We start from the raw sequence: 220,141 nt of genomic DNA, 5'->3' as shown, positions 1-220,141 counted from the left end.
CTCGCTACTCGCTACTCGCTTAGTGCGGATCTTCCGACCAACCATCGCTATCTGACATATCTGGTGCGCCAGCGATGCTGTTCTCTTCGTCTGCCCATTCACCGAAATCAATCATCTGACATTGCTTGCTGCAAAACGGGCGGTGCGGGCTTTGTTCGCCCCATTCAACGTCAGCATTACATTGAGGGCATTTAACGATGGTGATTTTCTTCGACATAGTGATTCTTAATTTGAAGGTGTAATAATAGTGAGTTTAGGCTCGAGTGAGGACTCAAGCCAAACTATAAAAGGAAATTAATTAGGTGCAGATTGCCAATTCAAATTCGATGTCTTGAGTACAGGCTTGCCCAGTTTCAAAGCTCATGAACTTAACAGCAAAGCGGTTCTTGTGACCTGAGATCATCGGGTAGGCACCGTATTGCATTGGAATAGATAGACGAAGGATATTCGCTTCATCGGCATCGCTCTGGAAGAAGCCAGCGCGAGCGATTTGCTCTTTAAAGTGACCAGTCTCTCTGGTGAGCTTCAACCACAGTGTTAGCGCTTCATACAGAGGTTGTAAGCTATCCATCCACGCTTTAGCATCTCTCATTCTCTTATCGAGAGGAAGGTGCAGCCAATAATGCAGTGCCGGTAAATCAAAGCAGCATGAGCCACCTGGAAGATTAAAGCGTTGGCGAATGGCACTCAGGAAGCGGTCTTCCTTAAGTGACTGGCCAAAACGCTCTGCCTGCATCAGATCACGATAGATGTTACCAATGTCATTAAGCAGTGATGTCAGCATCTCTTGATCGACACCTTCAACATCCAACCAACTTTTGTAGGTTACACGTTGCTTCTCAATATCTTTTGCCAGTTCGCTCTTGAGTTGGATCTGTTCGAAGATTTCAATCAGATCAAAGATGGAACGGAAAAAGAGTTGATACTGTTGAGCATCGGAAAATGTAGAAGACAAGTGTAGCTGCCTCAAGAGTGATTCGACTCTTAAGTAGATGCGTGTTTTCTCATTTAGAGGATGTTCAAATTTATGGGTGATCATCGAGCAAACCTTCATTCAACATTGTTCTATTCTGACCCATCTACAGCACTGATTGCCAGATACTTTTGATGTAAATCTGTGATTTGAGGCAAAAGTTCTTGGTTTTTAGTATGGTTTTTAATCACGTCATCTGCAACTGCTAAGCGTTGTTCTCTTGAAGCCTGTGATTTTAAAATTGATGCAACTTGTTCCCTAGAAACATTGTCACGACTCATCGTACGTTCTATTTGAACTTCTGCTGGCACATCAACAATTAATACGCGATCGGCCATGCCTTGCATTTGGTTTTCCACCAATAGCGGTGCAACTAATAAACCATACGGGGATGTGATTTTAGACAGGTCACTGTCAATTTTGTCACGGATCATGGGATGAAGAAGATCATTGAGCCACTGCTTTTCTTTAGGATCTGAGAAGATCAGCTCACGCAGCCTACTTCGGTTGAGTGTTCCATCGTCAAGCAAGATAGACTCACCAAAGTGTTCTGTAATCTGTTTTAAGCCGACACTGCCCAGCGCAACCACTTCACGTGCCACGATATCAGCATCAACAATATCTATATTAAAATGCTCATTGAACAGGTTAGCGACCGTAGTTTTGCCACTGGCGATACCACCGCTTAATCCGATAATGATTGCCATGGTTAAATTCCTAGTACAGAAGTGAAATACCAACCCATGATGTCGTTACCCCACATCAAGCTTACCCAACCCGCAATTGCAAGGTAAGGGCCAAATGGAAAGGCTTTATCGATGCCTTGCTGTTTCAGGCGAAGTTGAATTAAACCAAACACAAGGCCTACCAGCGAAGATAAAAGGATGATCATCGGTAGGTGTTGCCAACCAAGCCATGCACCAAGCGCAGCCAGGAGTTTGAAGTCACCGTAACCCATGCCTTCTTTACCTGTTAGCAGTTTGAACAACCAATAAACAGACCATAAAGCGAGGTAACCAGCCATTGCGCCAACCACGGAATCTTGCAGCGATACTGGGCCGATATTAAACAGTGCTAATGCGATACCGGACCATACCAAAGGCAAGGTGATTTGATCAGGCAACAACATGGTATCGAGATCGATAAAGGTCGCGGTAATCAGTGCGAAGGTGAAAAGAATCAAAGCAATGGCGTAGTAACTGAAACCAAAGTGGCTAGCAACCATTGTGCAAAGTATTGCTGTAAGCAGTTCGACCAAAGGGTAGCGAGCACTGATTGGATTAGCGCAGCTGTGGCACTTACCCTTTAAGAGCAACCAGCTTAACACTGGGATATTGTCGACGATTCTTAATTGGGTTTTGCATTTCGGGCAGGTTGAACGAGGAATGCTGAGATTGAACTTTCCCTCTGGCGCTGGAATTTTATATTGAGAGAAATATTCCGAGCACTCTTGTTGCCATTCGCGTTCCATCATAATCGGTAAACGGTGTATGACTACGTTGAGGAAGCTGCCGATAAGAAGGCTAAAAATGAAAGCTAATACGGGGAATAGCCAAGGATAGTAGTGAAATACTTCCATAGTGTCCTTTACCACTTAATCAAGGTGAGCAGAGATTGCTGCTCATGGGGGGTTAGTTGCTTTAACTATCCTAACACACTCATAAGATTAAAGATCGGTAAGTACATCGCAACCACAAGCCCGCCAACGACAGTGCCTAAAAACACGATGATCAGTGGCTCTAGAATCTTGCCCAAATTGTCGACGGTGTTGTCGACTTCAAACTCGTAAATCGAGGCTACTTTATTGAGCATATCATCAAGGTTTCCTGACTCTTCACCGATCATCACCATCTGTAACACCATTTCAGGGAAGGCGTTGGTATTGCGCATTGCGATATACATTGGCATGCCAGCAGCAGTTTCTCGGTGAACCTCGATGATGGCCGACTCATAATGCAGGTTGCCTGCGGTTTTGGCTGTTGTTTTAAGGCTGGTTAAGATGGGAATCCCAGAACTGAAACTGGTTGAAAGTGTTCGGCTGAACTTTGCAATCGATGCCTTGGTGATGACAGCACCCAAGATAGGAAAGCGTAAGCCAAGGCGACTGGTTGAAAGTCGAATCGAGTAGGATCGCTGACGCAGCTGCTGAAAAGACAGAATTAATAAACCAATACCGATGGCACTATAGAAACTATAAGCCTGCATCCAATGGGAAAGATAAAGCACTTGCTGGGTGAACCAAGGTAAGTCTGCTCCGAAACCAAAAAACATTGATTCAAATTCAGGAATTACCATGGTTAGCATTAGGTAGGAGACAGTTAGTGCAACAATGACCACCATCGCTGGGTAGATCAGTGCTTTTATAACCTTAGACTTTAACTGTTCACTCTTTTCTCGATAAGTTGCCAAGCGTTCGAATACTTGCGCTAGATTACCGGAAAGTTCGCCCGTCGCGACTAAGTCGGTGTAGAGATCATCAAAGTGACGGCTTGCGGTTCGCATCGCTTTTGAGATCGGAGTTCCGGCTTCTACACCTTTGCAGATGTGCGATAAAATTGATTTCATTTCAGCTTTGCGGTGATTGTCTGACACCAACTTGATGGCTTGCACGATCGGCACACCAGTCGCTAACATGGTAGCCAGTTGGCGAGTTAAAATAGTGATGTCTTTGGCTTTGACTCTATGAGTTAAACGAGTCACGGCTGAAATACTTTTCTTTTTGATTTTCTTAATCTGAATATGCTGCTCTTTGAGCTTTTCTCGTACTTCCAATTCAGTGAGCGCTAAGGTTTGCCCAGACACTTTCTTGCCTGAGCTGTTAATGCCTTTCCAGTGATAGCTTTTTAGTTGTGATTGTTTGGATTTGCTACTCATTGGTGCTCCATGGGTTTATATGTACAGAACACGTTGCAGCTCTTGATAGCTGGTGGTGCCTTCAAGCAATTTATCTAACCCTGACTCTTGCAGAGTTCTCATGCCTTCTCGACGAGCCAAGTTTTCAATGGCTAACGCGTTAGGTTTGTCGATTAGGCTGCTTTTCAGTTGATCGCTAAACGGCATCACTTCATAGATACCCACTCGACCCGAATAACCTTGGTTACACTCATTGCAGCCGTGAGGATTGGCTTTGTAGATGGTTTGGCTGTTAGGAATGGAGTGACGCAGGAATATGTCTGGCGAGTCGTCACTTTCTTTACAATGGTTGCACAACCGTCTTGCCAGTCGCTGGGCGATAATCAAACTCAATGATGAAGCGAGGTTAAAGGGTTCTATCCCCATATGAGCGAGTCGAGTGACGGTTTCTGCGGCGGAGTTAGTGTGCAGTGTCGAAAGCACTAAATGACCAGTTTGCGAGGCTTTGATCGCGATCTCTGCGGTTTCCAAGTCGCGGATCTCTCCCACCATTACAACATCGGGATCTTGTCGTAAGAATGATCGCAGTGCTTCAGCAAACCCAAAGCCGATCTTAGGTGTTACTTGTACCTGGTTGATACCACACAGGTTAATTTCCACTGGGTCTTCAGCTGTTGAGATGTTGCGTTCCGTAGTGTTAAGCACTCGAAGGCCAGTATAAAGGGAGACGGTTTTTCCGCTGCCGGTAGGTCCTGTCATTAAGATCATACCTTGTGGGCGTTTCAGGGCATCGAGGTAGAGTGCTTTTTGATCTTCGCTATAACCTAACTTATCGATATCTAGATTGGCCGCGCTGCTATCAAGCAGTCGAAGAACGATCTTTTCCCCCCAGAGAGTTGGCAGCGTTGATACACGCATATCAATCGCCAAGTCGTCATTTAGACGCAGTTTAATACGACCATCTTGAGGCAAACGACGTTCGGCGATATCAAGTTTGGCGAGAATCTTCAAGCGCGCCGATAGACGACGACTTAAGTGAGAAGCGGGCTGTTGAATTTCGACAAGGATGCCATCGCAACGTAGACGTACGCGGTAGTTTTCTTCATAAGGTTCGAAGTGGATATCCGATGCGCCTTTACGTACTGCATCGACTAGAATCTGATTGATAAAGCGACTGACAGGGGAGTCATCTTGGCTGAGGTCTTCAATCGAAGTTATCTCGTCATCAGATATCTCAACAAGGTTAGCGAGCTCATCTTGAGTGATCTCTTTACGCTTGGAGTCTTGTCCGGAAATAGAACGGCCATACAGCTTTCGTATTGCGCCTTCTAATTCAGAGTAATTAGCGACAACCAATTCAATCTGTAATCCTGTCGCGAATCGAAAGTCGTCTTCAGCTTGTAAGTCGGTTGGGTCGGCTGAGGCAAGTGTGAGAGTTGAGCTAGAAACTGAAATTGGAATAGCGCGATACTTGGTGATCAGTTCGCGAAGCCCTAGTTGTTCACATAATACTTCATAATCTGTATTAGCAACTCGTACCAACGGTAAGCCGAAGATGGTTTTTATATTGTTTGCTAAGGAATCACCGCTGAAGAAATCAAGAACGAGCAAAGCTTCAGGCGTCGAAACACCTGAAGCTTGTACATGTTCCGCAACAGCTTGTTCTTGAGTCAGACTAAGTAGATTAGCCTGACGTAGAACCGTGGGGAGGTTGGTTAGCACTAGTTTAGTTGCAACCCTTCACATCACTTGCAGTAATACTTACAGTGGATGGAATATTAGAAATAGTACATTTCCATCCATCACTTGCCCTTACGAATTTAGCTGTAGCAGAGTTCAATGATGATTTGCTTCCGTAGGTGAATACTAGTGTTCCATTAGCTCCACTTACAGCATCAATTGAAAGTGCACCTAATGAACTCATATTAGCATTAGCGCCGATATCGCTTAGATTTGCAGTTGCAGCGGGGAAGCTACCAGTGTTTTGGATATGTAAATCGGTATTGGTTAAGAGAGATCTGAGTGTAGCGACCCCAGAAGCTGCGTCAGCCTTAATCGCTTGCTCTTTGTATGCTGGTATTGCAATTGATGCCAATACACCAATGATGGCAACAACTATTAATAGCTCAATTAACGTAAAACCTTTCTGATTTGTTCTTTTACTTTTGTTATTCATTGTTCTATTCCATTGTTTAGTTTGTTTCAGCGCAAGCACTGGTTGATGGAAAGAATAGAAGTCGAAATGTAGAAGTGGAATGGTGTTCAGGTTTGGCCGCGAGTGGTTTCGTGTTTATTAGTGTGGTGTTTCATATGGCGCGCAAAATTATGCGACCAACTTAAATAAGTGATTGAAATACTGATAATTTAGGTAATAAAAAAGGCACGGTAGTTAACCGTGCCTTTATGAATAAGTTATTTATATTTCAATAGATTAAGCTTTAAATCTCATTGATAAATCCATCGCTTTTAAGTGCTTAGTGAGTGCACCAACAGAGATGTAATCAACACCCGTTTCAGCGAACTCTGCAATCGTGTCTAATGTTACATTGCCTGAGTTCTCTAATGCTGCGCGGCCAGCGTTGATTTTCACCGCTTCACGCATCATGTCTGTGGTGAAGTTGTCTAGCATGATGATGTCTGCGCCAGCGCTGATCGCTTGCTCTAGCTCTTCTAGGCTTTCGGTTTCAACTTCTACTGGTTTACCTGGGTTCAGCTCTTTTGCAGTAGAGATAGCCTTCTCAATGCCACCACAAGCGATGATGTGGTTTTCTTTGATTAGGTAAGCATCGAACACACCAATACGGTGGTTGAAACCGCCACCACAAGCCACTGCGTATTTCAGTGCGCTGCGTAGGCCAGGAATCGTTTTACGAGTATCCAACAGGCGGCATTCAGTGTGTTTGATTTTGTCTGCGTAGATAGCAGTAGCAGTCGCACAGCCAGATAGCGTTTGAATGAAGTTCATTGCGTTACGCTCACCCGTTAATAGCGCGCGTGCTGGGCCAGTTAGCGTGCAAAGCGTTTGGTTTGGTTCAACCTTGTCGCCATCTTCTACGTTCCACTCGATAGTTACCTCACCGCCCAATTGCTTAAACACTTCATCAGCCCAAGCTTTACCACAGAACACACCGTGCTCACGGGTAATGATGGTAGCGCTGTTGATTGCGTCTGCTGGGATTAGACTTGCCGTAATATCAGCCGCTGGATCTAACGTTCCGCCTAGATCTTCTTTGATGGTCTCAGCCACTGAGCGAGTGATCTCTAGAGGCAGTTGCTCTTTTAAGTAGTCAAGGCGTTGGTGGCTGTTATGTGTGTTTTTCATCGCAAATCTAATCTTGAAAGGGAGTGGGAATGGAATGATACTCTTGCTTAACTTCAAATTAAAGAGGCTAGCGCGACTGCTCTATGGGCAAGGTCACATCTTATTGTGCTAGCAGAAACGAAAGTGAGACCAAGATGACGATCAGCTCTAACGGATGGTACGACAACGCTCGGCATGTTCCTTCCCCGTATTTTGATGTAAGGCCTAGTGTTGATGATATCTCTCTGCTGGTGGTTCACAATATTAGTTTGCCTCCCGGTGAGTTTGGAGGCCCGTATATTGAACAATTTTTTACTGGGAAATTGAACCCCGCTGAACACCCGTTTTTTCAGGTGATTCACCAAATGGGCGTATCAGCGCACTGTTTGATTCGTCGAGATGGGGAAGTGGTGCAATTCGTTTCTTTCTTCGACCGAGCTTGGCATGCTGGCCAGTCGAGTTTTGCAGGGCGTGAAAGGTGTAATGACTATTCGATTGGTATTGAACTGGAAGGCAGTGACTTTGTGGCTTATAGCGAGCAGCAGTATCAAGCGCTTAGCCAACTAACAGCAACGATCGTATCTACGTTCCCTCAAATCACCAGCGAACGTATCACTGGCCATCAATACATAGCGCCTCTGCGTAAAACTGACCCTGGCTTGGTGTTCGATTGGCAGAAGTTTAAAAAAAATCTCAAAGTTTAAGCCTCCGTTTTTGACGATGGCCTTACCGCTGGTGGGCGTTGAATAGTCAACGCCTGGCATAATGACTTGTGAATTTTTGTTGTTGCGATGTAAAGAAAGTGGTGGAGAGAAGCACATCAATAAATTGAGAGTGTGACGAACTTATCAAACACTCATTTATTAAAATTTATGAACAGAATTTCCACCCTAAATGTGCGCTTGGTTCGGTTTTTAAACAAGTGACGCTAATCTTTCTGAAACAATTCATTTTTATCCTGAAACTTTCTAGCACGAACACTCCCCAAAAGTATTACCCCTGTAAATGGTAAGACCAATTTGGTTGCTGTTTTAAATTTCATTTGTTAAATCATGGTTAATTCACGCTGTATTCTATGATGCAGGTCAATTTTAGGCTGGACAGTGGCGTTTTAATTATGTTAATTTCTGCCCAACTTAAAATTGGTATTACCAATTGTCAGCGAAGAAAAAGAAGAACAACAAACTATGGCTTATCAAAGGATTCGTCAGCCAAAACTCTCCGATGTTATCGAACAAGAGTTAGAAAGGTTGATAGTGGAAGGAACACTGGCTCCAGGGCAGCAGCTGCCGCCTGAGCGCGAACTGGCGAAACAGTTCGATGTGTCTCGTCCTTCAATCCGAGAAGCGATACAACGTTTAGAAGCAAAACGCTTGCTTACTCGCCGTCAAGGTGGAGGTACGTTTGTTAGCGAAAATATCTGGAAAAGCTTTTCAGATCCTTTGCTTAATTTGTTGTCGTCCCATTCTGAAACCCAACTAGACTTGTTGGAATCGCGTCATGCGATGGAAGGGATTTCGGCTTACTTCGCGGCATTGCGTGGAACTGATGAAGACTTTGCTCGAATTCAAGCATGCCAAGAAAAAATTCGCGGTGCGCAAGATAAGGTTGATATTGAAGCCGAATCTGCAGCGGTGATGGCTTTTCTTATTGCTTTAACAGAGGCAGCGCACAATGTGGTGTTATTGCACATTGTTCGTAGTTTGGCTCCGTTACTCGAACAAAACGTCTTAGAAAATTTAAAGCTGTTGCATCGTCGTAAAGACGTTGTGGAGAAAGTGAGTATACATCGAGCTAACATTGTGGATGCGATCGTTTCAGGACAGCCAGAACAGGCACGTGAAATGTCACACTCTCATTTAGCTTACATCGAAGAAACATTGATGGATTTGACCAAAGAAGAGTCGCGCCGCGAACGTTCTTTACGTCGAATTCAACAGGGTAAATAGCCGTAATACTTCGGCTATTTACGTGTTTAGTAGAATCCAACTAACAAAAAGGATAGATCGCCATGTCTGACATGAAGCATGACGTTGATGCTCTGGAAACTCAAGATTGGTTAGAAGCTCTTGAGTCAGTAGTACGTGAAGAAGGTGTAGAACGTGCACAGTTTTTACTAGAACAAGTTCTAGATAAAGCGCGTTTAGATGGTGTTGATATGGCTACAGGCATCAACACAAACTACATCAACACAATTCCAGCAGCACAAGAGCCAGCTTACCCTGGTGACGTAACTCTTGAGCGTCGTATTCGTTCGATTATTCGCTGGAACGCAATCATGATCGTATTGCGTGCTTCTAAGAAAGACCTAGACCTTGGTGGTCACATGGCTTCTTACCAGTCAGCAGCAGCGTTCTACGAAGTATGTTTCAACCACTTCTTCCGTGCTCCAAACGAGACAGACGGTGGCGATCTAGTTTACTACCAAGGTCACATCTCTCCAGGTATCTACTCTCGTGCATTCGTTGAAGGTCGTCTAACTGAAGAACAGCTAGATAACTTCCGTCAAGAAGTTGATGGTAAAGGTATCCCTTCTTACCCGCACCCGAAACTGATGCCTGAGTTCTGGCAGTTCCCGACAGTATCTATGGGTCTTGGCCCTATCTCTGCTATCTACCAAGCGCGCTTCCTTAAGTACCTTGACGGCCGTGGCCTGAAAGAAACTTCATCGCAACGCGTATACGCGTTCCTAGGTGACGGTGAGATGGATGAGCCAGAATCACGTGGTGCTATCTCTTTCGCTGCGCGTGAGAAGCTAGACAACCTATGTTTCCTAATCAACTGTAACCTACAGCGTCTAGACGGCCCTGTAATGGGTAACGGTAGCATCATCCAAGAACTTGAAGGCCTATTCAAAGGTGCAGGTTGGAACGTTGTTAAAGTTATCTGGGGTAGCAACTGGGATTCTCTACTAGCTAAAGACACTACTGGTAAGCTTCTTCAACTAATGAACGAAACTATCGATGGTGACTACCAAACATTCAAATCTAAAGATGGCGCATACGTACGTGAGCACTTCTTTGGTAAGTACCCAGAAACAGCTGCACTAGTTGCAGACATGACTGATGACGAAATCTTCGCTCTTAAGCGTGGTGGTCACGATTCTTCTAAACTGTTCGCTGCATTCAACAATGCTAAAGAGACAAACGGTAAGCCAACTGTAATCCTAGCGAAGACTGTTAAAGGTTACGGCATGGGTGATGCAGCTGAAGGTAAGAACATTGCACACGGTGTTAAGAAAATGGACATGACTCATGTTCAACACCTACGTGATCGCCTAGGCCTAGAAGATATCCTTTCAGATGAGAAGATCGCTGAACTTCCTTACCTGAAACTGGAAGAAGGTACGCCTGAGTACGAATACATGCACGCTCGTCGTAACGCTCTACACGGTTACACACCTGCACGTCTTCCTAAGTTTACTCAAGAGTTCAAGGTTCCTGAGCTAGACGCATTCGCACCTCTACTAGGTGAACAGAAGCGTGATATCTCTACAACTATGGCTTATGTACGTACGCTAAACATCCTTCTTAAAGATAAGAACATTGGTAAGAACATCGTTCCTATCATCTGTGATGAAGCTCGTACATTTGGTATGGAAGGTCTATTCCGTCAGGTTGGTATCTACAACCCACACGGTCAAGAATACACACCTGAAGATAAAGGCATCGTTTCTTACTACAAAGAAGCAACGTCTGGTCAAGTTCTTCAAGAAGGTATCAACGAACTAGGTTCTATGGCTTCATGGGTTGCTGCTGCAACTTCATACAGCACAAACGATCTACCGATGATCCCGTTCTACATCTACTACTCAATGTTCGGTTTCCAACGTATTGGTGACATGGCATGGCTAGCAGGCGACCAACAAGCTCGTGGCTTCCTACTAGGTGCTACTGCAGGTCGTACAACACTGAACGGTGAAGGTCTACAGCACGAAGATGGTCACTCGCACATCCAAGCGAACACTATCCCGAACTGTATCTCTTACGACCCAACGTTCGCTTACGAGCTAGCGGTAATCATGCAAGACGGTATCCGTCGCATGTACGGTCCTGAGCAAGAGAACGTTTACTACTACCTAACAGTAATGAACGAGAACTACGCAATGCCAGCAATGCCAGAAGGCGCTGAAGAAGGCATCCGTAAAGGTATCTACAAGCTTGAATCTCACGCTGGTGCTAAGGGCAAAGTTCAACTAATGAGCTCTGGTACTATCATGAACGAAGCGCGTAAAGCGGCTGAAATTCTAAGCGAAGAGTACGGCGTAGCATCTGACGTATTCTCTGTAACGTCGTTCAACGAACTAACTCGTGACGGCCAAGCGGTAGAGCGTGACAACATGCTTCACCCAGAAGCTGAAGAGAAAGTACCGTACATCACGACTGTTCTTGGTAAAGAACCTGCAATCGCAGTGACTGACTACATGAAGAACTACGCTGAGCAAGTACGTGCGTACATGCCAACTGAGTCTTACAAAGTACTTGGTACAGATGGTTTCGGCCGCTCTGACAGCCGTGCAAACCTACGTCGTCACTTCGAAGTTAACGCTGGCTACATCGTAGTTGCAGCTCTAACTGAACTGGCTAAACGTGGTGACATCGAGAAATCTGTAGTTGTTGAAGCAATTGCTAAATTCGATATCGACACTGAAAAAACTAACCCGCAATACGCATAAGACTGGCATTAAGGTAGGTAAATACAATGACAATCGAAATTAATGTACCAGACATCGGTGCTGACGAGGTTGAAGTAACTGAGATTCTTGTAAACGTTGGCGACAAGGTTGAAGAAGAGCAGTCACTGATCACTGTTGAAGGCGACAAAGCTTCAATGGAAGTTCCTGCGTCTCAAGCGGGTATCGTTAAAGAAATCAAAGTAGCGGAAGGCGATTCTGTTTCTACTGGTTCTCTTATCATGATCTTTGAAGAGGCAGGCTCTCCTGCGGAAGGTGCTGCAGCAGCACCGGCTGCTCCAGCAGTTGAAGCGGCGGCACCAGTTGCAGCTGCTCCTGCAACGGCAGCTGAGCTTAAAGAAGTTCACGTTCCTGACATCGGCGGTGATGAAGTTGAAGTAACTGAAATCATGGTTGCTATCGGTGACGCAGTAGAAGAAGAGCAATCTCTTCTTACTGTTGAAGGTGACAAGGCTTCAATGGAAGTTCCTGCACCATTCGCTGGTATCGTTAAAGAAATCAAGATCGCTTCTGGTGACTCAGTATCGACTGGTTCTCTAGTAATGATTTTCTCTGTAGAAACAGGTGAAGTAGCGGGCTCTGGCGCTCCAGTTGCAGCAGCTCCTGCTCCAGCGGCGGCACCAGTTGCAGCGGCTCCAGCAGCATCAGCTGAAAAAGAAGTAAACGTTCCTGATATCGGTGGTGACGAAGTAGAAGTTACTGAAATCATGGTAGCGGTTGGCGATACAGTAGAAGAAGAGCAATCTCTAATTACTGTTGAAGGCGACAAAGCTTCAATGGAAGTTCCTGCACCATTCGCTGGTACAGTAAAAGAGATTAAGATTGCAGCTGGCGACAAAGTGTCAACTGGCTCTCTAATCATGACTTTCGTCGTGGCCGGCACTCCGGTTGAAGGCGCAGCGCCTGCTCCTGTTGCAGCACCTGCACAAGCAGCAGCTCCAGCGGCGGCACCTGCTCCTAAAGCAGAAGCACCTGCAGCGGCTCCAGCAGCTGGCGACTTCCAAGAGAACGGTGACTACGCGCACGCTTCTCCAGTAGTTCGTCGTCTAGCTCGTGAATTTGGCGTTAACCTTTCTAAGGTTAAAGGTACTGGTCGTAAGAGCCGTATCCTTAAAGAAGACGTTCAGTCTTACGTTAAAGATGCACTTAAGCGTCTTGAGTCTGGTGCAGCGGCATCTGGCAAAGGCGGCGATGGTTCTGCTCTTGGTCTACTACCATGGCCAAAAGTTGACTTCAGCAAGTTCGGCGAAACTGAAGTTCAGAAACTTTCTAAGATCAAGAAAATTTCTGGCGCAAACCTACACCGTAACTGGGTAATGATCCCTCACGTTACACAGTGGGATAACGCTGACATCACTGAGCTAGAAGCATTCCGTAAAGAACAGAACGCAATCGAAGCGAAGAAAGACACTGGCATGAAGATCACTCCACTTGTGTTCATCATGAAAGCTGTTGCTAAAGCGCTAGAAGCATTCCCAGCGTTTAACTCTTCTCTTTCTGAAGATGGCGAAAGCATCATTCTTAAGAAGTACGTAAACGTGGGTATCGCTGTTGATACACCAAACGGTCTAGTTGTTCCTGTCTTCAAAGACGTGAACAAGAAAGGCATTTACGAGCTATCTGAAGAGCTAATGGCTGTTTCTAAGAAAGCACGTTCTGGTAAGCTAACAGCGGCAGACATGCAAGGCGGTTGTTTCACAATCTCTAGCCTTGGTGGTATTGGCGGCACTGCATTTACTCCAATCGTAAATGCTCCAGAAGTAGGTATCCTAGGTGTATCTAAGTCTGAAATTAAGCCAGTTTGGAATGGTAAAGAGTTCCAACCACGTCTACAGCTTCCACTGTCTCTATCATACGACCACCGTGTGATCGATGGTGCTGAAGGTGCACGCTTCATTACTTTCCTAAACAGCGCACTATCTGACATTCGTCGTCTAGTACTGTAATTGAGAAAGTAATTATTAAGGTGACTTTCGGGTCACCTTAATTCTTTATATAAAGACTATTTTTAGAGAACAGTTTCCTGCATTTCTCATAATCTGATGGGGAATTGTTGTCTAGCTCACAGGCTAACTTAAAGCTACTTTCACACTGTTAACATCTCTGTAAAATGTTTCCTGTTTGAAAGCCCAATAATTTTAAGAACATCTACTCAGCCTGTTAGGGATAATGACTACAAGAGGTCACAATGAGCAAAGAAATTAAAGCCCAAGTTGTTGTACTTGGTTCAGGTCCTGCTGGTTACTCAGCGGCATTCCGTTGTGCGGATTTAGGTCTAGAAACAGTACTAGTTGAACGTTACAGCACTCTTGGTGGTGTATGTCTAAACGTTGGTTGTATTCCATCAAAAGCACTTCTTCACGTTTCTAAAGTAATCGAAGAAGCTAAAGCGATGGCAGAGCACGGCGTTGTATTCGGCGAGCCACAAACGGACATCAACAAGATCCGTATCTGGAAAGAAAAAGTAGTTGATCAACTAACTGGCGGTCTTGGCGGTATGGCTAAGATGCGTAACGTTACTGTTGTTAACGGTTTCGGTAAGTTCACTGGTCCTAACAGCATTCTTGTTGAAGGCGAAGGCGAAGCAACAACTGTTAACTTCGACAACGCAATCATTGCTGCGGGTTCTCGCCCAATCAAACTTCCTTTCATCCCACATGAAGACCCACGTATTTGGGATTCTACGGATGCACTAGAACTAAACGAAGTACCTGAAAAACTGCTTATCATGGGCGGCGGTATCATCGGTCTTGAGATGGGTACGGTTTACCACTCTCTAGGTTCTAAAGTTGAAGTTGTAGAGATGTTCGATCAAGTTATCCCTGCTGCGGATAAAGACATCGTTAAAGTTTTCACTAAGCGCATTAAGAACAAGTTCAAGCTAATGCTTGAAACTAAAGTGACTGCTGTTGAAGCAAAAGAAGACGGTATCTACGTTTCAATGGAAGGCAAAAAAGCACCAGCTGAAGCTGAACGCTACGATGCTGTTCTTGTTGCTATCGGTCGTGTTCCAAACGGTGCACTTATCGACGCTGAAAAAGCGGGTATCGAAGTTGATGAGCGTGGTTTCATTAATGTTGATAAGCAAATGCGTACTAACGTTCCTCACATCCACGCGATCGGTGATGTTGTTGGTCAACCAATGCTTGCTCACAAAGGTGTGCATGAAGGTCACGTAGCTGCTGAAGTTATCTCTGGTAAGAAGCACTACTTCGACCCTAAAGTAATCCCATCAATTGCGTACACTGAGCCAGAAGTTGCTTGGGTAGGTAAGACTGAGAAAGAAGCGAAAGCTGAAGGCATCAATTACGAAGTTGCTACTTTCCCTTGGGCTGCTTCTGGTCGTGCAATCGCTTCTGACTGTGCAGACGGCGTGACTAAGATGATCTTCGATAAAGATACTCATCGCGTAATCGGTGGTGCTGTTGTTGGTACTAACGGTGGTGAACTTCTTGGCGAAATCGGCCTAGCGATCGAAATGGGTTGTGATGCAGAAGATATCGCACTTACTATCCACGCTCACCCAACTCTACACGAGTCTGTTGGTCTAGCTGCGGAAGTATTCGAAGGTTCAATCACTGACCTTCCAAATAAGAAAGCAGTGAAAAAGAAGAAGTAATTCTCCTTTAGCCACTCGCTAATGTTTGAAAAACCGCTGATTGGTCAGCGGTTTTTTATGTCTGAAGAAAAGAGCAGTAACGTTCCACTCCGAGATGCGAGTACGCTGCGCTTCGGGATGCGAAGAGACATTCCATTCTATAAAAAAGGGTTGGCCCATTAGGTCAACCCTTAAGTTATTTACTCGAATCTCGAATCTACTTATAAATGCACAGCATGTTCAAGTAGCTATCCGTTAAGCTTGAAAGCTCTTCTGGCGTTTCTACACGTTTCGCTTGGATGAATAGCGAGTAGCAAATGCCGTGGAATAGATTCGCTAGATGTTTAGGGTCGTGATCGTCACAGACTTCGCCGCGTTCAATCGCTTTGCTAAACATGTTTTGTACTAACATTTGGTTAGTGCGGTTCGTTGTTACGAATAGCGGCCATATTTCATCACGAGTCGAAGCGCTCCATTCGAACCATACATTTAACCAATGGCTATCTTGAGCCACTAACGTCACCATTTCAGTCGCAATATTATGTAGGTTTTGTTTTGCGTGAATATCCAGATCGATATTGTCTGAAAGGAAGTTAGAGAATTGGCGTACAACGTGATTTAGTACTTCATCAACCAGATCTTCACGGGTTGGGAAGTAGTTAAATACCGTTGCGACAGACACCTGAGCGATGTCTGCAATATCAGCGTGTCCACCACGACCGATGCCGCGGCGAGAGAATACCTCAAGAGCGATTTCCATCAATTGAAGTTTTCTTTTTAAAGGTGAAAGCCTAGTTCTAGGTCTCTTAGATATTGAGTCCATTTTATTTTCCTTGCCAACGAAATTTTTATATTAATGATTTTATTATTATTTAAGCTAAGATGAGTGTAATGGTGCATATGCGAATGGTCAATCCTTTCAGCTTGTTTTATAGACAGTTACATCAAACTTGATACATAAAGCGTGATCCACATTGATGTGAAAGGAGACGAGTATTGGATAAGGCACCAGCGCACATTTCGTGGAGAATCTGACAGTAAATTCGAACCATAAGGTGGTGTGGGTATTTGAGCAGTGCTAGACTTACGCACAAAATTGAGCGACACAACTGACGAAACTGTCAACATTCGTCGCAATCACCAAATAGAATGAGAGCAGTATGAAGCATACAGTTGAAGTCATGATCTCTGAGCAAGAAGTTCAGGATCGAGTGAACGAACTAGGCAAACAGATCACGGAACACTACAACGGTAGTGAAGATCTAGTTTTAGTTGGCTTATTGCGTGGATCTTTTGTCTTTATGGCAGATCTTGCTCGTGCTATCGATTTAACTCACCAAGTTGATTTCATGACCGCGTCTAGCTACGGCAACGGCATGGAAAGCTCACGTGATGTTCGTATTTTGAAAGATCTTGATGATGATATCCAAGGTAAAGACGTTCTACTTGTAGAGGATATTATCGATACAGGTAACACGCTGACTAAAGTAAAAGAGATTCTGAGCCTACGTGGTCCTAAGTCTATCGAAATTTGTACGCTATTAGACAAGCCTTCTCGCCGTGAAGTGACTGTCGATACAAAATGGATTGGTTTTGAGATCCCAGACGAGTTTGTTGTTGGTGTTGGTATCGACTACGCACAAAAATATCGTCACCTACCGTACATCGGTAAGGTAGTACCTCAAGAGTAATCATTACGCTTGTGGTTTAGAAGTCATTAAAAAGCCCGCTTGATGCGGGCTTTTTGTATATATGACGGAATGGGTTAGCTTTGTTGACTAAGAAGAGGCGTCGTTAAGATCTTGTTTAATGCATCTAAGTGACTGTTCTCTAAAGTATCGTTACTTGAGCAACGTACGCCAAGGTCCTGTAGCTTGCCATCGCCAATACCATAAACCACACCATGGATTTCAACGTCTTGGCCACGCTCCCACGCATTTTGCATAATGGTTGAGTTACCTAGGTTATAAACCTGTTCTGCGACGTTAATTTCGCATAACTTGTCACCCCATTGTTCACGAGGAAGCCCCTCGATTTGCTTGCGGTATTTTAGGTAATTGTCACGGATGTGCAGTAACCAGTTGTTGATAAGACCAAGTTTAGGGTTATCAATCGCCGCGTTAACACCGCCACAACCGTAGTGACCACAGACAATAATGTGTTTCACTTTAAGCACATCTACTGCGTACTGAACAACAGATAGACAGTTTAGGTCTGTATGAACCACTTGGTTGGCCACGTTTCGGTGAACAAACAGTTCTCCAGAATATAAGCCAGTCAGGCGCTCGGCTGGAACTCGGCTATCTGAACAACCTATCCATAGAAAACCAGGGCTTTGACCCTCTTCAAGCGTTGTAAAATACTCAGGTCTTTCAGAGCGAATTTCTTCAGACCATTTGGAATTGTTCTCAAAAAGCTGTTTTATTTCTGGCATCTTGCTTCTTACATCCCTCAATTAAGATGCTTAACTATACACAATGTTACAAATTCAATCTCGTAAAAACTGCGTCAAAATGTACTCATCTGACGTGTTCTAGTACGGAAAATCATAAACTTAGCCCACTATCAATAATCCGGTTATAAGACATGAATAATGTGATTGAATTAACACTTTCTGAACACTTGATACATTTGCTAAAGTGATAAGGTTTGTCATTTCATCATCAGGAAGGTGTGTTTTGTTTGGAAGTCGTTTTACGGATATCAATCTCAAAGGGGATATGTTTGGCGGTGTAACTACAGCCATCATCTCGTTACCTTTAGCATTGGCATTTGGTGTTGCTTCTGGCGCGGGAGCTGAAGCTGGCTTGTGGGGCGCCATTATGGTTGGCCTATTTGCAGCATTGTTTGGCGGTTCGAGTAGTTTGATTTCTGAACCTACCGGCCCGATGACGGTGATCATGACTGCCGTAATGACGAGTATGGTTGCTAAATATCCTGAAACGGGTATGGCAATGACCTTTACTGTCGTGATGATGGCCGGTGCATTCCAGATATTACTTGGTACGTTAAAGCTAGGAAAATACGTCACTTTGATGCCATATAGCGTGATCTCCGGATTCATGTCGGGCATTGGCGTTATTCTGATTATCTTGCAGCTGTCTCCATTGTTAGGGCATGCCGCTCCATCCGGTGGTGTAATGGGCACGCTCTCTGCTTTACCTGATACGCTAGCAAACTTAAAAGTGAGTGAGCTATTTCTAGGTGCTCTGACACTCGGTATTCTTTTTGGCTTCCCCGCTAAGTATCGTAAGTATGTGCCTGCTCAACTGGTCGCGTTAGTGGCTGTAACGCTCTTGTCCGTCATTATTTTTGATACCGACTCTATTCGCCGTATTGGTGAAATCCCAGCTGGTTTACCTTCCCTCGTTATCCCTACGATCAGCGCTGAACAGTTTACTACTATGGTTATCGATGCCTTGGTGCTTGGTACATTAGGTTGTATTGATACGCTTTTGACCGCGGTTATCGGAGATTCATTGACTCGTAAAGAGCATGACTCAGACAAAGAGCTTCGTGGCCAAGGCATTGCCAATATGATCTCTGGCCTGTTTGGTGCACTACCTGGCGCGGGTGCCACTATGGGGACTGTAACCAATATTCAGGTGGGAGCGCGTTCTCCGCTTTCAGGTGTTATTCGAGCTTTAGTACTTGCGCTCGTGGTATTGGTTGCAGGTGGTTTAACAGAACCGATTCCTATGGCAGTGCTGGCTGGTATCGCGATGTATGTTGGTTTCAATATCCTAGATTGGAGCTTTATCCAGCGCGCGCACAAGGTTAGCTATGCCGGCATGGGCGTGATGTACGGCGTGATGCTATTGACTGTGTTTGTTGACTTGATTATTGCCGTTGGACTGGGTGTGTTTATCTCGAATATTCTGATTATTGAAAGATTAAGCCGAGAGCAAGCCAGACAAGTTAAGGCGATCAGTGATGGTGATGATGAAGACGATATCCCATTGACTGATAGCGAACGTCAGTTACTCGATAGTGCCAATGGTAAGGTGCTATTCTTCTACCTATCAGGGCCGATGATATTCAGCGTTTCAAAGGCGATTTCACGTCAGCACTCAAGTATCTCTGACTATGAAGCGATGATTCTAGACCTGACAGATGTACCTATGATTGATGTCACTGTTGGCCTAGCGCTAGAGAATGCGATTAAAGATGCATTGGATGCGCAGTGTGAGGTGTATCTGCTGTGTCCTAATGAGAATACTCGTCAACAACTAGAGAAGTTCCACGTGATTGACCTAGTACCTGAATCCAACACTTATCGATTCAGATATGAAGCCCTGACGGCAGCAACAAGCTATGTCGACAGAGATGAGCATCAATTTGAGTCAGTTTAATTTTTCAGTAATAAGCTGATATGAATAAGCCATAGACGCTCACTTCAAGACTGATCATTAATGCCGTTAAGTGAATCACTTAGCGGCATTTTTATATTTATTGAACGTTGATTTAGTCTTCACGTAGCCAAGACGCTTATTTGTTTTCGAAAGAAACTCTCACACGATATTTGTATTCATCGTCAATCAACGATAAACTTGTTCGCAAAATGGCCGAGTAAACAAATCTTGGGTTAGCTTTCAGCTAGTTCGTTTTAAGCATTACTCTCTTCCTCAAGCTCGGCCGTCTACATCTTATCTATAGCAAATGGCAGTCTATCTCTATGTATGCATTAGAAATTGAGCAATTAAGAAAAACTTATGCTGGGGGCTTCGAGGCTCTTAAGGGCGTTAGTTTACAAGTAGAAAAAGGCGACTTTTACGCACTACTTGGTCCCAATGGTGCGGGTAAATCAACCACCATTGGTGTTATCTCTTCACTGGTAAATAAAACGTCAGGCAAGGTTAAAGTGTTCGGCTACGACATTGATACCGATCTGGAATTGGCGAAGCAGAACTTAGGCCTTGTGCCTCAAGAGTTTAACTTTAACCCGTTTGAAACCGTTGAACAGATCGTGCTGCAACAAGCGGGTTATTACGGCGTGCCAAAAGCATTAGCGAAAGAGCGAGCGAAAAAGTACCTATCTCAACTCGATCTGTGGGAAAAGCGTGGCGAACGCGCGCGTAACTTGTCTGGTGGTATGAAGCGTCGTTTGATGATCGCGCGTGCATTGATGCATGAACCTCATTTGTTGATCCTTGATGAACCGACAGCAGGCGTTGATATTGAACTACGTCGTTCAATGTGGGAATTCCTAAAAGAGATCAATGAGAAGCAGGGCATTACCATTATCTTGACCACGCACTACCTAGAAGAAGCAGAAATGCTGTGTCGCAACATTGGTATCATCAATCGCGGTGAGCTGATTGAGAACACAACAATGAAAGCGCTGTTGGGCAAATTGAGTGCTGAGACCTTTATTCTGGATCTGGAAGAGGGCACGACTGAACCTAAGCTTGAAGGCGTGAATAGCCAAGTGATGGTCAATGGCTCGCTAGAAATCGAAATCGACAAGAACCTAGGTTTGAATACCATCTTTGCTCAATTGAGCGAGCAACAGGTTAAAGTCCTCTCTATGCGTAACAAAGCAAACCGTCTAGAAGAGCTATTTGTGAGTATCGTCCGTGAGGGGAGTAAATAATATGTACAGCCTATATTGGACCGCTTTCTGCAGTTTGTTGACCAAAGAGATCAATCGCTTTACTCGTATCTGGGTGCAGACTCTGGTGCCGCCAGCGATTACCATGACGCTTTACTTCATCATCTTCGGTAACCTGATTGGTGCGCGTATTGGTGAAATGAACGGCTTTAGCTACATGGAATACATTGTTCCCGGTCTGATCATGATGTCGGTGATCACCAACTCATATTCCAACGTTGCTTCATCGTTCTTTAGTGCCAAGTTCCAGAAGAACATTGAAGAGCTGCTTGTAGCGCCTGTTCCTAACTACGTGATTATCGCCGGCTTCGTAATGGGTGGTGTGGTTCGTGGCTTGTTAGTGGGTACCATAGTAACCTTCGTGTCGTTGTTCTTTGTCGACTTACAAGTTGACCATTGGGGCGTGATCATTGCGACGGTATTTTTAACGTCGGTAGTATTCGCTTTGGGTGGCTTGATTAACGCGGTATTCGCACGCACGTTTGATGATATCTCTATTATCCCAACCTTTATCTTAACGCCGCTGACGTACCTTGGTGGTGTGTTCTACTCGATCAGTCTATTGCCTGAATTCTGGCAAGGAGTATCGAAGTTGAACCCTATCGTGTACATGGTTAACGCGTTCAGATATGGCTTCTTGGGTGTGTCTGATGTGGGGATCGTGACGTCGTTTGGCGTACTAGGTGTGTTTATCGTGCTGTTGTATGGCATTGCACACTACCTAGTGACAAAGGGTATTGGCTTACGTAGCTAACCTTTGGTTCATCTAAGTAACAGGTAAAGAAAAAGGTCGATATAACATCGACCTTTTTTTGTTTTGCGTTAAGAGCAGAAGCCGACTATTCAGTCGTTTCTTCTTTCACTTCTTCTTTGGTTTCCGTTACCAAATCGAGAACTTGGTTATCGATAAGACGCGTCTTACCTAGGAAAGCCGACATTAGAATCACTGCTTGAGTTGATTCTGAAGTGATCGCTTGCAGAGTTTTAGCATCACAAATGAAGATTTCGTCAGGTTGAAGATCTGCAGCGCGTAGCTGGTCAGTAGCATCTTCAATCACTGATGCGTAATCATCGCGACCACCACGAATAGCGCTGCTGATCCAGCGCATAGTACGCGCTAAAACGGGCGCTCGTTGGCGCTCGTCAATCGTTAGGTTGCTATTGCGAGAGCTCATTGCCAAACCATCCATTTCACGAACGGTCGCAACGCCGACAACTTCAATGTCTAATGCTAAATCAGTGGTCATCTGGCGAATAACAGCAAGTTGCTGAAAGTCTTTCTCGCCGAAGCATGCAAAGTCTGGCTGAACGATATTAAACAGTTTAGTGACAATGGTTGATACACCACGGAAGTGACCTGGACGAGAGGCACCTTCAAGCATGTGAGATATGCCAGGGACCTCAACAAACGTCTGCTTGTCTAATCCATCTGGGTACATCACCTCTGGCGTTGGTGTAAATACTAGCTCAACCCCTTCACCTGTTAGTTTGCTTAAATCTGCTTCTAACGTTCGAGGGTAGTTGTTTAGGTCGTCTGCACGGTCAAACTGCATTGGGTTTACAAAGATGCTTACCACAACGATGTCGGCCAGTTCACGAGCTTTCTTTACCAGAGTCAGGTGGCCTTCATGCAGGTTTCCCATTGTCGGTACAAAAGCAACCGTACGTCCATCACGCTTAAACTGTTTAATCTGCTCACGAAGAGCCGCTATTTCAGCAAAAGTTTGCATACTTACTCCTAAGCGATTGTATGAGCTTCATCAGGGAAGCGCGCGCTCTCTACTTCTTCTTTGTATAGAGCTACTGCCTTACGCATATCACCTGTTTCTGCTAGGAAGTTCTTAGAGAACTTCGGCATGTAGTTCGCAGAAATACCGAACATGTCATGCATAACCAAGATCTGACCATCGGTAACATTACCTGCGCCGATACCGATAACCGGTACGTCACAAGCTTCTGTAATTCGTTTTGCCAATGAAGCTGGCACACATTCAAGTAGAACGATTTGAGCGCCTGCGTTTTGCAGTGCTAACGCGTCAGCAACCATTTTGTCGGCTTGCTCGTCGTCACGACCTTGAATCTTGTAACCACCAAAAATGTTCACAGACTGGGGCGTCAAGCCTAAGTGTGCACATACTGGTACTGCACGTTCTGTTAGCATCTTCACAGTATCAACCAACCAGCTTCCGCCTTCGATTTTTACCATGTTCGCACCAGCACGCATCAAAGTCGCTGCGCTCTCACAAGCTTGTTCTGGCGTCGCGTAGCTCATGAAAGGCATGTCAGCCATAAGAAGACAATTTGGGCTACCAGCACGCACTGAGCGAGTATGGTAAGCAATGTCTTCAACGGTTACTGGTAATGTATCGTTATGGCCTTGTAAAACCATACCCAGTGAATCACCGACAAGCAGAACTGGCATTTCTTGGCTTTCGAATAATTGAGCAAAGCTCGCATCATAAGCTGTCGAAGTCGCAAATTTACGGCCTTCACGTTTGCATTTGATCAGGTCGTTAATGGTTACTTTTTTCATTGGTTTTCCTTAATGCGCTTGGCTATTGTTGCCAAACATTGAGCCCGTTCTTATCTACTATTTTCAGTAGTTCTGTCAGCTCAGTCCCATCAGGGAGTTGTAAACTTGGTGCGATTTCAGCAAGCGGGTAGAGTACAAACTCTCGTTCTTTCATTCCATAATGAGGAACGATTAAGCGCTCTGAATCGATCACCTCATTGCCGTATAGCACAATGTCGAGATCCAAGGTTCTTGGTCCCCAACGTTCGTCTTTACGGACGCGCCCTTGCTCTAGTTCGATCTTTTGAGTGCAATCAAGCAGTTCAATTGGCGTTAATTCGGTTTGGATAGCGACTACCGCGTTGATGTAGTCTGGTTGATTTTGCGGTCCCATTGGAGTGCTACTATATAGCTGAGAGGTCGCAATAAACGTTGATCGCGGTAGGCTTTTTAGCGTTTCGATAGCCAAATTTGCTTGGCTAACTGGGTCGGCAAGGTTGCTGCCGACCGCAATGTAAGCAGTTATCATTCTGATTGCTTACTCTTTTTGTTTCGGTAAGTCTTACGGCGACGATGGCCTGACTTTGATGGTGCTGCAACGTCGTTAGCCATTGCTTGACGCATGTTACGACCTGCAGTCTGATAACGCTCCCACCATTTTGCTAACTCTTTGGTTTCGCCACCTTCAATCTCACCACGCATTTCTAGGAAATCGTAGCCTGCACGGAATTTGTTTAATTCCATTAGACGAACAGCGCGTTTACCGTTGCGACGAGGCAGTCGAAGTTGCAGTTGCCAAACTTCGCGAATGGTTGCTGTGTGACGACGAGGAATCGCAATAGACTTTACTTGCTGATCTAGAATGATGTTACTCGCTTCCATGATCGCATCGTAGTGTGCCATACCCTGTTCAGCGACAAGTTTGTCTGCCAGCTTGTTCATTGGGTACCAAAGCATCGCTGCGAACATGAATGCTGGGTTTACTCGCTTACCATCTTCGATGCGAAGGTCGGTTGAATCGAGAACCAAATCAAGCATCTGCTCTGTGTGTGAGTCGTAATCTTCGGTGAAGTGCTCCGCTACCGCTGGGAACATCTGTTGGAATAGATTGTACTCGCGCATCAAGTGGTAGGTTTCTAAACCGTGACCTGATTGCAGTAATTTCAGAGACTCTTCGTAAAGGCGCGCTGCTGGGATATCTCTTAGAAGGTGAGCTAACTCTTCAATCGGGTCAGCCGTGTCTTCTTCGATGTCGAAATCCAGTTTAGCGGCGAAGCGCATTGCACGTAGCATACGTACTGGGTCTTCGCGGTAACGCGTTTCTGGATCGCCAATCAGGCGGATCAGTTTATCTTCTAAATCTTCTACACCACCCGCGTAATCGTGGATGCTGTAGTCTGCAATGTTGTAGTACATCGCGTTGATTGTGAAATCACGACGCTCTGCATCTTCATCAACACTGCCGTACACGTTATCGCGAAGTAGCATGCCTTCTTTCGATTGTGCAGAAACGTTCTTCGATGGTTCTTGGTGGTGACCACGGAAAGTTGCCACTTCAATGATGTCGCGACCAAACATGATATGTGCCAAGCGGAAACGGCGACCGATAAGACGACAGTTTCTGAAGAGGTGTTTGATTTGCTCTGGCGTTGCGTTGGTCGCAATATCAAAATCTTTTGGCTGAGAGCCTAATAAGATATCGCGCACACCACCACCGACTAGAAATGCGTCAAAACCCGCACCATTCAGGCGATATAGCACTTTTAGTGCGTTGTCGCTGATCTGCTTGCGTGAAATATTGTGCTCTTGACGAGTATAAATATTCAGAGCTAATTCGTGGAATCCGCGTTGTTCGCTTGGGGTATTGTCGTTTGTATTCATTAGTTTAGAACAAAGTAGGTATCGCCAACTTTGTTTTTCTCTTAGTCCAAAGTGGTAGTGCAGAGTTTAATTGCGGCTAATAATAGCTTAGCGCGAGCCATTTGAGAACATCGTCTGCTTAACCACAGTGGTTGGTTATGGCATTTTTATGTGTCGTTTTTGCTATTTGCCGTGAGTTTCGAGCTAATTACAGTGCTCTTTTTGTAAACTATCAGGTAACTGACTGACGTTCCATTGTTGGCAGCCCCACAATAAAATCTCATCCATTGAAGCCTCATAAAGGGCCGTCGGGATATCAAAACCTAAGAATCGCATCGCGTTGAGTAACGTTGGTTTTGGGTTGTCTAGATCTATCGCGGTGGCATGGTTCTGTTTTGACAGTTTATTCCCCAAGCCATCGGTTGCCAATGGTAAGTGCAAGTAGCTCACTGTTTTTTGCTTGAGCGTCTTATACAAACTGATTTGTCGACCGGTGGGTTCTATCAGATCTGCGCCTCTTACGACTTCTGTTACTCCTTGTTCGATGTCATCAAGGACAACGGCCAAGTTATAGGCAAACAATCCATCTCTGCGTTTAATAATAAAATCTTCTACAGCTAGTGCTTTAGGGATTTGAATGGTGCCGTGGCGAACATCATCAAAGGACTCCACTGGAAAGTCCATGCACAAGCGCACCGCCTGTTCGCCTGAATCGATTAAGCCTGCATCTCGACAATGACCATTGTAAAAACCACCCAAAGCCTTTATCTGCTTGCGGGTGCATTGGCAGTAGTAGGCTTGATTGTCAGCGACCCATTGATCGATTTGAGCTTGATACAAGCCATGACGTTGGCTTTGATAGACGACTTCACCATCCCAAAATAGATGGTAAGCCTCAAGCGTCTTAAGAATGAGGTCTGCAGCGCCGGCCATTTCTCTTGGCGGGTCGAGGTCTTCCATACGAACTAACCATTTTCCTTGGTTAGATTTCGCTTGAAAGTAGCTACCAAGAGCAGCAACAAGTGAGCCAAAATGAAGAGGACCTGACGGTGATGGTGCAAAGCGCCCGATATAATTCATGAGTGAACAACCTAATCTAAATGGTACCGCAGTAGCCGATTCTTAAGACGTTTGACAAGAGCTTTAATGCCTAGAACTAAGCTTCAATCTATAGAACAAGGTTTGATGTATAGAACTAAGGCTTAAAGCTGCTATTTACTATCAAGCGTGTGAAATACTTCGCTTGGATAACAAACAAAAAAGGGAGCCAAGGCTCCCTTTCTTTACATCTGCAAGAATTAACCTTGCATCTGTTTTTCTTTGATCTCTGCAAGTGTTTTACAGTCAATACAAAGATCAGCAGTTGGACGAGCTTCAAGGCGACGAATGCCAATCTCGATACCGCAAGAATCACAGAAGCCGAAATCGTCTTCTTCGATCTTGTCTAATGTCTTCTCAATTTTTTTGATAAGACGACGCTCACGGTCACGGTTACGTAACTCTAGGCTGAATTCTTCTTCTTGAGAAGCACGGTCAACTGGGTCTGGGAAATTCGCTGCTTCGTCCTGCATGTGGTGCACAGTACGATCAACTTCTTCCCTGAGCTGGTTGCGCCAAGCTGATAAAATTTTTGTAAAATGTTCCGTTTGCTCAGGTGACATGTACTCTTCACCTGGCTTCTCTTGGTACGGTTCAACACCTGCGATGGCTAGGATGCCTAGCGCTTTTTTCTTAGATTCTGGCATACAGCATCTCCTATTTACACCTAGTCAACTGCAAAGCAGCTAATTTTAAGGCGGGTATCTATAGCAGAAAGAACGAATGGTGGCAAATACTCTTATTCAAACTTGCAATCAATGTGATTAGTTCAGCATCTTTGCCTAGCTATTGATAAATTCAACAGCTTGTTTTAGTTGTATTTGAGTACTGCTGAGCTCTGCTTTATAGCAAAGCACTTGAACTCCAGCGTCTTGTGCTTGTTTTAGTAATAACGAATATTTGGCGTCTATATGGTGTGCCGCAGACACTTTTTCAATACCTGAATGTAAAACAGTGAATAAAAGTACGGCTCTATTTCCAGATTCGACCATTTCTGTGAGTTCACGCAGATGTTTTTGGCCTCTGGTTGTGACCGCATCAGGGAAAAAACCTTGCCCTTTAGTTGACGTTTCTAGCTCGTCGAGCAAAGTGACGCTTTTCACTTCGATATAGCAAGGCGGCTTTTCGTTATCTTCAAGCAGAATATCAATGCGACTATTCTCACTGCCATATTTCACTTCGGTTCGTAACGCGTTATAACCTAAGAGTTCAACTATAGTCCCATTTTCAATTGCTTCCACTGCTAGCTGGTTTGCCCGCGCAGTATTTACACAAATACGATGACCTTTGTCTGTTTCTGAGATCTCCCAGCTGTTTGGGTACTTTCTCTTTGCATTATCGGAGGTTGAGTACCACACCGTATTGCCAGGAGTCGCACATCCTGTCATCGCTCCAGTGTTAGCGCAGTGAATAGTACGCTCGCTACCGTCAGGAAGTTGGATGTCAGTGAGGAAACGTTTATAGCGTTTAATAAGAGTCGCAGGCTCTAATGGCGGATTGAAGTGCATATTACTTATTTAGACAGGTAGGTTTTTATGTACAATGTTGCCAACATTACACCACAAGGTTCTCCCATTGCCACAACTGCCCATAGAAGCTGTGATGCCAGATCTGCTCGCTGGCGTAGAAACACACACTCAACTTATTCTAAAGGCCGCTCCCGGTGCGGGTAAGTCAACATTCTTCCCTTTACAGTTAGTTAAGACCAACGCCGTTCAAGGCAAAATCATCATGCTTGAACCGAGGCGTTTGGCTGCAAGGAATATTGCTACTTACTTAGCGAGCCAATTGGGAGAAAAGGTGGGAGAGAGCATTGGCTTTAGAGTTCGTGGTGAATCTAAAAGCAGCAGTACGACTCGCTTAGAGATTGTTACTGAAGGGATCATGACAAGAATGATCCAAACCGACCCTGAATTAACTGGGGTTGATATGGTGATCTTTGATGAATTTCACGAGCGCAGTATTCACGCCGATACCGCATTGGCGTTTAGCTTAGAGATCCAAGAGGCGTTGCGTGACGATCTGAAAGTGGTAGTGATGTCGGCAACTTTAGATCAACAAGCTCTGCAAACTTTGCTGCCGAATGCCAAATACGTTGAATCACAAGGTCGCACCTTTCCGGTCGATTTCCGTTATCAGCCTCTTAGTGCAAATGAATATCTAGCCCCTAAAATGGCTAACGTGATTCGTTCGCTGATGGAGAAAGAGTTAGGCTCACTTCTGGCCTTTTTACCGGGCGTTTCTGCGATTAAACAGGTGGAATCTCAACTAGAACAATTCGCCAATGATATCGATGTGTGTCCTCTGTATGGGCAACTCAGCTTTTCTCAACAGCAGAAAGCGATCGCGCCATCAGAGAAAGGGCGTCGAAAGGTGGTGTTAGCGACCAATATTGCTGAGACTTCTTTGACGATTGAAGGTATTCGATTGGTGGTTGATTCTGGGCTTGAACGTGTGGCGAAGTTCGATCTGAAAACCGGTATTACTAAGCTTGAGCAAGTGAAAATCTCGCAATCTTCAGCTGAACAACGAGCGGGCCGTGCGGGACGAATTGAAGAGGGCTTGTGCGTTCGTTTGTACAGCGAAACGCAGCTGATGCAGCAACCAGCTATACCAGAACCTGAAATTCTTCATTCTGATTTGTCTTCGCTGGTGTCTGAATTGACGCAATGGGGCGCTGCGAGTGCTGATGAACTGCAATGGTTAGACGTTCCACCCAAAGCTTCTATCGGGCAAGCCAAGCAACTCTTACAGACTCTTGAATTGTTAGACGATAATGGTCAATTTACGGCATTAGGAAAACAGGTCCAACGTTTAGGTCTAGAGCCTCGTATTGCCAGCATGTTGGTTAAAGCGCAGCAAGGTAGTCCTGCTCTGTTGAATGTCGCGATTGTTGCTGCTGCTTTGCTGGAAGAGCCGGAGCGCAATGTGACGGATATTCAACACTCTTTGCATCGACTTAAGCAAAGAAAACATTCCAAAAATAGCGTTGTGATGCAGCGAGCGAAAAGTCTCGCGAGCAAACTCAATCATCACTTAGATTTGTCACAAGCTGACGAATCATTGCTACCATTAGTGCTTTGTTTTGCCTTCCCAGACCGGATTGCACAAGTGAGAAGCGCGACCAGCAGTGCTTTCCTTTTGGCGAATGGCCACGGTGCTGAGGTTCGTGATGATGATCCACTGGCGAACAATAACTATATCGTAGTGATTGATTTGATGCGCAGCACAGGGCGAGCCAGTCAGATTTTCTTAGCCACCGCGGTTGATATCGCACAGTTAGAAGCTGAATTTCCAAAACTGTTTGTGCGTTCCGATTACGCCGATTGGGATGAGAAACGTGGCCGTTTAGTTGCTGAGCAGCGTGTATCTCTGGGCAAGTTGATTATCAGCACCAAAGCTTTACCTGATCCCGATGCGAATCAGGCGAGCCAAGCGCTGCTCAATTATGTCGCTCGATGTGGGTTGGATCGCTTAAATTGGACAGCTTCGGCTAAGCAGTTGGTTGAGCGTGTACGCTGTGCAGAGCTTTGGATGCCTGAGCATGATTGGCCAGCGATGGACGATGCGAGTTTGATTGAACACCTTGATGAGTGGCTATCTCCCTATCTGAATGGCATTAAGTCGGCAAAAGGACTGTCTAGTGTTTCGATTGAGCAAGCATTGTCGGCTTATCTTGGTTGGCCTTTGAATCAAGAAATCGACCAATGGTTGCCAACGCACTATCTGATGCCAACAGGCAGCAAGAAGGCCATTCGTTATCAATATCAATCTGAACCAGTGATCTCAGTGCGAATGCAGGAAGTCTTTGGCGAACAAGACTCGCCATTGATCGCGCAAGGGCGTAAAAAAGTAGTGCTTGAGCTCCTTTCTCCAGCACAGCGACCACTACAAATTACTCAAGATTTAGCTGGCTTTTGGGCTGGCGCGTACAAAGAAGTACAAAAAGAGATGAAGGGCCGTTACCCAAAACATCCTTGGCCGGATGACCCTGCTAACCATGTAGCAACCACTAAAACCAAACGACAGTTGAATCGATGATGACCAAAATGTTAACGCCAAAAAAGGCACCACCTAAAAAAGCGCCAGCAAAGAAGTCACCAGCGACCAAAGCCAAGCCAAGAAAACCAAGAGCGGCTGCGAAAAAGACCAAACCTAAGGCTAAGAAATCTGGCAAAAGAGGTTGGTTGAAGATCCTATGGGGCATTTCTTGGAAAGCGGGCTTAGCGCTTGCGGCATTGCTGTTGTTCGTCGGTATTTATCTTGATTCTGTGGTCAAACAGCGCTTTGAAGGTCAGCTGTTTGATTTGCCAACCGTGGTTTATGCGCGAGTGCTAGACCTGTCTCCGGGAACTCCGGTGAGTTTGGTTCAGGTTAAGAATGAGCTCGATGTACTTAATTACCGTAAGGTGAACGCGCCTCGTCACCCAGGCGAATACTCTTCTTCTTCGACCAAGATTGAAATGATTCGTCGTCCGTTCGAGTTTGTTGATGGACCGGAAGCGGATCGTCATGTGATGCTGCACTTCAATGGTAACGAATTAACTCGCATTCAGTCGCTGGAGAAGAAAGGCGACATGGGCTACCTGCGTGTTGAACCGAAAATGCTTGGCATGCTTGAGAAAAGTAACGATGAGCAGCGCCTGTTCTTAAAACGCAATCAGTTCCCAGAAGTGATGGTTGATGCCTTACTGGCAACCGAAGACCGAAACTTCTATCAACACGATGGTGTGTCGCCACTGGCCATCGCTCGTGCAATGGTCGTTAACGTCAAAGCTGGGCGAACGGTACAAGGTGGTAGTACGCTGACACAACAGTTGGCAAAAAACCTGTTCCTGTCCAGTGAACGTACATTGTGGCGTAAGGTTCGTGAAGCCTACATTGCACTTATCTTAGACCATCGTTACAGCAAAGACCGTATCCTAGAGGCTTACTTAAATGAGGTTTATCTTGGACAGAATGGTGGGCAAGCGATTCATGGCTTCGGTTTAGCGTCTCGTTTGTATTTTGGTCAACCTATTCAAGAGCTGCGCATCGATCAGCTAGCACTGCTGGTGGGTATGGTGAAAGGACCGTCGTATTACAATCCGGTTCGCTATCCTGAGCGTGCTAAGACTCGACGCGATCTGGTTCTTCGCTTATTGATGCAACAAGACATCTTAACTCCGCGACAATACGAAGAGGCGGCGAGTCGTGATTTGGATATTCAAGACAACCCACGCATTGCTAGCCGTCAGCCCGCTTATTTCCAACAAGTAAACATTGAGCTTAAGAAGTATGTCGGCGATCGATTTGAGGCGAAAAAAGGGATTCGAGTCTTTACCTCTCTGGATCCGGTATCTCAAGACAAGTTAGAGAAGTCGATTGCTCGTAAGGTGCCTGATTTATCGAAAACCGCAGGTAATAAGCTGGAAGCAGCAGCTATTGCCGTGGATAGAAATACCGGTGAAATCCGGGCGATGGTCGGTGGTAAGCGTACTGGCTACGATGGCTTTAACCGTGCCTTGAACGCGAGTCGCCCAATTGGTTCTTTGGTCAAGCCTGCAATTTACTTAACCGCACTAGAGCAGCCTCAGAAGTACACGTTGGCGACAACATTGAAAGACACGCCACTGAGCTTGAAAGGCAGTAAAGGTAGCGTGTGGAGCCCGAGAAACTTCGATCGTAAGTTCCGTGGCGATGTGCCTTTGTATGTGGCGCTTTCTAAGTCTTACAACGTACCTACTGTTCGTTTAGGCATGCAATTAGGCATTGATAGTGTCTCGGATACGATTGGAAAACTGGGGGTCGATAAAAATGAGATTCGCCCAGTGCCGTCGATGTTTTTGGGTTCGTTCTCACTGACTCCGTTCCAAGTTGCGCAGATGTATCAAACCATTACCAATTCTGGGCGTATAGCACCTTTGTCTGCGCTTCGCTCAGTTGTTGATAACGATGGCGAGGTTCTGTATCAGTCGATCCCTCGTGTATCACAAAGCGTTGACCAGCAAGCCGCTTGGCTTACAACCTATGCAATGAAACGTGGCGTGTCGGAAGGCACGGGCCGTTTCCTACAAGGTCAGTTTGCATGGGCAGGGTTAGCTGGTAAAACTGGCACTAGTAATGACAGCCGAGACAGTTGGTTCGTGGGCGTAGATGGTCGCGAAGTCACTACCATCTGGCTAGGTCGCGATGATAATAAGCCGACTAAACTCACGGGCTCTAGTGGTGCGCTACGTGTCTATGCCGATTATCTGAAACATCGAACTCCAGAGCAGTTACTGTTGCCTTGGCCGAATGGCATTACGACGGCAAGTTTTACTCGAACTTCTCAAGGGGCTTTAGAGTTTGATTGTGACGGTACGGTTAAACTGCCGGTTTGGGATGAGAATGGAAACATTAAAAAGGGTTGTGAAAGTCAACCAAAACAGTGGCTAAAAAAGCTTTTTCAGTGGTAAAGTCGTAAAAAAAAAGAATGACAAGGATAGTTTAAATAATGATTTCTCGTTGGATAGTGAGCAGCTTAGGCATTGTCGGTACTGTGATCAGTTTTCAGCTGTTTGCATCGACTGTGACACCGGTGGAACAATCTCAGCAAGCTGGACAAGCTCATAAAAGACCAACCGTTGCTGTTGTGCTTGCTGGTGGAGGAGCCAAAGGTGCTGCTCACATTGGTGTACTTAAAGCCTTAGAAGAGATGCAAATCCCGGTGGATTATATTACCGGTACCAGTATGGGCTCATACGTTGGTGGTCTTTATGCGACAGGGATGAGCGCAGACGAGATCGAGAGCTTTATTTATACGGTTGATTGGAATCGTGGTTATCGTGATCGCGTTAACCGTAGTGATCGCCGAGTGCGTGACAAAGAGTATGAAGACCGTTACCAACTGAACACTGACCTTGGTTTAGGTTGGGGCGAAATCAAAGCAAGGAAAGGGGTGGTTCAAGGTCAGAATATGTTGCGTATTCTACGTGAGACCACAGGTAACCTCTCTCCACTCGACTCTTTTGACCATCTTGCTATTCCCTACCGTTCAGTCGCAACTGACATTATCGAACTTGAAGAAGTGGTCATCGATCATGGTCACCTTGTCGATGCCATGATGGCCAGTATGTCGGTACCCGGTGCGCTTCCCCCTTATTCGCTAGATGGTCGAATGCTGGTTGATGGTGGTGTCACCAATAATATGCCAGTCGACGTTGCCAGAGCGATGGGAGCGGACATTGTCATTGCGGTGGATATCAGTACCAATTACAAAGGCAAAGAAGACTTCACGAATTTTCTAGCGGCAGCTGACCAACTTTCTAATTATCTGGTTCAACGCAGCACTCAGGAGCAAGCTGAAACACTGACCGATGATGATGTTTTCCTACGCCCTGATGTTGGGCAAATGGAGACGACAGAATTCGATAAAATGCCGGGTGCCTACCAAGCCGGTTATGACGCAGCGATTCAGAATAGCTCTGAGCTTTCTAAGCTGTCACTCTCTAACGCAGACTATCAGCATTATATCGAGGACAAACAAAAAGCACGCAGACAGCTGAAGCACGGTGATAAGACCGTCGTTGACCGAGTTGTTATCAATAACAATACTCACTATTCCGATAAGCTGATCGAAAACCGTTTAAACCTAGATTCCGGTAAGATCTTAAAGACCAGTGAAATTGAATCTAAAGTGCAAGACCTCTATGCACTGGATAGATTTGAGTTAGTCACTTATGAGTTTGACAACGTTGACGGTGAAGATCAACTTCAAGTCGATGTGAACGAAAAGTCTTGGGGCCCAAACTACCTCAACTTTCGATTCTTTCTTGAAGATGATTTCTCTACTACCAGTCAGTACTCGATCGGTGTCTCAGCCAACTTTACCGATATTAATAAGCATGGTGCAGAGCTAAGAACTAACGTCGAGATGGGTACTGACAAACGAATTGAAGCGGAACTTTACTCGCCCTTCTTTTCGAGTCAAAAACTGTTCACTTCTGCATCGATTGTTTACAGTAAGGAAAACAGAAATTTGTCCGTGGTTGAGGGGGAGGTTGGAGAACCGACATTAGAAGCGACTACAGACTATGTCCCACTGATTTATAGTGAATATGTCGGTGAATTGGCATTAGGCTATCAACCGACGTTGTGGCAAGAACTGAAATTTGGTGCTCGTTATACTGATGGGGGTTTGGAGGTTTCTTCGCTACCATCTTTTGGTAACGGAGCGTATACACGTATAGGCGGGTTTATTAGTTATCGACTCGATACTTTAGATAATTTTAGTTTGCCAACGAAAGGTTACTTTGTCGATTTAGAATATCTTGTTTCCCATGATGACTTTGAGGACAACACGTCTGGAGATACCCCGGATCTAGGGTCTGAAAGCGATACTGTTTATGAGTTTTCGGCTAATTTCATGGCAGCAAAGAGTATTGAGAAGCATACTTTAGTCGCAAAGCTTGATTACGGAATTGTAGAAAGTAAAAACTCTGTTTTTCCAATCGACCCCAAAGAGCTTGGTGGCTTCTTAAACCTGTCAGGTATTCCAAGGAATAGTATGATAGGTCAGAACTTGGCCTACACCAGCCTTATCTATCGTTATAAGTGGTTTGAAAATGACTTCGGCCTCTTTAAATCACCGTTCTACGTAGGTGCATCCATAGAACATGGTGGTGTTTGGTCGAACAATGATTTAACCATTGATGAAGCACCAATGTACACCGCAGGTTCTGTTTTTGCTGGTGTTGATTCGCCAATAGGACCGATCATTTTGGCTTATGGCCGAACTGAAGATAACTATGATTCGGTCTATTTGATTGTCGGTACTTCCTACAAATAATCATGCGTAGAGTAGCCATTTAAGTGCGTAATTAGGCAAAAATAGTGGGACTTTCGTCTTAACTTGCTATGTTGGTCAAAATGATAAGATTTTAATTTAACGTTAAATTTGCTATTCTACCGCCCACAGTTTGGCCTCTATGACGCCGCTCATCAATACAAATTGAATGACAAAAATGGCAATGGAGAGCCAAGTTTCCAAGGATGTTCACTTCTTTATTTTACTAACAATTATGAAGGGAAGAAGTGAACCGCAATGAGAGGAAAAAAGTCGTGCTTGAAGCCTACCGTAAACACGTCGAAGAACGTGCTGCCGAAGGAGTTGTTCCAAAACCACTAGATGCTGAGCAGGTAGCTGGCCTAGTTGAACTTCTGAAGAATCCACCTCAAGGTGAAGAAGAAATCATTCTTGACCTACTAGAAAATCGCATTCCACCGGGTGTAGATGAAGCTGCTTACGTAAAAGCTGGCTTCCTTACGGCTATCACTAAAGGTGAAGTAGCTTCGCCACTAGTAAGCAAAGCAAAAGCTGCAGAACTGCTTGGTACCATGCAAGGCGGTTACAACATCGAATCTCTAGTATCTCTACTAGACGATGCTGAGCTTGCTCCAATCGCTGTTAAAGCGCTATCTCATACTCTACTGATGTTCGATGCGTTCTATGACGTAGAAGAGAAAGCGAAAGCTGGCAATGCTGCTGCACAACAAGTACTTCAATCTTGGGCTGATGCTGAATGGTTTACAGCGAAAGATAAAGTAGCAGAAAAAATCACAGTAAAAGTATTTAAAGTCACTGGTGAAACGAACACCGATGACCTATCTCCAGCGCCTGATGCATGGTCACGTCCTGACATCCCAGTACACGCGAAAGCGATGCTGAAGATGGAACGTGATGGCATTACTCCTGATGAACAGGGTAGCGTTGGTCCAATCAAACAAATTGAAGAAATGCAAAAAGATGGCATTCCACTGGCTTACGTTGGTGATGTTGTTGGTACAGGTTCTTCACGTAAATCGGCAACAAACTCAGTACTTTGGTTCATGGGTGAAGATATCCCATTCGTACCAAACAAGCGTACTGGCGGTGTTTGTCTTGGTGGTAAAATTGCACCAATCTTCTACAACACAATGGAAGATTCAGGCGCACTACCCATTGAACTGAACGTACAAGACATGAACATGGGCGATATCATTGATATCTACCCGTACGAAGGTGTTGTTCACAAGAACGGTTCTGTGATTTCAAACTTTGAGCTAAGCAAAGTACTTCTTGATGAAGTGCGTGCTGGTGGCCGTATTCCACTGATCATCGGTCGTGGTCTAACGGGTCGTGCTCGTGACGCTCTAGGTCTAGCTGAAACGGATCTGTTTGCTAAACCAATCGATCCATCTGCATCTGATAAAGGCTACACGCTAGCTCAGAAGATGGTTGGTAAAGCATGTGGCGTTGAAGGTGTTCGTGCTGGTCAGTACTGTGAACCTAAAATGACGACAGTCGGTTCTCAAGATACGACCGGTCCTATGACTCGTGATGAGCTTAAAGATCTGGCGTGTCTTGGTTTCTCTGCAGACCTTGTAATGCAGTCTTTCTGTCACACATCGGCATACCCTAAACCAGTCGATGTAAACACTCACCATACGCTACCTGATTTCATCATGAATCGTGCGGGTGTTTCACTTCGTCCGGGTGATGGCGTTATCCACTCATGGCTAAACCGTATGCTTCTTCCTGATACTGTAGGTACAGGTGGTGACTCGCATACTCGTTTCCCTCTAGGTATTTCATTCCCTGCGGGTTCTGGCTTGGTAGCATTTGCTGCAGCAACAGGCGTTATGCCTCTTGATATGCCTGAATCTATCTTGGTTCGCTTTAAAGGTGAAATGCAACCGGGTATCACGCTACGTGACCTAGTACATGCCATTCCTCTTTACGGCATCAAGCAAGGCCTACTAACGGTAGAGAAAGCCGGTAAGATCAACGAATTCTCTGGTCGTGTACTAGAAATTGAAGGTGTTGAGCACTTATCTGTTGAGCAAGCATTTGAGCTTTCTGATGCATCTGCTGAGCGTTCTGCTGCAGGTTGTACCGTTAAGCTTTCTGAAGAGTCTATCTCTGAGTACTTGAACTCGAACATCGTGATGCTGAAGTGGATGATCGCTGAAGGTTACGGTGATGTTCGTACGATTGAGCGTCGTATTACAGCGATGGAAGAGTGGCTAGCTAACCCTGAGTTGCTGTCTGCTGATTCAGATGCGGAATACGCGCACGTTATCGAGATTGATCTTGCTGACATCGATCAACCAATACTATGTGCACCAAACGATCCAGATGATGCTCGTCTTCTTTCGGACGTTCAAGGTACTGAGATTCAAGAAGTGTTCATCGGTTCTTGTATGACGAACATCGGTCACTTCCGTGCTGCAGGTAAGATGCTAGAAGAGTTTAACGGCTCGCTAAATACTCGCCTATGGGTGGCTCCGCCAACGAAGATGGATAAAGACCAACTGACAGAAGAAGGCTACTACGGCATCTTCGGTCGTGCTGGGGTACGTATCGAAACTCCTGGCTGTTCACTATGTATGGGTAACCAAGCTCGTGTTGCTGATGCTTCGACGGTTATGTCGACGTCAACGCGTAACTTCCCGAACCGCTTAGGTAATGGCGCGAACGTTTATCTGGCTTCTGCTGAGCTTTCTGCTGTTGGCGCGATTCTAGGTCGCATCCCAACGAAAGAAGAGTACTTAGAGTACGCTGAGAAGATTAATGCAACGGCTGCTGATACATACCGTTACCTGAACTTCCATAAAATGGGTCAGTACACGGAAAAAGCAGACACGGTTATCTTCCAAGAGCCTGCGTAACGTCTGATTTTGTTGTAAATATAATTAAGGCCGCTGTGAATAGCGGCCTTAATTGCTTTTAGCATACAGCGAAAATTGCTTTTAGCTTACAGAGAGCTCGATTAGTGCTTAATCGTATACATTGCTGCAACATTGCGAGCAGTAAGTTCAATATTTTCAGCCGCTTCAGCCAAAGCTGTCGGCAAGTCTACTGAACGGTTCACTACCGCAAATACCGCGTCGATACCATGCTCATGAACCACACCACAATCACTGGCTAGACAGCCGGCAATACCGATGACAGGCAGTTTATGTTTTTTGGCTGTGCGAGCGACACCAATCGGTGTTTTGCCATGAATGGTTTGGCTATCAATGCGCCCCTCTCCTGTAATCACAAGATCAGCATCTGAGACTATTTCATCTAAATTGACGGCGTCCATTACGATGTTAATACCAGGGCGAAGCTCAGCATTTAACAGGCCAACAAGTGCCGCGCCTAGACCGCCTGCCGCGCCAGCACCAGGGAGATCAATGACATCGACGCCTAACTGGTTTTTCATGATACTGGCATAATGAGCAAGGTTAGCATCTAACAGCTCAACCATTTCTGGTGTTGCGCCTTTTTGCGGACCGAATACCTGTGATGCCCCTTTTGGTCCGCATAATGGATTATCGACATCACAAGCGACCTCTAAGCGTACGTTTTGTAGGCGTGGGTCGAGGTTGGTGAGATCAATGGTTGTCAGTTTTGACAGTTCACCACCACCAAACACCAGCTCGTGACCCTCTGCATCTAGCATACGAATGCCTAGCGCTTGAGCCATTCCTAAGCCACCATCATTGGTCGCACTACCACCAATGCCAATAATAATATGCTCAACACCTTTATCTAATACGGCTTTGATTAACTCACCCGTACCATAGGTAGTGGTTTTTAGTGGATTACGTTGTTCTGGAGAGACTAAATCTAGGCCGGAAGCGGCCGCCATTTCAATAATGGCAGTTTTACCGTCACCGAACATACCGTAGAAGCCTTCGACAATTTCACCTAATGGACCAATCACTGGATGTTGGATGATAGAGCCATTGGTCGCATCCACCAGAGATTGTACTGTGCCTTCACCACCATCAGCCATTGGTAATTTTACGTATTCGGCGTTTGGTATTAGCTGTTTAAAGCCATCTTCAATCGCTTGAGCAACGCCCATTGCTGATAGGCTTTCTTTATATGAGTCAGGAGCAATTACAATTTTCATTTTGATACCTTTAAACTTAAACAAACAGACCAAATACACCGAAGATCATTACTGAGACGAAGGCGATAACAAGACCGACCGCTGACTCATAAGGGATGAGTTTTAGACGTTCATGAATACTCATATGTACCGCACCACCCGTGGCATGGAAGAAGCTACCATGTGGCATATGGTCAAGTACTGTCGCACCAGAGTGGATCATTGCTGCGCCTGCGAGAGCTGGAACACCTAGCTCAAGAATGGTGCTGGCAAATACATTCGATGCCACTACTGTTCCGGCAGTTGTCGATGCGGTTGATAGTGCCATCAGTGCGCCAGAAAACGGAGCAAGTAAGTAAGAAGGCAGCCCAGACATCGTCAGCACTTCAATCAGATCAGCTTTTAGTCCTGAGTTAGCAATGATGCCTGCAATGGTTCCTGTGCCCAGTAGCATTACAGCAACCGGTGCCATACGTGACAAGCCTGAAACCGCAAAGCTATTGGCTTGTTTGAAGCGACCCATAGCCAGTGCACCCAGCAATCCACCCAAGGGTAATGCAATTAGAGGATCAACATTGATATCAGCGAGTGGTCGCAGCGCGAGTAGGGCAATAGCCACTAACGGTGCAACGATTGAAGAAGAAAAGCTTGGCAGTGAACTTTGATCCGCTTTGACCACTTCACTTTCCGCTACTTTTGAACCTTTATTGACGAGGCGCTTTGCCAAGAAGTAGGCGAAAAGCAGCCCAAATAGACCCGGAATCACGCCTGCAGCCATCACAGAGGTTAACGGAACATTGAACGCATCAGCCGCCGCAATGGCATTTGGGTTAGGCGACATGACATTACCTGCTTTACCGCCGCCCACCATCGCCAAAAGGATCGCGGTTTTAGAAAGGTCTGCGCGGCGAGCAATAGCCAGTGCAATAGGAGAAACCGTGATAACGGCCACATCAACGAAAACGCCAACAGCGGTTAAAATCATGGTCGCAATGGCAAGAGCAAGTAAGGCGCGAGTTTCGCCTACTTTTTTGATGATGGATTCTGCAATCGAGGTAGCCGCCCCTGATTCAATTAGTACGCCGGCCAACACACCAGCGGCGAGAATTCGCATCACTGAAGTGACGATCCCTTGGGCACCACCTATCATTAACTCAACGGTTTCGGTGAGAGAAACGCCGCCAACCACGCCGCCAACCAAAGCACCGATGATCATGCCGTAGGTGGGTGGCACTTTTTTAAGAATGAGCGCGATAGCAACAATCAATGCTGAAAGTGCGCCAAGAGTTGAAACTTCAATCATGTTCTATTTCCCAGATAACGATGTGTCATTTTCGGCAAATATAAAGATATAGGGTTGGTAAGTCTTTGTCATTCTCTACAAATAAGTGCTCAAATCGGTCCTTTTAAATTGTGCAGTTGCACATTTTTTAGCTCGACCAGTGGAATAGATTTATTGCAATGTAGAGTTGAAATAGATCGTCTATATTGTTGATATTTAATGATGTTATTTGGTTTATCTTGTCTGTTCGATAGCGTAGCGTATTGCGATGGATATGTAGTTCGTTACAGGTGAGAGCTGAATCACAGTTCTGCTTTAAATATGTCTTCAAAGTTTTGATCAGTATCCCTTTACTGTCCTGTTGTTGAAGATGTAGGTAAGACTGCTCCAGTTGCTCACGAATCCATGGATCTTGTAACAGGCTACTCATAATGGCCGGCAGTCGATAGTCTTGATAGAAAAACATGTCTCCGGGGCGGTTACCGACACTGCGCATAGTGAGCTCAGCGGTATCATATGAGCGTGCTAAACCAGAAAGTCCGGTAAAGTAATCCCCAAGCGCAATCTTGATTTGAAACTTAGCTTCTTTCTTTATTCTTTTGAGTAGCAATTTCACGCGCTTGGCTTCTGCATCCTTGGACCAGCTGTTCCCTATCAGGGTTATAGGCTTGAGTACCACCACTTCGTTTTGTGAAACAGACAAGATACCGACTAAATTATCGCGCTCGGGATATTCAAGTAAATGTACTAATTGCTGTAAGTTTTCCAATGAAGGCGCAGTGTCTCCTATCGGTAACACCTTGACGATGGCGGCAATCCGCGGTTGTGCAAGGTCGAGATCCAGACGCTGTGCGATGGATTGCAGTTGCATGTCATTAAGCGTGCTACCTCGGATTAATTGCAATACCAATTCTTCACGATGCCTCTTATTCCATTCTACTTGAGACATAAGTACAGCTTGTTCAACAATAAGCTCAGCGGTCATCTTCACCAGCTCACCAAAATGATGAACTTGCTGCAGTGTCCCAGAAACCCCAATCGCCCCAATGACATTATCCTGAAATAGAATCGGTAAATTAACTCCAGGCTTAACCCCTTTTAGGTGTTCGGCAGTGGCTTCGTCAATATTAACGACTCGTGATTCGGTGATGGCAAGTACCGCTCCTTCATGTTTTTGGTATAAGCGAGTAGGATCACTGGATCCAATAATGCGACCTTTATTATCCATCACATTAATCGAGTGTGGGATGATCTTCATGGTTCGTTCGACAATTTGTTTGGCAATCATTTCGTTCAACTGCATAGAGCCCTCCTCTTCATTGACTGTGTAGGTTGGATCGTAACGATAAATTCGTCAATACGCTCGTTTCTGACAAGACAATGGTATACTCAGAAATAGTATCGCTTGAGTATTAATGCAGTATAGGTTGAGTTATGGAGTTTGAATTTACTAGAAACACTCTAATGGGTGAATACTATGTGAAATGCAGCATGGGCCATGAGATTGTTGGCCGTTGGCTTCAAGAAGAGATCGGTAAAGATAAGCAAAAATTAGATCATGTGATGGCGTTGATTGAGCAATCTCGACAGGACTTGAGCAATGAAGTGACGTTGCTTGGCAAAGAGATTAGCCTTGCGATTAATGAAGACGAAGTAACGATTCAAGAAAACGTGTTATCGCATGAGCAAGAGATGGAAGAGGGCAGTGAGTTCGACTTCTATAACTGTGAAAGCCAAGCAAGCTGTGGAATCGACGATTTCGAACTGCTCATCGAACGCTGGATGGATTTTTTAGGTTACTAGTCCTAAGACCTATTTGTTAGTCATTCAGAGCTTTGAAGGCTCCGTTGCCCAAAACTGGAGCAATAAGAGCATCGCGCATTAAGATAGTGAAAAGGCTGCACCATGTTGGTGCGGCCTTTTTCGTTATTACGACCTTATTATCTTCATCTTATTTAAAATCAAGCACTTAACTTTTTGGCACGCTACTTGGATTGTAATAAGAGAATTAACGGATTAAGTAAGAATTTAAGGAACGAATATGAAATTAATAAATGCCATTGTTAAGCCATTCAAATTAGACGATGTACGCGAAGCGCTCTCTGATGTGGGTATTGAAGGTATGACTGTTTCTGAAGTGAAAGGCTTTGGTCGTCAGAAGGGACACACTGAATTGTATCGTGGTGCAGAGTACCAAGTGGATTTCCTACCAAAGGTGAAGCTAGAGATTGCTACCCAAGCTGAGAATGTTGACCGAGTTGTTGAAGCGATTAGCCAAGCGGCACACACCGGAAAAATCGGCGACGGCAAAATTTTTGTGTATGACCTAAGCCAAGCCGTACGAATTCGTACTGGTGAAATGGATGCTGAAGCACTTTAAAGAATTACAAGGACTGGAGACTTTAATATGGAACTTACAACAACAGTAACGGAACTACGTTACGCACTAGACACTTTTTTCTTCCTCATTTCAGGTGCGTTGGTAATGTGGATGGCAGCAGGCTTCGCGATGTTAGAAGCTGGCCTAGTTCGTTCAAAGAACACCACAGAAATTTTAACTAAGAACATCTGTTTGTACGCAATTGCTTGTACAGCTTTCTTAGTGGTTGGTTACAACATCATGTATGTCGACAACGGTGAAGGCGGTTGGTTGCCATCATTTGGTACTCTAATTGGTACACAAGGTGAAGGCGCAGATCACTCTTTAGAATCAGACTTCTTCTTCCAGGTAGTATTCGTTGCAACAGCAATGTCTGTAGTATCTGGTGCGGTTGCTGAGCGTATGAAGCTTTGGTCATTCCTAATCTTCTCTGTAGTACTAACAGCGTTCATTTACCCTGTTGAAGGTTATTGGACTTGGGGCGGTGGTTTCCTATCAGAAGCGGGTTTCAGTGACTTCGCAGGTTCAGGTATCGTACACATGGCTGGTGCAGCAGCAGCGTTAGCTGGTGTTCTACTACTCGGTGCTCGTAAAGGTAAATACGGTAAGAACGGTGAAATCTACCCGATTCCTGGTTCAAACATGCCACTTGCAACGCTAGGTACATTTATCCTTTGGTTCGGTTGGTTCGGTTTCAACGGCGGTTCTCAACTGATGGTTTCGGATTTTGAGAACGCAACAGCAGTAGGTCAAATCTTCCTTAACACCAACGCAGCAGCAGCAGCAGGCGCAATTGCAGCACTACTAGTATGTAAAACAACTTGGGGTAAAGCAGACCTAACAATGATTCTTAACGGCGCGTTAGCTGGCCTAGTAGCAATCACTGCAGACCCTCTATCACCATCACCTCTATTTGCTGTAGCGATTGGTTCGGTATCTGGTGCATTGGTTGTATTCAGCATCATCGCTCTAGACAAAGCTAAGATTGATGATCCAGTAGGTGCTATCTCTGTACACGGTGTATGTGGTTTCTTCGGTCTAATGGCTGTGCCACTAAGCAACGCTGATGCAACGTTTGGTGCTCAGCTAATGGGTGCAGCAGTCATCTTTGCATGGGTATTCGGTGCTAGCCTAGCAGTATGGGCGGTGCTTAAAGCAACAATCGGTATCCGAGTAACGGAAGATGAAGAACTTGAAGGTATGGACATGCACGATTGTGGTGTCGGCGCTTACCCTGAGTTTGTATCAGTAAAATAATCAACAGTCGTCGCCTAATCTGAATGGGTTAGGTTGGACAAAGAAAGCCCCGCAACTCTTGTTGCGGGGCTTTGTTGTATTTACGGTTGCACAATATATAAACACGAACGTTGAAGTTAGGCTCATTGTTTAAGGGGAACGACAAGACACAAAGTTGAAATGGTTTGTTACAAAAGTGAGAGTTTGAATGGTCTGAGTAGACGGATTTTTTGTTGGTCGTCATTGTAATTATGTTAATGATGAATATAATAACGCAACTGATAGACATTATCATTTCGATATAAAGGATTTTACAATGAAGAAACTGCTAACACTTTCAGCTCTAGCGTGTGGTGTAATTGCCCCGACAGCAATGGCTGCGGAAGAAGTAAACGTATACTCTTACCGTCAACCTTTCCTTGTTGAGCCAATGTTCAAAGAGTTCACAAAAGAGACTGGTATTAAAGTAAACGTTAAGTTTGCTAAAAAAGGTTTAGCAGAGAAGTTAGCTCAAGAGGGTGAATACAGCCCAGCTGACGTTGTCTTAACTGTAGATATCAGCCGTCTATCTGAATTAACTAAACAAGGTCTAGTTCAATCTGTAGAGAGCGATGTACTTGAAAAGAACATCCCAGCTCAATACCAAGATACAGATAACGAGTGGTTCGCTCTAACAACTCGTACACGTAGCGTTTATTCTTCACGTGACCGTGTTGGTCGTCTAGGTGAAGAGTTCACTTACGAAGATCTAACTAAGCCTGAATTTAAAGGCAAAATCTGTACTCGTAGTGGTAAGCACCCATACAATGTTTCTCTAGTATCTTCGATGATTGCTCACAAAGGTGAAGCTGAAACGAAAGAATGGCTAGAAGGCGTAAAAGCAAACCTAGCACGTAAGCCTCAAGGTAACGACCGCGCGCAAGTTAAAGCGATTAAAGAAGGTCTATGTGATGTTGCTCTTGGTAACAGCTACTACCTAGGTAAGATGGTTAATGATAAAGAGCAAAAAGCTTGGGCTGACTCTGTTTACATTAACTTCCCTAACCAAGAGACTACAGGTACTCACGTAAACATCTCTGGTATGGCAATGGCTAAATACTCTCCAAATGAAGAGAATGCCGTTAAGCTGATGGAATTCCTATCTGGTGACACAGCACAAAGCATGTACGCAGAAGTGAACTACGAATACCCAGTGAAAGCAGACGTTAAACCTTCTGAGCTTGTTGCTTCATGGGGCGAGTTCAAAGCGGATACTATTTCTCTAGACGAAATTGCAAACCACCACGCGGCTGCAATCAAGCTATTAGACGAAGTTAAGTTCGATCTATAATTTATTACGGTAGGCTTCGGCCTAAGTAAAATGACAACCTCAAGTCGCCATTTTGGCTACTTGGGGTTGTTTGTTATTGGAAAATCACTTTTTGATACAAAGCACCCCGTTGATCCCTTGAGTTATTAGCATCTCACCTTGAAGTCATTAGAGTATATGGGTATAAATAACCCCACCATTAAAAGGATATGAGATGTATTTGCAAATGCATTTGTGTTTCATTAAGCCTCGTTGTAGTTAGGCGATGAAAGAAAAGAATTATTTATGGAACACCAGTAGCGGCATTATTGCTGTATTACTGGTCTTACCGATCTTAGCGATTTTTACGACGGCTGTTGGAGAAACAGATGAGCTATTTTCTCATCTGATGTCCACAGTGATGCCTACCTATGCCTACAATACGGTGGTTTTAGTCATAGGAACCATGTTCCTGTCTTTAGTTTTTGGTATTCCGTCGGCTTGGGTTATGGCAATGTGCCGTGTTCCGGGAGAGCGTGTTTTGCAGTGGGCACTCGTCCTGCCATTAGCAATGCCAGGCTATATTGTTGGCTATATCTTTACCGATTGGTTCGACTTTGCCGGCCCTGTTCAGGTTCTACTGCGAGATCTTACTGGGTGGGGACCCGGTGAGTATTGGTTCCCAGATATTAGAACCTTATCCGGCGCTATTATTGTTCTGTCTCTCGTTCTCTATCCTTATGTTTATTTGCTGTGCCGCGCGGCATTTATGGAGCAAAACGTCTCCTTATTACAATCTGCTCGTTTGCTAAAATGCTCGCCTTGGGAAAGCTTCCGTCGTATCTCCTTACCACTTGTTCGTCCATCAATGGCGGTCGGTTTATCGCTTGTTGCTATGGAGACCATCGGTGACTTTGGTACCGTGAGTTACTTTGCGGTAAATACTTTAACGACTGCGGTTTATGATACTTGGCTAGGCTACTCAAGCTTAACGGCAGCTGCGAAACTATCGGCAATCATGCTGGTTATCGTGATCCTACTGTTGAGCTCAGAGCGATACAGTCGCCGTAAGCAGAAGCTATTCCAGAATCAGTTCAGCAGCCGCGAAGATTTTCGTTACGACCTTTCTGGTTGGAAAAAATGGCTGGCACTATTCTGGTGCTGGGGATTAGTTTGCGTTGCGTTCTTATTCCCTCTTGGCCAGCTCATTATTTACGCCTACAAATATTTTGCTCAAAGCTGGACCCCTGAATTCAGAGAATATGCCATCAACAGCCTTTACGTTTCGGTAGCTGCTGCGATTATTGGCGTGATTATCGCGATGATTGTTAACTTTAATCAACGCGTTAGTCCGAGTAAGAAAAATCAGGCTTATATGCGTCTCGCTTCGATGGGCTATGCCGTTCCAGGCACCGTGTTAGCGATTGGGGTGATGGTACCTGTTTTGTTCATGGATCACTTGGTCAATGACATTGCGAAAGTGATGGAGTGGGGGCGACCTGGTTTGATCTTCTCTGGCTCCATGTTCGCGCTAATTTTTGCCATGGTCGTACGTTTTTCTGCAGTGGCGATTGGCAGTATTGAAAGTAGCTTGAGTAAAGTATCTCCTTCATTGGATATGGCTTCTAAAACCATGGGTTGCAATACCAACCAGATGTTACGTCGTGTTCATTTACCTTTGATTAAACGTGGCGCATTGATCGCTGGCTTACTGGTGTTTATCGAATCAATGAAAGAGTTGAATGCGGCATTGCTGCTGCGTCCTTTCAACTTCGAGACATTGGCGACTTATGTTTATAACTATGCCTCAGATGAGCACCTAGAATTGGCGGCGATGCCTGCTGTATTATTGGTGTTGGTGGGTTTAATTCCTCTGATCATCGTAAACCGTTCCTTGGAGCAGAAAAACTAATGAGTTGTGCATTATCAATTAAAGATCTGACTTGTAAGTATGAGTCGCAAACCATTTTGGAAGCGCTCTCGTTAGAAGTTGAGCATGGTGAAATTGTTTGTCTTCTTGGTGCGAGTGGCTGCGGTAAAACGACCTTACTGAAGGCGATTGCAGGCTTACTTCCATTAAGTAGCGGTGTGATGAGTTTGAACTGTCAAACCATTGATGATGGCGAGAATTGGTTGCCACCAGAGCAGCGTAACATTGGTATGATTTTCCAAGATTACGCCCTGTTTCCGCATCTGACGGTAAACCAGAATGTCGGCTTTGGCTTGAAAGACCTTTCTGAGCAGCAAAAGAAAGACAAAGTTCAAGAGATGCTGGAGTTGGTTCACTTAGATGAGTACGGTGACCGCTACCCACACCAACTTTCAGGTGGTCAACAACAGCGTGTCGCTATTGCTCGTTCTTTGGCGTACAAGCCAGACTTGCTACTGTTAGATGAACCATTCTCAAACATCGATACTCAGGTTCGTCATGAGCTGATTTCTCAGATTCGCAAGATTTTTAAGAAGCAGGGTGTTACAGCTATCTTCGTAACTCACAGCCGTGAAGAAGCGTTCGCATTTGCAGATAAAATGGCAGTAATGAACCATGGTGTGATTGAGCAGTATGGTTCGGCATCTGAGTTGTATTTCCATCCTTCAAGTAAGTTTGTTGCAGACTTTTTGGGTGGCGGTAGCTACCTCAATGCACAGCGTATTTCGGAGCATGAATTTGAAACCAGTTTGGGTATGGTTGAAGCCAAACCGCAAACGGAGATTGAGTTCGGCAATACATGTGAGCTTCTGCTAAGGCCCCAGCATATCCAAGCAAGTTACGAGCAAGATAGTGCTATTTCGGTGCTAGAACAGCAATTTATGGGTGATCACTGTCGTTATGTAATCGAAGCGCATGGTCAGAAGTTATTAGCAACCTCGTCAGAAGCACTTGAAGTGGGTATGCCGGTCAACGTAAAAGTCGATACCAAAGGCGTATTGGCTTTTTAAAGAGATATAACGCGATACTAATCGTTACAAGAATCGCGATAAAAAAGCCCAGCACTTTAATCAAAGTACTGGGCAAGAGTTCTTCACTTATAGGCTTTAACAAGGCAGTGATTTGTTAAGTCCCATACAAAACTGCTGCACTCTATAAGCCTATAGAGAGAGGAAGTCTTTCACTTTTTGAAGAACACGTTCTGCAGTGTCTTTATCTTCCATTTCTGCGAAGATTCGTAGTAACGGCTCTGTTCCTGAGAAGCGAGCAATCACCCAGCCGCCATTCTTGAAGTACACCTTGGCACCATCTTCATAGCTTACTTTTTCAATTTCGTATTCAAATTCAGGCAGTTGCTTCTCGACGTAGATCTTAGTGTAAAGCGCTTCTTTCTCTGAAGGTTTAAACTTACAATCGCCTTCTGCGGTGTAGGCATAGCCATATTTAGAGTAAATCTCATCAAGTAATTCAGACAACTTCTTGCCTGTCACACTGATCATCTCAACCAGTAAGCTTGAAGCAAATACGCCATCCTTACCTTTGATGTGACCACGAATGGTTAAACCACCTGAACTTTCGCCACCAATCAGAGAGTCATCGGCCTCCATTTGTGAGCTGATATGCTTAAAGCCTACAGGAACCTCAAAGCTCTTCTCACCATGATCTGCCGCCACTTTATCCAGTAGGTGTGTGGTTGCGATGTTACGAACGACAGAGCCCTTCCAGCCTTTGTATTCCAGCAAGTAGTAGTAAAGTAGGAGTAGCACTTCGTTAGGGTGAATGAAGTGACCTTTCTCATCGATGATTCCCAAACGGTCAGCATCGCCATCAGTACCAATACCAATGTCATAGCCTTCTGCTGCAACTAAGTGCTTCAAGCGATACAGCGTTGCAGCATTTGGCGACGGCATTAAGCCACCAAAATCTGGGTTTTTGCCATCGTTGATGACGTCGACATCACAGCGACCGTTAATCAGCACGGTTTGCAGAGCGTTTTTCGCCACACCAAACATTGGGTCGATCAGCACGCGTAGATTCGCTTTCTTAATCGATTCAATATCGATGGCATTAATGATGGAATCAACAAAGGCGTTCATCGGGTTGATGATTTCGATCTCTTTGTCATTCAACGCTTGCTCGAAATCGACACGAATAATATCTTCGTTGGTCAGTGTTGCGATTTGCTGTTCGATCTTCTCTGTGATGATCTCATCAGCATCACGGCCACCTTCAATGAATACCTTGATGCCATTGTAATCGGCTGGGTTGTGAGAGGCGGTAATACACGCCGAGTAGGTGCATCCCATCTCTTTTGCTTGGAACATCACGATAGGTGTTGGAACAAACTTATCGATGAAGCTTACTTTGATGTTGTTCGCCGCAAGTACTTCTGCAAACCAACATGCGGCTTTATCGGAAAGGAAACGACGGTCATAGCCGATCACAAACCCATTCTTGGCTGCATCTTCGTTGTTGATGATGTTAGCGAGTGCTTGCGCTACCAAACGGACGTTTTCTCTAGTGAACTCCTCACCAATGAAAGCGCGCCAGCCACCTGTACCAAATTTAATCATTAGAAAATCCTTTTAGTCTCATTGTCTCAAGCCTGTAAAGACTTGAGACAAGAGCTGTTCGTTAAATTGCGTGACTAGCCTAGAACAACGACAACATCGTTCACGCTGCCTTCTGCTTGTACTGGGATAGCGCCTTCAACTGATTCACCATTGATAGTGATAGAGGCAACGCCTTTGCTTACTGCATTCGGGTTTTGCACTGTGATGTTATAAGTCGCGCCACGCCATTGACGAGTAACCTCGAATTCTGGCCAATCAGTCGGGATACAAGGATCAACCGTTAAGCCTTCAAAGCCTGTACGAACACCAAGAATGAAGTTGGTTACCGCGAAGTAAGCCCAACCAGAGGTACCGGTTAACCAAGGGTGGTTTGCACGGCCGTGGTCTTGGTGATCTTTACCCATGATGAACTGCACGTACGAGTATGGTTCTGCGTAACGCGTTTCAATCATGTCGTTTTGGTTGTATGGGTTCAGTGCGTCGTAGAATTTCATCGCACGGTCACCACGGCCTAGTTTCGCTTCTGCTACCCAGGCCCATGGGTTAGGGTGAGAGAAGATTGCGCCGTTCTCTTTTACGCCTTGGTAAACGCGAGTTACGAAACCGATATCATCGTTTGGTGTTGCAAATGAAGGAGAGTTTAGGTGTAGGCCGTATTCTGAGAAAAGGTTCTCATCAACAGCGTCCATCGCTTTCTCACCGCGTTCTTGAGATACAGCACCAGATAGAACGGCTAGCGTGTTTGACTCAAGGTGTACACGACCTTCAGCTTGTTGAGCGGTACCGATCTTGTCGCCATTTTTAGTTAGACCACGGATGTACCAGCCGCCTTCGTCATCCCAAAGGTGCGTTTCACACGCTTCGCGAACGTTAGCTGCCATTTCAGTATATTTCGCAACATCAGCATCGTTATTACGGAACTTAGCAAGATCTAGGAATTCTTGTAGCGCCCAGAAGTGTAGGAATGAAACCATTGAAGATTCACCACCACCTAGGTTCAAACAGTCATTCCAGTCAGCACGAAGGCCTTTACAGATACCCGTTTGACCCACGTATTCAGCAGAGAAGTTCAGTGCCGCTTTCATGTGTTCATAAACTGTCGCCTCGCCACCGTCTGCGTATGGAATCACTTCATCGAAGAAGTCGTGCTCACCGGTTTCCATTACGTATTTGATAATGGTCGGAACGATCCATAGGTGGTCATCAGAACATGTGTCTTCAATGCCGTGGATCTTGTCGTCATCTGACGGTGTTGGAACAACTGTTGGTGATTTTGATGGCTCAACGTCGGCTTTCTCTGGATCGAACCAGTCAGGATCGAACAAGTGTAGACCGTAGCCCGCTTTCACTTGGCCGCGAAGCAGGTCGATAATACGTTTCTTGGTCATTTGTGGGTTGGCATGGGGTACTGAAATAGCATCTTGAGCCGTATCACGGTAACCAAGACCAGTACGACCGCCAACTTCGATGAATGATGCAAAGCGTGACCAAACCACACAGGTTTCCGCTTGGTATAGCGTCCACGTGTTGATCATTGTGTCTAAGCCTTCGTTTGGCGACTTAACTTGGAATTTGTTGCAACGCTCGTCCCAGTGATCTTTGATGCCTTGGAAAGCGGCGTCTACGTTTGCTGTGTCTTGGTACTTCTCACGTAGGCGTTCACCGTTGCCTTTACCGATACCGAGTACATACGCAAAGCGAACTTCTTCACCGGGTTGAATCGTAAATTGCTTGTGCAGAGAACCACAGTGGTTGTAACAAGTTTGAGCGCTGTTAGAACACTTACCGTTTTCAACCGCAATTGGATTTGCTTCATCACGGTACATACCAAGGAAGTTATCACGTTGGCCATCGTAGCTGTCTGGTGAGAAAGTTGAAGCTAGGTAGTAGAAGCCTTCAAAGTCGTTAGTGTTGTAGTACAGGTCGTATTCCAGAACACCTTCTTGGTAAGACGTGCCCGCAGAGTACAAAGACATCTGATGGTTTTGATTGTCTGATTGAATATGGCTGAAAGAGAACTCAACAAACGAGAAAGTGCTGATAGTACGTGGCTTGTCAGTGTTGTTCTTTAATACAACGTCCCAAACTTCTGCATCTTCACCCTTAGGTACGAATAGCGTCTTGGTTGCGGTAATGCCGCTGTATTCACATTTGAATTTTGAGTATGACAGGCCGTGACGAACTTCGTAGTTCGCTTCATCTAGGCTCTTTGCCACTGGTTGCCAAGAGATAGACCAGTAATCACCCGTCTCATCATCACGCAGGTAAACATAGTGTCCTGGGCGGTCAAAGGTGCCGTTTGGACGGAACTTAGTAACACGGTTGTATTCCGGAGAATTGTAGAACGAGTAACCGCCCGCATTGTGCGAAATCACGGTACAAAACTTTTCAGTACCTAGGTAGTTTGTCCAAGGTGCTGGTACATCAGGGCGAGTGATGACGTATTCGCGATTGTCGTTATCGAAATAGCCGTATTTCATTGTCATTTCCTTTTTAACAAACTGCATCTATGCAGCTAATTTTTAAATAGTGATGCTGAGTCGTATCTAACTGAGCACCTTAATTTGAGTCAGCAACCGCTCGATGTGAGTGTCGCTTTGGTTTTGTTTTATTGAGCTTTCCAAGGGTTGCGATAGTCAACATTGAGTCTGTCGAGTAATGGCAGGTGGCCTTTTAGGCGAGATAGGTAATCTAGCCAGTTTCGGTTGTTTTTATGTGTCCAACATCCTTCAGCTAAAGCGCTAATTCTTGGAAATACCATGTAATCCATACGCTTTTGGTTGGTGACGATCTCACACCATAGAGCACACTGAATTCCGCGGATCCGCTTACGAATTGGGTCGGTGTCGGATATTTCAGCAAGCGCTTCGTAGGTATAAGCTTGTTCTAATGGGATTACGGCAGCCCAATCTACGCCCGGTTCTTCCGGTGCATAATCTTGGGTCATATCGAGATAGGTAAATTGTGCCGGTTGCAGCACCACATCAAAGCCTTGGCGAGCGCAATTCACTGCAGCTTCTTCACTGAGCCATGAGTAGATGATGGTCTCTTTACTGACTTTGTCGCCGTGTTGCGCTTCTTCCCAGCCCACCATGCGCTTGCCAAGTTGCTTGAGTTTGTTCTCGGCATAGCGGAATAGGTGGCCTTGTAAGTCTTTGCTGTCTTGATATTGATGCTCTTTCATCAAAGCTTGAGCAGCAGGGCTGTTGGTCCACACACCGGGTGGCACTTCGTCTGCACCCATGTGAATCAATTCGCTCGGGAATAGCTCTGCGACTTCTTCAATAACTGCATCTAGAAATTGGTAAGTACCGGGCAAACCTGGGTTTAGTACATTGTCGTTGTAGTGCTGAATGCTCTTGTATTGAGTGGTATCCGCTTGCTCTACCAGCATGTCAGGCAGTGATTTGATTGCGGCACGGCAGTGTCCCGGAATATCGATCTCTGGGATCACCGTGATGCTGCGTTGCTCTGCATATTCAATGACTTCACGAATTTGTTGTTGCGTGTAGAAGCCGCCGTAGTTTTCCGCAATGTGGGTATATTGCGGCTCTAGTGCATGATCAGGGCCACGCCAAGCGCCAATTTCTGTTAGCTGTGGCAGGCTCTTTATCTCAATTCTCCAACCTTCATCGTCAGTTAGGTGCCAATGAAATACGTTGAACTTGTAGTGCGCCAGTTGATTGATTAAACGCTTCACTTGCTCTACTGAGTGGAAGTGACGAGCGCAGTCTAACATCATGCCGCGGTACTTAAAGCGCGGTTGGTCGGCTATCTTGCAACATGGTAGAGAGAAGTTCTCTGCGTCCAGTTGTTGAACTAGTTGAATCAAGCTTGCCACAGCGTGTGTAAAGCCCGACTGGCTGCCTGATTCAGCAATAATCTGTTGTGCAGTGATGGTCAGTTTGTATTCGGCTTCATCTAACGTCGGGTTGCTGCGAAATAGAATGTTGCCGCTTTCGTCTTTTGAAAGTTCAGCTGAAAGCGCGGTCGAAAGAGACAGCTCAAAGGTCGAGAGCAACTCTTGCTGGAACCAAGAGACTGCCTTATCAGCAAGATGAGATTGAACCTCAATTCTGCAGTCGTTATTTAGCGCGAAGTTACTTAGCGCGAAACTACCTTGCTGAAATTCGATCTGATTAGGCTGAGGAATCAATGCAATCTCAGCAGCGTTAACTTCAGGTATTTGATTGCGTTCACGGTATGGCGAAGCCAGTACTATGGGTGATATCGCGACAGGCAGTACCGATGTTTCTCCATCATTATGTGACTGGATAAAGGCATCGTTAAGGCCATCAGAATAGAAGCGGAATGGTGCGCTTTGAATACTGAATTCAAGGTAGTAATGGTTGTTGGCCTTTAACACTGACGAACTTGGTGTGAATGAGCAAAAGCTGCCAACTTGAGTCAGCTCTCCTTGCGATAAACTCTCTGGAAGGATGAAACGATCAAATGCAAAGTGCAGAGACCAATCTTTTACGTCGAGGTCACTTAAGTTATGTACCGTAAGGCCAAATCGGCAGTTATTTTTTTGTTCAGAAAGAACAGCTAAGTCGATGCGATAATTCATATAACTTCCCTGCTAAGCCTGTTGATACAAGTTGTGTTGTGGTTTTCCGGCAAACATCAATGCGCCTTCAATAGCGTCGAATTGAGGTTTAACGATCCATTGTTGTACTGATGGTGATAGCCAGTTGAGAATACGCTCAGCGATACTTCCCATTAAGCACACCTTGTCAGCGCCTTTTCGATGCAGTGCTAAGACAAACATTTCGATATCAGCCGCGGTTTGCTTGAGCATATCGATAGCCAGTTCGTCACCTTCGTTAGCGAGTTGAAAAATAACTGGTGAGAATTGACCGTAATCCTTTGGAATAGCACCTTTTGACCATTCGACAATGGCATCCACATCATTATTAAAGTGATTCATCACATGTAGAGTCAGCGGGGTTTTGTTGCGAATACCGTCTTCTGCAAGCAAGACTTGTTGAATCAAACGTAAGCCCATGACTGCGCCGCCGCCTTGATCTGAAATCGGAAATTCACGACCGCCAACCACATGTTGCTCACCGTCTTTTAGGAAGATACCGCAAGAACCCGTACCACCGATCATGATTGCGCCGTCTTGGCCATTGTGAGCACCAATGCAAGCGCCATAAGCGTCGGTATTTAGTGTCATGCTTGCGAAAGGGTGTGGTTGAGCCATGAAGTCGAACCATGCTGATTTTTGCTCAGCGCCAGCCAGCGCTAGGCCAACATGCATATTTGAAAAATGGTCTGAGTTGAGTTGCCCTTGTTGTGCCGCTTTTGTGATGGCATCAATAATTGAGCTCATCGCAACATCAACACCCAAAAGGATGTTGCCACTGCCACTTTTCGCTTCACCAATCAGTTTGCCTTGAGCGTCACGAATACGAGCACGACAAGAAGTACCACCACCATCAATACCGACGTAGTAAAGAGTCATTATTATTGCTCCTTACGCTGAGCTAAGAAGTTGAACTGTGCAGCGGTTGCTAATAAGAACCACGCACCATGAGGGATCCATTGCTCACCCCAGCGCCAGTTTTGAAGCATGTCATCTTTTTGTGCTGGTGGATTGAACGCAATGTCTTGTTCATCTTCAAAACCAGCTGTGATGCCATTACAGATACCGCCTTTCGCATTGAAGAAACCAAGCTGAGGCAGGTAGTCTGGGTTGTTATGGCCATGACCATCGAGCATACACATGTGGTATGGGTTGAGGCCCAAGATCCAATCAAGGCTATTTTGTGAAAGCTGGATTAAGCGCTCTTGAAGTTCGCTATCGTTAATGTGCGGTTGAACTAGGTAAGCCATGGTTGCGAGTGAGCCAAGGCGTGCGTTCTCGCCTTGCCACCAATAACCGGTTTCGTTCTGTTGAGCTACGAAGAAGGCATCACGTTTATCACCATCGACAGATTTAACGTACTGTCTTGGGTAGCCGAATGGGTTGGTGACTTTGTCGGTGATGTTGATTTCGAACTGACAAGCTTGTTCAACAACTGTGCGCGCCTGTTCTTTTAGTTCAGCATCGGTTTCGTTGTCGATGTATTCACATAGTGCAATCACCGGAAGGCCAGCTTCTGCTGCGTGAAAGTATGGACGAGAGCCATCAGAGTTTGCCGACCAGAAGTACTCAAATGAATCATCTGACTGTTGGCGAGAGATTAAACGAGTCGCCCAAGTTCTTGCTTCTGATAGGTATTGCTGGTCTTGTGTTACGCGATACAGTTCATTGGCTGCGAGTAGGGCGCAATACTCATCGATGATGTTCTCTTCACCATCGTTTATATACTGTAGGTTGTACTCTTTTAAGTGCCAGTAACCCTTAACCGCCATTTCAAGGTAGGTGTGGCTCGAGTAGCTACCAGAGATTTCAAGCTCAGAAGCTGCGGCTAATGCTGCGATAGCAACACCTGCACCTTGTCGGTAGCCCGCTTGTAAGTCCGTTGATTTATGACCTTCTTGAGTCGCATAAGCGCAGATATCGCGTTGGTTGATATCTTTGCTCCATTTGTCGAATACCGTCATATAGAAGTATCCGTCAGCGTCTTGCATACGCACTAAGAAGTCGGCACCGAACAGAGCCTCTTCCGTTAGACGAGTCATGGAGAATTTCGGGAAGTCTGGGTTATGGCCAGTCAAGCGTACGCTTTTTAGCATGTTCCAAACGACCATCGGAATTTGTTGTGGGTTTAGGTAGTTACCATAAGACAGGTGGCTAAAATACTTACTGACATCACCTGATGCGTCATACCATCCACCGTGGACATCGACGTATCGGTCGGTACCTAGAATTTGTGCTTGTCGATCTTTTTTGTCGAAAATCCCGCCACAGCGTTGTGACTTAAAGTAATGAAGCACATCAGAAAACGTGTGGTTCATTAATAGGTTGCTACCAATCTCAAATACTTCTGAACGCAGGTTGTCAAAACGTAGGTAGTAGCGACCAGATTCAGTGACTGAACTGAAATCAATAGTGAAGAATTGCCCTTGATGCCAATTTGCTACGCGGCCTTGTTTAACCACATCAAAATTTCCGACAGTCATATGGTTGTCAGCACAGACGAGTAGAGCCGTAGTGCTTGATAGGCGAGCTTTCTTAGTTTGTAGGATAGCTTGCTTCGGGCCTGTGGACTCATAGCCAATATGGTTGGTCAATAACAGCATCAATATTCTCCGACAGTCCTAGTTTCTATTGGCTAGGTACTTGAATGTTTTGGATATAAATAGTTAGGGTCCGAAGACCCTAACTTGGGTTTTATTGCTTAGCTTTCGTGTAGGTAACAGCGCACAAAGTGGTTATCAGCGAGCTGCGTAACCCCTGGTAGCTGCTCTTTGCACTTATCCATTGCGTGAGTACATCGGCCTGCAAATGGGCAGCCTGCTGATACTGGTGTCCACAGAGGAATCTCACCTTTGTTGCCTGCAAGTTGCTCGTGGATCGACTTCTTAGGATCTGGAACGGCCGAAACAAGCAATTGGGTGTATGGGTGCTGAGGGTTAGCAATCACGTCATCGGTATCGCCCCATTCCACCATGTGTCCCACGTACATCACCGAAAGGTCTTCAGCGATGTAACGAGCGGTTGCGATATCGTGAGTGATGTAAAGCAGAGACATTTGCTTCTCGAACTTCATCTCTTCCATCAGGTTCAAAACACCGGCACGAATCGATACATCAAGCATTGAAGTTGGCTCATCGGCTAGTACAACTTCGGCACCTACCGCGATGTTGCGGGCTAGGTTGACACGTTGACGTTGGCCGCCAGACAGTTGGTGAGGGTACTTCTTCGCCGTCTCTTTTGGTGGGATCAGGCCCACTTGCTCTAAAAGATCGTAAACACGTTCTTCTAGTTCTCTCTTATTGCCCGGGGTTACCTTCTTGTGGATCAACAGTGGTCGAGCAATGTGGTGGAAGATATTGTGTGTTGGGTTCAATGAACCAAACGGGTCTTGCCATACCATCTGCACGCCTTCACGGTAGTGCATAAGATCTTTTCTGCTTGAGATCTCTTGGATATCACGACCTTTGTATTCGATCGTGCCGCCTGAAGGTGCGTACATTTTTGCGATCATTTTTGCGGTTGTTGATTTGCCTGAACCAGACTCACCAACCACTGCTAGGCCACGGCTTTTGTACATCTTGAATGACACGTCGTTAATCGCACGCATCATTGGGGTTTGAATGGTGGTACTGCTTATTGGGAAGTCTTTTACGACATTCTTGCCTTCTACCAATAATTGACCGAAATCTTTGCTCATAATTGTCTCCAGAATCCTTATTCGCTTTGCTTGTTTTTAGGCGGTCGAGCCGCCTTGTTCGTTATTCACGCAAGCTATAGCTTCCTTTGTACTATTGGGTCACCGTACAGGTGGCAGTTAGACAAATGTCCCGGGTCGATAGAACGCAGCTTGGTTGGCACCTTGGTACACTTTTCATGTACACGGTCACAACGAGCTTGGAAACGACACCCTTCAGGGATCTCTAACAGGTTCAGAGGGTTACCCGGAATACCTGCTAACTTTGTCTTTGGCCCTGTCAGTGGAGGGAAAGAACTTCCCAGCCCTTTGGTGTAAGGGTGGTAAGGGTTTTCTAGAATATCTTGAGAGTTAGCCACTTCGATTAGCTCACCTGAGTACATGATGCCGATGCGGTCAGAGAACTCGACCATCAATGACAAGTCATGGGTGATGAACAGAATTGAGAAGCCAAATTCTTCTTTTAGTGCATAGATCTTTTGTAGGATTTCGCGTTGCACAACCACATCAAGTGCGGTTGTCGGCTCATCCATAATGATCAGCTTTGGATTCAGTGCTAACGCGATAGCAATAACCAAGCGCTGACGCATGCCGCCAGAGAATTGGTGAGGATAGTCACTCAATCGGCTCGGGTGAATATCGACGATTTCAAGTAGACCTTCAGCACGCTGCTTAGCTTGCTCGCGAGTCATGTTGGTGTGACGCATGATTACGTCACAGAACTGCTCTTCCATCGGTAGTACTGGGTTGAGTGCGTTCATCGCGCTCTGGAATACCATCGACATCTCACTCCAACGGAACGACTGCATACGGTCATCACTGTATTCAAGGATGTTCTCACCGTTGAAGATAACCTCACCACCACTGATGTAAGCGGGCGGCTTATGAAGACGCATAAGAGAGAAAGCGACCGTTGATTTACCACAGCCAGATTCACCAGCTAGGCCGAAGACTTCACCTGGAGCGATGTCGAAACTTACGTTGTTACACGCACGAACATCGCCAGACTCTGTGATGTAATCCACGCATAAGTTGCGGATAGAAATTAGTGGTTCAGACATGATTATTTATCTCCGCTCCAAAGTGCATTTTGTGGTGGTAGTTCTGGTTCACGTTCTTCTTTGTCTTGAGCTGCTAGTTTCTTCCAACGCTTCATGCCTTTGTGAGAACGCAGTTGCGGGTTAGCAATTTCATCGACCGCGAAGTTAAGTAGAGCAAGGCCAGTTACAAGTAGTGTCAGTGCGATACAAGGAGCCAGCAGTTCCCACCAAGCGCCAATCAGCATTGATGAAGAGGTTTGAACGTTGTAAAGCATGATGCCCCAGCTGATTGTGTTCGGGTCACCAAGACCTAGGAACGAGATGGTTGCTTCCATCATGATTGCGTACATCACCGAACCGATGAAGCTTGCGCCAACGATAGAGATAAGGTTTGGCAGAATCTCTACGAAGATGATGCGGAATGAAGATTCACCCAAAACTTCAGCGGCTTTTACAAACTCTTTTTCACGCAGTGCTAAGGTTTGGGAGCGAACAACACGGGCACCCCAAGCCCAAGACATAAAGCCGATAACCAAGGTTATGGTGAGTGGCCCTGCCTCACCGATAAAGGCTGCTACTACGAACAGTAATGGGTATTGAGGGATTACCAGCATGATGTTCATTGCGGCTGTTAGAACGTCATCGACACGGCCACCGAAGTAACCTGCAGAAACACCAATAACAGTTGCGAGTAAACATACGGTTAGACCCGCACCAAAACCTACAGCAAGAGATACGCGTGCGCCGTATACCACTTGAGACCAAACGTCACGACCCATACGAGTTGTACCTAGTACGTGGTCTGCCTTTTTAGACATGATCAATGTACGACGGTCGTCTGCTAGATTTTGAGCAACCCAGCCATCAGGGTTAGTTTGTGCAGACTTCACCACGAAACTAGGATATTCGTGTGGGTTACCTGTACGCTTGTCTGGTACATGTTTGGTGATTAATGGAGCTGCAATCGCGCCAAGAATAAAAATACTTAGGATGATGACGCCTGTTAGGGCCATCGGGTTACGCCAAATGAGTTTTAAAAAGTCTTTCATGATTATTTACCACCCTTACGAAGACGAGGGTCAAGAACAACGTAAAGCATGTCTGCAACTAGGTTAAAGAACAGCATGAATAGCGTCATGATAAGCAGCTGACCTTGCAGTACTTGGTAGTCACGAGCGTTAATTGCGTTGAAAAGTACGCTGCCAAGACCTGGGTAGTTAAAGATGATTTCGATAATTAACTGACCGCCGATTGCCATACCTAGCGACATTGACAGGGCTGTCACACTAGGTAGCATCGCGTTACGAGCTGCGTAGTTGAATACCACTCGGTTTTCGCTCAGGCCTTTGCCTTTCGCCATGGTGATGTAGTCTTCGGCTAATAGGTTGATCATGTTGTTACGCATGTTTACTAGGAAGCCACCAATTTGAACAACAGAAGCACAGAACAGTGGTAAGAAGGCGTGGTAAGCGACATCTTTAATGAATGCCCAGCTTGTCCAATCAGGTATAGTACCAGCGGTGTAGGCATACCCTGTTGGGAACCACTTCAAGCCAATTGCAAAGGTAAATAGTGCAATCATCGCGATAACAACTTGAGGAACGGCTTGTAGAATCAGCATCCCTGGCGTTACGAAGGCATCGTACTTACTGCCGCGTTTCCACGCTGCGAAAATACCTAGGATTGAACCAATCGAGAAAGAAAGAATAACTGCGGTGCCGGCTAAGAAAAGCGACCAACCGAATGCTCCACCCAACAGTGTGTTTACAGAAAGTGGGTAGAATTGAATTGATGTACCAAGTTCCCAGCTAAGAATGTTCTTCATGTACGCCACGTATTGAACTAAGTAGCCACCATCAACGAAGCCTAATAGTTCTTTCATTGCAGCAATACGCTCTGGAGTAACTTGTACAGAAGCGTTCGCAAACATCATGGTAACTGGGTCACCAGGCATTGCTCTTGGAATAATAAAGTTTAACGTCGCAGCAACTAATAGCGCGACAAAATAAAATGACAAACGTCTTAAAAAATAACCCATAACTCACACCTTACTCACCCAGATTGTTTCCCTGTTTCTGGATTCAGGTCGCTCCTAGCGAAATTTGGAACGAAAAATCCCCTGACGACTAGCGCCATACTTTCAATTGAGAGTGTGGGGATTTTTATAAGCGGCGTAAGAGGTTACGCCGCAAGGATTGAACGATTACTTATTTAACTGGTTTTAGGTCCAGTACATGAAGTAGACGCTCTGGAATACCAGCCCAAATGTTTGGACGGCCTTTTGGATTTTCTTCGTTCCACCAACCAGTGAAGCGAGTTGTGTTGTATTGGTACATGTAAGCACCAGACATCACAGGGATTGTCACTTGGTCTGCAGCGATGATTTGCTGGATACCGTGTGCAATGTCTAGCTGCTCGTTCTTATCAGCTGTTTTGTAGAAGCTGTTTAGAAGACCATCTAGCTTGTCGTTTTTGTAGAAGTGCATTGCGAAACGAGGCATACCATCACCAGATTGTAGTGATGAGTTGTAAGCACTGTTCCAGTACGTGTATGGATCCGCACCGTGGAAGTAGTTTGTGTATGCTACGTCGTATGTACCTTCAAGCATTGCTTGGTTGTAAACAGAGAAGTCAGGTGTACGAGCTTTTGCTTTAATACCGATTTCGTTTAGCTGTTCTACCGCTAGTTGAACTGTGTTGTTGAAGTCAGTCCAGCCGTTTGGCGATTGAATCATTAGTTCGAAAGACTTGCCTGATGGAGTGTCAACAAAACCATCTTTGTTTACATCTTTGAAGCCAGCGTCAGCAAGAAGCTTCTTCGCGCCTTCAGCGTTGTAAGTGTTGAAGCCTTTGTACTTGTCATGAGTTTTTTCATCAGACCAAGCTTCAAACGCGTAGCCAAGACCCGATGCGAAATCGTTTACAGTACCGCCACCGTAGAATGCGATGTCGATGATAGTTTGACGGTCAAGAGCCATAGAGAAAGCACGACGGAAGTCAACGTTGCTCAATGCTTCATGCTTCGCAGCATCAGGGTGCTTGAAGTTAACGATGAATGCCTGTGTACCTGCTGGCGGGTACCAGTAGTGGTGTTTAGGGCTAGCTGCTGCGTATGTACGATCGATATCTGGAACGAAAGAAGACGTCCAGTCCATTTCACTGTTTACAACTTTACCTAGGAATTGGTCGTTGTTCGCAATTTGTGGAACACGTAGACAGTCAACATCTAGGTTGTCTGCATCCCAGTAGTTCGGGTTTGCACACTGGATGTATAGCTGCGCTGTAAACGTATCGATTTCTGTAAATGGACCAGAACCTACCGGGTTCTCATTGGTAAACGTTGATGGATCTTTAACGTCTTTCCAGATGTGCTTAGGTACTACAGGTACTTTAGCAATCTCGTAAGGTACGTTTGAGTTTGCTTCTGTTAGTGTGAACTTAACTTGGTTGTCGTTCAGTTTTTCTACAGAAGTTACCCAAGAGTTGATACCAGATTGGTCAAGCTCTGGCTTCTCTTTTACAAGGTTGAAAGAAAAAACAACATCATCAGCAGAGAAAGTTTCTCCGTCTGACCATTTAACACCCTTACGAATGTCGAAAACAACGCTCATCAGATCATCTGACATCTTGAAGTTTTCAGCTAGACGGAACACTGGAGTGTTACCGTGCATTTCGTTAAATACTACTAGCGGTTCATACATGAAGTCAGTTGTAGTATGTAGGTTAGTAGCACCAAGGTACGGGTTAAAGTTACGTACGAATGTAGTGTACTCTTTCGGGTGAACGGTCAGTTCACTGCGTTCTGCAGCGGTTGCTACTGATGCAAAACCTGTTGTAGCAGTTGCAATAATTGCTGTTGCTATTGCTGTTTTTTTTATATTGGCAAGCATAGCTGTTCCTTACTATTTGCTTTCATTTCACTAATGGATTGAATGTTATCTGTCGCTAAATTGTTTAGTAGATACACACTCTGGTTAAAGGCCTACCTCTTCTTCGTTGCTCCAGATTCATCGTTGATCTGAGAAGTGGTAAGAGTGGCCTGTAGGCCTTTGGCAGGAGTAAGAAAACACCTTATCGATGAATTAATCAAACTCGTTTCCCGTCAAAAACGTTAAAAATACACAACCCCACGTCATTAACGTCAAAATAGGTTGCTTTGGTGGTTTTTTGTGCGTAATTGTTAAGGTGATGTGACTCGCATTTGGTTTTGAGGTTATTGCTAGTTGTAAGTGGTCACTAACTTTAAAGGCTTTTTATTATAATGCTTTACCCTACGTTGGTATAATTGTAGATCTCGGTCACTTGCCAGTTTTACGTTAAATTTCCCTAGAAAATTAAATCTGCCGTTCTGTTGTGACTCGCTTCTCAAACTGCAACAAAGAGTCAGATATGATTGAGAATAGAACGAAAAGTACTGACGGTTACGAGCTCACACTGTACGTAATTGGCGTGAATTCCTCCTTGTTTAAGGGCGTAAAAAAAGTGCGTTGCAAGCTATGGGATTCTACTTTTTGTGATTATTAGGCGTACAAAAAAGCCCACGCTAGGTGGGCTCCATTATTCAAAGTATCGTGATGTTGGTTCAGGGATTAACTGGTCAGTAGTTTCTGAAGTTTATCTCTTAGCATCTCAATATGGGTTCTTTCTGGCGTCTGTTCTTTACAGTGTTCCAGTATGAATTCGATTGAGCTCAGTACCGTTCGCCAGCGAGGGGTTTTCGGTAGGGTTTCTACGCGTAGGTATTTGTCTAGCGTTCGAGTTTGCAGCGTACTGCGGTCTAAGTAGACGCGCCACAAGCCACTCTTCTCGGCGAAAGCAAACTTGGTTTCACCAGTCACCGATTCCCAGTAGATGATGGCATTCGTCATCGCATCGACCAGTACCTCACGCATTAACTCTTGCTTGTTTTTACCTTCACCGGTTGCCTTGTCAGCAAGACGAGTAAATTCTCCGCCAAGCTCTTTCAGCTGCTGTAACTTATCTTTGTCGCCTTCAAAGGCATAACTAGAGAGAGCCTCAACCGCCGTTTCAAGGTTATTGATTCGGTTTGAGTTAACACCACCACCTACATTAAAGATATACATGGTGTCGAGCCCTGAGCCTTCAGGCAGCTTAAGGATGTCACTTGGTATGCGCTGACGTGTGTCATCTATATAGATATCAATGTCACCGCAGTAGTGGGCTTGTTCTACCTTAAGGTATTTAGGTGCAATGATCTCGTCAGCCATTGAGCGTTTGAGTTGTTCTTGTCCGCGTCTGAATAGCTTCGCCGCAGCTTCGTTAGCAAAGCGAATACGTTGGTCGTCACGAATACAGATGATGGCTTCAGGTGCCGATTCTAGTTGCTCTAATAAGCGGCCTTGAGTTTCTAACAAGTTAGCCTCAACCATCGCTCTATGTTTGAGCTCGAGTTGCAGTTGGTCGTTTTCAAGGCGTCTTTGTTCAGCTTTGCTTGCTGATAGATGTGCTGTAATTCGAGCCGCTAGTTCTTGTTTGTTGAACGGTTTAGACAAGTAGTCATTGGCGCCAGCTTCGAAACCTCGAACACGGTCTTCTGCTTGGTTGAGTGCCGTTAGCATGATGATTGGCAACTGAGCATGATCGTATTGCTTACGCAGTGCTTCACAAACCTGATAGCCGCTCATTCCTGGCATCATTATGTCGAGCAGAAGCAGCTCTGGCTTCTCTTTCTCAATCAGTTCAATGGTTTCAGGGCCATCACATGCAGTACGTACTCGATAACCTTCTAACTTCAAGAAGCTGTCTAATACTCGCAGGTTAACCGGCTCATCATCGGCGATAACCAATAACGGGCCATCTGGGTTTTCACTGATAACACTATTTTCTTGTTGGCTGTTATCAATTAAATCAGGCGCTTGGAAGTGCGAGTAGTGACCTGATTCGTTGTAACTGTCCAGCTCATCTTGAGTAGCTAGGGGCAGGGTAAAGCTAAACGTAGTGCCGAGCATTGGTTGGCTACTAACGTACAGTGAACCGCCCATTAGCTCGATCAACTGACGACTGATCGATAATCCAAGCCCTGCACCTTGGCGGTAGTTACTCGCATCTTGGCCTGCTTGAATCAATGGCTCAAAGATGTGCTCAAGGTACTCGGCCGGTATACCTTGGCCAGTATCGACAACTTGTACACGAATGTTGTCATCGATAACGCTGGCAGAGATAACAATTTTACCTTCTGAGGTGTACTTGATGGCATTGCCGACCAAGTTATACATCACTTGCTCAAGTCGTTGAGGATCCGATGAAACCAGACCTAAATCACTTGGGACTTGGTTAATAATACGGATTGGCTTATTGCCCAATAGGTGATGAGACAACTCTAGGACCAAGCTGGTGGCTGCCGACAAATCAACGGCTGATTTCTTAATATCTAAGCTGCCATAGCGCATCTTGTGATAATCAAGCAGATCATCAACCAAGGTCGCCAATCTCTGACCGCTATTGATGATGATATCCAACTGATATTTCTGATTAGCAGGAATAGGGCCGTTAGCTCCAGATATCAACGCTTCAGCGATACCCACCATGCCATGCAGTGGTGTTCTCAATTCATGTGAAGTAGTCGCTAAGAACTCATCTTTGAGTTTATTTGCCAGTTGTAACTCTTCGTTTTGCTTTTGAATGGTCTTAAGGTTGTCCTCAAGCTCATCGTTTTGGCTTTTGATGAGCTGCATTTTTTCACGAATAGATCGCTGCATTCTTTCGAAGCTCACCGCGAGTCGGCCTATCTCATCTTTGCGCTCGGTATTGATCATGGTTTCATCGAGATCACCCGCCGATACTTTTTCGGCAGCCCACGTCAGTTTAAGCAGTGGGGATGTGATGAAGTTAGACAGATAGTGCGATGCAACGACTACCAGAATGATCGCCGTTAGCATCACGATCACGAAGATCTTTTCTAACTGATGAATACGGGCAAACGCCTCTTTCTCTGGCAGCTCTACGACAAGAGCCCATGTTGCGTATTTCAGCTCAATTGGCGTATATGCCGCGATGATCGCTTGATCTAGGGTGTTGTCGAAGGTGCCAACCGCTGTTTCGCCAGCCAATGCTTTATCGACAACATCTAGGCTCAAGTTGATAGATTCTTGTGAATGAGCAAGGCTACGCGGCAGGTGATCATCACCTACAAGCAGCGTTTGAATATTCGAACTCTTGTTGAGATCCGCAATCAACTTAGTAATGCCGTTGATTGGTAGCCTAAACATCGCGTAACTGTGTAGGTAGCCTTGTTGAACGATAGGTGCGCCTAGCCATGCGGTCTGTTTGCCATTCTCGTCTTTAAAGTCAGAAACGATAACCGGCGTGTAATCTTCGTTAGATTTGCGTCGGTCGGTTACGTCTTTGGCTAGTCGTTGAAAGGTAATACCTAGGTTGGAGTCCTTGTATTTTCCTGTCAGCAGATTGGTGCCGTAATCGTCATTTTTAAAGACGGAATAAGCGACGTTACCGTTGATATCAACTAAGAGAATATCGTCAAAATCAGAGCGTTTAAGCAGTTCTAGGTAAGCATTATGGTAGCGCTTGTGGAGCAGGCGATAACGCTCGCTGCCAATAAAGCTGCTGGATTCAGGGAGGATCGACGTTTTGATTTGATCGCCAGAGCCTTGAATATAGCGCTGCTGTGCATTACTGCGTGCCTCGTCAATATCTAACCCCAATCGTTGAAATGCATTGATCAAACCATAAAATCGCCCGCCACTGGCATTGGCCAATTCTGAGCGAACAAAGCCCATCACTTGGGATTCTTGAGCTTGTAGGTAATCGACAATTTGCTGCTGCTTAGTATCACGAACCGAAACAAGGTGTGAGGTGCTTTGTTCCTGGAGATCCTGACTGTGCGATTGGAGGAAAAATATCGCGATAAGTGTCACAGGGGTAATACTGAGGACAAGAAATGCCAGCATTAGGGTATTTTGAAGGCGCTTAAACTTCTGCTTACGATAGAATCTAAACATAAATTGGGTACTACTTTCCTTTGATGTACTGCTAAAAGGGGCGAAAACAAGTACAGAGAATAGAATTAACGGGTTCCAATTTAACGAAATTAACGAGTTTTTTTACTTTGACAAGTAAGTGGTATTTAAAGCGTGTGCAAAAGCTCATTTTTATAGAGTTTTGACAAAAATATGAACAGACAGCGCAGATAATGACCCTGCGCTGTGCTAGAGAGGTTATTTGTTTGCGTGATAGATCGCGAATTTAGTGGTCTTATTTAGAGTCGCGCATTTTCCAAACGCTTGTTCAATAATTGGAATGTATTTTAAGAAACTATTCGCAACAATAATCATCTCACCAGAACGCTTCAAATGCTTAGGAGCCTGAGCAAGTAAGGTCTCAGTCGCGCTGTAGCTTGTATCCAAACCAGAATGGAATGGTGGGTTACTGATGATGAATTGGTAGTCTTTTGATGTGTCGGAATAGACATCTGAGGCGAAGACATTTCCCGTTAAACCGTTCGCTTCTAACGTAGCTTGGCTTGATGCCACGGCAAATGCACTGATGTCGCACATTTCTAGATCGATATCAGGGTGACGAGATGCCATTACCGCGCCCAATACGCCTGCACCACAACCAAAATCCAGTACCTTGCCTTTCAGCTTTGGTAGAGTATCAAGTAGCAGTTGGCTACCTACATCAAATTGGCCGTGACTAAACACACCTGGAAGGCTTTTTACAGTCAGTGATTGCTCACCAATGTTAACCGTATAGGTTTTAAACCAGTCTTGCAGGTTAAAGGCTTGTGGATGCTCGAAGCATTGACCCCAGTAGAAAGAGCAACGGCGCGCTGAATCGTATTTCACGACTTTGCCGTAAGGAGCGAACATCTTCTCGATACTTTTAACACCAGAACGATTCTCGCCAACTACGACAATCTCGGTATCTTTACCTAGTTTGGCAAATAACATCGCCAACAGAAATTCCGCTTCCGCTTTAGCCTTTGGCCAGTACAACATCACTAAGTCGGCTTTAGTCTCTTCGGTAAACTCCGCACCATAAAAACGTTGGATGGTGTTGTAGCCTTCTAATTGACGGTAGTAGCTGTAATTAGAAGTAAACACAGAGACAGATTCACAATGCTTCGCTAACTCAACAGGGAACAAGTCTTCTGCCTCACCGGCAACTAAAACATGTTTGCCTTCAAAGTAGGCGAGTTGGCGTTGAGCAATCTGGCTTGGTGCAATATAAGCTGACATAGGACACTCTGTTGAATCGTTAGCAAAAAATGAGGGCGGATTTTCGCATAATCCGCCCAAAGCTTGAAGTGTTTAATACGGGTTCGCCAATCAAGTTGACGTCAAGTTCGTTAACTCTTGTCTTGCTGGTTTAAAAAGTCCTTAAACTCTTCATCGTAGATGTTGAATAGGACAATGGTAATCGCAAAAATCAATGGTCCGTAGATAAGACCAATTAGGCCAAACAGTTGAATACCACCCAATAGTGAGAAGAAGATCATCAGGGTATTCATGCCTGCACTGCCTTGCATTAGCAGCGGACGCAGAAGGTTATCAATTGAACCAACAATCGCTACACAGTAAACCGTTAGGAAAATCGCCCACGTGGTATCACCAGTTAGGAACAAGTAGGTTGCTGCTGGAATCCAGATTAATGCGGTACCCACAACTGGGATGAAAGAGGCAAAGCCCATCATAGTACCCCAAAATAGACCTGGGAAACCGGCAATCCACATACCTAAACCGCCGGCAAAACCTTGCGCTATTGCGGTTAAGAATGAGCCCATTACTGCTGATTTAGATACTTGTTCTATCTCTGTTAGAAGTTTGTCTTCTTGGCTACGAGACAGCGGCAGAATATGACGAACCACACTGATGATTTTGTCATGATCTCTTAATAAGAAGAACAAAACGAACAGCATCAAGAAGAAATCCATCAAGAAATTGGTTGCGTCACCTAAGATTTTGGCACTGATACCAACTAGCTTAGAACCAAAGCTGGTCGCAAACTCACCGACTTTTTGTGCGATGGCTTGGGGCTCAATGTTGTCGAAAGGCAGGTAGTTATTCACAAATGACAGCGCTTTGACCACTAACGGATGAGCAAACAGAGTCTGAATGCCACCGTGGGTCACCCATTGGTAAGTATTCTGAGAGAACAGAGAACCTTGCTGAACAATTGCTGCGAATACTGCCAATAAAGGGATAACAATAATGAAGGTCAGTATGATACAAGACAGCAGAGAGACGATGTTTTCTTTATTCGGGAGCTTTTTTTCAAGCCACTCATGGATTGGGAACATCAATAGTGAAATGATAAAGGCCATCACGATAGAGTTAACGTATGGCTCGATAAGCAAGTAACAAGCATAAGCCGCCGCGAGTAGGGCAATGATGATCACCCAGTGGCTGGAATTGATTTTGAGTTTTTCTGACACGGTAATGGTCTCTATATTTGCGTTCTGAGTTTATAATGGCTGCAAAACAGAGAGTTAGCAATGAGGAGTTTTGATAATGGGATGCTGTAATAAAGATAAGAAATGCCAAGACGAAGAACAGCAAACAAAAAAAGAGATCCCTTGGTTCAGAATGTTCCTTGGTACCTTGATGTTGTTGGTTTTTCTTTTCTGGGAACGTTAATCGCTTTTGGTTCAGCTTTAGCCTTAGTCGACGGCTAAATAAGCTGTCATATTTTTTGGCTGGTGAGCGCGATATATAAAAAGGGCTGCATTTAATGCAGCCCTAAATTCAATCGGTTAGCGACTTATAAAGTGCTTTCGATTATTTGCTTTCAGCAGCAATGATCGCAAGAGAGCGGTCAGCAGCTTCTAGTGTTGCATCAAGTTCTTTTGAACCATGAGCAAGAGAAGTAAAGCTTGCTTCGAATGCTGAAGGTGCAAGGTAAACACCGTGATCTAACATTAGGTGGAAGAAGCGCTTGAAGCGTTCTACATCACACTTAGTTACATCTTCGTAGCACGTCACAGTTTCTTGGTCAGTGAAGAAGAAACCAAACATACCGCCAACTTGATGAACTAGCATCGGGATGCCGTGCTTGTCAGCAAGTTGCTTGAAGCCTTTTGCCAACTGCTTAGTTTTTGAAGCTAGACGCTTTTCGTTGCCTTCTTCTCGTAGAAGGTTCAAACATGCGTAGCCAGCAGCCATTGCCACAGGGTTACCTGAAAGCGTTCCTGCTTGGTAAACTGGGCCCGTTGGTGCGATGTATTGCATCACATCTTTACGGCCACCGAAAGCACCCACTGGCATGCCGCCGCCAATCACTTTACCAAGACACGTTAGGTCAGGCTTGATGTTGTAGTAAGCCTGAGCACAACCTTCAGCAACGCGGAAACCTGTCATTACTTCATCAAAGATTAGCAATGCACCTTCTTGGTCACAGATTTCACGTAGACCTTCGTGGAAGCCTTCGACAGGAGGGATACAGTTCATGTTGCCCGCTACTGGCTCTACGATGATACAAGCGATCTCGCCTTTGTTTGCTGCGAAGATTTCACGAACTGAATCTAGATTATTGAAGGTTGCTGTTAGTGTTAGTTTCGCAAAATCAGCTGGTACGCCAGGAGAGCTTGGTTGACCTAAAGTCAGTGCACCAGAACCTGCTTTTACAAGTAGGCTGTCTGCGTGGCCGTGGTAGCAGCCTTCAAACTTAAGAATTTTGTCACGACCAGTGAAACCACGAGCTAGACGAATCGCACTCATTGTTGCTTCTGTACCTGAGCTCACCATACGTAGCTGTTCCATCGATGGAACCATCTCAGATACAAGTTCAGCCATTTTGATTTCAGTTTCGGTTGGAGCACCGAAGCTAAGGCCGCGTTGAGCTGCTGCAATCACAGCATCACGAATAACAGCGTGGTTGTGACCAAGGATCATTGGACCCCAAGAGCCAACGTAGTCGATATACGCTTTACCATCAGCATCAAAAATAAGTGGGCCGTCAGCGCGTTCAACGAAGATTGGAGAACCACCTACGCCATTGAATGCACGAACTGGAGAGTTTACGCCACCAGGAATAGTTTGCTGTGCTTTTTCGTATAGCTCTGCTGATTTGGTCATTGATATATCCTCTTTTGACTGTCGGACCAATTGGCACGCATTGTACCTATCCACAATCCAAGTAGGAATGCTTTCGCCCAGATAATCACCCGAATCTGGTTGTTTTGTGTGGTTACACGTTTTAATTGTTAGATATTAGCGAGTTTACAGCAGTAAAAGGACCGATCCGGTGGTGAATACTTGAACGTTTCAGTCAGGTATTAGATAATCATCAGAATATAAGAAAATACTCAACAACTATGGTCTCGAATTAGATTTGTATCATGTTGTTTTTGACACAGGTAAGAGAGGTTGTCGTGAGCGAAGTAAATATCCCATTGTCTTTTTCTGATGCAGCAGCTACCCGCGTACAAACGCTAATTGCTGAAGAAGAAAACCCAGAACTAAAACTACGTGTATACATTACAGGTGGTGGTTGTAGTGGCTTCCAATACGGCTTCACATTTGATGAAAAAGTAAATGATGGCGACACTACGATTGTAAACAGCGGTGTAACGCTGGTTGTTGATCCAATGAGCCTACAATACCTAATGGGCGGCATGGTTGATTACACTGAAGGCCTAGAAGGCGCACGCTTCTTTGTGAACAACCCGAACGCTACAACAACATGTGGTTGTGGCGCATCATTCAGCGTATAGCATGAGTTGAAAATAGCTTGAGCTCAAAGCTGTATTAGATACATTTCAAACGCCGAACTTATGTTCGGCGTTTTTGTTTTTACTTAGTAACTTATTACTTTTCAAAGCATTCCTCTCATTTTTAGTACACGGCATATTTTTTAAACTGTCGATAGCGTCCAACTTCGTTGAGGATTGGTCTGTTAAGGTTACCTTTGTGCATAAGGAAGTTGCACATCACGCTATTAAGCCAACTAGCGCGCCTGAATGACATCGGACAAAAGGATTTGTTATGCCCACTCTATTTTCTAACTCACCACTTTTTCAGAAATTGAAGCAGCCGTGGCTGGTTTCTCTGACTCTAGTCGTGTTGTTGTCGATCTGGCTTGGTTTAGGCGTAGGGCAAGCAGAAGAGTCACCTGAAAAAAAGGCAACAGAAATTCCGCTGGCTAAGGTTTCCTTTCAAACCTTCACCTCATCACCGACCTTTAAAACGATTGATCTCTATGGAAGAACGGCGCCCGATAGGCATGCTCGTCTAGGTGCAGAAGTCGCGGGTAAGATTGTCAGATTGAATGTTGTTAAGGGGGGGATGGTTAAAGCAGGACAAGCCATTGCCCAGATAGATAAGGGTGATTTAGAGATTCAACTAGAGCGAGCATCTGCGTTATATCGCTTGAAGCAGAAAGAGTTCAAAGCGGCGCAGTCACTGAAGAAAAGAGGACTGCAAGGTGAAATCGCCTACACCACAGCTGAGGCTTCATTAACAGAATCAAAAGCCATGATGCGCAATGCGGAATTGGCTTTAAAGAATACTGTGATTACTTCGCCTTTTTCGGGTGTGGTTCAAGATTTGATGGTGGAGCTCGGTGATTTCGTTAGTGTTGGCGATCCTGTTGCTGGCGTGATTGACCTCGATCCTTTGGTTATTGAGGCGGATGTCAGTGAGCGTCATATCCAACATTTGCTAGTCAATCAATCTGCTTTGGTTCGTTTGTTAGGGCGAGAAGAAGCGGAAGGCCGTTTACGCTATGTTTCTCGTATCTCTTCTGTTGCTACTAATACCTTCCCAATCGAGATAGAAATCGATAACTCTAAAGGCCTATTACCAGCAGGTGTCAGTGCCGAAGTTAAACTCAACCTAGAAACAAGAGATGCAATAAAGATAACACCGGCGATGCTAGCATTGGATGAGGCGGGTAACCTAGGGGTCAAAACCTTGGTTTCAGTCGATGACTCACCAACGGTGAAGTTTGTAGGCATTCAGCTAGTAAAGGCCGAACAAGATGGAGTGTGGCTCACGGGGCTAGGTCAACGCGTCGATATCATCACAGTAGGCCAAGGGTTTGTGCGTGATGGTGATTCGGTGATTGCTGTTGAGCAAGTCGCTGAACTCTCTAACGTAACCGCAGAGTAGGAGATAACCGATGTATTCAATTATTGATGCAGCCTTGTCTCGTGCTCGAACAATGCTCTCCCTTTTAGCGTTAATCCTTGTAGCCGGTGTCGTCACCTATATCACGATACCTAAGGAATCGAGCCCAGACATTACCATCCCAATTATCTATGTTTCGGTCGGGCACCAAGGGATCTCGCCAACGGATGCAGAACGTTTATTGGTTCGACCTATTGAGCAAGAGCTGAGGTCGATTGAAGGCGTAAAAGAGATGACAGCAACCGCAGCAGAAGGGCATGCCTCTGTTGTGTTGGAGTTTAATGTTGGCGTCGATCTCACCAAAGCAATGGCCGATGTGCGTGACGCGGTTGATCTGGCTAAACCAAAACTACCAGAAGACAGTGACGAACCGACCGTAAATGAGGTGACGCTGGCTTCTGAGCAACCTGTTTTGTCTGTTGTGCTATTCGGTACCGTTCCTGAGCGCACCATAGTGCAAATTGCCCGAGAGCTTGGAGACAAATTAGAAAGCTATCGCCAAATCCTTGAAGTCGATATTGCGGGCGATCGCGCTGACATCGTCGAGATCATTGTCGATCCGTTATTGATGGAGAGCTACAGCTTAGATCAAGCGGATATCTATAATCTGATCGCTCTGAACAATCGAGTGGTGGCCGCAGGTTTTGTTGATACTGGCTACGGACGTTTTTCTGTCAAAGTCCCTTCGGTATTTAACTCCTTAAAAGACGTGCTTGAGTTGCCTATTAAAGTGGATGGCAAGCAGGTGGTCACTTTTGGCGATGTCGCTACGGTTCGTCGAGCGTTTCGAGATCCTGAAAGTTTTGCTCGTTTAGATGGCAAATCTGCGGTGGTGTTGGATATCAAGAAGCGTGCAGGTGAGAACATCATCGAAACCGTTGAGCTAGTCAAAGCGGTAATGGCTGGTGCTCAGCAGCAAGCGGAATGGCCAAATAACCTGTTGGTCAAATACACCTGGGATGAATCTAAAGATGTGAAGATCATGCTTAATGATCTGCAAAACAATATCTTATCCGCCATTATTCTGGTGGTGATCGTTATCATCGCGATTCTTGGTGTGCGTACCGCTTTGTTAGTGGGTATTTCCATTCCAGGCTCATTCCTAACCGGGTTATTGGTTCTTTCGGTGTTTGGCTTAACCGTCAACATCGTAGTGCTGTTCTCTCTGATTATGGCGGTGGGGATGCTAGTAGACGGTGCGATTGTGGTGACCGAATTTGCAGACAGGCGAATGCAAGAGGGTGAAGGGCGCAAAGCCGCTTACCGAGATGCAGCGAAACGGATGGCGTGGCCGATAACCGCATCGACTGCCACAACCTTAGCCGCATTTGCTCCGTTACTGTTTTGGCCTGATGTGACGGGCGAATTTATGAAGTTCTTACCACTAACTCTGATCGCGACTTTAACTGCATCATTGATCATGGCGTTGTTGTTTGTGCCCGTGCTGGGCGGTTTGATTGGCAAACCTCAATACGTATCGTCTAAAAGCCAAGCTCGAATGGTCGCACTGCATAATGGTGACTTTTCACAGGCTACTGGTTTAACCAAGGCTTACTACCACACGCTTTCTTTAGCGATTAAACACCCCTTTAAGATTTTGTTCAGTGCGGCACTGCTCGCGGTTGCAGTTGGTTTTACTTATTCAAAAGCGGGTCTAGGTGCAGAGTTCTTCCCAGAAGTTGATCCGCCATTCTTTAATGTCAAAGTTCGCTCGCATGGGGATCTGTCTATCCAAGAAAAGGATGACATCATGCGTGATATTGAACTGATGATGCTCAATCATGATGAGTTCGATACCGTTTACACGCGTACTGGTGGTGACGACCAGATTGGTTTGATCTCAATTACGCCTGTTGACTGGCAATATCGACGCAGCGTTAAGGCGATTATTGATGAGTTGAAGGTACAAACCGATCAATACGCTGGTGTTGAGATTGAATATAAGTTCCCTGATGCTGGGCCTCCGGTTGAAAATGACTTAGTGATTGAGCTGTCGGCAAGAACTCCAGAGCAGCTCAATCAGGCTGCAAAAATTGTGAGAGGTTGGGCTGATGGAAATAAAGCACTGACCAATATCAGCGATACTGCGAGTAAAAATGGCATCGATTGGAAGGTGGATATTCGCCGCGACGATGCTGCGCGCTTTGCAGCTGATGCGACCTTAGTGGGTAATACCGTTCAATTCGTGACTAATGGTCTCAAGATTGGTGATTATCTGCCCGATGACTCTTCAGAAGAGGTCGATATCTTGGTGCGCTACCCTAATGATAAGCGTGATATCGGGCGCTTCGACCAGCTTAGGGTGAAAACGCCAGCAGGTTTAGTACCTATTACTAATTTCGCTCAGATCGTTCCCGACCATAAGCAAGACACCATTAAACGCCTTGATGGCAAGCGTGTGGTGAACATCATGGCGGATATGGAAGAAGGGTATAACCTTGCTCTCGAACTACCAAAGATCGAACAAGCATTGAGTGAGCTAGGGCTGCCGAGTAGCGTGGAATTTCGCATCCGTGGTCAAAACGAAGAACAAGAAAACTCGTCAGCCTTTTTACAAAGTGCTTTCTTGGTTGCTTTGGCGGTAATGGCTTTGATTCTGATTACTCAGTTCAATAGCTTCTATCAAGCGTTTTTGATTCTGAGTGCGGTGCTGTTCTCAACGGTTGGCGTGTTCGTTGGCTTACTGATCTTCCAACGTCCGTTTGGCATCGTGATGTCGGGAATTGGGGTAATAGCGCTCGCCGGCATAGTCGTGAACAACAACATCGTGTTGATTGATACTTATAATCAGCTCATCAAAAGAGGCTTGGACAAGCGAGATGCGATTCTAAGAACCGGTGTTCAGCGTTTAAGGCCAGTAATGCTCACGACGGTTACGACTATCTTAGGTTTAATGCCGATGGTGTTAGAGATGAACATCGACCTGATTAATCAAAAGATAGAGTTTGGCGCGCCAAGTACACAATGGTGGTCACAGCTTGCGACCGCTATTGCTGGTGGTTTGGCGTTTGCCACGGTGCTGACTTTAGTATTAACCCCTTGTTTGTTAATGCTTGGACGGAACAACAAACCTGAAAAACAGTAGCTAGTTGTGGTATGTGAGCATAAAAAAGAGCGCCTTGATGGGCGCTCTTTGCATTTTTCTATTTTGCAGTGAAGCTACAAACGCCTAGTTAGTCGCTAGTAACTGACCGTATCGCTCAAGGTTTCTTAATCGAATCTCTGAGTTGGCAATAAAGGTTGCTTTTGCTTTACCAGTTAACGACTTGGATTGAGGCAATTTCACGGTACGCGCATTTTTATGTACGCCATTAACCAAGAATTCATAATGTAAGTGCGGGCCAGTCACACGGCCTGTACCGCCCAAAGTACCAATGGTTTGGCCTTGTTTTACGCGCTGACCGGTTTTCACCATACGTCGCTTCATGTGCAGGTACTTGGTGATGTAGGTGTTGCTGTGGCGGATGAACACGTAGTTACCATTGAATTGGTTGTAACCTGACTTCTGAACAATACCGTCACCGGCTGCCCAGATAGGCGTGCCAACAGGGGCTGCGTAGTCAGTACCGCGGTGAGCTCGAATCTTACCGGTTACTGGGTGTCTCCTGGTAGGGTTAAAGTTCGATGTTACGCGACGAAAATCAATTGGTGAGCGCAAGAACGCCTTCTTCATCGCACGACCATTTTCATCGAAGTAGTTGCCGCTTTTATCATCCAATACCGCGGTAAATGAATCGCCTTGGTTTTTGAATACGGCTGCCATGATCTTACCGCGACCAACTACTTCACCTTCAACCACTTTCTCTTGGTATAAGATTTTGAAGCTGTCGTTCTTACGAATATCTAACGCAAAGTCGATATCCCAACCGAAGATGCCCGCCAGTTCCATAATTTGGTTTGCGGTTAAACCTGCGCTGACGCCAGCGTTCCAGAAGTTAGAGGTGATGTTGGCTTCGGCATAATTGTATTGGTATACCACTTCTTTTTTGTCGAAACTTGATGAGAAAGAATCGCCAGATTTAGTGATCTTGAAGCTTTCAAACGCACTAAGTTGTCGTTTTAACTGAATAAGGTCGTTGTTTTCATCAAAGCCGAACTGCAAGACATCACCAGGTCTTAGGTTAGACAGCTGCTTCTTAATATCATTATTGGTATTGAGTAGCGTGATCAGCAGACGGTATGAGAGGCCAATACGTTCAAATAAAACAGAGGTGCTTTCGCCAGAGCGAACGGTGTATTTCTCCCAATTGAGCACTGCCGTCGGTGGAGCGTCACTTGAGCTAATAAGTGCAGAGGCATTGATAGTCAGTGGGTAATGTTTTCCCACAACTAAAGCGCCCGAATCGTCACGCAAACTGTTGACGTCGGGGAGTAAGAAAATCGCGACGAAAATTATGGCACTAAAAAATGCGATAAAAGCCCGGTGCAAAATAGGAAGGCGTGCAAAAATAGACAACATGTTCCGGTTCGTTCTGTAAATATTATGAAAATCGACGACGGAATAGTGTAACTGGTTTCAAAATACATCGCTATTCAAGTAAGATGTCTAATTAATGTATTTTTGCCAAATCTGTGGGAGTGAACAAGAATGGCGAGTATTGAAGCTGCACTAGCCGAGATCAAACGTGGCGTAGAAGAACTGATTCCAGAAGACGAACTGATTGCAAAACTAAAAGAAGGTCGTCCTTTACGCATTAAGCTGGGTGCCGATCCAACAGCTCCAGATATCCACCTAGGCCATACGGTTATCTTTAACAAGCTTCGTGCTTTCCAAGAGCTTGGTCATGAAGTGACATTCCTTATCGGTGATTTCACTGCAATGGTTGGTGACCCATCAGGTAAAAACTCAACACGTCCACCGCTAAGCCGCGAAGACGTATTGAAGAATGCTGAAACTTACAAAGAGCAAGTATTCAAGATTCTAGATCCTGCGAAGACGCAAATTCGTTTCAACTCTGAATGGCTATCTGAGCTTGGCGCTGAAGGCATGATTCGTCTTGCTTCTAACCAAACTGTTGCTCGTATGCTTGAGCGTGATGACTTCAAAAAGCGTTACGCTGGTGGTCAACCGATCGCAATCCACGAATTCATGTACCCACTTCTACAAGGTCACGACTCTGTTGCACTAGAGAGCGACGTTGAGCTTGGCGGTACTGACCAGAAGTTTAACCTTCTAATGGGTCGTGAACTGCAAAAAGCAGCAGGTCAAAAACCACAAGCGGTACTAATGATGCCACTACTTGTTGGTCTAGACGGTGTTAAGAAGATGTCTAAGTCTGCGCATAACTACATCGGTATTAGCGAAGCACCAAGCGAGATGTTTGGTAAGATCATGTCTATCTCTGACGATCTAATGTGGAGCTACTACGAGCTGCTGTCTTTCCGTCCTCTTGAAGAAGTTGCGGAACTGAAAGCTGGCGTTGATGCAGGTAAGAACCCGCGTGACGTTAAAGTGCTTCTTGCTAAAGAGATCATCGCTCGTTTCCACAGTGAAGCAGATGCTGAAGCCGCTGAGCAAGAGTTCGTTAACCGTTTTGCTAAGAACCAAGTTCCTGATGAAATGCCGGAGTTTGAATTCGAAGCAGGCCTGCCAATTGCGAACGTTCTAAAAGAAGCGGGTCTTGTAAACTCGACTTCTGATGCGATGCGTATGATCAAGCAAGGCGCTGCTAAGCTTGAAGGCGAGAAGATTGAAGACAGCAAATTCGTGCCTGAAGCAGGTACTGCCGTTTACCAAGTAGGTAAGCGTAAGTTTGCTCGTATTACTATTAAGTAATAATGCACATCAATAATTGAACCAAAGGCATCCACGGATGCCTTTTTTATTGACCCCTATTTATTGACAGGAATTTGACGAAGTTTTTGAACGGCTATTGCTACACTATGCGCGCTGTCAAATTGACAGTAATTCTGGAGATTTTTATGAACAATACCGACCATCCTCCTAGTTTGAATGGAGAAGAATAACCTGTCTCGGTATTGATCTATTGTCCTGCCGTTCAGGTAGGGTATCTTTGTTTTCCCCCGCATTCTTTTCCACACACTAGATTCTAACAAGTAGACACATCAGTAGCTTTCAGCTCTTGGTGCGCTTAGCTGTACGCTCTTGGTGTATTAGCTATAGGCTATTTGTTTTGATGGTCGTTACCTTTGCCAATCGGGAGATTCGCCATGACGGTAATGAACAACACTTTTTTATCTATTGAAGCTCTGTACTCAGAGCAAGACATCCAAGCTGTATCGAATGCATTTCAACAGTACGGACGTGAACAACAAATTAATCTTTTGAATCGAATGCCGCTCGAAGATGCGGTGCTAGTGCTGGGGCAATGCTCTTTGAGTACGATTCAGACTTTACTTAGTGAGCTAGAAGAGCAGGGCTTTGAGAAGCGCTCTCGACATCTAGCTCACCAACTAGGGCTGATCTACTCTGAGGTAGAACCTCAACAGGGTTACCTTTCGACTGGCGTCATGAGCCACGTCAGGCAGCGTATCGGTTGGATTATTGCGTTAGCACTATTGGGAATCGTCTCAGGGCTTATCATTGCTCAGTATGAAGACATTCTCAGTCAGTTGGTACTTTTGGCAATCTACATGCCGGTAATTGCTGCTGCTGGTGGTAACACCGGAACACAAGCAGCGACTTTGGTGATCCGAGCCTTAGCCACAGGTGAGTTGAAAAAACGCCAATGGGCTAACGTTCTATGGAAAGAGTTTAGAGTTGCTATTTGTTTAGCTTTAGCGATTGCTGTAGTGATGATTGGACGTATTTTGCTCTTTAGTGAAAACCAAGCGACAGGTGGTTATGATATCAACATGATTGCGTTAGCTATTGCGGTAGCGCTGTTTATTCAGGTGACCATATCAACCGTGCTGGGTGGCGGATTGCCGATAGTTGCTAGGCTATTTAAGCTTGATCCAGCGGTGTTAGTGAGCCCAGTGCTTGCTTCCATAGTTGATATCTCAGGAATGTGGATCTACTTCACTGTGGTTAACTCATTCCTCGGTATCGCTTAGCTCCTATAAAAATAGGCACCTATAAAAATAGCTAAATACATCTGAGAAATAAAAATGGCGCTGCAGATTGAAGGTCTTCAGCGCCATTTTTATTATTAAACTAGAAGCTTACACAAAGCTAAGCATTACTTAGATTTGCTTTGTGGTTGACTGAACTCGACCACATCTTTGTAGAAAGCACGTTCAAACTGGGTGATTGGTGCTTCCACTGGTTTGTCTGGATCTTGTTCTTCAGGGAAGTAATCACGGACAAATTGCACAAACAGAGAGTTTGGTTTTCCCGCTTTATCCAATCCGTATCCCGCCATGTTGTAACTGCCGTATAGAGAACCACTTTTGGCGATAATGTTGCCTTGAATCGGTGCTTTTCTCATGCTTTGACGGTATTTGAGCGTTCCATCAGTACCAGATCTAGGCATAGCCTCAATCAGGTTGAGCTGTTGATCGTTTTCCCAGATATAACGAAGCACTTGAGCCATGGTCTGTGACCTCATTCGGTTGTTTCTGGATAACCCTGAACCATCGACGAGCTGCGCTTTACTGAGGTCAATATTAGCCTTGGTCAGCAGTATCTGCTTTATCGCTTCAGTACCGTTATTGAAGCTACCCGGTTGAACATAAAATGTCGCTCCTAGCGTTTTAGTTAGATTATCTGCGATAAGGTTATCCGACTTCTTGAGCATGATATCGAGCAGTTCAGGAAGCTTTTCTGAGTTGTGACTAGCGACTAACGTGGTTTTGTCTGCTTTCGCTTTTTTACCAATAATCACATCACCTTTTACTTCTATTTTCAGTTCTTTGAGAAGCGATGTCACGACTTGATAGGTGTAAAGTTCTGGATTTTGAATCGCGAACTTGAGTGGCAGTGGCTTTTTACGCTCAACCAAGCAACCAGAGAGCTTGTAAGCGTTATCTGGTGTGGTGATGAGTTCCAAGTCGCATTGTGTCGCCTTCTGCCCAGAGCGAGTTACCGTGGCAGCGGTGGTCGTCACGTCTATCGGATAGTGAGCGGGAATATAAACGCGAGTGCTGCCATTACCTTTTGTATAAATAGAGGCTTGTGCGCAGTTGCTGTCCAAGGTCATTGCACTAGAAGGCGCGCTGTAACAAACGCCTAAAATGTCCCAAGGCCAACCCACCGCGCGTTGATAGCCCGTATAAGTCGAGTTATCGAGATACAGGTTACCGTTAATGGTTTTAGATTGTGATTTAGTATATTGAGCTAAAAGCCTTTTTAGATGTTCTCGTTGTAGCGTTGGGTCACCGCTGAATGAGATCACAACATCTTCATTAGAACGAGCTATGTTGGTCGTGTAGTGAAAGTCATCCCCCAATTCCAACTTGGCTGCCAAAGCCGTAACCAGTTTTAAAGTGCTGGCTGGTGGATAAAAGCCATCAGTGTCGGTATTCATTCCATTTGAATTACCACTCAATGATTGCAGTATTAAGCTTGTACTACTGCCATCGGGCAGTTTATCAAGAGGGGCATATGCGAAAGCGGTAAGTGAGTAACTACCAAGTGATAAGCTACATAGAAGTAGAGTGGATAGAAGGCGCATAGAAGATTTCTTGGATGGCTGATGTTTTCAAGTATACAGATATAAAAAACGCCCGCTAGGTAGCGGGCGTTTTGATTCTCAATTAACTAATTAATCAATTAGGTAATCAGAATTAGAAGTCGTAACGTAGACCTAGAGCGATTTCGTCTTCAGCGTCTGCAGAGCTTGCTTTGCCGTTTTTCACTAGGTTTGTTGTACCGATCTTGTCGCCTTCAGAGATTAGGTTGAAGTTGTACGAGATGTAAGTACGGAAGTTAGGCTTGAAGTAATAAGTTGCATCAATTGCAACGTTATCTGCAGAAGTTTCACCGTCAGTTTCTGCGTTGTTGTACGTTAGAGTAAACGCTGTCTTATCTAGCGTGTATGCAGTTGCAAATTCGTAACCTGTGTAGTCTACAGATTTGTTGCTGTACTCAAAAACGTTACCTTGTGCATCTTCAAAAACTGCTTGTTTTTCACCATCAGTAAATACACCAGCGAAGTAGAAGTTGCTCATGCGGTAAGATGCAGAAAGCATGTATTCATTAGATTGATCTTGGTCTGCGTAACCAGCACCTAGCTTAACGCCAGAATCACCGATTGCGTAGATAGCAGATAGAGAGTAGCCATCTTTACCGTTGTCGTTGAACTCACCGCTAGTTTCAGAACGGTCAGCAAAGCGGTAGCTTGCTTTTAGGCCTAGGTCTTGGAATTGGCCTTTGTAAGAAAGCATGTTGTCAGAACGGTCAGCTACTGCGATTTTGTCTGCAGCAGAGTTACCGTGGTAAGACATGATATCGGTAAAGTCAGTGATAACGCCTAGCGCTCCGTCGTTTTTACCGTAAGTTACTTCACCGAATGTACCGCCTAGACCTGCGTACGTGTAACGGTTAGTGATGTCGCCGTCGTTGTTATCAGTAGAGCCGCCGTTTTCAGCAGTTGTGAATTCGCCTTCGTAGAAACCAACACCGTATAGGCCGTCTTGGATTTCAACTTTACCTAGGAAGTTTAGACGTACACGAGAGTTGTCTTGTGCTTTGCCATCTTTTAGAGATAGACGAGCTTCAGCACGGCCACCGATTTCTAGAGAAGTGCCGTTTGAGCTGTATACAGATGTACCTTCGATACCACCAGCTTGTTTACCGTCCGCTGCCACTGCGTTAGTAGCAAGAGCTGCAGCAGATACAGCAAGCGCGATCATAGTCTTGTTCATGTTATTATTTCCTAATTACTGTCCATAGAAGTTTTATCAAGGATTTGAACCCTTTTGTGTATTGCCTGTATTAATCAGGCTTCATAATCATGATTAGAACAGAAGTCTGAAAAATGCCAGTGCAATCCATGGGTTACTTTTTACCTCTAAAGTTCCATGGTCAGTTAGTAAAATGATATAAAACTAAAAAATGAACACTGTTTTATTATATCTCTTGTTGATTAAGTGTTTGTTTTAAAGTGATTTTTATAAAAGTGTGATCTGTGTTTATTTTGTTTGTTTTTTGTTTTTTTAGGTATTTAATTCTCAACTTATTGATGGGGAGGTTATTATTCATTTTTGTGATGTCTGTAATTTAGACCTAGATAAAGCTTTTATAACGCAAAGTGGAATAAAGGTGATTTAGCCATAAAGTTTGTTTACACTAAGCCAAATCGTTTTGTTTCTATCACCCAATAAATACGTTGGGTGTATTTATGTTGGCCAAAGAAAGCTTTGGCATAGAGGTAAAAAATGGAAAAGGTTCCAATGACAGTACGTGGCGCTCAGCAGCTACGTGACGAATTAGATCGCCTACTTAAGCTACGCCCTGTTATCTCAGCAGCTATTGGTGAAGCACGTGAACTAGGTGACCTGAAAGAGAATGCTGAATACCACGCCGCTCGTGAAGAGCAGGGTATTTGTGAAGCTCAGATCCGTGATATTGAATATAAGCTATCACTGGCTCAGATCATCGATGTAACTCAGATGGAAAATACGGGTAAGATTATCTTTGGTACAACAGTCACTCTGATTGATGTTGATACAGACGAAGAGTACCGTTACCAAATCGTTTCTGAAGACGAAGCAGATATCAAAACTGGCCGTATCTCAGTGAAATCACCAATTGCTCGTGGTCTTATCGGTAAGATGGAAGGCGACGAAGTGATGATTTCGACTCCTGGCGGTGATAAAGATTACGAAATTGACAAAGTAGAATATATCTAATTGAATTTTCTTTGTTTCTGATAAGTAAAAAGGTCGCTAAATGCGACCTTTTTCGTTTCTCACGCTACACTAAAAGATAAGCGCACTGGCTATCCCTTTGTGAAGCTAGCTTATTATACGGCTAACTTACTTACGTGGAATCTCGATTTTACGTGCTTCTGATTGACGGAATAGTACTAGAACTTTACCGATAGTCTGTACTTTCTCAGCTTTAGTTTCACGTACAATTGCATCGATAATCAGCTGCTTAGTTTCACGGTCTTCTGATGCAACTTTAATTTTGATCAGTTCGTGGTGATCTAGAGCTAATTCGATTTCCGCTAGAACAGCTTCAGTAAGTCCATTTGCGCCCATTAGCACTACAGGTTTTAAACTGTGAGCTAGGCCCTTTAGATGCTGCTTTTGTTTGGTACTTAGGTTCATTACGCGGCCAATTTTCTTTACTATTAGGGTTGAAAAAACCTATTTTAACGCCATCTAATGCTGAAGACTATAATTTATTCGGCAATTAGTACTTTCCTCCACTTTAGGTATCCAATGAGCAAACAGAAACACTCGGCCAGTTCAGGCCGTTGGTTGAAGGAACACTTCGACGACAAGTACGCAAACGAAGCAAGAAAGAAAGGCTATCGCTCACGTGCTTATTTCAAAATGGAAGAGATTCAAACGAAAGATAAATTGCTGTCTCCTGGGATGACCATTGTGGATTTGGGTGCAGCACCTGGCGGTTGGTCTCAATATGCTGCTAAGATTGTTGGAGACAACGGACAAATCATTGCGTGTGACTTGTTACCAATGGATCCGATTGCTGGTGTTAGCTTTTTACAAGGCGATTTCCGCGAAGAAGCTGTGCTAGATGCCTTGTTGGAACGTATACAACCAAACATGGTTGATGTCGTGATGTCAGATATGGCACCTAATATAGCAGGCAACAATTCTGTGGATCAGCCAAGAGCTATGTATTTAGTTGAATTAGCTTTGGATATGTGTCGACAAGTTCTAGCTACCAATGGTAGTTTTGTTGTAAAAGTATTCCAAGGCGAAGGGTTTGACCAATACGTTAAGGACGTCCGCGAGATGTTTAAAACAGTAAAAGTTAGAAAACCCGACTCTTCTCGAGCTCGATCTCGTGAAGTGTTTATCGTAGCCACTGGTTACAAAGGTTAACGATTCTCTTCCAAGAGTGAGAGTTAACAACATGGCTACAGGTTACAAACTGTAGTACCCTACCTTTAATTACAATTAGTTATCGAGAGGCTTACACCTTGAGTGACATGGCAAAAAATTTAATTCTGTGGCTTGTTATCGCGGTAGTGTTGATGTCGGTATTCCAGAGCTTCGGCCCTGGGGAAAGTAACGGCAGAGCAGTAGATTACACCACGTTTGTACAGGAAGTTGGCCAAGGCCAGATTCAAGACGCACAGTTCAATAACAGCGAAATCACTTTCACACGTCGTGGTGGTGGTTCTAAGTATGTAACTTACATGCCTGTTTATGATCAAAAGCTACTTGATGACTTAATTAATCAAAACGTAAAAGTTCAGGGTACACCACCTGAAGAGCAGAGCCTGCTTGGCACTATCTTCATCTCATGGTTCCCAATGATCTTACTGATTGGTGTATGGATTTTCTTCATGCGTCAAATGCAAGGCGGCGGCGGCGGTAAAGGCGCGATGTCTTTCGGTAAGAGTAAAGCTCGAATGATGAGCGAAGAACAAATCAAAACCATGTTTGCTGATGTTGCTGGTTGTGACGAAGCAAAAGAAGACGTGAAAGAGCTTGTGGACTACCTTCGTGACCCAAGCCGATTCCAAAAGCTAGGTGGTAAGATCCCGACAGGTATCCTGTTGGTTGGTCCTCCTGGTACGGGTAAAACATTGCTTGCAAAAGCGATTGCCGGTGAAGCGAAAGTACCGTTCTTTACTATCTCTGGTTCTGACTTCGTTGAAATGTTTGTTGGTGTTGGTGCATCTCGTGTGCGTGACATGTTCGAACAAGCGAAGAAAGCGGCACCTTGTATCATCTTTATCGATGAAATTGATGCTGTAGGTCGTCAACGTGGCGCTGGTGTTGGTGGTGGTCACGATGAACGTGAACAAACACTGAACCAAATGTTGGTTGAGATGGATGGTTTCGAAGGTAACGAAGGTATTATCGTTATCGCTGCGACTAACCGTCCAGACGTACTAGACCCTGCATTACTTCGTCCTGGTCGTTTTGACCGTCAAGTTGTGGTTGGTCTACCGGATGTACGTGGTCGTGAACAGATTCTTAAAGTACACATGCGTAAAGTGCCACTATCAGGTGATGTTGAACCGTCGCTGATCGCTCGTGGTACTCCAGGCTTCTCTGGTGCAGATCTTGCGAACCTTGTGAACGAAGCGGCGCTATTTGCTGCTCGTGGTAACAAGCGCAATGTATCTATGGTTGAGTTTGAACTTGCGAAAGACAAAATTATGATGGGTGCAGAGCGCCGTTCAATGGTTATGTCTGAAGAAGTGAAAGAGTCAACGGCTTACCACGAAGCGGGTCACGCAATTGTTGGTCGTTTGGTACCTGAACACGATCCAGTGTACAAGGTGTCAATCATTCCACGTGGTCGTGCGCTTGGTGTAACCATGTACTTGCCAGAGCAAGATCGTGTGAGCATGTCTCGCCAACATCTAGAGTCTATGATTTCTAGCCTGTACGGTGGTCGTCTTGCTGAAGAACTTATTTACGGTAAAGACAAAGTGTCAACTGGTGCGTCTAACGATATCGAACGTGCAACTGATATTGCTCGTAAGATGGTTACGCAGTGGGGCTTCTCTGAGAAATTGGGTCCTCTTCTTTACGCAGAAGAAGAAGGTGAAGTTTTCCTAGGTCGCGGCATGAGCCAAGCTAAGCACGTTTCTGATGACACGACTAAGCTTATCGATGAAGAGATTCGTATCCTTATCGACCGTAACTACGATAGAGCTAAGAAGATTCTTGAAGATAACATGGATATCATGCATTCGATGAAAGACGCTCTAATGAAGTTCGAAACGATCGATGCAGGTCAAATTGATGACTTGATGGAGCGTAAGCAAGAGATTCGTGATCCAGCTGGTTGGGGTGATCAGGTAAAAGCTGAACCTACAAAGGAAGAAGCAAAACCTGAAGCTAAGGCAGAAGAAGCTAAAGCGGAACCAAAAGCTGAAGAGTCGAAAGTTGAAGAAGTTAAATCTGAAACAGATGATGCTCAAAACAAAGATTCTTAATTGCTAAGTTATAAATTAAAACCCTGAGTACGCTCAGGGTTTTTCAGTTTCTAGCCCTAGATGTTTTTACCTTTAAGACCCACCTTCCATGATATTAAAAGCACACAATAAAACGCTCGTTTTAGACCGCCCACATGTGATGGGTATCCTCAATGTTACGCCTGACTCTTTCTCTGATGGCGGAAAATTCAATTCATTAGATAGTGCTCTACTGCAAGCAGAGCGAATGATTCAAGCTGGTGTTAGCATTATTGACATTGGTGGTGAGTCAACTCGCCCGGGAGCACCTGATGTACCTTTAGAAGAAGAGCTCGCTCGCGTTATTCCTGCCATTAAAGCAATTCGCGCTAAGTTTGATGTGTGGATCTCCATTGATACCAGTAAAGCTGAAGTGATGCGCCAAGCCGTTGAAGCGGGGGCTGATTTGATCAATGATGTGCGCGCACTACAAGAGCCCGGAGCTCTGGAAGCGGCCGCCGATGCTAATGTGCCAGTTTGCCTGATGCACATGAAAGGTCAGCCAAGAACCATGCAAGCTAACCCTAATTACGATGATGTCCTAATGGATGTTGAAGCGTTCTTAAAAGAAAGGGTGGAGGCTTGTGAGGCTGTTGGTATATCAAAAGATCAGCTGATTCTGGATCCTGGTTTTGGTTTTGGTAAAACCATTGAGCATAATTACCACCTATTAGCGCACCTTGAAAAGTTTCACAGGCTTGGGTTGCCAGTCTTAGCGGGGATGTCGAGAAAGTCGATGATCTTTAAGCTACTAGACAAAGCTCCAGCAGATTGCATGGTTGCTAGCGTCACTTGCGCTACCATCGCTGCAATCAAAGGCGCACAAATTATTCGCGTTCATGATGTCGAGGAGACACTGGAAGCGATGAAAATAATCGAAGTGATGAACAACAATCACTAAATATAATTAAGGAAAATCACTATGTCTGATAAAAGACGTTATTTCGGCACAGATGGTGTGCGTGGCAAAGTAGGCCAGTACCCGATTACACCTGATTTTGTTCTGAAGCTTGGCTGGGCTGCGGGTCGTGTTCTTGCGAAGCAAGGCACAAAGAAAGTCATCATTGGTAAAGATACTCGTATCTCTGGTTACATGCTTGAGTCAGCGCTAGAAGCTGGCCTTGCTGCTGCTGGTCTTCAGGCTACGTTTACTGGCCCAATGCCAACACCTGCTGTGGCTTACCTAACTCAAACCTTCCGCGCTGAAGCAGGGATCGTTATCTCTGCATCACACAACCCATACTACGATAACGGTATCAAGTTCTTCTCTTCTGAGGGAACAAAACTGCCGGACGATATCGAGTTGGCAATTGAAGCAGAGTTGGATAAAGACATCGAATGTGTTGATTCTTCAGAGCTAGGTAAAGCAGTACGTTTGAACGATGCGGCTGGCCGTTACATCGAGTTCTGTAAAAGTACGTTCCCACATAAAATGACATTAGCTGGCATGAAGATCGTTATCGATTGTGCACATGGTGCGACTTACCACATTGCGCCTGCTGTATTTAAAGAACTGGGTGCTGAGGTCGTTGCGATTGGTGTTGAGCCAAACGGGACTAACATCAACCACGAAGTCGGTGCGACGGATGTACGTGCTCTGCAAGCAAAAGTGCTTGAAGAAAAAGCGGCATTAGGTCTTGGCTTTGATGGTGATGGTGACCGTATCATCATGGTTGACGAGCTAGGCAACAAAGTTGATGGCGACCAAATCGCTTACATTATTGCTCGTGATGCACTGCGTCGCGGTGAGTTGAAAGGCGGCGTTGTTGGTACACTAATGACCAACCTGGGTATGGAAAACGGCCTTAAGCAGTTAGGTATTCCGTTTGTACGTGCTGCTGTTGGTGACCGTTACGTAATGGAACAGCTTCTTGCTAAAGGCTGGAAGATCGGCGCTGAAAACTCGGGGCACGTTATCCTACTAGATAAAGTGACGACGGGTGATGCTATCGTTGCTGCTCTGCAAGTTTTGGCTTCAGTTGTGGATAGCGAAATGACACTGAATGAGTTGTCTCAGGGCATGACGTTGTACCCTCAAGTTCTAGAAAACGTTCGTTTCAGCGGAGATTCAAACCCACTAGAAGCCGAAGCGGTAAAAGCAGCGGTTGTTGAAGTAGAAGCAGAGCTTGGCGAGAAAGGCCGTGTACTATTACGCAAGTCTGGTACCGAGCCACTACTGCGTGTCATGGTTGAAGGCGAAGATGCAGAGCTTGTTCAAGCATCAGCGCTTAAGATTGCAGATGCAGTAAAAGCAAACTGCTAATTTAACCTTTTACTTAGCTGGCGCAGCGAATAGCGCCTGTGATTAGAAGTGGTTGACTTATATCACGGTCAAAAGATATAACGGTCAAAAGAGACATAAATGAGTTTTGTGTCGCTTTTGACCTTTTTTTGACCATTCACTTGGTAAAGGCTTATTTTTTAGCAAATTCTCCTTGTCAGCCATCGTCGCATTCGCTAGTATTGCTCGGCCTTCAGTTAGGAGGTCGCTAGCCTTGTTCTTAAAAATAGTTTTTTGAACGGCGCTGGCTCAACAATTAGGAACATAGGTGGAAAAATGTTTACAGTTCTACTTGTGATTTACCTGTTGGCAGCGCTTGGTGTAATTGGCCTAGTGTTGATTCAACAAGGTAAAGGCGCAGATATGGGAGCCTCTTTCGGTGCTGGCGCTTCAAACACTGTGTTTGGTGCTGGTGGCTCAGGAAATTTCCTTACCCGAATGACTGCAATTTTTGCAACTACATTTTTTATCCTTAGCTTAGTGCTTGGTAATATGTCTACACATAAAACTGAGTCACAATGGATTGACCCGACCCAAGGTCAGGTGATTCAACAAGCTGATGATGCAGTGAGTGAAGTTCCGGCGCAAGGCGACGAAATTCCACAATAATCTGTAAAGATTTGATGCCGAGATGGTGAAATTGGTAGACACGCTAGCATGAGGTGCTAGTGCCTTAGGGTGTGAGGGTTCGAGTCCCTCTCTCGGCACCATGTTTACAAACTTGTAAAACATCTTGTTGGGCGTATAATGCTCGCAAGTCGGACGCGGGATGGAGCAGTTTGGTAGCTCGTCGGGCTCATAACCCGAAGGTCGTCGGTTCAAATCCGGCTCCCGCAACCAATTTCAATGCTATTATATAGCTTGTATTGGTAGCAAGTTTGCACAGTGTGAACCTCACTGTGAGTTAGGTGCGATATCGAATGTGATGGCACTTAACATATAAGGGTCCAGCAACAAAAACCCCGGCTTATACGGGGTTTTTTGTTATCTAAGCATTTGTAAATGTATTTAGATAATGTTTGCTTGGAATTTAAATTGGGCTTTGAGCCCTTTTTTTGTTTCTGGAGTGGTTAAATGACTGGTTTAGAAAGACAACTTACTGAAATGCTTGACGCTCCAGTAGCAGCATCAGGTTATGAGTTAGTTGGATTAGAATTTATTCGTGCTGGTGAGCACTCAACGCTACGTATTTACATCGATTCACCAAACGGTATCAATGTAGATGATTGCGCTGAAGTTAGCCACCAAGTAAGTGCCGTAATGGACGTTGAAGATCCAATTTCAGTGGCTTATAACCTTGAAGTGTCTTCACCAGGTTTAGAGAGACCACTGTTCAAAGCAGAGCATTACCAACAATTTATTGGTCACGAGGTAAGCATCGTTTTGAAAATGGCTGTCGGCAACCGTCGTAAATGGAAAGGTGATATCCAATCTATCGAAGGCGAGACAGTGAAAGTATTGGTTGAAGGACAAGAAGAAGAATTCGTCCTGAGCAATATTGCGAAAGCTAACCTGATCCCTAAATTTTAGTTCTCCTAGAGAGAAGAGCTTAAGAGGCTAGATTAATGAACAAAGAAATTTTGGCGGTAGTAGAAGCTGTTTCAAATGAGAAAGCAGTTCCTCGTGAGCGTATTTTTGAAGCGCTTGAAATCGCGCTTGCAACGGCAACAAAAAAGAAAAGCGAACTAGAAATTGAAGTTCGTGTTGAAATTGACCGTAAAACGGGTGATTTCGAAACTTTCCGTCGTTGGGAAGCTGTTGAGGAAGTTGAATTCCCAACAAAAGAAATCTCTATTGAAGCTGCAAAGTACGATGACCCAGAGATCGAACTTGGCGGTTTCATTGAAGATGATATCGAATCAGTAACGTTTGACCGTATTACGACTCAAACGGCTAAGCAAGTTATCGTACAGAAAGTACGTGAAGCTGAACGCGCTCAAATCGTTGAGCAGTTCATCGATAACGAAGGCGAGCTAGTAACTGGCGCAGTTAAGAAAGTTAACCGTGACACTATTATTCTAGACCTAGGTAACAACGCTGAAGCGGTAATCCTTCGTGATGACCAACTTCCTCGTGAAAACTTCCGTCCAGGTGACCGTGTTCGTGGTCTTCTTTACGCAGTTAAACCAGAAGCTCGTGGTTTCCAGCTTTTCGTTACTCGTTCGAAGCCAGAAATGCTAGCTGAACTATTCCGTGTTGAAGTGCCTGAGATTGGTGAAGAGCTAATTGAACTTAAAGGTGCTGCACGTGACGCTGGTTCTCGTGCTAAAATCGCTGTGAAAACAAACGACAAACGTATTGACCCAGTTGGTGCGTGTGTTGGTATGCGTGGCGCACGTGTACAAGCTGTTTCTAACGATCTTGGTGGTGAACGTATCGATATCGTTCTTTGGGATGATAACCCGGCTCAATTCGTAATCAACGCAATGGCTCCTGCTGATGTTGCTTCAATCATCGTTGATGAAGACGCACACTCTATGGATATCGCTGTTGAAGCGGATAACCTAGCACAAGCGATTGGCCGTAGCGGTCAAAACGTACGTCTAGCGTCTCAACTTACTGGTTGGGAACTGAACGTAATGACTGTTGCTGATCTTGAGAAGAAGCACCAAGAAGAAGCAGTTGCTTCTATTGAAAACTTCATGAAGCACCTAGACATTGAAGAAGACTTTGCTCAAATGCTTGTTGAAGAAGGCTTCTCTACGCTTGAAGAAGTAGCATACGTTCCTGTGAACGAGCTTCTTGAAGTAGACGGTCTAGACGAAGGTATCGTTGAAGAACTACGTAACCGCGCAAAAGACGCACTGACTACTCTAGCGCTAGCGAAAGAAGAAACTTTCGACGGTGTTGAGCCTGCTGAAGACTTACTTGCACTTGAAGGTCTTGAGCGTGAAATGGCTTACAAGCTAGCAGCAAAAGGCGTTGCGACACTGGAAGACCTAGCTGACCAAGGCGTTGATGAACTAGAAGGCATCGAAGACCTAACTGCAGAGCGTGCAGGCGAGCTAATTATGGCTGCGCGTAACATCTGTTGGTTCGGCGACGAAGAATAATTCAGCAAGGAGAGAAAGCGGTATGACACAATTAACAGTTAAAGCACTGAGTGAAGAGATTGGTACGCCAGTTGACCGCTTAATTGAACAACTTGCTGATGCAGGCATGAAGAAAGCAGGGTCGGATCAAGTGACTGATTCAGAGAAGCAAACATTGCTAACGCACCTTAAAAAGGAGCACGGCGATACTTCAGGCGAAACAGAACCGACTCGTTTAACTCTTCAACGCAAGACCCGCAGCACGCTAAGTGTTGCCGCTGGAGGCGGTAAGAGTAAGGATGTTCAAGTAGAGGTACGTAAAAAGCGTACTTACGTGAAGCGCAGCACTATTGAAGATGAAGCGAAACGTGAAGCTGAGGAAGTAGCTAATCGTGAAGCGGAAGAGAAAGCACAACGCGATGCTGAAGAGCAAGCGAAACGTGATGCTGCAGAGAAAGCACAGCGCGAAGCCGAAGAAAAAGTAACACGTGAAGCGGATGCAAAACGTGAAGCTGAAGAGAAGGCTCAACGCGCACAAGCTGAAAAGGCTAAAAAAGACATGAATTCAAAAAATGCAGACGCTAACGCACAAGCGAAAAAAGAAGCGGATGAACTTAAAGCTCGTCAAGAGCTAGAAGCAACTCGTAAAGCAGAAGCTGAAGCAGCTAAGCTTGTTGAAGAAGCTCGTAAGTTAGCAGAAGAGAACCAAGAACGTTGGTCTGAAGAAGAGAAGAAGAAGAAAGAGCAAGAGAAATCTGCGGATTACCATGTGACTACTTCTACTTACGCTCGTGAAGCTGAAGATGCGGCAGATAAGAAAGATGAGAAAGCACCTCGTCGTCGCAAGAAGAAAGCAGCTCCTGCTAACCAACCTGCAAACAACCGTGGTGGTCGTAACCAACGTGGTCGTGGCGGTAAAGGTAAGCTTGCTAAACCAACTTCAATGCAGCAAGGCTTCGATAAGTCAGCAACTGTTGCTAAATCTGACGTTGCTATCGGCGAAACTATCGTTGTTTCTGAACTGGCTAGCAAAATGTCAGTTAAAGCAACTGAAGTTATCAAAGTAATGATGAAGATGGGCGCTATGGCGACTATCAACCAAGTGATCGACCAAGAAACAGCACAACTTGTTGCTGAAGAAATGGGTCACAAGGTAATCCTACGTAAAGAAAACGAACTTGAAGAAGCAGTACTAGCTGACCGTGATAGCGATGCTATCGCTGAAGGTCGTGCTCCTGTTGTTACTATCATGGGTCACGTTGACCACGGTAAAACTTCAACACTTGATTACATTCGTAAAGCACACGTTGCTTCTGGCGAAGCTGGCGGTATCACGCAGCACATTGGTGCTTACCACGTAGATACTGACAACGGTATGATCACTTTCCTTGATACTCCTGGACACGCGGCGTTTACAGCTATGCGTGCTCGTGGTGCTCAAGCGACAGATATCGTTGTACTTGTAGTTGCAGCAGACGATGGCGTAATGCCACAAACAATCGAAGCAATCCAGCACGCGAAAGCGGCAGGCGTTCCTCTGATTGTTGCTGTGAACAAGATCGATAAAGAGGGTGCAAACCCAGACAACGTTAAGAATGAGCTAGCTCAATACGACGTTATCCCTGAAGAATGGGGTGGTGAGAACATCTTCGTTCACATCTCTGCTAAACAGGGTACAAACATCGATGGTCTTCTAGAAGCTATCCTTCTTCAGTCTGAAGTTCTTGAACTTACAGCGGTTAAAGAAGGCATGGCGTCTGGTGTTGTTGTTGAATCTCGTCTTGATAAAGGTCGTGGTCCAGTTGCAACAGTACTAGTACAGTCTGGTACTCTAAACAAAGGCGATATCGTTCTTTGTGGTCAAGAGTACGGCCGTGTTCGTGCAATGCGTGATGAAAACGGTAAAGACATCGAAACTGCAGGTCCATCTATTCCTGTAGAAATTCTAGGTCTTTCTGGTGTTCCTTCGTCAGGCGATGAAGCGACTGTTGTACGTGATGAGCGTAAAGCACGTGAAGTTGCGAACTACCGTCAAGGTAAATTCCGTGATGTTAAACTAGCTCGCCAACAAAAAGCGAAACTAGAGAACATGTTCGCGAACATGACGGCTGGCGAAGTTGCTGAGCTTAACGTGGTACTTAAAGCTGACGTTCAAGGTTCTGTAGAAGCGATTGCTGACTCTCTACTGAAACTGTCAACTGACGAAGTGAAAGTGAACATCGTAGGTTCTGGTGTTGGTGGTATTACTGAAACTGATGCAACGCTTGCTGCAGCTTCTAACGCTATCATCCTTGGTTTCAACGTTCGTGCTGACGCAACTGCGCGTAACACGGTTCAGAACGAAAACCTAGATCTACGTTACTACTCAATCATTTACCAACTGATTGACGAAGTTAAACAGGCGATGGGCGGTATGCTTGCTCCTGAATTCCGTCAAGAGATTATTGGTCTTGCACAAGTTCGTGACGTATTTAAGTCGCCTAAACTTGGTGCAATCGCTGGTTGTATCGTGACTGAAGGTACGATTAAGCGTAGCAACCCAATCCGCGTACTTCGTGAAAACGTTGTTATCTACGAAGGTGAACTAGAGTCACTTCGTCGCTTTAAAGATGACGTACAAGAAGTTAAGAACGGTTACGAGTGTGGTGTCGGCGTTAAGAACTACAACGACGTTCGCGTTGGTGACCAGATCGAAGTATTCGAAATCGTTGAGGTTAAACGTACTCTAGACTAATCAGTCTGTACGACTCGACATATTGACTAAGGTTACTAACATTACTAGTAAAGGTAATAAGTAATCGGTTGTTGAATACACCATGGGGGGCTGGTAATTACCAAGCCCCCCATCTTTCTAAGTGAGAAAAGAAAATGTCAAAAGAATTTAGCCGCACACAACGTGTGTCTCAGCAGCTTCAAAAAGAGCTTGCTCTTATCCTACAACGTGAAGTTCGTGACTCACGTATTGGTATGGTAACTATCTCAGACGTAGAAGTGTCTCGTGACCTTGCTTACGCAAAAGTGTTCGTGACTTTCCTGTGTGTTGGTGAGCAAACTCCTGAATCATGCCTTAAAGCTCTTAAAGAGCATGAAGTGCCAGTTCGTATGGCTCTTGGTAAGCGTATTCGCCACCGTCTAACGCCTGAAGTTCGTTTTACTTACGACAACACACTAGTAGAAGGCATGCGTATGTCTAACCTAGTAAGTGAAGTTCTGAACGACGACAAGCGTAAGCAAGAAGAAGCTGGCCGCACTGACGAAACTCAGTCTAAGGGCGAAGAGTAATGGCTCGCCGTCGTAAAGGTCGCCCTATCAACGGGGTAATTCTATTAGATAAGCCGACTGGTATTTCGTCTAATGATGCACTGCAAAAAGTAAAGCGTATTTACTTTGCAGAGAAGGCAGGGCACACCGGTGCTCTGGATCCTCTTGCGACTGGCATGCTGCCAATTTGTCTTGGTGAAGCGACGAAGTTCTCTCAGTTTCTTCTAGATTCTGATAAGCGCTACGTTGTTATCGCTAAGCTTGGTGAGCGTACCAATACCTCTGACTCTGATGGTGAAGTGGTAGAGACACGTGATGTTAACGTGACTCAAGAACAGCTTGAGCGTTGCATTGCGAGCTTCAAGGGTGAAACCGATCAGATACCATCAATGTTTTCGGCATTGAAGTATCAAGGTAAGCCTTTGTACGAATACGCACGTGCAGGTATTGAGGTTCCTCGTGAGTCTCGTAAGATCACTGTGTACTCTATTGAACTGCTTCGCTTTGAAGGTGATGAAGTTGAAATGGAAGTGCATTGTTCGAAAGGCACATACATCCGCACAATTACCGACGATCTTGGTGAGATGCTAGGTTGTGGTGCTCACGTGACCATGCTTCGTCGTACAGGTGTCGCGAAGTACCCATACGAGCGTATGGTGACTTTGGAGCAGTTAAACGAGATCTTAGAGCAAGCACAGGCGCAAGAAATTGCACCGAAAGAGCTGCTTGATCCACTGCTGATGCCAATGGACACTGCCGTTGAAGACTTACCAGAAGTAAACCTGAACGCGGAACTGACTGACCTAGTTCAGCACGGTATGCCAGTTCAGGTTGCTGGTGCGCCAACTGAAGGCACGGTTCGTATGACAAGTGGCGAAGAGAAGCTGTTTGTCGGCGTAGCTCAGATTGCTGAAGATGGCCGAGTTGCACCGAAGCGTTTGGTTGTTTTCAGAGATGAAGAGCCACAAGCGTAGCGCTTACATCGGATCTTAGCGCTGAGTCGTGAAAAGTGAGCAAATAAGATAGAAAGCGAACGCCTAATTTAGGTGGTTCGCTTTTTTCGTTTTTAATGGGTTCGATTGTTATTGCACCAACTGACAAACTTCCCTATAATCCTCGGCTCGCGTAGCGGCTGAATCAGAGATTGGCTGCTACAAATATAAACTTACTCTTATCAGGAGAGAATTATGTCTCTGAATGCAGAAACTAAAGCAGCAATCGTTGCAGAATACGCACAATCTGAAGGCGACACAGGTTCACCAGAAGTACAAGTAGCACTACTTACTGCTTCTATCAACCACCTACAAGGTCACTTCAAAGCGCACAAACACGATCACCACAGCCGTCGTGGTCTACTACGTATGGTTTCTAGCCGTCGTAAGCTTCTTGATTACTTGAAAGGCAAAAACCTTGCTCGTTACCAAGACCTAATCAAGCGTCTAGGCCTACGTCGCTAATAGCGATGTCTGCAAAGACAGTTTGAAGAAAAGGAGCATTTATGCTCCTTTTTTTGTGCCTGTAAGAAAATGCTAGGCTGGATGCTCAGAATATCATCTGGCTTTTTCTGATAGGAAATATATCTCCTAATAAAAATAGTTTATACTACGCCCGCCTATAGCGTTTTCAGCGTTTGGCAATCAACCTCTCAAGAGATTACAGTCACAGATGTCGGCCAATAGGTCGCGACTATTCAAAGGCGGATTTGGTCTTAATTCGGCGTATGAACACATACAAAGAGTCACCATCCTAAGTCCCTTTTCACTAGTCGCGATTGGTAATGTCTTGAGTCATTATTCACTTAATCTAAAGTCTGACTTTAGAGCTAAGGATATACAATGTTTGAAAAACCAGTTGTAAAATCGTTCCAGTACGGTAACCACACCGTTACTCTAGAAACGGGCGTAATTGCACGTCAAGCTACTGCTGCTGTAATGGCGACTATGGACGATACTTCAGTATTCGTTTCTGTTGTTGCTAAGAAAGAAGCAGTTGCAGGTCAAGACTTCTTCCCACTAACAGTAAACTACCAAGAGCGTACATACGCTGCGGGTAAAATCCCTGGTGGTTTCTTCAAGCGTGAAGGTCGTCCATCTGAAGGCGAAACACTAACAGCTCGTCTGATTGACCGTCCAATTCGTCCACTTTTCCCAAGTGCGTTTAAAAACGAAGTTCAAGTTATCGCTACGGTTGTTTCTATCAACCCTGACGTAAACCCAGACATGATCACTATGATCGCAACATCTGCTGCGCTTGCTATCTCTGGTGCTCCATTCAATGGTCCTATCGGTGCTGCACGTGTTGGTCACATCGACGGCGAACTTGTTCTTAACCCATCAAATACTGAGCTTGAAAACTCTAAACTAGACCTAGTTGTGTCTGGTACAGAAGGCGCAGTACTTATGGTTGAATCTGAAGCAGATAACCTATCTGAAGAAGAAATGCTTTCAGCTGTTGTTTACGGTCACGACCAACAACAAGTTGTAATCAAAGCAATCAACGAGTTTGCTGCTGAAGTTGCAACTCCATCTTGGAACTGGGAAGCACCAGCAGTTAACACTGAGCTTAAAGCTCAAGTTGCTGAACTTGCTGAAACTCGTCTATCTGACGCGTACCAGATCACTGAGAAAATGGCTCGTTACGAGCAAGTTGGCGTAATCAAGAACGACGTTGTTGAAGCTCTAATTGCACAAGACGAAAACCTAGATGAGCGCGAAATCCGCGGCATGCTTGGTTCTCTAGAGAAAAACGTAGTACGTAGCCGCATCATCGCTGGCAACCCACGTATCGATGGCCGTGAAAAAGACATGGTTCGTGCGCTAGACGTACGTACTGGTGTTCTTCCACGTACACACGGTTCTTCTCTATTCACTCGTGGTGAAACTCAAGCACTTGTTACTGCAACGCTTGGCACACAACGTGATGCTCAAATCATCGACAGCCTGATGGGTGAGAAGAAAGACAACTTCCTTCTACACTACAACTTCCCTCCATACTGTGTAGGTGAAACTGGTTTCGTTGGTTCTCCTAAGCGTCGTGAAATTGGTCACGGTAAGCTTGCTAAACGTGGTATCCAAGCAGTAATGCCTTCTGTTGAAGAATTCCCATACACAGTTCGTGTTGTATCGGAAATCACAGAATCTAACGGTTCTTCTTCAATGGCTTCTGTATGTGGTACATCTCTAGCTCTTATGGATGCTGGTGTTCCAATCAAAGCTTCTGTTGCGGGTATCGCAATGGGTCTTGTTAAAGAAGGCGACGATTTCGTTGTTCTTTCTGACATCCTTGGCGACGAAGATCACCTAGGTGACATGGACTTTAAAGTAGCAGGTACTAACGCTGGTATCACTGCACTTCAAATGGACATCAAGATCGAAGGTATCACTAAAGAGATCATGCAAATTGCACTTAACCAAGCGCAAGGTGCACGTAAGCACATCCTTTCTGTAATGGATGAAGCTATCTCTGGTGCTCGTGAAGATATCTCTGAATTCGCTCCACGTATCCACACAATGAAAATCAGCTCTGATAAGATCAAAGATGTTATCGGTAAAGGCGGCGCAGTTATCCGTGCTCTTTGTGAAGAAACTGGTACTACAATCGAAATCGAAGACGATGGCACAATCAAGATTGCTGCTACTGAAGGCGCAGCTGCTAAAGAAGCTATCCGTCGTATCGAAGAGATCACAGCTGAAGTTGAAGTTGGCCGCATTTACCAAGGTAAAGTTGCTCGTCTAGCTGACTTCGGTGCATTCGTTACTATCCTTCCAGGTAAAGATGGTCTAGTACACATCTCTCAAATCGCTGACAAGCGCGTTGAGAAAGTGTCTGACTACCTAACTGAAGGTCAAGAAGTTCCTGTTAAGGTTCTTGAAATTGACCGTCAAGGCCGTGTACGTCTAAGCATGAAAGAAGCAGTTGAAACGCCAGCTGAAGGCGAAGCACCTGCTGCTGAGTAATTCTCAGTGTGTCGATGGTGATATCGCTTTTTAGTGATTTCTAACCTATCGTCAACAAAGCATGTTATAAAGGGGAGCATATCGCTCCCCTTTTTTATTGCGGTCATAACAGGAGTAATTATTTGTGAAATGGTTTCAAACCGCGAGTATGTGTTTACTGCTTGTACTAACAGGTTGTGCGACAACATCAGATAACACCTCAAGTTGGGTTTATCCACCGATGGCTGTGCCACTGCAACCAAGCGTTCAGCAAGAAGTTCAAATTGCACGTCTTAGTCAGTTATTACAGCGCCCAGATTTGAACGATGAAGTTCGAGCTAAGATGCTGTTTGAACGTGGTAACTACTACGACAGTGTTGGCCTGCGTGATCTCGCGCGTCTCGACTTCAACCAATCTCTTTCATTGAACCCTGCTCAACCTGATATCTTCAATCTTTTGGGTGTTTACTTTACGCAGGTAGGGGAGTTTGATGCGGCTTATGAATCTTTTGATTCTACGTTAGAGCTTGATCCTGCAAACTCTTACGCAGAAAGGAACCGCTCTATCGCGCTTTACTATGGCGAGCGTTACGACTTAGCCAATGAAGAGATGATGAAGCACTATGCCGACGATCCTAGCGATCCGTTTCGCGCTCTGTGGTTGTACATCATTCAGCATGAGCTGACGCCAGAGCAGGCTAAGCTTGATTTGCAAAAACGTTACGAGAGCCGTGATGAGCAGTGGGGTTGGGTATTAGTCGCGATTATGCTTGATGACATTACTGAAGAGCAGGCTTTCAAGGCGATCTTAACCGGTACTCGTGACAACACGTTACTTGCGCAGCGTCTAACAGAGACGTACTTCTACCTTGCTAAGCGTTACCATATGAATGGTGATTACGCGAATGCTATCTCTTTGTACAAGTTAGCGGTTTCTTTTAACGTGTATGAATACGTAGAACATCGTTACTCTTTCTTAGAATTAAGCCGTATCTTCACCACACTTAAAGCTGAGCACTTAGCGCAAGTTAAGCTGGCTGAGGCCGAAGAAGAAGCCAACGCTAAGTAAGCAACACATTTTGATTCCGAAAAGCCGCTGTCTGTCAGCGGTTTTTTTATGCTCCTTTTTTATGATCTTCATCTCGTTTTGATTGCTTTTTATTTAAACAACACTAAAATAGTTAGCCTTGCTAACTAAATGCTATTCTTTGATTAGGTGAGTATGCTGAACCAGAATTTAGAAAAGATTGAGCGCTTCGCCTCTAAGATATGGCGCACTCAGGTAAATGAAGATCCTATTTGCCAATTGAGCTTCAATGAATATGACTATTTGAAGGTCATTCAAGCCTCTCCTGAACCGATCCGATTGACAGATCTGGCGATTGAAATGCAAGTAACCAAGCCTTCAGCAACTACTATGGTTCAAAGGTTAGAGAGAAAAGGTCTCGTTGAGCGTAAAGCTTCGCTCGAAGATGCGAGGTCTAAGTTGGTCGTACTGACCAGCAAAGCGGAAGTCGGCTTGGAAGAAGAAAGTAAGATCTATCAGGTCATGGCACAGATACTGGAAAGCCGTTTGTCTGAGCAAGAATCTCAGCAGTTAAACCTATTATTAAATAAAGCTTTAAAGTAAATAATTTAGATATTTAGTTAGCCTTGTTAACTAATTTTTCGAGTCATATCTTGTTGATATGCGACTCACAAATGAAAGTAGAGTAAGAAATGAGTAACTCAATTAGTCGTCAATTTTGGCGATACACAATCCCTACCGTGGCGGCCATGTTGGTTAATGGCCTGTACCAAGTGGTGGATGGCATCTTCATTGGCCGCTATGTGGGGGCTGATGGACTTGCAGGTATCAATGTTGCGTGGCCTGTGATTGGTTCGATTCTTGGTATTGGTATGTTGGTGGGTGTGGGCACAGGTGCGCTTGTCTCGATTCGCCAAGGTGAAAAAGATACTCAAGGCGCTAAGCAGATCTTAGCAACGGGCTTAACCTTGTTGTTAGCGATAACGCCTATTGTCTCTGCATTGCTGTTCTTGTTTGCTGATAACTTCTTGCTTTGGCAGGGCGCTGAAGGGCGAGTGTATGAACTTGGTCTGCAGTACTTACACATTCTGATTGGTGCTAGTGTCTTCACGCTAGGTTCGATCGCGATGCCGTTTCTACTGCGTAACGATGACAGTCCGAACTTAGCGACGATACTGATGATCGTTGGTGCGGTGATTAATATCGTGCTCGATTACCTGTTTATCGCTCTCTATGGCTGGGAGTTGATGGGTGCAGCATTAGCAACAGCGATTGCCCAGTTTGTAGTAACGGCTCTCGGCTTGGCTTACTTCTTCTCGCGTCGAGCAAACCTACGTTTACGTTGGAATGAGTTGAGATTGAAGCTGGATGTGATTCCACAAATCTTCGCCATTGGTACATCAAGCTTCTTTATGTACGCTTATGGTTCGATGATGGTGGCGCTTCACAATGCGTTGTTCTCTCAATATGGCGACCAGTTGATGATTGGTGCGTACGCGATTTTGGGCTATATCGTGACGGTTTATTATCTCACGGCTGAAGGTATCGCCAACGGCATGCAACCTTTGGTGAGCTACAACCATGGTGCGCGTAACCAAGCGAACATCCGTAAGTTACTTAAGATAGCGATGATGAGTTCAGTATTGATTGGTGTGGCGTTCGTGCTACTTCTGAACGCGTTCCCACGGGAGTTTGTATCAGTATTTAACTCAGACGAACCTCAGTTAGTTGAGTACACGGTGTTGGGTATTCGACTACACATGTTTGCATTGGCGCTGGACGGTTTCTTAGTGGTAGCGGGTGCTTATTACCAAGCGGTAAACAAGGGCAGCAAGGCGATGTTTGTAACGATAGGCAATATGCTAATCCAACTGCCGTTCCTGTATATCATGCCTAAGTTGTACGGTGTGCCGGGGATCTGGATTGCGTACCCACTGTCTAACATCGCGTTAAGTGTGGTGGTGATGGTAATGCTCTACAAAGACTTAAAGAAGCTCGATGCCTCACCGATGGAAACAGCGACGGCATAGGTCTGTTTCTTAAGTCGAATTAAAAAGGTCTAGCGAATGCTAGACCTTTTTTGTATCTGTTGCTGGTTAGTTCAATGCGAGGAACTAGATGTTCTTAACGTCTAAACCTGCAAGCTGATGCCAGTAACCATTACATTGGCGGCTTTCAATCTTCATCGGTTTTTGACCTTGCTCGTTTGCTCTGAAGTTGTTGATTTCAAAGAAGGTATCGATACCGAGAGGGCTTAAACGAACCACATCAACCAGGTCGTGCATGTTCGGTAAATCATTGACTAGGTTGTAGCAGTAGCCTGATTGCGTCTGAATACCGTTAAGGTTGAAGACTGATTGGCCTTCTTGGCTTTCTACTTGTAGCCCTGTTGGGTACTTGATACAGCAGGTTTCGCAATCGTCTTTAGCTTTGTTTTCAGCGCGAGCGGTAAAGCAGCGTGCTGAGTAAGCAAGCGGCAGGTAGCCATGGCTAAACACTTCAACTTCGAACTTGTTACGAATATTTAGCTCTTCGCACTGGGTCATTACGTTGCTTAGCCATTCGCGAGAAAGCTCAACCGGCATACACCAACGCGTCATGCCTTGTTTCAAGAATAGGTTCAGGGTGCGTGCGTTGTAGGTGTTTACTGCCGGGCCAACCACGAAAGGTACTTTGCTTTCGCTGGCCAGTTGAATTGCAGACACATCATTGGCTTCGATCGCAAAGTCACCGTTATCGATGTACTTCTTCATGATGTTGACTTCGCTTGGTGCTTCGAGCAATGCCATGGTCGAGAGGACAACTTGCTTACCTGAAGCAGACAGCTCTTTAGCAATGTCCATCCAGTGTTTCGCTTTCATCTCACGACGTTTTGAACACACAGCTTCACCTAGATAGATGATGTCGGCAGAGCTTGATTTCGCTTGCTCATAGAAGCTTTCAACGTCTTGTTTTGGCCAAAAATAAAGTAGAGGGCCTAATGCGTATTTCATTGAGTTCTCCATTTGGCTCTATTGCCATTTACGGTGATAAGCGCCAAGCGTGGTTTGTGTACCTTCAGATACATTCGCCAGTGTCGCATTCCAAGCTTGTTCCACTTGGTATTGTTCTGGGTTCGCTAAGTAGCGATCGATAGCTGCACGCCACGTACGAGTGACTTGTTCAACATAAGCCGGGCTGCGTTGGCGACCTTCAATCTTCACTGAGGCAACGTTCGCCGCGAAAAGCTCAGGCAACATGGATAGCGTGTTGAGGCTGGTTGGCTCTTCAAGTGCGTGATAGCGCTTACGTTCACCATCGATATCTGCTTCAAAGCGGCCTTTACACAGCGTTGGGTAACCTGCGTTTTCACCTGCTTCATATTTATCGATAAGGATTTCGTTCAAGCGAGATTCGAGGCCAGTTTCTGTTTCTTGCCAGCGAACGTATTTCGCCGGAGAACAAGCACCAACGGTATTTGGTGATTCGCCTGTCATGTATGAAGATAGGTAACAACGGCCTTCTGCCATGATGCACAAGCTACCAAAAGCGAATACTTCAAGGTCAACGTCAGAAGTGATGTTACGAGAAAGCTGTTTGACCTGATGAATCGACAACACACGCGGTAGTACGACACGCTTAACGTTGAAGTTTTTATGGTAGAAGTCGATAGCCGCCGCATTGGTCGCAGATGCTTGCACTGATAGGTGCAGTTCTAGATCTGGATACTTATTTGCTGCGTACTCAAGCACCGCGATGTCTGCGATGATCAGCGCATCAACACCCAGAGCAGCGGCGTTGTCTACGGCATTAGTCCAACGGTCGAAGCCATTTGGGTGAGCAAACGTATTTAGGGCAACATGAATTTTCTTGTTGTGGTCATGCACATACTGCACAGCACGATCGAGCTTTTTACCCGCAAAGTTTAGGCCTGCAAAGTGTCGGGCATTGGTATCGTCTTTGAATCCGATATAGACAGCATCCGCACCACAATCAATAGCGGTTTTCAAAGCAGGTAAGTTACCCGCTGGGCATAAGAGTTCCATTTGCTCACTACCAGTAGAATTAAGTTGAAGCGAGCATTTTATGAAGAATTGTGAATGACGGAATTGATGTAAGGCAGGTTTAGATGGATAAATCTGCTTTTACTCCGTTTGAGGTACTGACGAGTGACCGTTTTACATGTTGGCTTGGTTTAAATATGAGGTACTTGATTAGTTCTTATGACGGCGGTTTTGGGCAAACAACTCTTCGACATCTTGTTTTGGTTGCGGACGGTAGAAGTGGAAGCCTTGAATCGAACTACAGTTGAGGTTCGATAATAGAGTCGCTTGCTCACTGGTTTCGACACCTTCAGCAACCACGGTCAAATCGAGAGATTTACCTAGGTTGATGATGTTTTCAATTACGGTGATTTGCTTTGGTAGGGTATCTATATCAGAGATGAAAGCACGGTCTATCTTAAGCTCATCAATTGGGAAGCGAGCAAGGTAAGACAGTGAAGAGTAACCTGTACCAAAATCATCAATGGAGAGAGCAAAGCCAAGTTTCTTGATGGCGTTAAGCATTTGGAGTGTGTGTTCACTATCACTCATCACCGCACTTTCCGTTAGCTCGAACGTAATCGCACTTGGATCAAGCTCGGTCGAACGCAGTAGCTTTTCCATGTAATCAATCAGTTTCGGGTTACCAAACTGTTCTGGTGAAAGGTTGATAGCCACTCGACCTGGAAGGATACCTTGCATCTTCCAGCGTTTAACCGTAGCAAACACTTCGCGCATTACCACTCGGCCAAGTTGTTCGATAAGACCAGCTCGCTCCGCTACAGGAATGAACGCAGCAGGACTGATATAACCTTCGACAGGATGCTTCCAACGTACCAGAGCTTCAGCGCCGTTGATGGTGAAATCACGGGCATTCACTTTTGGTTGATACCAAACCTCAAGTCCATTTTGTTGCAGTGCTTTTTGGAGCTCTATCTCAAGCCACAGTCGCATACGCGCTTCTTTATTCATCTGTTCGTTGAACTTGATCAGACGATTACGACCACGATCTTTCGCTTCATACATTGCTGTGTCTGCATTTTGCAGCAAGATACGAGCATCAGTACCATCTTGAGGAAAGCTCACACTACCAATAGAGCAGGCTAAGCGCTTGCTAAAGTGGTGAAGATCGAAGGGTTGATTGATCAGGGAAATGATCTTTTCAGCGAGCATTTCAGGTGTTCGCTGATGTTCAGGTTCTGGAAGGATAATACCAAACTCATCCCCGCCTAAATGTCCAATCACGGCCTTACGAGGCAGTAAGCGTTTAAGACGCGAAGCGACCTCTTTAATCACCTTGTCACCGATGTGATGACCAAGTGAGTCATTGATATTTTTAAAGTTATCAATGTCTAAGTAGAGCATCACCACCGGCGTATCGTTGTGAATGAACTGCTCAAGACGCTTAGTAAACCCAACTCGATTGTAGAGTTTGGTCAGTGCATCTATGTAGGCATCTTCACTGTTTGCTGGTGTGTATTGTTTTGCGGTTTCTTGTGCGTCTTGGATAAGCACCAACTGAGTGTTGCTTCCAAGAACAGTGGTGGAGTCGATGTTGAGCTGAACCTTACGTTCAAAGCCGCATCGTGCACCCGTTAAGCAAACCAAACCAGACTCAGAAATAATAGAGCTGAGGTTATTATTGAAGACTGTTTTGGTTTGTTCATCGATAAATAGGCGTCCCAACTCTTCACCAATTAACTCTGTGGTTGAGTTAAAGCCAAGCAAGCGCGCTGCTGCTGGGTTAGATGACAAGATGTAGTCACTTTCAACGAGCAGTAATCCATCTGGAAGTAGTTGAGATAGTTTGTGGAATTTGGCTTCGGATTCTTCTAAAGAACGGACAAGTACTTGGTTTTCTGATGTGTCGAAGGCGTGAAAGACGATGTAGTCGGTTTTGTTGCCATTGGTAAGCGGAGATAGGCTGAAATGAAGGCTGGTATCGAGGTCTGTTTCGTTGAGGGTGACTTCGGCCTCAATCGTTTCGCCACTGAATGCACGCTCATAGTAAGGCTTGAGATGTTGGTAGAACTGTTCGCCCAATGTTTGGCGATCATTCATGCCTGCAAGCTCTGTTTGACTCAAACCAGCAATATCGCAGTAACGCTCATTCACCATAAAATAGTTATGTTGAGCATCAAGTACTGCAAAAAAGAACGGACTATTTGCAGTTAGCTGGGTAAACCAATGTTGTAGTTGTTGGGGAGGCATCAAAGTACTACCAATTCTCCAAGAGCTTGAATATTCACTATCGATAAATATTTATTACTTTTTGTGTGGCTATCGATATTTACCTGTGAGTGCAGCGATCCGCTGTAATTCTCATTACCTGAGTTACTATAACTGTGATTTTCAGGATATTAAAGGTCGAGTATCAAACAGAAGTTAATTTGATACATAACAGTAACTGAGATCTCAACATCATCTATGATGCATTCCATATTATTGACAAAGTTACGGATAAGTCACGTGATAAACAAGATTCGCACTCAACTAGTTCAAAATGCCGCATCAATTTTGCGATCTCCAGTCCAGTTATTGCCTAAAACAGTACAAAAAAGAGCCTTATTGGAGGCGCTTAAGAATGTATTCAAGGAAGCTTTAGAGGACGGTGACTTTGAGTTTTTAGAAGACAAATGGCTGAAAGTCTCAATAAAAGACATGGGGTTAAGTTGGTGTATTAGCTACAAAAATGAGCAACTGGTTGTAGCTGATAAAGAGGTGGTTGAAGATGTAAGCTTTAGCGGCAATCTTAACGATCTTGTGTTGATTGCGGGACGTAAAGAAGACCCAGATACGCTTTTCTTCCAACGTCGACTGTCTATTGAAGGTGATACAGAGCTCGGTTTAGAGGTCAAAAACTTGATGGATAGCGTAGATTTGGACTTATTGCCGACTCCTATGAAAACTTTGTTAAATCAATTAGCTGATTTTGTGCAGAAGGGAGTACAATCCCCAGATACACAAAGTGAGGTAATGAATGCTTATTCGAACTGAAGCACCGGCAGATATACTTGTCATTGATCGTCTATTGAAATCTGTTTTTGAAACGGATGCAGAAGCTAATTTGGTTATGAGCTTGCGTGAGAATAGTCATTTAACGCTATCGCTGGTGGCTTGCTCTGACGAAGGCGAGGTGGTTGGTCACCTGATGTTTAGCCCAATTACCCTTAAAGGTGACGATCACAACTGGCAGGGGCTTGCACCACTTGCTGTGAAAGAAGAGTTCCGCAACCAAGGCATTGCAAAATCACTGGTTGAAGATGCTTTCTCTACTTTGGTTGATTTTGGTTACCCAGCCTGTGTCGTGCTTGGTGATCCTGCCTATTACGGTCGCTTTGGTTTCAAGGCTGCGAGTGAATTTGGTTTGAGCTGCACTTGGGATGTACCTGAAGGAGCTTTCCAAGCTATCGAGTTAGTTGAAGGTGCGCTTGCAGGGCATTCTGGTGAGATTGCTTACAGTCCTGAGTTCAACGACTTATAAGCTGATTTATCACGCAACAAGATACAAACTGATTTAGTCTAAATAAAGGAGCTTGATGCTCCTTTATTTTTTGTTAGTATCAGCCCTGCTCTAATAAGCGCTCTTTCAATAGAGGCAGCTTTCACAAAACTAGTTCTAACAAACTTCTGGTTTCAATAAACTTTGGCTCCAATAAACTTAAGGTTACTACCGCTAGATATGTCACAAACACACGCGCAATACCTACATGAGATGGGCATTAGCCAATGGGAACTAAGTCACCCAGAGCGTTTAGCAGGTTATGAATCTGAATTGACTCCGCTCTCGAGCGATTGCAAGTTACTGTTGGTTTCGCCTGAAAAACCTCAGGAAGATCTCGCCGTGATGTTTGAGCGAGTACTCAAAAGTATCAAACTCGACTTATCTCAAGCCTTACATATTCAGCCTCAACACTTATCTTCTATCGAACTTGGTGATGTTGAATGGGTGTGGTTTGCGGGTTGTGAGTCGGCTCAAGAGCTGAAGGCTAAAACACTTCAATCGCCATTACTGTCTGACATTAACGGTAACAACCAACACCGCCGCGACTTATGGCAACAAATTTGTGCTTATGACTAATCAATTTTTACCGACTTCACAACAACACCTAGACGCCATTTGGAAGATAGAGCAGGCCGCGCATTCTCACCCTTGGTCTGAAAATATGATCCGAGATCTTGATAGCCGAGGCGCTTGTCATCATGTCCTTGAAGTTGATGGACAAGTGGTGGGCTATTTCTTCGCTCAAAATATTGTTGGTGAAGTGACGCTGCTTAATATTGCGGTAGACCCAAGCAAGCAAGGCAAAGGTTATGGTAAGGCACTAACTGAACATTTCCTTGATATATGTGAACAAGCTGATGCTGAAAGCGCTTGGCTGGAAGTTCGCGAAAGTAATGTGAACGCGTTTAATCTTTACGAAAAGGCAGGCTTCAACGAAGTTGATCGCCGTCGTAATTACTATCCAACTAAACAAGGCAACGAAGATGCCATCATTATGAGCTATCTTTTTATGTCTTTTAGCTAGTCATGTTACGTCTTTTCGCTAACTAGATAGCTAATCACAAAATTAGCCAAAAAATAGGGTGTAAACTGACCCTTTAGAAAGTGATACGCTTTCTGTATAATCCGCACACAGAATTCAAGGGCAAGTATTATCTACTTGCCCTTTTTACGCTTTAGATCAGCAAAGGGCGACTATGTCTTTCCAACAAGAAGTGAGCAAACGTAGAACGTTTGCGATTATCTCTCACCCGGATGCGGGTAAAACCACGATTACTGAAAAAGTTCTTTTATTCGGAAACGCGATTCAAAAAGCGGGTACCGTAAAAGGCCGTGGCTCTAACCAGCACGCTAAATCTGACTGGATGGAGATGGAAAAAGAACGTGGTATCTCGGTAACTACGTCGGTAATGCAATTCCCATACAATGATTGCCTAGTAAACCTACTCGATACTCCAGGACACGAAGATTTCTCGGAAGATACGTACCGTACGCTAACAGCGGTTGATTCTTGTTTGATGGTTATCGATGCTGCTAAAGGTGTCGAAGACCGTACTCGTAAGCTGATGGAAGTAACACGTCTTCGTGATACTCCAATCGTAACGTTTATGAACAAACTTGACCGTGATGTTCGTGACCCGATGGAAGTGCTTGATGAAGTGGAAAGCGAGCTAGGTATGGCCTGTGCTCCAATCTCATGGCCAATCGGTTGTGGTAAAGAGTTTAAAGGTGTTTACCATATTCACCGTGACGAAACGATCTTGTACGAATCTGGCCACGGTCATGAGATTCAAGAAGTTCGCATCATTAAAGGTTTGGACAACCCTGAGCTAGATGAAGCGGTAGGTGCTGATCTTGCGGAAAGCGTACGTGAAGAACTAGAGCTTGTTATCGGTGCTTGCCCTGAATTTGATCACGAACTGTTTCTTGCGGGTGAATTAACGCCGGTTTACTTCGGTACTGCATTAGGTAACTTTGGTGTTGACCACATGCTTGATGGTCTAACGAAATGGGCTCCAGCTCCTCAAACGCGTCAAGCGAACGAGCGTGATGTTGAAGCGACAGAAGAGAAGTTTTCTGGTTTCGTCTTTAAGATCCAAGCAAACATGGACCCTAAACACCGTGACCGTATCGCATTCATGCGTATCGTGTCGGGTACTTACAACCAAGGTATGAAGATGAACCATGTTCGTACTGGTAAGAGTGTAAGTATCTCTGATGCGGTAACCTTCATGGCGGGCGACCGTGCACGTGCTGAAAAAGCATACGCGGGTGATATTATCGGCCTACATAACCACGGTACTATCCAGATTGGTGATACCTTTACTCAAGGTGAGAGCCTTAAGTTCGCTGGTATTCCTAACTTCGCACCTGAGCTATTCCGTCGTATTCGCCTACGCGATCCACTTAAGCAGAAGCAACTTCTAAAAGGCTTAGTTCAGCTTTCAGAAGAGGGCGCAGTACAAGTATTCCGTCCTATGCAGAACAACGACCTGATCGTTGGTGCGGTTGGTGTCCTTCAGTTCGACGTGGTTGTAGCGCGCTTGAAAGCGGAATACAACGTAGAAGCTATCTACGAAGGTGTTAACGTTGCAACAGCTCGTTGGGTTGAATGTGATGACGCTAAGAAACTTGAAGAATTCAAACGTAAGAACCAATCTAACCTAGCGCTAGATGGCGGTGATAACCTGTCTTACATCGCACCAACTATGGTGAACTTGAACCTAGCTTCTGAACGTTTCCCTGAAGTTCAATTCCGAGCGACGCGCGAGCACTAATTTCTCCGCGATCTATTAGAGTTAAACAAAAACGTCTATTGTTCTGCAATAGGCGTTTTTTAATGCGTTTTATTTGAGGTTTAAAGGCTGAGGTTAGAGGCAGTTATGTTGGGTTGGATAAAAACTTGGGTTAAAAGATATGATAAGTGGTGTGAAGAGCTTGGGCTAACGCCTGAAAACAAGCGCAGTTGTGTTGCTTATCGCCGTGATCCTCAAGGGAAACAAACAGAGAGTAGGGAAGATGACACAGCAAATAAGTGACTTTCCGCTGTTTGATACTCATTGCCACGCGGATTTTGAGGCGTTTGAGCAAGGTTTTACACCTGAACAAAGTATTGATGGCTATCTTAAAGAAGCAAAGCAAGCTCAAGTCGAGAAGTTAATCATCCCTTCTATTGGCCAAAGTAACTGGAGGAAGCTCGATGAAATCGCTCAATCTCACCCCAATGTTTACTACGCATTAGGCTTTCATCCTTACTTTTTAGAGCAAGCGGATGAGATGCAATTTGAAGAACTTCACCAACTACTCGCATCAAAAACACGTCAGTGTGTGGCCATTGGTGAGTGTGGGTTGGACTTTTTTGTGGATGTGGAACAGGAGAAACAAGAGCGCTTTTTCATCCAGCAAATGGAACTTGCCAAGGAGTTTGACCTGCCTTTAATCATCCATGAGAGGAAGTCTTACAACCGACTTATCGAGCTAATAAAGCAGCATAAGTTCACCTTAGGTGGTGTGATTCACGGTTTTTCTGGGAGTGAACAGCAAGCTTTGGCGTGGATCAAGCTCGGTTTCTATATTGGCGTCGGTGGAACGATAACTTACCCAAGAGCGCAAAAAACACGCACAACCATCGCAAAATTGCCCCTTGAATGTCTGGTATTGGAAACGGATGCTCCGGACATGCCCATGTATGGAAACCAAGGAAATGTTAATCATTCCAAATATTTAGTTACGATCTTAAATGAACTTTTTTTGCTTAGAAAAGAGCCAAAGCAATCGATTGCAGCGCAAATTTGGCAAAATAGCCATCGCGCATTCGGTATATGTGAATAAAATCGAAGGTTTTTGTTTATCGTTTGCGTAAATTGCACTGAGCTTGTGATTTGGGTCACATTTGTGTGTGAATGGTACATGAATCTTCTACGAAAGTGTGAGGACGGCATTACTTTATTAGTGGTCGCATGAGTATAATTGCCTCCGCTTTATAGCCCCATTTTGTAACACGCCAATAAATAACTAATAAGGAAGTCATAAACTATGAGCCTGTTTATGAGCCTAGTCGGAATGGTTGCACTGATCGCAATCGCAGTACTACTATCTGACAACCGCAAAGCTATTAATCTAAGAACAGTGGGTGGCGCTTTCGCTATCCAATTCGCACTTGGTGCATTCGTACTTTACATCCCTTGGGGTCGTGATCTACTTGCAGGTTTCTCTGCTGGTGTAGCAAACGTGATCGACTACGGTAAAGACGGTACTGGTTTCCTATTCGGCAGCCTAGTTAACTTCTCAGTTGACGGTATCGGTTTCATCTTTGCTTTCCAAGTACTACCAACTCTGATTTTCTTCTCTGCACTTATCTCTGTACTTTACTACATTGGTGTTATGCAAATTGTAATCAAAGTTCTTGGTGGTGGTCTTCAGAAAGCTCTAGGTACTTCTCGCGCCGAGTCTATGTCTGCAGCAGCAAACATCTTCGTTGGTCAAACTGAAGCACCTCTAGTTGTTCGTCCATTTGTTCCTAAAATGACTAACTCTGAACTATTCGCAGTAATGTGTGGTGGTTTGGCTTCTGTAGCTGGTGGTGTACTAGCAGGTTACGCATCTATGGGTGTACCTCTAGAGTACCTAGTTGCAGCGTCATTCATGGCAGCACCTGGTGGTCTACTATTCGCTAAAATCATCAAGCCTGAAACAGATACGCCAGACGACAACATCGCTGACGAAATGGACGGTGGCGATGACAAACCAGCTAACGTTATCGACGCAGCAGCAGGTGGCGCATCAGTTGGTCTACAACTAGCACTTAACGTTGGTGCAATGCTACTAGCATTCATCGGTCTAATTGCTCTAATCAACGGTATCCTAGGTGGCATCGGTGGTTGGTTCGGTATGGAAAACCTAACTCTAGAACTTCTTCTAGGTTGGATCTTCGCACCGCTAGCATTCATCATTGGTGTTCCATGGGAAGAAGCAACTATCGCTGGTTCTTTCATTGGTCAGAAGACAGTTGTTAACGAATTCGTTGCATACCTAAACTTCGTACCATACGTTGGTGAAAACGCTCAAGTTGTTGCAGCAACTGGTCAAGTGATGTCTGAGAAGACTCAAGCTATCATCGCATTCGCACTATGTGGTTTCGCAAACCTTTCTTCAATTGCGATTCTTCTAGGTGGTCTAGGTGGTATTGCGCCAAGCCGTCGCCACGACATCGCACGTATGGGTGTTAAAGCGGTAATTGCTGGTACTCTATCTAACCTGATGGCAGCAACAATTGCTGGCTTCTTCCTGTCTTTCTAATTAGTTAGAAATCGATATATAGACGCCATAATAATATCGCCCCGTAGCAAGAAATTGCTGCGGGGCTTTTTTGTTTTTAGGTCTAGTGATTCTTTGAGATGAGCATAAGCATCAGCTTGAAGTCGATAATGGGTCTAGAATGTTTTTTTGAGATACAAACCGTTTGCGTTCTAAGGAGCACTACAATTTATTGATGGATACCTATAATGTATAAGCTAAAGGGATAGGATGTCTCTGTTGGCAAGAAAGTAACCTCGAAATCAACTCGAACGTTATTCTTCTGGGATTAAGCCAAAATTAGCGATACGCTATAGATGTTAGACACAACATGACTGATTTGTTGTGCCATAGACCAAACTGGTACTGTGCGGTGACAAGGATTGCAATTGGTAGCGAAAGTTATCAAGTCTTCAGGGAACCAAGTCCGTTCATTTGTGGCTACTGAGCATTACTAAAATATCCATCTATACTGGATGGAGGGCGAAGTAGTTAACTATTTGAATATATTGATCGGAGATAGAAATGAGCGATTTAAAAGCAGCAGCTCTACGTGCACTTAAACTTATGGACCTAACTACGCTAAATGACGATGACACTACAGAAAAAGTAGTGGCGCTTTGTCATGACGCGAAGACTGCAGTAGGCAACACCGCTGCAATCTGTATTTACCCTCGCTTTATCCCAGCAGCTAAGAAAGCGTTGCGTGAGCAAGGTACTCCAGAAGTACGCATTGCGACTGTAACTAACTTCCCTCATGGTAATGACGACATCGAAATTGCTGTTGCAGAAACAAAAGCAGCGGTAGCGTACGGCGCAGACGAAGTTGACGTAGTATTCCCATACCGTGCTCTTATTGCTGGCAACGAAGAAGTTGGCTTTGAGCTAGTTAAACAGTGTAAAGCAGCTTGTGGTGACATCACGCTTAAAGTGATCATCGAAACAGGTGAACTGAAAGAAGAAGCACTGATCAAGAAAGCTTCTCAAATCTGTATCGAAGCAGGTGCAGACTTCATCAAAACTTCAACAGGTAAAGTGCCAGTAAACGCGACTCCAGAGTACGCGCGCATGATGCTTGAAGTTATTCGTGACATGGGCGTTGCTAAAACAGTTGGTTTCAAACCAGCTGGTGGCGTACGTACTGCTGAAGATGCAGCACTATACCTAGCAATGGCTGATGAGCTATTAGGCGCTGAGTGGGCAGACAACATGCACTACCGTTTTGGTGCTTCAAGCCTACTAACTAACCTTCTTAATACATTAGAAGTGACAGACCAGACTGCTGATCCAGCAGCATACTAATATCCCAATCGGGTGTAACAAGATTTAGTCTGTTTGATGGAGTGGCGTTAAGTCACTCCACATTACCTCTTTCCCTACAAACCATACTCACTAGAGTTTGGGAGGCACTAATGTATCTACCTCAAGAAATTATTCGCAGAAAACGTGACGGTGAAGTCCTAACAGCTGAAGAGATTAACTTCTTCATTCAAGGCGTAGCTAAGAACACGGTTTCTGAAGGCCAAATTGCAGCATTCGCAATGGCTATCTTCTTTAATGAAATGACAATGCCAGAGCGTATCGCACTAACGTGTGCAATGCGTGACTCAGGCATGGTGATTGACTGGAGCCACATGAACTTTGATGGCCCAATCGTTGATAAACACTCTACTGGTGGTGTTGGTGACGTAACTTCTCTGATGCTTGGCCCTATGGTGGCAGCATGTGGCGGTTTCGTTCCAATGATCTCTGGTCGTGGTTTAGGCCACACTGGCGGTACGCTAGACAAGCTTGAATCTATCCCTGGCTACAACATTACACCAACCAATGATGTGTTCGGTGCAGTAACGAAAGATGCTGGTGTAGCGATCATCGGTCAAACAGGCGATCTAGCACCTGCTGATAAGCGTGTTTACGCGACTCGCGATATCACAGCAACAGTCGATAATATCTCGCTAATCACGGCTTCAATCCTATCTAAGAAACTGGCCGCTGGCCTTGATTCTCTAGTTATGGACGTAAAAGTAGGTTCAGGCGCATTCATGCCGACTTATGAAGCATCTGAAGAGCTAGCGAAGTCTATCGTTGCAGTAGCAAACGGTGCGGGTACGAAAACAACAGCAATCCTAACGGACATGAACCAAGTACTGGCTTCTTCAGCGGGTAACGCAGTAGAAGTTCGTGAAGCGGTTCAATTCTTAACAGGCGAATACCGTAATCCACGCTTGTTAGAGATCACGCTAGCATCGTGTGCTGAAATGTTGGTGCTGGGTAACCTAGCTAAAGATTCAGACGAAGCGCGCGAAAAACTGATGGCAGTACTGGATAACGGTAAAGCAGCAGAGTGCTTTGGTAAGATGGTAGCGGGTCTTGGTGGTCCAGCTGATTTCGTAACGAACTACGATAACTACCTAGAAAAAGCAGACATTATTAAGCCAGTGTACGCGCTAGAAAGCGGTGTGGTATCAGCAATGGATACTCGTGCAATTGGTATGGCTGTGGTTGGTATGGGCGGTGGTCGTCGCGTAGCAACTGACAGCATTGATTACGCCGTCGGTTTTGATCACTTCATTCGCCTAGGTGAAGTAGCAAGTGAAGATAAGCCATTAGCAATGATTCATGCTCGCAACGAACAACAGTGGCAAGAAGCTGCAACAGCATTACAAAATGCAATCACTGTGGGCGGAGAATATACAGCAACGCCAGATGTTTACCGTCAGATTCGTTCTGAAGACGTGTAAATAACAGGTATCGGTATACCTCGTGTATACCGATAAACAGAGTTCTGGTGCAAAGAGCAATAAGTTGGTGAAGAAAATGAAAAGAGCATTTATTTTAGTTTTAGATTCATTCGGTATCGGTGAAACAGCGGATGCTGACACATTCGGCGATGTAGGTTCGGATACAATGGGTCACATTGCTGACCATTGTGATCAAGGCCTTGCAGACAACGCGGATCGTAAAGGTCCACTAACGCTGCCAAACCTGTCTAAGCTAGGTTTAGCGATGGCTCACAAAGAGTCTACAGGTCGCTTTGCTCCTGGTATGGATGCAGACGCTGAGATCATTGGCGCTTACGGTCACGCTGCTGAGCTGTCTTCTGGTAAAGACACGCCATCAGGTCACTGGGAAATCGCGGGTGTTCCTGTACTGTTTGACTGGGGCTACTTCACCGACAAAGAGAACAGCTTTCCAAAAGAACTGACTGACCGCATCCTTGAGCGTGCAGGCCTGTCTGGTTTCTTAGGTAACTGCCACTCATCTGGCACGGAAATCCTAGATAACCTAGGTGAAGAGCATATGAAGACTGGCTTGCCTATCTTCTATACTTCTGCAGATTCTGTTTTCCAGATCGCTTGTCACGAAGAGACATTCGGCCTGCAAAACCTATTAGACCTTTGTCAGATTGCTCGTGAAGAGCTAGAAGACTACAACATTGGTCGTGTTATCGCTCGTCCGTTCATTGGCCCAGGTAAAGGTCAATTCGAACGTACTGGTAACCGTCGTGATCTTTCTGTTGAGCCACCTGCAGCCACCATTCTTCAGAAGTTGGTTGATGAGAAGGGCGGTAACGTTCACTCAATCGGCAAGATCTCTGATATCTACGCGGGTTGTGGCATCACTCAGAAAACCAAAGCAACAGGTATTCCTGCGCTATTTGAAGCAACCAAAGAAGCGATCAATGAAGCAGGCGACAACACTATCGTGTTCACTAACTTCGTTGATTTCGACTCAGCTTACGGCCACCGCCGTGATGTTGCTGGTTATGCAGCGGCACTTGAGTACTTCGATGGTCGCATCAATGAAATCATCGATATGATGAAAGAAGATGATGTGCTTATCCTAACGGCTGACCACGGTTGTGATCCGACATGGCCAGGTACAGACCATACTCGTGAGCACATCCCTGTGATTGTTTACGGTCAGAAGGTTCCAGCCGGTTCTTTAGGCCGTCGCGATACGTTCGCTGATATCGGTCAAAGCTTAGCGTCATACTTTGGTACATCGCCAATGGGACACGGTACAAGCTTTCTATAATAGTTAACGAAGAGAGAGGGAAACCTCTCTCTTCTTTTTTTGTTTTGAGATTAAGGATATTTTCAATGGCTACTCCACATATTAATGCTGAAATGGGTGATTTCGCTGACGTAGTTTTAATGCCAGGTGACCCGCTACGTGCTAAATACATCGCTGAAACCTTCTTAGAAGAAGTGGTTCAAGTGTGCGACGTTCGCAACATGTTTGGTTACACCGGTACTTACAAAGGTCGTAAGGTTTCGGTAATGGGACACGGTATGGGCATTCCATCTTGTTCTATTTACGCGACTGAGCTGATCAAAGACTTTGGTGTGAAGAAGATCATTCGTGTAGGTAGTTGTGGTGCAGTGAGCGAAGATATCAAAGTGCGTGATGTGGTGATCGGCATGGGCGCATGTACTGACTCTAAAGTGAACCGTATTCGCTTTAAAGATCATGACTTTGCGGCTATTGCGGATTACAAAATGGTGCGCGCGGCAGAAGATGCAGCCAAAGCTCTCGGTGTCGGCGTAAAAGTCGGTAACCTGTTCTCGGCTGAGCTGTTCTACACGCCAGATCCAGAGATGTTCGAAGTAATGGACAAATACGGCATTGTTGGCGTAGAGATGGAAGCGGCTGGCATCTATGGTGTATGTGCTGAATACGGCGCAAAAGCTCTAACGATCTGTACTGTTTCTGACCACATCAAGACTGGTGAGCAAACGACATCAGATGAACGTCAAACGACTTTCAACGACATGATGGTTATCGCACTAGACTCAGTGTTGCTTGGTGACCAAGAATAATCTTGATTTGTCTTAGCTTGATAAGTTAACAGATAACAAAAAGCCCCGTTGCTGCCTGAGCGTCGGGGCTTTTTATTGGATTGCTGTATTTATTCTGAGTCTAGTATTTATTGTCAGCCTAGTGTGTTTATGAGCTTACATTTTTCAATAGTAAGTTCTCACCAGACTTAGTTGGTCTTCTGCGAATCAGCATGATGAACAACACGCCACTCACAAACCCCATCAACACCATACCGATCATGTAGCGATCACTTTTGCGGTAGTGGTGATCAGAAATCGCCGTCATCTTACCGGTTTCAAAAGTCACTCGAATAAAGCCGATGATCGTTTTCTCTGGAGAATAAATAGGTTCAACTAACTGTTGTCTGCCGATACTTGCTGTTGAAAGTGGTGTATCTAAGCCAAGAACCTCACGTACCGAGAGGGCTTTTTCGCTCGAAGCCAGTCGAATACCCTCTGCATCATAGATGGTGGTATCGAACACCAGTCGGTCTTGAGATAGCTGGTTAGTCAGATCAAGCAATCGCTCTTGGTCTTGTTGCGTGATCATCTTGCTGGCTGAAAGTGATGCCTGAGAGATAAGCAGCTTGGTAAGAGTTTCCAACTGTTTTGCTTGGATCTTCTCGTTACCTTTACTGATCACGACCGTATTTTTAATCGTTACAACGAGCATGGTAGCCAACAAAATGAGGGCTAGCATTCGTAAAGCGTTACGTATTGAGAACAATGATTCATTCATGTTTCACGAAGCCTGAAATAAACAAATGTTATGATTAAGACATATTGAGACTTGCGTTTTCAAATTGCAATAGGTTAACGTTTAGCATAGTTAATTAGGAATTATACACATGGACGCTCAGAAATATCTGCCGATAAAAAGGCATACGACATTATTAACTCGACTCCCCGAGACTCGTTTCGCTTCTCAACTCGCTAAATCCAAGGCCAATTGGATTGTGTTTGGTGAGTACCTATCTCCACAATCTTTCGATGACATCGACTTTTTCACTGGCACTTACAACACCATCCTCGATACGTGGAAGGTTGGGCATTATGAAGTGGCTTTGATGTCAGGCAATCTAACGCCAGCACACGAAGAAATCCTCCAAGCGCTAAAGCTTGATTATGCTTGCCTTAGCGAGGTCCCAGACTTATCTAAGCCAGGTTTGATCGTGATGGATATGGATTCCACAGCGATTCAAATTGAATGCATCGATGAGATTGCCAAGCTAGCTGGAGTGGGAGAGTTAGTCTCTGAAATCACAGAACGAGCAATGCAAGGCGAGCTCGACTTTGAACAGAGCCTACGCCAGCGAGTAGGAGCACTGAAAGGTGCGGATGAATCGATATTAGAGCAAGTGCGTCAGTCATTGCCATTCATGCCAGACTTGGTCGGGCTGGTGAATACTCTAAATAAGCTTGGCTGGAAAACGGCGATTGCATCAGGCGGTTTTACTTACTTCTCTGACTACCTGAAAGATACCCTTGATCTAGACCATGCTCAATCAAACACGCTTGAGATCGTCAACGGTAAGTTGACGGGTGAAGTCTTAGGCGATGTTGTTTCGGCGCAGACCAAAGCGGATATCTTGGTAGAGTTGGCTGAAGAGTACGAATTGGAACTACATAATACCGTTGCCGTTGGTGATGGTGCCAATGACTTGGTGATGATGGGCTCTGCAGGTTTAGGCATTGCCTACCACGCAAAACCAAAAGTAGAGCAGCAAGCTCAAACTGCTGTTCGTTACGCAGGTTTAGGCGGTGTGCTGTGTATCTTGTCGGGTGTATTGGCTAAGCAACAGAAGATCAGCTGGCAAGCGAAACCTTAGGGGCTCTACCTAAGTGCTATTGGCTATGTATCTTATTTAGCAATAGTGGCTCAGACACAAAAAAAGCAGGCTATCAGCCTGCTTTTTCAATTTTCATGCTTAAGTTAATACGCCACTCGAGGCTAGCGTGTTAGCTCCAATCGAATCAGCACTTCATCGGTAATGTCCTCTATCTCGCCATAACCGATAAACGCCGTCACCTCATTCTCTAGCTTCTTAGCTTGATGCATACTGATGCGTGAAAGCTCTTCTAAATCCGACTGGAATAAACTCGTTAGCGGATTAAAGATAGGTGCCGTGGTGACTCGCAATACATACACATCACCTAAGTGCTGCGCTTTCTTGATGAATAAGATGCGTTCCTTTGCTGAGGCGAAGTCTTTGACCAACTTGGTGTGTACCGACTGGATTTTGTCGCCAAACTTCACTGCAGCAATGTACACGTCATGATGCTTAGGCTCCGCACCTTCAATTCTTTTTAGTGGCTCAGCCAACAGTGAGTTGGTGTGACCCTTGAAGATTGGCTCGAGTGAGAACTTTTGGTTGTGACCAAGTTTAGCAAGTAACGTTAGATGCTTATTCAGTGGGAAATTCACACCAATGATCTTACAGCGCAGCGTTGAACTTGGCTTATCAATGAATATTGGGTTACTGACCATCTTGCTCAACAAAATGTTGTGCAGTGATTCGAGTAGCGAATGTGTTGGCAGTATCTCTTGCTTCTTAATCAGCTTACTTTGGTTTTGATCGATAAGCCCATTAAGGAAAGCGATGGTACGCATTGTCTTGGCGTTCTCGGCAATAACCAACTGCACGTTGCGACCATTCGGACTCACTCGAATTACGTGGTAAGGCACTGTGCTCAATGGCAGGTTCTTGTCATAGAGCTGCAGTTCATTGAAGTTCACTAATACCGGATCATTAATCTTGAGTACCATTGGGTGTTCAAGGCTAATGCTCAGTCCACGCTTCGAAATATCTAAGGTGTGTCCGTTCGCCGCTGTGCCATCTTGTGATGTAAGTTGCAACGGTGACTTAAATTGGTATCTCGGCTCTTTACGACGAGTCTGAGAGTCAAAGTAGATGCTTTGAATATTGCCGACGACAGTACGCGGGTGACGGAAGCGGTTCAATTCACTGCTTGGAATGCGTGGCTTTTCACTCAGAAGATAGTCCGCCGCACTTTCGTGATCGCCAATCTCTTGCAAGATTCCGCAATGCGTCAGTTGAGCTGAGCTTTGAGCCAGCGTATCCGAGTGTTTAGCTAATGCTTGTCGCTCAGTGTCTGAAAGTTCGAAAACCGAGAACTTGAACGCCTTCCAACTTTTACGTTTGCCACCGATGTGCCAGAACAGCTGTCTTTGTTCACGAGAGGCTTCAGGCAGCATCATTGAATAGAACAAGGTATTGTTTTGGTGTTCATGGGTAAAAGAGTAGATAACGTTACTGGTTCCCTTCACTCCTGGTTTCGCCAACAGGTTCATACGTTGCTCGTTGAACAGGGTACCCAGCGCTTGTTGATTTCGTTCGTCGTGCCAATATTGCCATAATGGATGGTTGTTATCCGTCAGTAGGGCAAGCTTTAGTTCGCTGCCGCTGAAAAACAGGGGTAGGTTACAAGTATGCTTTAGATAGGTATGTTCGATTCCTCGAGTACGAGTTCGAATAATCCTATCTTGATTCTCATGGCTGGTTTTCTTACTGGTGCTATTTAAAGACTCATCGAGTAAGCGAGCCACAATATTGTTGTCGCTTACCTTTATGGTTCTTAGAAATTTGACCGCGTTGTTCTCATAAGATTCGTCGATACCCAAAACACGAAATTCAATGGCTTTGTTAACATCGATCTCTAGAGATTTCTCAACCAACTCTGTGAATTTAACACTAATGATTTCACCAAGATTGTATCGAAAGGTGCTTGGTACTTTGAATTTTGCGCCTGACGGAGATATATCAACTGTCACACCATGTAGGCTTTGACCTTTAGATGTTGTCACTTCAACCTGTGAACTGATCTTGAGTCTGTTTTCTTGACGTTTTAAATCGTAGCCCAAGTTAATCGCTTCTGCTTCATATGGACTATTCGCATTGGTGATGTCATGTTTATTTTGAGAGGAGATATTAACAACACTGCGAAGTGGCTGAGTTCGTGGTGTCATTACCAACTCCCACGTGCCCTCTGTGTAACCTTTAAACTTTTTAGTGCCGCGTTGGTAAGCATTCAAAGCGATGTCATCAAGCCAGTGTTTACGGCCGTCTAGCGTGAACTGGCGACATTCATTATCAATACGCCCGCGTAAATCAATGCTCTTTGTACACGGAGCCATGATACGATTCAGTTCCATTTTAACGAGTAGCTTTAGAGACGGCGATTCGCCTTCTGTCATTTGTGAAAGAAGGAATTCGAAATCTTCGGCGTGGTAAGCCGGGATAAGTCGTTCTGCTACAGATAGAATTTCAGATTGCTGCATATTTTTCTTGTTAGAATGGACGGTGCATTGATGTTATCGGCTAGTTTCAATCGATCTTTAAGTATAAGTGGTATGACTGCAACGTTTATTTTAATGCGTACGGTCAACAAGGTCACAAAATAGTAACATTTACCAGTTACCAAGCAAATTATTGAGGTTTTATGGCTAAGGCAAAACGAGCTTATGTGTGTAATGACTGTGGCGCTGACTTTCCACGTTGGCAAGGGCAGTGCAACGCATGTGGTGCTTGGAACACGATTACAGAAGTTAGGTTAGCCGCTTCACCTCAGGTAGCGCGCAATGAAAGATTATCTGGTTATGCTGGTTCTGTAACAGAATCGAGCGTTCAGACATTATCTGAAATTAATCTACAAGAAGTGCCACGTTTTAGCAGTGGTTTCAAAGAACTCGATCGCGTACTCGGTGGTGGTGTTGTTCCTGGCGCTGCGATCCTGATTGGTGGTAACCCTGGGGCAGGTAAATCAACGCTGTTATTGCAGACCATGTGTCAGCTCTCTTCTCAATTACCGACACTTTATGTAACCGGCGAAGAATCCCTACAGCAGGTTGCAATGCGCGCTTCTAGACTTGGGTTGCCAAAAGAGCACCTAAAGATGCTCTCTGAGACCAACGTTGATAAGATCTGCCAGGTTGCTGAAAAAGAACAGCCAAAGATCATGGTCATCGACTCAATCCAAGTTATGCATGTAGCTGATGTTCAATCTTCACCGGGCAGTGTTGCCCAGGTTCGTGAGTCGGCAACCGCATTAACGCGCTACGCAAAACAGAATAACGTTGCTGTGTTCTTAGTTGGACACGTAACTAAAGACGGCACCTTAGCAGGGCCAAAAGTACTTGAGCACATTATTGACTGTTCTGTTTTATTAGATGGCGGAACCGATAGTCGATTCAGAACTCTGCGTAGTCACAAAAACCGTTTTGGTGCGGTCAATGAGTTGGGTGTGTTTGCAATGACAGGCCAAGGCCTTAAAGAAGTCAGTAATCCATCGGCTATTTTCCTATCTCGAGGCGAAGAAGAAACGTCAGGTAGTTCTGTTATGGTGGTATGGGAAGGGACACGTCCACTTCTTGTTGAAATCCAGGCACTGGTGGATTATTCCCAGCTGGCAAATCCGCGCCGTGTTGCAGTTGGTTTAGAACAAAACAGACTTTCGTTGTTATTAGCGGTGCTGCATAAACACGGGGGCTTACAAATGGCTGACCAAGATGTGTTTGTGAATGTCGTCGGTGGTGTTAAAGTAACCGAAACCAGTGCTGATCTTGCTTTAGTGATGGCATTACTTTCGAGTTTCAGAGACCGCGCATTGCCAAAAGATGTGGTGGTATTTGGCGAGGTAGGCTTAGCGGGTGAGATTCGACCGGTACCAAGTGGGCAAGAACGTCTTAATGAAGCCTTTAAACACGGTTTCAAGAAAGCGATTGTACCGGCAGCGAACATGCCGAAAGGTGGCATTCCAGGAATGCAGATCCACGGTGTGAAAAAATTATCAGAAGCAATTAATGCTTTTGATGAGTTGTAATTGAGCTCACTTCAGCTACTCTATACAGCAGAAATTCAGTCTAACTTAAAACGCCAATTGCGCTTTAGATTAGCACTAAACTAAACAATCATTTAGATTGTTTCTACAGATTGCCTTTTTCTATATGTTAGAAAAAGGCAAAGTTTTTTAGTCCCAAATGCATGCAAAGCTATCAGTCTTCACAGATTGTGATATACTCTGCGCGCATTTTATATCCTATTAACAGAGTAAGACAATGGCAGATTTATCGAAATACAGAAACATTGGTATTTTCGCGCACGTTGATGCGGGTAAAACAACTACCACTGAGCGTATCCTTAAGCTAACTGGTCAAATCCACAAGACTGGTGAAGTACATGATGGCGAATCAACGACTGACTTCATGGAACAGGAAGCTGAGCGCGGTATTACTATCCAATCAGCAGCTGTAAGCTGTTTTTGGAACGATCACCGTCTAAACGTTATCGATACTCCTGGACACGTTGACTTCACAGTTGAAGTATACCGTTCTCTTAAAGTTCTTGATGGCGGTATCGGTGTATTCTGTGGTTCTGGTGGTGTTGAACCTCAATCAGAAACTAACTGGCGCTACGCTAACGAATCAGAAGTATCTCGTCTGATCTTCGTTAACAAACTAGACCGTATGGGTGCAGACTTCTACAACGTTGTTGACCAAGTTAAAAACGTTCTAGGTGCAACTCCTCTAGTAATGGTTCTACCAATCGGCCGTGAAGACGAGTTCGTTGGTGTTGTAGACCTACTAAGCCGTAAAGCATACGTTTGGGATGACACTGGTCTTCCTGAAAACTACGAAATCAAAGATGTTCCAGCGGACATGGTTGATGACGTTGAGCAATACCGTGAAGAGCTAATCGAAACTGCTGTAGAGCAAGACGATGACCTAATGGAAGCTTACATGGAAGGTGAAGAGCCTTCTATTGAAGACGTTAAGCGTTGTATCCGTAAAGGTACTCGTGATATCGCATTCTTCCCAACGTTCTGTGGTTCTGCGTTCAAGAACAAAGGTATGCAACTTATCCTTGATGCTGTAGTAGATTACCTACCAGCACCAACTGAAGTTGACCCTCAGCCTCTAATGGATGAGAACGGTGAAGAAACTGGCGAACACGCTATCGTTTCTACAGATGAGACTTTCAAAGCGCTTGCATTCAAAATCATGGATGACCGCTTCGGTGCTCTAACTTTCGTTCGTATTTACTCTGGTAAACTGAACAAAGGTGACACGATTCTTAACTCATTCACTGGCAAGACTGAACGTGTTGGCCGTATGGTTGAGATGCAAGCTGATGACCGTAACGAACTAACTAGCGCACAAGCTGGTGACATCATTGCGATCGTTGGTATGAAGAACGTGCAAACTGGTCACACTCTATGTGATCCTAAGCACCAAGTAACGCTTGAGCCAATGGTATTCCCAACTCCAGTAATCTCAATCGCTGTATCTCCAAAAGATAAAGGCGGTTCTGAGAAAATGGGTATCGCTATCGGTAAAATGGTTGCAGAAGATCCATCTTTCCAAGTTGAGACTGACGAAGAGACTGGCGAAACTATCCTGAAAGGTATGGGTGAACTTCACCTAGACATCAAGGTAGATATCCTTAAGCGTACATACGGCGTTGACCTAACTGTAGGTGCTCCTCAAGTTGCTTACCGTGAAACTATCACTCAAGCAATTGAAGATAGCTACACGCACAAGAAGCAATCTGGTGGTTCTGGTCAATTCGGTAAGATCGATTACCGTATCAAACCAGGCGAAGCAGGTTCTGGCTTCAAGTTCAACTCTGTAGTTGTGGGCGGTAACGTTCCTAAAGAATTCTGGCCTGCAGTTGAGAAAGGCTTCGCATCTATGATGGAAAACGGCGTACTAGCTGGCTTCCCAACTCTAGACGTTGAAGTTGAACTTTTCGATGGTGGTTTCCACGCAGTCGATTCATCTGCTATCGCATTTGAAATCGCAGCGAAAGGCGCATTCCGTCAATCTATGCCTAAAGCTGGCGCGCAACTTCTTGAGCCAATCATGAACGTTGACGTGTTCACTCCAGACGATCACGTTGGTGATGTTATCGGTGACCTTAACCGTCGTCGTGGCATGATCAAAGATCAACAAGCTGGCGTTACTGGTGTTCGTATTAAAGCTGACGTACCTCTTTCTGAGATGTTCGGCTACATCGGTCACCTACGTACTATCACTTCTGGTCGTGGCCAATTCTCTATGGAATTCGCACAATACGCACCATGTCCAACTAACGTTGCTGACGAAGTGATTGCAAAAGTTAAAGCAGAAAAAGAAGCTGGTAAGTAATTAGCCCTTTTCTCAATTAGCTAAAAAAGCCCCGCAAGTGAAAGCTTGCGGGGCTTTTTATTGCTTGTAACATACTGCGAGAGATGCGAGATGTGATATTGATATGGCCCCTAAAAAGTAGACACAGGGGTTGTCCCGTATTTAATCAACACGGGACAGATAAAGTAGGGAGAGATTAACGCTTTAAGTCGATGTAAATCTGCTCTACCTTGGTACGAGCCCAATCTGTTTTACGCAAAAACTTTAAGCTCGATTTAATGCTTGGGTCTTTTTTAAAGCAGTTGATGTTCACCATGTAACTCAACTCTTCCCAACCGTAATGTTCAACCAATTCAGTCAGTAGCTTCTGTAGAGTGATACCGTGAAGTGGATTATTGTCTTGTGTCATGAGATGTTCTCGCCATTTATTTGAGCTAAGTATACCAGTTTCGCTTTATGAATTATCCGACCATTTGAGTTCGTAATCGGTGTGGATAATCGAAAGCTCTTCTCTACCTGTATCACCAAACAATTTAACTTGAGTCTGCATCCATTCTTCGAAGCGTTTTATCTTTTCTCGATGGAAGTAACCTGGAGGCGCGCATAAAAAGTAATTGTATTTAGGCTTCAGCGCGATATTACCGATTCGGACGAGTTTCTTTTCCTGCAAATAGCGATACACCAAGCTGTGCTTAACCAAGGCAACGCCCTGAACGGATAATGCACCCTCTAAAACAAAATGTGAGCCGTCAAATTGCAATGATGAACGTCCTGCCTTCGCCCCAGCAACGTCTAACCATAGATTCCAATCCATATCAGGCCAACGGTCTTCAATTAACTCTGCTTTATGCAGATCGCTGATGTCATAGATTCCATATTTTTCTTGATAGATAGGATGACAGACAGGGTAAACAACTTCGTCCATTAACCAACGTGATTCAATATTTGGGTAGTTACCATGACCATATCGAACACAGACATCGACAGCTGAGTCTTCAAAGGTAACCAGTTTGTTGGTCGGTTCTATTAACATAGATAAATCTGGGTGACGGTCGCGGAAGTCGCCAATTCTAGGCACTAACCAATGTTGTGCAAAAGAGGGTACGGTCGAAATCGACAATTGAGTGGGGTTGGGGTCTTGGTTTATTCGTCTTACTCCATCTTGAATATGAGCAAAGCCTTTCTTAGCTTGCAGGTAAAGCACTTCACCTTCATGAGTGAGTACTATTTTTCGGTGCTGACGAATAAACAGGTCTGCGCCTAACCATTCTTCAAGTTGGCGAATTTGTTGGCTGACTGCTGCAGCCGTGACAAATAGCTTTTCTGCTGCAAGCTTAAAACTGCCTGTTTCAGCCGCAGTATAAAAATAGTATATCCCTTGGAAAGGTGGGGTGCGCTCTCTCACATTAGTTTTCCTTAACTGAATGCCAGTATCTATCGTTTGTCGATGTTGCTCTATTGGTCGATTATTGACCATAACAAAGCGAGAGATCAACAGGAGAAAGGTTATGGATACGATCACAGCAACCGCAAATACCAACCATTCATTTTTGTCATCATTATCAATTAAGAAATTCTATTCTAAATTAGGCATGTACTTTCAAAATCGTAGAACCAGAAAGCAGCTGTCTGAGCTACCAGAGTATTTGTTGAGAGATGTAGGGATTACACAGGAACAAGTTGATAAGGAACTGAAAAAATCGTTTTGGGAGTGAGTGGGAGTGTTAGGGGAGGGACTGGCTAATCTAAGGTTGAGCGTACTTTGCTGCCAAAAAAGGAGCCATAATGGCTCCCTCTCGATTTTAATTATTCTTCCCAAACCACCAATTTATCTTTCGGCCAGTTATGACCAACTTCATGGTATTTCTGCTCAAGGATATGTCGCTTGATTTTGAGAGTCGGGGTCAACACACCATTCTCAATGCTCCATGGTTCCTTAATCATCAATACACCTTTGATCTTCTCATGTGAACCGAGCTGCTCGTTCATTTTCTCGATAACGCGCTTTGTCGTTTTCTCATAGCGAGCTCTATCGAAATTAGGGAAGTCATGCGGTACCACAAGTAGGATTGGACCAGGTAGGCCAAGACCTATCAAACACATCATTTCTACGCGGCTGTACTCAAACAGTTTGTTTTCGATTGGTACAGGGGCAACAAACTTACCTTTAGCGGTTTTAAAGGTATCTTTCTTACGCCCACGAATCGTTAGGTAACCTTCACTATCGATATCACCGATATCACCGGTATGAAGCCAACCATCCGAGTTAAAAGACTCTTGGGTTGCAATATCATTCTTGTAGTAACCAGAGAATAAGCCTTTGCCTCGAACTAGAATCTCTTCATCTTCAGCTATTTTGAGTTCGATCCCTGGACCTGCATTACCAACCGTACCAATTTTATCGGCTCTGAATGGGTAATTGAGCGTGCTGTAGGCGAAAGACTCTGTCATGCCCCATGCCTCGGTAATGTGCAGGCCAACGCTCTCATACCATGCGAGTAGAGCAGGTGATACAGGGGCAGAACCACATCCAAGAACGCGAGCTTGGTCTAACCCTAAGCCATCAGCAAGTTTCTTCTTAATGATGTTGTTGATAAACGGAATCTTCAGTAAGAAGTTCAGTTTCTTCTGTGGCAATTTGTCTTGGATTCGCTGCTGGAACAGAGTCCATAAGCGAGGAACTGAAATAAACAGCGTAGGGCGATGCATTTTCACATCATCAATAAAGGTGTCTAAAGATTCAGGGAAAGCCGTAACCACGCCCCCCATCACTGAAGAACCAAAGATGTAAACGCGTTCTGTAATATGAGCAAGCGGTAGGTAAGAAAACAGGCGGTCGCCAGGTTGGATTCCTATATGGTCAATCAACCTTTGAACAGACCAAGTAAACGCGCCGTAGGTGAGCATTGCGCCTTTTGGTAGCCCTGATGTACCCGATGTATAAACAAGTGACATCAGCTTATCGTCGTGATGCTGAGGACGTTTGGTTGATGGTTCATGTGTATCAATGAGCTGCTCGAAAGTGTGTTGGCACTTCGCTGCGCTGTCGTATGGCAGTGAAATACTCACTAAGCTCGGATTGTCATCAAGTACTTTTTGAGTGGCCTTAGAATCGTCAAGCTTACCCGCAATCACAATTTTACTTTCACTGTGTTCAATACAGTACTGAATGGTATCTGCACCCGCTGTTGGAAAGATTGGGACGCTGACAAAATCTCCTAACATCATTGCAAGATCGCAGATGAACCACTCTGCACAGTTTTTTGATACGAGAGCGACTCGATCGCCAGGTTGGGCTCCGAGTCCTTCTAATGCTGACGCCAGTTTCAGTGCTTTGTTGGCTACTTCTTTATAAGTAAATTCGACAAATTGGCGGTTAATAATCTGTTTCAAATAGACTTCATCTGGGCGTTCTTCTGCCCATTTTAAAATCATGTCATTGGGTGTAGGGAGAGCTGCTGCTTGTTCTTGGCTAAACTCGTTAGGCTGAATCATTGTCTAACTCCATGTTTTTCGCTAAGTTATTTTTGGTTATTTTTGTTAAAATCATGTTAAATGTACCATGATTTTTTCTTTTAGGGAGTAAAATTAGCGTTTTCTGTTATCTGTGCAGGCACGTCTGTAGCTTGCAGGGGTTACGCCCGTCCTTTTCTTAAAAATTCTTGAAAAATACGAGACATCCTTGTAGCCACATTGATAAGAAATTACAGCTATTTTTGATTCGGTATCCGCTACGTGTAAGTCCACGGTTTATTATAAGATATTATCGAAACAACGCTGCCACTGTATTCCATCACCAGAGCTGTTATCAGTTCAAACTTTAGGTTAGAAATTTAATGAGCGCCATCGCCATATAAGAATATATGCATCAGTTGAGCAAGGCTTGGTATTGCTTGTTTAGTTTGTACACTTTTGCTACGTAAGTTCTTGTTTCTGCAATACGTAATTGTGTTGTTAGCATTGTATATAACTCATCAACTGATAACTTATTGATATTTTGGGAGAATGAACTGATGTCTTTATCACCGAAGGAGTATTTCATTAGATTAGACAACCCACAGTTATAGGAAGCAATTGCTAGTAGTCTTCTCGCGCTAGGGGAGCGAATGTTGTTGAGATACTTCGTCTCCAAGAGATGCAAATAAGCGGTCCCTACATCAATATTGAATTCAGGGATAAAGAGATCTTGTGCTCTGATAGGTCTATTGTCATAAAGTTCGCGTGAAACTTCAGCAGCCCCACCATTAACAAGAATTTGCATTAATCCAATAGCAGAGGCGTGGGAAACAGCATTTGGGTCGAAGAAACTTTCGGCGTGTATCATAGCAACGATTAATGATGATGGAATTTCCCACTTTGTTGCAGAACGCTCAATGTGAGTTTGATATATTGTATATTTATTGCTGACGCTGTCAGTGATTTTATGGGATAGAAGTACGGGTGGATCGGTTTTGGAAGCTCGTATTTCGTGTATTCTTTTGCTTTTCGGAACCACAATTCGCTGCAATCTTTGATTTTCTTGCAGTTCTTCATAAGAGTTTATCGAGTCTCTCATATAAGTCACTTTCGCTGAGATCTCACTATTAAAACTAATTAATATCAATGAAGCTGAAAGACAGAGATACTTCATATTTTAATAGAGCTGTTGTTCATGTTTCATAGGTGATAGGTACTTCTTAGTCTGTTATGAATCCACTGATGATATTTTCCAAACTCACTGTGCAATGGCCAGATCATGGACGCATATATTTGCTTACCAAACAATTGAGTATCACTGGGTATTTTTATTAATTTGTTCATTACTGTTTTGGTTTCAATGATATGCTGTGGAAGAAGGGCTATCCCTTTCCCTGCGCTACAGAGTTCAAGGATAGTACTAATATCATCCAATACCCAAATGTTATGGCTTGAAATGATGGAATAATCAATAATATCTTTATATCCATCAAGCAATAACAATCGATTGTTTTTTGAATTGAATTTTGAGTTTTGAACGACTTCTTTACTCGCCACCCAAATGCAATTAACTAAAAATAATTCTTCTATATTAAAGTTATAGATGGTTTTGTGATAGGGGTTTCCTATCGCGATATCAATTTTCTTACGATTGATATAATCACCTAAAATATAGCTTGGTTTTGTTACAACGTTTATCTCAACTTCTGGAAACTCCTCAGAAAATTCAATAAGAGCATTTCTTACATTTGAATTTAGCATTAGTAGGTCAATACCTACTTTTATTTTTGTTAAATTTGAATTTGATAGATTTTTAGCAATGTTACTTAACTCTTTGTGTTTGCTTATTATTGGTGTGGTTAGCGCATATATTTTTTTTCCTTTATCGGTTAATGATACGGTGTGACCACCTCTATCAAAAAGAAAATATCCTAAATCTTGTTCTAGATTTTTTATCGCTCCACTTATCGTTGATTGCGATTTACCTAGTTTCCTCGCAGCACAACTGAACGAACCTTCAGAGGCAACAGTATGAAATGAGATTAAATTGTCTAAAGTGAGCCTCATATCTCCCTCCTACAGGCTTTGCACCGTAAGTATTAGGCTAATACTAATAATCTGAATTGGCACTATTTGAATTTAAAGTGTGATGTATATCACATTTTAACTTTGGGTGCAATGAACTTAATTTTCAAGAATAAATATTAATTTAGAAGCTAAATCCCTTAAAATTAATTAGATAGGTAATATGAAAAAATAACCACTTTTAAATCGCGTGTATTTTTGGTTTTGATATCGGGGAAACCGATAGTAACCGAATGTGAGAAAGTGATCTGATTACTAAGATCTAATTGCTTTGCACTAGAAGCATGAAAAAAGGATGGCATCATGATTACTAAACTTCACGTAAATATGCTCAATTATTTGAATAAACTTAAAAATGATGAAAAAGGCGTTACCGCGATTGAATATGGGTTAATCGCTGTTGCAATGGCAACCATGTTAATCGCAGTTTTTTATACAGATGCGACTAGTTTTGTAGACACTTTGGAAACGTCGTTTGCAACTATTAAAACAAATCTTAGCCTTGGCGACTAATTTTAGGCTTGATTAGCTACCTAATATTACCGAAATTTGACATTAGGTAGCTAATAACTTCATTTGATAAAGTGTTACTTGTAAATTTTTATGAGAGTAAATTATGTTATATATATCCGCATTTATTACTCTTATTTTCTTTAGTTTGATAATATGTTTTAAAGATATAACGGAGAGAGAAATACCTAATTTATATGTCGTAATTATTGCGATAGCTTCTTTTACTTTAGGGTTTACGACCTCAGATTTTAGTAAGATATTGATTGTTTTTGTTTTAGGTGTCGTTCTTATTAGTTTTTGGTTAGCAAATTTTATTGGTGGGGGCGATGTTAAGCTTATTTTGGCTTTCTCTTTAGCGATACCAGCGAACGATATTTTTGTAGCCACTATATTGGTGATTTTGATTGGTGGAGTTATTTCTGTTACTTATCTACTACTTCATTTTTGTGGGAAATATGGTTCCAATATTTGGGATGGATTAAGCACTTTAAAACCGACGAATGAAGGTATTCCATATGGCGTTGCGATCTGTAGTGGTTTTGCTCTGGTCATTTTCAAAAATGTTGTAACAGGAGGTTTTGTATGAAAAAAAGTCTCAGTCTGTTTGTTGCTGTAGCAGCTGTTGCAATCGGCGGTTATGGAATATATCAGAACCTAAATAAGACGAGTGAACCTACGGTTGAAAAAACTGAAGAATACGTTCAGGTCTGGCGAGCAAACATCCAACTCGTTAAGGGGAAACCGATCGATGCTTCTTTGGTTAAGAGAGAGCAAATTCTTAAGAGTTTGGCCATTGGGGAAGGGATTAAGGCTGATGTAAATTTAGATTTTTCTCCAGCCACATTACTTAATAGAAATTTATCCCAAGGTGATTTGGTTTTACCCGAATACCAAAATAAAAAAGGTTCTCCTGGATATATTGATTTGCTTATATCAGAAGGTAAAGAGCCTTACCCACTATTAGTCAGCAGTACTAACCTAATATTAGATTATATAAGACCTGGAATTTATGTTGATGTGTTATCAATAAGCTCGCCGGTGGAAAATCTGTCCGGTGACCTTGATAGACGTATTGGCTTTAATGGTGTTAATGCTAATTTGCTTCTTAAGCGAGCTAAGGTGCTCGGTACGTCGAGTGGCAGCAAAGGTGATGATGGTAATCTCGATTCTACGTTTCAGCCGGCGGCATCCGCAGGTGAGGAAACCGGGCAAGCTGTTGTCATTATTGAGATTGATCCGGTAGATATTGCAAGAGTGTCGCTTGCTGAAAAAACGATGCACTTGGAGGTGTATCGCAGTAATAGCTATGAAGTTCCGATTGATGCTGACGTTAGAAATGTTATTGAAAATTATAGTGGAGTGTCGGAGTTAAGAGGTTCAAGACGTCAGACCGTTCAAGGGGGCGAACTGTAATGGGTATAACAGCAAAGATAACGAGATGGGTATTAGTGATGAATCTGCTGTTGATAAACTCAATGGTATTCGCTTCACAGCGATATATTACTCAATTTGAAGGACAGCATATCTCTCTCAATGAAACGATCACAACAGTGTTTATTAGCGCACCAGATATAGCCGATTATAATGTTATCGATGAAAAAACAATTGTCGTTTTTGCGAAAGAAGTGGGGCAAGCGCGACTCGAAATCTATGGCAAAAACAATAAATTACTATTGTCCGAGAAAATCATCGTCGATGTGGATCTGAGCCAAGTTCGTCGCCAGATTAAACTCCATTATCCAAAGCTAGACATTAAGCTAGAGTCCGTCGGAATGCAAGTTGCGGTAAGCGGTGTGGTTGATTCTAACCAGCAGCGTGATGATATATATCGGATGGTCGCAACCCTACTGGGGCGTGAGAAAGTCGCAAAGTATGAAGCGACTCGATTGCTTGAAATAGAAACCGATCTTATCGATATTCCAGAACCACAAGATATGGTTTTTGCTAGAAATATGACTTGGGATGGGATTTTAGAGCTACTTGAGGTCGCAACAGCGCAGCAGGTTAACGTCAAAATCTCGGTCGCTCAAGTAACTGAAAATTTTGCGCAGACAGTCGGTGTTGATTGGTCAAGCGTGGGGGCGGGTGTCGGAGAGTTTCTATTCCAACAGTTCGACGCTGCTGACCTTACAACTGTTATTACAGCATTGGGCAATGAAAATGTCGCGCAAATTTTAGCAGAACCAAATCTGACCGTTATTTCCGGTGAGTCCGCGAGCTTCTTAGTCGGTGGGGAAATTCCCGTAATCGTAACCACGAACAATAATATAAATATTACGTTTAAAGAGTTCGGTGTTCGTTTGAGTTTGACGGCCAATGTGATGAGCGAAGAGCGTATTCGTATGCAGTTGCTTCCCGAAGTGAGCGAAGTCGAGCGGTATATTCGAGCGGCAGGCATTGAGGTTCCACAATTGGCAACGCGTAGAGCCATGACGACGATCGAGTTGGGTGATGGTGACAGTTTCGTACTGGGCGGGCTAATGAGTAGCTCTGACTTGGAAGAGTTACAGAAAACCCCCCTACTAGGTGATATTCCAATTTTAGGCGCGGCATTTAGAAAATCTTCGACAGATAGAAGAAGAACCGAATTGTTAATTGTCGCGACAGTGAATTTGGTTCAACCAATAAAAAGTAAGAAGGTACAGCTGCCTCAAATGCATAAGACTTCTACATTTCATCGTTGGCTCAATATCGATTCTCCAGCTGAAGCAAACAGTGGTAGTGATCCTACAATTGAACTGTTATCTCAAGGAGGATTTATACAATGAAGAAATTAATTGTAATAGTGGTCATGATGTTTCTTATCTCGGGTTGCGCGGAGCGTTATCTTAATGGCAAAGGTAGTGAATACTTAGTCTACCCAGAGACTCATATCTATAAATTTAGTGTCAAATCTATTCCTGAAACCAAAGAGCAGTTAAGTAATCTTATCGCTAAAGTTAACGATATAGATCCCGGAGCCTCTTATAAGTTTGAGTATAGGAATAGAAATTCAAAAAATTTGATTGACAATGTTGTGAATGAATTTGAAAAGTTACCACTGTCTGCTGAGGCGTTCAGTGTGCATAAAAATATCGAATTAGACAAAGATCTTAAAATTACAGTGATCTACCACTCTCTATTACAGGAAAAATGTAAGTTTGCTTCTGTAGAAGGTGTTGATGTAAGCCAAAACTGTTTTGTGGAAGCGGCAAGAGTGGGGCAGGTTATTCACAAGGAAAGGCTCGTGGAGGGATTATAATGTTTGATTTAGTTAAAACAATGAAAGAGTCCGCAGCTTCGGAAGATTTGTCAGGCATTAATAATGGTCCATCTGATTGCGTATTAGTGTATCAATCGCAGGAGTGCGTTGATCTCGTAAAAGAAATGTTTCAATTTGAAGGTTGGGATGAACCACAATTTATTAAAAACACGGATGTAAATAAAAAGTTCTATGAAGAACAAAAATCAAACATTGTTTTACTGGAGTTATGTAACTCAGAAACAATGGCGGACGATGCTCAAAATTTCGCTAGTCATCTTCCTACCCGAAAAGGGCTGATCATTATAGGACAGCAGGACTCTATAGTTAAGCTTCGTGAATTAAAAGAAATGGGATTTTACTATCTATATTGGCCTATTAATAAGTTTGAATTTTCTGACTTTATACTAAATGTTCAAGCAAATTTAGAATCTTTTTCTGGTGTGAGTGAAAAGCGTAAGGCAAAGCGCGTTGCTGTTGTGGGTAGTAAAGGTGGGGTAGGTACTTCTCTGATTTCCACTGAGTTGAGTTCAATGTTATCTACGCAAAGTATTGATACAATATTAGTCGATCACCAATACAGTGACTCAAATATCGATGTGTTAATTGGTTTGGAAAATTTTCAATCTAGATTGATTGATGAATATTCTGTCCCAATTCACGAATTAGATAATGACGGAGCGTTAAGTTATTTAACGCAAGTGAGGAAAAATTTTAGACTGCTGTCATTGCAAGGAGAGCAAGACCAAAAATTCATTTATGATTATAATCAAACATTATGTGAACTATTAAATAGAAGTGCTAATTTTATTATCGAGGATTTTTCTGGAAGTATCGATTTTAAAATTACCCCGCATGCATTAATAGAAATTTATGATGTAATCATCGTTGTCCTAGAACCTTCCGTTTCATCAGTAAGAAATGCACGTACATTGCTATCAGCACTCGAACAAAATCAAGTGTCACAAAGTCGTCGCACTCGAATTATAACTTTAGCCAACCATCATAGACCAGAGAGTACATTCGTTATTGGACAAGGTGATATAACAAAATACCTTGAATCAAAAGTTGATATTGATATGCCTTATTGTAAAAGGCTGTCTCATTTAATCGTAGAAGGTAAGCGAGCTCATAAACATGAGAAAAGCATTCGTAAAACAATTGAGGACCTATCAAACTTAATAAATGGTCAATCAGTGCAAAAACATCAGGGTTGGTTAAATAGACTGGTGGCACGATGAGCACAACTAAAGAGCTATATATATCTTTTCGCACTCAGATTTTTGAAGCGCTTGATGTCGAAGCGATTCAAACCATGAATCGCAATGATTTAGAGGGACAAGTTAGAAGTGCTGTTGATGTACTTTCTAGCAATAATGAGCGTCCAGTAACGGCAATGATGCGGTCAAGTATTGTTAAAAGTATGCTAGATGAGCTATTTGGATTAGGACCTATTCAACCGCTTGTTGAAGACTTTTCGATAACTGACATACTTGTTAATGGCCCAAATGAAGTATTTTATGAAAAGTACGGTAAATTGGAACGTTCAGATATTACTTTTGTCAATGAAGACCAACTTCTCAATATTGCTAAACAAATCGCTTCTCGAGTTGGTCGCCGAGTTGATGAGCTATCCCCTACAGTGGATGCCCGACTCGAAGATGGTAGCCGAGTAAATATCGTTATTCCTCCGATTGCTTTAGATGGTACGACGATTTCTATTCGTAAGTTCCGTGAGCAAAATATCACGATGGAATCTTTGGTCGAATTTAATTCTATGTCTTTAGATATGGCAAGGGCGCTATCGATTGCTTCTCGTTGTCGGTTAAATATTTTGATTTCTGGTGGTACAGGTTCAGGTAAAACAACGTTACTCAATGCTTTATCACATTATATTAGTGATGATGAGAGGGTGATAACAATAGAAGACGCTGCTGAACTTCGGCTTCAACAGCCTAATTTAGTTCGACTTGAAACGCGAACTAAGAGTATTGAAAGTACTGGCCTAGTGACACAGAGAGATTTGGTGATTAATGCGCTTCGTATGCGACCTGATCGCATTATTCTTGGTGAGTGTCGTGGTTCAGAAGCGTTTGAGATGCTGCAGGCGATGAACACCGGTCACGAAGGGTCTATGTCTACCCTACATGCTAATACACCAAGAGATGCTATCAGCCGAGTCGAATCTATGATTATGATGGCAAACTTAAACCAGCCATTGGATGCTATTCGTAAGGCTATCGTCAGCTCAATTGAACTGGTTGTGCAAGTGAACCGTTTACGAGATGGCTCTCGAAAAGTAACAAGCATCTCAGAAATTGTCGGAATTGAAGGGGATAGTGTTGTCATGGAAGAGATATTTTCCTTCCAATATGATGAAGTCAATTATGGTGAGAATGTAAAAGGCAAGTTTGTTACAGAAGGTATCATGCAGAGATCTCACTTGGTACGAAAAGCCCATTTTTTCGGTTTATATAATGAACTGATGGAATCCTTTAAAGGGGTAGGGACATGATCATTTGGATATCTTTTATTTTATTTGGGGTTGCCATATTTTTACTTTTTGATGATAAAAAATCAAAAGTGGTTAATTATTTTCCAAAATTGAAAAAAACGCAAAAAGAAGATGATATTTCGGTGATTGATATCAGTGGACTGCTGCCTAGAGCAAGTTGGAGAAGTATTAGAAGAGACCTACATCCAACTATAGGAATATTAGGTTCAAGAGCAAAACTAATTGTTTTATTTTATGTTATTTTCAGTGTTTTTATATCCTATTATTTGATTTATCATTTTTTCTATATTCGTTCAATGTTTATTATGATTGTTTCAATCTTGTGTTTATTATTCTTCGGTTACTTTAGGCTTAAAACGGTTAGAAGAAAAACATTTCAGCGGACATTTCCTGATGCTCTGAATATATTAATGAGTGCGGTGACTGCTGGTGAAAGCCTGATGCAGGCATTTATATTCGTTGGGGGGAATATGGATGGTGAAGTTGGGCGAGAATTTAAGTTAATGGGTGACCGACTTCGTCTAGGTGAAAATTCTGAGGATGTTTTAAAGCGATCTTGTGAGGTCTTTCCCTACCCTGAATACATTTTTTTTACGATTGCAATAAGAGCCAATCTGAATCGTGGAGGCCAACTTAAGGGAGTATTAGCTAGGTTGATTAGAGTGTTAGTCGATGCTCGTGCAATGGAAAGAAAAAAAATGGCGATGACATCTGAAGCGAGGATATCAGCAAAAATAGTGGCAGCCATACCATTGTGTTTTGCAATAATGCTAAATTTTTTGAACCCAGACAATATTAAATTTATTCTCCATGATCCAGAAGGTCAATGGATACTTTATTATGTGTTAGGTAGTGAATTGTTAGGTTTATTTATAGTGTGGCTTCTTGTTAAAAGGGTGAAATTATGAATACTATTATTATACTATTTGTTTTTGCTTTTGGTTTGTATATGGCAATTAATATGTTAGTTGATTTGAAGAGAGAAAAAAGAATAGAATTTCTGCTAAGCGCAACACAAAAAAAGCATAGATCATCTAGAATTAACTCATTTATTGTCAAGTTTGGTAAAGAATACCGAGGGGAGTTAGAGCAGAAAGTTAGGGATGCTGGTATTCACAGCCCTCAACTGGCTATTTATTATTTTCCAATTAAAGTTTTATTTTTCGCGGTTCTCTTATTCTTTGTTTGGATAGCGGACATTGCTATAGAAACTAAGTTTATATTAGTGGTTGTTAGTGTGATCACAGCTGTACTCCTCCCTGACCTTATCTTAAGTTTAAAGCAAAAGGCGGTTGTCAGAAAGATTTCGATAAATCTTCCCTATTTACTAGATATGATGTCTGTTTGTGTGCAGACCGGTATGACAATAGAGGCATCTTTTGCCTATTTGTCAAAGGAACTAGAAACCTTTGATCGTGATTTATGCTATCAGATAAAAAAAACGTCAGACTTTGGCAAGATTCAGGGTATCGATAAAGCTTTATACAACTTGTCTGAACGCGTTCCTTCCCCTGAAATGTCGAGCTTTGTTTTGACTATTATTCAAAATATTCAATACGGATCTTCTATTTCCATGATCTTATCTGATTTGGCTGAGGATATGCGTAAAATGCAGTTACTTACCGTTGAGGAAAAGATGGGGAAACTCTCCGCTAAAATGAGTATACCTTTGATTTTACTTATTATGATGCCTATTGTCATCTTAATTTTAGCACCTGGAGTCGTCCAGATGGGACTTGTTTAGGAGTGAATTATGAGAGCTAGATATTTTATTTTTACTCTTTTATTGGTGTCGTTAATTGGCTGCTCTTCAAGTCAATCTGAACTAAGTCTAGACAATGAAGTCGATAGCATGGAGCGAGTGGGTAATTATGATGGTTTAGTTAACTATTATAAAGGTAAGCTTGAAGAATCACCCAACGATACAGTTTCTATGCAGGAGCTAGCTAAAGTTTATTTTGATAAGGGTGATATCGAATCAGCAAGGTTTTATAGTGATTATCTTTTAGGCTTGAAAGTGGTTAATTGGGAGTTATCTCAATTACGAGGTCAAGTTTATAATGCAGATCATAACGATGCTTTGGCGGTAGAGTCTTATCTACGTTCTATTGAGTTGGGAAATAATACGGCAGAAGTAGATGTTCTATTGGGGATATCTCACTGCATGAATGGAGATTATGAGTTAGCCGAGAAATATTTTAATAATGCCAGAATCAAAGGTTACAATGATACTGCGATAAAGAATAATTTGGCATTGATTAAGTTTGCTGATGGAAGATATCAAGAAGTGATTGATTTATTACTTCCATTGTACTTGTCTGATCCTAAAAATAAAAAAGTTCAGGCAAATTTAGCTATTGCTTTGATTAAGTTAGGTCACGTTAAACAAGCCAGTGATGTTTTAGGTAGTAGTTATTCAATCAATGAAGTTACAACCATGTCTAGACGCCTATCTTCAGGCGCTGGGAGTTCAATATGAGAAGAATAGTCAAGTATGCTAAGGGGTCTCTAACCGTCGAGGTGGCTTTAGGCATCATCATTCTCATCACGGCGACGGTAATGATATTCGAAATGGCGTATCGGATTTACGTCTCAAATTTGGTTGAGTTTGCGCTCAGAGAATCGGTTAGGTCAACGACTGTTTTTCAGGGAGATAATTCATACACCAGTTATAATACCAGCTTTTTCAACGTGATGAATGATGAAAGTAAATTATGGTCTTCACTGACGCCTGTTGATAACTTTTCAATGGCAGGCAAATATTATGTGAGTTATGAGGATCTTTTATCTGATAATTATCGTAATGATGGCGATATGCTGATTGATGATTCGGGATATTCCTTTGCCGAAATATCATTGAGTTATCAATATGAACCTATTTTACCTTTGCTTGGTGGAAATTCTGAAATCATTTCATCTTCAGTGTTACTTACTCTCGAGCACGAGGGTTGGGAGAGTGTTAGATGAACATATCGGAATTAACAAATAATGGAGGCTTTCGAAAAAAACGCAACTCAACACTGCAGCGTGGCGCCTTTACCATTGAGTTAGCACTCATTTTATTTGTCGTTATAGCCATATTTTATTTTATGAGTGACGTGAGTCATAAGTTATTGGTTAGAGCAAAGCTCGACCGAGTGAGTTTTGCTCTGGTTAACGTAATGAAAGAGCGCACTCGATATTATGATGAAAATGTCATCTTAACTGGTGATGATAGAGACAAAATGGTCATTATTGCCGCTCGTCTGCTAAACACAGCTCCAGAAAGCGTAGCGCTGAGAGTTGAAGCTATGCACGATGGCTCTGCTGCAAATATTGATTCATTCGAAAGTGACCAGTTCAACAACTTAGGTTGTAATGTACCATTAATTTCATCGAAAGAGGCTTTGGTTCCTGTAGAGAACGGAGTCTCTTTCCCTCTTTACCAAGTGTCATTATGTGAAAGTAATTCATCTTGGTTTGCACGTTTGTTGGGGATTGCTAATTTATCAGAAATAACCATTTCATCGAGTTCGGTGATGGTTGGGAGGTAGATATGATAAACCCAAATACATTTAATCGCGGTCCTCATCGTCAGAGAGGTATTGCCGCAATTTGGCTTGGACTGACGTTAATACCTTTGTTAGGCGTGTCAGTTTTTGCACTCGAGGGAACTCGATATATACAAGAAACAAGTCGTTTGAGAGATGCTGCACAAGCTGCTGCCCTTGCAATAACAATTGATGATAAATCGAATGAAGCAGATGCTTTAGCGACTCGATATGTTGATGATTATGTGCGTAGTATCGAGCATATAGATATCACGACAGTAAGGACTTATGAGGAGCCAACTGCGGCGAATGATGATACCGAGAAAATTCAATATGAAGTTGCAGCAGTGACTACCCATAATTCGTGGTTTGCGAGTAATTTAATTCCCTCATTCGATGAAAATCAAAAGCTTGCAGGCTCAGCGCTCGCCGCGAAATATCCTTACTATCTAGGTGATAAATTAGTAGACATTGTGCTAGTCACTGACTTTTCAGGATCAATGAATCGGGATTGGAGTGGGGCAAGTGGTGATGTAAATACAAAGATTCAAACTCTCAAACTAGCTGTTTCAGATCTTGCTGATAATATTTTGGTTGTGCGTGAAGGTGATTCTACAGTGCTTAACCGTCTAGCGATTGTTCCTTTTAACCTCAGAGTTCAGGATAAAATTAATAACAATTTATTCTCAGGAAGTCAGTTGAGGTATAGAAGTGATTACCACTCTTCTGTTTCCTCTAAAACGTATGAAAAAGTCAATTGGCGTTTTTGGTCAAAAAGAACATTAAGTGAAGTCGAAGATTGTGCCGATGATATATTTGATTGCCCTAATATTGGGAATAATAATCAGCACAAACAAGCTAAGAGAGTGTTGGATGTTTTAAATATTAAATCTAGACGTCTTGAAATACCAGAGTATATAGATTATCAGAAATCTGTTGATGATATGTTTAACTATAAAAGAGATAATACAGATTTAAAATTTGACTTTAGAGCGGATACTAATGTTATTTACAATAGCTCAATGACGATGACTAATGGCATAGGTCACTATGTGATTCCTCTTACCAGTGATTCTGATTTGATTGAAGAAATGCAGGATATGAATTCAGGAGGCAATACGGCTTCATATCAAGGTATTTTAAGAGGGCTTCAAGTACTTAATGATGGCATGCCAAGTAATTCGGCTAGTCAGCAGGAGATTGATGAATACAGTCAAAGAGTCAAAATTATGATTATTTTGAGTGATGGTCAAGAATATCCATATACGAGTATTTTACCCGACTTAGTTGATGCCAATATGTGCAATGCTGCAAGAGAGCACTTTCAATCTGAGAATGGCAGCCTGTATATAGGTGTTATAGGTGTTGATTTTGATGCGACTAAACAAAATGGATTTCAGAAGTGTGTCTTAAATCCTGATGAAGATATTATCGATGTACGTAGTCGCGAAGAATTGATTGAACGTATTCAAAATTTAATTGAGAAAGGATCTCGAGGTACTGGTGTATCGAGACTATACGGGTGAGTAAAGATGAAAAATACAATGCTAACAATAGGTATGCTTGTTTCTTTCTCTAGTTATGGGCAGGAGATTAGTGATCAGGTAGTAGAATATTGTGGGAATACTTTTTCAGAGTATTCTCACACCATCGAAATTGGTGAAGTTCAAGGGGTGGCTAGTCATCGTGATGGCTATTGGCAAATTCATGAGGGAAGTCATGATCCAGCTCTCAAGTGGGAGCTTCTTAAGCGCTCACAGTTGATCACTGATCCTAGTGATTGTCTCACTTATATATCAAACCTTGGTATTGCTAGCTTCGATAGTGACAAAGGGCAGCTCGTTGCTCGTGTTAACTTCGCCTTTGATCGTTATTATCTGACCCCTCTTGCTCGTGAAGTGCTTGCTGATGTGGCAAAACATCTCGCAGACAATGACTACCTAGTGACCGTTGAAGGCCATACCGATTGGGTGGGCAGTGAAGCTTACAACCAAGGGTTGGGGCTAGAGAGAGCTCAAAGTACGTCTAAACAGCTTTTCACTTACGGTGTTGAAAAAGAGAAAATGACCCTGAAATCATTGGGTGAGTCTGAGCCAATCGCAAGTAACAAAACCTCAAAAGGTAGAGCTCAAAACAGACGTGCTGATGTGTATATTCCCCCAGAGTCTTTTAACCAAGACGATGCCAGTCCAGCCTCTACACAGATAGAAGAATAACCACTATCTCAACGGTCTCATAATCCGAAAATTATAATGCCCACTAATTAGAATTAGTGGGCATTATATTAAATGACTCCGAGTCCAAACCCTATTGCAATAAACAGAGCTACCATCCATACAATCGGCATCTTCATTGTTTTCAATAGCCACACGCCAACAATGATCAGAGCGAAGTCTATGCCACTGCTCACTGCGCTTGTGAAGATAGGTTGATACAGGGCTGCAAGTAGTAGACCTACAACTGCCGCATTCACACCAGTAAGAGCGCCAGCAACCAGAGGTTTGCTCGCAATTGCTTGCCAGTTTTTCAGTACACCTAGTAGTAATAAGAAGCCTGGTAAGAACACGGCAATCGTTGCGAGTAGTGCGCCTGTGATTGGTGCCGATGGCATCAATACATAACCTAAGTAAGTCGCAAGTGTAAACATAGGCCCTGGTACTGCCTGTGCTGCTGCATAACCTGTTAGGAAGGCATCTTGAGACAGTTGGTCACCAATACCATTTTGTAGCAACGGAAGTACCACGTGGCCGCCGCCGAATACTAAGCTACCTGCTTGGTAGAACAGGCCAAACACTTCAATACCTTGAGAGTAAGCACTGAATAGAGGCAGACCAACCAGCAAAGCAACAAAAATCACGAGAGGCGTTACCGATATTTTTTGCGTTGAAGGTATCGTTTTGAGCTCTTGAGACGTCAAGAACTTACTGCCAACCATCGCTGCAAATAGAAGCACTAAAACTTGAGGCCAGATGCCTGGAATCAGTAGCAGAACAATCGCGGTAATCACACATAATGCGGTTGCTATCTTCGATTGGCAAAAGTTCTTGTACATACCAAAGGTTGCATCAGCCACAACCACTACTGCTAATAACTTAAGCCCGTGAATGATTGAATTGAAAAGTGGTGCTTCCAATAGTTGGTTGCTGACTAACGCCAATATCAGCATCAGAATCACAGATGGGGAAGTGAAGCCGACAAATGCAGCAATAGCACCTGTTAGTCCACCTTTCTTGTAGCCAACCGCAAAGCCAACCTGACTTGAACCTGGGCCCGGCAGAAATTGACTGAGGGCGACAATTTGCCCGTACTCTTCGTCGGATAGCCAATTCAGTTTCTCAACAAAGGTTTTACGGAAGTAGCCAATGTGTGCCGCTGGTCCACCGAAGCTAATCCAGCCAAGCCAGAAAAAGGTTTTAAAAATTGAAAGCATGATCGATTCCAGATAAATGTTTAGCGTAATTTATGGTGACTTGCACTATGATTCAAATTAATTGTTTTAATTATAACTATTAATGAAATAGGTTCTTCTGGATGGCTGATTTTAACTGGAAAGGTATCGATCTTAACTTATTGATAGCTCTGCAAGCGTTATACAAAACGAACAGTGTAAGTAAAGCGGCTGAGCGCTGTTATGTCAGTCAGTCTGCAATGAGTCATAGCCTTCAACGACTTCGAAAGTTGTTTGATGATCCTCTGTTTGAACGGGTAGGTAGCAAGATGGAAGCAACGGATAGAGCGATTGAATTATCCAGTACTGTAGATGCCTTGCTCAATACCATTCAATCTGAAGTACTACTCTCTAAATCATTTGATGCAACAACTTACAAAGGCAGTTGGAAGATTGGTCTTACCGATTATGCCGAGCAGATGTTTGCTCCAGTGTTGTTTGATCTCATTAAACAGTCCTCTCCTGATTCTCAAATTGCGTTGTTCAACGTAAATCGATCTAACTATCAGCAAGTCTTTGACGATGCCAAGCTTGATATGACGATAGGCAGCTTTGGTGAGGTACCAAAGCAATATCGAACAAAGCATTTGTATACGGAGCAACATGTTTGTTTACTTGATCAATCGGTTCTATCTATTGAGGAGCCGATGTCGCTAGAACAATTTGTTGCTGTCGAGCACGCGCTTGTTTCCCCTGCAGGGGCTTTAAAGACGGGAGTGGACACTCGTTTAGGTGAACTCGGCTTAAGCCGGAAAGTCGCGATATCTTCCAGTAACTTTTTAACTGTTAAACGACTCATTCGTGGCAGAGAACTATTGTGTATTGTCCCCAAGCTAGTCGCGCGCAAGGATATTGATAGTGAAGAAACCTTACTAGCTGTGAAGCCACCTATTGATGTTCCAGATTTTGATATCCAGCTTGTTTATAGAAAGGCAAAGCATTTAGATGATAAAAATAAACTACTTAGAAAGTTGATTACTAATGCGATCTCATCTGTGATTTCCGAATAGTTTATTGTGTCGGTTAATCGTCAAATTCATATGAATTAATTTTAGAAAAATCCGGTTTATTATAAGAACCCGACTATACTTAATTTACGACTCAAGGCAGTCGTAAAGAATAGGCTTTTTGATTTACCTAAGTAAAAAAATTGGTTATATCCTCATGATATAGCTTAAAAATCTACCAGGCTAAACGGACTTAGTTGGTCTTAAAAGCGCTAGCTCCCCCTAGCGCTTTTTTCTTTTGGTCGAGATAAATTTCGACGTATCAACAACAACCTAAAAAGAGAATCGAGTCCATTTCTTAGCTCGCCAGCGATAGGCCATGATGATTCCACGGAACCACTCGTCCATCGCGATTGCCATCCAAGCCCCCAATACGCCATAACCCCAATGCACGCCAAGCAAATAGCTCATGGCAACCCCAATGCCCCACATGCTGAGAATACCCATTTTGATCGGGAATTTAATGTCGCCAGCAGCCTTTAGACAAGAGATAAAGATCAGGTTAAATACTCGACCAGCTTCAAGAATGATGGAACCTGCAATCAGTGCAGCCGTTAGCGCAATGATCTCTGGATCTTGCGTGAACAGATCGAGAATTTCGAAACGGAACACATAAACCATGCAGGTAATCGCAGTTGAGGCGATAAAGCCAACCACAAAGTAACGTTGCACGCGCTTGGTGATCTCGTCGATCCAACCCTTACCAATGTAATAGCCTGTTTGGATTTGGCTGCCTTGACCAATTGCCAGTGCAAATGCAAAAGAGAGACGAGCGATGTTTTGTGCGTAAGTAAACGCAGTCAGTGAAGATGTGCCCATCTGTACCACGAAGAAGGTAATGCTGATCTGAGCCATGTTATAAGAGAGCACTTCTCCTGCGTTCATCGAGCCGATCTTAATGATTTTTTGATAGATGGCTTTAGGCACAGATTTAAACTGCTTCACTGGTAGATCAATCCCTTTGCTTCTGACCACACCAATCAAGATCAACATCCCGATCACTTGGCTAATGACGGTCGCGGTCGCAACCCCTTGCACGCCGTATACTGGCAAACCAAAAGGTTGATATAAGGCGCAGTAGTTACCGAATACGTTGATAACGCCTGCAATCATGTTGATCACCATCGGTGACTTTGAATAGCCATGACTGCGCAAAATAGTGGTGAGAACCACACCTATGGTTACATTGAAGGTGAGAGCACCACTGATGAACAGGTATTCTTGCGCGTACTGTTCGACTTGAGGTTCGAGTTGATAAAGCGGGATAAAATATTCAGCAACAAGAACGGCAATCACACTCAGTAGCACACCGGCAATAATGGCCAGAATGATACTTGCTACACCCACGTGAGCGCTCTCTTGAGTGCGGGAAGCACCATTGTATTGCGCGATTAGAATACCCGTACCACTGCTGACCATGGTCGAGACAATGATCAGGAAAAAGGATATCTGAGAAATAACACCAACGGCAGACACGGCTTTGTCCGAGTATCCCGATAACATGAATACATCACTGGTGTTGAGTGCGGTTCTTAAAAGAACTTCGATAAAAATTGGCCAGGTGAGCGCAACGATTCCCATACGTTTGTTTAGGGTGGAATCAGCATTAGGCATTTAGGTTTTCTCAAAAAAGGGGTAGGCGACACTATAGTTTAGCTATTATTTAGTAAACGACTATCAAATTAATGTCCGGAAGGCTAATAAGGATAAATAAAATTCGAATAAGTCTTCAGAATTCAATATTTCAGTGAGGGTGATGAAATTTTTGAATGGGATTTCATAGCAAGAGCACTCTTTGCTTTTTGTGAGTAAAAGCTTGCCTGTGTTAGCTGAGTACAACGAACAGAGTAAAAGGATCATGGTAGGCCAAATGGTCTAAGTGCTTGTTTTTCGCTTACGTTACTTCAGATATAAAAAAGGCACTCAGCGAGAAACTGAGTGCCAAAGTCTGAAATTTATGAGGTTAGATTTTCATTGAATTTCAGAAGACAGGTATAGGTTTTTACTTACTCTGCGTCAGTAAAGAAATCGTTGTATAACATGTATAGGTGGGCAGCACTCCAAGAGAAGTTTGGAGCACCTTGTTGTTCACCGTTTAGCGGGTTGTAGTTCTCACGGATAGGACCGTCTTGTACCAAGCCATCGGCGTGGTCGAAGAATGCGCCTGCCATTTCAATCGCATCGTCACGGTAGCCGTAGCTGTCCATACCTTTTAGGCCGAAGTAGAACTGGTCTACCCATACACGTCCACGCCAGTAAATATCTGGGCCAAATGCTGGGCTAGAAAGCGCTGCTGTGCCCAGTGGAACGTAGGTGTTGAACTCTGAGGTATCTTTCATCACAGAGACCACGGCATCAGCGTGAGCTTGTGTTGCTGCACCGTTGAACAGTGGTGACCAACCCTCAGGGCCTTTACCACGCTCGACAATCGGTTTGCCTGCGCAGCCATTGGCTAAAGGCTTGTCTTCAATACGAATGTCATAGAAGAAGTTAGTGCCTTCGTCGAACATACAGGTGTTGATGTAGTTCGATAGGTGCTCAGCTTTTTCACGGAACTCTTTCGCTTCTGTGTCTTTACCTAGAATGTCAGCCATTTCTGCTAGGTACTTATTATCGCTGTACATGTAGCTTGCTTGGTCGACAGATTCTTGCAGTAGTGAGTAGCCCAGTAGCGTGTCATCTTCAGCGCGGTTTTGAGCGAACTCAACATCCCAATCGCTGCGCTTGCCGCCATTCGCCACATACGCGTCTAGCTGGTCTTTATCGATGAAACCAAATGCGGCTGCATCGTCACGACCTGACTCCCAAGACGCGGCAGTTTGTGCTGGGCTTTCGATGTAATCGTAGTTACCTTCAGCAATCACTTTATCCAGTGCAGTTTGGCCTATAACTGTCTCGTGTTTATCGCCACGAACCACGGTGAAGTACATTTCACCTTCAGGCGTGTTGTGTGCTTTATCGCGTGCTGCGCCGTATTCAGGTACGCCGTTGCCGTTGTTGTCACGGTTGCGCAGCCACCAATCGTGGTATGCCACTAGCTTTGGATACATCTCTTCGAGCCAAGCTTCATCGCTGGTGGTCTTATAGACTTCCATTACTGCCCATGCTGCTAGGCTTGGTTTGGTATTACGTTCATTCCAGTTACCGCCATCGCCGCCACGTTCTGGACTTAGGTTGTAAGCGAGTAGATCGGGCACGTAACCTTCATCCCAAGGACGAACGGCATCGTCAGCCTGAATTTGGTAAGCGAACATCGCGCGGATGTTATCTTTCGCTACATCTGGGTTGAAGTGAGCCATTGCGTAGGCTTGCTTCCATGTGTCCCAAGGCCAAGTTTGGTTGCCCGAGAACCAACGCGCCGTCACGGATGGTGTCACAGAGTCAAACTCCATCGCACCTGCAGCGCCACGCCAGTTACCGTTTAGGGTTTCCATCGCTTTAACCGCAACACGCTCTTGCTCTGGTGTCGCGTTCGGGTTGGTTAAACCCATCTCAAGATAGCCTTCCCAACGTTCTGCTGATGCGGCTAAGAAGTCGGTAGGGTTTGCCATGATCTTTTTGATTTCAGGCTGTTCCGCTTGCGCTTCTTCTGCCGTTAGAACATGCGAGTATGTGGTGTAGATAGTCGTCGATGCTTCAATGTTTGCCGTTGAAGTAAACGCTAAACCATCAACCGTGGTTTTCGTTGGAATCGACTTGTGAACTTGGTATTCAGACTCACCAGAAGTCAGTAGATCCCATGTCGAACGAACCTTACCGAAGGTCACCTTTAGGCCATCGTCGGTTGCGACGATTTGACGGTCATACTCAGGGTAAGTTTCAGCGATTGTTTTGTCGGTTTGTGCCACGCCTTCTTTGGCGTGCGTCTTTTCTAGCAGTTCACCATCCCACACTAATTCAACCGGTGAGTCGGTAGTGATTTTTGTTTCTAGCAGAGAGGTACGGTTTGAAGCAAAACGCATCGTCATTTCTACGGTCACATCGTCAGATTTTAGCGTCTGAACCAATGCGCCCGGTAGGCTATAAGCTTCCATAGTGAAAGCCACTTTTTTGCCGTCTTTGAACACGCTTAGGCGGTCGAAGTTATCAGCCATGAAGTTGATATATTCTTCGGTAAGCAGTGCTGTACCTGGGAATCCGCCCATGCCTTCTGCACTGTCTGGCAGCAGATGACCGTGCCATGCACCTAGGTCGAAGAATGGGTTAAAGCGTTGGTGGTCATCGAAGTCGTAGTCACGCATGTATTCAGGTGAGCCAGTACGGTCGATAACGTTTTTAAATTCGTTGGCTTGCAGTTGCTCTGTGTCAGAGCCTGAGCCTGAGCCAGAGATTGAGTTTGAAGCACAACCAGTAACGACAAGGGCTGCACCGATAGCGAGAGCTGCGAATGATTTATTCAGTTTCATGATCAATTCCTGTTATTACCAGTAGAAGTATTGCATTGCGAACACCTGAGCGTCGCCGATTTCAGTGTCGCTGCCTACGCCAAAGCGGCTATCGAAAGCAGTCGCAAACGCGCCGTTGCCGTATTCATACCAAACGCCAGCATTGATGTAAGAGGTGATTTCTTTGTCGCCATTGTCACCGTCAAAGTTTGCGTAGTTGTAGGCTGCAGATAGGTAAACGCCTTGTGCCGCTTCGTACCATGCACTGGTTTGAATACCAGACTCGCTACCGAAAGACTCTTGGTTGCCTTTATCTGTATCGTGCCAAACACGAGTGGCGAAGTTTTTGTACTCAGCACCCAATAGCAATAGTTCACCACCATCGTTGTTACGAACTTCACCACCACCCATTAGGGTTAAGTCGTCGGTCAGATCGTATTGAAGGTAACCATTGACCATGGCGTTCTTATCTTTCCATTGGTCTGCGAAGCTGTCGTATTTACCGAAGTGAACAAGAGCATCGTCTTCCGAGAAGTCAGACTCTGGCGCGAAAGAAACGCTGTAGCGAAGCTTGCCTTCTAGGTTTTGAATCTTCACACCAAGGTGCACGTCTCGCGTGTTTGAGATCGCGTAGCCGTATTCAACCGTAGGGTCACCCCACCATTGAACGTCATCTAATGAAGAGTCCATACGACCAATCATGAATTCTGTTTTGTTATCTGTGCGGTAGCCAGCGTAAAAGCGGTTGAAACCACCTTCAAAACCGCCCCAGCCGTGGCCCGTTGCCCAAGCATTGCCTTCGTCATCGGCTTGTACTGTCCAGCCCTCCATATAAGCAAGACCAAACCAATTACCGTGCTCGATAGCCAAGCCAGCTTCAATGTAAGTACCGTCTGCGTAGCGGCCTTTATCATCACCTTCGAGTGCCACGTGACCACCAAGGCCAAGCTCACCATAAAAGTTAAATAGGGTTTCAGTTTCTGTCTGAGGAGGCTGAGTATCACTGTGGTTTGCTGCGGACTCTTCCGCGTGGGCAGTGGTACTTAAGGCAGCAAGAATACAGCTTGTAATAAGAGTGTTTTTAGTAAAACTACTTTTCATTTTAATCACTTCTGTGTCGGGGTTATAAATGAAGGTTCGCAAGCAGTTCTGACTTCTAATATGGGGTGCTCTTCAAGGCGTATTGGTCAGGTTACTTACGATCGCAAAACCAATATTAATGATAATTTTGATGTTTAAAATTAATTAAGTTTAAAAGTGTGATCTATTTTTAGTAAATATTTACTTTGTTTTTATTTTGACTTTCAGTTGAATTTGCAGAGGTATGGCTAGGGTTGTAAGTATTCGGGAGGTGAATTGTTTGATGGGTGGTTAGATTGTTGGTTCGAATGTTTTGATTCTTGAATGGCTTTGATTTAATCGAGATGGTTAGTGGAAATGTACCGACAAATAAAAAGGCACTCACCAAATGCGAGTGCCTGAAGTTTAAATGCGAGTGCCTGAAGTTTAAATCAGAGTGCAGGGTAAACTAAGCGTTCGCCGGTTCAGGTTTTGCTTCTAGTTTTTTCTCTTCTGGAGATAAGCTTTTTTCATATTTTCCGTACTTCCACCACGCGTAGCCAAGGAAGATAACAATCCCGCCCACGTTGTAGAAGATGATGGTCATGATGTCAGCACCTGTTGGGAAGGTTGACGCAAAGAAGCCAACAGTGAAAATGCCGATCAGAATCGAGACCACGGTAATGCCTGTCATACGTGAGCCCATTCTGAAATCACGAGGTAAGTGATCCAACTTCAAACGTAAATTAAGGTACGCGATCATGATGAATAGCGGTGGCAACATCGATGCTGCAGCTGTCATGTTGATAATGGTACTCATCAGATCTTGAACCGTATCGGACGCCAGTGTCGGAATGAACATCAGTGGAATCACAATCAAGAACTGAATCCAAGCCGCACGCTCTGGAACGCCTTGTTTGTTTAGAGCGACCGTTTTCTCACCGAAGATACCTTTAGGGATTTCAGAGAAGAAAATCTTAACCGGTGTTGCTGTCCACATCAGCAGAGAGCCCAGCATCGCCGTGAATGAAACCACACCAACGAAACGGTTCATCAAGATTTCAGACAGGCCAAAGTGTCTTGCTAGCCCTTCAAATACCTGAACTGAGCCGCCTGTGAATTTAAGCTCTTCACGCGAAACAAACACGTTTGCTAACACAGATCCTACCGAGTAAAGCGCACCGATGAAGATACCGGCAATGATGATGACTTTAACGAAAGACTTGTGACCGCCTTTGATGTCGTTAACGTAAACCGCGACCGATTCTGCACCGCCTGCCGCCATGAAGATCCAAGTGATTACGCCAAGGAATGCCCAGTTGAAGCTTGGTGTCATGGCTTCAATGGTGATTGGGTCAGCTGGCTCGATACCGCCTACCAAAGCACCGCCAGATAGCAAGATGTAAGACATCGTTAGCAGCAGCATCAGTGATGATGTTAGTGAGGTGATAGGGCCCAGTAATTTCGCACCGTTATTCGAGATATGAGTCGCGACCGCAAACAAAATAGTACTTAGAATTGCGGTGGTCATTGGCGTGAATATGTACTCAAAACCTAAGAACGCATACGACGCGTAAGCGATGATTCTAGGGAGCAGAGAGGTGAAGAAGAACAGGTTAACAAACCAGTAGGTGTAAGCTGAAATAAACGCCCAGCGGCCGCCTAGAGAGCTTTTAACCCAAGAGTAAACACCCGCTTCAGAGTCTTTATTCAGTGACACAAACTCTGCAACGATCAAACAAAATGGCACAAAGTAAAAGATGGTTGCTAGAAAGAACATCGGAGCCGAGGAAAGGCCGATCTCGATGTTGTTATTAATGATGTTATTGAAGCTGTATACCGCCGCGAAGGTCATAGACAGTAGGGCAAATTTGCCTATCGTACTGCGTTTATTTTCGGACATGATGTTCTCCGGTGAATCACGTTGATGATCGTTATAACTTGGTCCTAGAGAGGGAAGCTCTAGGCCGCACTTTTATTGTTATGTTGGTTTGGCAAACACCCGCTTTGTTTTGTCAGGGTTGGCTCATTGTTGTTTTTATAGATTTACGATCGGACTTCTTTGGGGTTTTTCTTTGGTATTTCAGTAAACTTATTACCAAAACAAAGAGTTAAAGATTAAGAAGTTCATTGAAGAGATTGCTTGTTTCATGAGCGACGATTTATAAGGCGTGTAGGGGCTTTTTTGTCGCTTTCTTTATATGAATCAGTTTGTCTCTTCAGCAAGAAGATTAAAGATTAAGCGGCGGGAAGTTAATCGAAATTGATCAAATATGTGACCTTGAGTAAATAAATTTAGTTAATGTTTTACCTTGGTTTTTATTTGAGTTTTATTACCTATTAATTGGTGTTTTTCGTGAACTGAAACCTTGACGGAATGGCGTTTTTATTTTTGGGGTTTTTATTTTAATTATCTGATTTAAAACAAAAAAAGCGCCAATTAAGGCGCTTTTAACTAGATGTATAGATTCTGGATTACGACTGCTTAGCCGTTTCTAGCTTTGCTTCTTTACCTGCTTGCTTCTTTTCAAAGCGAGAGATCCACCACCATGCGATACCAGAGAATACCGCTGTCATGAAGACGTTGATGAAGAAGGCTTGAACAAGGTCAACACCTGTCGGGAATGCCGATGCTGTCATGCTCACAATGAAGATACCAATCAGTACCGATACTACTGCCATACCTTGAACTCGAGTACCCATGCGGAAATCACGCGGTGTGTCGTCGTGTTTCAAGCGGAATACAAAGTAGGCCACCATGATGAAGATTGGCGGTAGCATTGCGGTACCTGCTGTTAGATTGATTGCTGTATTCATCATGTCTTGTACAGATTCAGAGCCGAAGCCGTTCACCACAAGCATCACGAATACAAACGCGAACTGCCACCAAGCTGCACGTACTGGCACGCCGTGTTCGTTAAGCTCTGTTGTCTTCTCGCCGTAAACACCTTTAGGGATTTCAGAGAAGTGAATTTTTACTGGAGCTGCTGTCCACATCATCATCGAACCGAACATAGCAACGAATAGGATAATACCGACGAAGCGACCCGTTAGAGATTGTGAAATGTCGAAGTAGTTCGCCATACCTGTGAAGATTTCAACCATGCCGCCAGCGTAGGTCAGTTCATCACGAGCAACGAATACGTTTACTAGAAGAGAGCCCACTGCGTACATTGCGCCGATTGCGATACCTGCACCAATGATAACCTTGATGAAAGACTTGTGACCGCCCTTAACATCGTTTAGGTAAGCGGCTGCGGTTTCTGCACCACCGGCTGCTTGGAAGATCCAACACATGATACCTAGCGTTGCCCAGTTGATGGTCGGTGTCATTGCTTCAAGCGTGATTGGTTCTACTGGCTCATGGTTGCCGCCCAGTGCCATTAGTGCACCGATAACGTAGATTGCAAACAGAGCGAATACACCGTAGGCCACGATCTCGGCAATCTTACCTAGCCAGCTCGCGCCTTTGGTTGAGATGTGAGTTGCTGCAGCAAACAGAGCAATCGAGATAGCCGATGTGACGACTGGCGAGAAGGCGTATTCATAGCCCAACATCGCGTAAGACGCATAGGCGATTACGTTTGGTAGCAGGGATACAAACCAGAAAAGGTTTACGAACCAGTATAGGAAGGAACCTAGGTAGGCTGCTTTTGAGCCTAGTGGTTTTTTTAGCCAGTCATACATGCCTGACTCAGAATTTTTATTTGCTGATACGAATTCAGCAATGATGAACACGAACGGAATGAAGTAAATAAGGGTCGCGAGCAAAAAGATAGGGGCTGAACTCAATCCCAATTCGATGTTGTTGTTTACAATGTTGCGAACGTTAAATACCGCTGCAAATGTCATGGAGAGTAGGGCAAATTTGCCTAACTTACCGCGTACAGATTCAGACATAGTGTCCTCCAAGGGTCACGTAATTATAGTCGTTATATCTTTAAGCTTCCTTGTAGGGAAGAAGCATAAAGGCGTTTGCAGTGTGGCTGAGTCTTGAACGGCAAGCCTCAGTCACACTGTGAATAGATAGCGTTATTGTTTATTTATTGAGGAAGTAACCGTCTTCAATGGTCACTTTCAGTACCACTTTTCGAACTCGGTTATCACCGTGGAAACGGTAAGCCTGATTGTTGTCAAAGATCGCCACTTGGCCTTCAGCTAGCTCACGAGTTTCACCGTTCCCCATTAGGTGTTCGCGGTCGGTTTCATCGCTATAAGCTTGGATCTGCTCTAGCTCTGATTTCGCTGCGAATTCAACCGTTTCACGGCCTTCTAGGTAGTAGTGCACGTCGAAGTAACGACGATTACCGGTGAAGTTTTCTGTGTTACGAGCCACACCGTCTTCAATCATGTAAGCCAGTGAATCACCAATTGAATACATCACGCCATCTTTGATGTTTCCGATGTTTTCAATCGCTTCTACACAGCGTTGCCATTTACGACCATCGCGGTAGACGACTTTAAATTGTTCTAAGTTCTCTAAAACGATCATCGCTTATGCCTCGTTCAGTTGTGGTTGAGCTTTTGGTGCATTCACCGTAAAAAACTCATCGCCAAAGTTGTGATTGATTAGGTGCTGCGCATCGCAATCGCCTGCTTGGAATGGAATCAGAGTTAAACCGTAGCGGAACTCGTCCATGTAAACGCGGTAAGAATCGAGCACTTCGCTGCCCCAAGAGTTAGAGCCTAAGCCCATCACTTGGTGATCTAGGTTTAACGTGATGTAACCGCTTTTCTCTAGCTCAATGGTGTGTTGTGCTTGGTGCAGGTTTTGGTTGGTGTAGAACCATGCGCTGAAGTTGATTTCTTGCTGTGGTTTTACTGCAATACCATTACCCGCGCGGCTTGAAAGCGCAGCCCAACGAACGTGTTGGCGGTTGCCGTTGTTCTGTGGGAACGGGTAGTTCTCGAACATGTCTGCAACGGTTGATTGGTACACATCAATCATGTTGGCTTGCTTGCTGTCTTGGTAGTTCTCTTCAGGGCCGCGTCCGTAATATTGGACTTGGTCGAAGTCGCCGTTGATGCCCATATCAAAACCAATCACAGGAATTACATGAGGGTACTCACCGTAACGTTCGCCGCTTAGCTCAACGTTCAATTGGCCTTCAGCATTAACTTGGTAGCGATATTCACAACGCATGCCGAAATCGAATACTGGTGGAGCAATGATGCTGGTGGTGGTGATCTCTACCTTGCCATTTACCTGTTCAACGTTAACGCATTCAAGGTCAATGCTACGGAAGTGCTCCTGCATAATTTGCAAGTGTGCAGGCTCCCAGTAACCATCGTGCTCTTGTTTATGGTTATCGATCATTGGCTTGAAGAAGTTGATTCGTGGTTCTGACTTAATCATCTCTTCGCCATTGACCAACCATGACGTCAGCTTGCCGTTCACTTTCGAGAAGTTCAGTGCGAAGTTGTGGCCTTTGATTAGGTAAGCTAAACGAGACTCTTCCACATTCAGTGCTGTCGCATTGTTGTTAGTGAAGGCTTCTAGCTGTGCTGTGTTCTCTTTCACTTGGAATTGATACACCGCGATGTCGTGGTTCGCTTCGCTGTAAGGCGTACGAGAATCCTTGCGCACGGTAAAGTTCACAAACACTTCGCGCTCATCAAGTTGTGGCAAGTTAAGTGTCAGTTCACGGCTCGAGTTTTCTGCCAGTTCTTCAATCTTGATGTGTTGCACAGCAATGGTTTCACCTTCAGCACGGATTTCCGCAGTGATGGTGTAGTCATCGATGTTTGAGAACCAAAGTTTGTTGTCTACCGTGAAGGTGCCCGTTTGTGCATCGAAATCGCGAAGCTTCACTGGGGCAATCACTTGCTTGTACTCTTTCAAGCCAGGGCCTGGCGTTTGGTCTGGGTAGATCAAACCGTCCATGCAGAAGTTGTAGTTGTTCGGGTAGTCACCGTAGTCACCGCCGTATTTGTAGAACTCTGTGCCTGCTTCATCACGCGCTAGAATGCCGTGGTCACACCATTCCCAAACATAGTGACCTTGAATTGCGTCATGCTTGTAGAACACGTTTTGGTATTCAGTTAAACCACCCGGGCCGTTACCCATTGCGTGTGCGTATTCGCAGATGATGCGTGGCTTTTCGTGCGGGAATTCACCGAAGGCATTCATCAGTTGAGCTCGTGAGTACATGGTTGAAATGATGTCGACCACTTCAGCATCACGGTCTTCTTCGTAATGAACCAGACGCGTGTCATCAATGGCTTTTGCTGCATCGTACATAGAACGGATGTTGCAGCCGTAACCAGACTCGTTACCCAGTGACCACATGATGATAGAAGGGTGGTTCTTTTGAGCGTGAATATGACGCTCGATACGCTCAACAAACACCGCTTTCCATGCTACATCGTTAGTGATGCGGCTTAAGTCGCCAACGTTAGCAAAACCGTGTGTTTCAACATCGGTTTCGCCCATCACGAACAGACCGTAGATATCACACAGTTCGTAGAAACGTGGGTCGTTCGGGTAGTGCGCTGTACGTACTGAGTTGATGTTGTGTTGCTTCATCAACACTAAGTCTTTTTCTACGCGATCCATCCCAACAGCACGACCTTTTAGGTGGTCGTTGTCGTGGCGGTTCACACCATGCAGCATCACGTATTTGTTGTTGATGTAGAACAGACCATCACGAACTTTAATGTCACGGAAACCAACGCGTTGTGGGATTACTTCTAACACTTTGCCGTCAGCGTCTTTCAGCGTCAGCAGCAGTTGGTAAAGGTATGGGTTTTCAGCGTTCCATTGAACAGGGTTCACTACATCGATAGAGAATTGAGTATCTACATTGCCATCAGTCTTATGATTAGGGACGGCTAAGCGATCTACAGAGCCTTGCGAGATAACTTGGCTGCCATCAAGCAATGCGTACTCAAGGGTTGCGTTTGCCGCTGCTGCTAGGTTTTCTAGTTCCACTTTGCATAACAGGGTCGCGCTTTGGTAAGCGTCGTCGAAGTCAGTGCGAACGGTAACGTCTTGAACGTGCAGTTGTTCTTTACCTACTAGGTAAACGTCACGGAAGATACCGCCCGTCCACCACATGTCTTGGTCTTCAATGTAGGTAGAGTCGGCCCACTGCATCACTCGAATAGAAAGTAGGTTGTTGCCTGCTTTTACCTGGCTAGAGATATCGAACTCAGCGGTTAGGCGGCTGCCTTTGCTGAAGCCGACGTATTCGCCGTTTACGTAAACTTCGAAATAAGTTTCAACGCCATCAAATTTGATGATGGTTTGTTTCTCGTCCCAGCTTTCGCCAAGGAAGAAAGAGCGTTGGTATGCGCCGGTTGGGTTGTCTGATGGTACGAAAGGCACATCAATTGGGAATGGGAAACCTTCATCTGTGTATTGAAGATCGCCGTGGCCTTCCATTTGCCACATGTTTGGAACCGTGATGTTTCCCCAGTCGCTCATTTCCTGAGAATAGAACTCTTCAGGAACCAATAGCGGATTGGTGAAATAGCTGAAATTCCATTGGCCACTCAATAGTTGGAAGTGGCTGCTCAGTTCACGCTGAAACGTTTTTGCATTTTTTTCTGATGCGTACGAGAAGAAGTATGCACGCGGTGCCATACGGTTCTCATGTAAGTTCAGGAAGTTTTCCCAGTTGTTCACGTTGCCTCTCTCTCGGTCTGAATGCAGTTTGCTGACCGACGTTCTTATGCGTAATTGGGTCGTAGTGAATACGAGTATTTTTGGACTGAGGTAATTATTAGTAAAAGTTTTACTAAATGAAATTGGTGAAAACGTTTTACTTTAACTTCATCACGTTTTTTATGGTCTTTTTACGGTGCTGTGTGATCCACTTAAAAGAATGCTATTGGCTGATTTATGTAGCAGATTAAAGAGGGGGATACGTGGAGATTGATGTATGTGACGGGCACAAAAAAGGCCACCTTCAACAAAGGCAGCCTTTATTTATCTACTTGATATATTTAATTATTTTGTTGTATCGCGCAGCTTGAGTTTGCTTGGTACATAGACACGTAGTGGGATGGTTCGGCCGTCGCGTACTTTTTCAATCAGCAGGTTAACGCCTTGAATTCCCATCAGTTCAGAGTGAATACGAACCGTTGATAAAGATGGGAAGGTAAATTTAGCTGTTGGGATGTCGTTTACACTGATCAGCGCAATATCTTCAGGGATGTTTAATCCGTGCTCATGAACTGCTCGTAAAACGCCAATTGCGATGGAATCTGACGCAATAAACATGGCTTTAGGGTAGTCGCCCGTCGCGAGCATCTGTTTTGCAAGCTTGTAACCTGATGAGCTAGAGAAGTCACCACGGTAGATGTCTTGCTCACTGACAACGTTCTTGAGGCCACCATATTCAGCAAAAGCGACTTCACGAATATCAGGGGTATTGACGTCGTCTTGGCCACCAATAAAGCCGATGCGCTCATAGCCTTGGTTGATAAAGAAGTTGGTGATCTCTTTGCTGATCAAAGCCAGGTCGATATCGACAGAGTCATAAGGTTCTGAGTGATCGGTAAAATCGACATAACAGATATTATCGCTCAGCTTTTTAGCTTGCTCGATAACCTCTGGTGTCATTCTACCCACCAACAAAACACCTGTGATTGGTGCTGAATTGATCTGTATTTTACTTTCATAACAGTTGGTTAGCTTAACTTCCATCTTTTCACATTGGGTTTCAATCCCGTGGCGAATCGATAGATAGTAAGGGTCGTTAACTTCCGCTTCTTGCTTGTAGTTATACAGTGCTAGGAAGTGATGGTTTTGTTTTTTACTGCTAACGGTTTTTCGTGAGCTGCTGGTTTTGTATTCCAACTTCTCTGCAATTTCAAAGATACGCCTTTTGGTCTCTTCCTTGACGCTTAATGTTGGATCTTCATTGAGAACCCTTGAAACTGTAGCCAATGATACATTCGCTTCAGTCGCGATATCTTTTAACGTTGCCATACTCACTTCCTGTTATTGGAACATTGCGCTGCTTTGAAATTGGTATTTAGTAAAAAAGCAATGCACCTCTTTATTCTACAGACCTATTGTAATCAAACTGGAAGTCATTGCATTAACTTTTAGTAAAATAAATGCTCAACTCCTCTATGATGTCTCAAATCTAACTATCTATAATTATCTTATTAAAATTCAATGAATTAGATGTGTTTGTTTATAGATTCTCCCTATGTCACGTTCAGTAACAATGATATGAGTTAGTGTAAACGTTTACACTTCGTGGTTTTGATCACAGAATTATAGTCAAAATGGCTGCTACTATTTCTGGCATACGGTGCTACTGAGCTGAATGTCAGTTCGAGTTAGTCCAAGAATGACGACAAAGAGAGGTTGATTGTGAAAGTACTGGTTACGGGCGGCATGGGTTATATCGGAAGTCATACATGTATTCAAATGATACAGGCGGGTATGGAGCCAATCATTGTTGATAACCTTTGCAACAGCAAAGAGCTAGTACTGGAGCGAATCGAATCATTGACCGGTAAGCGACCAACTTTTTATCTTGGCGACATTCGTGATCAATCTTTTCTAGATAGCGTGTTTTCAGAAAACGATATCCAAGCCGTGATTCACTTTGCTGGCCTGAAAGCGGTTGGGGAGTCGGTGTCTAAGCCTTTGGAGTACTACGATAACAACGTTAATGGTTCACTAGTGTTAGCTCGCAGCATGAAGAAAGCGGGCGTGAAAAGCATCGTATTTAGTTCTTCGGCTACCGTTTACGGTGATCCAGAAGTAGTGCCGATTACTGAAACTTCACCAACTGGCGCGACAACTAACCCTTATGGTCGCAGCAAATATATGGTGGAAGAGTGCTTGAGCGATCTGTTCAACGCGGAGAACGACTGGAGCGTCACTTTACTGCGTTACTTCAATCCAGTTGGCGCACATCCATCGGGCACTATGGGTGAAGACCCACAAGGTATCCCAAATAATTTAATGCCGTTTATTGCTCAAGTAGCCGTCGGTCGCCGTGAAAAACTGGCTGTTTTTGGAAACGATTACCCAACAGTCGATGGCACAGGCGTTCGTGACTATATTCATGTAATGGATTTGGCTGATGGCCACGTAGCAGCACTAAAAGTGGTTGGCGAGAAAGCGGGCTTACACATTTACAACCTAGGTACGGGCAAAGGCTCAAGTGTACTCGAGATGGTTGAAGCCTTCGCACAAGCATCGGGTAAGCCAGTTCCTTATGAACTTTGCCCACGCCGCGCAGGTGACATTGCCGAATGTTGGGCAAGTACTGAAAAAGCAGAGCGCGAGCTTGGCTGGAAGGCGACGCGTAGCGTGATGGAGATGACGGCGGATACATGGAATTGGCAGTCGAATAACCCACAAGGTTACTAAAGAACTTTTAAGCTATTGAAAAAATAGAGATTCCAGATATCTCGTGCCTTTATTCTGGAATGACGGATGAGCATAAGGCTATGAAGTGGTAAATAGCACAACGAGATTACACGTCATTCCCTACAGCGAGGCACGAGCGTGATAGGGAATCTCCTTGTAGAAGAATTATTCATCTTGGTGAATTGACCAAGACACAAAATTTGAGAGCAATCTAAACATGTCAAAAGTTGAATTTAACCCAGTAGACCACCCGCATCGTCGTTATAACCCATTAACGGGTCAGTGGATCTTAGTATCACCGCACCGAGCAAAACGTCCTTGGAGTGGCCAAGATGAAAAACCATCGACTGCGCAGCTTCCTGCGTATGAGAAAGAGTGTTTCTTGTGCCCAACCAATACGCGTATCTCGGGCGACGAAAACCCAGATTACGACGGCACTTATGTATTCAGTAATGACTTCGCGGCGTTGATGCCTGATTCACCTGACGCTCCAGAGTCTGATAACCCTCTATTCAAGACTCAAGGTGTTCGCGGGTTGAGCCGCGTGATCTGTTTTTCTCCGGACCACAGCAAAACGCTGCCGGAGCTTCCGGTAAACAAGATTCGCGGTGTTATCGACACATGGAATGAACAGATTGAAGAGCTAGGTAAAGACTACCTATGGGTTCAAGCGTTTGAAAACAAAGGCGAGACCATGGGCTGTTCTCAGCCTCATCCGCACGGTCAGATATGGGCAAACAGCTTTTTGCCCAACGAGATTGAACGCAAAGAGAAATTGTTAAAAGAGTACTTCGAACAACAAGGTTCGAATCTTTTAGTGGATTACGTTGAAGCTGAAATGAAAGACGGCTCTCGCACTGTGGTTGAAACTGAACATTGGATTGCGGTGGTGCCTTACTGGGCGGCGTGGCCATTTGAAACCATGTTGCTACCAAAAACGCACATTCGCCGTATGAGCGAACTGACTGACGAACAACGTGATGATCTAGCGCTTGCGATTAAGAAGCTGACGAGCCGTTACGACAACTTGTTCCAATGCTCATTCCCTTACTCAATGGGCTGGCACTATGCGCCGTTCTTTGAAGAAGGCACGGACATCGATCACTGGCAACTGCATGCGTTGTTCTACCCGCCATTGCTACGTAGTGCTTCGGTTCGCAAGTTCATGGTCGGCTACGAAATGTTGGCTGAGTCTCAGCGTGATTTAACCGCAGAACAAGCAGCGCAGCGTCTGCGTGATTTGAGTGACGTTCACTATAAAGAGCAGTAATACGTTGCTTCGTAGATAACAAGCGAGATTCCTGATATCTCGTCCCTCGATTCTGGAATGACGGCAGATGAAAAGCCCATAAGTTTAAGAGCTTAGAAGCTTAAAAGTTTAGTCGCTGATGTTGTCATTCCCTACCGTGAGCGACGAACGATATAGGGAATCTAAAAGAATTAAAGTGGTGCCGTGAAGGGGCCATAACCAATTGAACAAAGAGTTTAACCAGAGAGTTTACTTATGTCTGACCTAATCCAAAACGTGAAAGCATCTTTTGAGCAAGTCCTTGGTTACCAAGCGACTCATATTATCCAAGCACCAGGTCGTGTGAACCTGATCGGCGAGCACACTGACTACAACGATGGTTTTGTTCTACCGTGTGCCATTAACTACCAAACGGTAGTCGCCGCGGCTAAGCGTGACGACAACATTGTTCGCGTAGTATCAGTGGACTACGGTAATGCAGTCGATGAGTTCGATTTAACTCAAGAGATCACATTCCAACAAGACAAGATGTGGGCGAACTACATTCGTGGTGTGGTGAAGTGCTTAAAAGGTCGCGGCTTTGAATTTACAGGTGCAGACATCTCTGTAACGGGCAACGTGCCTCAAGGTGCAGGTTTAAGTTCTTCTGCGGCGCTGGAAGTGGTGATTGGTCAAACATTCAAGGTGCTTTATAACCTAGAGATCAGCCAAGCTGAAGTGGCGCTAAATGGTCAGCAGGCCGAAAACGAATTTGTGGGCTGTAACTGCGGCATCATGGACCAAATGATCTCTGCAGAAGGTCGCGCAAACCACGCGATGCTTTTGGATTGTCGTAGCCTAGAGACTCAAGCGGTTTCAATGCCAGAAGATATGGCTGTGGTTATCATTAACTCAAACAAGAAACGCGGCTTAGTCGACAGCGAATACAACACACGTCGTGAACAGTGTGAAGAAGCGGCGCGCATCTTTGGTGTTCCGGCACTTCGTGATGTGACCATTGAGCAATTCAAAGCGAAAGAGTCTGAATTGGATGAAATGGTCGCGAAACGTGCTCGTCACGTGATTACTGAAAATGACCGTACTGTTGAAGCGGCTCAAGCTCTACGCACTCATGATATGAAGCGTATGGGCGAGTTGATGGCTGAATCGCATGCATCAATGCGTGATGATTTTGAAATCACGGTGAAAGAGATTGATGCGCTGGTTGATATGGTCAAAGAAGTGATCGGTGAACAAGGTGGCGTGCGTATGACTGGCGGTGGTTTCGGTGGTTGTATTGTGGCATTGGTTCCACCTGCATTGGTTGATGAAATCAAAACAACCGTTGAACAGAAATATCAAGCGGCGACGGGGCTAAAAGAATCTATTTATGTGTGCCAAGCGAAAGACGGAGCAGGCTTAGTTGAAGTAATCTAACGGCTTCGAGACTTAATATAGAGCTTACCAAGTAAAAAGATCATGGTAGGCCAAATGCTAAAGCCTTTACTTCAGGTAGAGGCTTTTTACTGGCACTAGAAGGAATTTAGAATGACACAAGAGCAAAACCTGCATCAATCCATGGCGCAGACTCCAGCCTATGATGGCCAACCCGCTCAGTTAGTGACGCTATCAAATACGCATGGCATTCAAGTGACATTCATGGATATTGGTGCAACATGGTTGAGCTGTATCCTGCCAGTAAAGGGAAACAAAAGAGAAGTGTTGTTGGGTGTTAACTCAATGGAGAACTTCGATAAACAAGCCAGCTATATGGGCACAACCGTTGGCCGTTATGCTAACCGCATTGCTAATGGTCGTTTCAAAATTGATGGTCAGAATTACAAGCTGGAAACCAACCAAGCGGGCAATACCTTACATGGTGGCCCGAACGGATTTGATAAACGCCGTTGGAATATTGCCGAGCAAACCGAAACGTCAGTGGTGTTCAGTCTAGAGTCTGCTGATGGCGACCAAGGATTCCCGGGGAATTTGAATGTGTCGGTACGTTATGACATCACCGAAGACAATCGAGTGTCCATTAATTACTCTGCAACCACAGACAAGCCGACTGTAGTCAACCTAACGAATCATGCGTACTTCAATCTACTTGGCGCTGAAGCTGGACACGATTGTTTGTCACACATTGTCAGTATCAATGCTAATCAGTTCTTACCGACCAATTCGGTGGGTATTCCGTTAGGTAACCTTAAATCAGTGAAATCGACCAGCTTTGACTTCAATCAGCCTATGATGATCTCAGAGCGTTTGTTGGGCGATGAACAGCAGAAAGCAGCAAAGGGTTACGACCACTCTTTCTTATTGGCTGATGGCTGCAAACGCACTCAATGCGCCGCGACCGTAACCTCACCGGATGCGCTCGTCACACTAAAAGTATTTTCAACCAAACCTGCGATGCAGCTATACACCGGAAACTGGCTTGGTGGCACACCAAACCGAAGTGGTGGCAGCTATGAAGACTACGCTGGTTTGGCGCTAGAAACCCAGTTCTTACCTGACTCTCCTAACCACCCAGAGTGGAAGCAGGACAGTTGTATTCTCAAGCCTGAACAAGAATATAACTACAGTACCTGTTACCAGTTTGAATTTTCGGGGGATTCTTCAAACTAGTACGCTCTAGCTCAAAGCGGTTACGTCAATATCTTTTGTTTGTGAATAGGACGATGTGAATTATCGCGTTGTTCTTGGGGGATGAGCAAAAGTGGCGCTCAACAAGAGTGCGGTTTATTAAGCGCGATTGTTGAGTATCTGAGTAAGGTAGGAAAGCCCTAACAGAAGCGATTCTGTTAGGGCTTTTTTTTGTTTATTGCTTGATGAGTCGACCAGAACCTAGACTTTCTCTACCGAATTACGGCGTACCAGAGTTGGAGAGAACATCATTGGTTCAGTTGAGGTGTTTTCACCTTTGGCTAAGTGCAACGCGAGTCGTGTCGCTTTCTCTGCCATCATCTGAATCGGGTAGCGAATAGTGGTGAGCTTTGGATGAACATAGCGGGCAATCAAACCATCATCGAAACCGATGATCGACATTTTGTCTGGCGCTTGAATACCGTTTTCATCAAGGACAGACAAAGCACCAGCTGCCATGTAATCGTTGTACGCCACAATGCCAGTGATTGGCAGTGACTTAGTCAGAAGGTTAGTCATGGCGTATTCGCCACCGTCACTGGTCGGCGCTGAGTATTCAATATAGCTGTCAGAGAGCGCTATTTTGTAATCTGAGAGTGCCGCTAAGTAACCTTGGATACGCTCATCGGCATCTTCAATGCTATGCGATGAGGCGATACAGGCAATGTTCTTATGGCCATGGCGGATCAGATATTCCGTCGCAAGATACGCACCTTTTTTGTTGTCTAAGAAAATACAGTGGTTGGCAATCTCAGCAATATAACGGTTGATCAGTACTAAGCCTTTGACCTCTTTTGCATAGGCAATCAGTTCTTCGTCGGTGAGGCCTTTAGAGTGGATCACCAGGGCGTCACAACGGCTGTTAATCAGCAATTCAATCGCTTGTCTCTCTTCTTCACGATCGTGCGAGCCATTACCGACAAGGATATGTTTTCCGTTCTCACGAGCGACATTGTCGACAGCCTTAACCAGCGTGCCAAAAAAGGGATCGGAGATGTCACCGACCAATACACCAACAGTGTTCGTGCTTTGGCTTACCAGCGCTCGAGCATTGGCATTCGGTCGATAGCCAAGTTTAGACATCGCTTTAGTTACAGATTCTACCGAGCTTGCACTCGCCTTGGGAGACTTGTTGATCACTCGAGATACGGTTGCAACAGAAACACCAGCTTCCTTTGCTACATCTTTAATTGTTGCCATTTTTAACCTCTATACATTGCTTCATCTATTTAACACCGACAATGATAGTAAGGCAACGAAACTCTCATTTTACTTCCAGTAATGAGATCTTTACCGCTTGTAATTATTAGGCTTAATGCTAGTGTAAACATTTACATTTTACTTAATTTTAGTAAATGATTTAATGAGTGAAAATAAACCAATATAGGAAGTGAGAAATGGATACTGTCTCTTATGGTGACTTTGCTAAGTTAGAAATGCGTGTGGGTAAGATCATTGAGGTTGTGCGTCATGAAAACGCCGACAAGCTTTACATAGTGCAAGTGGATGTTGGTGACAAGACACTGCAAACGGTGACCAGCCTAGTCCCTTACTACACAGAAGAAGAGTTGATGGGTAAGCAGGTTGTTGTTTTGTGCAATCTAGCGAAGGCGAAGATGAGAGGCCACACTTCTGAGTGCATGTTGCTTTGTGCAGAAACGGAAGATGAATCTGAAAGTGTATTGCTAACACCTGAACGTGCGATGCCAGCAGGTATTCGTGTCGTTTAAGCTCACTTTAGGTTGGTGAGTCAATGTGTTCACCAACCTAAATCAACTAGCTGCGTACAGTTAGTATCAAGCCATCAATCACACTGTGATGGTGATCGGAAACCCCAGCAAGGTTGCCGTATTTAGGCTGGTGGCGATCATTTTCTAATGGGTGATGCCAACCTTGTGTGTGTTTAACGAAGTGCGCCGCAAAGCTTTCAGACACCTCTAAACATCCTGCTAATACAGTATCGACGTAGGTTTGAACGATAGGGCTGTTTTCGCAAGGTGCTTCAATCTCGTCTTTGATGTAAACCCAGATCGGTTGATCCTGTTTGAATTCATCTTGGCTTTCTATCTGAGAGGCCTTTAATTCGATACGGTGATAACCACGCTCACGGCGATCAAACTCAGCCAGTGCAATATCATCCACCTCAAGCAACACACCATTCACTTGTCCTTCGCCGAGATTGACGATCAAAGGGGATAAGACATAGCTGTCATCGATCTTGCTCCAATGGCGAATCAAGCCATGAACAATCGCAGGGATCGCTTGCCCTGTCTGACCGGTAAGCTGACGTGAAGATGAGTTGATTAAACTGCCATAACCAAAAATATACATCGCATTCCTTGTCTGAGTTGTTCCATTTAAGTCTAGTCTTACTATATGTGGCGAGATACCAAAAGTCAGTAAGTTTCTATTTATACATGTATATGTCTTTATGACTCTTTTGGTTGTGTTTTTTTGACTTATTTATTGGCTATTGAATCTCGTGAGTCGCTGTTTTTACTGGTTTTATCTAATTGGCGCGTTTCATGCATTGTGATCTGCATATTGCATCGGATTTGATGCACACAAAATTTGGTTTAGGTAATACCTTGGCCGCTTATCTGAGAATTAGGAGCGAGTTTGTTAAATATCACAGATAAAAGTGTAGAAGACGCGATTCCAGCCTACCTGCGTTTAGGCTTTCGACCTTTCTTCTTTTTAGGCAGTCTCTATGCAGTGATCGCGATTGTCGCTTGGGTCATCATGTTCCAAAACGGTCAGCCTGAGATTTTAAAAGTTCCCGCACTGTGGTGGCACGTGCATGAGATGCTGTTTGGTTTCTCAATGGCGATAGTGGTCGGTTTTGTGTTAACGGCAGTACAAACGTGGACGGGTGTCAATGGCACCAAGCATTATCGATTAGCTGCGCTAGTCGGTTTGTGGCTCGCACCTCGTATTCTGTTTTGGACACCCGCTCCGTTATGGCTGATCTCGTCGGTTGAGGCGCTGTTCTTAATCTTCGCCGCCTACGAAATTGGTTTCCGAGTCGTGAAGTCGAAAGGCTGGAAGAATCTATTCTTTGTGCCACTGTTTATATTGGCTATCGTGGCGAACTTTGCTAGTTACGCGACCATTAAGGGGATGCCTCCATTCCCATCGTCTGCAGTTTGGCAGGCTATGTTGTGGTGGTTTACCTTGCTGTTATCAGTGATGGGTGGGCGAGTGCTCCCATTCTTTACAGCGCGTCGTTTTGATTTCGAAAAAGCGCAGCCCTTGGTTTGGTTGGAATGGTTAGCCAATCTACCTTTGGTTGGCTTATTTGTGTTGAGCTTCTTCCCATTGACCTTTGCTCAAGTCGGCAATGAGTTGATGGTATTTGCAGGTGTGACACAGTTGGTGCGCTTTATCCGCTGGAAGCCTTGGACAACACTATCAGAACCCTTGGTGTGGTCGCTGCATGCGGCTTACCTATGTATCCCTCTCAGCTTGCTGTTACGCGGTTTGCTAGATAACCCGTTCGCGAGCCATAACATGCTGCACCTGTTTGCGATTGGCGGTTTGAGTGGGTTAATTCTGGCGATGATCACGCGCGTGACAATGGGACATACTGGCCGTGCTATCTATAAAGGGCCAAGTATGGCTTTGGCGTTCTCGGCTATATTTATCGCGTCACTCGTTCGTAGTTTAGGTGTGACATTCTTCCCGGCGTATTTATTTGAGATGGTCAATACCAGCGCGGGTTTATGGACGTTAGCGTTCGGTCTATTTATCTGGAAATTTGGGATGATGCTGTTAACGCCAAGAGTGGATGGTCACCCGGGCTAAGCCAATTAGTTATCTATTGATATAGATAGGGAAGCTCAGAGCTTCCCTTTTTGATCTTGATAACTCATTAAGTACTCGCAGCAAGGTATTGGCGTACCTGTGTGATGAGATCTTCCTTGGCGTGAGGCGAGATAAAACTGGCTTCGATGGCATTAATACTGAACTGCGCCAATTCGTTTTTGGTCACTGGGTGAGCATTGGCGACGGCGAGGAAGTTATCATTCATATAGCCGCCGAAGTAAGCCGGATCATCGGAATTGATGGTGACGCACAGCCCTTTTCTCAGCAACTCGACGATGTTGTGTTCTTGCATGGTCTCAAACACCTTGAGCTTGGTATTCGACAGCGGGCAGACGGTCAGTGGTGTACGTTTTGCTATTAGCTGTTCCATCAACTCTTCATCTTCTACACAGCGAACGCCATGATCAATTCGGGTAATGCCTAGCAAGCTCAGTGCGTCGCTAATATTTTGTGCTGGGCCTTCTTCTCCGGCGTGCGCGACAGTCAGAAAGCCTTGGTTGATCGCTTCTTGGAATACATGTTTAAACTTCTCTGGTGGATTGCCCTGTTCTGATGAATCTAACCCAACGGCAATGATCTTATCTTTATAAGGAAGGGCTTGTTTGAGTGTTTCAAAAGCGCTGTCTTCATCGAGATGACGCAGAAAGCACATGATCAGTTGGCTGCTGATACCAAGCTCTTGCTCCACTTGATTCAAAGCTCGAGTAATCCCGCCAACGATGACTTCAAAGTCAATGCCGCGTTCAGTGTGAGTCTGAGGGTCGAAGAAGATCTCAGTATGAACCACATTATCTTGCTGACACTTCAACAGATAAGCCCACGTCAGGTCGTAGAAATCTTGTTCATGAATCAGTACGTTTGCACCTTGGTAATAGATATCGAGAAAGGATTGAAGATTGTGGAACTGGTACGCGTCTCGAACTTGGTCTGGGGTCTCAAAGGGAATCGACAGGTTATTACGCTTGGCGAGTTGGAACATCAGCTCTGGCTCTAATGTGCCTTCTATATGTAAGTGCAGCTCAACTTTGGGTAAATTTTTGATGAAGCTATCCATAGCAACTCCTTAGCTATTTTAATTATGAGCGGAGTAGGTGAGACAGTAGAGTCTATAAACCTGAGCAAGCAGGTATCTCTTTCATTTATCTCTGTTTGAGCATAGTTCATTTCATTGTTATCGATAAAATAGGATAGAAGTTGATGGTGAACCGAGAGTTATGAACCGATTGAAATTAGGCGCAAACGATTTGCAGCATTGGAGTGTGATCCGCTGCAAATATTTGCAGCAATATTCATTGATTTGTGCTCTAATACCGCGCTTACCAAGGGATGGTGTTAAAAGATGCTCACTTAGATGGAGTTATCAAAGTTGACCGATCCCTTAATGATCTCCCTTAGGAAAAAATAGAACATGTCTAAGAACAAAAAATTTGATATCCGCCTTACAGAAAAACGCAACGGTTGGTGTGCAGAGATTACTCGTCAAGTAACGTCTCGCAGCACTACAGTATCTAAGCGTGAGTCTGGTTTCGAAACTGAAGCTCTAGCACAAGAGTGGGCAGAGAAAGAGCTAGCATCTTTCATCGCTAACCAAGCTGAACGTAACGAGCGTAAATCAGAGCAACGTAAAGAGCGTGACGAACTACGTCACACTAAAGAGCTTAAAGCTGAGCAAGCACGTGAAGCGCGCGCTAAAGCTCGTGCAGAAGAGCAACAAGACGCTGAATAATTCAGTGCATGACTAATTTATAGATCCCTTAATTTTAAGATAAGGGATTTGTGAAAAAAAAGCCCCGATACAACTTTTTTCTTTCGAGTTAAAAGTGTTTTGGGGCTTTTTAGTTTGTGGAGTTCTGTTTTATTGTGTTTAAGAGCTCGGTTTGGCTTCTCGCTTTTAACGTCGAGCTCTTAAACTGTTAAGCATTGTCTGATCAGTTATTCAGTGCAGTTAGCCAATCGTCTTCTGCCACTTCTTCAATGTAGCTTTCTACTGATTGTCCTACTTCTTCATCGTCTTGCTTGAAGTAAGCAATGTGGAATACTGCGTCGCCTTCGTTTACCAACGGTAGAGTTTGTTGACCAATCACGATACCGCCTTTGGTTGTGATCACTTGGCCTTCTTGGTGACCCAATGGAGAGCTGATGTAAGCAAGGGTTTGTCCTGCTTCAACCTGTTCGCCAAGTCTTACCATGTTACGCAAAATACCGTCTGATTCAGCGCGGATCCAGCTGGTGGATTTACTCAATACTGGCTCTGGTAACTTCTTACGGTTAGGGCGCAGCATGCCGATTTCTTTCATCACTTGATGCACGCCAAGGTAACCCGCACGAATCGCGAGGTGATCAAAACGCAGCGCTTCACCACCTTCGTAAGTTAATACAGGAATACCCAGTTTTTCCGCTTCGCTACGCAGTGAACCGTCGCGCAGTGGAGAATCAATAATCACGGGTGTTGCGAACGCTTTTGCGATGCGCAGTGTCTCAGGGTTCGATAGGTTTGCACGAATCTGTGGCAGATTGGTACGGTGAATCGCGCCCGTGTGTAGATCCAGAATGTAATCACAGTGCTTTGCCACGTTCTCAAAGAAGGTGTAAGCGATACGTGATGTTAACGATCCTTTCTCACTGCCAGGGAAGCAACGGTTTAGGTCACGACGGTCTGGTAGGTAACGAGATTTATGGATAAAGCCAAATACGTTAACGATAGGCACAACAATTAATGTCCCTTTCAGTTTCTTTGGATCAATCGCATTGGTCAGTTGTCGTGCAATCTCAACACCGTTTAGCTCATCGCCGTGGATAGCCGCATTTACCATCAGTGTTGGGCCTGCTTGGCGACCGTGAATAATTTCAATCGGGATCGAAAGTGGAGAATGCGTGTAAAGCTGAGCCGCTTGCAGTTCAATCTCCATTCGCTGTCCTGGCTGAACAGTATAACCAAGTAATTCGAATGGTTGATTAGGTTTTAGTCTTGCCATTTAGGTTGTTCTCAACATGGTGATAATTCGTTAACACGGAATGTAGCAATCGTTGATTTTTAGTACGAATCAATCGCTTTACGGTGACGACAAAAGTTTTTTATGAAGGGGCTTCTGAATTGGTTTCAGTTTTTTATCTGGCTAATTGAAGGGTGTTTAAAATTTTGAATTTTCTGACAATACATTAACTTAGAGCTGATATTTGTCATTCAGTTCGTTGGTATTATCCACCGCCATTTTTTGGCGGCCAAATTCATATATCGAGATAAAAATGAAAAAAACAATTTCAAAAGTCGTTGCACTGGCGGTGGTTTCTGTCGCTTTATCTGGCTGTGTTGGTAGTAACGCAGTAACCGGTTACCTAATGAAGTTTAACGTTAAGGCTGTTGATAACCGTTACGCACGTGGTGGCTTGAACATGCTACTAGCGCCTGCTTACGGCCTAACAGTTGCTGCCGATTACCTGGTATTCAACTCACTAGAGTTCTGGACTGGTAGCAACCCACTAACTGGTTCTCCGCACATCTTTGATACAAAGACTGATACTTACCTAGACATCAACCACCAACTTGATCCGTCTCTAACGGAAGCGCCAGTGGGTCCTATCACAAGTGCAGATGTGATCGAAAAAGGTCAAATGCAGCAGATTGATGAAAACACGATCCAAATGGACATTACTTACCAGTCTGGTGAGCGTGCGACGTTAATCGGTGTTCGTGATGGCGAGATGGTGACGTACTTCATCGATGGCGAAGTTGTGGCACAAACTTCAATTGATGAGCTAGAAAGCTACGCGGCTTCACGCGCTTAATTGTTTATTTAGTCACAAGTAGTAGCTACAAAGATTAGATACAAAAACAGGTACTCATTGAGTACCTGTTTTATTTTGTCTCAGATAAACGGTGTTTACTGTAAAACACCATTTACTGAACAAACATAGCTTATCGAATTAAGCTTTTTCTGGGATCGCTTCAAGCAATGCAACCATTTGGTTCCAGAATAGCTCAACGGTGTCGATCTTCACTTTCTCATCAGGAGAGTGCGGAAACTTGATGGTTGGGCCGAAAGAAACCATATCCATGTTCGGGTAAGGTTCTTTGAATAGACCACACTCAAGACCAGCATGGATAACCATGATGTTTGGCTTGTGACCGTAGATACCTTCGTACATGTCACGGAAGATATGCATGATTTCTGAATCTGCGTCTGGTTTCCAACCTGGGTAAGCACCAGAGAACGCGATGTTAGCGCCTGCTAGTTCAGCAACAGAGTGAAGCATGCTTTCTACTTGGCTACGACCTGAATCGATAAGAGAGCGGATCAGGCAAAGTACTGTGATTGAGTTCTCTTCTGTTGTGATAACACCTACGTTTAGAGACGTTTCCACAACACCTTCAATCTCGTCACTCATACGAATCACGCCGTTTGGACATGCGTTAAGTGCCGCGATAAAGCGAGCTTGGTCTGCTGACGCAAGTGCGCCCATTTCTACAGAAGCTTCTTCATTGAAAGTCACGATGCTGTCTTCTACTTTACCTAGCTCTGTTGAAAGCAGCTCAGTGTAGTAGTTGTATAGTGAAGCCAGTTTTTCTTGGTTTGCCGCAGGAACAGCAACCGTTACGAAACCTTCACGAGGGATCGCGTTACGAAGGCTACCACCTTTGAATTCGACGATGCGAAGGTCTAGCTCTTTTGCGTGACCCGCTAGGAAGCGAGCAAGCAGTTTGTTTGCGTTTGCACGACCTGTGTGGATGTCACAACCAGAGTGACCGCCTTTTAGGCCTTTTAGCGTTAGCTTACGTGTTACGAAGTCAGCTGGAATCGCATTACGAGCAATTTCAAATGTCATTGCGCCGTCGATACCGCCAGCACAACCCATGTACACTTCGCCTTCTTGCTCTGAATCGGTGTTAAGAAGGATATCGCCTTCTAACCAACCCGCTTCAAGACCGAAAGCACCAGTCATGCCTGCTTCTTCATCTACTGTTAGTAGAACTTCGATAGGGCCGTGCTGGATTTCGTTTGAAGCAAGAACCGCTAGGCAAGAAGCCATGCCCATGCCGTTATCAGCGCCAAGCGTTGTGCCTTTAGCTGTAACCCACTCACCATCAATGTATGGTTGAATTGGATCTTTAGCAAAGTCATGAACTGTGTCTTCGTTCTTTTGTGGAACCATATCGATGTGAGCTTGTAGCACTACACCTTTTTTGTTTTCCATACCCGCCGTTGCTGGCTTTTTGATGAATACGTTACCCGTTGGGTCACGACGTACATCTAGGCCTTGCTCTGTTGCCCAAGCAATAATGTATTGAGCAAGCTCTTCTTCATGCTTAGAAGGGTGTGGGATTGAGCAAATCTTATCGAAGAACTGCCAGATAGGGGCAGGGGATAATTTACTGATCTCAGAATGGAATTCAGACACGGATGACTCCTTTTTTATTTAATAACCATATATTTAGGTTTTGCATGGGGAAAAACCTAGAACAAAAATCTAAAATATGGGTCTGTTTTGATGGCAACAGCATACCACTTGAGCGTTTTGACGAGTAGCGGTTCTAAACCTCAAATAGCTCAAATTTTGAAAGCGATCTTGTCCATCTGATCACAGCTAAGCGCCTTGATGCTTATAAATGGAGCAGGCAAACGTTTGTTTAATTCTATTTTGTAATTTTATTACAATATAAGTTTGCAAAATAACCGTAAATGGCCAAAAATGTGACGTATAGCAAAAAATACTTGTAATCTTTTTTCTTTAGGGTATATTAATAACCAACTTCTGAGATGAAGAGTAAATGCTCAAAGGATGAGTCCGTTTTATCGCCTCCAAGGAACCGAGAAATCAAATTCGTTTTTTATTGATTTATTAAGGTGATAGTTATGAAAGGTTTACCATCTGCAATGTTCTGGATTAACAGCTCTGTTTACACTAGCAACTTTGCATACCCTACAAGCTTTGGTTACTAATACCGTAAGCATGTAACTCGACAGTTTTGTTCACCCCTATATATTGGAATTCTTTTACAGCCCTTTTGGTTGACAGATTCTACCGCCACTCAGTTTTGAGTGGCGTTTTTTTTGCCTGCTACTTTTCCAAACCGCTTTCGCTTGTCACTTTCCTTGCTGTTCTGCGTGGTTGTTTTTTAAACGCCGAAATATCAATTTGCGCCTTATTACTGATCCTGTTGAAAAATACATAACTATTGTGAGTTTGAATTCAGAATTTACTGGCTAGATTATCAATGAAAATAACCGATGGTAGAAAAAACAACCAACTAGTTTTAGTGAGTCTATTGTTGTTAATTGTTTGTTTTTAATGGTTATTTATCGATGATATCTTCATTTTTAATCGCTTTGTTTCATACGGCATTCTGATAAATATCGATTAGAGCCTTAATTCTATCTGGAATTTGTTATTTGATAACTTTATAATCCACAGCCAATCGATTACGCAACCGTTTACTTTTTACCCTTATAGGATTCGATAATGTTCGAAAAGCTATTCAAACTCAGTGAAAATGGCACCAATGTGCGCACTGAAATCATCGCAGGTCTAACAACCTTCCTAACAATGGCTTACATCATTTTTGTAAACCCAATGATTCTAGCTGATGCTGGTATGGACCATGGCGCTGTATTTGTAGCAACCTGTTTAGCGGCTGCTATTGGCTGTTTCATCATGGGCTTTGTTGCTAACTACCCAATTGCTCAAGCTCCAGGCATGGGTTTGAACGCATTCTTTACCTACGCTGTTGTAATGGGTATGGGTTATACGTGGCAAGTTGCTCTGGCAGCGGTTTTCGTATCAGGCGTAATCTTCATCTTCTTAAGCATCTTTAAGATCCGTGAATGGATTATCAACTCGATCCCTATGTCTCTGCGTGTTGGTATCTCTGCAGGTATCGGTCTTTTCCTAGCGTTTATTGCGCTTAGCAATGCAGGCATCGTTGTTTCTAACCCAGCAACTAAAGTTTCACTGGGCGACATTACCGCGATTGCTCCTATCCTAGGCTCACTTGGTTTCTTCCTAACGATTGCTCTTGTTCACCGTGGCGTGAAAGGGGCAGTAATGATTGCGATTCTAGCTATCACAGCTCTTGGCATTGTTATTGGTGACGTTCAATACGGCGGCATCATGTCTACACCACCAAGCCTTGCTCCTACATTCATGCAGCTTGATTTCTCTGCTGTATTTGAAATCGGTATGATTTCAGTGGTATTCGCGTTCTTGTTCGTCGATTTGTTCGATACAGCGGGTACTCTGGTTGGTGTTGCAACGAAAGCAAACCTAATCAAAGAAGACGGCAAACTACCTCGCTTGAACAAAGCACTGCTTGCTGACTCTACAGCAACATCTATTGGTGCACTGCTAGGTACATCAAATACTACTTCTTATGTTGAGAGTGTTGCGGGTGTTGCTGAAGGCGGCCGTACCGGTCTAACGGCTGTTGTTGTTGGTATCTTATTCCTACTGGCTCTTTTCTTCTCGCCACTTGCAGGTATGATTCCGGCTTACGCAACATCAGGTGCACTTTTCTATGTAGCAATTCTGATGATGTCTGGCCTAGTTGGCATTGATTGGCGTGATCTTACGGAAGCAGCACCAGTCGTGGTAACATGTCTGCTTATGCCGCTGACGTACTCTATCGCTGAGGGTATCTCACTAGGTTTCATCGCTTACGCTGCAATTAAGCTGCTAAGTGGTAAAGGTCGCGACGTTTCACCTGCTGTGTGGGTAATGTCGGCTATCTTTATTCTTAAATACATTTTCGCTTAATCGTCTAGATTTCTGCTTAATCGCTGAAGAGGCTATGTTTGAAATAGCCTCTAATAACATGACAAAATTATTAGGTTTTATACTATGAGCAACAAATTCGTTATCACTTGGGACAACATGCAGACTTACTGCCGTCAACTTGCTGAAAAGCAAATGCCAGCAGAGCAGTGGAAAGGCATCTGGGCAGTAAGCCGTGGTGGTTTGGTTCCTGGTGCAATCTTGGCTCGTGAGCTAGGTATTCGTCACGTAGATACGATTTGTATTTCTAGCTACGACCACGATCACCAACGTGATATGACAGTAGTTAAAGCACCTGAAGGTGACGGCGAAGGCTTCCTAATCGTTGAAGACTTGGTTGATAGTGGTGACACTGCACGTAAGCTTCGCGAAATGTACCCTAAAGCGAAACTGATCGCTGTATGTGCAAAACCATCTGGCGCTGATTTGCTAGACGAGTACATTGTTGATATCGCTCAAGACACATGGATTGAGCAACCTTGGGATACTAGCCTAAGCTACGTAGAGCCAGTAAATCGCAAGTCAAAATAAGCGTAAACTTAGTTTTTTGAGAAATGACCCTTTATAGGGTCATTTTTTTTTATATTATTAGTGACAACCATTTCTTATTAAGTATCCCAATGTCTGAACCAGAAGAAACGAGCTCGAACCTTTCGGAAACTTTGTTTGTAAAGCACAAGCAAGCGAAAGAGACCTCAATGTTGACACAATACATGCCAAGCTCTGAAGCGCTATTGGATGAGAAACGTGAACAGCAAAACTCATCATGGTATCGAAACCTAAGACGTCTTCAGTGGGTATGGCAAGGCGTTAATCCAATAGAGCAGGAAGCGGTATTGGCTCGCATCGCGTCATCAGATAACTCTCGTACAACCGATGAGTGGCTTGATACGGTCATGGGTTACCGAAGTGGTAACTGGGCATACGAATGGACCAAGCTGGGTATGCAGCATCAAAATCGTTCTAATGAGAAGAATGGTGAAGAGATGGCTGAAGAGCTATTTTCCGCATCGTTGTGCTTCAGTATTGCGGGTTACCCACACCTCAAGAACGACAACTTGGCAGCTCAGGCTCAAGTGTTGGCCAACGCAGCGTATTCTGAAGCGATCAAGCACACTAAGTTGATCGTCAAGCAGATTGATATTCCATACCAAAACAAGAAGATCAAAGCGAACTTGCATCTAACCAAGACAGATAAACCACAACCGGTTGTGATTGTCAGCGCGGGTCTAGATAGCTTGCAAACCGATATGTGGCGCCTGTTTAGGGATTATTTAGCACCTAAGAACATTGCTATGTTAACGGTAGACATGCCATCAATAGGGCACAGTGCACATTGGCCGTTAACAGAAGACTCATCTTGTCTTCACCAAGCAGTGCTGAATGAATTGCCTAACATCCCATGGGTCGATCACCACAAAGTCGGCTTGTTTGGTTTCCGCTTCGGTGGCAATGCGATGGTGAGATTATCTTTCCTCGAGCAACATAAGATTAAAGCGTGTATTTCTTTAGGCGCGCCAATTCACGATATCTTTGTTCATGCAGACAAACTTAAGCAGATGCCTAAAATGCATCTAGATGTGTTGGCTTCGCGCCTTGGTAAAGGGGCGGTCGATATCAATAGCCTTTCTGGGCAGTTGATGGCGTGGTCACTCAAGGTACAAGGTTTGCTGTCAAACAGTAAAACCAGTGTTCCTATCTTGGCATTGGCTCTGGAAGGCGACCCGGTTTCACCGCCAATGGATAATCAACTGGTTGCTATTTACAGTGATTACGGAAAAGCGAAGAAAATCAAAGCTAAGTCAATTACACAAGGTTATGAGCAATCCCTCGAATTGGCGATAAAGTGGCTTGAGGATGAATTATTTAGATGACATTTCTCCTAAATTAGTTAAGCATGAAAAATGTACAAACTAAGTACCTGATACTCAGAGGTTATTTATAAAATCCAAATGCGTAGTTTCTACGTATAACAGTCTGAGTAACGTCATTCTTAACATTGAAAATGGAGATTCAATATGTCAGAAGTGACACAACAACCTACGCATTACCGCTTGTTGAATGTTTTAAAGGCGATCGGGCCTTACTTAAGGGAACCGCAATCAGAAGAAGGCCACTATATCTTTGATTGCTTGTCTGTATGTGTGAACGATAAAAAATCACCAGAAGAACGCGAGTTCTGGGGCTGGTGGCTGGAATTGGATAAGTCGGAAGAGGGATATTCGGCGAAGTACAATATCGGCAAGTACAACATCGATGGTAACTGGGATTCTTTGCCGTTACCTAAAAAGGCGGTCGCTGAGGTCTCTCGAACTCAAGAAGCCTTCCACAAGAAACTGGTTGATGAACTTCAAAGTAAGTTTGAAATCAGTATCCAATTAGACGAAGAGTCTGTCGAATTCGTCTAATTTTAAAGGTTACTCTTCTATATAAAGCAAAAAGGTGCGATTTCGCACCTTTTCTGCTTGTGAATTCCCCTTTTGATTGCTAAAACATCACCTCTTATTTGTTTTATCCATAAAAGACTTCATGACAACAAATCATCAAAGCGGGACAACAACACAGTGTAAAACTGTCGTTGTTAAACTGGGTACCAGTGTCTTAACTGGTGGAACATTGGCATTAGACCGCGCTCATATGGTTGAGCTGGTTCGTCAATGTGCTGAATTAAAAAAACAAGGCCACTCTGTGGTTATGGTTTCGTCTGGTGCAATTGCAGCAGGACGTGAGCACCTTGGTTACCCCGCACTTCCCAACTCAATGGCGAGCAAACAGTTGCTTGCGGCAGTTGGGCAAAGTCAGTTGATTCAAGTTTGGGAGTCTTTGTTTGCTATCTATGGCCTTAAGATTGGCCAGATGCTACTGACTCGTGCTGATCTCGATGATCGCGAGCGTTTTCTTAATGCACGTGACACGATCAACGCACTGGTTGAGCACGATATTATTCCGGTAGTAAACGAAAACGACGCAGTAGCAACCAACGAAATTAAAGTGGGCGACAATGATAACTTGTCGGCCTTAGTGGGTATTTTGTGCGGTGCTGATAAGCTTTTGCTACTAACAGACCAAAAAGGCCTGTTTACGGCTGACCCTCGTAAAGATCCAAATGCTGAGCTCATCAAAGAAGTGAAAACCATTGATGACACGCTGCGTAAGATCGCAGGTGGCAGCGGTACTACGTTGGGTACTGGCGGCATGGCGACAAAACTGCAGGCGGCTGACATTGCTCGTCGCGCAGGCATCGAAGTGATTATTGCTGCGGGCAGTGCTGAAAATGTGGTGTTTGATTCACTGAGTGATAACCCACAAGGCACACGTTTCTTGCCTTTAGCGGAAGCGCTTGAAAACCGTAAACGCTGGATTTTAGCGGGCCCTGCTTCAGCAGGTGACATCGTGGTTGACGACGGCGCAGTAAACGCAGTCAACACCAAAGGCAGCAGCTTGTTGGCGAAAGGGGTTGTTCGAGTTAAAGGCGAATTCTCTCGTGGTGAAGTTACCCAAGTCACAGACAGCAAAGGCAAAGTAATTGCTCGTGGTATCGCCAGTTATTCAAGCCAAGACCTAGCAAAAATTGCAGGCAAGCACAGTAAAGATATTGGCGACATCCTTGGATACGATTATGGGTCAGAAGTCATTCACCGTGACGACCTAGTTGTAATCCAAGAGTAGCTCGTGATGATAAGGTGAATCACCTTTTTGCATCCAAAGACAGACAGAATTTAGGGAGAGTTAAACGTGGATTTAACTAACATGGGTATCGCAGCAAAAGACGCTGCTTTCCACCTAGCGACCGCATCTACGGCGCAAAAGAATAAAGCATTGGCGATTATCGCTGATGAGCTAGAAGCAAACGCAACAACGATTTTAGAAGCGAACGCGAAAGACATCGAACTGGGTCGTGAAGCGGGTTTAACTGACGCACTGCTCGATCGTCTACTTCTTAACGAAGAGCGCTTAACCGGTATCGCTAACGATGTTCGTAACGTGATTAGCCTGAATGACCCAGTTGGCAGCGAAATTGACAGCAAAGTACTAGAAAACGGTATGTCACTGTCTCGCCGCCGCGTGCCACTTGGTGTGGTGGGTGTTATCTATGAAGCGCGTCCGAACGTAACCATCGATATTGCAGCTCTGTGTCTGAAGACAGGTAACGCAAGCATTCTACGTGGTGGTAAAGAGACGTTTTTCTCGAACATGGAACTGGTTAAGGTTATCCAGTCTGCATTAGAGAAAGCGGAGCTTCCAGCCGCTTCTGTTCAGTACATCGAGAAGCCTGATCGTGAACTCGTTTCTCAACTGCTTAAACTGGACGACTACGTGGATATGATCATTCCTCGTGGCGGCGCTGGTCTGCACAAGATGTGTAAAGAGAACAGCACCATCCCAGTAATCATCGGCGGCTTTGGTATCAGCCATATCTTCGTTGATGAAAGCGCTGATCTTGAGAAATCTGTCGATGTGGTCGAAAACTCAAAAGTTCAACGTCCATCGGCGTGTAACTCGTTAGATACACTGCTAGTGCATGAAGCGGTTGCTGAAGCTTTCCTAACTAAGCTGAAACAGCGTTTAGCCGGCAAGGTAACCTTAGTTGCTGATACCAGTGCAAAATCGCTGCTAGCGGGTTTTGAAGACCAACGTGATGCGGTTGAAGGCGACTTTGACACTGAATGGCTAAGCTACACGCTAGGCGTGAAAGTGGTAGCGGATGTGGCAGAAGCGATTGACCACATGCGTGTACACAACGCGAGTCATTCAGATGCGATCATGACCAATAGCTTAGAGAGCTCAGAGCGTTTCATTAACTCTGTTGGTTCTGCAGCGGTTTATGTGAATGCATCAACACGTTTCACTGATGGAGCACAGTTTGGTTTAGGTGCTGAAGTTGCCGTGTCTACTCAGAAATTGCATGCTCGCGGCCCAATGGGCTTAGAAGAGCTGACAAGCTACAAATGGGTAGGTAAAGCGAACTATTTAGTCCGCGGTTAACGCTGGTCGTTAATTTTACTCATCAGCTCATTTTTGAAATGGCGGTCGAGTAGCAATAATCAATGAATCACCACACAAAAGGGCCTTAATTGGCCCTTTTTCTTTCCTAACGTTTGGCAATTCCGTTACACTGATATTCAATTATTTGGAGGTGATATGCATTGTCCTTTTTGTTCAGAGAACGACACTAAAGTAATCGATTCAAGACTGGTAGCCGATGGCCATCAGGTTCGTCGTCGCCGTCAATGCCTTGCATGTAGTGAACGTTTTACTACGTTCGAATCGGCAGAACTTGTGATGCCTAAAGTCATAAAGTCGAATGGAAACCGCGAACCATTTAATGAAGATAAAATGGTGGGTGGTGTACAGCGCGCCCTAGAAAAACGCCCAGTGAGTGCTGACGCGATTGAACTTGCGATCAGTACGATTAAGTCACAACTTCGTGCAACTGGTGAGCGTGAAGTACCAAGCGAGATGATTGGTAATCTTGTGATGGGCCAATTGAAAGAATTGGATAAAGTGGCGTACATTCGTTTTGCCTCTGTTTACCGCAGCTTTGAAGACATCCGAGAGTTTGGCGAAGAAATCGCTAAATTAGAGGATTAACTCCTCAATCATGTCAAACTTTACTCCCCTAGATTTTCAAATGATGTCGCGTGCTATTCAGTTAGCAAAACGCGGCATTTACACTACTGCGCCAAACCCTAATGTGGGTTGTGTCATTGTACAAACCGACGGTCAGATCGTTGGTGAAGGTTTTCATGCCAAAGCTGGCGAACCTCATGCTGAAGTACATGCCATGCGAATGGCAGGCGACAAAGCAAAAGGTGCGACGGCTTATGTCACGCTAGAGCCTTGTTCTCATTACGGTCGAACGCCGCCTTGTGCTGAAGGTTTGATTAAGGCTCAAGTAGCCAAAGTGATTTGTGCCATGCAGGACCCAAACCCAAAAGTCGCAGGTCGTGGTATCAAAATGCTACGCGATGCGGGTATTGAGGTTGAAATCGGTTTGCTAGAGCAAGACGCTCTCGACTTGAACCCTGCATTTATCAAGCGTATGCAAACTGGCATGCCATTCGTTCAGTTAAAGATGGCCGCTAGCCTTGATGGGCAAACGGCATTGGAAAATGGCCAAAGCCAGTGGATCACATCGCCAGAAGCACGTCGTGATGTTCAGAACTACCGAGCAAAATCAGGCGCTGTGTTGTCAACTAGCCAGACGGTGATTGAAGACAACGCGTCGTTGAATGTTCGTTGGGCAGAGTTGCCAAGCAGTATCAAAGGTCATTACGCTGAAGACGAGCTGCGTCAGCCGATTCGCGTGATTCTTGATCGTCAAAACCAACTGCGTCCTGAACTCAAGTTATTCCAGACTCCAACATCGGTGTTGAGAGTTGCCGAAGCATCTGCTGATATTGAAGTCGCAACCACAGATGCAGGTCAGCTCGATTTGCACGATCTGATGCGTCAATTACCTGCCAATCATATCGACCATATTTGGGTCGAAGCGGGCGCAACATTGGCAAAAAGCTTGATTGAAGAGCAGCTGGTGGATGAGCTAATCCTTTATTTAGCACCTAAACTTATGGGCAGTGACGGACGAGGTTTGATGGGTGCATTAGGGCTCACTTCAATGTCTGACGTTATTGACCTAGAAATTAAAGATGTTCGACAGGTTGGTGTGGATATTCGCATCGTTGCGAAACCCGTATTTCGAAACAGATAGTAACGAAACCACAGTGGAAATAGTTACTCCAACTGCATACGTGTCGTTGACAACAAAAAGAGTTTTAAAATGTTTACAGGAATTGTAGAAGCCGTAGGTACATTGAGTGCAATCACTCCCCGCGGAGAAGACATCACCGTAACGGTTAATGTTGGTAAGCTTGATATGGCTGACGTTAAGTTAGGCGACAGTATCGCTACCAATGGTGTGTGTTTGACAGTTGTTGAATATAACGACCACAGCTACAGTGCAGATCTTTCGCTTGAGACCCTGAAAAAAACGGGTTTTGTCGATTACCAAGCGGGCGATAAAGTTAACCTTGAGAAAGCAATGTTACCAACCACGCGTTTCGGTGGACATATAGTGTCTGGTCACGTTGATGGCGTGGGTGAGATTGTTGAACGTAACCAAGTTGGCCGTGCGATTGAATTCTGGGTAGAAATGCCAGCAGAAATCTCAAAATACGTGGCTCAAAAAGGCTCAGTAACAGTTGATGGCATTAGCCTGACTGTGAACGATTTACGTAAGAACGCATTCAAGCTGACTATCGTTCCTCATACTTCTTCAGAAACCACCATCGACCAATTCAATGTCGGTCGTAAAGTGAATCTAGAAGTTGATGTATTAGCACGTTACATGGAGCGTTTACTGCAAGGTCAGCAACAAGAATCTGAGCCTGAATCTCGATTAACGATGGAATTCTTACAGCAGAATGGTTTTGCCTAACCGTTGATACAAAGTGCGTTAAGCGAGACTTTGTAAAGCGAAGCAATATCATCAGGTTTAAATAGTGTCGGTTCTAGGAAGCAGAACCATTTCAAAGGATATAGAACAATGCCAATTAGTACTCCTCAAGAAATTATTGAAGACATTCGCCTAGGAAAAATGGTTATCCTGATGGATGATGAAGATCGCGAAAATGAAGGCGATCTGATCATGGCAGCAGAACATGTGACGCCAGAAGCGATTAACTTCATGGCGATGTACGGCCGTGGTTTAATCTGTTTAACGTTGACTAAAGAGCGTTCAAACCGCATGGGCCTAGCGCCTATGGTTCAAGATAACAACGCACAGTACACCACTAACTTTACTGTTTCGATTGAAGCGGCAGAGGGCGTAACAACGGGTATCTCTGCATCAGACCGTGCAGTGACGGTTCAAGCTGCAGTGGCGAAAGATGCGAAAGCGGCTGACCTTGTTCAACCTGGACATATTTTCCCACTGACAGCGCAAGATGGCGGTGTTCTGACTCGCGCAGGACACACAGAAGCAGGTTGTGATTTAGCACGTCTTGCAGGCTGCGAGCCAGCATCGGTTATCGTTGAGATCCTTAACGACGACGGTACTATGGCTCGTCGCCCTGACCTTGAAGTGTTTGCTGAAAAACACGACATCAAGCTAGGCACGATTGCTGACTTGATTGAATACCGCAACAACACAGAAACAACGATTGAGCGTGTAGCACAATGCCATTTACCAACAGAGTTTGGTGATTTCGAGCTGGTGACTTACCGCGATACAATTGATAACCAGATCCACTACGCGATGCAAAAAGGCGACCTATCTGAAGGTGCTCCTTTGGTACGTGTTCACCTGCATGACACGTTCACCGATCTGCTTCATTCAGACCGTGGTACTGAACGCAGCTGGTCGCTAGATAAAGCGATGAAGCGTATTGGCGACGAAGGCGGTGTGTTGGTTATTCTTGGCAACGAAGAGTCGTCTGATTCTTTGATTCACAAAGTGAAGACATTCGAAGCGCAAGACAAGAACGAGCAGCCAACTATGGCGAAGAAGCAGGGTACCTCGCGTCGTGTTGGTGTCGGTTCTCAGATTCTTCAAGATCTAGGTGTGCACGATATGCGTCTGCTTTCTTCAAGCACTAAGCGTTACCACGCATTGGGTGGTTTTGGCCTTAACGTTGTTGAGTACGTTTGCGAATAAACCATGCGTTAGCAAGCAGACGTTTCTCCGTTTGTAGCAACATAATTTACCGATGATTTCAGTGGCTCTTTTGGTGATAAATCTTGCCAAAAGAGCAAAGTAGCCAAGTCCGACTCAAAACGTGTTCAACACACAAACTTGGTTACTCGCTGTTCCTATATGCTTGGGATCAGCGCTGCATTATCATCTTTACATTGCCGGTGTCTGTTCTTCTAAATTACCATTAGATATTGCTCACAGTTTTGTGCTAGAATCCGGCGATTCTCACTTGATGAAAATAGTTAAAGGAAGGCTTATGAAAGTGATCGAGGGTGGCTTCCCAGCGCCAAATGCAAAAATTGCTATCGTTATTGCTCGTTTCAACAGTTTTATTAACGAAAGTTTACTTTCTGGTGCAATCGATACTTTAAAGCGTCATGGACAAGTAAGCGAAGACAACATCACTGTTGTTCGTTGCCCTGGTGCAGTAGAACTTCCACTTGTAGCGCAGCGCGTTGCAAAAACAGGTAAGTTCGATGCGATTGTATCTCTTGGTACAGTAATTCGTGGCGGTACACCTCACTTTGACTATGTTTGTAGTGAATGTAATAAAGGTTTGGCACAAGTGTCTCTGGAATATTCTCTTCCAGTAGCGTTTGGTGTTCTTACTGTTGATACGATCGATCAAGCTATTGAACGCGCAGGAACCAAGGCTGGTAATAAGGGTGCAGAAGCAGCACTTAGCGCACTTGAGATGATCAACGTTCTTTCTGAAATCGATTCCTAATGGGGGCCAGTGTGAAACCAGCCGCACGTCGTAACGCACGTCAATTTGCTCTACAAGCAATTTATTCTTGGCAAATTACTAAAGAAAATATTGCTACCGTTGAAGAACAGTTCTTATCTGGTGGTAAGTATGATGAAGAAGAGCATCATGCTGCAGAGCCTGCTCTTGCTATGCCAGAAACAGACGTTGCATACTTCCGCGACCTACTAACTGGTGTTGCTCTTAGCCACATGGAACTTGATAGCAAGCTTCGTCCATTCGTATCTCGCCCTATGCAAGATCTGGATCTGATGGAACTAGCGCTTCTACGTTTAGCTATGTACGAGATGACTCGTCGCGAAGATGTACCATACAAAGTGGTTATCAACGAAGCTATCGAGCTTGCAAAAGTATTTGCAGCAGAAGACAGCCATAAGTTTGTTAACGGTGTGCTTGATAAAGCTGCACCGCACGTTCGTAAGAAATAAGACGTTCGTATATTGAATCTAAAGGTCAGCTTTTATGCTGGCCTTTTTTGTAACTAAATTTCTGTAATATCAATAATACCAATCGTAGTAAATAACTGGTCACCCTAGCTTGCTAAAACGCTCGATAACTGCGTTAGAGTTTTTAATTGTAGAATAACTACTTATCGAAACTTCTTGTCGAAAAGAGCTGCCTTGTTCTCAAGCCTTTTCCCTACGCTAATTTTGAACACTTACTTACGGTGATTGGTATAATTACGGTGATTTGTATTAAGACCAAAGATAGGGCATGTGATGTCTGGCGAGTTTAACCTGATTGAAAAATATTTTGTAAATCGACAACCACAACGTAAAGACGTACATCTGGCAGCGGGCGATGACTGTGCTTTGGTCAAAGCGCCAAGCAATGTAGAGATCGCAATCAGCACCGACACTTTAGTTGCAGGTACGCACTTTTTAGCCGAAGCGAATCCTGCATGGGTGGCGCATAAAGCGTTAGCTTCGAACATTAGCGACCTTGCCGCTATGGGTGCGACGCCTGCTTGGGTTTCATTTGCTTTAACTATGCCAGAAGTCGATGAAGAATGGCTTGCCCCATTTTGTGATTCCTTTTTCAAACTTGCAGACTACTTTGGTATTCAGCTAATCGGCGGTGATACAACCAAAGGGCCGCTAAGTTTGACGTTGACTGTACAAGGCTTTGTGCCAGAAGGTCGAGCGTTGCGCAGAGATAACGCTAAAGTGGGCGACTGGATTTACGTGACGGGTAATCTAGGGGACAGCAAAGCTGGGTTAGACGTGTTACTGAACCCCGAAAAGAACAAAGTGAAGCCTTATGCGCTAGAGCTTGAAGAGAGGCACTACCTGAGCACTCCGCGAATATTGGCGGGTCAAGCTCTAGTTAACCTTGCTTCATCGGCTATCGATATCTCTGATGGTGTTATTGCTGATTTAAAACATATCCTCAAACGTTCTCAGGTTGGTGCGAGTATTGATGTAAGCACGCTGCCCCTCTCTCCAGAGTTACGTCAGTTCGCTTGTGATATTACTTCAGCTCAGCAGTATGCGCTGACCAGTGGTGAAGAGTACGAACTTTGCTTTACTGTGCCTGAAGAAAATAAAGGTTCATTGGAAAGTGCTTTGTCGCACACAGGAACAAAAGTCACCTGCATTGGCCAGATAAGACCTGTAGAATATTTTGAACTACACAATAATGGTGAACCACTAAGTTGGAACTTAACTGGTTACGATCACTTTAAGGCTAATTGATGACAAACCCACTTTCTCTTATTTCTCTTAAAAATCCTTGGCATTTCTTAGCAACGGGTTTTGGCAGTGGCTTATCGCCTATTATTCCCGGCACAATGGGCACGCTTGCGTCAATTCCGTTGTACCTATTGTTGGTTCAGCTACCGTTTCCTGCTTACGTTGCCGTGGTGGTGGTAAGCTGCATTATTGGTATTAAGATCTGCCAAGTAACGTCTGATGATATGGGCGTGCATGACCACGGTTCTATCGTTTGGGATGAGTTTGCGGGCTTTTGGATCACCATGAGCTTAGTGCCTATGCTGAATATCCCTGCCGATGACTGGAAATGGCTTCTGACTGGTTTTGTGCTTTTCCGCTTCTTTGACATGGTAAAACCTTGGCCGATTGGTTGGCTAGATGCGCGAATTCACGGCGGCTTGGGTATCATGATTGACGATATTGTAGCGGGTATTATGGCGGCTATTTCGTTGTATGCCGTGGCACATTTCGCAGGTTGGTTAGTGTGAGTTAACTGAAGGGCTAAGGTTTAGTTGGCGATACACCAAACTAATTAGCAGATACTAAAAAGGTTGACCCTAGGGCCAACCTTTTTTGTTTGCGGAGCTTACGAGCTTACGAGCTTACGAGCTTACGTATTAAGGCTACTTAGCAAGATAGTCAGAGATAGACTTCTCAATGCCTTGCGCGTCCAAACCAAGCTCTTCGTGCAGTTCACCTTGCGTACCTTGAGCAATGAACTTGTCTGGCAGGCCAAGGTTCAATACTGGCATCAGCAGTTTCTCTTGCATCAAGAATTCAATCACACCTGCGCCCGCACCACCTGCAATCGCATTCTCTTCGATAGTTACCAGAATATCGTGGTCAGCAGCAAGTTGTTTGATCAGAGCTTCATCGAGCGGTTTCACAAAGCGCATATCTGCAACTGTCGCATCGATGGCGTCAGCGGCTTGAAGTACACTCTCAAGGAAAGTACCGAAGCTTAAGATAGCGACTTTCGAGCCATCTTTTGCTTTTTCGCTTTCGCGAACGATACGACCTTTACCAATCTCAAGCGCGGTAAATTCACTTTGTATCTCAGTGCCCATACCATTACCGCGAGGGTAACGAACGGCACTTGGACCTGTGTGCTGGTGGCCGGTGTAAAGCATTTGGCGACATTCGTTTTCGTCGCTTGGCGCCATGATCACCATGTTTGGAATACAACGCATAAAGCTTAAGTCGAACGCACCTTGGTGTGTTTGACCATCAGCGCCGACAAGACCAGCACGGTCGATAGCGAACATGACAGGTAAGTCCATGATAGCCACATCGTGGATCAGTTGATCGTAGCCACGTTGTAGGAACGTCGAGTAGATAGCGACTATCGGCTTATCACCCGCAATCGCCATACCGGTTGCTAGCGTCACAGCATGCTGCTCAGCAATCGCTACGTCGAAGTATTGTTCTGGGTACTCTTTCGAGAAACGCACCATGCCAGAGCCTTCACGCATTGCAGGCGTGATCGCCATCAGCTTAGGATCTTGCGCGGCCATATCACACAGGAAGTCGCCAAAAATCTTAGAGAAAGTTGGTTTAGAGCTGGTGCTCTTAGGCAGACTTGAGTGTGCTGGATCGAATTTCGGTACGCCGTGGTAACCGATTGGATCTTTCTCAGCTGGCTCGTAGCCTTTGCCTTTCTTAGTCATGATATGCAGGAACTGAGGACCTTTAAGGTCTCTCATGTTCTTAAGCGTTTTAATCAGCTCATTGACATCATGACCATCAATTGGGCCAATGTAGTTAAAGCCTAACTCTTCGAACATGGTGCCAGGGACTACCATGCCTTTTAGATGTTCTTCTGTACGACGAACCAGCTCTTTAATCGGCGGAACGCCTGATAGCACTTTCTTGCCGCCCTCACGAATTGACGTGTAAAGACTGCCAGAAAGAACTTGAGCTAGGTGGTTGTTTAGCGCACCTACGTTTTCAGAGATCGACATCTCGTTATCGTTCAGGATAACCAGCATGTCATTGTGAATATCGCCCGCGTGGTTCATGGCTTCAAATGCCATACCCGCAGTAATCGCGCCATCACCAATCACACTCACGACTTTACGGTTCTTGCCTTCTTTCTTCGAACTGATAGCCATACCAAGTGCAGCACTGATCGATGTTGAAGAGTGACCAACAGAAAGGGTGTCGTATTCGCTCTCTTGACGCCATGGGAATGGGTGCAGTCCATCTTTTTGACGGATAGTCGACAAGCGGTCGCGACGACCTGTAAGAATTTTGTGCGGGTATGCTTGGTGACCAACATCCCAAACCAACTGGTCAAAAGGCGTGTTGTACACATAGTGCAGAGCAACTGTCAGCTCTACTGTACCTAAGCCTGACGCTAAGTGACCACTTGACTGGCTCACTGAGTTAAGAAGATAGGTACGTAATTCATCACAAAGCTGTGTCAGCGTCTCTTTTGGAAGTAGACGCAAATCCTCTGGCTTATCAGCCAAAGCAAGAGTTGGGTACTTTGATATATCAAGAGTCATAGGTAATGCGCGCTTATTGTCTTAGTTCTTGCGCTCGATGACGTATCGGGCGAACTCTTCGAGTAACTGGGTATTGTATGGGATTGCAGCCAAAGCTTGAAGCGCTTCCTGTAGCAGAGTTTGCGCTTTTTCTTGAGCGCCCTCTAAACCTAGCAAAGAAGGGTAGGTGCTTTTGTTCAATTCTTGGTCAGAACCCTGTGGCTTACCCAAAGTTTCAGTATCGCCAGTGATATCTAAAATATCATCTTGAACCTGGAATGCTAATCCAATGGCGTCGGCGTACTTGTCTAATTGAGGCATCACTTCAAACGCTTTTTCACCAGCAGCGAGAGCACCTAAACGAATCGCACATTTCATTAGCGCGCCCGTTTTATTGCGGTGAACTTCTTCTAACTCTTCTAGCGTGACAGAGCGGTTTTCAGCTTCAATATCAAGTGCTTGTCCAATGCACATACCTTGTGCACCAGAGGCTTCGGCTAGGCGTTGAATCATTCGAACGCGATTGCTTTCACCGTCAGCACTTAATGTACCTTCCGCAAGTATAGTAAACGCGAGAGTTTGTAGTGCATCGCCAGTTAAAATTGCCGTTGCTTCATCGTATTTGATGTGACAAGTCTGATGGCCACGACGCAGTTCATCGTCGTCCATTGCTGGAAGGTCGTCGTGAATCAGAGAATAGGCATGAATACATTCGATTGCAGATGCTGGAGTGTCGAGTTCTTCAGCGGTGCAGCCGAGCATTTCCCCTGTAATGTAGACAAGAAATGGACGTGCGCGTTTACCGCCTAAAAGTAACCCATAACGCATTGCGTTGATCAGGTTCTGATTTTGGTGTGGCAGGCGATCAAGCCAAAGGTTCAGTTGCTCGTTATTACGTGCTTGATAAGACAATAAAGTCTCGATCATAGGGGATCTCATACAATTCGTTATTCTGGTTGTGGGTTAAAGTCACTAAGTTCTGCGTTTTCATCATTTTGCAGTAGGATGCTAACACGCTGTTCAGCATCGTTTAGTTTGCTTTGACCGGCACGAGCGAGGGAGATACCTCGTTCGAACTTCTTCAGCGCATCATCTAAAGCTAGATCACCATTTTCTAGTTGATCAACCAAGCCATCAAGCTCTTCGATTGCTGCTTCAAAGCTCATATTTTCAGGTTTCTTAGTAGCCATAATAAATCTGCGTTTGGAAAGATGAACGAACGTTACCCTAGGCCGCTAAGATGGTCAAATGTAACCAAGAAATTTTGCTAGAAAGTTTGTTTTTAAGGGGCTTGAACTCACTTTGCTTGAATAACCTTAGCTTTATCGAGTTTATGCGCTACCTATAAGAGCAAAGTAAGCCAATAGTTGGGATTCAAAAACGAAAAGTGTGATACTTAGGCCAAGAATTTACTAAAAGATCTTATAGTCTTGCCGATACAAAGATTATCGTCGACATAGAGCTACAAAAAAGCATGAGGAGTGCTCAGTGGATTTAGCAACCCTAATAGGTTTGATTGGTGGATTTGCCTTTGTAATCATGGCAATGATCCTAGGTGGAAGCCTCGGGATGTTCTATGACACGACATCCATTTTGATCGTGGTTGGTGGCTCAACCTTTGTTGTTCTGATGAAGTTCACCATGGGGCAGTTCTTTGGTGCGACTAAAATTGCAGGCAAAGCCTTCATGTTTAAAGCCGATGAACCTGAAGATCTTATCGCTAAAGTGGTAGAGATGGCGGATGCAGCGCGTAAAGGTGGCTTCTTAGCACTCGAAGAGATGGAAATCAGTAACAGCTTCATGCAAAAGGGCATCGACCTGTTGGTAGATGGCCATGATGGAGATGTAGTACGCGCAGCATTGCAAAAAGACATCGCATTAACGACTGAACGTCACGAGCAGGGCGCGAAAGTGTTCTCTGCATTTGGTGATGTAGCACCCGCGATGGGTATGATTGGTACCTTGGTTGGCTTGGTTGCCATGCTTTCTAACATGGATGATCCAAAAGCGATCGGCCCTGCGATGGCGGTGGCACTTTTAACCACCCTATATGGTGCGATTCTTTCGAACATGGTGTTCTTCCCAATTGCCGACAAGCTTGCGCTGCGTCGTGACCAAGAGACACTCAACCGTCGTTTGGTTATGGATGGCGTACTCGCGATTCAAGATGGTCAGAACCCACGAGTAATCGATGGTTACCTGAAGAGCTACCTAAACGAAGGTAAGCGTACGATTGATGGTGAACCTGCGTAAGAGGAGTTGAAGATGGATGAAGAAAATCCATGTAAATGTCCTCCTCCGGGATTGCCTCAATGGATGGGGACATTTGCTGACTTGATGTCACTGCTGATGTGTTTCTTCGTACTGCTGCTCTCATTCTCTGAGATGGACGTACTGAAGTTCAAACAGATCGCTGGCTCGATGAAATTTGCGTTTGGTGTACAAAACCGCTTGGAAGTGAAAGACATTCCTAAAGGCACCAGCATCATTGCACAAGAGTTTCGACCTGGTCGTCCAGAGCCGACACCGATTGATGTGATCATGCAGCAGACGATTGATATTACGCAGCAAACGCTTGAGTTTCATGAAGGTGAATCTGAGCGTGCTGGCGGTACCATGCGTGATCAAGGCAAGATGACCGGAGGCAAGTCGCCAGAGGTTTCGACTCACGACAATCAAAACTCTGAGTCAGACCAACAGCAACAACAAGCTGAAGCTCAATCGCAAGAGATGGAAACCTTGATGGAAAGCATCAAGAAGGCGTTGGAGCGAGAGATAGACCAAGGCGCGATTGAAGTTGAAAACCTTGGCCAGCAGATTGTGATTCGAATTCGTGAGAAGGGTGCATTCCCATCGGGTTCTGCTTTCCTACAGCCTAAGTTCCGACCTTTGGTGAGACAGGTTGCTGAGTTGGTGAAAGATGTTCCGGGTATCGTTCGAATCTCAGGGCACACCGATAATCAACGTCTTGATTCCGAGCTTTATCGATCTAATTGGGACTTGTCATCACAGCGAGCAGTGTCTGTTGCTCAAGAGATGGAAAAGGTGCGTGGTTTCTCTCATCAACGCTTGAGAGTACGCGGCATGGCGGATACCGAGCCAGTCGAGCCGAACGATACTGAATGGCAACGTAGCCTCAACCGCCGCGTTGAAATCAGCATCATGCAGGGCGAGCCGCTTTACAGTGACGAAGTGCCTGTTATTAATGAATAGCCGATACGTGTACACACGGTAGCATGCAGATAGCATCGAAAGCCCAACCTTATAATGAGGTTGGGCTTTTTGTTTGCTGGTCTTCAATGGTTCTCTCTGCGGCATTTATGTCGTTTCGAAACCTGCTACTGTTAATAACAAGCGGTTTAATGATGGTGTTACAGCAAGCACTCTTTTCCTTGCTTCACTTTCTCATGTATAATTCGCGCCCTTAGATTTAGATATGATCTATTCTTGCTTCAAGTGCTGTGTAAATTCTCTAATTTACTTGGCGATGAGCGTTTTCAAAATTTTGAACATTAATGTTGTGAAAGTACTATGAAATTTATTGTTAAGCCCCATCCGGAAATTTTTGTAAAAAGTGAATCGGTGCGTAAGCGCTTCACAAGGATTCTAGAGTGCAACATTCGTAACGTTATTCAACGTCGCTGTGAAAGTGTTGCGGTATTCAACCGTCGCGATCATATTGAAGTGACGTCTGAGAGTGACCAGTACTACGCAGAAGTGTTAGAGGCTCTGACTCACACTCCAGGTATTCACCACTCTCTTGAAGTTCAACAGTCTGAATTCAAAGACTTGCACGATATTTACGAGCAAGTACTAGAACGCAGCCGTGCTGACATTGAAGGCAAGACTTTCTCTGTACGTGCTAAGCGTCGTGGTAAGCATGACTTTACCTCTATTGAACTTGAGCGCTACGTAGGCGGCGGTCTAAACCAAGCAGTTGAGTCAGCGAAAGTTCGACTTAAGAACCCTGATGTAACCGTTAAGGTTGAAGTGGCTAACGACAAGCTAAACCAAGTTCTAGCTCGTCACAAAGGCCTCGGTGGCTTCCCTCTTGGTACTCAAGAAGATCTACTGAGCTTGATCTCTGGCGGCTTTGATTCTGGTGTTTCAAGCTACCTGCACATCAAACGCGGCTCTAAGGTTCACTACTGTTTCTTCAACCTTGGTGGCCCAGCGCACGAGATTGGTGTTAAACAAGTGGCTCACTACCTATGGAATAAATACGGCTCATCTGCAAAGGTGAAGTTCATTTCTGTAGACTTTGAACCTGTGGTTGCTGAAATCCTTGAGAACGTAGAAGACGGCCAAATGGGCGTTGTTCTTAAGCGTATGTTCATGCGTGCTGGTGGTATGGTTGCAGACAAGTTCAAGATCGAAGCGTTGGTTACTGGTGAAGCACTAGGTCAGGTATCAAGCCAAACGCTAACTAACCTGCGTCACATCGACAACGTGACAGATACTTTGATTCTTCGTCCGCTTATCAACTGGGATAAAGAAGACATCATCGACCTTTCTCGTATCATCGGTACTGAAGACTTCGCTAAGGTAATGCCTGAGTACTGTGGTGTTATTTCTAAGAAGCCAACAGTGAAAGCGAAGAAAGGCAAACTGGAAGCAGAAGAAGCTAAGTTTAACTTTGAAGTGCTGGATCAAGTGATCGAGAACGCTCGTGTTATGGATATCCGTGACATCGAGAAAGAGAGCCAAGAGCAAGCGCCTGAAGTTGAACAAGTTCAAGCTGTTGCTGAGCACGCTATCGTTCTTGATATCCGTAGCCCAGAAGAAGAAGACGAAAGCCCATTAGAGATCGAGGGTGTTGAAATTAAACACATCCCATTCTTCAAGCTTTCGACTCAGTTTGGCGACCTAGACCAAGCGAAAGAGTACTTGCTGTACTGTGACCGTGGTGTAATGAGCCGTCTACAGGCACTTTACCTACAAGAGCAGGGCTTCCATAACGTTAAGGTTTACCGCCCATAGTGGTGTGTTGACCAAGCGTTAATCATTTTGCAAAGCCGTTTACTGAAAAGTAAGCGGCTTTTTTATTTTCTATTGTGAATGATTTACAGTAGTCAGACAGAGGCGTGAGTTTGGGCGTGCTATCGTCATGCTCAGCTTTGAAATTTTTGATTGATAGAAAGAGTGTGTTCTAAACGGGTTTATAAGTACCGAAGAAGTGTGAGTATCTTGAAGTATTCTGTTACTTTTTAGTGCAACTCAATGGTGCTATTTGTATGTGTTCAGTTGATTATTTGAGTGGGTGTCTGATTCTGTGATTGGCGATGAAAAATAATAAAGATTAATTAGCACAGCTATTGATAAACTTGTTGTTACATTTCTTTGCACATAAAAAAACACCGCCCATAAGGCGGTGTAAACAAATTTGACAGACAGGTCAAAATAAATACAGGAAGTACATGCCTCGTTTCAGTATAAACTGCAACAAAACATTTGGTAGAACTCTACCCAACTCGAAAAGAACGAGTTTGCAAACACAACATCGCAGGAGCTAAGCCAATTGATTCTAGAGAGAATCAAGCCGTTCAGGCTAGCTGCTGCGGGATGAAATATAGAATTTCTCTGGCTGCTAGGCAATGGACAAATTATAATGTTTCAGATAAAAAAAACTAATGCTTATTTAGAGAGTAACTATGTCTCGTCGATTACCCCCATTAAACTCGCTAAGAGTGTTTGAAGCTGCAGCTCGACACTTGAGTTTTACGCGTGCTGCAGAAGAGTTGTTTGTTACTCAAGCGGCAGTCAGTCATCAGATCAAAGCGCTTGAAGAATTCTTATCTTTGAAGCTGTTTCGCCGAAGAAACCGCTCTTTGCTGCTAACTGAAGAAGGTCAAAGCTACTTCTTAGATATCAAAGATATTTTCACATCACTAGCAGAAGCGACAGACAAAGTGCTGGAGCGAAGTGAGAAGGGCGCATTGACCATCAGTTTACCGCCGAGTTTTGCTATTCAATGGTTGGTACCAAGGCTCGCTGACTTTAATCAGCAAGAGCCTGATATTGATGTAAGAATCAAAGCCGTTGATATGGATGAAGGCTCGCTAACCGATGATGTAGACGTCGCTATCTATTATGGCCGAGGGAATTGGTCGGGGCTCAGAGCCGATAAACTTTACCAAGAATACTTAATTCCTCTTTGCTCACCTTCCGTGCTGCTAGGAGCTAAACCTTTAGAATCTCTCAGTGATTTGGCATGTCATACGCTACTGCATGATACATCTCGAAAGGATTGGAAACAGTTTGCTAAGCAAAATGGTATTGATGGGGTAAACGTTAATCATGGCCCTATCTTCAGTCACTCAACCATGGTATTGCAGGCGGCCGCTCACGGGCAAGGTATTGCTTTGGGTAATAATGTGTTGGCGCAACCTGAAATCGAAGCAGGTCGTTTGATTGCACCTTTTGATGAAGTGTTGGTAAGTAAGAACGCCTTCTATGTAGTGTGTCATGAGAAACAAGCTGACATGGGGCGTATTGCGACTTTCCGTGATTGGATGTTGGCGAAAGCGCAAAGTGAACAAGAGGACTTACTTGATGAATAACCTCATCATTGATGGTGAAGACAACCCAATAACCTTTATCTTTGCACATGGTGCTGGCGCAGGTATGGATCATGAGTTCATGCAGTCGGTAGCAAAAGGGTTGGCGTTTAAAGGGATACGAGTGATTCGTTTTAATTTCCCTTACATGATCAAACGTGCTGAAGATGGTAAGCGTCGTCCACCTGATCGAGCCCCTAAACTGCTCGAAGCTTACCAAGATATTATCGGACAGGTAGATGCCGATAAGCTTGTGATTGGTGGTAAGTCGATGGGAGGACGTATGGCGAGCCATTTGTCTGAAGTTGATAAGGTGGCTGCAATGGCCTGTTTAGGCTTTCCTTTTCATCCGCCAGGCAAACCAGAGAAATACAAAGGTGAGCACTTGGCTGAGTTAGCAAAGCCGTGTCTTATTCTGCAGGGTGAACGTGATACCTTTGGTAAGCGAGAAGAGTTTGCTGATTTCGACCTGTCGGATTCGATTCGTGTTGAGTTTATTCCTGATGGCGATCACAGCTTTAAGCCTCGTAAGAGCTCTGGCTACACCGAACAGCAGAACATAGCGTTAACCGTTGAGAAACTATCGGCGTTTATCAAAGAGGTGCTTAATGAGAAGTAAGTATTTACTCACTTTTGCAGGTATCTCTGGCGCAATAGCCGTAATGCTAGGTGCCTTCGCCGCTCACGGGTTAAAAGCTGTCTTGCCAGAGTATCTGCTAGGCGTGTTTGAGACAGGTGTTCAGTACCAGTTTATCCATACACTAGCAATATTGGCGTGTGGTGCTCTGCTACAGATGAAACTTGGTGCTAAATCACAAAAATATTTTTTCATTGCGGCAATTTGCTTTATCATCGGCATCCTTTGTTTTAGTGGCAGCCTTTATGGCTTAGCACTGACAGGAATAAAATGGTTTGGCCCTATAACACCGTTTGGTGGTCTACTATTTATCATTGGTTGGGGAGTCTTCTCCTTCGCTGCTTTGAATATAAAAGAGGTAACTCAGTGAAACACGTACTACTTTATTGTCGCTCTGGTTTTGAAAAAGAATGTGCTGGCGAAATTCAAGACAAGGCAACACAACTGGAAGTGTTTGGTTTTCCTCGCCTAAAGAACAATACAGGTTTTGTATTGTTTGAATGTTACCAAGCAGGTGAAGCGGACAAGTTGATCAAAGAGATCGATTTCCAATCACTGATCTTTGCTCGTCAAATGTTGGCAGTGGCTGTTGAAATTAAAGACCTGCCAACCGATGACCGTATTTCTCCAATTCTTGAGGCGCTTTCTGAGAAAGAAGGTTTCCCTCGTTGTGGTGATATCCGTATTGAAACGCCAGATACTAACGAAGCAAAAGAGCTTTTGAAGTTCTGCCGTAAATTTACCGTGCCGATGCGTCAAGCGATGCGTGGTAAAGGCCTGATGACAGCGAAAGATAACGCTAAGAAGCCTGTGCTTCATTTATGCTTCATCGCTCCGGGCCACTGTTTTGTTGGTTACTCTTACCCAACGAACAACTCCCAGTTCTTTATGGGTATCCCTCGTCTGAAGTTCCCATCAGATGCGCCAAGCCGTTCTACATTGAAGCTAGAAGAAGCATTCCACGTATTCATCCCTCGTGATGAGTGGGACGAGCGTTTGGCTCCAGGTATGTGGGGTGTTGATTTAGGTGCATGTCCAGGTGGTTGGACTTACCAATTGGTTAAGCGCTCGATGTTCGTTCACTGTGTTGATAACGGCATGATGGCAGACAGCCTAATGGAAACAGGTCAAATTAAGCACCACATGGTGGATGGCTTTAAGTTTGAACCAGACCGTAAGAACGTAACTTGGATTATCTGTGACATGGTTGAGAAGCCAGCTCGTGTTGCTCACCTTATGGGTGAGTGGATCATCAAAGGCTGGGCGAAAGAAGCACTGTTCAACCTTAAACTGCCTATGAAAGGCCGTTACGATGAAGTACTGCAAGATATCGAGAACCTAAAAGTGTTCCTGATTGAGAACAAAGTGAAGTTCAAGATGCAGGCTAAGCACCTTTACCACGATCGCGAAGAGATCACGGTCCACATTCAGGCGCTTTCAAACATCTCACCGCACTAATATTTACGTTAGTGTGTCAGTGATAAAAAATGCTCCTTTAAGGGGCATTTTTTGTATCAATATTATCGAGTCACAGCGACTTAAGCGTTTGCTTCGTAACGAATATCTTGCAGGTTGAACCCTAAATCAATATCGGTTTTGAGTGCCGATACTTGCTTACATACACGAGCGGATTCGATGTGTTCGTCGAACTTCTTACGATATTTTTTCGGCAGATCTTCTGCTTGATAGGCCGCTTCGATATCTGGGAAAGTGGTTAAGATTTCTTTTGCAGCTTTTGGTCCTATACCTGGAATCCCCGGTACTTGGCTAGAGCTCACACCGGTTAAGCCCCAGTAATCTGCAAGTTGCTCTGGTTTTACGCCGAACTCAGCTTCAATAAAGGGCTTATCTAACCAGCGATGTTGGAAGTAATCGCGGATCTGTAGTGTAGGTGATAACAGTTGGCAGTAACCTTTATCGGTAGAGATTATCGTAACTTTTTCACCATGGTCAGCCACTTTTTTTGCGAGTGTTGCTACTAAGTCATCAGCTTCATCGCCATCAGATAACAGCGAATCAATACCTAATTCCCACCAAGCTTGTTGGATAGCATCGAGGCCTTTCAGTAATGGCTCAGGCATTGGCTTTCGGTTTTGTTTATAGGCAGGAAGGACTTCTGCACGCCAGCCCCGATCTTGTAAGTGGTGATCGAATACCGCGATGATGTGAGTTGGTTTAGACTCCGCAAGAATCTTATTAAGAGTACGAGTCGTGGTAGTGATGGTTCTTGCTATATCGGTTGGATCCGGCTGAACTGAGTGAACGCGTCGGATTAGGTTCAAGGCATCGATAATAACAAGATGGATAGACATAAGTTTCCACTAAATAGGCAATAAATAAGGGGCTGCTAGCCCCTTATAGTAACGTATCACTTGGTGAGTTGAAACGCTGGTGACGTAAACGTCATGACTTGTTTAGCTTTATGCTTACGGCTTTGTTATCAGTCAGATATTATCATCAGCTGCTTGGCGCAATTTTATAACAAGGAACGTAGTCGGTACCACCCGGCAGTTTCATTCGATCTTGTTCAACAAAATCATTTAGCAGTTGATCCATCTTAGTCATCAACTCTTTGTCGCCATCAATGAGGAATGGCCCATGCTTCTCAATCTCCAGAATACCTTCGGCTTTGACGTTACCTGCCACAATACCTGAGAACGCTTTACGTAAATTCGCAGCAAGGCTCTCTGTTTTCTGATCCATGTGCAGATCGAGTGCCGCCATAGATTCGTGAGTAGGGTCGAAGGGGAGTTGGAACTCAGGCTCAATATGCAGTGACCAGTTGTAGCTGTAAGCATCGCCTGTTTCTTTACGGTGAGAGCGTACATCTGGCATTGCTTGCTTCATAATTTTCGCAGCACGTGCTGGATCATCAATGACAATTTCATAGTGCTTTTGCGCTTCTTCACCCAATGTTTCACCAATGAACTTATCAATTGAACGGAAGTAAGCCTCGCTCTCTTTAGAGCCAGTTAGAACGATAGGCATCGGTTGGTCTGCGTTGTTTGGGTGCATCATGATACCTAGGATGTACAGCAGTTCTTCGGCGGTTCCTGGGCCTCCAGGGAAGATTATGATGCCATGTGCCATACGAACAAACGCTTCAAGACGTTTCTCGATATCGGGCATGATCACCAGTTCGTTCACTATCGGGTTTGGCGGCTCAGCCGCAATGATTGATGGTTCAGTTAACCCTAAATAACGATGTTCAGTATAGCGCTGCTTAGCGTGACCAATAGCCGCACCTTTCATTGGCCCTTCCATCGCACCTGGTCCACAACCCGTACAGATGTTGAGTTCACGTAGGCCAAGTTCATTACCGACTTCGCGAGTATATTGGTATTCAGTGGCATTAATTGAGTGACCACCCCAGCACACGATCAGGTTCGGCTCAATGCCGGGTGTGAGTGCTCCTGCGTTTCTCAAAATACCAAACACAAGATTGGTGATGTGAGTTGCGTTGGTGAGGTTAAGCCTTTGGTTATCGGCCAAGTGCATGTTGACGTAGACAATGTCACGCAGCACTGAGAATAGATGTTCTTGAATACCCTTGATGATTTCACCGTCGACAAAGGCATGCTCTGGTGGGTTGCTTAGTTCGAGCTTGATACCACGCTCACGACGCACCACTTCAACATCAAATGACTGATACTTGTCGAGCAATTCTTTGGAGTTGTCGGTATGGCTACCCGAGTTCAGTACCGCTAACGTACAGTTACGATACAGTTGGTACAGATCACTAGATGCGGTTTTTTTAAGACGCTCAACTTCAAGTTGAGAGAGTAAATCCATGCTACCGGCAGGGCTGATATGAGTGATCATAGTGCCTCCTTGTTGAGAAGAGCAGAGGCGACTTTTGAAGTGACCCTCTGGCTCGAGAGTGAGAAGCAAACGTTGAAAGTGTTTGGTTAAAGGTGAGAAGAGTTAACCAGACGAAACGGTTACGACAGCGTTGCTTTATGGATTGTATGGAATTGCTTAAGGGCTAATATCGAGTTGCTTAAGATCTTATAAACAGCATGACTTGTCAAGAATGCTTGTTAAGCGAATGTTAATCATAAGCTTAGCAAACATTGAGGGAATTGGTATGTGATAAGTATTTGAAAAAAAGAAATAAATTAAATCAGGCCTAGTTTAATTCCAAACCAATTGGTTAGTACCACGTTGTTTGGCTTTGTTTAGCGTTTTATTGAGTCGCTCTAGTACTTCTTCAGGTGTATCTGACTCTTTGAATTGAGTACTTGCTGCACACAAAGTAATCGTGATTTGTTGATCACGGAACTTAAAGGGTAAACGGCTGACTTGAGTCTGGATGTTTTGAATTACCTGGTGGCAATATTCATCCGTTTGCTCTGGTAATAACAAGATAAATTCCTCACCAGAAAAACGAGCCACACTATCGGTAGCGCCGGTCTCTTTGGTGATGGTTCTTGCGATAATTTTGAGTGCTTTGTCACCCGCTGTATAACCAAAACTATCATTGATGGCTTTGAAATTGTCGATGTCGAGCAGTACAACACGCAGTGAGTGTTGCGCGCGAATCCAACGGCGGTATTCAAGTTCTAAGCGATCGGTAAAGGCGGTACGATTGTAGACCTTGGTGAGCGGGTCAAGCAACATACGCTGAGCCTGATCTTCTAAACGCTTTCGATAGTCTTGAGTCACTTCATAGAGCGAGTCTAACTGAGTTTTCCCGTAATTCATTCTCTCTATCAGAGCTTGTTCTTTTTGCTCTGCATGATTCAATCTTTCAGAAAGAGAGGCGATTTCACTAAGCAAAGGATTAATCGTCTGCTTTAAGTTATCAATGTCCGTTGCTTTATCTACAGAACTCTGGCTCTTGATGACAAGCTCATTTAGCTCAGAGTTCAGGCCTAGGCGATGCTTAAAGTAGCTTTGGCTTTGGTCTGCATTTTGATCTGCGGTTTTGATGCTAGACGCGAGTGAAGAATTAAGCTGGTCAATAAACTGTTCAGACTTTTTACGCTCTAGATTGGTGCCCTCTATGACTAGTTTGAGAATTTGAAGCGTCAGCTCAAGGAGGTTTTGTGTAGAAACACCAAGCAGCAGTTTGGCTCGAATATCGGTAAGTAGCTCACCCGATTCACCCTCAAAATCGAGTTCGGTGATCAGATGTTGTAATTCGTTTGATAAGTCGGCAAGGAGTTCTTGTTCAGGCGATTGCGCAGCGTCGGCAAAATGAGTACGAGAGTTGTTCGCCATGATCTTTATGGCACGCTCGTAAATACCGAGGAGTTTCATGGCGTGGTCGACTTTCTGACTGCCATTGCATTCGGAGAAGCTAAGTAAGTTTCGTAGATCACGTTTCAACGGTGCTGGTAGGCCAGTTATGCGTTGTAGCGTTTCTCCACTGTGCTTAATGCTATCATCCAGATATCCGTTCTGTTTATCCATAGCCAACGTCTTCTGCTTGAGCATTCTTTCTATGACTGCCAATTTAGGGATCATCGAGCTGATGTCTTTTTGCTTTTCTAGCTCTTCCCTAAGGGCAATGAGGTTTTCATCTAAATAACTGTTACTACCAACGCACGCATCACTTAAAGATGTGACGATGCGCTTAAGAACTTTTTGCTCTCTAATAAATTTGAACGAGGTGTCTCTTTGCGTCAAGCGAACTTGCTCCAACTGAAATTTCAGTTGGTGGAGTTGCGCCTGAATGTCTTTTTCAAGAATGCCCATAGATGTATTAATTAGCGCCGCGTAGATCGATCACGATCATTTAGATGAAATTCCGTTGCATCGATAATAACAAAACTAAAAATAAGGTCACGACTTGCAAGTCTTAACCGCTCGCAATTCAGTCATCTTTTAGCATTTTTTTGATGTTGTCCTCATTCTGGTACGACGATTGTATTTTTATTAACCCTTGATTAATGGCATGTTTACAAGCTTCTCGTATGTTACCAGTTGCAAGGCTTGCCGCTGGTGCGTTATCGATAGCTTTGAGGTATACCCATTGGCTAGTGCGTTCTTTCAAGCTGATTTCACGCGCTAGGTTTGTCGACATCAACAATACGTCGAGCAGCTCTTGATCGTTAATTGCGGTGTAAGCGCGTGGCAAGAATGGGTAGTCAGCGATGCCCATACGGACCGTTCGGTTGATGTTTCGCTCTGTTTCGAAGTCATTCACCCAAGACTGAATCTTTCTGAACATGTCCTCAGGCGACAAATCACGGTCCGCGTTTGGCTCGATATAAAGCAGGTTCGCATCCGAGAAGTGGTAGACACGAGCTGGGCCTTCAAGCTTAGATTTTAGGAATTCACCGAAAGCGTCTTCCAGTTCTAGACCGGCTTTGTAACCGTTCTGCGTGTACATATTGCGTAAGAACGGTAAATCAATCATCACGAAGCGTAAGCGGTCGTTGAGTGGCTCATGAATCAATTCGCCAAGTTGCCACTGTTCGAAGGTCTGGCTGGTTTGTTCCAGCGAGTTAGAGAGCTTCGCATTGAGCATTCTTAAGTTCGGAAGCTTTGAACGTGAGTGCGTAAATAGGTCGGTGCGCAGTGAGTCCACTTCTTTGGCTAAGGTTTGAATGAGATAGCCACGGCGCAGAACAAAGAAGAACAAGACAATGCTGAACAGGAATAGGGCGAACGATATTTTTTGGAACTTACGATGCTCCAGTTTGTATTGCTCTAGCTCTTGCGCTTGGCCTGCGTAGTGCAGGGTTTGTTCGGCAAATTCTTTCTGTTGACGGAACGCGTCTTCGCCAACACGGTTGAGTTTTTGCTGCTCTAGAGAGACAAGGCTGTTGTATTGCTTGAGGTTTGCCAATGCTTGCTGTGGACGACCTGCCTGTTCATAACCCAAAGAAAGTAAGTAGTACGAGCGTTGTGAAAGGCGCATGTTCTCTATCTGGCGTGAGATCTCAAGTGCACGTGTCGCATGCTTTATCACGTCTTCGCTTTCTTGTAGGTGATACGCTAACCCTGCAGATAACAGTGCAGCACGGCCTTCCAGCTTTGGAATGTCGGTATATTCCAGCAGCTCAAGGGCACGGGTTAGGTACTGTTCTGCTAGAGGGTAGTTATAAAGGCGTAAGTAGGTCGCCGATAGACTTAGTCGGATATCAATGACTTGGTGGATATCTCGGTCAGTGCTTTCGTGATCAAGAACGTTGAAGAAGTGTACCAAGGCAAGGTTATATTTCCCTTGATAGAAGTACACATCCCCCATTTTCTTAAGCACTTGTGCTAAGACAGGCGAGTTTTCAAAGTTGTCATAGAAATCAGCGGCTTGAGATAGGTGTTCTAACGCTTTATCCAACACTTGGCGCTCAAAGAAAAGCTGCGCAAGTAGGCGGTTGACCTTGGCCAAACGTGAACTTAGATTGCCCTCTACTGATTTCCAGTAGCCATACAACAACTCGGATAACGCGTGGTTGTACTCTTTGTGAGTCAGATAAAACTCGCCGACGGAGATATGGTAGTCGATGGTGACTTTTTCAGAGTAACGTTGATCGAGATAGGTTTTGGCTTCTTGATAGAACTTTTCGGCTTCATCGATCTTGTTGTCGTAAGAGGCGATGTCGGCTTTCAACATGATCAAGCGATAGGTAATGCCTTCCGTTAAGCGTAAGGTTTTATTCACCGACTCTAGATTTGTTTCAATGTTAGTGAGCTCTGATTTTGCTTTGGCTGATTTTCTATCACTCAGCCAAAGTAAGCGAACTTTTAGGATCTGAAGATCTATTTTTAGGTAATCAAGCTTATAGGTTTGCGCTAGCTCGGAGGCTTTGTCGATGTGCTGAATCGCAATACGCATATTGCCAAGGTTGTATTCCGCTTTGGCTAAGATCTTATACGCATCGATACTGCTGTTTGGTGTTCGAATCGAGGAGTCTGTCTCTTCGCGAGAAATAGCTGAAGGGCTTTTCTCGCGTTGATCAGAAAGGACACGCAGCGTTAGGTAGCTGTTGGCCATTTGTTTTGCTTGGCTCGGCTCGATCTCAACCAAATTATTGGCTTCATTGAGTAGCGCCGACGAATAAACCGACGCATTGACCGATGTGCTTAAGCTTAAAATAAATAGACTAACAACGTATAACCAACGCATTTCAATGTCCCTTTAAAGATTTGGTAGGTTCAAATAAGTGTGGGTGGTTCTCGCCTGATTATTGGCGAGCCATACGCTTATTGTGGCTTGGTCTATCTTGCTCTGTTGAACGGTATGGGTTGATATCCAGACCACCACGACGTGTGTAACGTGCGAACACAGTTAGCTTCGAAGGTGCACAGTATTTCATGATGTCAGTGAAGATACGCTCAACACATTGTTCGTGGAATTCATTGTGCTCACGGAAAGAAACTAAATAGCGTAGCAGAGCTTCACGGTCAATTTGCTTACCAGAATATGCGATCTCAACGCTGCCCCAATCCGGTTGATTGGTGATCAAACAGTTCGACTTCAATAGGTGGCTGTGCAGTGTTTCTTCAACGTCTTGTTCGCCAGCAGCGCCTTCAAGCAGCGACGCTTCAAAGTCGTAGCTAGTGATTTGGATGTCTTGGTTGTCGATACAGTCACCTTCCATCGTCACGATAGGTTGGTTAGTGTAGTCGGTTACTGAGTTTACATTCACAATCACCGTTTCGCCTGCACATGCCGACAAATCTTGGGTCAGGCGCTCGGTTACTTGATCCCAGTTTTCAAATTGAGTCTGGTTGTAGCTGTTCAGGTACAGCTTGAAAGATTTTGATTCAATTAAATTTGGGCTGGTTGCTGGGATGAAAACTTCACCGACAGCCACTTGTGGTAGACCATTGGTGTTTAGCCACGAAAGCTCGTACATCGTCCAAATATCATGACCAACAAAAGGCAGCTCGCCGTTTAGCGCAAGATCATCGCGATTAAGGCTACGAGGCACTGGTTGCAATAAACTTGCATCGTATTGGTTAGAGTACTCAGTTTTTTGGCCAAGGGTTAAACCCGCTAGCTCTTTTGCGTCAGAATATTTGCTCATACTTTCGTTTCAAATTCGATTAGAATGGGGTCGATTTTACTGAATCCCCCTTACCCTGTCATTAAGTCATCGCTTAATCGGCGCGGAAAGGGCTCGGATTCTATTTATTATTTTGTGTTTAGGAGATTTTCATGACTCAACGTGCTCAAGACGCACTACTTTCTTTTAGTCAGCGATACGTTGACGCGTGGCAGCAGAAACACCAAAGCTTACCTCGTAATGAGGAGTTGGTGGACATCGTATCGCCATGCGTAGAAGAAAAGAGTGGCGATGCCGTGTTGTGGAAGCACTATCCACGTGAGCAATTCGCGGATTTCACCAACGTTGAAACCGGTATTGAGTTGACTCTGCATGAAGACATCAAAACTTTCTACGGCGCACAATTCAGCGCAGATATGAACGCAACTTTCGATGGTAACGAATTGACTCTGTTACAGATTTGGAGTGATGAAGACTTCGAATGCCTACAAGAAAACATTTTGGGTCACCTAGTAACTCAGCGTCGCTTGAAGCTAAAACCAACGGTTTTCATTGCCGCGACCGATGCTGAGCTGGATGTTATCTCTATCTGTAACCTAACGGGTAACGTGATTTTGGAGCGCTTAGGTACCAAAAATCGTGATGTGCTCGCCGAGACATTGGCAGAATTTTTAGAAAAGCTACAACCAGCGGTATAAATAGATGTACGTACTAGAACTTCAATTTGAGTGTTTTGATAACACAACGGTAAGCGCTGTCGACAAGGCGGTTAATGGCTTAATGGATGCACTTCGTTATAACGGACAAGTGTTAGGTCGTGAGTTCCCAATCGTGATGGGCGATGGTGAATTCTATGTTCGCGTTGTGTGCCCGGAGCAAGATAGCTTGCACCCGCGTAATCACTCAGACTTTGTGAAAGTGTGTTTTGATCGCTTGTCTAACGCGAGCCTACTAGCGCCTAAAATGCGTTTGCTAGGTCGAGATCTGAACTCAGAAGAAGTGGCAGAAGATGAAACACCAAGCTGGCAGGTGTTATACACGACATTCGTGCACACCTGTTCACCGCTGCGTAGTGGCGATAGCTTGCTACCAATCCCTTTGTATCGCAATCCACCTACCTTCAATGGCGACCATAAAGCCGTGTTGAAATGGCAGACCGAATGGCAAGCCTGTGATGAAGTACAAATGGGTGGTGGTTGTCGCGCGGAACATGCAACGCTAACCGAGATCAGTGACACGAAGAGTGTGCTGTTTAAACGCGGTTGGGGTCTAAGAGGGCGCATTGAGTATCTGACTAAGGTTCCAACCTACTACTACTTATACCGTGTCGGTGGGATCAGCCTGAAAGATGAAAAAGAGCGCAAATGCCCGCAATGTGGTGGTGAATGGCTGCTAGATGCGCCTATCCACGATATTTTCTATTTCAAGTGTGATGACTGCCGATTGGTGTCAAACATCTCTTGGGATCACCTGAAGTAATCGACTTTGTTTCGCTTAAATCTGAGATGCTTTACTTTCTAGCAAATCTTTATCATTAAAAAAGGGGCTGACGTTATGTCAGCCCCTTCGGGTATCTATACAGTGCTGTCGTTTAGTTGATTACCAACCTTTAACGACGCCACCTTGGAAGATGTCAGAAGCTGCGTTGTACACTTCTTCAGTTTGGTAAGCTTTAACGAAGTTTTGTACGTTTTCAGCGTTTAGGTTGTCTTCACGAGAAACGATTAGGTTTACGTAAGGAGAATCTTTGTCTTCAACGAATACGCCATCTTTTTGTGGAGTCAGGTTGATAGAGCTCGCGTAAGTTGTGTTGATGATAGATAGAGCAACATCATCAAGAGAACGTGGCAGTTGAGCTGCGTCTAGTTCAACAATCGTTAGGTTCTTAGGGTTACCCACGATGTCGCGAACTGTAGCTAGAAGACCTGCGCCTTCACGAAGTTCAAGAAGACCTTGTTGCTCAAGAAGAAGTAGAGAGCGACCTAGGTTTGTAGGGTCGTTTGGTACAGCAATACGAGCACCGTCTTGGATTTCGTCTACCGATTTCACTTCTTTAGAGTAACCCGCAATTGGGTAAACAAACGTGTTACCAGCGATAGTTAGCTTGTAGCCACGGTCAGCCACTTGCTGATCTAGGTACGGTGCGTGTTGGAATGCGTTGATGTCGATAGAACCATCATCTAGAGCTGCGTTTGGTGTTACGTAATCCGTGAAAGTAACCAGTTCAACGTCTAGGCCGTATTTCTCTTTCGCTACTTTAGCTGCCACTTCAGCAACTTGCGCTTCTGCACCTGCCATTACGCCAACTTTTACTTTAGAAGTATCCACTTCTTTATCGCCACAACCTGCTAGAACTAGCGCTGAAGCTGCTGCTGCGATAGTTAGTAAACCTTTAAGGTTAAATTTCATAATAATCTCCTTTTAATAAATCTATTTAATTAGGTTCAGACGACTCTACTCTTTATGTGTGAGTCTTTATCTGTGGTCAACACGGCGAACTAATGAATCACCGATTGATTGAATAATTTGTACCAGCACAATCAACATCACTACTGTCACAGCCATGATGGTCACATCGTAGCGGTGGAATCCGTAACGAATCGCGACATCACCTAGGCCACCTCCGCCTACAGTACCGGCCATTGCTGAGTAGCTCACCAGAGTCACTAGCGTAATCGTTACTGAGTTGATGATAGTCGGTAGTGCTTCTGGAAGCAGAACCTTATTGATGATTTGTGTTGGTGTTGCGCCCATTGATTGGGCCGCTTCCACTAGACCTGTTGGTACTTCAAGTAGTGCACTTTCGATAAGTCGAGCCACGAATGGGATAGCGCCAATCGTCAGTGGAACAATCGCTGCTGTTGTACCGATGAAGGTACCAATCAGCATCTTAGTCAGTGGAATAATCGCAACCATCAAAACTAAGAAAGGTACTGAACGACCCACGTTCACAATCGCACCTAGAATCTTGTTTACTTTGGTGTTCTCTAACAGGCCACCTTTTTTAGTCGTATGCAGAATCACGCCTAGTGGAATACCGACCGCGAAGCCAACAATGCCTGCAACAGCAACCATGTAAAGCGTTTCGCCTGTTGCGCCTAATAGAAGGTTACCGTTAAGGCTGATCCAGTCAGCAATCTCGTTGAAACTAAAGGACATAACCAAGCACCTCTACTTTTACATTGTTGTCGCGTAGGAATTGGATAGCAGCATTATCATCTGCTTCATTACCGAACAGTTCAGCGACCATCATGCCGAACTTCACGCCACCGGCGTAATCAAGGTCAGAACTTAAGATGCTGACATCGATATTGAATTTACGTGCGATTTGCGTCATTAGCGGAGCATCAACCGTTGCACCAGTAAACTCAAGACGCACCAGCGGGTAGCTGCTGTTTACGCGAGTCTCTTGCAAACGTGCTTGGTAATCTTCAGGGATCGTCAGATCCAACGTTGAGCGAATAAACTGATGCGCTAGCTCTGTCTTCGGATGAGCAAAGATGTCACCGACTGTACCTTTCTCTACCAATTCACCGCCGCCAATGATCGCAACCTCGTGACAAATGCTTTTAACCACATCCATCTCGTGTGTAATAAGCAGGATAGTGATGTTCAGCTTGCGGTTGATTTCACGCAGCAGCTCAAGGATAGATTGAGTTGTTGCTGGATCCAATGCGCTGGTGGCTTCATCACATAGCAGTACTTTCGGGTCAGAGGCCAGTGCGCGAGCAATCGCCACACGCTGCTTTTGACCACCACTTAGGTTTGCCGGGTAGGTGTCACGCTTATCAGCAAGGCCAACCAGTTCAAGTAACTCGCTGACTTTCGCTTCAATAATCGCTTTATCTTTACCAGCAAGTTCTAGAGGCAGTGCTACATTGTTAAATACAGTACGAGAAGACAGCAGGTTGAAGTGCTGGAATATCATGCCGATGTTACGGCGCGCTTCGCTAAGTTCTGATTTGCTGAGTTTTGTTAGGTCGATACCATCAACAATCACTTCACCCGAAGTCGGGGCTTCCAACATATTTACACAGCGGATTAGGGTACTTTTGCCTGCACCTGAAGAGCCGATGACTCCAAAGATTTGACCTTGAGGAATGTGGAGGTTGATATCAATTAAGGCATTGATTTCTTTAGTGCCTTGATAAAAAACCTTATTGACTTGATTCACTTTAATCATAGAGAAACCCGTGCAGGTAGAACAGAATAATATGTCGATAGCTCGCTCGATTTACAGACGATGCTATGGTGTTCTATGATCTAAGTCAATAGATATTTTTACGTCTAGACGGCTAAACGTCGATTGTATGGCTAAGCTAGAAACAAATCGTTAACGAACGCAAAACTAAATAGATAGTGATGAAGCAAATAAAGCGTGTAATAATTAATGATTAATAGAGAGTTGATAGAGAACAAAATTTTGTCTAAACCTGCTGTTTTTTTAGATCGTGATGGAGTGATTAACGTTGATCACGGCTACGTACATGATGAGCATGACTTTGAATACATCGATGGTGTGTTTGAAGCGGCGAAAGCGTTTAAAGATATGGGTTATTTATTGGTGCTAGTGACCAACCAATCTGGTATTGCTCGCGGCATGTTTAGTGAAGACCGTTTTCTTTCTTTAACGCAGTGGATGGATTGGAACTTTGTTGATAATGGTGTCGAGCTCGATGGCATTTATTACTGTCCTCACCACGCTGAGCACGGTATTGGTGACTACAAGCAAGATTGTGAATGTCGTAAGCCAAAGCCAGGCATGTTCATTTCTGCTCGTGACTTTCTGAAGATTGATATGGCTAACTCGGTCATGATCGGCGATAAAGCGGAAGACATGATGGCTGCAGAAGCAGCAGGTGTTGGTACTAAAGTCTTGGTAAGAACGGGTAAACCCATCACTGAAAAAGGTGAAGCGTTGGCTAGCGTGGTACTTGATAGCATTAAAGACGTACCCGCTTTCTTAAAAGGCTAAACGTTTTATTTATCACTAAGGTATGGACCTATCATTAGGCACTTACATTAGGTTTGTTCGAACCTGTGAATAGGCTAAGTGTCGTTGACTATATAAAGATGAGGAACGAAGTATGAAAGCTATGTTGGTAGTATCTCTATGTACAGTAGCATTGGTTGGGTGCTCTAAATCAGCAGCCCCTGAGACTGATAGCGCAACATCGAATGATCAATTCGCGACTTATCAATGTGAGTCTGACGTCTCGTTTGATGTGTCTTACCTTGATAATGAAAAAGCGGTACTACGCTTGCCTGATAATGAATACCGCCTGACTCAAGTTCCAGCGGGCTCAGGAACCAAATACATCTTAGATGATGGCACTTCAGAGATGATTAACAGCATCACTTTGCGCACGAAAGGTGACAATGCGCGTCTAGAACTTGGTCGCGTAGTCTATCGAAATTGCCAAAAGTAAGTCATAGTAAGAACTGCTAGTATTTACAAACAGTTAAGTGAGGGAATCTACCCTCACTTTTTCTTCTCTTCCCTTTAACGTTAGACTTTTTATGAGCAAAAAATTCACTATTCTTGATATTGCAAAGCTGTCCGGTGTTGGTAAGTCAACCGTATCACGCGTTCTGACCAATGATCCAAAAGTGAAACCTGAAACCCGTGAAAGGGTGGAAAGAGTAATTCAAGAATCTGGGTACACGCCTTCAAAATCTGCGCAATCGATGCGCGGTGGCAGCCAAAAAGTCATCGGCGTGATTATCTCTCGTTTGGACTCTCCCTCTGAAAACAAAGCCGTTAGCACGATGCTGGCCGAGTTGTATCGAGCGGATTACGATGTCGTGATCATGGAAAGCCAACTTGATAGAGATAAAGCCAATGAGCACCTGCAAGTTCTAAAGCGTCGTAACGTTGATGGCATTATTGTATTTGGTTTTACTGACTGCGATATTCCGGCAATCGAAGCTTGGGAACACAAAGCGGTGGTGATTGCTCTGGATACCGAGAACGTGACGTCGATTAACTATGATAACCAACAGGTGATCAATAGTGCGTTGGTGCATTTATCGGATCAAGGGATCTCTGACGTTGGCTTTATCGGGGTTGATCCTAGTGATAAATCAACCGGTGAACTGCGTCTTAAGGCTTATCTCGATTGGTGTGAAAACACAGGTTCAGTGGCAAACTATCGTACTGGTCAACTTCATCACGAAAGTGCTTATCAGCTGGTGGATGAGGTGTTAACTCCCGCGACTCAAGCGATCGTTTGTGCCAGTGATACGCTGGCTCTTGGTGTAATCAAGCGTCTGCAAGAACTACAACGTGAAGATGTGGTCGTCACCGGCGTTGGTGGCAATGATCTTCTCTCTTTCTTATTCCCACGAGTATTTAGCATTGATCCTGGTTACCAATCTGCAGGTAAGCTGGCTGCTAATCTATTGATCTCTCAGCTTTTAGGCAATTCAGAGATCTCTCATCACACTCAATCTCCGATTCTATAATCCACTCAATTAAGCGAAATTGAACCGCTTAGATTAAAATTAGAGTGTGATCTCTTTCAATTAATGGGACTGTTCCCATTTTAATTTATCATTCATGTGGGCATTATAATAACCGTGATTGGGAATGTTCCCATCAATCTAAATCGAAGTGGTTATAGCTGCATGGTTTAGAAGAGTAATTGAATGAAACCAGGGTGGGGTAGTATGAGTAAGATAGCGAAGCAAGACGTTGCGCGTCTTATCGAGTTAGTCGGTGGCAAAGAGAATATTGCGAGTGTCAGCCATTGTCTAACTCGACTGCGTTTTGTATTGAACGATACGGAACAAGCGAACAAAGCAGAATTAGAGAAGCTTAAACTGGTAAAAGGCTGCTTTACTAACGCAGGTCAATTCCAAGTCGTGATTGGCACCGAGGTTGATGAGGTGTACGCACTTTTGATTGAGCAAACTGGTAAAGATGCATCATCAAAAGATGAGGCGAAGTTGGCTGCTCGTCAAAATATGAACTTCCTTGAGCGTGGTATATCCCATTTAGCCGAAATTTTTGTACCACTGCTGCCTGCCATCATTACTGGCGGTTTGATTCTTGGTTTCCGTAATGTGATTGGCGACATTCGCATGTTCGACGGCAAAACCCTAGTTGAAATCAGTCAATTCTGGGCAACGGTTCACTCTTTCTTATGGTTGATCGGCGAAGCTATTTTCTTCTTCCTTCCGGTTGGTGTGTGTTGGGCAACGGTTAAGAAGCTCGGCGGAACCCCTATTTTAGGCATCACGCTCGGTGTGACCTTGGTTTCCCCGCAATTGATGAACGCTTACATGATAGGTAAATCGGTACCTGAAGTGTGGGACTTTGGCTTGTTCGTGATAGAGAAAGTTGGTTATCAGGCTCAGGTGATCCCTGCGATGTTAGCGGGTGTGGCTCTGGCCTTCATCGAGACCAACCTTAAGCGTATTGTTCCTTCTTACCTGTACCTTGTTGTCGTGCCGTTCGTATCGATTATTTTGTCTGTGATTCTAGCGCACGCTTTCATTGGCCCATTTGGCCGTATGTTAGGCGATGGCGTGGCATTCGCGGCTAAAGCGGCAATGACGGGTGACTTTGCGATTCTTGGTTCAGTAGTCTTTGGCTTCCTATACGCACCTTTGGTTATTACAGGTATTCACCACACAACCAATGCCGTCGACCTACAACTGATGCAAGACTTAGGCGGCACACCAATCTGGCCTTTGATTGCGCTATCAAATATTGCACAAGCTTCAGCGGTTGTTGGCATCATCATCTTAAGCAAACGCGAAGGCGAACGAGATATCTCGGTTCCTGCGGCAATCTCAGCCTACTTAGGTGTAACAGAGCCTGCGATGTACGGTATTAACCTTAAATACAAATTCCCAATGCTGAGCGCAATGATTGGTAGTGCTGTTGCAGCCGCAATCTGTGGTAGCGCGGGTGTGATGGCGAATGGTATCGGTGTCGGCGGCTTGCCGGGCATCCTATCGATTCAACCTCAATATTGGTCGATTTACCTAGTCGCGATGCTGGTGGCGATAGTACTGCCTATCACGCTAACCCTGTTTTTCTACAAGCGAGCCCAATCCAAGGGTGAGTTAGAAACCGCGAACGCGTAATGCATTGAATAAGCGATGACTCCAAAATGAGTTATCGCTTTTTCTCTTAGTTATAGCTTTTTCTTTTAGTTATAACGGCTATTCGACCATGATTCACATGGTGATTTTTATTTTATATTTTCTGGTAAGTGAGTGTTAGAGATGGCGATGACTGAACATGATGAAAGCTGGTGGAAAACCGCAACCATCTATCAAATCTACCCAAAGAGCTTCTGCGACAGTGGCAGTAAAGGTACTGGCGACATCAAAGGGATCATTTCGAAACTGGATTACCTCAAACATTTGAGTGTCGATGCGATTTGGCTAACCCCGGTTTACGCATCTCCTATGATCGATAATGGTTACGATATCTCAGACTACTACGCGATTAATCCTCAATTCGGCACCATGGAAGACTTCGACTTATTGCTGTCTGAAGCGCACCAACGTGGTATCCGTATCGTGATGGATATCGTGGTAAACCACACCTCGACAGAGCATGCATGGTTTCAATCTGCTTTGGGCGACAAAAACAGCTCTTACCGCGATTACTATATTTGGAAAGATCCCGTAGATGGTCAAGCACCAACTAACTGGCAGTCTAAGTTCGGTGGTAATGCGTGGGAACTAGATGAGGCGACTGGGCAATACTTCCTACACTTATTCGCCAAAGAACAGGCTGACCTCAACTGGGAGAACCCGGTTGTACGTGAAGAAGTGAAAGACGTTATCAGCTTTTGGGCAGAAAAGGGCGTTGATGGTTTCCGCTTGGATGTGATCAACCTGATTTCGAAGCAGCAAGACTTTCCTAATGATGATATCGGTGATGGCCGTCGTTTCTATACCGATGGTCCACGTGTACACGAATACCTGAAAGAGATCAGCGAAGCCGTATTTCAGAAGTACGGCAGCGTGACCGTAGGCGAGATGTCTTCAACCACGTTGGAACACTGCCAGCAATACTCAAACGTTGATAACAGTGAGCTATCGATGGTGTTTAACTTCCACCACCTTAAGGTCGATTACACCAATGGTGAGAAGTGGACCAATGCGCCGTTTGATTTCTTACAGCTCAAATCGATCTTTAATCACTGGCAAACGGGATTGAATGGCAAAGGGTGGGGCGCACTATTCTGGTGTAACCACGACCAACCAAGAGTGGTGAGCCGCTTAGGTGATGATCAGCAATATCGTGTTGAGTCGGCCAAGATGTTGGCTGCTTCTGTGCACATGATGCAAGGCACGCCTTATATCTATCAAGGTGAAGAGATTGGTATGACCAACCCTGGCTATACTGACATCAGCCAGTATCGTGATGTTGAGAGTACCAATATGTACGACATCATGGTTAACCGTGATGGTGTGGCTCATCAAGATATGATGGCGATTCTAGCGCAGAAATCTCGTGATAACTCTCGTACACCAATGCAATGGAATAGTGAGCCTTACGCCGGATTCTCACAAGCTCAGCCATGGCTTGATGTAGCGAATAATTACTCTGAGATTAACGCTGAGCAAGCACTGGAAGACAAAGACTCTGTTTTTTATTTCTATAAGAGCTTGATTGAGTTACGCAAACAAGTACCAGTGATTACGGATGGCAGCTATCAAGATCTATTGCCTGATCACTCATCCATTTTTGCATATGCACGTGAGAACGAAGGGCAAACCTTGCTGTGTATTAACAACTATTATGGTGAAGAGGCGGAGTGCGTTTTACCGGAACGTTTTGATATGACTAAGGCGAAGAGTCTGTTGTCTAACTATCAACAAGCGAACACTTCAGTTGCATTACATCATCAAGTCTTACGTCCTTACGAGACTCGTATTCTCTTGATTGAAGGTTAACCTTGTTTCATTTTAAGAAGCTTGATTCTTATTCCCCTTAAAGGATTGGGCTTCTACAAAGGCTTTGGAGTGCTCCCCAAAGCCTTTTTTGTTTTAGTGATGGCTGGAATATCGTGCCTCGAGTCTACTTGCGAGAAGTTTGAGCATCGAGTGCCAGCAACGACAGAGCAGGTAATGAACTCTAAGACGCGTAATTCACCGAGTAGCGAGTTGGTTTGTGGTTCATTGCCAATACGATGTTCAATACTGCGGTGCCTAATACAGAAACGGCAATCACCCAAGGTGACACGAAGAAGAACGATGCAAACAGAATACATGCATCAATACCCATTTGTGTTTTACCTACCGAGATACCGTAGCGGTCTTGGATAAACAAGCACAGTACGTTGAAGCCACCCAGACTTGAGCGGTGACGGAATAGGATTAGCATACCTAAGCCCATTAATAAGCCGCCGGCAACAGCACAATAGATCTCGTTATGAACTTCTAGCGAGATAACTAAGTATAAATGATCGGCAAACACAGATACTAAAGCACCAGAAATCGCACTGCTAATAGCAAAGCTACGGCCGAATCGTTTCCATGCTAATAAATAGAATGGACAATTGGCAACAAAGTACAAAATACCAAAGGTTACAGGCAAGAATTGACTCAAAAGCAGAGCCAAGCCAGTAGTGCCCCCGGTAAGCAGGTTCGCTGACTGTAAAAAGAAGACGCCTAACGCCACTAAAAACGTGCCAGTGAGAATCGCTACCCAATCTTCTTTACGTGAGTGTTTTTCCATCGTTTTTATAATTACCTAACCAATAAAGGCGTGCATAGTAGAGAAAAACCTTAGCTTTCGGTAGCTTGAGGGGCAAAATTAAGGTAAACCTATGTAATCTGCGTTTTACAGGGTGTAAAGCGTAAAATTGACAGTAAGCGCCATCTTTGGTTGGATAAGCCAAATAACCATGATGAATCTTATTTGTGATTATGAAAAAACTGCATGATAAAATTGCAATTAGCTCTTTATGACCTAGATCAAATTATGTAGAATGCGTCACATCAAAACGGTGACGGAAACGTTTGCTTTCGGTCGTTGTGTGGTTTTTTTGAAACTTTCAGTACAATCTGAGTCAGGAGATACAGATGCTTAAGCGTGACATGAACATTGCTGATTACGATGCGGATCTATTCGCAGCTATCCAAGAAGAAACTCTTCGTCAGGAAGAGCATATCGAACTTATCGCTTCAGAAAACTACACAAGCCCACGTGTAATGGAAGCTCAAGGTTCTCAGCTAACAAACAAATACGCTGAAGGCTACCCAGGCAAGCGTTACTACGGTGGTTGTGAGTACGTAGACAAAGTTGAAACTCTAGCAATTGAACGTGCATGTGAACTATTTGGTGCAGAGTACGCAAACGTACAGCCTCACTCAGGTTCTCAAGCAAATAACGCTGTATACATGGCACTACTAAATGCAGGCGATACGGTTCTAGGTATGAGCCTAGCACACGGTGGTCACCTAACTCACGGTTCTCCAGTAAACTTCTCTGGTAAGCTTTACAACATCATCCCTTACGGTATCGATGAAGCGGGTCAAATCGATTACGAAGAGATGGAAAAGCTGGCTATCGAGAACAAGCCTAAGATGATCATCGGTGGTTTCTCTGCTTACTCTCAAATCTGTGATTGGAAGCGCATGCGTGAAATCGCTGACAAAGTAGGTGCTTACCTGTTCGTAGATATGGCTCACGTAGCAGGTCTAATCGCTGCAGGCGTTTACCCGAACCCAGTGCCACACGCTCACGTAGTAACTACAACGACGCACAAAACGCTTGCGGGTCCTCGTGGTGGTCTAATCCTTTCTAACGAAGGCGAAGATCTTTACAAGAAGCTGAACTCAGCAGTATTCCCAGGCGGCCAAGGTGGTCCTCTAATGCACGTTATCGCTGGTAAAGCAGTAGCGTTCAAAGAAGCTCTAGAGCCAGAGTTCAAAGAATACCAAGCACGCGTTGTTGCTAACGCAAAAGCAATGGTTGCTGAATTCCTAGCTCGTGGTTACAACATCGTTTCAGGTTCTACAGAGAACCACCTGTTCCTAGTTGACCTAATCAACAAAGACATCACAGGTAAAGAAGCAGATGCAGCACTAGGTGCAGCAAACATCACTGTAAACAAGAACTCAGTACCAAACGACCCACGTAGCCCATTCGTTACTTCAGGTATCCGTATCGGTTCTCCTTCTATCACTCGTCGCGGTTTCTCAGAAGCAGACGCGAAAGAGCTAGCAGGTTGGATCTGTGACATCCTAGATAACATGGGTGATGAGTCTGTTATCGAAGCGACTAAAGCAAAAGTACTAGAGATCTGTAAGCGTCTACCTGTTTACGCTTAATTTTTCTGGCTCAAATAGCTTAATTTCTGTGTCAAAGGTGCTCATTTACATTCGTAAACTCCGCGCCTTTTCCTTGAACTAAAGCTATTTGATTGAAAAATACGATTTGAAAGGCTCCTGTTGGGTAATGCCGATCAGTTAAA

General features: G+C 44.5%; 183 protein-coding genes, 2 tRNA genes and 1 pseudogene. 111 read left to right on the top strand and 75 right to left on the bottom strand.

Translation table 11 applies throughout. The features are described 5' to 3' along the window. Positions 1–19 precede the first annotated feature (19 nt). From yacG to nadC, 8 genes are all read right to left on the bottom strand, one after another. Complete coding sequence (gene yacG / locus AB4486_RS05145; RefSeq protein WP_004735515.1) at positions 20–217, bottom strand: DNA gyrase inhibitor YacG; 198 nt, start codon at positions 215–217, stop codon at positions 20–22. An 81-nt stretch (positions 218–298) separates the two neighbouring features. Beyond that, complete coding sequence (zapD, locus tag AB4486_RS05140; protein ID WP_017063237.1) at positions 299–1,039, bottom strand: cell division protein ZapD; 741 nt, start codon at positions 1,037–1,039, stop codon at positions 299–301. 26 nt (positions 1,040–1,065) lie between these two features. Beyond that, complete coding sequence (gene coaE / locus AB4486_RS05135) at positions 1,066–1,680, bottom strand: dephospho-CoA kinase (RefSeq protein ID WP_017058946.1); 615 nt, start codon at positions 1,678–1,680, stop codon at positions 1,066–1,068. Positions 1,681–1,682: 2 nt separating this feature from the next. Next, positions 1,683–2,552, bottom strand: coding sequence for an A24 family peptidase (locus tag AB4486_RS05130; protein ID WP_017065897.1), 870 nt, complete (start codon positions 2,550–2,552; stop codon positions 1,683–1,685). A gap of 65 nt (positions 2,553–2,617) precedes the next feature. Further along, positions 2,618–3,847 carry a type II secretion system F family protein gene (locus AB4486_RS05125; RefSeq protein ID WP_372116624.1) on the bottom strand — a complete coding sequence of 410 codons (1,230 nt, stop codon included), beginning with the start codon at positions 3,845–3,847 and terminating at the stop codon, positions 2,618–2,620. A gap of 15 nt (positions 3,848–3,862) precedes the next feature. Continuing rightward, entirely contained in the window at positions 3,863–5,548 is a 1,686-nt protein-coding gene (gene pilB / locus AB4486_RS05120) for a type IV-A pilus assembly ATPase PilB (protein ID WP_372116622.1), read from the bottom strand. 4 nt (positions 5,549–5,552) lie between these two features. Further along, complete coding sequence (locus tag AB4486_RS05115) at positions 5,553–6,002, bottom strand: prepilin-type N-terminal cleavage/methylation domain-containing protein (RefSeq protein WP_102572177.1); 450 nt, start codon at positions 6,000–6,002, stop codon at positions 5,553–5,555. Positions 6,003–6,257: 255 nt separating this feature from the next. Further along, complete coding sequence (gene nadC / locus AB4486_RS05110; RefSeq protein WP_017063242.1) at positions 6,258–7,148, bottom strand: carboxylating nicotinate-nucleotide diphosphorylase; 891 nt, start codon at positions 7,146–7,148, stop codon at positions 6,258–6,260. An 83-nt stretch (positions 7,149–7,231) separates the two neighbouring features. Here nadC and ampD point away from each other — a divergent pair, with 83 nt between their 5' ends. The 5 genes from ampD to lpdA all read left to right on the top strand — a co-directional run bounded on the left by ampD (position 7,232) and on the right by lpdA (position 15,439). Next, positions 7,232–7,831: a 1,6-anhydro-N-acetylmuramyl-L-alanine amidase AmpD gene (gene ampD / locus AB4486_RS05105; RefSeq protein WP_372116619.1), complete on the top strand. Its 600-nt coding sequence runs from the start codon at positions 7,232–7,234 to the stop codon at positions 7,829–7,831. A 483-nt stretch (positions 7,832–8,314) separates the two neighbouring features. After that, on the top strand, positions 8,315–9,076 hold the full coding sequence (gene pdhR / locus AB4486_RS05100) for a pyruvate dehydrogenase complex transcriptional repressor PdhR (RefSeq protein ID WP_065584924.1): 762 nt from the start codon (positions 8,315–8,317) through the stop codon (positions 9,074–9,076). A 62-nt stretch (positions 9,077–9,138) separates the two neighbouring features. Next, on the top strand, positions 9,139–11,802 hold the full coding sequence (gene aceE, locus AB4486_RS05095) for a pyruvate dehydrogenase (acetyl-transferring), homodimeric type (RefSeq protein WP_372116617.1): 2,664 nt from the start codon (positions 9,139–9,141) through the stop codon (positions 11,800–11,802). A 26-nt stretch (positions 11,803–11,828) separates the two neighbouring features. Then, on the top strand, positions 11,829–13,766 hold the full coding sequence (gene aceF, locus AB4486_RS05090; protein ID WP_372100010.1) for a pyruvate dehydrogenase complex dihydrolipoyllysine-residue acetyltransferase: 1,938 nt from the start codon (positions 11,829–11,831) through the stop codon (positions 13,764–13,766). 242 nt (positions 13,767–14,008) lie between these two features. Then, positions 14,009–15,439 (top strand): dihydrolipoyl dehydrogenase, encoded by a 1,431-nt coding sequence (gene lpdA / locus AB4486_RS05085; protein ID WP_017059440.1) that lies wholly within the window; start codon positions 14,009–14,011, stop codon positions 15,437–15,439. A gap of 196 nt (positions 15,440–15,635) precedes the next feature. Here lpdA and AB4486_RS05080 read toward each other — a convergent pair whose 3' ends face one another. Further along, positions 15,636–16,241: a LuxR/HapR/OpaR family quorum-sensing transcriptional regulator gene (locus tag AB4486_RS05080; RefSeq protein WP_032549310.1), complete on the bottom strand. Its 606-nt coding sequence runs from the start codon at positions 16,239–16,241 to the stop codon at positions 15,636–15,638. Between the two features lie 337 nt (positions 16,242–16,578). Between AB4486_RS05080 and hpt the strand changes: the two genes are divergently transcribed. Continuing rightward, positions 16,579–17,109, top strand: coding sequence for a hypoxanthine phosphoribosyltransferase (hpt, locus tag AB4486_RS05075; RefSeq protein ID WP_017059438.1), 531 nt, complete (start codon positions 16,579–16,581; stop codon positions 17,107–17,109). A 74-nt stretch (positions 17,110–17,183) separates the two neighbouring features. Here hpt and can read toward each other — a convergent pair whose 3' ends face one another. Continuing rightward, entirely contained in the window at positions 17,184–17,852 is a 669-nt protein-coding gene (gene can, locus AB4486_RS05070; protein WP_017063246.1) for a carbonate dehydratase, read from the bottom strand. 286 nt (positions 17,853–18,138) lie between these two features. Here can and AB4486_RS05065 point away from each other — a divergent pair, with 286 nt between their 5' ends. The 3 genes from AB4486_RS05065 (at position 18,139) to AB4486_RS05055 (ending at position 21,783) form a co-directional block, all read left to right on the top strand. Then, on the top strand, positions 18,139–19,770 hold the full coding sequence (locus AB4486_RS05065; RefSeq protein WP_017063247.1) for a SulP family inorganic anion transporter: 1,632 nt from the start codon (positions 18,139–18,141) through the stop codon (positions 19,768–19,770). A gap of 323 nt (positions 19,771–20,093) precedes the next feature. After that, positions 20,094–21,011, top strand: coding sequence for an ABC transporter ATP-binding protein (locus AB4486_RS05060; protein ID WP_017059435.1), 918 nt, complete (start codon positions 20,094–20,096; stop codon positions 21,009–21,011). Between the two features lies 1 nt (position 21,012). Then, positions 21,013–21,783 (top strand): ABC transporter permease, encoded by a 771-nt coding sequence (locus AB4486_RS05055; RefSeq protein ID WP_010435987.1) that lies wholly within the window; start codon positions 21,013–21,015, stop codon positions 21,781–21,783. Between the two features lie 85 nt (positions 21,784–21,868). Here the strand turns inward: AB4486_RS05055 and panC are convergent, their stop codons facing one another. From panC to sfsA, 7 genes are all read right to left on the bottom strand, one after another. Next, positions 21,869–22,759 (bottom strand): pantoate--beta-alanine ligase, encoded by an 891-nt coding sequence (panC, locus tag AB4486_RS05050; RefSeq protein ID WP_017059434.1) that lies wholly within the window; start codon positions 22,757–22,759, stop codon positions 21,869–21,871. 8 nt (positions 22,760–22,767) lie between these two features. Next, a complete protein-coding gene (panB, locus tag AB4486_RS05045; RefSeq protein WP_017059433.1) occupies positions 22,768–23,562 on the bottom strand; it encodes a 3-methyl-2-oxobutanoate hydroxymethyltransferase in 795 nt (264 codons plus the stop codon). 22 nt (positions 23,563–23,584) lie between these two features. Next, a complete protein-coding gene (gene folK, locus AB4486_RS05040) occupies positions 23,585–24,070 on the bottom strand; it encodes a 2-amino-4-hydroxy-6-hydroxymethyldihydropteridine diphosphokinase (RefSeq protein WP_004735459.1) in 486 nt (161 codons plus the stop codon). Beyond that, positions 24,067–25,422 carry a polynucleotide adenylyltransferase PcnB gene (gene pcnB / locus AB4486_RS05035; protein WP_017059432.1) on the bottom strand — a complete coding sequence of 452 codons (1,356 nt, stop codon included), beginning with the start codon at positions 25,420–25,422 and terminating at the stop codon, positions 24,067–24,069. Before pcnB ends, folK begins: the two co-directional genes overlap by 4 nt. A 183-nt stretch (positions 25,423–25,605) precedes the next feature. After that, on the bottom strand, positions 25,606–26,481 hold the full coding sequence (gene gluQRS / locus AB4486_RS05030) for a tRNA glutamyl-Q(34) synthetase GluQRS (RefSeq protein ID WP_017072017.1): 876 nt from the start codon (positions 26,479–26,481) through the stop codon (positions 25,606–25,608). A 218-nt stretch (positions 26,482–26,699) separates the two neighbouring features. Further along, positions 26,700–27,146 carry an RNA polymerase-binding protein DksA gene (dksA, locus tag AB4486_RS05025; RefSeq protein WP_372103175.1) on the bottom strand — a complete coding sequence of 149 codons (447 nt, stop codon included), beginning with the start codon at positions 27,144–27,146 and terminating at the stop codon, positions 26,700–26,702. A gap of 135 nt (positions 27,147–27,281) precedes the next feature. Then, entirely contained in the window at positions 27,282–28,007 is a 726-nt protein-coding gene (sfsA, locus tag AB4486_RS05020) for a DNA/RNA nuclease SfsA (RefSeq protein ID WP_102394608.1), read from the bottom strand. A gap of 34 nt (positions 28,008–28,041) precedes the next feature. Between sfsA and hrpB the strand changes: the two genes are divergently transcribed. The 4 genes from hrpB (at position 28,042) to acnB (ending at position 38,169) form a co-directional block, all read left to right on the top strand. Beyond that, a complete protein-coding gene (hrpB, locus tag AB4486_RS05015) occupies positions 28,042–30,540 on the top strand; it encodes an ATP-dependent helicase HrpB (RefSeq protein WP_372116615.1) in 2,499 nt (832 codons plus the stop codon). Further along, a complete protein-coding gene (mrcB, locus tag AB4486_RS05010; protein ID WP_102331931.1) occupies positions 30,537–32,936 on the top strand; it encodes a penicillin-binding protein 1B in 2,400 nt (799 codons plus the stop codon). The genes hrpB and mrcB overlap by 4 nt, the downstream gene beginning before the upstream one ends. 38 nt (positions 32,937–32,974) lie before the next feature. Next, a complete protein-coding gene (locus AB4486_RS05005; protein WP_372116614.1) occupies positions 32,975–35,308 on the top strand; it encodes a patatin-like phospholipase family protein in 2,334 nt (777 codons plus the stop codon). 272 nt (positions 35,309–35,580) lie between these two features. Beyond that, positions 35,581–38,169 carry a bifunctional aconitate hydratase 2/2-methylisocitrate dehydratase gene (gene acnB, locus AB4486_RS05000; RefSeq protein WP_017059425.1) on the top strand — a complete coding sequence of 863 codons (2,589 nt, stop codon included), beginning with the start codon at positions 35,581–35,583 and terminating at the stop codon, positions 38,167–38,169. A gap of 101 nt (positions 38,170–38,270) precedes the next feature. Here acnB and AB4486_RS04995 read toward each other — a convergent pair whose 3' ends face one another. The 3 genes from AB4486_RS04995 to AB4486_RS04985 all read right to left on the bottom strand — a co-directional run bounded on the left by AB4486_RS04995 (position 38,271) and on the right by AB4486_RS04985 (position 41,968). Further along, the gene (locus AB4486_RS04995) at positions 38,271–39,404 is read right to left on the bottom strand and encodes a glycerate kinase (protein ID WP_017059424.1); all 1,134 of its coding nucleotides are present in this window, start codon (positions 39,402–39,404) and stop codon (positions 38,271–38,273) included. 16 nt (positions 39,405–39,420) lie between these two features. Continuing rightward, positions 39,421–40,686 (bottom strand): GntP family permease, encoded by a 1,266-nt coding sequence (locus tag AB4486_RS04990; protein WP_017059423.1) that lies wholly within the window; start codon positions 40,684–40,686, stop codon positions 39,421–39,423. 127 nt (positions 40,687–40,813) lie between these two features. Further along, a complete protein-coding gene (locus AB4486_RS04985) occupies positions 40,814–41,968 on the bottom strand; it encodes a sugar diacid recognition domain-containing protein (RefSeq protein ID WP_017066809.1) in 1,155 nt (384 codons plus the stop codon). 131 nt (positions 41,969–42,099) lie between these two features. Between AB4486_RS04985 and AB4486_RS04980 the strand changes: the two genes are divergently transcribed. The 6 genes from AB4486_RS04980 to AB4486_RS04955 all read left to right on the top strand — a co-directional run bounded on the left by AB4486_RS04980 (position 42,100) and on the right by AB4486_RS04955 (position 48,509). After that, entirely contained in the window at positions 42,100–42,468 is a 369-nt protein-coding gene (locus AB4486_RS04980; RefSeq protein ID WP_372116612.1) for a YacL family protein, read from the top strand. A 238-nt stretch (positions 42,469–42,706) separates the two neighbouring features. Then, positions 42,707–43,045, top strand: a complete 339-nt coding sequence (glnK, locus tag AB4486_RS04975; RefSeq protein ID WP_004738200.1) for a P-II family nitrogen regulator — start codon at positions 42,707–42,709, stop codon at positions 43,043–43,045. Positions 43,046–43,072: 27 nt separating this feature from the next. After that, the gene (locus AB4486_RS04970) at positions 43,073–44,302 is read left to right on the top strand and encodes an ammonium transporter (protein WP_017059420.1); all 1,230 of its coding nucleotides are present in this window, start codon (positions 43,073–43,075) and stop codon (positions 44,300–44,302) included. 295 nt (positions 44,303–44,597) lie between these two features. Next, positions 44,598–45,611, top strand: a complete 1,014-nt coding sequence (locus AB4486_RS04965) for a Fe(3+) ABC transporter substrate-binding protein (protein WP_017059419.1) — start codon at positions 44,598–44,600, stop codon at positions 45,609–45,611. A gap of 244 nt (positions 45,612–45,855) precedes the next feature. Next, positions 45,856–47,481 carry an ABC transporter permease gene (locus tag AB4486_RS04960; RefSeq protein WP_372116610.1) on the top strand — a complete coding sequence of 542 codons (1,626 nt, stop codon included), beginning with the start codon at positions 45,856–45,858 and terminating at the stop codon, positions 47,479–47,481. Then, a complete protein-coding gene (locus AB4486_RS04955) occupies positions 47,481–48,509 on the top strand; it encodes an ABC transporter ATP-binding protein (RefSeq protein WP_017059417.1) in 1,029 nt (342 codons plus the stop codon). The genes AB4486_RS04960 and AB4486_RS04955 overlap by 1 nt, the downstream gene beginning before the upstream one ends. 150 nt (positions 48,510–48,659) lie before the next feature. On the opposite strand, the gene AB4486_RS04950 is transcribed toward AB4486_RS04955, so the two are convergent. From AB4486_RS04950 to AB4486_RS04890, 13 genes are all read right to left on the bottom strand, one after another. Then, entirely contained in the window at positions 48,660–50,072 is a 1,413-nt protein-coding gene (locus AB4486_RS04950) for a phosphoglucomutase/phosphomannomutase family protein (protein WP_371721506.1), read from the bottom strand. Positions 50,073–50,146: 74 nt separating this feature from the next. Continuing rightward, a complete protein-coding gene (locus tag AB4486_RS04945; RefSeq protein ID WP_017066806.1) occupies positions 50,147–52,552 on the bottom strand; it encodes a GH36-type glycosyl hydrolase domain-containing protein in 2,406 nt (801 codons plus the stop codon). Positions 52,553–52,680: 128 nt separating this feature from the next. Next, positions 52,681–54,642: a beta-N-acetylhexosaminidase gene (locus AB4486_RS04940; protein ID WP_372116608.1), complete on the bottom strand. Its 1,962-nt coding sequence runs from the start codon at positions 54,640–54,642 to the stop codon at positions 52,681–52,683. Between the two features lie 12 nt (positions 54,643–54,654). Then, positions 54,655–55,539 carry a BadF/BadG/BcrA/BcrD ATPase family protein gene (locus AB4486_RS04935; RefSeq protein WP_372116606.1) on the bottom strand — a complete coding sequence of 295 codons (885 nt, stop codon included), beginning with the start codon at positions 55,537–55,539 and terminating at the stop codon, positions 54,655–54,657. Positions 55,540–55,541: 2 nt separating this feature from the next. Further along, the gene (locus tag AB4486_RS04930; protein WP_372116604.1) at positions 55,542–57,263 is read right to left on the bottom strand and encodes a glycoside hydrolase family 9 protein; all 1,722 of its coding nucleotides are present in this window, start codon (positions 57,261–57,263) and stop codon (positions 55,542–55,544) included. 98 nt (positions 57,264–57,361) lie between these two features. Next, complete coding sequence (locus AB4486_RS04925; protein WP_017063264.1) at positions 57,362–58,357, bottom strand: ABC transporter ATP-binding protein; 996 nt, start codon at positions 58,355–58,357, stop codon at positions 57,362–57,364. A gap of 74 nt (positions 58,358–58,431) precedes the next feature. Continuing rightward, entirely contained in the window at positions 58,432–59,415 is a 984-nt protein-coding gene (locus tag AB4486_RS04920; RefSeq protein WP_017063265.1) for an ABC transporter ATP-binding protein, read from the bottom strand. A 2-nt stretch (positions 59,416–59,417) separates the two neighbouring features. Further along, entirely contained in the window at positions 59,418–60,443 is a 1,026-nt protein-coding gene (locus AB4486_RS04915) for an ABC transporter permease (RefSeq protein WP_372116603.1), read from the bottom strand. 2 nt (positions 60,444–60,445) lie between these two features. Then, positions 60,446–61,432 (bottom strand): ABC transporter permease, encoded by a 987-nt coding sequence (locus AB4486_RS04910; RefSeq protein WP_017059409.1) that lies wholly within the window; start codon positions 61,430–61,432, stop codon positions 60,446–60,448. A 169-nt stretch (positions 61,433–61,601) separates the two neighbouring features. After that, entirely contained in the window at positions 61,602–63,284 is a 1,683-nt protein-coding gene (locus AB4486_RS04905) for an ABC transporter substrate-binding protein (RefSeq protein WP_017056650.1), read from the bottom strand. 699 nt (positions 63,285–63,983) lie between these two features. Further along, complete coding sequence (locus AB4486_RS04900; RefSeq protein ID WP_017063266.1) at positions 63,984–67,373, bottom strand: response regulator; 3,390 nt, start codon at positions 67,371–67,373, stop codon at positions 63,984–63,986. Between the two features lie 216 nt (positions 67,374–67,589). After that, the gene (gene rsmC / locus AB4486_RS04895) at positions 67,590–68,612 is read right to left on the bottom strand and encodes a 16S rRNA (guanine(1207)-N(2))-methyltransferase RsmC (protein WP_372116601.1); all 1,023 of its coding nucleotides are present in this window, start codon (positions 68,610–68,612) and stop codon (positions 67,590–67,592) included. 110 nt (positions 68,613–68,722) lie between these two features. Next, complete coding sequence (locus AB4486_RS04890; protein WP_017059406.1) at positions 68,723–69,808, bottom strand: AI-2E family transporter; 1,086 nt, start codon at positions 69,806–69,808, stop codon at positions 68,723–68,725. 76 nt (positions 69,809–69,884) lie between these two features. Here AB4486_RS04890 and AB4486_RS04885 point away from each other — a divergent pair, with 76 nt between their 5' ends. Beyond that, entirely contained in the window at positions 69,885–70,010 is a 126-nt protein-coding gene (locus AB4486_RS04885; RefSeq protein ID WP_004734537.1) for a hypothetical protein, read from the top strand. Between the two features lie 141 nt (positions 70,011–70,151). Here the strand turns inward: AB4486_RS04885 and hemL are convergent, their stop codons facing one another. Then, positions 70,152–71,447 (bottom strand): glutamate-1-semialdehyde 2,1-aminomutase, encoded by a 1,296-nt coding sequence (hemL, locus tag AB4486_RS04880; protein WP_010436060.1) that lies wholly within the window; start codon positions 71,445–71,447, stop codon positions 70,152–70,154. Positions 71,448–71,743: 296 nt separating this feature from the next. On the opposite strand from hemL, the gene erpA reads away from it, so the two are divergent. The 3 genes from erpA (at position 71,744) to AB4486_RS04865 (ending at position 76,584) form a co-directional block, all read left to right on the top strand. After that, positions 71,744–72,085: an iron-sulfur cluster insertion protein ErpA gene (gene erpA / locus AB4486_RS04875; RefSeq protein ID WP_004734539.1), complete on the top strand. Its 342-nt coding sequence runs from the start codon at positions 71,744–71,746 to the stop codon at positions 72,083–72,085. A 271-nt stretch (positions 72,086–72,356) separates the two neighbouring features. Further along, complete coding sequence (locus AB4486_RS04870; RefSeq protein WP_372116599.1) at positions 72,357–73,481, top strand: efflux RND transporter periplasmic adaptor subunit; 1,125 nt, start codon at positions 72,357–72,359, stop codon at positions 73,479–73,481. Positions 73,482–73,491: 10 nt separating this feature from the next. Further along, entirely contained in the window at positions 73,492–76,584 is a 3,093-nt protein-coding gene (locus tag AB4486_RS04865) for an efflux RND transporter permease subunit (protein WP_372099992.1), read from the top strand. Positions 76,585–76,668: 84 nt separating this feature from the next. Here the strand turns inward: AB4486_RS04865 and AB4486_RS04860 are convergent, their stop codons facing one another. Continuing rightward, complete coding sequence (locus tag AB4486_RS04860) at positions 76,669–77,958, bottom strand: peptidoglycan DD-metalloendopeptidase family protein (protein ID WP_065584911.1); 1,290 nt, start codon at positions 77,956–77,958, stop codon at positions 76,669–76,671. Positions 77,959–78,087: 129 nt separating this feature from the next. On the opposite strand from AB4486_RS04860, the gene tyrS reads away from it, so the two are divergent. Both tyrS and AB4486_RS04850 read left to right on the top strand, forming a co-directional pair. Then, on the top strand, positions 78,088–79,275 hold the full coding sequence (gene tyrS, locus AB4486_RS04855; protein WP_017059402.1) for a tyrosine--tRNA ligase: 1,188 nt from the start codon (positions 78,088–78,090) through the stop codon (positions 79,273–79,275). Between the two features lie 395 nt (positions 79,276–79,670). Then, positions 79,671–80,516, top strand: a complete 846-nt coding sequence (locus AB4486_RS04850; protein WP_102428941.1) for a magnesium transporter — start codon at positions 79,671–79,673, stop codon at positions 80,514–80,516. A gap of 125 nt (positions 80,517–80,641) precedes the next feature. Here the strand turns inward: AB4486_RS04850 and dacB are convergent, their stop codons facing one another. Further along, complete coding sequence (gene dacB / locus AB4486_RS04845; RefSeq protein WP_372116597.1) at positions 80,642–82,075, bottom strand: serine-type D-Ala-D-Ala carboxypeptidase; 1,434 nt, start codon at positions 82,073–82,075, stop codon at positions 80,642–80,644. A gap of 112 nt (positions 82,076–82,187) precedes the next feature. Next, entirely contained in the window at positions 82,188–83,267 is a 1,080-nt protein-coding gene (locus tag AB4486_RS04840) for a porin (RefSeq protein WP_372116595.1), read from the bottom strand. A 513-nt stretch (positions 83,268–83,780) separates the two neighbouring features. On the opposite strand from AB4486_RS04840, the gene greA reads away from it, so the two are divergent. Further along, positions 83,781–84,254: a transcription elongation factor GreA gene (greA, locus tag AB4486_RS04835; RefSeq protein WP_008222155.1), complete on the top strand. Its 474-nt coding sequence runs from the start codon at positions 83,781–83,783 to the stop codon at positions 84,252–84,254. 126 nt (positions 84,255–84,380) lie between these two features. Here greA and yhbY read toward each other — a convergent pair whose 3' ends face one another. Next, complete coding sequence (yhbY, locus tag AB4486_RS04830) at positions 84,381–84,677, bottom strand: ribosome assembly RNA-binding protein YhbY (protein WP_004738252.1); 297 nt, start codon at positions 84,675–84,677, stop codon at positions 84,381–84,383. 114 nt (positions 84,678–84,791) lie between these two features. On the opposite strand from yhbY, the gene rlmE reads away from it, so the two are divergent. The 17 genes from rlmE to AB4486_RS04745 all read left to right on the top strand — a co-directional run bounded on the left by rlmE (position 84,792) and on the right by AB4486_RS04745 (position 103,080). Continuing rightward, positions 84,792–85,421: a 23S rRNA (uridine(2552)-2'-O)-methyltransferase RlmE gene (rlmE, locus tag AB4486_RS04825; RefSeq protein WP_017059396.1), complete on the top strand. Its 630-nt coding sequence runs from the start codon at positions 84,792–84,794 to the stop codon at positions 85,419–85,421. Positions 85,422–85,528: 107 nt separating this feature from the next. After that, positions 85,529–87,496 (top strand): ATP-dependent zinc metalloprotease FtsH, encoded by a 1,968-nt coding sequence (ftsH, locus tag AB4486_RS04820; RefSeq protein ID WP_017068905.1) that lies wholly within the window; start codon positions 85,529–85,531, stop codon positions 87,494–87,496. A gap of 88 nt (positions 87,497–87,584) precedes the next feature. Beyond that, complete coding sequence (gene folP, locus AB4486_RS04815) at positions 87,585–88,415, top strand: dihydropteroate synthase (protein WP_372116594.1); 831 nt, start codon at positions 87,585–87,587, stop codon at positions 88,413–88,415. 21 nt (positions 88,416–88,436) lie between these two features. After that, positions 88,437–89,777, top strand: a complete 1,341-nt coding sequence (gene glmM / locus AB4486_RS04810) for a phosphoglucosamine mutase (RefSeq protein WP_017059393.1) — start codon at positions 88,437–88,439, stop codon at positions 89,775–89,777. Positions 89,778–90,071: 294 nt separating this feature from the next. Then, on the top strand, positions 90,072–90,404 hold the full coding sequence (secG, locus tag AB4486_RS04805; RefSeq protein ID WP_017059392.1) for a preprotein translocase subunit SecG: 333 nt from the start codon (positions 90,072–90,074) through the stop codon (positions 90,402–90,404). A 16-nt stretch (positions 90,405–90,420) separates the two neighbouring features. After that, a tRNA-Leu gene (locus tag AB4486_RS04800) sits at positions 90,421–90,505 on the top strand. Between the two features lie 53 nt (positions 90,506–90,558). Then, positions 90,559–90,635 (top strand) — tRNA-Met (locus AB4486_RS04795). A gap of 234 nt (positions 90,636–90,869) precedes the next feature. Then, positions 90,870–91,325, top strand: a complete 456-nt coding sequence (gene rimP, locus AB4486_RS04790; RefSeq protein ID WP_004738265.1) for a ribosome maturation factor RimP — start codon at positions 90,870–90,872, stop codon at positions 91,323–91,325. Positions 91,326–91,360: 35 nt separating this feature from the next. Continuing rightward, complete coding sequence (gene nusA, locus AB4486_RS04785; RefSeq protein WP_017059230.1) at positions 91,361–92,848, top strand: transcription termination factor NusA; 1,488 nt, start codon at positions 91,361–91,363, stop codon at positions 92,846–92,848. 22 nt (positions 92,849–92,870) lie between these two features. Beyond that, complete coding sequence (infB, locus tag AB4486_RS04780; RefSeq protein WP_017059231.1) at positions 92,871–95,561, top strand: translation initiation factor IF-2; 2,691 nt, start codon at positions 92,871–92,873, stop codon at positions 95,559–95,561. A gap of 134 nt (positions 95,562–95,695) precedes the next feature. Beyond that, the gene (gene rbfA, locus AB4486_RS04775; RefSeq protein WP_017065964.1) at positions 95,696–96,109 is read left to right on the top strand and encodes a 30S ribosome-binding factor RbfA; all 414 of its coding nucleotides are present in this window, start codon (positions 95,696–95,698) and stop codon (positions 96,107–96,109) included. Next, positions 96,109–97,062: a tRNA pseudouridine(55) synthase TruB gene (truB, locus tag AB4486_RS04770; protein ID WP_017059233.1), complete on the top strand. Its 954-nt coding sequence runs from the start codon at positions 96,109–96,111 to the stop codon at positions 97,060–97,062. The genes rbfA and truB overlap by 1 nt, the downstream gene beginning before the upstream one ends. A 213-nt stretch (positions 97,063–97,275) precedes the next feature. Then, positions 97,276–97,545: a 30S ribosomal protein S15 gene (gene rpsO, locus AB4486_RS04765; RefSeq protein ID WP_010436144.1), complete on the top strand. Its 270-nt coding sequence runs from the start codon at positions 97,276–97,278 to the stop codon at positions 97,543–97,545. Between the two features lie 378 nt (positions 97,546–97,923). Further along, on the top strand, positions 97,924–100,044 hold the full coding sequence (gene pnp / locus AB4486_RS04760; RefSeq protein ID WP_017059234.1) for a polyribonucleotide nucleotidyltransferase: 2,121 nt from the start codon (positions 97,924–97,926) through the stop codon (positions 100,042–100,044). Between the two features lie 124 nt (positions 100,045–100,168). Continuing rightward, positions 100,169–101,092, top strand: a complete 924-nt coding sequence (gene nlpI / locus AB4486_RS04755; protein WP_017059235.1) for a lipoprotein NlpI — start codon at positions 100,169–100,171, stop codon at positions 101,090–101,092. A 153-nt stretch (positions 101,093–101,245) separates the two neighbouring features. Further along, entirely contained in the window at positions 101,246–101,653 is a 408-nt protein-coding gene (locus AB4486_RS04750) for a MarR family winged helix-turn-helix transcriptional regulator (protein WP_017056675.1), read from the top strand. 89 nt (positions 101,654–101,742) lie between these two features. Further along, on the top strand, positions 101,743–103,080 hold the full coding sequence (locus tag AB4486_RS04745; protein WP_050633591.1) for an MATE family efflux transporter: 1,338 nt from the start codon (positions 101,743–101,745) through the stop codon (positions 103,078–103,080). An 84-nt stretch (positions 103,081–103,164) separates the two neighbouring features. Here AB4486_RS04745 and AB4486_RS04740 read toward each other — a convergent pair whose 3' ends face one another. From AB4486_RS04740 to AB4486_RS04725, 3 genes are all read right to left on the bottom strand, one after another. Next, positions 103,165–104,043 carry a U32 family peptidase gene (locus AB4486_RS04740; RefSeq protein ID WP_372116592.1) on the bottom strand — a complete coding sequence of 293 codons (879 nt, stop codon included), beginning with the start codon at positions 104,041–104,043 and terminating at the stop codon, positions 103,165–103,167. An 18-nt stretch (positions 104,044–104,061) separates the two neighbouring features. Next, on the bottom strand, positions 104,062–105,075 hold the full coding sequence (locus AB4486_RS04735) for a peptidase U32 family protein (protein WP_017059238.1): 1,014 nt from the start codon (positions 105,073–105,075) through the stop codon (positions 104,062–104,064). Between the two features lie 168 nt (positions 105,076–105,243). Further along, the gene (locus tag AB4486_RS04725) at positions 105,244–107,283 is read right to left on the bottom strand and encodes a bifunctional diguanylate cyclase/phosphodiesterase (protein ID WP_017068226.1); all 2,040 of its coding nucleotides are present in this window, start codon (positions 107,281–107,283) and stop codon (positions 105,244–105,246) included. 258 nt (positions 107,284–107,541) lie between these two features. On the opposite strand from AB4486_RS04725, the gene AB4486_RS04720 reads away from it, so the two are divergent. From AB4486_RS04720 to deoD, 12 genes are all read left to right on the top strand, one after another. After that, a complete protein-coding gene (locus AB4486_RS04720; RefSeq protein ID WP_029235120.1) occupies positions 107,542–108,069 on the top strand; it encodes an SCP2 domain-containing protein in 528 nt (175 codons plus the stop codon). Continuing rightward, the gene (locus tag AB4486_RS04715; protein WP_017059241.1) at positions 108,053–108,556 is read left to right on the top strand and encodes a GNAT family N-acetyltransferase; all 504 of its coding nucleotides are present in this window, start codon (positions 108,053–108,055) and stop codon (positions 108,554–108,556) included. Before AB4486_RS04720 ends, AB4486_RS04715 begins: the two co-directional genes overlap by 17 nt. 198 nt (positions 108,557–108,754) lie before the next feature. Beyond that, positions 108,755–109,153, top strand: a complete 399-nt coding sequence (locus AB4486_RS04710; RefSeq protein WP_372050872.1) for a DNA polymerase III subunit psi — start codon at positions 108,755–108,757, stop codon at positions 109,151–109,153. Then, complete coding sequence (gene rimI / locus AB4486_RS04705) at positions 109,146–109,601, top strand: ribosomal protein S18-alanine N-acetyltransferase (RefSeq protein ID WP_017059243.1); 456 nt, start codon at positions 109,146–109,148, stop codon at positions 109,599–109,601. The genes AB4486_RS04710 and rimI overlap by 8 nt, the downstream gene beginning before the upstream one ends. A gap of 172 nt (positions 109,602–109,773) precedes the next feature. Further along, positions 109,774–111,354, top strand: coding sequence for a peptide chain release factor 3 (prfC, locus tag AB4486_RS04700; protein WP_017059244.1), 1,581 nt, complete (start codon positions 109,774–109,776; stop codon positions 111,352–111,354). A gap of 105 nt (positions 111,355–111,459) precedes the next feature. Further along, positions 111,460–111,615 carry a DUF5363 family protein gene (locus AB4486_RS04695; RefSeq protein WP_157938685.1) on the top strand — a complete coding sequence of 52 codons (156 nt, stop codon included), beginning with the start codon at positions 111,460–111,462 and terminating at the stop codon, positions 111,613–111,615. Next, the gene (locus tag AB4486_RS04690; RefSeq protein WP_372109941.1) at positions 111,596–112,408 is read left to right on the top strand and encodes a TatD family hydrolase; all 813 of its coding nucleotides are present in this window, start codon (positions 111,596–111,598) and stop codon (positions 112,406–112,408) included. The genes AB4486_RS04695 and AB4486_RS04690 overlap by 20 nt, the downstream gene beginning before the upstream one ends. A gap of 204 nt (positions 112,409–112,612) precedes the next feature. Then, a complete protein-coding gene (locus AB4486_RS04685) occupies positions 112,613–113,875 on the top strand; it encodes a NupC/NupG family nucleoside CNT transporter (protein ID WP_017058833.1) in 1,263 nt (420 codons plus the stop codon). Positions 113,876–114,397: 522 nt separating this feature from the next. Continuing rightward, positions 114,398–115,174, top strand: a complete 777-nt coding sequence (deoC, locus tag AB4486_RS04680; RefSeq protein WP_010436196.1) for a deoxyribose-phosphate aldolase — start codon at positions 114,398–114,400, stop codon at positions 115,172–115,174. Between the two features lie 110 nt (positions 115,175–115,284). Then, a complete protein-coding gene (gene deoA / locus AB4486_RS04675) occupies positions 115,285–116,613 on the top strand; it encodes a thymidine phosphorylase (protein ID WP_029405256.1) in 1,329 nt (442 codons plus the stop codon). 76 nt (positions 116,614–116,689) lie between these two features. After that, a complete protein-coding gene (locus tag AB4486_RS04670; RefSeq protein ID WP_372116589.1) occupies positions 116,690–117,910 on the top strand; it encodes a phosphopentomutase in 1,221 nt (406 codons plus the stop codon). Positions 117,911–117,975: 65 nt separating this feature from the next. Further along, complete coding sequence (deoD, locus tag AB4486_RS04665; RefSeq protein ID WP_017063285.1) at positions 117,976–118,695, top strand: purine-nucleoside phosphorylase; 720 nt, start codon at positions 117,976–117,978, stop codon at positions 118,693–118,695. Positions 118,696–118,822: 127 nt separating this feature from the next. Here the strand turns inward: deoD and AB4486_RS04660 are convergent, their stop codons facing one another. Next, a complete protein-coding gene (locus tag AB4486_RS04660) occupies positions 118,823–119,434 on the bottom strand; it encodes a YtjB family periplasmic protein (protein WP_372102526.1) in 612 nt (203 codons plus the stop codon). Between the two features lie 109 nt (positions 119,435–119,543). Between AB4486_RS04660 and serB the strand changes: the two genes are divergently transcribed. Next, positions 119,544–120,524, top strand: coding sequence for a phosphoserine phosphatase (gene serB / locus AB4486_RS04655; protein ID WP_017058828.1), 981 nt, complete (start codon positions 119,544–119,546; stop codon positions 120,522–120,524). Positions 120,525–120,646: 122 nt separating this feature from the next. Here serB and AB4486_RS04650 read toward each other — a convergent pair whose 3' ends face one another. Next, positions 120,647–122,995 (bottom strand): PilZ domain-containing protein, encoded by a 2,349-nt coding sequence (locus tag AB4486_RS04650; protein WP_372116587.1) that lies wholly within the window; start codon positions 122,993–122,995, stop codon positions 120,647–120,649. Between the two features lie 161 nt (positions 122,996–123,156). On the opposite strand from AB4486_RS04650, the gene radA reads away from it, so the two are divergent. Both radA and fusA read left to right on the top strand, forming a co-directional pair. Beyond that, positions 123,157–124,536 carry a DNA repair protein RadA gene (gene radA, locus AB4486_RS04645; RefSeq protein ID WP_010436213.1) on the top strand — a complete coding sequence of 460 codons (1,380 nt, stop codon included), beginning with the start codon at positions 123,157–123,159 and terminating at the stop codon, positions 124,534–124,536. A 235-nt stretch (positions 124,537–124,771) separates the two neighbouring features. Further along, a complete protein-coding gene (gene fusA, locus AB4486_RS04640) occupies positions 124,772–126,859 on the top strand; it encodes an elongation factor G (protein WP_017058825.1) in 2,088 nt (695 codons plus the stop codon). Positions 126,860–127,034: 175 nt separating this feature from the next. On the opposite strand, the gene AB4486_RS04635 is transcribed toward fusA, so the two are convergent. Then, positions 127,035–127,247 carry a VF530 family DNA-binding protein gene (locus AB4486_RS04635; RefSeq protein WP_012604684.1) on the bottom strand — a complete coding sequence of 71 codons (213 nt, stop codon included), beginning with the start codon at positions 127,245–127,247 and terminating at the stop codon, positions 127,035–127,037. A 45-nt stretch (positions 127,248–127,292) separates the two neighbouring features. After that, entirely contained in the window at positions 127,293–128,243 is a 951-nt protein-coding gene (locus tag AB4486_RS04630; RefSeq protein ID WP_102398358.1) for a LysR substrate-binding domain-containing protein, read from the bottom strand. 103 nt (positions 128,244–128,346) lie between these two features. Here AB4486_RS04630 and AB4486_RS04625 point away from each other — a divergent pair, with 103 nt between their 5' ends. Beyond that, on the top strand, positions 128,347–128,553 hold the full coding sequence (locus tag AB4486_RS04625) for a DUF1127 domain-containing protein (protein ID WP_102393184.1): 207 nt from the start codon (positions 128,347–128,349) through the stop codon (positions 128,551–128,553). A gap of 91 nt (positions 128,554–128,644) precedes the next feature. Here the strand turns inward: AB4486_RS04625 and AB4486_RS04620 are convergent, their stop codons facing one another. From AB4486_RS04620 to AB4486_RS04605, 4 genes and pseudogenes are all read right to left on the bottom strand, one after another. Continuing rightward, positions 128,645–130,333 (bottom strand): AMP-binding protein, encoded by a 1,689-nt coding sequence (locus AB4486_RS04620; protein ID WP_372116584.1) that lies wholly within the window; start codon positions 130,331–130,333, stop codon positions 128,645–128,647. 93 nt (positions 130,334–130,426) lie between these two features. Further along, a pseudogene (locus AB4486_RS04615) lies at positions 130,427–130,570 on the bottom strand (helix-turn-helix domain-containing protein); the annotation flags it as partial. A gap of 136 nt (positions 130,571–130,706) precedes the next feature. Then, positions 130,707–131,393, bottom strand: a complete 687-nt coding sequence (locus AB4486_RS04610; RefSeq protein ID WP_372116582.1) for a transglycosylase SLT domain-containing protein — start codon at positions 131,391–131,393, stop codon at positions 130,707–130,709. A 101-nt stretch (positions 131,394–131,494) separates the two neighbouring features. Then, positions 131,495–132,361: a LysR family transcriptional regulator gene (locus AB4486_RS04605; RefSeq protein ID WP_017060824.1), complete on the bottom strand. Its 867-nt coding sequence runs from the start codon at positions 132,359–132,361 to the stop codon at positions 131,495–131,497. A gap of 321 nt (positions 132,362–132,682) precedes the next feature. On the opposite strand from AB4486_RS04605, the gene AB4486_RS04600 reads away from it, so the two are divergent. From AB4486_RS04600 to AB4486_RS04535, 14 genes are all read left to right on the top strand, one after another. After that, positions 132,683–132,892, top strand: a complete 210-nt coding sequence (locus AB4486_RS04600) for a Flp family type IVb pilin (RefSeq protein ID WP_372116580.1) — start codon at positions 132,683–132,685, stop codon at positions 132,890–132,892. A gap of 103 nt (positions 132,893–132,995) precedes the next feature. Then, positions 132,996–133,478 (top strand): prepilin peptidase, encoded by a 483-nt coding sequence (locus tag AB4486_RS04595; protein ID WP_372099627.1) that lies wholly within the window; start codon positions 132,996–132,998, stop codon positions 133,476–133,478. Then, positions 133,475–134,305: a hypothetical protein gene (locus AB4486_RS04590; RefSeq protein WP_017060821.1), complete on the top strand. Its 831-nt coding sequence runs from the start codon at positions 133,475–133,477 to the stop codon at positions 134,303–134,305. The genes AB4486_RS04595 and AB4486_RS04590 overlap by 4 nt, the downstream gene beginning before the upstream one ends. 38 nt (positions 134,306–134,343) lie before the next feature. Beyond that, positions 134,344–135,660: a type II and III secretion system protein family protein gene (locus AB4486_RS04585; protein WP_372057959.1), complete on the top strand. Its 1,317-nt coding sequence runs from the start codon at positions 134,344–134,346 to the stop codon at positions 135,658–135,660. Further along, the gene (locus AB4486_RS04580; RefSeq protein WP_017060819.1) at positions 135,657–136,133 is read left to right on the top strand and encodes a hypothetical protein; all 477 of its coding nucleotides are present in this window, start codon (positions 135,657–135,659) and stop codon (positions 136,131–136,133) included. The genes AB4486_RS04585 and AB4486_RS04580 overlap by 4 nt, the downstream gene beginning before the upstream one ends. After that, positions 136,133–137,374, top strand: a complete 1,242-nt coding sequence (locus AB4486_RS04575; RefSeq protein ID WP_017060818.1) for a hypothetical protein — start codon at positions 136,133–136,135, stop codon at positions 137,372–137,374. Before AB4486_RS04580 ends, AB4486_RS04575 begins: the two co-directional genes overlap by 1 nt. Beyond that, positions 137,371–138,648 carry a CpaF family protein gene (locus AB4486_RS04570; RefSeq protein ID WP_102428928.1) on the top strand — a complete coding sequence of 426 codons (1,278 nt, stop codon included), beginning with the start codon at positions 137,371–137,373 and terminating at the stop codon, positions 138,646–138,648. The genes AB4486_RS04575 and AB4486_RS04570 overlap by 4 nt, the downstream gene beginning before the upstream one ends. After that, positions 138,648–139,556, top strand: a complete 909-nt coding sequence (locus tag AB4486_RS04565) for a type II secretion system F family protein (protein ID WP_372116647.1) — start codon at positions 138,648–138,650, stop codon at positions 139,554–139,556. Before AB4486_RS04570 ends, AB4486_RS04565 begins: the two co-directional genes overlap by 1 nt. Next, positions 139,553–140,392: a type II secretion system F family protein gene (locus AB4486_RS04560; protein ID WP_017060815.1), complete on the top strand. Its 840-nt coding sequence runs from the start codon at positions 139,553–139,555 to the stop codon at positions 140,390–140,392. The genes AB4486_RS04565 and AB4486_RS04560 overlap by 4 nt, the downstream gene beginning before the upstream one ends. 9 nt (positions 140,393–140,401) lie before the next feature. Next, entirely contained in the window at positions 140,402–141,127 is a 726-nt protein-coding gene (locus AB4486_RS04555; protein WP_102428926.1) for a lipopolysaccharide assembly protein LapB, read from the top strand. Continuing rightward, on the top strand, positions 141,124–141,615 hold the full coding sequence (locus tag AB4486_RS04550) for a TadE/TadG family type IV pilus assembly protein (RefSeq protein WP_102428925.1): 492 nt from the start codon (positions 141,124–141,126) through the stop codon (positions 141,613–141,615). The genes AB4486_RS04555 and AB4486_RS04550 overlap by 4 nt, the downstream gene beginning before the upstream one ends. Further along, positions 141,612–142,181 (top strand): tight adherence pilus pseudopilin TadF, encoded by a 570-nt coding sequence (gene tadF, locus AB4486_RS04545; protein WP_102428924.1) that lies wholly within the window; start codon positions 141,612–141,614, stop codon positions 142,179–142,181. Before AB4486_RS04550 ends, tadF begins: the two co-directional genes overlap by 4 nt. A 2-nt stretch (positions 142,182–142,183) precedes the next feature. Beyond that, on the top strand, positions 142,184–143,704 hold the full coding sequence (locus tag AB4486_RS04540; protein WP_102428923.1) for a pilus assembly protein TadG-related protein: 1,521 nt from the start codon (positions 142,184–142,186) through the stop codon (positions 143,702–143,704). Positions 143,705–143,710: 6 nt separating this feature from the next. Beyond that, entirely contained in the window at positions 143,711–144,394 is a 684-nt protein-coding gene (locus tag AB4486_RS04535) for an OmpA family protein (protein ID WP_372116578.1), read from the top strand. Between the two features lie 68 nt (positions 144,395–144,462). Here AB4486_RS04535 and chrA read toward each other — a convergent pair whose 3' ends face one another. Further along, positions 144,463–145,608, bottom strand: coding sequence for a chromate efflux transporter (chrA, locus tag AB4486_RS04530; RefSeq protein WP_372116576.1), 1,146 nt, complete (start codon positions 145,606–145,608; stop codon positions 144,463–144,465). 101 nt (positions 145,609–145,709) lie between these two features. Between chrA and AB4486_RS04525 the strand changes: the two genes are divergently transcribed. Next, a complete protein-coding gene (locus tag AB4486_RS04525; protein WP_017060808.1) occupies positions 145,710–146,636 on the top strand; it encodes a LysR family transcriptional regulator in 927 nt (308 codons plus the stop codon). A 270-nt stretch (positions 146,637–146,906) separates the two neighbouring features. Here AB4486_RS04525 and AB4486_RS04520 read toward each other — a convergent pair whose 3' ends face one another. The 8 genes from AB4486_RS04520 to ebgR all read right to left on the bottom strand — a co-directional run bounded on the left by AB4486_RS04520 (position 146,907) and on the right by ebgR (position 161,012). Next, complete coding sequence (locus AB4486_RS04520; protein ID WP_372116574.1) at positions 146,907–148,247, bottom strand: MATE family efflux transporter; 1,341 nt, start codon at positions 148,245–148,247, stop codon at positions 146,907–146,909. A gap of 392 nt (positions 148,248–148,639) precedes the next feature. Then, a complete protein-coding gene (gene ygjK / locus AB4486_RS04515; protein ID WP_372116572.1) occupies positions 148,640–151,039 on the bottom strand; it encodes an alpha-glucosidase in 2,400 nt (799 codons plus the stop codon). 15 nt (positions 151,040–151,054) lie between these two features. Then, positions 151,055–152,119 (bottom strand): protein YgjJ, encoded by a 1,065-nt coding sequence (gene ygjJ / locus AB4486_RS04510; RefSeq protein ID WP_004734431.1) that lies wholly within the window; start codon positions 152,117–152,119, stop codon positions 151,055–151,057. A gap of 427 nt (positions 152,120–152,546) precedes the next feature. Continuing rightward, positions 152,547–153,980 carry an amino acid permease gene (locus AB4486_RS04505; RefSeq protein WP_017069519.1) on the bottom strand — a complete coding sequence of 478 codons (1,434 nt, stop codon included), beginning with the start codon at positions 153,978–153,980 and terminating at the stop codon, positions 152,547–152,549. A 572-nt stretch (positions 153,981–154,552) separates the two neighbouring features. Beyond that, positions 154,553–155,977, bottom strand: coding sequence for an amino acid permease (locus AB4486_RS04500; protein WP_017063320.1), 1,425 nt, complete (start codon positions 155,975–155,977; stop codon positions 154,553–154,555). 139 nt (positions 155,978–156,116) lie between these two features. Continuing rightward, a complete protein-coding gene (locus AB4486_RS04495; RefSeq protein WP_017066026.1) occupies positions 156,117–156,569 on the bottom strand; it encodes a beta-galactosidase subunit beta in 453 nt (150 codons plus the stop codon). A 3-nt stretch (positions 156,570–156,572) separates the two neighbouring features. Next, positions 156,573–159,704: a beta-galactosidase subunit alpha gene (ebgA, locus tag AB4486_RS04490; RefSeq protein WP_372116571.1), complete on the bottom strand. Its 3,132-nt coding sequence runs from the start codon at positions 159,702–159,704 to the stop codon at positions 156,573–156,575. A 324-nt stretch (positions 159,705–160,028) separates the two neighbouring features. After that, positions 160,029–161,012 carry a transcriptional regulator EbgR gene (gene ebgR, locus AB4486_RS04485; RefSeq protein WP_017069515.1) on the bottom strand — a complete coding sequence of 328 codons (984 nt, stop codon included), beginning with the start codon at positions 161,010–161,012 and terminating at the stop codon, positions 160,029–160,031. Between the two features lie 393 nt (positions 161,013–161,405). Between ebgR and galE the strand changes: the two genes are divergently transcribed. The 4 genes from galE to galM all read left to right on the top strand — a co-directional run bounded on the left by galE (position 161,406) and on the right by galM (position 166,272). Further along, positions 161,406–162,416: a UDP-glucose 4-epimerase GalE gene (gene galE / locus AB4486_RS04480; RefSeq protein WP_136981660.1), complete on the top strand. Its 1,011-nt coding sequence runs from the start codon at positions 161,406–161,408 to the stop codon at positions 162,414–162,416. Between the two features lie 217 nt (positions 162,417–162,633). After that, on the top strand, positions 162,634–163,686 hold the full coding sequence (locus tag AB4486_RS04475; RefSeq protein WP_052878877.1) for a UDP-glucose--hexose-1-phosphate uridylyltransferase: 1,053 nt from the start codon (positions 162,634–162,636) through the stop codon (positions 163,684–163,686). 234 nt (positions 163,687–163,920) lie between these two features. After that, positions 163,921–165,081 (top strand): galactokinase, encoded by a 1,161-nt coding sequence (galK, locus tag AB4486_RS04470; protein WP_017060799.1) that lies wholly within the window; start codon positions 163,921–163,923, stop codon positions 165,079–165,081. A gap of 111 nt (positions 165,082–165,192) precedes the next feature. Further along, the gene (gene galM / locus AB4486_RS04465) at positions 165,193–166,272 is read left to right on the top strand and encodes a galactose-1-epimerase (RefSeq protein ID WP_017063325.1); all 1,080 of its coding nucleotides are present in this window, start codon (positions 165,193–165,195) and stop codon (positions 166,270–166,272) included. 219 nt (positions 166,273–166,491) lie between these two features. On the opposite strand, the gene AB4486_RS04460 is transcribed toward galM, so the two are convergent. Beyond that, positions 166,492–167,490, bottom strand: coding sequence for a substrate-binding domain-containing protein (locus AB4486_RS04460; RefSeq protein WP_017066816.1), 999 nt, complete (start codon positions 167,488–167,490; stop codon positions 166,492–166,494). Between the two features lie 197 nt (positions 167,491–167,687). Between AB4486_RS04460 and AB4486_RS04455 the strand changes: the two genes are divergently transcribed. After that, positions 167,688–168,020: a tRNA-binding protein gene (locus AB4486_RS04455; RefSeq protein ID WP_017060796.1), complete on the top strand. Its 333-nt coding sequence runs from the start codon at positions 167,688–167,690 to the stop codon at positions 168,018–168,020. A 46-nt stretch (positions 168,021–168,066) separates the two neighbouring features. Here AB4486_RS04455 and AB4486_RS04450 read toward each other — a convergent pair whose 3' ends face one another. Further along, on the bottom strand, positions 168,067–168,621 hold the full coding sequence (locus AB4486_RS04450) for a gamma-glutamylcyclotransferase family protein (RefSeq protein WP_017060795.1): 555 nt from the start codon (positions 168,619–168,621) through the stop codon (positions 168,067–168,069). Positions 168,622–168,909: 288 nt separating this feature from the next. On the opposite strand from AB4486_RS04450, the gene AB4486_RS04445 reads away from it, so the two are divergent. After that, a complete protein-coding gene (locus tag AB4486_RS04445) occupies positions 168,910–170,094 on the top strand; it encodes an NnrS family protein (RefSeq protein ID WP_372116570.1) in 1,185 nt (394 codons plus the stop codon). 67 nt (positions 170,095–170,161) lie between these two features. Here the strand turns inward: AB4486_RS04445 and AB4486_RS04440 are convergent, their stop codons facing one another. Further along, complete coding sequence (locus AB4486_RS04440; RefSeq protein WP_017069510.1) at positions 170,162–171,169, bottom strand: adenosine deaminase; 1,008 nt, start codon at positions 171,167–171,169, stop codon at positions 170,162–170,164. Positions 171,170–171,523: 354 nt separating this feature from the next. Here AB4486_RS04440 and AB4486_RS04435 point away from each other — a divergent pair, with 354 nt between their 5' ends. Continuing rightward, complete coding sequence (locus AB4486_RS04435; protein WP_017069509.1) at positions 171,524–171,841, top strand: DUF3622 domain-containing protein; 318 nt, start codon at positions 171,524–171,526, stop codon at positions 171,839–171,841. A gap of 202 nt (positions 171,842–172,043) precedes the next feature. Here AB4486_RS04435 and AB4486_RS04430 read toward each other — a convergent pair whose 3' ends face one another. After that, on the bottom strand, positions 172,044–173,090 hold the full coding sequence (locus tag AB4486_RS04430; RefSeq protein ID WP_017060792.1) for a succinylglutamate desuccinylase/aspartoacylase family protein: 1,047 nt from the start codon (positions 173,088–173,090) through the stop codon (positions 172,044–172,046). Between the two features lie 271 nt (positions 173,091–173,361). Here AB4486_RS04430 and AB4486_RS04425 point away from each other — a divergent pair, with 271 nt between their 5' ends. Beyond that, positions 173,362–173,901 (top strand): DUF3332 family protein, encoded by a 540-nt coding sequence (locus AB4486_RS04425; protein WP_017066819.1) that lies wholly within the window; start codon positions 173,362–173,364, stop codon positions 173,899–173,901. Positions 173,902–174,039: 138 nt separating this feature from the next. Here AB4486_RS04425 and AB4486_RS04420 read toward each other — a convergent pair whose 3' ends face one another. Then, positions 174,040–175,512 (bottom strand): aminoacyl-histidine dipeptidase, encoded by a 1,473-nt coding sequence (locus tag AB4486_RS04420; RefSeq protein WP_017060790.1) that lies wholly within the window; start codon positions 175,510–175,512, stop codon positions 174,040–174,042. Between the two features lie 1,062 nt (positions 175,513–176,574). Here AB4486_RS04420 and AB4486_RS04415 point away from each other — a divergent pair. The 14 genes from AB4486_RS04415 to pgpA all read left to right on the top strand — a co-directional run bounded on the left by AB4486_RS04415 (position 176,575) and on the right by pgpA (position 189,543). Beyond that, the gene (locus tag AB4486_RS04415; protein WP_017060789.1) at positions 176,575–177,864 is read left to right on the top strand and encodes an NCS2 family permease; all 1,290 of its coding nucleotides are present in this window, start codon (positions 176,575–176,577) and stop codon (positions 177,862–177,864) included. 84 nt (positions 177,865–177,948) lie between these two features. Beyond that, the gene (gene tet(34), locus AB4486_RS04410) at positions 177,949–178,413 is read left to right on the top strand and encodes an oxytetracycline resistance phosphoribosyltransferase domain-containing protein Tet(34) (RefSeq protein ID WP_009847475.1); all 465 of its coding nucleotides are present in this window, start codon (positions 177,949–177,951) and stop codon (positions 178,411–178,413) included. An 89-nt stretch (positions 178,414–178,502) separates the two neighbouring features. Beyond that, the gene (frsA, locus tag AB4486_RS04405) at positions 178,503–179,756 is read left to right on the top strand and encodes an esterase FrsA (RefSeq protein ID WP_017060788.1); all 1,254 of its coding nucleotides are present in this window, start codon (positions 178,503–178,505) and stop codon (positions 179,754–179,756) included. Between the two features lie 144 nt (positions 179,757–179,900). Further along, positions 179,901–180,290 (top strand): sigma factor-binding protein Crl, encoded by a 390-nt coding sequence (crl, locus tag AB4486_RS04400; protein WP_017060787.1) that lies wholly within the window; start codon positions 179,901–179,903, stop codon positions 180,288–180,290. 76 nt (positions 180,291–180,366) lie between these two features. After that, positions 180,367–181,551, top strand: a complete 1,185-nt coding sequence (gene proB / locus AB4486_RS04395; protein ID WP_372116569.1) for a glutamate 5-kinase — start codon at positions 180,367–180,369, stop codon at positions 181,549–181,551. Between the two features lie 66 nt (positions 181,552–181,617). Further along, on the top strand, positions 181,618–182,868 hold the full coding sequence (locus AB4486_RS04390; RefSeq protein ID WP_017060786.1) for a glutamate-5-semialdehyde dehydrogenase: 1,251 nt from the start codon (positions 181,618–181,620) through the stop codon (positions 182,866–182,868). 156 nt (positions 182,869–183,024) lie between these two features. Beyond that, positions 183,025–183,474 (top strand): transcriptional regulator NrdR, encoded by a 450-nt coding sequence (gene nrdR, locus AB4486_RS04385; RefSeq protein ID WP_004734394.1) that lies wholly within the window; start codon positions 183,025–183,027, stop codon positions 183,472–183,474. 40 nt (positions 183,475–183,514) lie between these two features. After that, complete coding sequence (ribD, locus tag AB4486_RS04380; protein WP_017060785.1) at positions 183,515–184,594, top strand: bifunctional diaminohydroxyphosphoribosylaminopyrimidine deaminase/5-amino-6-(5-phosphoribosylamino)uracil reductase RibD; 1,080 nt, start codon at positions 183,515–183,517, stop codon at positions 184,592–184,594. A 69-nt stretch (positions 184,595–184,663) separates the two neighbouring features. Continuing rightward, positions 184,664–185,320 carry a riboflavin synthase gene (locus tag AB4486_RS04375; RefSeq protein ID WP_010436361.1) on the top strand — a complete coding sequence of 219 codons (657 nt, stop codon included), beginning with the start codon at positions 184,664–184,666 and terminating at the stop codon, positions 185,318–185,320. Between the two features lie 108 nt (positions 185,321–185,428). After that, a complete protein-coding gene (gene ribBA / locus AB4486_RS04370) occupies positions 185,429–186,538 on the top strand; it encodes a bifunctional 3,4-dihydroxy-2-butanone-4-phosphate synthase/GTP cyclohydrolase II (protein WP_017060784.1) in 1,110 nt (369 codons plus the stop codon). Between the two features lie 295 nt (positions 186,539–186,833). Further along, complete coding sequence (gene ribE / locus AB4486_RS04365) at positions 186,834–187,304, top strand: 6,7-dimethyl-8-ribityllumazine synthase (RefSeq protein ID WP_004741508.1); 471 nt, start codon at positions 186,834–186,836, stop codon at positions 187,302–187,304. Next, positions 187,304–187,771: a transcription antitermination factor NusB gene (gene nusB, locus AB4486_RS04360; RefSeq protein WP_004734399.1), complete on the top strand. Its 468-nt coding sequence runs from the start codon at positions 187,304–187,306 to the stop codon at positions 187,769–187,771. Before ribE ends, nusB begins: the two co-directional genes overlap by 1 nt. A gap of 291 nt (positions 187,772–188,062) precedes the next feature. Further along, the gene (thiL, locus tag AB4486_RS04355) at positions 188,063–189,037 is read left to right on the top strand and encodes a thiamine-phosphate kinase (protein WP_010436366.1); all 975 of its coding nucleotides are present in this window, start codon (positions 188,063–188,065) and stop codon (positions 189,035–189,037) included. Further along, positions 189,037–189,543 (top strand): phosphatidylglycerophosphatase A, encoded by a 507-nt coding sequence (pgpA, locus tag AB4486_RS04350; protein ID WP_017060782.1) that lies wholly within the window; start codon positions 189,037–189,039, stop codon positions 189,541–189,543. Before thiL ends, pgpA begins: the two co-directional genes overlap by 1 nt. 135 nt (positions 189,544–189,678) lie before the next feature. On the opposite strand, the gene dxs is transcribed toward pgpA, so the two are convergent. The 3 genes from dxs to xseB are packed head-to-tail and all read right to left on the bottom strand — an operon-like array spanning position 189,679 to position 192,731. Beyond that, entirely contained in the window at positions 189,679–191,562 is a 1,884-nt protein-coding gene (dxs, locus tag AB4486_RS04345) for a 1-deoxy-D-xylulose-5-phosphate synthase (protein ID WP_372116568.1), read from the bottom strand. Positions 191,563–191,583: 21 nt separating this feature from the next. Then, positions 191,584–192,468 (bottom strand): (2E,6E)-farnesyl diphosphate synthase, encoded by an 885-nt coding sequence (gene ispA / locus AB4486_RS04340; protein ID WP_048612246.1) that lies wholly within the window; start codon positions 192,466–192,468, stop codon positions 191,584–191,586. A 20-nt stretch (positions 192,469–192,488) separates the two neighbouring features. Continuing rightward, the gene (gene xseB / locus AB4486_RS04335) at positions 192,489–192,731 is read right to left on the bottom strand and encodes an exodeoxyribonuclease VII small subunit (protein WP_004734405.1); all 243 of its coding nucleotides are present in this window, start codon (positions 192,729–192,731) and stop codon (positions 192,489–192,491) included. Positions 192,732–193,029: 298 nt separating this feature from the next. Here xseB and pomA point away from each other — a divergent pair, with 298 nt between their 5' ends. The 7 genes from pomA (at position 193,030) to rlmM (ending at position 200,193) form a co-directional block, all read left to right on the top strand. Continuing rightward, positions 193,030–193,794 (top strand): flagellar motor protein PomA, encoded by a 765-nt coding sequence (gene pomA / locus AB4486_RS04330; protein WP_004734406.1) that lies wholly within the window; start codon positions 193,030–193,032, stop codon positions 193,792–193,794. Between the two features lie 12 nt (positions 193,795–193,806). Continuing rightward, on the top strand, positions 193,807–194,754 hold the full coding sequence (locus tag AB4486_RS04325) for a flagellar motor protein MotB (protein WP_017060777.1): 948 nt from the start codon (positions 193,807–193,809) through the stop codon (positions 194,752–194,754). Positions 194,755–195,072: 318 nt separating this feature from the next. Further along, the gene (gene thiI, locus AB4486_RS04320) at positions 195,073–196,521 is read left to right on the top strand and encodes a tRNA uracil 4-sulfurtransferase ThiI (RefSeq protein ID WP_029235325.1); all 1,449 of its coding nucleotides are present in this window, start codon (positions 195,073–195,075) and stop codon (positions 196,519–196,521) included. Positions 196,522–197,192: 671 nt separating this feature from the next. Next, positions 197,193–198,101, top strand: a complete 909-nt coding sequence (locus AB4486_RS04315; protein WP_017063339.1) for a transcriptional regulator GcvA — start codon at positions 197,193–197,195, stop codon at positions 198,099–198,101. After that, positions 198,094–198,717 carry an alpha/beta fold hydrolase gene (locus tag AB4486_RS04310; protein WP_017069501.1) on the top strand — a complete coding sequence of 208 codons (624 nt, stop codon included), beginning with the start codon at positions 198,094–198,096 and terminating at the stop codon, positions 198,715–198,717. The genes AB4486_RS04315 and AB4486_RS04310 overlap by 8 nt, the downstream gene beginning before the upstream one ends. Continuing rightward, positions 198,707–199,105: a DUF423 domain-containing protein gene (locus AB4486_RS04305; RefSeq protein WP_017069500.1), complete on the top strand. Its 399-nt coding sequence runs from the start codon at positions 198,707–198,709 to the stop codon at positions 199,103–199,105. Before AB4486_RS04310 ends, AB4486_RS04305 begins: the two co-directional genes overlap by 11 nt. Further along, positions 199,102–200,193: a 23S rRNA (cytidine(2498)-2'-O)-methyltransferase RlmM gene (gene rlmM / locus AB4486_RS04300; RefSeq protein ID WP_017070491.1), complete on the top strand. Its 1,092-nt coding sequence runs from the start codon at positions 199,102–199,104 to the stop codon at positions 200,191–200,193. The genes AB4486_RS04305 and rlmM overlap by 4 nt, the downstream gene beginning before the upstream one ends. 80 nt (positions 200,194–200,273) lie before the next feature. On the opposite strand, the gene xni is transcribed toward rlmM, so the two are convergent. From xni to queF, 5 genes are all read right to left on the bottom strand, one after another. Then, on the bottom strand, positions 200,274–201,047 hold the full coding sequence (gene xni, locus AB4486_RS04295; RefSeq protein WP_102331961.1) for a flap endonuclease Xni: 774 nt from the start codon (positions 201,045–201,047) through the stop codon (positions 200,274–200,276). A 145-nt stretch (positions 201,048–201,192) separates the two neighbouring features. Next, the gene (gene ppnN / locus AB4486_RS04290; RefSeq protein WP_010436397.1) at positions 201,193–202,557 is read right to left on the bottom strand and encodes a nucleotide 5'-monophosphate nucleosidase PpnN; all 1,365 of its coding nucleotides are present in this window, start codon (positions 202,555–202,557) and stop codon (positions 201,193–201,195) included. Between the two features lie 312 nt (positions 202,558–202,869). Then, positions 202,870–204,435, bottom strand: coding sequence for a GGDEF domain-containing protein (locus tag AB4486_RS04285; RefSeq protein ID WP_372116566.1), 1,566 nt, complete (start codon positions 204,433–204,435; stop codon positions 202,870–202,872). Between the two features lie 118 nt (positions 204,436–204,553). Further along, positions 204,554–206,812, bottom strand: coding sequence for a tetratricopeptide repeat protein (locus AB4486_RS04280; RefSeq protein ID WP_372116565.1), 2,259 nt, complete (start codon positions 206,810–206,812; stop codon positions 204,554–204,556). A gap of 58 nt (positions 206,813–206,870) precedes the next feature. Next, positions 206,871–207,716 carry an NADPH-dependent 7-cyano-7-deazaguanine reductase QueF gene (queF, locus tag AB4486_RS04275; protein WP_017060768.1) on the bottom strand — a complete coding sequence of 282 codons (846 nt, stop codon included), beginning with the start codon at positions 207,714–207,716 and terminating at the stop codon, positions 206,871–206,873. A 131-nt stretch (positions 207,717–207,847) separates the two neighbouring features. Here queF and syd point away from each other — a divergent pair, with 131 nt between their 5' ends. Next, on the top strand, positions 207,848–208,393 hold the full coding sequence (gene syd, locus AB4486_RS04270; RefSeq protein WP_050633962.1) for a SecY-interacting protein: 546 nt from the start codon (positions 207,848–207,850) through the stop codon (positions 208,391–208,393). Positions 208,394–208,397: 4 nt separating this feature from the next. Next, a complete protein-coding gene (locus AB4486_RS04265; protein WP_017060766.1) occupies positions 208,398–209,174 on the top strand; it encodes a Zn-ribbon-containing protein in 777 nt (258 codons plus the stop codon). 120 nt (positions 209,175–209,294) lie between these two features. On the opposite strand, the gene AB4486_RS04260 is transcribed toward AB4486_RS04265, so the two are convergent. The 3 genes from AB4486_RS04260 to metN all read right to left on the bottom strand — a co-directional run bounded on the left by AB4486_RS04260 (position 209,295) and on the right by metN (position 211,878). Next, positions 209,295–210,104 carry a MetQ/NlpA family lipoprotein gene (locus AB4486_RS04260; protein ID WP_017060765.1) on the bottom strand — a complete coding sequence of 270 codons (810 nt, stop codon included), beginning with the start codon at positions 210,102–210,104 and terminating at the stop codon, positions 209,295–209,297. Positions 210,105–210,170: 66 nt separating this feature from the next. Beyond that, positions 210,171–210,854 (bottom strand): methionine ABC transporter permease, encoded by a 684-nt coding sequence (locus tag AB4486_RS04255; RefSeq protein WP_017060764.1) that lies wholly within the window; start codon positions 210,852–210,854, stop codon positions 210,171–210,173. Further along, positions 210,844–211,878, bottom strand: coding sequence for a methionine ABC transporter ATP-binding protein MetN (gene metN, locus AB4486_RS04250; protein WP_017060763.1), 1,035 nt, complete (start codon positions 211,876–211,878; stop codon positions 210,844–210,846). The genes AB4486_RS04255 and metN overlap by 11 nt, the downstream gene beginning before the upstream one ends. Before the next feature lie 207 nt (positions 211,879–212,085). On the opposite strand from metN, the gene gmhB reads away from it, so the two are divergent. The 5 genes from gmhB to treC all read left to right on the top strand — a co-directional run bounded on the left by gmhB (position 212,086) and on the right by treC (position 217,616). Next, on the top strand, positions 212,086–212,670 hold the full coding sequence (gene gmhB / locus AB4486_RS04245; protein ID WP_017060762.1) for a D-glycero-beta-D-manno-heptose 1,7-bisphosphate 7-phosphatase: 585 nt from the start codon (positions 212,086–212,088) through the stop codon (positions 212,668–212,670). Between the two features lie 112 nt (positions 212,671–212,782). Further along, positions 212,783–213,124: an MliC family protein gene (locus AB4486_RS04240; RefSeq protein WP_372116564.1), complete on the top strand. Its 342-nt coding sequence runs from the start codon at positions 212,783–212,785 to the stop codon at positions 213,122–213,124. A gap of 91 nt (positions 213,125–213,215) precedes the next feature. Next, entirely contained in the window at positions 213,216–214,160 is a 945-nt protein-coding gene (treR, locus tag AB4486_RS04235) for a trehalose operon repressor TreR (protein ID WP_372116562.1), read from the top strand. Positions 214,161–214,364: 204 nt separating this feature from the next. Beyond that, positions 214,365–215,789 carry a PTS trehalose transporter subunit IIBC gene (gene treB, locus AB4486_RS04230; RefSeq protein WP_372116560.1) on the top strand — a complete coding sequence of 475 codons (1,425 nt, stop codon included), beginning with the start codon at positions 214,365–214,367 and terminating at the stop codon, positions 215,787–215,789. Positions 215,790–215,930: 141 nt separating this feature from the next. Continuing rightward, positions 215,931–217,616 carry an alpha,alpha-phosphotrehalase gene (treC, locus tag AB4486_RS04225; RefSeq protein WP_372116559.1) on the top strand — a complete coding sequence of 562 codons (1,686 nt, stop codon included), beginning with the start codon at positions 215,931–215,933 and terminating at the stop codon, positions 217,614–217,616. 181 nt (positions 217,617–217,797) lie between these two features. On the opposite strand, the gene AB4486_RS04220 is transcribed toward treC, so the two are convergent. Beyond that, positions 217,798–218,400, bottom strand: a complete 603-nt coding sequence (locus tag AB4486_RS04220; RefSeq protein WP_017060757.1) for a YitT family protein — start codon at positions 218,398–218,400, stop codon at positions 217,798–217,800. 347 nt (positions 218,401–218,747) lie between these two features. On the opposite strand from AB4486_RS04220, the gene glyA reads away from it, so the two are divergent. Further along, the gene (gene glyA, locus AB4486_RS04215; RefSeq protein WP_017066387.1) at positions 218,748–219,998 is read left to right on the top strand and encodes a serine hydroxymethyltransferase; all 1,251 of its coding nucleotides are present in this window, start codon (positions 218,748–218,750) and stop codon (positions 219,996–219,998) included. Positions 219,999–220,141 lie beyond the last annotated feature (143 nt).

Origin of the sequence: Vibrio sp. 10N.222.55.C6 (assembly GCF_041473395.1) — a bacterium.
Classification (GTDB): domain Bacteria; phylum Pseudomonadota; class Gammaproteobacteria; order Enterobacterales; family Vibrionaceae; genus Vibrio; species Vibrio crassostreae_C.
Note: the sequence above shows the minus strand (reverse complement) of the source record. Positions and strands in the feature narration are given on the sequence as shown.

Coding starts and splice junctions, on each gene's coding strand:
- AB4486_RS04970 (WP_017059420.1), top strand. CDS start 43,073: ATGGAACTTACAACAACAGTAACGGAACTACGTTACGCACTAGACACT.
- AB4486_RS04715 (WP_017059241.1), top strand. CDS start 108,053: ATGCTTATTCGAACTGAAGCACCGGCAGATATACTTGTCATTGATCGT.
- AB4486_RS04265 (WP_017060766.1), top strand. CDS start 208,398: ATGTACGTACTAGAACTTCAATTTGAGTGTTTTGATAACACAACGGTA.
- hrpB (WP_372116615.1), top strand. CDS start 28,042: ATGTTGCCAACATTACACCACAAGGTTCTCCCATTGCCACAACTGCCC.
- pdhR (WP_065584924.1), top strand. CDS start 8,315: ATGGCTTATCAAAGGATTCGTCAGCCAAAACTCTCCGATGTTATCGAA.
- AB4486_RS04520 (WP_372116574.1), bottom strand. CDS start 148,247: ATGCCTAATGCTGATTCCACCCTAAACAAACGTATGGGAATCGTTGCG.
- AB4486_RS04725 (WP_017068226.1), bottom strand. CDS start 107,283: ATGCCTCCCCAACAACTACAACATTGGTTTACCCAGCTAACTGCAAAT.
- treC (WP_372116559.1), top strand. CDS start 215,931: ATGGCGATGACTGAACATGATGAAAGCTGGTGGAAAACCGCAACCATC.
- AB4486_RS04575 (WP_017060818.1), top strand. CDS start 136,133: ATGTTTGATTTAGTTAAAACAATGAAAGAGTCCGCAGCTTCGGAAGAT.
- yhbY (WP_004738252.1), bottom strand. CDS start 84,677: ATGAACCTAAGTACCAAACAAAAGCAGCATCTAAAGGGCCTAGCTCAC.
- AB4486_RS04625 (WP_102393184.1), top strand. CDS start 128,347: ATGGATACGATCACAGCAACCGCAAATACCAACCATTCATTTTTGTCA.
- AB4486_RS04920 (WP_017063265.1), bottom strand. CDS start 59,415: ATGTCTGAACCACTAATTTCTATCCGCAACTTATGCGTGGATTACATC.
- nrdR (WP_004734394.1), top strand. CDS start 183,025: ATGCATTGTCCTTTTTGTTCAGAGAACGACACTAAAGTAATCGATTCA.
- frsA (WP_017060788.1), top strand. CDS start 178,503: ATGTCTGAACCAGAAGAAACGAGCTCGAACCTTTCGGAAACTTTGTTT.
- AB4486_RS04980 (WP_372116612.1), top strand. CDS start 42,100: ATGGAGTTTGAATTTACTAGAAACACTCTAATGGGTGAATACTATGTG.
- glnK (WP_004738200.1), top strand. CDS start 42,707: ATGAAATTAATAAATGCCATTGTTAAGCCATTCAAATTAGACGATGTA.
- pgpA (WP_017060782.1), top strand. CDS start 189,037: ATGACAAACCCACTTTCTCTTATTTCTCTTAAAAATCCTTGGCATTTC.
- sfsA (WP_102394608.1), bottom strand. CDS start 28,007: ATGCACTTCAATCCGCCATTAGAGCCTGCGACTCTTATTAAACGCTAT.
- crl (WP_017060787.1), top strand. CDS start 179,901: ATGTCAGAAGTGACACAACAACCTACGCATTACCGCTTGTTGAATGTT.
- deoC (WP_010436196.1), top strand. CDS start 114,398: ATGAGCGATTTAAAAGCAGCAGCTCTACGTGCACTTAAACTTATGGAC.
- greA (WP_008222155.1), top strand. CDS start 83,781: ATGGAAAAGGTTCCAATGACAGTACGTGGCGCTCAGCAGCTACGTGAC.
- AB4486_RS04620 (WP_372116584.1), bottom strand. CDS start 130,333: ATGATTCAGCCTAACGAGTTTAGCCAAGAACAAGCAGCAGCTCTCCCT.
- AB4486_RS04535 (WP_372116578.1), top strand. CDS start 143,711: ATGAAAAATACAATGCTAACAATAGGTATGCTTGTTTCTTTCTCTAGT.
- dacB (WP_372116597.1), bottom strand. CDS start 82,075: ATGCGCCTTCTATCCACTCTACTTCTATGTAGCTTATCACTTGGTAGT.
- tyrS (WP_017059402.1), top strand. CDS start 78,088: ATGGCGAGTATTGAAGCTGCACTAGCCGAGATCAAACGTGGCGTAGAA.
- AB4486_RS04255 (WP_017060764.1), bottom strand. CDS start 210,854: ATGTCCTTTAGTTTCAACGAGATTGCTGACTGGATCAGCCTTAACGGT.
- truB (WP_017059233.1), top strand. CDS start 96,109: ATGGCTCGCCGTCGTAAAGGTCGCCCTATCAACGGGGTAATTCTATTA.
- AB4486_RS04990 (WP_017059423.1), bottom strand. CDS start 40,686: ATGATTGAAGTTTCAACTCTTGGCGCACTTTCAGCATTGATTGTTGCT.
- thiL (WP_010436366.1), top strand. CDS start 188,063: ATGTCTGGCGAGTTTAACCTGATTGAAAAATATTTTGTAAATCGACAA.
- AB4486_RS04450 (WP_017060795.1), bottom strand. CDS start 168,621: ATGTATATTTTTGGTTATGGCAGTTTAATCAACTCATCTTCACGTCAG.
- AB4486_RS04930 (WP_372116604.1), bottom strand. CDS start 57,263: ATGCTGTTATTGACCAACCATATTGGCTATGAGTCCACAGGCCCGAAG.
- AB4486_RS05055 (WP_010435987.1), top strand. CDS start 21,013: ATGTACAGCCTATATTGGACCGCTTTCTGCAGTTTGTTGACCAAAGAG.
- AB4486_RS04925 (WP_017063264.1), bottom strand. CDS start 58,357: ATGAGCAAAGATTTCGGTCAATTATTGGTAGAAGGCAAGAATGTCGTA.
- AB4486_RS04550 (WP_102428925.1), top strand. CDS start 141,124: ATGAGAAGAATAGTCAAGTATGCTAAGGGGTCTCTAACCGTCGAGGTG.
- hemL (WP_010436060.1), bottom strand. CDS start 71,447: ATGACCAAATCAGCAGAGCTATACGAAAAAGCACAGCAAACTATTCCT.
- nusB (WP_004734399.1), top strand. CDS start 187,304: ATGGGGGCCAGTGTGAAACCAGCCGCACGTCGTAACGCACGTCAATTT.
- AB4486_RS04650 (WP_372116587.1), bottom strand. CDS start 122,995: ATGCAGCAATCTGAAATTCTATCTGTAGCAGAACGACTTATCCCGGCT.
- secG (WP_017059392.1), top strand. CDS start 90,072: ATGTTTACAGTTCTACTTGTGATTTACCTGTTGGCAGCGCTTGGTGTA.
- hpt (WP_017059438.1), top strand. CDS start 16,579: ATGAAGCATACAGTTGAAGTCATGATCTCTGAGCAAGAAGTTCAGGAT.
- glyA (WP_017066387.1), top strand. CDS start 218,748: ATGCTTAAGCGTGACATGAACATTGCTGATTACGATGCGGATCTATTC.
- AB4486_RS04280 (WP_372116565.1), bottom strand. CDS start 206,812: ATGCGTTGGTTATACGTTGTTAGTCTATTTATTTTAAGCTTAAGCACA.
- AB4486_RS05115 (WP_102572177.1), bottom strand. CDS start 6,002: ATGAATAACAAAAGTAAAAGAACAAATCAGAAAGGTTTTACGTTAATT.
- AB4486_RS04505 (WP_017069519.1), bottom strand. CDS start 153,980: ATGTCCGAAAATAAACGCAGTACGATAGGCAAATTTGCCCTACTGTCT.
- AB4486_RS04945 (WP_017066806.1), bottom strand. CDS start 52,552: ATGAAATACGGCTATTTCGATAACGACAATCGCGAATACGTCATCACT.
- AB4486_RS05080 (WP_032549310.1), bottom strand. CDS start 16,241: ATGGACTCAATATCTAAGAGACCTAGAACTAGGCTTTCACCTTTAAAA.
- AB4486_RS04965 (WP_017059419.1), top strand. CDS start 44,598: ATGAAGAAACTGCTAACACTTTCAGCTCTAGCGTGTGGTGTAATTGCC.
- gmhB (WP_017060762.1), top strand. CDS start 212,086: ATGATTAATAGAGAGTTGATAGAGAACAAAATTTTGTCTAAACCTGCT.
- rbfA (WP_017065964.1), top strand. CDS start 95,696: ATGTCAAAAGAATTTAGCCGCACACAACGTGTGTCTCAGCAGCTTCAA.
- xni (WP_102331961.1), bottom strand. CDS start 201,047: ATGTCTATCCATCTTGTTATTATCGATGCCTTGAACCTAATCCGACGC.
- AB4486_RS04695 (WP_157938685.1), top strand. CDS start 111,460: ATGTTGGGTTGGATAAAAACTTGGGTTAAAAGATATGATAAGTGGTGT.
- prfC (WP_017059244.1), top strand. CDS start 109,774: ATGTCTTTCCAACAAGAAGTGAGCAAACGTAGAACGTTTGCGATTATC.
- mrcB (WP_102331931.1), top strand. CDS start 30,537: ATGATGACCAAAATGTTAACGCCAAAAAAGGCACCACCTAAAAAAGCG.
- AB4486_RS04595 (WP_372099627.1), top strand. CDS start 132,996: ATGTTATATATATCCGCATTTATTACTCTTATTTTCTTTAGTTTGATA.
- AB4486_RS04635 (WP_012604684.1), bottom strand. CDS start 127,247: ATGACACAAGACAATAATCCACTTCACGGTATCACTCTACAGAAGCTA.
- ppnN (WP_010436397.1), bottom strand. CDS start 202,557: ATGATCACTCATATCAGCCCTGCCGGTAGCATGGATTTACTCTCTCAA.
- AB4486_RS04260 (WP_017060765.1), bottom strand. CDS start 210,104: ATGAAATTTAACCTTAAAGGTTTACTAACTATCGCAGCAGCAGCTTCA.
- coaE (WP_017058946.1), bottom strand. CDS start 1,680: ATGGCAATCATTATCGGATTAAGCGGTGGTATCGCCAGTGGCAAAACT.
- AB4486_RS04750 (WP_017056675.1), top strand. CDS start 101,246: ATGCTGAACCAGAATTTAGAAAAGATTGAGCGCTTCGCCTCTAAGATA.
- AB4486_RS04955 (WP_017059417.1), top strand. CDS start 47,481: ATGAGTTGTGCATTATCAATTAAAGATCTGACTTGTAAGTATGAGTCG.
- AB4486_RS04600 (WP_372116580.1), top strand. CDS start 132,683: ATGATTACTAAACTTCACGTAAATATGCTCAATTATTTGAATAAACTT.
- AB4486_RS04985 (WP_017066809.1), bottom strand. CDS start 41,968: ATGCAGTTGAACGAAATGATTGCCAAACAAATTGTCGAACGAACCATG.
- AB4486_RS04605 (WP_017060824.1), bottom strand. CDS start 132,361: ATGAGGCTCACTTTAGACAATTTAATCTCATTTCATACTGTTGCCTCT.
- treR (WP_372116562.1), top strand. CDS start 213,216: ATGAGCAAAAAATTCACTATTCTTGATATTGCAAAGCTGTCCGGTGTT.
- AB4486_RS04865 (WP_372099992.1), top strand. CDS start 73,492: ATGTATTCAATTATTGATGCAGCCTTGTCTCGTGCTCGAACAATGCTC.
- AB4486_RS04590 (WP_017060821.1), top strand. CDS start 133,475: ATGAAAAAAAGTCTCAGTCTGTTTGTTGCTGTAGCAGCTGTTGCAATC.
- metN (WP_017060763.1), bottom strand. CDS start 211,878: ATGATTAAAGTGAATCAAGTCAATAAGGTTTTTTATCAAGGCACTAAA.
- galK (WP_017060799.1), top strand. CDS start 163,921: ATGTCTGACCTAATCCAAAACGTGAAAGCATCTTTTGAGCAAGTCCTT.
- ampD (WP_372116619.1), top strand. CDS start 7,232: ATGGGCAAGGTCACATCTTATTGTGCTAGCAGAAACGAAAGTGAGACC.
- aceE (WP_372116617.1), top strand. CDS start 9,139: ATGTCTGACATGAAGCATGACGTTGATGCTCTGGAAACTCAAGATTGG.
- AB4486_RS04685 (WP_017058833.1), top strand. CDS start 112,613: ATGAGCCTGTTTATGAGCCTAGTCGGAATGGTTGCACTGATCGCAATC.
- AB4486_RS04315 (WP_017063339.1), top strand. CDS start 197,193: ATGTCTCGTCGATTACCCCCATTAAACTCGCTAAGAGTGTTTGAAGCT.
- rimP (WP_004738265.1), top strand. CDS start 90,870: ATGACTGGTTTAGAAAGACAACTTACTGAAATGCTTGACGCTCCAGTA.
- pcnB (WP_017059432.1), bottom strand. CDS start 25,422: ATGAATACAAACGACAATACCCCAAGCGAACAACGCGGATTCCACGAA.
- AB4486_RS04995 (WP_017059424.1), bottom strand. CDS start 39,404: ATGAAAATTGTAATTGCTCCTGACTCATATAAAGAAAGCCTATCAGCA.
- AB4486_RS05060 (WP_017059435.1), top strand. CDS start 20,094: ATGTATGCATTAGAAATTGAGCAATTAAGAAAAACTTATGCTGGGGGC.
- AB4486_RS04560 (WP_017060815.1), top strand. CDS start 139,553: ATGAATACTATTATTATACTATTTGTTTTTGCTTTTGGTTTGTATATG.
- AB4486_RS05125 (WP_372116624.1), bottom strand. CDS start 3,847: ATGAGTAGCAAATCCAAACAATCACAACTAAAAAGCTATCACTGGAAA.
- gluQRS (WP_017072017.1), bottom strand. CDS start 26,481: ATGAATTATATCGGGCGCTTTGCACCATCACCGTCAGGTCCTCTTCAT.
- AB4486_RS04580 (WP_017060819.1), top strand. CDS start 135,657: ATGAAGAAATTAATTGTAATAGTGGTCATGATGTTTCTTATCTCGGGT.
- thiI (WP_029235325.1), top strand. CDS start 195,073: ATGAAATTTATTGTTAAGCCCCATCCGGAAATTTTTGTAAAAAGTGAA.
- AB4486_RS05065 (WP_017063247.1), top strand. CDS start 18,139: ATGTTTGGCGGTGTAACTACAGCCATCATCTCGTTACCTTTAGCATTG.
- AB4486_RS04850 (WP_102428941.1), top strand. CDS start 79,671: ATGACGGTAATGAACAACACTTTTTTATCTATTGAAGCTCTGTACTCA.
- AB4486_RS04840 (WP_372116595.1), bottom strand. CDS start 83,267: ATGAACAAGACTATGATCGCGCTTGCTGTATCTGCTGCAGCTCTTGCT.
- nadC (WP_017063242.1), bottom strand. CDS start 7,148: ATGAAAAACACACATAACAGCCACCAACGCCTTGACTACTTAAAAGAG.
- AB4486_RS04220 (WP_017060757.1), bottom strand. CDS start 218,400: ATGGAAAAACACTCACGTAAAGAAGATTGGGTAGCGATTCTCACTGGC.
- ribBA (WP_017060784.1), top strand. CDS start 185,429: ATGCCAATTAGTACTCCTCAAGAAATTATTGAAGACATTCGCCTAGGA.
- ygjK (WP_372116572.1), bottom strand. CDS start 151,039: ATGAAACTGAATAAATCATTCGCAGCTCTCGCTATCGGTGCAGCCCTT.
- AB4486_RS04670 (WP_372116589.1), top strand. CDS start 116,690: ATGAAAAGAGCATTTATTTTAGTTTTAGATTCATTCGGTATCGGTGAA.
- AB4486_RS04540 (WP_102428923.1), top strand. CDS start 142,184: ATGATAAACCCAAATACATTTAATCGCGGTCCTCATCGTCAGAGAGGT.
- AB4486_RS04610 (WP_372116582.1), bottom strand. CDS start 131,393: ATGAGAGACTCGATAAACTCTTATGAAGAACTGCAAGAAAATCAAAGA.
- AB4486_RS04425 (WP_017066819.1), top strand. CDS start 173,362: ATGAAAAAAACAATTTCAAAAGTCGTTGCACTGGCGGTGGTTTCTGTC.
- AB4486_RS04500 (WP_017063320.1), bottom strand. CDS start 155,977: ATGTCTGAATCTGTACGCGGTAAGTTAGGCAAATTTGCCCTACTCTCC.
- AB4486_RS04555 (WP_102428926.1), top strand. CDS start 140,402: ATGAGAGCTAGATATTTTATTTTTACTCTTTTATTGGTGTCGTTAATT.
- AB4486_RS04745 (WP_050633591.1), top strand. CDS start 101,743: ATGAGTAACTCAATTAGTCGTCAATTTTGGCGATACACAATCCCTACC.
- radA (WP_010436213.1), top strand. CDS start 123,157: ATGGCTAAGGCAAAACGAGCTTATGTGTGTAATGACTGTGGCGCTGAC.
- AB4486_RS04660 (WP_372102526.1), bottom strand. CDS start 119,434: ATGAATGAATCATTGTTCTCAATACGTAACGCTTTACGAATGCTAGCC.
- pnp (WP_017059234.1), top strand. CDS start 97,924: ATGTTTGAAAAACCAGTTGTAAAATCGTTCCAGTACGGTAACCACACC.
- AB4486_RS04455 (WP_017060796.1), top strand. CDS start 167,688: ATGGATACTGTCTCTTATGGTGACTTTGCTAAGTTAGAAATGCGTGTG.
- dksA (WP_372103175.1), bottom strand. CDS start 27,146: ATGCCAGAATCTAAGAAAAAAGCGCTAGGCATCCTAGCCATCGCAGGT.
- AB4486_RS04240 (WP_372116564.1), top strand. CDS start 212,783: ATGAAAGCTATGTTGGTAGTATCTCTATGTACAGTAGCATTGGTTGGG.
- AB4486_RS04310 (WP_017069501.1), top strand. CDS start 198,094: ATGAATAACCTCATCATTGATGGTGAAGACAACCCAATAACCTTTATC.
- AB4486_RS04415 (WP_017060789.1), top strand. CDS start 176,575: ATGTTCGAAAAGCTATTCAAACTCAGTGAAAATGGCACCAATGTGCGC.
- ribE (WP_004741508.1), top strand. CDS start 186,834: ATGAAAGTGATCGAGGGTGGCTTCCCAGCGCCAAATGCAAAAATTGCT.
- AB4486_RS04460 (WP_017066816.1), bottom strand. CDS start 167,490: ATGGCAACAATTAAAGATGTAGCAAAGGAAGCTGGTGTTTCTGTTGCA.
- dxs (WP_372116568.1), bottom strand. CDS start 191,562: ATGACTCTTGATATATCAAAGTACCCAACTCTTGCTTTGGCTGATAAG.
- aceF (WP_372100010.1), top strand. CDS start 11,829: ATGACAATCGAAATTAATGTACCAGACATCGGTGCTGACGAGGTTGAA.
- infB (WP_017059231.1), top strand. CDS start 92,871: ATGACACAATTAACAGTTAAAGCACTGAGTGAAGAGATTGGTACGCCA.
- AB4486_RS04440 (WP_017069510.1), bottom strand. CDS start 171,169: ATGGATAGCTTCATCAAAAATTTACCCAAAGTTGAGCTGCACTTACAT.
- yacG (WP_004735515.1), bottom strand. CDS start 217: ATGTCGAAGAAAATCACCATCGTTAAATGCCCTCAATGTAATGCTGAC.
- xseB (WP_004734405.1), bottom strand. CDS start 192,731: ATGGCTACTAAGAAACCTGAAAATATGAGCTTTGAAGCAGCAATCGAA.
- AB4486_RS04910 (WP_017059409.1), bottom strand. CDS start 61,432: ATGGGTTATTTTTTAAGACGTTTGTCATTTTATTTTGTCGCGCTATTA.
- tadF (WP_102428924.1), top strand. CDS start 141,612: ATGAACATATCGGAATTAACAAATAATGGAGGCTTTCGAAAAAAACGC.
- AB4486_RS04525 (WP_017060808.1), top strand. CDS start 145,710: ATGGCTGATTTTAACTGGAAAGGTATCGATCTTAACTTATTGATAGCT.
- AB4486_RS04740 (WP_372116592.1), bottom strand. CDS start 104,043: ATGAAATACGCATTAGGCCCTCTACTTTATTTTTGGCCAAAACAAGAC.
- can (WP_017063246.1), bottom strand. CDS start 17,852: ATGCCAGAAATAAAACAGCTTTTTGAGAACAATTCCAAATGGTCTGAA.
- AB4486_RS04915 (WP_372116603.1), bottom strand. CDS start 60,443: ATGAAAGACTTTTTAAAACTCATTTGGCGTAACCCGATGGCCCTAACA.
- AB4486_RS04305 (WP_017069500.1), top strand. CDS start 198,707: ATGAGAAGTAAGTATTTACTCACTTTTGCAGGTATCTCTGGCGCAATA.
- queF (WP_017060768.1), bottom strand. CDS start 207,716: ATGAGCAAATATTCTGACGCAAAAGAGCTAGCGGGTTTAACCCTTGGC.
- folK (WP_004735459.1), bottom strand. CDS start 24,070: ATGATAACTGCTTACATTGCGGTCGGCAGCAACCTTGCCGACCCAGTT.
- folP (WP_372116594.1), top strand. CDS start 87,585: ATGATATTAAAAGCACACAATAAAACGCTCGTTTTAGACCGCCCACAT.
- AB4486_RS04905 (WP_017056650.1), bottom strand. CDS start 63,284: ATGCTTGCCAATATAAAAAAAACAGCAATAGCAACAGCAATTATTGCA.
- glmM (WP_017059393.1), top strand. CDS start 88,437: ATGTCTGATAAAAGACGTTATTTCGGCACAGATGGTGTGCGTGGCAAA.
- AB4486_RS04885 (WP_004734537.1), top strand. CDS start 69,885: ATGGGATGCTGTAATAAAGATAAGAAATGCCAAGACGAAGAACAGCAA.
- AB4486_RS04430 (WP_017060792.1), bottom strand. CDS start 173,090: ATGGCAAGACTAAAACCTAATCAACCATTCGAATTACTTGGTTATACT.
- deoA (WP_029405256.1), top strand. CDS start 115,285: ATGTATCTACCTCAAGAAATTATTCGCAGAAAACGTGACGGTGAAGTC.
- AB4486_RS04495 (WP_017066026.1), bottom strand. CDS start 156,569: ATGATCGTTTTAGAGAACTTAGAACAATTTAAAGTCGTCTACCGCGAT.
- AB4486_RS04690 (WP_372109941.1), top strand. CDS start 111,596: ATGACACAGCAAATAAGTGACTTTCCGCTGTTTGATACTCATTGCCAC.
- rlmE (WP_017059396.1), top strand. CDS start 84,792: ATGAGCAAACAGAAACACTCGGCCAGTTCAGGCCGTTGGTTGAAGGAA.
- rsmC (WP_372116601.1), bottom strand. CDS start 68,612: ATGTCAGCTTATATTGCACCAAGCCAGATTGCTCAACGCCAACTCGCC.
- AB4486_RS04735 (WP_017059238.1), bottom strand. CDS start 105,075: ATGGAACTCTTATGCCCAGCGGGTAACTTACCTGCTTTGAAAACCGCT.
- panB (WP_017059433.1), bottom strand. CDS start 23,562: ATGAAAAAAGTAACCATTAACGACCTGATCAAATGCAAACGTGAAGGC.
- syd (WP_050633962.1), top strand. CDS start 207,848: ATGACTCAACGTGCTCAAGACGCACTACTTTCTTTTAGTCAGCGATAC.
- ribD (WP_017060785.1), top strand. CDS start 183,515: ATGATGTCGCGTGCTATTCAGTTAGCAAAACGCGGCATTTACACTACT.
- AB4486_RS04285 (WP_372116566.1), bottom strand. CDS start 204,435: ATGGGCATTCTTGAAAAAGACATTCAGGCGCAACTCCACCAACTGAAA.
- AB4486_RS04325 (WP_017060777.1), top strand. CDS start 193,807: ATGGATGAAGAAAATCCATGTAAATGTCCTCCTCCGGGATTGCCTCAA.
- chrA (WP_372116576.1), bottom strand. CDS start 145,608: ATGCTTTCAATTTTTAAAACCTTTTTCTGGCTTGGCTGGATTAGCTTC.
- AB4486_RS04585 (WP_372057959.1), top strand. CDS start 134,344: ATGAATCTGCTGTTGATAAACTCAATGGTATTCGCTTCACAGCGATAT.
- nusA (WP_017059230.1), top strand. CDS start 91,361: ATGAACAAAGAAATTTTGGCGGTAGTAGAAGCTGTTTCAAATGAGAAA.
- serB (WP_017058828.1), top strand. CDS start 119,544: ATGGACGCTCAGAAATATCTGCCGATAAAAAGGCATACGACATTATTA.
- fusA (WP_017058825.1), top strand. CDS start 124,772: ATGGCAGATTTATCGAAATACAGAAACATTGGTATTTTCGCGCACGTT.
- AB4486_RS04935 (WP_372116606.1), bottom strand. CDS start 55,539: ATGACTCTTTACTACGTCGGTATTGATGGTGGTGGTACTTCTTGTCGT.
- treB (WP_372116560.1), top strand. CDS start 214,365: ATGAGTAAGATAGCGAAGCAAGACGTTGCGCGTCTTATCGAGTTAGTC.
- galM (WP_017063325.1), top strand. CDS start 165,193: ATGACACAAGAGCAAAACCTGCATCAATCCATGGCGCAGACTCCAGCC.
- zapD (WP_017063237.1), bottom strand. CDS start 1,039: ATGATCACCCATAAATTTGAACATCCTCTAAATGAGAAAACACGCATC.
- AB4486_RS04940 (WP_372116608.1), bottom strand. CDS start 54,642: ATGAATTATCGCATCGACTTAGCTGTTCTTTCTGAACAAAAAAATAAC.
- AB4486_RS05130 (WP_017065897.1), bottom strand. CDS start 2,552: ATGGAAGTATTTCACTACTATCCTTGGCTATTCCCCGTATTAGCTTTC.
- AB4486_RS04375 (WP_010436361.1), top strand. CDS start 184,664: ATGTTTACAGGAATTGTAGAAGCCGTAGGTACATTGAGTGCAATCACT.
- AB4486_RS04710 (WP_372050872.1), top strand. CDS start 108,755: ATGTCACAAACACACGCGCAATACCTACATGAGATGGGCATTAGCCAA.
- AB4486_RS04570 (WP_102428928.1), top strand. CDS start 137,371: ATGAGCACAACTAAAGAGCTATATATATCTTTTCGCACTCAGATTTTT.
- lpdA (WP_017059440.1), top strand. CDS start 14,009: ATGAGCAAAGAAATTAAAGCCCAAGTTGTTGTACTTGGTTCAGGTCCT.
- AB4486_RS04475 (WP_052878877.1), top strand. CDS start 162,634: ATGTCAAAAGTTGAATTTAACCCAGTAGACCACCCGCATCGTCGTTAT.
- AB4486_RS04900 (WP_017063266.1), bottom strand. CDS start 67,373: ATGTTTAGATTCTATCGTAAGCAGAAGTTTAAGCGCCTTCAAAATACC.
- AB4486_RS04435 (WP_017069509.1), top strand. CDS start 171,524: ATGTCTAAGAACAAAAAATTTGATATCCGCCTTACAGAAAAACGCAAC.
- deoD (WP_017063285.1), top strand. CDS start 117,976: ATGGCTACTCCACATATTAATGCTGAAATGGGTGATTTCGCTGACGTA.
- ispA (WP_048612246.1), bottom strand. CDS start 192,468: ATGATCGAGACTTTATTGTCTTATCAAGCACGTAATAACGAGCAACTG.
- AB4486_RS05005 (WP_372116614.1), top strand. CDS start 32,975: ATGATTTCTCGTTGGATAGTGAGCAGCTTAGGCATTGTCGGTACTGTG.
- ebgR (WP_017069515.1), bottom strand. CDS start 161,012: ATGGCAACGTTAAAAGATATCGCGACTGAAGCGAATGTATCATTGGCT.
- AB4486_RS04870 (WP_372116599.1), top strand. CDS start 72,357: ATGCCCACTCTATTTTCTAACTCACCACTTTTTCAGAAATTGAAGCAG.
- rpsO (WP_010436144.1), top strand. CDS start 97,276: ATGTCTCTGAATGCAGAAACTAAAGCAGCAATCGTTGCAGAATACGCA.
- panC (WP_017059434.1), bottom strand. CDS start 22,759: ATGCAAACTTTTGCTGAAATAGCGGCTCTTCGTGAGCAGATTAAACAG.
- ftsH (WP_017068905.1), top strand. CDS start 85,529: ATGGCAAAAAATTTAATTCTGTGGCTTGTTATCGCGGTAGTGTTGATG.
- AB4486_RS04950 (WP_371721506.1), bottom strand. CDS start 50,072: ATGATTAAATTTGGTACAGGTGGCTGGCGCGCTTTCATTGGTGAGGAG.
- AB4486_RS04860 (WP_065584911.1), bottom strand. CDS start 77,958: ATGTTGTCTATTTTTGCACGCCTTCCTATTTTGCACCGGGCTTTTATC.
- ygjJ (WP_004734431.1), bottom strand. CDS start 152,119: ATGAAAAGTAGTTTTACTAAAAACACTCTTATTACAAGCTGTATTCTT.
- rimI (WP_017059243.1), top strand. CDS start 109,146: ATGACTAATCAATTTTTACCGACTTCACAACAACACCTAGACGCCATT.
- AB4486_RS04960 (WP_372116610.1), top strand. CDS start 45,856: ATGAAAGAAAAGAATTATTTATGGAACACCAGTAGCGGCATTATTGCT.